The organism is Glycomyces sp. NPDC046736, assembly GCF_040645615.1.
Taxonomy (GTDB): domain Bacteria; phylum Actinomycetota; class Actinomycetes; order Mycobacteriales; family Micromonosporaceae; genus Glycomyces.
In genome coordinates this window covers 1-225,527 of the sequence record NZ_JBEYYO010000001.1, presented here as the reverse complement: position 1 = coordinate 225,527, position 225,527 = coordinate 1, and the positions used below count along the sequence as shown (strand labels likewise).

The following is a 225,527-nucleotide window of genomic DNA, read 5'->3' as shown; positions in this document are numbered from 1 at the left end:
AGCGCGGCCGCGCCCGCAAGGAGGGCACCGGCCAGTCGTTCTGGTACCGCCCGCTCACCGCCGTGATCTCGGAGGTGCCGATCGACGACCGCGAACTGCCCCTGCTGTTCCACGCCCGCACCGCCGACTTCGCCGACGTCACCGTGCAGGCCACCGTGACCTACCGGATCGCCGACCCCGCGCTGGCCGCCACCAGGCTCGACTTCTCGATCGACCCCTACCGCGGCCAGGCCCGCGCCCGGCCGCTCGACCAGGTCGCGACCCTCCTCACCGAACTCGCGCAGCAGCCCGCGCTCGACCTCCTCGCCGGGATCCCGCTCGCCGACGCCCTCACCTCGGCCGTGCCGAGGCTGCGCGAGGACGTGGCAGCGGCGCTGTCGGAGGACGCCAGGCTCGCCGACATCGGGGTCGCGGTGGTCAGCGCCCGCGTGGTCTCGGTGCGGCCCGAACCCGAGCTCGAACGCTCGCTCCAGACCCCCACTCGCGAAGCGGTGCAGCAGGACGCGGACAAGGCCACGTACGCGCGGCGCGCCCAGGCCGTCGAGCAGGAGCGCGCGATCGCCGAGAACGAGCTCCAGAACAAGATCGAACTCGCCAGGCGCGCACAGCAGCTCGTGGAGCAGAAGGGCGCCAACGACAGGCGCACGGCCGAACTGGCCGCCGCGGCCGGACTCGCTGCCGCGCAAGGCGAGGCGGAGAAGGAGCGCACGCTCGCGGCGGCCCAGGCCGACCGGGTGCGGGCGGTCGGCGCGGCCGAAGGCGAGGCCGAGGCGGCCCGCATGGCGGCCTACCAGACGGTGCCCACGGCGGTGCTCCAGGCGCTGGCGCTGCGCGAACTCGCCGGGCAGCTGCCCGAGATCGGCCAGCTCACGGTCACCCCGGACCTGCTCACCGGCGCGCTGGCCCGGCTCGGCGAAGGACCGCGATGAGCGCGACACTCGCCCCGCGAGTGGTGGTGGTCAGCCGCCGCAGCGAACTCGACGAACTGCTGGTGCGGCACGGGACCCGCCCGGCGGCCGAGCACTTCCTGCGCGAGCGCGGGCGGGACCTGGACGAGGTGTCCGCCCGGCACGAGGCGTTGCAGCAGGCGTTGACCGCGGTGGACGCCGCGGTCCCGGCCGACTGGCGCCGGGGCCGCGTGGACCGGGAGGACCTGCCGAGGTTCCTGTTCGGGCCCGAGGACCTGGTGGTCGCGGTGGGCCAGGACGGGCTCGTGGCGAACCTGGCGAAGTACCTGTCCGGGCAGCCGGTGGTCGGGGTCGACCCCGAGCCGGGCCGAGGGGTCCTGATGCGGTTCGGCGCCAATGGGATCGGCTCGGTGCTCAAGGCCGCGGCCGGTGGGGCCGCTCCGGTGCGGCGGCTCGCGATGGTCACCGCGCGGCTCGACGACGGGCAGGAGCTGGCCGGGCTCAACGAGGTGTACGCGGGTCACGCCACGCACCAGTCGGCGCGGTACCGGCTCTTCGACGCAAGTGGACGCCAGGAGCGGCAGTCCTCGTCGGGGGTGCTCGTGGGCACCGGGACCGGGGCCACCGGGTGGACGGCTTCCATTGCGGCCGATCGGGGTTGGAAAGGCGCGCTGCCGGGGCCGGAGGAGCCCGCGCTGTCGTGGTTCGTGCGGGAGGCGTGGCCCTCGCCTTCGACGGGGGCGACGCTGACGGCGGGCAGACTGGAGGCGGGCCAGGAGCTGCGGATGGTATGCGAGAGCGAGCGGCTGGTGGTCTTCGCCGACGGCGTCGAGGCCGACCGCCTCACCGTCACGTGGGGCCAGCAGGTGGTGTTCGGTCTGGCCCAGCAGCGGCTCCATCTGGTGGTCCCGGGCTGAACTGCGGCGCCGGTGTGCTCATTGTGCCTGGTGTGGCGGGGCGCTGATAGGCTGCTCAGACCCTTGAAGACCCCCTTTTCCGCCCTTTGGAGTCGCCCATGTATCCCCCGCCCGCCGAGACCGAGATCAAGGTCCGCTACAGCACCGGTTACTCGATCACGGTCGTCGTACTCGGCTCGCTGATCCTCGCCACCGTGATCATCGCCCTGCTCGCCGGCACTTCCCTGGTCAACGTGAACCTCTTCCTAGGGCCGCTGTTCCTGCTCATCGGCATCCTCTCGTTCTCCAAGCCGATTTGCAGCTACGAGCCCGCGACCGGCACCTTTCGCATGCACGCCCTGCTCGGGCCGGTGGTGAGGACCTACGGCGCACCGAAGGGCGAGCGCCTGTGGTTCGACGGCAATAAAATCGTGCGCGTCCTGCCCAGCGGGAAGCAGAAGCGAGTGTGGCTCACGGGCTCGAACGCCGGGGACAAGGCCCGGCTGATCCAGGTCGTCACGGCCCAGCAGCAGGCCCCGCAGCAGCCGCGGTAATCGTGGACGAGCGGCACCTGGTGCGGGCCTCGAAGTTCCTGTCCCGCCATCTCAGGCACGACCCGGCCCGGATCGGCATCGAGCTCGACGCCCAGGGCTGGACCGGGGTCGACGAGCTGCTGGCGGCCGCCGCCCGCCACGGCATGGCGATCTCCCGCGAGGAGCTGGACGCGATCGTGGCCGGGAACGACAAGCGGCGGTTCGCGTTGCGCGACGGCCGCATCCGCGCCAACCAGGGCCACTCGGTAAAGGTGGACCTCGATCTCACCCCGTCCGATCCGCCCGCGGTGCTCTACCACGGGACCACGGGGCGCTTCCTCGCCGCGATCCGCGAGGAGGGCCTCAAACCCATGTCCCGCCACGACGTCCACCTCTCCCCCGACCGCGAGACCGCCGTGCGGGTGGGTTCGCGGCGGGGGAAGCCGGTGGTGCTCGCGGTCGACGCGGCCGCGATGGCCGAGCGCGGCCACCGGTTCTTCGTGTCGGAGAACGGGGTCTGGCTCACCGCGCACGTGCCCGCTTGGGCGATCGCCGACGACTGAGCACGCGAGAAGGGCCGCCGTCCGGCATCGGACGGCGGCCCTTCTCTGCTGTCAGGCCACCGGGACCGGCGCCGGTTCGGCCGACTCGGCGCGAGAGCGCATCACCGTCACGGCGATGACCAGCGCCAGCGCCACGAACCCGGCGGCGATGCCGTAGCCGACGCGGAAGCCGCCCGCGAGGGCTTCGGCCTGGGCCGCGCCGCCGTCGAGGAGCGAGGCGGTGCGGGAGGAGACGGCGGTGCTGAGGACGGCGAGGCCGACCGCGCCGCCGACCTGCTGGGCGGTGTTGAACAGGCCGGACGTGACCCCGGCGTCCTCGGGTTTGGAACCGGCCATGCCGAGGGTCATGAGGGCGGGCATGGTGAGGCCGAAGCCGAGCGGGGTGGTGATCATGCCGGGCAGGACGTCGACGAGGTAGGAGCCGTCGGCGCGCATCTGGGCGAAGAGGACGAAGCCGACGACCATGATCGCGAGGCCGGTGATGGCGAGCGCGCGGGGCGCGAAGCGGGCGAGGAGCCGGGGCGCGACCCACATGGAGACGGCGGCGATGACCAGGGGCGCGGGCAGGAACGCGAGGCCTGCGGCCATCGGCGCGAAGTCGAGAACCTGCTGGAGGTAGAGCACCGTGAAGTACATGAATCCGAAGGCCGCGCCGACCATGAGGGCTTGGGCGAGGTTGGCTCCGGCCACGGTGCGGGAAAGCAGGATCCGCAGTGGGACGAGCGGTGCGGCGGCCTTGGCCTGGCGCAGCAGGAATCCGGCGAGGAGCGCGGCGGCGGCGAGGCCGGTGCCGAGGGTGCTCGGGGAGTTCCAGCCGTGGTGCTCGATCTCGATGAGGGTGTAGACGGCGAGCATGATGCCGCCGGTGACCAGGACCGCGCCGAGGATGTCGGCTCCGGCCGCGAGGCCGATGCCGCGGTCGTTCTCCAGCAGTCGCCAGGCGAGGAGGGCCACGGCGAGGCCGATGGGGAGGTTGATGAAGAAAATGGCCTCCCAGCCGACGGCTTCGGTGAGGACGCCGCCGATGACGCTGCCGAGCGCGCCGCCCCCGGCGGAGGCGAAGCCGAACGCGCCGATGCCCTTGGCCTGCTGGTCGGGTTCGGGCAGGAGCATGACGATCATGCCGAGGAGTCCGGCGGAGGCGACGGCGCCGCCGACGCCTTGGACGAAGCGGGCGCCCAGGAGGAGCGCCTGCGTGTCGGCGAAGCCCACGGCGGCTGAGGCGATGGTGAACAGGGCCAGTCCGGCGAGGAAGACCTTCTTGCGGCTGATGAGGTCGCCGAGGCGTCCGGCGAGGAGGAGCAGGCCGCCGAAGGGGATCACGTAGGCGTTGACGGTCCACACGAGCTGGGACTGCGAGAAGCCGAGGTCCTCGCGGATGGCCGGGAGGGCCACGGTGACGATGTTCTGGTCGAGGATGATCATGACCTGGGCGGCGGCCAGGACCGCCACGGCCAGCCAGCGGCGGCGGAGATCGGCTTCGGCGGACATTCGGGGCTCCTTGGATTTCATGGGGAACGATTTGTTCCTGGAGCCATCATGTGTTCCAATGGAGCGATCCGTAAGAAGGCACTTTCCTGTGCCGGGGGTGACATGGATGTTCCTGTCCAGGTCAGCACCGGTGCGGGCCTGGAGTGATTTGAGGCACAGCGATGAGCGACGACTGCGAGCGCCCGTTGTCCGACGTGCAGGCCGAGGCCTGCCCGATCGTGCAGATCATCGACCGCGTGGCCGGGAAGTGGTCGGTGTCGATCCTGGTGGCGGCCATCCGGGAGCCGGTCAGGTACACCGAGCTGGAGCGTTCGATCCCCGGGATCAGCCGCCGGATGCTCACGTTGACGCTGCGGAACCTGGAGCGGGACGGACTGCTGACGCGGAAGGTCTATCCGACGGTGCCGCCGAAGGTCGAGTACAGCGCGACCGAGAGCGCCCGGGAGCTGTACGGGCACTTGACGGGCCTGCTCGACTGGGCCGAGCGGCACCGGCCCGACATCATCGAGGCCCGCCGCAAGTACGACGAGCTCGCGGCCGCGGCTTAGGCGAGTTCGGCCAGGAGCGCGCGGTGGACCGCCGGGCCCGCGGCCAGCAGTGCGATCGCTCCCGAGCTGAAGTCGACGCCGTCGAGGTCGGTGACCAGGGCCCCGGCTTCCCGGGCGATCACGGTGCCGGCGGCGACGTCCCAGAGGTTGATGCGGTCGTGGACCACCGCGTCCACGCGCCCTGAGGCGAGCCAGCACAGGTCGAGCGCGGCGGAGCCGAGCATGCGGATGCGCTGGACCTTGGGCACGATGCGGTGCAGCATCGCGAAGCGCCGCTGGGTGCGCCGCTCCACGTCGGCGCCGAACGGGAAGTCGCCCATCGCGACCACGGCGTCGGCGAGGTCGGTCGGACCGGAGTAGTGGAGCGGCCGCTTGTTGAGGGCCGCGCCGTGGCCGACCGCGGCGCTGAACCTCTCCTCTGCCGCGGGCGCTTGGACCACCCCGACCACCGGCATCCCGTTGCGGGTCAGGCCCAGCGAGATGCAGTGCTGGGGCGAGCCGTGCGCGAAGTTGACGGTGCCGTCGATCGGGTCGAGGACCCATTCGTAGTGCGAGTCCTCGTCGCCGGTCCGGCCGCGCTCCTCCCCCAGGAGCGGCAGGTCCGGGGTCTCTTTGGCGAGGAAGGCGCGCACCGCGTCCTCGACGGCGTAGTCGAGGTCGGTCGCGAAGTCGCGATCGCCCTTGCCGCTGATGGCGCGCTCGGCGCCGAGCCCCTTGCGGATCACCTCGACCGCGGTGGCGACCGCCTGCTCGGCCGTGCCCAGGTATTCCAGCAGCTCGCTCATTATTCGGTTCCTCGTCTCCGTCTGACCCACCCGACAGGACCTCATCCTAAAGGTGTGAAACCAAGCAGCCCTTGGACTCCCAGTGCGATTTTTTCGCCTGGGCGGAGCGGGGCCGGGCCGGTGCGCCCGGTGAGGGATCAGGCCCGCGGGAGCCAGACGCGCATCGCGGCGGGAGCTCTGGTGGCGCGCAAGTGGAACGGCACGAGCGGGATTTCGGCGGGGGTGCCACGGCCCCTTCGCTCGGGTCCGTAGGGCCAGGCGTCGGTTCCCGGGTGAATTCTGGCGGCGACGTGGACGCGACCGCCTCGTTCGACCGGAGGGACGGCGGTGTCGACGGCGAGGTCGTCGAGGCTCGCGCCGGGCAGGTCGATCGATTCGGCGCAGAGCACGATCGGGCCGCGTTCGACGGCGGCGCAGCCGCGGACGGCATCGACGCGACGGTCGGGGTGGGTCCAGCGGGGTTCGATCGGCAGGTCGAGGTGGATCTCGTCGCCGGGGGCGAACGCGGCGGTGACGGTGGCGGTCCCGGGCGCGACGGGCCGGGTGCGGCCGTCGGGGCCGGTCAGGCGCGCGCCGTGGGCCCAGGCCGGGACGCGGAGCGTCACGGTGCGCTCTGGGCCCTCGTTGGCCTCGACGCGGACGGTGATCCGGCCGTCGTCGGGGTAAGAGGTATGGACGTTCAAGGCGAAGCGGGTGCCGTCCACTGTGGTGTCAATGGTGGCCGGGGCGTACTGGTGGAGCTGGATTCCGGTGTCGTCGGCGGTGGCGAGGTAGACCGCGTACTGGGCGAAGGTGCGGGCGAGGTTGGTGGGGCAGCACGAGACGTCGAACCAAGGGGCGCGGCGCCCGCCCGCGTGGACGTGGGCCACGGCCTCGCCCGCGGGCGGGTCGGCGTCGGCGGTGCGCTGGTGGAGTGGGTTGGCGTAGAAGAAGGACTTCCCGTCGGGGGCCGCGGCTCCGGCGATCACGTTCCAGGAGACGCGTTCGATCGCGTCGGCGTACGCGTGGTCGCCGGTCGCCAGGAGCAGCCGCCAGGCGGTCATGACCGCGCCGATCCCGGCGCAGGACTCGGCGTAGGCGCGGTCGGGGCCGAGCGCGAAGTCGCGGCCGAAGGCCTCGTCCTGGTACTGCGAGCCCATGCCGCCGGTGAGGTGGGTGCGGCGCGCGAGCGTGCGGTCCCATTGGCGGCGAACGGCTTCGAGGAGATCGGCGTCGCCGGTGTCGACGGCGACGTCGATCGCGCCCGAGGAGAGGTAGAGGGCCCGTACCGCATGGCCGCGCAGGACCTCGGCCTCGCGGACCGGCACGTCGTCCTGGTAGTACAGCCCGGCCTCGGCGAGCGTGCCCCGCCCGTGGCGCTCGATGAACAGGCGGGCCTGTTCGAGGTAGCGCTCCTCGCCTGTGGCGCGGGCGAACTCGGCCAGCGCGGTCTCGATCTCGGCGTGGCCGCAGATGCGCTCGATGCCGCCGGGGCCGAACACGTCGCACACGTGGTCGGCCACGCGGCGGGCGATGCGGGTGAAGTCGTCCTCGCCTCGGGTGCGCAGGCGCGCGACGGCGGCTTGGAGGAGGTGGCCGTAGCAGTAGAGCTCGTGGCCCCATTCGAGGTCTGCGTAGCGCCCTTCCTGGCCGGGGTTGCCGAAGCGGGTGCTGAGGTAGCCGTCCCGGTGCTGGGCCGCGCCGATCAGCTCGGTGAGGCGGGCGAACTCGGCTTCGAGCTCGGGAGCGCCGGTGCGGCCGATCTCCCAGGCCAGGGCCTCGGCGAGCTTGTAGATCTCGGAGTCGGAGAACTCGCGGCCGGCGCGTTCGAACGGCTTCCCGGTGGCGGCCTTCGCGAAGTTGCCGATCCAGCCGAGCTCGTCGAGCCAGTGGAGACAGTGGAGGATGGTGGCCTCGGCGTTCGCGGCCTGCCGCTCGGCCCAGTGGCCGCCGGTCAGGCGCACCTCTTCGATGCCCAAGGGGCGCAGTCGGCCTGCGGAGGGGATGACGGGCGTCGGGGTGTGCATCTGTGGCTCCAGGGGTGATGGTTACCGATAACCACAACCTACCCGAGCACCAGCGCGAGCGCACCCTCACGACCGCATCGGCATTCGCGCGCAGTTAGAAGAAAATTTTCATGATCAGACCTATTCGTGTAACCCGTTTTCATGGGACCGTCTTGGTTGACGACTGCACAAGCGCCGGCCCCCACCGGCCCCATCACGAAAGCTGGGTCCCCCGTGCGAACCACCCCCTGGCTTCTCACCGCCGCCACCCTGGCCGCAGTGCTCATCGCGCCCGCAGCGGGCGCCCAGGACACCACCGACGACGCCGCCGACGTCCAGCGCGAGACGCGCCACCTCGCGCCCGGCGTCACCCTCGACTCCTACGACCGGTGGGAGGACCAGGGCTGGCTGCGCGCCGACGCGGTCACCGTGGACCTCACCGCCGCCGTGACGCCCCAGTACCTCTCCCCCGGCGCCGTGGCCGCCGCCTCCCCGATCCGCGACCAGGTCGCCGAGCACGAGAACGTCGTGGTCGCGTTCAACGCGGACTTCTTCGACATCAACGACACCGGCGGCCCGATCGGCGCGGCCGTCGCAGGCGGCGAGCTCGTCAAGTCCGCCGACGACGGCTCCGAGAACGTGATCGCCTTCGACGCCGACGGCACCGCCTCGATCCAGACGATCGGGTTCACCGGCACCGCCGTCACCGAGGCGGCGACCTTGGATCTCCACGGCCTCAACACGACCGCGCTCCCGACCGGGGCGATCGGGGTGTACACCGAGGCCTGGGGCGAGGCCAGCCGGGCCCGGACCGCCGACGGATCGACCGCGATCGTGGAGGTCACGATCGCCGACGGCGTCGTCACCGAGGTCACCGACGCGCCGACCGAAGGCGCGATCGCGCCCGGTGAGCTCACGCTCGTGGGCCGCGAGGCCGGAGCGGTCGCGCTCGCAGCGCTCGAAGTCGGCGACGGTGTCGCGGTCGAGTACGCGCCGGTCGTCGAGGGCGAGGTGCCCCAGACCGCCGTCTCGGGACGGCAGATCCTCGTCGAAGACGGCGAACTCGTCCCCAACGCAGACCAGACCCGCCACCCGCGCACCGCCGTCGGCGTCTCCGAGGACGGCACGACGCTGTACGTGATCACCGTGGACGGCCGCCAGGCCGCCAGCGGCGGGTACACGCTCGACGAGCTCGGGACCGAGCTGCTCGCGCTCGGCGCGCACAGCGCCCTCAACCTCGACGGCGGCGGCTCCTCGACGCTGCTGACCCGCAGTCCGGGGACCGAGGACCTGATCGCGGTCAACAGCCCTTCGGACGGCGTCGAACGCGCCGTGGGCAACGGCATCGCGCTCACCGTTCCGGCCGGTGACGGCGAAGTCGAGGGCTTCAATGTCGCTCCCGCGGCGCCGTTCGTGCCCGGGGCGATCGAGGCCGCCGACTACAGCCGGGTCTTCCCCGGGCTGAGCCGCCCGCTCGCGGTCGACGCCTATGACTCGACCTACGGGCCCGCCGAGGCCGCGCCGCGCTGGCGGGTCTCCCCCACCTGGGCCGGCTACGTCGACGATGACGCGGTCTTCCACGCCCGGCACCGCTCGGGCGAGGTCACCGCGACCGCGTATTCCGGTGGGGCCGAAGGGACCGCGGACCTCACCGTACTCGGCGCGCTCGACGCGATCGCGCCCTCCGAGCGGCTCGTCTCGCTCCCCGGAGCCGAGGCGACGCTGCCGTTCCAGCTCATCGGCACCGACGCCGACGGGTTCACCGCGCCGATCGACCCACTGGACGTCAAGGTCGACTACGACCGGGACCTCGTCGCGATCGCCTCGGACGGGCTCGGCGGGTTCACCGCGACCGCGTTGACCGACAGCGGATCGGGCACGATCAGTCTCACCGTGGGGCGGCTCAAGACGAGCCTGGCGGTGACCGTGGGCCTCACCGAGTCCACTGTGGCCGACTTCGCCGACGCGGCCGAGTGGCGGTTCACCGCCGCGCGCGCCACCGGCGCGGTCGCCCCCGCGCCCGGTCACGAAGGCCAGGACGGACTCCTGATGACCTACGACTTCACGCAGGACACGGCCACCCGCGCCGCGTACGCGTGGCCCCCGGCGAACATCGCCGTCGAGGGCCAGCCGCAGGTGTTCGGCATGTGGATCGAGGCCCAGGGCAACGGTGAGTGGCCTTCACTGCAACTCAAGGACGCCAACGGGACCGACGTGGTGCTGCGCGGCGACTACCTGACCGAGCCGGGCTGGCACTGGACCGAGTTCGCGGTCCCGCAAGGCACCGCGTACCCGGTCTCGGTGTACCGCTTCTACGTGGCCGAGACGCAGGCCACTGCGTCCTACCACGGCGAGGTCACCATCAGCGGCCTCGTCGCCCGCACCGCGCCCGATGTGGACCTGCCGCAGGTCCAGGCGCGGCGCGACCCGCTCGTCGCCGCGAACCTCGACGGCGCCGAGTGGTCCTTCGCGGTCATGTCGGACGCGCAGTTCACCGCCGAGAACCCCGACGGTCCGATCGTGGAGGCCGCGCGGCGCACGCTGCGGGAGGTCAAGGCCTCCGACGCCGACTTCCTCATCGTCAACGGCGACCTCGTGGACGAGTGCGAGCCCGACGACCTGGCCCTGGCCGAGCGGGTGCTCGACGAGGAGTTGGGGCAGGACCTCGAATGGTTCTACGTGCCGGGCAACCACGAGGTCATGGGCTGCGACCTGGCCGACTGGTCGGCCGTGTTCGGCCCCGCGTACCAGACCTTCGACCACGAGGGGACCAGGTTCGTCACGCTCGACACCTCGGGCCTGACGATCGGCAAGGGCGGCTGGGACCAGATCGCGATGCTCGACGCCGCTCTCGAAGCGGCGGCCGAGGACCCGGCGATCACCTCGGTGGCGGTCGTGGCCCACGTGCCCACCAACGACTTCAGCCCGCAGCGGGCCAGCCAGCTGGGCGACCGGCTCGAAGCGGCCGTGATCGAACGCTGGCTCGGCGAGTTCGAGTCCGGCAGCGGCAAGGAGGCGGTCTACATCGGCGCCCACGCGGGCTACTTCGCGGCCGACCGGGTCGACGGCGTGTCCTACTGGGTCAACGGCAACTCCGGCAAGTCCCCCTCGAGCACCCCCGCCGAAGGCGGGTTCGCGGGCTGGACCGAGTTCGGGGTGGACGGCGACCAGTGGCTCTCGGCCCTGGTGCACCCGCGGGTCGACGACCTCGATGTGACCGCGCCCGACCTCCGCGTCGGACGCACGGTCACCGCCGAAGCCGAACTGACCCAAGGGGACACGGCGATGCCCGTGGCCTATCCGATGAGCGCGGAGTGGTCGGGTTCGAAGCACCTGTACGTGGGCACGCGCCCGCCCGGACTGCTCGACCTGCTGCGCTGCGCGGCGTGGTTCGACCCGTCCACGAACCAGCTGTTCGCCTGGCGCAAGGGCACTGTGGAGCTGACCGTGGAGGTGAACGGCGTCGCCGCGAGCGACACCGTGGTGATCGGCTGAGGCTACGCGCGTGAGCGTACGGCCGAATACGCGCGCTCGCCGATGCCCGCGCCCGGCCTCCGGGAGCAGTGTGGACGCATGAACGCACTGCTCCCCAAAGTCCTCGCCGCCGCGGCGGCCGGACTCATGCTCCTGGCCGCGGCCCCGGCCCACGCCGAGGATCCGGACCTGGTCCGGACCGGCGCGGGCCTCGTCCGCGGCTCCACCACTGACGGCGTCCGCTCCTTCCAGGGGATCCCGTACGCCGCGCCGCCCACGGGCGACCTGCGCTGGCGCGCGACCGAACCGGCCCTGCCGTGGGAGGGGGTGCGCGAGGCGGTCGAACCGGGCAGCCCCTGCGCGCGGCCCGGCCAGGAGCCGGGCACCGTCGCGGGCAGCGAGGACTGCCTGTTCCTCAACGTCCACGCTCCGGCCGACGCCGCCGAACCCTTGCCGGTCATGGTGTTCCTGCACGGCGGCGGGCTGAGCTCGGGCCAGGGCGCGGACTACGACCCGGTCCGGGTCGTGGGTCACGACGTGGTGGTCGTGACCGTGAACTACCGTCTCGGCGCGCTCGGGTGGCTGGTCCACCCGGACCTGGACGACCCGTACGCGGGCAACTTCGGGCTGGCCGACCAGCAGGCCGCGCTCGCGTGGGTGCGCGAGGAGATCGGCGCGTTCGGCGGCGACGCGGGCAATGTGACGCTGTGGGGCCAGTCGGCGGGCGGGCGCAGCGTCTGCGCGCTGCTCGCCGCTCCCGGTGCGGAAGGGCTGTACGACAAGGCGATCGTGCAGAGCGCGCCGTGCGGGAACGCGGTGGTCGGAGTGGACGAGGCCCAGCGGCACGGGCTCGCGCACGCCGAGTCGCTCGGCTGTACGGACGACGCCGAGGCGTGCCTGCGGTCGGCAGACTTTTCGGACCTGGTGGCGCTGGGCGGCGAGGAAGGCCTGTACCGCCGGGCCGCGGACCTGCCGTGGTCGCCGGTGGCCGGGACCGAAGCGCTGCCGCTGCAACCGCTGACGGCGATGCGGCGCGGACTGGCCGCCGAAGTGCCGCTCCTGCACGGGGGCACGAGCGACGAGATGCGCTCGATGGTGCTCAAGGCCGGTCCGGTCACCGAGGAGCGCTATCCGGAGCTCGTGGGCGAGCTGTTCGGGGAGCGGGCCGTGACTCCGATCATCGAGCGGTATCCGGTGGGCGACTTCGAGGCTCCGGCGGTCGCGCTCGCCACGCTGCTCACCGACTACGGCGGCCAGCTGGGGATCTGCTCGCAGCCGCCCGCGCTCGACGCCGCGTCTCGGCACGCGCCGGTGTACGCCTACGAGTTCGCCGAACCGGCCCCGCCGTTCGGGGACTTCCCGCTGGGCGCGCACCACTCGGCCGACCTGGGGTACTTCTTCGACCTGCCGTTCCCAGGCTGGCAACGGCCCGAGGGAGACCAGGCGGCGCTGTCCGAGGCCATGATCGGGCACTGGACCGCGTTCGCGGCCACGGGCGACCCGGGCTGGGACGAGTGGCGGGGGAAGGTGCTGACACTGTCGGTGGCCGACACCTCGATGGCGAACCTGGCCGCGGGGCACCACTGCGGGTTCTGGCGCGGATTCGCTTGAGCGCGAAGGGAACGCCGCCCGCAATAGCGGGCGGCGTTCAGGCGCGCTTGGGCACGTGGCAGTCGGCCAAATGGTCGTCGACCATGCCGATCGCCTGCATCATCGCGTAGGCCGTGGTGGGGCCGACGAATTTGAAGCCGCGCTGTTTCAGGGCCTTGGCGAGGGCCTTGGACTCGGGGGTCACGGCCGCCACGTCGGCGATGCGCCTGGGCCGCTCGCGAGCCTCGGGCGCGAAGGACCACACCAGGTCGGTGAAACCGCCGTCGAGTTCCCTGGCGGCCTTGGCGTTCGCGATGGTGGCGGCGATCTTGGCGCGGTTGCGCACGATCCCGGCGTCGCCCAGGAGCCGCTCGGCGTCGGCGTCGGTGTACTCGGCGACCTTCGCGATGCGGAACCCGTCGAAGGCCTTGCGGAAGGCCTCCCTCTTGCGCAGGATCACCAGCCAGGACAGGCCCGACTGGAAGGCCTCCAGGCTGACGCGTTCGAACAGGGCGTCGTCGCCGCGGACCGGGCGCCCCCATTCGCCGTCATGGTATTCGCGGTAGACCTCGGGCTCGGCGCCCCACGGGCACCGCGCCAGACCGTCCGATTCCGACGTCACGGCGTCGCTCACAGCCACCTCCACTTCGAGACCGGACCGAGCGTACGCTCCGGCACCGACAGTCCCGCCGCGAACCGGCATCACTATTGCAAGTAATTTGCAATAAGATGGCGGGGTACCCGAGCGCCCCCGAGGAGCAGCATGTCCGCCGAGTACCCGATCCCCGAACTCGTCATGGCCTGGGGCCGTGGGCGAGCCGTGTCGCGCGCGACGGCCCAGCCAGTCCCGGTCGAAGGCGGCTACGAGGTGGCCGTGGGCCCTCCGAGCGCCGAGATCCGCCGGGTCTTCCACACCTACACGCCGGAGCTGCTCGCCGAGACGGCCGCGGCCTTCGCGGCTCCGGGGCACCAGATCATGATCGCCGGGCCCACCGAGCTGCTGCGCGCCTCGGTGCCCTCGACGTGGACGATGGACGAGGGCGGGCATCTCATGACCACCGGTTTCGCGCCCACCGCGTACGCCGTCCCGGACGGGTACCGGCTCGTGGTCGAGACCGAGGGCGACCTCACCGTCGCCAGGGCCTTCCACTTCAACGGCGACCTGGCGGCGTCGGCGCGGCTCGGGCGCGCGGGCGAGTTCGGGGTGTTCGACAAGGTGGTCACCGCCCCGGCCCACCAGCGCCGCGGCCTCGGCTCGACCTTGATGCGGGCGTTGACCACGAACGCGGCCGCGCAGGGCATGAGCTGGGGTCTCCTGGTCGGCACCGACGAGGGCCGGGCGCTGTACGAGCACCTCGGCTGGACCTTCGTGAGCGACTTCCCCGGGGCGCGCAGCAAGCGCGAATAATCCCTTGCCCGTGAGCCTCGCCACTGCGATGGTGGAGCGCGGACGAGAGGACGGGACATGAACGCAGCGGGCGAGGCATGGCGAGAGGCCAACCGGGCCATGTGGGACGAGCGGGTGCCGATCCACGCGGCGAGCCGGTTCTACGACCAGGACGGGTTCCGGGCCGGGGGCGGCGACGTCAACGCGTTCGAGGCCGAGGAGGTCGGCGACGTGACCGGCAAGAGCCTCGTGCATCTCCAGTGCCACATGGGCCAGGACACGCTGTCGTGGGCGCGCCGCGGCGCGTCGCGGGTGGTCGGCCTCGACTTCTCCGAACCGGCGGTGGAGGTCGCGCGCGGCCTGGCCGAGGAGATCGGCTTCGGTCCCGAGCGGGCTTCGTTCGTGGTCGCCGACGTCTACGACGCCCGCGAGGCGCTGGACGGCGCGGTCTTCGACATCGTCTACACCGGCCTGGGGGCCTTGTGCTGGCTTCCCGACCTGGACCGCTGGGCCGAGGTGGTCGCCTCGCTGGTGGCCCCGGGCGGCTTCCTGTACCTGGCGGAGTTCCATCCGCTGTGCGACGCCCTCGACTGGGACACCGGGACGCGTTTCACGCGCGACTACCTCGCCACCGACCCGATGGTCGACGACGACGGGGGCACCTACACCGACGGCCCCCAGGACACCGTCAACAACCTCAGCTACCAGCGCACCCACCCCATCGGCCAGGTCGTCACCGCGCTCGCCGCGAACGGCCTGCGCGTCGACTTCCTCCACGAAAGGGACTGGACGCTCTTCGGGCACTTCGGGTCCCTCAAGCCGACGGACCGGGGCTACGAGCAGCCCCCGGGCACGCCTCGGGCACCGCTCATGTACTCGCTGAAGGCCTCCAAGTCCTAGCTCCGAGGGTTCTCTGAACTCGTTCCCAGGGCTCGCGGGTGTTTCGGCCGGAGTATTGCCGGACATTCGCAGAGAAGGGGGCGGGCATGGTGCGCTCGTATGAAGGCAGGGCGTTGGATCGCCCTGACGAGGAATTGGTCGACCAGGGACTGGCGTTCGACGTCGGGACGCTGCTGAGCCGCCGGAGGGTGCTGTTCGCAGGCGCCGGGATGGCCGTCGCCGGGTTGGCGGCGTGCGACGAGAGCGCGTCCGGGGAGGACTCGGGCACGCTGGCCGAGATCCCGGAGGAGACCGCCGGGCCGTATCCGGGCGACGGGTCCAACGGGGTGAACGTGCTGGAGGAGAGCGGGGTCGTGCGCAGCGACATCCGGTCGAGCTTCGGCACGGGTTCGGCCACGGCCGAGGGGATCCCGATGACGTTGGAGCTGACCGTGCACGACCTCGCGAACGGGAACGCCCGCTTCGAGGGCGTGGCGGTGTACGTGTGGCACTGCGACAGGGACGGCGAGTACTCGATGTACGCCGAGGGCCTGGAGAACGAGAACTACCTGCGGGGCGTGCAGATCGCCGACGCCGACGGGCTGGTGCGGTTCACGAGTATCTTCCCGGCCTGCTACTCGGGCCGGTGGCCGCACATCCACTTCGAGGTCTACCCGGACGCCGACTCGATCACCGACAGCGCCAACGCGATCGCCACGTCGCAGGTCGCGATCCCCGAGGACGTGTGCGACCAGGCGTACGCCGAGCCCGGCTACGAGGGCTCGGTGTCGACGCTGGCGCAGGTCACGCTGGAGTCGGACAACGTGTTCAGCGACGACGGCGGCGAGTCGCAGCTGGCCACCGTCAGCGGGGACGCGTCGAGCGGGTACACGGTGGCGCTGGCGGTCGGCGTCGACACCGGCACCGAGCCGGGCGGGGGCGGCATGGCCCCTGAAGAGGGCGGCGGCCCCGGCGGCGGGCCGGGCGCGCCCGAGGGCGAGCCCCCGGGCGGTCCCGGCGGGGATTAGTGCAGGACCACCAGGCCGGTCTCGCCGAAGAGCGTGGCGGCCAGGGACGGGCGGTTGCCGGCCTTGACCGGGAGTTTCGCGCCGAAGGCCGCGATCGGGCCTTCGACCGACTCGGGGTGCGGGTGGACCGCTTCGAGGCCCACCAGGGGCACCAGCGGCAGGTTCGCGGACGGGTGCGGGGTGCTCCCCCAGGCGATCAGGAACGGGACGGGGCCGCGGTGGCGGCCTTCCCGGTCGAGGGTGAGGCGCCACGAGAGGGTCGCGCCGTCGGGGGTCTGGCGGCTCATCTCCCACGGCTCGCCCGGGTCGTATCCGGCCTCGCGGGAGGCGGCGACGGCGCCGTCGATGTCCTCGGTGCGGACGGCCCAGGTCACGAGGCGGGCCTCGGTGAGCGTGTCGATGCCGAAGGGCCGCCACCGGTCGGGGGCGGGCTGCTCGGGGTCGGGGCCGACGATCTCCAGGTAGCCGCCTTCGCCGAGGCCGAGCAGGAAGTTCCTGGTGCCCAGGCCTTGGTGGACGCCGCCGGGGACGGGTCGCGTCCCGGTCAGGCGGGCGACTTCGTTCACGGTGGCGGCGAGGTCGGGAGTGGCGAGTACGAGGTGGTCGAGTGAGGACATGAGGGGCAGTGTAGTCAGCCTGTGCCGCAAAGATCCCGGGACAGGTGTCAACGGCTGAGGCGATCGGGGTCGGTGAGGCCCTCGAAGAGGTCGTCGCGGGTGTCGCCGAGGGCCCGTTCGACCTGCTCGACCTGCTCCCGGGCGCACGCGACCTCCCGCTCGTAGGAGAAGCCGAGCGCCTCACCGGCGAAGGCCACGTCGTTCTCGCCGCGGCGCATGAGGTCGCCGATGCCGTTCTCCAAGAGGCCGAACGCGTGCTTGGCGCCGGTCACGGCGCGGTGGTAGAACTCGCCGGGGGTGGCCCCTTCGAGCATGCTGCGGGCGTTGACCTCGATGAGGATCTGCTGGGTGTGCAGCAGCTGCGAGGACACCAGGTTCGAGGTCAGCGGCGCGTTGCCCTCCTCGACCAGCACCGCCGCGAGCAGCACCGCCGACTGGCGGCGGTAGTTCATGGAGCTCACGACCAGGGCCGGGTTGTCGTGGAGGAGCCGCTGGACCTTGAGGAAGAACGGGTTGTCGTTCAGACCCGTCTGGGGGGCGTGGTGCTCCAGCAGGCCCAGGAAGCGGTCGCGAAGGGCCGCATGGGGAGTCTGGCCGACGGGGCGGGTGCGCACGGTCTCGGCGGGGTCGCCGGTGTGGGCCTTCATGCCGCCGATGACGAGGTCTTCCTTGGTCGGGAAGTAGTTGAACACGGTGGCCTTCGAGACCTCGGCCGCGGCGGCGATCTCCGCCACCGAGACGTTCTCGTAGCCGCGCTCGCTGAACATCTCCAATGCGGTGGCCCGCAGGAGTCCCCAGGTGGCGTTCTTCTTGCGCTCACGCAGACCGGCTCGTTGCTCCACACCTTCAGTGTACCAGATCTAAATCTGAGTCCGGAAAAAACTTGTACTCGGTCAAATTCTACTGCTATGCTCGCCGACATGACAGGAAACCCACCCGCTCACCAGGCCCGCAAGGCCGAACCGGACGAGGAGGACGCGCCCGAGGGATCGATCGTGCGCCTCCTCACCGAGTACCTGCGACCCCACAAGCGCCTCATCTGGCTGACCGTGGCCTTCCAGACCGTCCAGACCATGGCGATGCTGTACGTGCCCACGCTCAACGCCGACCTCATCAACCAGGGCGTGGCCCAAGGCGACACCGGATACGTGCTGCGGCACGGCGCCTTCATGCTCGGGGTCACCCTCGTGCAGATCACCGCCGCCGCGCTCGCCGTCTACTTCGGCGCCCGCGCCGCCATGGGCGTCGGCCGCGACCTCCGCGCCGACCTGTTCTCGCAGGTGCAGCGCTTCTCCAGCACCGAGATGGAACGCTTCGGCGCGCCCTCGCTCATCACCCGCACCACCAACGACGTCACCCAGGTCGTCACCCTGCTGGTCCTGGCGCTCACGATGCTCCTGACCGCCCCCATCGCGGCCCTCGGCGGGCTCGCGCTGGCGCTCAGCCTCGACGTGCCGCTGTCGGGAGTGCTCCTGGCCGCGATCCCGGTCGCGGCCGTGATCATCTACGGCATCGTCCGCGCCATGATCCCCGCCAGCCGCATCATGCAGCGGTGCATCGACGGCATCAACCAGGTCATGCGCGAGCACATCACCGGCATCCGGGTCATCCGGGCCTTCGTGCGCGACGACCACGAGCAGCGCCGCTTCGACAGGGCCAACACCGAGCTCACCGACGCCTCGCTGCGGGTCGGGCGCGTGCAGGCGTTCTTCGGGGCCACCGCGATGGTCTGCGGAAACCTCACCTCGATCGCGATCGTGTGGATCGGCGCGGGCCGCATCGCCGACGGCACGCTCCAGATCGGTGACCTCATCGCGTTCCTCACCTACGCCGGACAGATCCTCGGCGCGGTCATGATGTCGATGGGCGTGTTCATGATGGCCCCGCGAGCCAAGGTCGCCGCGGGCCGCATCCGCGAAGTCCTCGACACCCGCCCGAGCATCGCCGACCCGGCCGACCCGGTCACCGAACTCGTCGGCACCGGGCCTGACGGGCGCGTCGAACTCCAGGTCGCCGACCTGAGCTTCCGGTACCCCGGGGCCGAGGAGGCCGTGCTGCGCGGCGTCGACCTCGTGGCCAGGCCCGGCGAGACCACCGCGGTCATCGGCTCCACCGGCTCGGGCAAGACCACCCTGCTGCACCTCATCCCGCGCCTGTTCGACGCCGACGGCGGCAGCGTCCGCGTCGACGGCGTCGACGTGAGGGAGATGGACCGGGCCCTCATCGCCCGCACCATCGGACTGGTCCCCCAGCGGGCCTACCTGTTCTCGGGCACCGTCGGCTCGAACCTGCGCTACGGCGACCCCGACGCGAGTGACGAGACCCTGTGGCGCGCACTCGAAATCGCCCAGGCGGCCGACTTCGTCCGCGCCATGCCAGACGGGCTCGACACCGAGATCGGGCAAGGCGGCACCACCGTCTCCGGCGGCCAGCGCCAGCGCCTCGCGATCGCCAGGACCCTGGTGTCGCGTCCCAAGATCTACCTGTTCGACGACTCGTTCTCAGCGCTGGACACCGCCACCGACGCGGCGCTGCGGGCGGCGCTCGCTACTGAGATCGCCGACGCGGCGCAGGTGATCGTGGCCCAGCGGGTCTCGACCATCCGCGACGCCGACCGGATCGTGGTGCTCGACGCCGGGAGGGTGGTCGGGACCGGCACCCACGAGGAGCTGCTGGCGACCAACCCGGTGTACGAGGAGATCGTGACTTCCCAACTCACCCTTCAGGAGGCGATGTGAGCTTGCGCGGCGGGCCGGGCATGCCGGCCATGACGAAGGCGAACGACTTCAAGGGCACGCTGCGCCGGATCGTGCGGCTGCTGCGGCAGGAGCCGGTGCGGCTGGCGTCGGTGATCGGCTTCGGGGTGCTCATGGTGCTCGGGATGCTGGCGATCCCCACGGTGCTGGGCCGGGCCACCGACCTGGTCATCGAGGGTGCTTCGGCGGGCGGGCTGGACTTCGCGGCGCTGGGGCGGATGCTCGCTCTGGCCGTGGGGGTGGCGCTGGTGACGTTCGCGATCACGGTCCACAACGGGCGCACGATCGCGAAGCTGGCGCAGAGCATGGCGTACGACCTGCGGGCCGAGGCCGACCGGAAGTTGGCGGCGCTGCCGCTGGGCTACTTCGACTCCCGTTCGCGGGGCGAGGTGCTGTCGCGGGTCACCAACGACATCGACAACCTGACGCAGACGGTGGGCCAGGTGACCCAGCGGGTGGTGCAGGGGGTGATGTTCCTGATCGGTGTGCCGATCATGATGCTCACGATCTCGCCGCTGCTGACGCTGGTGGTGCTGGTGCTCATGCCGCTGACGGTGGTGGCGACCCGGTTGATCGGCAAGCGCAGCCAGCCGCGGTTCAAGCAGCAGTGGGCCACCACCGGGAAGCTCAACGGGCACGTCGAGGAGATGATCACCGGACACCAGCTGGTGACGCTGTTCGGGCGCCAGGCGCAGGGCGCGGCCACGTTCAAGGGGCACAACGAGGAGCTGTACGCAAACTCCGTGCGGGCGCAGTGGGTGGCGGGGCTGCTGGGCCCGGCCATGGCGTTCCTCGGTTCGGTCACGTACGTGATGGTGGCGGTCGTGGGCGGGCTCCAGGTCGCGGCGGCGGTGCTCACCTTCGGGCAGATCCAGGCGTTCATCCAGTACACCGGGCAGTTCTCGAACCCGTTGAACATGCTGGCGGCCCTGTTCGGGCAGGTGCAGTCGGCGGTGGCCTCGGGTGAGCGGGTGTTCGAGTTCCTCGACGCCGAGGAGCAGTCGCCCGAGCCGGTCGCGCCCGAGGGCGCGCTGGCGTCGGTCGAGGGCCGGGTGGCGTTCGAGGACGTGTCGTTCCGGTACCTGCCCGACGAGCCGCTGATCGAGCACCTTTGGTTGGAGGCCGAGCCGGGCCGGACGGTGGCGATCGTGGGTCCCACGGGCGCGGGCAAGACCACCCTGGTGAACCTGCTGATGCGCTTCTACGACCTTGACGCGGGGCGGATCACGGTGGACGGGGTCGACGTGTCCACGGTGGAACGCGAGCGGCTGCGCAGGCGCATCGGGATGGTCCTCCAGGACACGTGGCTGTTCGACGGCACGATCGCGGAGAACATCGCGTACGGCAGGCCGGAGGCCACTCGGGAGGAGGTCGTGGCGGCGGCTTCGGCCGCGCACGCCGACCATTTCATCCGCACGCTGCCTGACGGCTACGACACGGTGGTCGGGGCGGAGGAGGGGAGCTTGAGCGCGGGCGAGCGGCAGTTGGTCACGATCGCGCGGGCGTTCCTCATCGACCCGTCGATCCTGATCCTCGACGAGGCCACGAGTTCGGTCGACACCCGCACCGAGATGCTGGTGCAGCAGGGCATGGTGGCGCTGCGGCAGGGGCGTACGAGTTTCGTGATCGCCCACCGGCTCTCCACGATCCGCGACGCCGACCGGATCGTGGTGATGGAGCACGGCCGGGTGGTCGAGCAGGGCCCGCACGAGGAGCTGCTGACCGCGGGGGGCGCGTACGCGCGCCTGTACGAGGCGCAGTTCGCGCTTCCCGCGGTCGAGGAGGAGGACGAGGCCGCGCTGGGCCGGTCCTGACTCGCATGGGAGCTGTTGGAAACCAGGACCCGTGAGCGCTCTGCGTGAGCGCGTGAACGCCCCGGACCGCGTGGTCCGGGGCGTTCGCGTTGTCGCGCTTGCGATTCAGATGGTCGCGGTGTGGCCGTTCTCGATGCGCTGGTAGCGGTCGCCGAGGATCTGGCCGAGGAAGCGGTCGGTGATGGTGATGCCTTCGGGGCTGAGGATGGCGTCGTGGATGGGGTGGACGGTCTCGGCGTCGACGGCGCGGGCGTAGTCGATGGCCTCGGCGAGTTTCAGCCACGGCGCGGCGATCGGCAGGAGCAGGGTGCGCACGGGCGTGTCGGGGACGGTGAGCGAGTCGCCTGGGTGGAACACGCCGTCCACGAGGTAGCCGGTGTTGGCGATGGTCGGCAGGTCGGGGTGGATCACGGCGTGGTGGCGGCCGATGGCCTTCACCTCGGTGCCCGCGGCGGGGACGGTGTCGCCGCCGGAGACGGCCGTGAACGGGAGGTCGCCGAGGACGGCGGTGATCGCTTCGGGTCCGTAGATGCGGGCCTCGGGGCGTTCTTCGAGGAGGAGCCGCAGTTCGGGGTCGTTGCAGTGGTCGGGGTGCTGGTGGGTGACGAACACGGCGTCGGCGCCGTCGAGCGCGGCCGGGTCGGAGAACACGCCCGGGTCGATGACGATGGCTCCTTGGTCGGTCTCGATGCGGACGCAGGCGTGGCCGTACTTGGTCAGTCGCATCTGCTCACCGTAGAACGGGTAGCGGGCTCGCGAGCGTTTCGGGGGAAATCGGCTCAGAGCGCGGTGAAGGTCCCTTGGGCGAGGCTGAGGGCGACGGCCGCGGCGCACACGGCGAGCGCGGCGGCGACGACGGCCCAGTCGGCGGGGTGCATGCGCTGCTCGCGGGCGTGGGTGCGCGGGATCTCGGAGTCGAATCCGCGGGCGTCCATGGCTGCCGCGAGGCGCCCGGCGCGGCGGATCGCGCCGACGAGCAGCGTGAACATGGTCGAGGTGAACAGGCGCAGGCGCCGCAGCGGATTGGCGCCGCCTTCGAGCCCGCGGGCGCGGCGGGCGGTGGTGATCTGCCGCCATTCGGCGGCGAGGATCGGCAGCAGCCGCAGCGCGGCGAGGGCGCCGATGGTGAAGCGGGCGGGGGCTTTGAGCTGCTGGGTGAGGGCGTCGGCGAGGTCGGTCGGATCGGTGGTGGCGAAGACGAGGACCCCGGCGGTGGCGGCGACGCACACGCGCAACCCGATCGCGGTCGCGTCGAGCAGCGCACCGGTACTGATCTCGACGGGCCCGAGCGAGAAGAGGAGGCGCCCGGTCTGTTCGGCGGCGAACACGGCATTGACGATGACGACGGTCCCGGCGGCGAACCAGAGCAACCGAAGCCGCCGAACCAGCGGCCCGGGCCGGATGCCGGTGAACGGCAGCACCAGGAGGAGTGCGGCTAGGAGCAGCAGCGGGGTGAGCCAGTCGGAGGCGATGAGCGCGGTGGTCGACAGGGCGACGACGGCGCCAAGCTTCGCGACGGGATTGACGCGGGCGATCGGCGCCTCGGGCGCGCACACGGGAGCGATGGTCAGCATGGGGCCCCCGGGCCGGCAGGGGTGAAGCGCGGGCGAGGCGACCTGGCCAGTGCGGACGTTGGGCCTGCGCTGGTCCGGTCGCGCGGTGTTCGGTCGGAGGTGAGTTCACGGGTGGCCAGCGATCCGGGTCGGCCGTGTCGAGGTCGGTGCGTCATCGACGGACCTCCTTCGACACTCTGCCCTGATCGAGGACGAGTTCGCGGGTGGCCAGTGCTGCCGCGAAGTCGCGGTCGTGGGTGACCGCGAGGAGGGCGGTGCCCTCGTCGCGGATGTCGGCGGTGAGGTCGACGAGTTCGCCCCAGGTGCGGCGGTCTTGGCCGAAGGTGGGTTCGTCCAGCAGGAGCACGCCCGGGGCGGCCGCGAGGGCTCCGGCGACCGAGAGCCTGCGGGCCTCGCCGCCGGAGAGCGTGTGGGGGTTCGCGAGGGCCAAGGGTGCCAATCGGAGTCGTTCGAGGAGTTCGTCCACTCGGGCCTCGATGCGGGCCTTGGGCCACCCGGCCTGACGGGGGCCGAAGGCGAGTTCGTCGCTCACGGTGGCGGTCACGAACTGGTGCTCGGGGTCTTGGAAGACCGTGCCGACGCGCGCGGCGAGGCGGCGCGCGGGGAGCTTGTGGAGCGGGCGCGATTCGCCGGGGACCGCGGCCCGGCCGCGGGTGGGTCGTTCGAGGCCGCCCGCCAGGAGCGCGAGCGTGGACTTCCCCGAGCCGTTGGGGCCGGTGACGGCGAGCAGTTCGCCTTGGCGCAGTTCGAAGGAGACGCCGTCGAGCGCGGGCCGGTCGGCTCCGGGGTGGACCAGTGCCAGGTCGTGGGCGCTGAGGGCGAGGTCGCCCGCCGCGCGGGCGGGCCGGGTCGGCAGCGGTGCGCCCGGGACCCAGACGCCTTGGGCCGCAAGGGTCTCGCCGTGCTCGGCGAGGACTTTCGCGGCGGGCCCGTCGGCCAGGAGCGCGCCGCCGGGGCCGAGGGCGATCACGCGGTCGACGAGGTTGAGGATGTCGGCCACGCGGTGCTCGACGACGATCATGGTGGCTTCGGTGTCGGCCAGCGCCGACCGGAGCGCGTCGCGGATGTGCTGCGCGCCTTCGGGGTCGAGGTTCGCGGTGGGTTCGTCGAGGAGGATCAGGTCGGGCCTGCGGGCCAGCACCCCCGCGAGGGCGAGGCGCTGCTGCTCGCCGCCGGAGAGGGCGTGCGTGTCGCGTTCGGGCCCGTAGGGGAAGCGGACCGAGTCGAGGGCGCGGTGCACGGCGGGCCAGATTCGACCGGCCGGGACGGCCTGGTTCTCCAGGCCGAAGGCCACGTCGTCGCCGCTGCGGGCCATGACGAGCTGCGTCTCGGGGTCTTGGAACAGGATGCCGACGCGTTCGCGCTGGTCGGCGGCGGGCTTGCCGTCGAGGAGGACTTCGCCGTCCTGTTCACCGGAGTCGCCGGTGAGGAGCCCGGCGAGCGCGGCGAGCAGGGTGGACTTGCCCGACCCCGAGGGGCCGAGCAGGAGCACCCGCTCGCCGGGCTCGACGCGCAGGTCGACGTCCGAGACGGCCTTGGCCCTTCGCCCGGCGTGGCGCCAGGCGAAGCCGCGGAACTCGACCGGGATCATCGGTCAGATCCGGGCCCGTTCGCGCCCGGCGGGGAACCGGTCGAGGACCCCGGTGGGGGCCATGGCCTTGACGAGGGCCTTGGAGCCGAGACCGGCGACGAGCGCGCCGGAGAGGAGGGCGAGCACGAAGTAGGGGACCTTGAACTCCCACAGCCCGGTGTCGGGGTAGGAGTTGCGCAAGTCGAAGAGCGCGAGGGCGACGGCCGAGAGCGCGCCGCCGAGGAGCGCGACCGCGGTGTTCCAGCGGCGGTAGCGGGTGGCGGCGAACGCGAGTTCGCCGCCGAGGCCCTGGAGGAGGCCCTGGTAGATCACGGCGACGCCCCAGTACGCGCCGAGGAGCGCCGAGACGGTGGCGGCGAGGCCTTCGGTGAAGAGTCCGGCTCCGGCGCGGCGGACGATGAGCGGGGCGAGCACGGCGGGGATGAGCCACACGCCGTTGAGGACCGACTTCAGGGGCGGGTAGAACAGGAGGGCCGGTTCGAGTCCGGCCCAGACGAACCCCCAGGCCCAGAACACGACGCCGAAGGCGACGGCGAGGACGGCGCAGGTGAGGATGTCGACGGTGCGCCAGCGGCCGGGGGCGGCGAGGGCGGTGCTGTCGGGCATGGGCATGCCTTTCGTGGAAAAAGGGACACGACGCGACAGCGGTCGACGAACGACTTCCTACGCCGGTATTACCCGGATCAGGTGTGAGGGTCTGCGGTCGGTTCCGCACTCTCAGCCAATCGGCTCCCCTGTCAGCTTCGACGTTAACACCACGCGGTGCGCCGGTAGCGTGTGCGCGGCCTCGCGGTGACGGCCCGCGCGGCGGGCCGTAGATTGCCGGGATGACCACTGAAGCGGATTGGGATCTGGTGCGGCGGGTCGTGGCGGCGCTGCCGGAGGGGACCTGGACCTCGTACGGGGACCTGGCGGAGCTGATCGGGACGGGACCGCGGCAGGTGGGCGCGTTCATGAAGGACGGCGATGTGCAGCGGGCCTATCGGGTGCTCACCGCGGGCGGCACGGTCTCTGAGGGTTTCCGCTGGTCGGACGGGCGCAGCGGACGGGACGTGCCGGAGCTTTTGCGTGAGGACGGCGTGACGGTGTCCGCGAAGGGCCGCGCGGACCGGTCGCAGCGGATGTCGGTGTACGACTTGAAGCTCTTGGCGAACGAGCTCGAACAGGACGAGGCCTGACCGGTCTCAGTGCAGGTCGGCGTCCGGGGCGGTGTGCTTCCAGGACGTGAACTCGACCGCCAGCCCGGGCCGCGACGGCGCGCAGCAGTACGGGCCGGCCTGGACCTCGGCCTCGGGGTCGAGCGGCGCGAGGCGCACCAGCCGCCACGGCTCCTCCCCCGCGCGGGCGCGGACTGCGACCGCGTCCCTCAGGCGCGTGGCCCGGACGGTGACTTCGAGTCCGGCCCACTCGGGGACCGGCGCGGTGGACCAGTCGGACTTCACGTCGGTGACCACGGCCCCGATCTGGAGCGCGCCGTCGGCGTACTCGACGCCGGTCTTGATCCAATGCTCGGCGTCGGCGCGGATCATGATCCCGGCCTGGTCGAACTGCCGGTCGTACCCGGCGATGAAGCTCACCTCGACCGCGCGCGTGCCGTCCCAGGCCTCCAGGAGCGCGTGCTCGTCGTCGTGGACGAACCCGTAGCCGGTGTGCCGCCACGCGTCCGAGCCTTCGACGGCGGTGACCAGGAGGTGCCCGTCGTCGGTCTCTTCGGCCGAGACCGGCAGCGCCGTCCACGCGCCGGACTTCCACGGAATGTCGATCGGTGCCTCGATGTCCATCGGCCCGAGCCTAGTCGGACTCGCTGCCGCCGTTCAAGGGCTTGACGCACCCATGGGGTAGAAACGGGGCATGGCAGGAATCGGCACGGACACGCTCAGGGACGAGGCGGAGGCGCTGCTGCGCGCCCTCGCCGGGGAACACGCCAGACTGCGCGAGGACCAGTGGCGCGCGATCGAGGCGCTGTGCTCGGGCGGCGAGGACGGCAGGCGGGTGCTCCTGGTGCAGCGCACCGGGTTCGGCAAGTCCGCGGTGTACTTCACCGCGACCTCGCTACTGCGCCGCCGCGGCGCCGGGCCCACCGTGATCGTCTCGCCGCTGCTCGCTCTGATGCGCAACCAGATCGAGGCGGCCCAGCGCGCCGGGGTGCGCGCCCGCACGATCAACTCGGCCAACCCCGAGGACTGGGACCAGATCGCCGAGGCCATCGCCGAGGACGCGGTGGACGTGCTGCTCATCAGCCCCGAGCGGCTCAACAACCCCGCGTTCCGCGACTACCAGCTCCCCAAGCTTGCCGCCGGGTGCGGGATGCTCGTGGTCGACGAGGCCCACTGCATCTCCGACTGGGGCCACGACTTCCGGCCCGACTACCGGCGCATCGCCACCTTCATCGAGGACCTCCCTCGCAGCGTCCCGGTGCTGGCCACCACCGCCACCGCGAACGAGCGGGTCTCCGGCGACATCGCCGAGCAGCTCGACCGGCCCGGCGAGTCCACGCTCGTGCTGCGCGGCAGCCTCGACCGCGAGTCGCTGCGGCTCTCGGTGGTCGACCTGCCCGACAACGCCCACCGGCTGGCCTGGCTCGACGAGCAGCTGCCGCGCATGACCGGGTCGGGCATCGTCTACACGCTCACCGTGGCCGCCGCCGAAGAGGTCAGCGACTACCTGGCCGGCAGGGGCCACGCCGTCGCGTCCTACACCGGCCGCACCGACAACGCCGAGCGCCTCGCACGCGAGGAGGAGCTGCTCGACAACCGCCTCAAGGCCCTCGTCGCCACCAGCGCGCTCGGCATGGGCTTCGACAAGCCCGACCTGGGGTTCGTGGTCCACCTCGGCGCGCCCTCGTCGCCGGTCGCGTACTACCAGCAGATCGGCCGCGCCGGGCGCGCGACCGACCGCGCCGAGGTGGTGCTGCTGCCCGGCAGCGAGGACCGGGCGATCTGGGACTACTTCGGGTCGCTGTCCTTCCCCGCCGAGGACGCGGTGCGCCGCACCCTGGACGTGCTCGGGGCCGAAGGCCGGGCGCTGTCGACGGCCGCGCTGGAGCCGCTGGTCGACCTGCGCCGCACCAGGCTCGACATGATGCTGAAGGTCCTCGACGTGGACGGCGCGGTCCGCCGCGTCAAAGGCGGCTGGGAGTCCACCGGCGCGGCCTGGCACTACGACGCCGAACGGTACGCGAAGGTGGCGGCCGCCAGGAGGCACGAGCAGCAGCGGATGCTCGCCTACGAGGCCACCGACCGGTGCCGCCTGGAGTTCCTGCGCACCGAACTGGACGACGCCGAGGCGGCCGCGTGCGGGCGCTGCGACAACTGCACCGGCACCCGCACCGAGGCCGGGGTCGGGGCCGAAGCGGCGGAGGGCGCGGCCGCGGCACTGTCGAAACCGGGCGTGGCCGTCGAGGTCAAGCGCATGTGGCCCACCGGGATGCAGGCCGTGGGCATCGACCTGAAGGGGAAGATCCCAGCCGACGCGAGCGCCGAGCCGGGCCGGGCCCTCGCGCGGCTGTCCGACATCGGCTGGGGCGGCCCGCTGCGGGCGCTGCTGGCCGACGGGATCGACCGCGAGGTACCCGAGGACGTGTTCGGCGCGGTGGTCAAGGTCCTCGCGTCCTGGGACTGGACCGAGCGGCCCGCGGCGGTGGTGTCGATGGGGTCGCTCTCGCGCCCGCGCCTGGTCGACGGCCTGGCCGAGCGAATCGCGCGACTCGGGCGAATGGAGTACCTGGGGGCGCTGGGCCGCTCCCCAGAGGCGGTGTCCGGTGCCCACCGGGCGAACAGCGCGCAGCGGTTGCGGCAGGTGCTCGACGCGTTCACCGTGGACTTCCCGGTGCCCGCGTCGAGTGTGCTGCTGGTGGACGACGTGCGCGACAGCGGATGGTCGATGACGGTGGCGGCCATGCGGTTGCGCCGCGCGGGCGCCTCGGCGGTGTACCCGCTGGCGCTGGCGTTGCAGGCGTGACACGGCCCGGGCACTCGGTGCCCGGGCCGCACGTGTCACAGTGCCGCGAGCAGAGCCGGGAAGTAGCCCTGGGAGTGGCCGGTGACGTTGGGGTGGTACGGGATCTCCAGCACGGTGAAGCCGTGCAGCCACGGCTGCGGGGAGCAGATCTCGTGGCCGGAGAACTCGTCCCGCACGTCCACATAGGTGAACCCGTGCGCTCCCGCGGCGTTGGCGATGACCGCCGAGAGCAGGTCCGCGCCGTTGTTCATGCGCTGCTGCTCGGCGATGCTGATCAGACCGAGGGCGTCGCAGTGGTTGGTGGCGGCGAACAGGCGCGGGTAGCCGGTCACGTAGACCTCGGCATTGGGCGCCCGCTCGGCGATCTCGGCGTAGACCGCGTCGAGCTTGGCGGGCAGTTCCTGGGTGGCCTTGCGCTCGGCCTCGTCGATCGCCGGGTTGCAGTTTTTGAACGGCGTGATGCAGGCGATCACCGCACTGGTCCAGCCGACGTCGTTGCCGCCGATGCCGATCGTGACCAGGTCGGTGTCCTCGTCGAGGGCGTCGAGCTGGTCGGCGAGGACGTCGGCGGTGGTCGCCCCGCCGCACGCGGCGAAGGTGAGGTCGGCGTCGAGTTCGGCCGCGAGCAGCCACGGATGGGAGTTCTTGGACCGCTGGCACAGCAGGTCCATGTACGGCCCGGCGCCTGAGCCGGAACTGTACGAGTCGCCCAGGGCGACATAGTCGATGGTCTCGGGTTCGGCTTGGGCGGCGGTGGGGACGAGGAGGAGGGCGGCGAGGCCTGCTACGGCGGCGGCCAGCATTCGGGTGGGTCGGCGCATGGGGGGAGTTCCTTCGCGAGTCGACGTTGACTTGCCCAATATTGTGACTCGCCGGTAACTTGCGGGGAACCCTCAAACGGTAACAAATCTATAATTTTACATATCTCATTCTAAATTGATCTTGTCGCGGCCCCTGAGCGCTCCACTCCCCCGGCGCGGCACTAGAACTCGGCGGCGATCACCGGGAGGTAGCCGCTCGCGTGCCCGAGCGCGTTCGGGTGGTAGGACTCGACCGCCGGATAGCGCAGTCCGTGCACATAGGGCACGTCGTCGCAGATCGCATGACCCGCGAACGCGTCCCGCACGTCCACATAGGTGAACCCGTGCGCTGCGGCGGCCGCGTCGACGGTCTCGGCGAGGAGGTCGGCCGCCGCGTTCATGCGGCGCTGCTCGGCGACCGTGATCTGCCCGAACGCGTCGCACGTCCCCGATTCGTCGAACAGGCGCGGGTAACCGAGCACGAACACCTCGGCGTTCGGGGCGTGCCGCCGGATCGCGCCGTAGACGCCGTCGAGCAGGCCCGGCAGCTCGTCGCGGACGCGCGTTTCAGCGGCCTCGATGTCACCTTGGCAGTCCACCAAGGGCGTGATGCAGGCCCGGATCGCCTCGGCCCATCCGATGTCGTTGCCGCCGATGGTGACCGTGACCAGATTGGTGCCCGCGTCGAGGCCGCCGAGCTGCTCGGCGAGCAGGTCTTCGACCGTCGCGCCCGAGCAGGCCGCGAAGACGAGCTCCGCGCCGAGCCCGCTGGCGAGGAGCTTCGGGTAGGCCAGGTTCGAACGCAGGCAGTCGTCATCGGCGTAGCTGCCCGCGCCGGTGCCCGAGGAGTACGAGTCGCCCAGCGCGGCGTACTCGATCGAGGCGGGCGCGGCGTGGGCGAGGGCGGGGAGGGCGAGGACCGCGGTGGCGGCCAGGGCGGCCGCGGCGAGGCGGGCAGGGATCATGCGGGCTCCGTTCCGAGTCGGTACGAGGAGGAACTTTAAGGCCCGGACGGACAGTCGAGAGGAGAAAACGGATGAAAACGTGCACGGCCGCCGTTTCGACCCGCCGCGGGAAACCGGTGCCGCGGTGCGCACGCTCGCTTAAGCTCGATCCATGGGTGAGACCGCGCCGCGCCGCCAGACCATGTCCGACCAGGCCCTGATCGAGGGCACCGGAGCGGACTGGAAGACCTGGCTCGAACTGCTCGACGAGCGCGGGGCCGCCGAGCTCGACCACGCCGCGATCGCGCGACTATTGATGCGGGACTTCGACATCGACGGCTGGTGGGCCCAGTCCATCACTGTCGGGTACGAGCAGGAGCGGGGGCTGCGCGAGCCCGGGCAGCGCTCGGACGGGACGTACAGCGCCAGCGCGTCCAAGACCGTGGACGTGCCGATCGGGAGGGCGTTCGAGCGGTTGGCCGACGCCGAAGCGCAGGCCGGTTGGCTCGGCGACGTGGAACTGTCGCAGCGCAGCGCCTCGCCGCCGAAGTCGGTGCGGTTCGACGCCTCGGACGGGACCCGGGTCAACGCGTTCCTCAGCGCCAAGGGCGAGGCGAAGACGGCCGTGCAGGTCCAGGTGGAGAAGCTGGGATCGGCCGAGGAGGCCGCGGCGGCCAAGGCGGCGTGGAAGACGCGCCTCGGCCGCTACGCGGAATCCTTCTAGCGCTTCGTAGCCGGTGCGGCCACGTCGGTGGCCTCGACCGGCGGCAGGGTCTTGGCGCGGCCCCGGGAGCGGGAGATCGCCACCCCGATGAGCGCGATCGCGCCCCCGGCGATGGTCAGCCAGGTCGGGACCTCGCTGAGGAACAGCCAGGACATGCCCACCACGATCGCGGGCACCACGTAGGTGGTGGCGCCGAGCTTGCCCGCGGTGGTGTACCGGAGGGCGTAACCCCAGGTGAGGAACGCGAGCGCGGTCGGGACGAGGCCGAGGTAGAGCACGTGGAGCGTCGCCGAGGTCGGCGCTTCCTCCAACTGGCGCAGCAGGAGCGGCGCGAACGGGAGGCAGAGCACGGCCGCGATGGCGTTCCCGAACGCGGTGAACTGGAGCGAGGAGCAGTGCTTGAGCGTGGGCTTCTGCACCACCACGCTGATGGCGTAGGTGATGGCCGAGACCAGGCACAGCAGAACGCCCACGACCGAGGACGCGCCGTGCTGGGACATCGACAGGCTGACGACGGCCACGCCCGCGAACGAGACGGCGATGCCGAGGAACAGGCGGGGCGGGAAGCCCTCCTTGAGGAGCCAGCCGCCCAGGAGCGCGATGAGGATCGGGCCGATGTTGACGATGAGCGCCGCGGTCCCGGCGTCGACGAGCTGCTCGCCCCAGTTGAGGGCCACCATGTAGACGCCGAACCACAGGATCCCTGAGGTGACGATGCCGGGCCAGGCGCGGCGGTCGGGCAGGCCTTCGCGGCGCACGGCCCAGACCGCGAGCAGCACGACGGCGGCGACCGCGGCGCGGCCGAGGGTGAGCGGGCCCGGGTCCAGGTGCCTGCCGACGTCGCGGATCGACACGAACGCGGAGGCCCAGCACAGGACGGTCACCCCCACGGCCAGCGCGGCGCGGGTGTTGAAACGGTCGCTCATGGGCAACTGCTCCTCGGGGAGGTTCGGCGCGGCGGGTGGGCGTTGGCGCCGTCGGTGATCGGCGGTCGGGAGCCGACCGGAGGGCGCGGTTGGCGCCGTGGGCAAAACTAGCACCGGGGTGCGATATCGGTTATCCGTTGATCGACTGGGAACCCGTCGTGGATCGGGGGCGTCGAAGGGACATGATGGGACACATGACATGGATTCGGCTGGTTCCGGTCGCGGCGCTGTTGGCGCTGGCGGGCTGCGGGGCCGGCGACGCGGGCGGCGGGCCCGATGTGGGCGACGCTGCCGACACGGGCGAGGACGTGGTCTACCAGGGCGCGGTCACCGTGCTCCAGGACCAGGAGCGGGACGCCGCCGAGCTGTGCGGCGCGGTGGCGGAGTCGTATCCGCCGCAGTGCGGGGGCCTGCCGGTGAGCGGCTGGGACTGGGACGCGGTCGATCACGAGGAGGCCTCGGGGGTCCGCTGGGGCATGTACGTCGTGACCGGCACGTTCGACGGGAAGTCGCTGGTGCTCACCGAGGAGCCGGTGCCGACCGCCGAGATCGACATGTCCGAGCACCCCGAGTGGCAGTACAGCGAGCCCGAGCTCGGCGACCCGGCCGAGGACTTGAGCGTCACGGAATTGCAGGCGATGGCCGACGAGATGGCGGCCGAGTTCCCGGCGATCGTGTTCAGCGGCTGGGCCGACGAGCAGCACGGCGTGGCGATCGTGGACACGGTGCTGGTGACCCCGGAGCTGGAGGCGTTCGCTGCCGAGCGCTACCCGGAGGACACGGTGGCGTTCTCGGCGATGCTCAACCCGGTCGAGGAGTGACGACGCGAGCGGGCCGGACCGCTTAAGCGGTCCGGCCCGGAGCTTGGTGCGCCTGGCGCGGTCAGCGTCGGTTGCCCTCGTCACGGCCCTTGCCGGTGAGCTGGTCCTTCGCGTCGCTGAGCTTGTCGCTCGCGGATTCCTTCACGTCGTGCCACTTCTCCTTCGCGCTGCCCTTGGCCTGGTCGGCGCGGCCCTCGTTCGCGAGGCTCTCGTTGTCGGTGGCGTCGCCGAACTTCTCCTTGGCCTGGCCCTTGAGCTGCTCGGCCTTGTCCTTCGCTTTGTCGAAAGCGCCCATCTGATCTCTTCCCTTCGAATGATCACTGCGGGGATACCCGCCTCGGACACCTTCACACTTCGCAGGCGGCCTCGCTCCGAGAACGTGAAGACCGTGCGCAAGCGGAGGCGATCCACTAAGGTGCGCGCGAACGCGGTGGCGCCATGTCGGACCCCCGAGGCAGAATGCCGGAGTGAACGCATCTTCCCCGTTTCTGATCCGGACGATCCTGCCCGCCGAGCACGCCGCGCTCGGCGATCTCACCGTCGAGGCCTACCACCGCGGCGGGATGCTGCTGGGCGGCCTCGACGACCCGTACGCGCCGAGGCTCCGCGACGTGGCGCACCGCGCCGCGTCCGCGCACGTGCTGGTCGCCGTCGAGGCCGGGCCGGGCACGGCGGTGCTGGGCGGGGTCACGCTCGCGTTCGCGGGCAGCGCGATGGCCGAGCTGGCCGGGCCCGGCGAGTCCGAGATCCGGATGCTCGCGGTGGCCCCGGACGCGCAGGGGCGAGGGGTCGGCATGGCGCTGGTCGCGGAGTGCGTCGAGCGCTCGCGGGCCCAGGGAGTCAAGCGGATGGTGCTGTGCTCGCAACGGGAGATGCGCGGCGCGCACCGGATCTACGGGCGCTTCGGCTTCCAACGCGCGCCCGAGCTGGACTGGGAGCCGGTACCCGAGGTGCCGCTGTGGGGGTTCGAGCTCGACCTGGGTTAGAGGTGGTTGCGGAAGGCGCGCTTGTAGTCGCCGAGGACTTGGTCCACTTCGGTCTCGGTGAGGCCGTAGCGGGTCAGGTCGTGGTCGCGCGCGCCGCGGTGCTCCACGAGGGACGTGTTCAGGGCGGTCTGCTCGGCCTCGCCCCAGGGCGCGCCGAGGTCCTCGAAGATCTCGGGGAGCCGTTCGTGGACCTGGTCGGTGAGGTCCCTGTAGCGCACGTCGGTCACCGCGTAGGCGGGCAGGCGCTCGCGGGCGGCCCGGGCGCGGTCGATGCCGGTGGCCAGGAGCCCGAGCCACATGCGGCCGATGGCGTGCGGGTCGACCTCGCTGGAGTTCACCGCGTTCGCGGTCTCGCTCATCGAGCACAGCGAGGCGAGGGCCGTGGCCGGGTCGCGGTGGGTCCACACGATCTGCGCGTCGGGGAAGACCTTGGTGAGAGAGGCGAGGTTCCACAGGTGGGCCGGGGCCCGCAGGACCCAGCGGCGCCGCGGGCGGCCGTGCTGGAGGACTTGCAGGGTCTGCTTGAGATAGCGGTAGTCGGGGGTGAAGTCGCGTTCGAGCATCCACTGGACGTAGCCGGGGAGCTGGGCGCGCACGAGGTGCCCGATGCCGTGCGGGAGCACGAACACGCACGAGTCGGGCTTGTCGGGGTGCATGTCGTAGACCGAGGCGAACGTGGGCACGGCCTTGCGCAGGGCCTCGACGGCCCGTTCGGTGCGGCGGCGGTGGTCGGCGCCTTCGAGGTCGGGGTGCATGAGCTCGGTGAGCAGCGGGCCGCGGTGGGCTTCGGGGACGGCCAGGAGCCGCTGGAGCATGGCGGTGCCGGTGCGGGGCGCGCCGGTGACCACGATGGGCCGGTCGACGCGCTCGTCGGCGAGCTCGGGCATGAGCACGTGGAGCTTGCGCACCCGGAGGCGGTTCTCCAGGCGGTCGGTGACCTCTTGCACGGCGGCGATCCAGCCGGTGGGCGTGAGTCCCTCGATGTCGGCGTAGCCGCTGAGCAGGACCCGCATGTCCTCCACGAAGGCCTCGTCGCCGTTGGCGGTGGAGCCGGTGCGGTGCTCGGCCTCGCGCACGGCCCTCTCCAGGAGCCGGTCCACTTTCTTGCGCCGGCCGGCGATCGCCGGGGTGAGGACGGTGTTGACCGCTCGGAGCCACGGGGCGACGCGTTCCATTGGGCTTGCTCCTTTTGCGCCGCTTACGGATCGGGGTGAGCCTACAGTCGCGTGCGAGTGCGGGCCCACCCCGGGGGACGGCTTGCTTTGCGTTACCGCACGGTGGCCGGTTCGAGCGCCAGCGCGGCCGCGAGCTGCGGGGCGAGCTCGGACACGAACCGGGCCGAGAGGTGGTTCGTGTCGCGGTAGACCATCAGGTTGCCGACCACGACCGGGCACGTGCCCTCGTCGAGGTCGCACATCCACGGGATCGGGTCCAGCACGGTCGCACCGGCGTCGTCGACCGCCTCGACGGTGGCCTCACGCCGATCGGGGTCCACGATGGACTCCTCGAGGTCGCCGACGCACACGCTGGCGTTGTCGGGGTTCTCGGCCAGGCAGCTCGGCGGGTCCTCTTCGAGTTCGACGGAGTCGGCCATGTAGTAGACCTCGTCCGAGACCTCCTGGAGGGCCTCGACGCTGTCGACCCAGCCGTCGACCCAGGCCTTCTCGGGATCGTCGGCGACGATCTCCTTGCGGTCGAACGCGGTCGCCAGGACCGCGTCGGGCTGGACCTCCTCCAGCAGGTCGAACACGCCGTCCTTCCACTCGGGACATTCGGTGTACTCGCGCCCCAGCTTCTTGTCGTACTCGGTGATGTCGGGGACCGAGCAGTTCGCCTTGACCATGACCAGCAGACGCCAGCCCGAGGCCTCGGCAACCTGGTTGAGGGCCGGGAACCATTGCGCGGCATGGGAGTCGCCGAACAGCACGATGGTCTTCTCGCCGTCGGGGTCGCCGAACCAGCACTCGGACTTGACCTCGACCGAGTCGCGGTCGGTCTGGCACTCGCCGTCGCCCGCGATCGAGGGCGTGTCGTCCCGGGCCTCCTCCAGCGACGGGGTCAGGTTCGAGGGCACGATGTCGACGTCGGAGGACTCGCCGATGAGGTCCCACACGGTGATGTCGTCGCCGGTGACCTCGGCGGCCTCCTCGTTGGACACGGTCGGCATCGGCTGGAGCGAGGCGAGGATCGACAGCGACAGGGCGGCCGTGATGAGCCCGCCGCCCATCGCCAGGGCCCGAGAAGGGACCTGGACGAGGGGCTTGCGGGTCCGGATCGGCTGCTCCACGAGGTGGAACGTGGCCACCGAGAGCACGAACGCGGCGGCCATGAGCAGCAGGTAGTGGCGCAGGCGCGGCTCGTCGACGCCGAGCATCGCCGGGCCGATCATGACCAGCGGCCAGTGCCACAGGTAGAGCCCGTAGGAGATCTTCCCGAGGTACTGGGCCGGGGCGATCCGCAGGAGCGCGGTGGCCCCGAAGCGGTGCGGGGCGCAGCCCGCGGCGATGACGAGCGCGGTGCCCGCCACCGGAAGGACCGCGGCGGTGCCGGGGAACGTGGTGTGCTCGCCGATGACCACGACCGAGGCCGCGATGAGACCCAGGCCGATCCACGAGAGCGGCGCGGCGGCCCAGGCCGGGAGGCGCCGCAGGCGCGCGGCGGCCACGGCCACGCCCGCACCGGCCGCGAGCTCCCAAGCGCGCGTGTGGATGCCGAAGTAGGACCAGACCGGGTCCGATCCCGAGCGAGTCGCGCTCCAGTAGAACGACACTGCCGCCACGGCGGCCAGCACGAGCGCCACGGTCATGGTGCGGCGGCGGCGCAGGTGCTCCGCGGAGGCGAACCTACCGCCCCAGATGCGGCGGGCCAGCAGCGCGATCCCGAGCAAGAGCAGCGGCCAGAGCAGGTAGAACTGCTCCTCGACCGCGAGCGACCAGAAGTGCTGGAGCGGTGAGGGCGCGACGTCGGCGTTGAGGTAGTCGGTGCCGTCGCGGGCGAGGCGGATGTTCACCACGTTCAGCGCCGCGGCGGCCGCGTCGGTCGCGATGTCGGGCAGCCGCGTGCGCGGCAGCCAGATCCACGCGGCGGCCAGCGTGGCAGCGAGGACCACGACTGCGGCCGGGAGCAGGCGCACCGCGCGCCGCGCGTAGAACCCCGTGATCGAGACGGTGCCGGTGCGGTCGATCTCGCGCAGCAGCAGCGAGGTGATGAGGAAGCCGGAGATGACGAAGAAGACGTCGACGCCGACGAAGCCGCCCTCTGAGTAGAAGAAGCCGATGTGGGCCGCGATCACCGCGCCCACGGCCAGGGCCCGCAGGCCCTCGATGTCGGGCCGCCAGTGGCCGGGGCGCTCGGCGGCCGGTCGCTCTGCGTTGGGAGCGGCGCTCGTCGTCGCCGCCGTCGCGTTGGTCAGACGCATGAAGTGGGTCTCCGCAATGGTTCACCGGGCAGGGACTCGCCAGTCGGGCAGGACTGGCCTTACCGAAAAAGATGGGGACGGTACCGGGCGAACGCCGACCATAGCATTCATGTGTTTCCGGTACCGACCCCCTTGAAACCGGTGAAATCGGTCTCGATCGGTTCCTCACCGCCCGTGACGGGTGTCCCGCATCACGGGATGCCCGGGGCCTCCGGGGTGGGCCGGATCAGGCCCTCCTGGGTGGCCGAGGCGATGTGCTGACCGGACTCGTCGAAGAACCGGCCCTGCGCCAGGCCTCGGCCGTCGGCGGCGGTAGGCGAGAGCGAGTCGTAGAGGATCCAGTCGTCGAAGCGGAACGGCCGGTGGAACCACAGCGCGTGGTCCAGGCTCGTGCCGAGGTACCCGCCGTTGCCCCAGACCGCGCCGTGGCGGCTGAGCACCGAGTCCAGCAGCGTCAGGTCCGAGGCGTAGGTCAGGACGCACACGTGGATGAGCGGGTCGTCGGGGAGCTTCCCGTCGGCCTTCATCCACACCCGCTGGTGCTCCAGCGCCGGGCGCTCGCCCGAGGCCGAGAAGCCCGAGCCGCCGATGTAGCGCACGTCGATCGGGCGCGGCACCCGCGCCCACATGCCCAGCCGGTCCGGGTGCGCCTCCAGCTGCTTGCTCAGCGGCGGGATCGACTCGGGGTCGGGCAGGTCGGCCGGGGCCGCGTCGGCGTGCTCCAGGCCCGGCTCGCCGGTGTGGAACGAGGCCGACATGAAGAAGATCGTCTGCCCGCCCTGGAGGGCCACGACGCGCCGCACCGAGAACGAGCGGCCGTCGCGGATGTCCTCCACCTGGTACAGGATCGGCTTCTTCGAGTCGCCGGGGCGCACGAAGTAGCCGTGCAGGGAGTGGACCCTGCGGTCGGCGGCCACGGTGCGGCCGGCCGCCACGAGGGCCTGCCCGGCGACCTGGCCGCCGAAGACCCGCTGGAGGCCGACCTCGGCACGCGGCCCGCGGAACAGGCCCGTGTCGATCCGCTCCAGGTCCAGGACGCCCAGGAGCGAGTCCACGGCGTCCTGGCCTACGAGGACTTCCGCCATCGGTTAGGAGCCGATCCGGTGGACCCGGACGGTGTTCGTCGAGCCGGGCGTGCCCGCCGGGGTCCCGGCCACGATGACCACGAGGTCGCCGGGGGCGGCCAGGTGGTGGTCCTGCATGGTCTTGTCGACGAGCTTGAACATGTCGTCGGTGTGGTCGACGTGCTCGACGAGGTAGGAGTCGGTGCCCCACGACAGCGCCATCTGGTTGCGGACGCTCTCGATCGGGGTGAGGCCCACGATCGGCTGGTCCGGCTTGAGGCGGGCCAGACGCTTGACGGTGTCGCCGGTCTGGGTGAACGCCACGAGGGCCTTCGCGCCGATCGCGTCGGCGATCTCGGCCGCGGCGTGGGTGACCGCGCCGGACTTGGTGCGCGGGTCGTGGGTGAGCTCCGCGAGCGGGATCGGGCCCTCTTCGGTGGTGGCCACGATCTTGGCCATCGTGCGCACGGTCCCGATCGGGTACTTGCCGACCGAGGTCTCACCGGAGAGCATCACGGCGTCGGTGCCGTCGAGCACGGCGTTGGCCACGTCGGAGACCTCGGCGCGGGTCGGGCGGGCGTTCTCGATCATCGAGTCGAGCATCTGGGTCGCCACGATCACCGGCTTGGCGTTCTCGCGGCACAGGCGCACGATCTCCTTCTGGACGATCGGCACCTCGTCGAGGGGCATCTCCACGCCCAGGTCGCCGCGGGCGACCATGACGCCGTCGAAGGCGCGCACGACCTCTTCGAGGCGCGCGACGGCCTCGGGCTTCTCGACCTTGGCGATGATCGGGCGCCTCACGCCGACCTCGTCCATCACCTTGTGGCCCAGGCGGACGTCGTCGGGGGTGCGCACGAACGACATCGCGATCAGGTCCACGCCCAGGTTCAGCGCGAACTTCATGTCGGAGACGTCCTTCTCCGACAGCGCCGGAACGGAGATGTTCACGTTCGGCAGCGACAGGCCCTTGTTGTTCGAGACCGGGCCGCCCTCGACCACGAGGCACTCGACGTCGGTGTCGTCGGCGCCGAGCACTTCGAGCGCCAGCTTGCCGTCGTCGACCAGGAGGCGGTCGCCCTTGCTGACCTCGGCGGGCAGCTTCTTGTAGGTGCAGGACACGCGGTCGTGGGTGCCCTCGACGTCATCGGAGGTGATCTTGATGCGGTCGCCCGCGTCCCACTGCTCCGAGCCGTTGACGAACGTTCCCAGCCGGATCTTGGGGCCCTGCATGTCGGCGAGGATCGCCACGGGCTTCCCGGCGGCTTCGGCCGCCTCTCGGACCATCTGATAGACGGCCTCGTGGTCGGCTTGGGCGCCATGGCTGAAATTCATGCGGGCAACGTTCATGCCGGCGTCGATAAGGCCGGCCATGCGCTCCGGCGTGGCGGTCGCCGGTCCGATGGTGCAAACAATCTTCGCTCTACGAGTCACCCTGCGAGCTTATATCGGACGCTCACTCGCACTCACGGGGTCACCGCAGTTGAGAGCTGGAATTCACCGCCGCGGAATGGCGAAATGAACGTACGCGGAATTGAGTCCGGTGCAATGTTCACCGGACTCGATTCCGCTATTGCGATTAGGGCGTGTGTGGGAACTCGCGGCGTGTCGGTATCCGAGTCCATTCGTTCGGTCGGGAGGCGGAAGGGCCCCTGCATACCGGTGTTGTATGCAGGGGCCCGACAACGAAGCGAGCGGGCGAATGGGACGGATAACGGCCGTCGGGGGTTCCCACACACGCCCTAACCGGCGAGCGGCTGCGCGGACGCCACTACGGGCGAGGGCAGCGCCGTCTGGCCGCCGAGGAAACGGTGCGCCGCGGCGGCCGCGGCGCGGCCCTCGGCGATCGCCCACACGATGAGCGAGGCCCCGCGGTGGGCGTCCCCGGCCACGAACACGCCCGCGGCATCGGTCTGGAAGTCCTCGCCGCAGTCGATCACGTTGCGCGCGGAGCGCTCGATCCCGAACTGGCGCAGCAGGGGCTGGTCCTCGGTCCCGGCGAAGCCGATCGCCAGGAGCACCAGGTCAGCCGGGACGATCCGCTCGGTGCCGGGCACCGGGACGATGTCGCGCCGCCCCTGGGACTTGTCGACGGTGACCTCGGAGAAGCGCATCTGGCGCACGTGCCCGTGCTCGTCGCCGATGAACTCGGCCGCGGCGCTCGCGTAGTCGCGCTCGCCGCCCTCCTCGTGCGCCGGGTAGTTGCGCACGATCACCGGCCAGGTCGGCCACGGGTCGCGCCCGGCGTCGCGGGTCTCGGGCGGGGTCGGGTACAGGTCGAGCTGGCGCACCGAGGCCGCGCCTTGGCGGTGGGCCACGCCCAAGCAGTCCGCGCCGGTGTCGCCGCCGCCGATGATGACCACGTGCTTGCCCTTGGCGTCGATCGGCGCGAACGGGGCCTTGCCCGCCACGACCTGGTTGGCGCCCACGAGGTGCTCCATGGCCTGGTGGATCCCGGCGAGCTCGCGGCCGCTCTGGCCGGTCTCGCGGCCTTCGAGCGCGCCCACGGCCAGCACGACCGCGTCGTGGCGTTCACGCAGCTCGTCGGCGGTGACGTCGAAGCCCACGTTGACGTTGCAGGCGAACTCCACACCTTCGGCGCGCATCTGCTCGATGCGGCGGTCGATGTGGTGCTTCTCGAGTTTGAAGTCGGGGATGCCGTAGCGCAGCAGGCCGCCGGGGGCGTCGTCGCGCTCGTAGACGGTGACGGCGTGGCCCGCGCGGGCCAGCTGCTGGGCCGCGGCCAGGCCCGCCGGGCCCGAGCCGACGACCGCCACGGACTTGCCCGTGGCGCGCTCGGCCGGGCGCGGGGCCACGTTCGCGTCGTCGAAGGCCCGGTCGATGATCTCGACCTCGATGTTCTTGATCGTGACCGGGTCGTCGCCGATGCCGAGGACGCACGCGGCCTCGCACGGGGCCGGGCACAGCCGCCCGGTGAACTCCGGGAAGTTGTTGGTCGCGTGCAGCTGCTCGATCGCCGCACCCCACCGGCCGGTGCGGGCCAGGTCGTTCCACTCCGGGATCCGGTTCCCGAGCGGACAGCCGTTGTGGCAGAACGGGATGCCGCAGTCCATGCAGCGCGAGGCCTGCGCGGTCACCAGCTCGCCCGAGGTGCGCGTGTAGACCTCGCGGTTGTCGAGGACGCGCAGCGGGATCGGGCGCTTCTTGGGGACTTCGCGGCCGTGCTCGAGGAATCCGCTGGGGTTAGGCATTCGCGGCCTCCTTCTCGGTCAGGACCAGCGTGCGGGTGGCGACCTGGTCCTGGGCTTGCTTGGCGAGGACGGCCTTGTACTCGCGCGGGATGACCTTGGTGAAACCGCTCGCGGCCTTGGGCCATTCGGCGAGCAGGTCCGCGGCGACCGCCGAGCCGGTGGCCCGGCCGTGGCGCAGCAGCAGCGAGTGGACCAGGTCGATGTCGGAGGCCGACAGCGGGTCCAGGTCCGCCAGCGCGGTGTTGGTGCGGGACTCGTCCAGGCGCCACACGTAGGCGACGCCGCCGGACATGCCCGCGGCGAAGTTGCGTCCGGTGGGTCCGAGGACGAGGACGGTGCCGCGGGTCATGTACTCGCAGCCGTGGTCGCCCACGCCTTCGACGACGGCGACGGCGCCGGAGTTGCGGACGGCGAAGCGCTCGCCGACCTTGCCGCGGACGTAGAGTTCGCCCGAGGTCGCGCCGTAGAGGATGGTGTTCCCGGCGATGACGTTCTCTTCGGCCTTGAACGGGGCTCCGGCGTCGGGCATGAGCGCGATGCGCCCGCCCGAGAGGCCCTTGGCGACGTAGTCGTTGGCGTCGCCCACGAGCTTGAAGTTCGCGCCGCGGGTGAGGAACGCGCCGAAGGACTGCCCGGCGTTGCCGCGGAAGGTGACGTCGATCGAGTCGTCGGCGAGGCCGTCGGGGTGGGACCGGCTGACGGCGGCGCTGAGCAGCGCGCCGACGGAGCGGTCGGTGTTGCGGATCTCCAGTTCGGCGCTGACCTTCTCGCCGTGCTCGATCGCGGGTGCGGCGAGGCGGGCGAGGGTCGCGCCGAGGGTGTCCTCGACGCCGTGGTCCTGGACGGTGGCCTGCGTGCGCGGGCCCTCGACGGGGGCGGCGATGACGTTGGTCAGGTCCACGCGGGCGGCCTTGCGGCCGGGGCCGGGGATCTGGCGGAGGCGCTCGACGTCGCCGATGGCCTCGTCGAGGGAGCGGTAGCCGAGCTCGGCGAGGAGTTCGCGGACCTCTTCGGCGATGTAGCGGAAGAAGTTCTCCACGAACTCGGGGGAGCCGGTGTAGCGCTCGCGCAGGAGCGGGTCCTGGGTGGCGACGCCGACCGGGCAGGTGTCGAGGTGGCACACGCGCATCATGACGCAGCCGGCGACGACGAGCGGGGCGGTGGCGAAGCCGTAGCCTTCGGCGCCGAGGAGCGCGGCGACCACGACGTCGCGGCCGGTCTTCATGGCGCCGTCGACTTCGAGGCGGACGCGGTCCCGCAGTCCGTTGCGGATGAGGGTCTGCTGGGCTTCGGCGAGGCCGATCTCCCACGGGGTGCCCGCGTGCTTGATGGAGTTGGCCGGGCTGGCGCCGGTGCCGCCGTCGTAGCCGGAGATGAGGATCGTGTCGGCCTTGGCCTTGGACACGCCGGCGGCGACGGTGCCGACGCCGACTTCGCTGACGAGCTTGACGTGGACCTCGGCGTCGCCGCCTCCGGCGTGCTTGAGGTCGTGGATGAGCTGGGCGAGGTCCTCGATGGAGTAGATGTCGTGGTGCGGGGGCGGGCTGATCAGGCCCACGCCGGGAGTCGAGTTGCGGGTCTTGGCGATCCACGGGTGGACCTTGTTGCCCTGGAGCTGGCCGCCTTCGCCGGGCTTGGCGCCCTGGGCCATCTTGATCTGGATGGCGTCGGCGGTGGCGAGGTATTCGGAGGTGACGCCGAAGCGGCCGGAGGCGACCTGCTTGATCGCCGAGCGGCGCTCGGGGTCGTAGAGGCGGTCGCGGTCCTCGCCGCCTTCGCCGGAGTTGGAGCGTCCGCCGAGGCGGTTCATGGCGATGGCGAGGGTCTCGTGGGACTCGATGGAGAGCGCGCCGTAGGACATCGCGCCGGTGTGGAAGCGCGGGAAGATCGCTTCGGCCGGTTCGACCTCGTCGAGCGGGATCGGCTGGCGGGAGTCGTCGAAGCCGAGCATGCCCCGCAGGAGCCCGGAGTCGGCGGCGAGCGCGTCGACCTTCTGGGTGTAGCGCTTGAAGACGTCGTACTGGCCCGAGCGGGTGGCGTGCTGGAGCAGGAACACCGTCTCGGGGTTGAACAGGTGGACTTCGCCTTCGCGGCGCCACTGGTAGTCGCCGCCGGGCGGCAGGGGTTCGGAGGTCTCGATGCGCCGCTCGTAGGCGGCGCGGTGGCGTTCGGAGACCTCTTTGGCGAGGGTCTGGAGGCCGATGCCGCCGATGGAGGAGTCGGTGCCGGTGAAGTAGCGGTCGACGAAGTCGGCGTCCAGGCCCACGGCCTCGAAGATCTGCGCGCCGGTGTAGGAGGCCACGGTGGAGATGCCGATCTTCGACATGACCTTGAGGACGCCGTTGCACAGGGCGTTGATGTAGTTCTCGACGGCCTGGGCGCTCTCGAGGGCGATGACGTCTTGGGCGCAGAGCTCTTCGATGGAGTCGAAGGCCAGGTAGGGGTTGATGGCGGCGGCGCCGTAGCCCAGGAGCACCGCGGCGTGGTGCACCGAGCGGCAGTCGCCGGTCTCGACCAGGAGCGCGACCTTGGTGCGGGTCTGCTCGCGCACGAGGTGCTGGTGCACGGCGGCGGTGAGCAGGAGCGAGGGGATCGGCGCGAGGTCGGCGGTGGAGTCGCGGTCGGAGAGCACCAGGATGCGCACGCCGTCCTCGATGGCCTCGGAGACGTGGCGGCAGATCTCGACCAGGCGGTCCTTCATGCCGCGGGAGCCGTGGCGGGCCTTGTAGACCCCGGAGACGCGCACGGCCTTGAAGCCGGGCATGTCGCCGTCCTCGTCGATGTGGAGGATCTTGGCGAGCTCTTCGTTGGACAGGACCGGGCGGGCCAGTTCGATCTGGCGGCACGAGTGCGGGCCGGGTTCGAGGAGGTTGCCCTCGGGGCCGACGGTCGCGCCGAGCGCGGTGACGAGCTGCTCGCGGATGGCGTCCAACGGCGGGTTGGTGACCTGCGCGAACAGTTGCGTGAAGTAGTCGAAGAGGAGCTTGGGGCGCTTCGAGAGCCCGGCGATGGGCGTGTCGGAGCCCATGGACACGAGCGGCTCGCCGCCGTTGGTGGCCATCGGCGCGAGGATGAGCCGCAGCTCTTCGTCGGTGTAGCCGAAGGTGAGCTGGCGGCGGCGCACCGAGTCGGGGTCGGGCGCGGCGATCTCGCGCTCGGGGAGCTCTTCGAGGCGGATGAGCCCGGCGTGGAGCCAGTCCCCGTAGGGGTGCTCCTTGGCGAGGGTGTCCTTGACCTCTTCGTCGTCGAGGATGCGGCCGGCTTCGGTGTCGACCAGGAACATGCGGCCCGGCTCCAGGCGGCCCTTCTGGGCGACCTTGGACGGCTCGATGTCGACCACGCCGGTCTCGGAGGCGAGCACGACCAGGTCGTCGGTGGTGCGCCACCAGCGGGCGGGGCGCAGGCCGTTGCGGTCGAGGACCGCGCCGATCTGGACGCCGTCGGTGAAGCAGACGGCGGCCGGGCCGTCCCAGGGCTCCATGATCGAGGCGTGGTAGCGGTAGAAGTCGCGGCGCTTGGGGTCCAGGCCCGCGTTGTGCTCCCAGGCCTCGGGCATCATCATGAGCATCGCGTGCGGCAGGCTGCGCCCGCCCAGGTGCAGCAGCTCGACGACCTCGTCGAAGTTGAGCGAGTCGGAGCCGCCGGGGGTGTTGATCGGGAACAGGCGCCGCAGGCGGCCTGGCAGGTGCTCGGTCGCGAGTTCGGCCTGGCGGGCGGTCATCCAGTTGCGGTTGCCGCGGATGGTGTTGATCTCGCCGTTGTGGGCGACCATCCGGAACGGGTGCGCCAGCGGCCAGGACGGGAACGTGTTGGTCGAGAACCGCGAGTGGACCAGGGCGATGGCGCTGGTCAGGCGCTCGTCGGCGAGCTCGGGGTAGAACTGCGGGACCTGCGCGGGGGTGAGCATGCCCTTGTACACGATCGTGCGGGGCGACAGGCCCACGATGGCGGCGTTGCCGAGCTGCCGTTCGCGAAGTTCGCGTTCGGCCTGCTTGCGGACGGCGAACGCGAGGCGCTCCAGGTCGATGCCCGCGGCGAGGCCGTCCTCGGAGGCGAGGAAGACCTGCGAGACGCGGGGCTTGGAAGCCAGGGCGGCCGCGCCCAGGCCGGAGGGGTCGGTGGGCACGTCGCGCCAGCCGAGCACGCGGCAGCCCTCGGCGACGGCGTACTTGCCGACGATGGCCCGCACGCGGGCGGTCTCGTCGTCGCTCTCGGGGGTGAACACCAGCCCGGCGGCGTAATGGCCGGCCGCGGGCAGGGTGAAGTCGACGGCGTCGCGGTAGAAGGCGTCCGGGATCTGGAGCATGATGCCCGCGCCGTCGCCCGAGTCGGGGTCGGGGGCGGTGGCACCGCGGTGCTCCATGCGAACGAGCGCGGAAAGCCCCTGCTCGATCACGCTGTGGGCGGCACGGCCTTGCATGTCCGCAACGAAGGCGACGCCGCAGGCGTCGTGTTCCCATGCGGGGCGGTAAAGACCGGGTTCGGTGTTCAGGGCAGAACGCAACCGTGGCCTCCTTCGTCGTCGAGCGCTCGCGGCAGGCGTGGGGAGCCGGGAGCACAGCGGTGTTTCGTCCGGGACGACGTCGGCCCGAGAGAATGCAAAGTGTCAGGCGAGTGTAATGCATCGCTCATCTGGCGGACACCATCGTCCTACGATCCGAGCAGGTGGCGAGGTTTTTCTCTCGGGCAGTTCACAGGCCCCGCAACGGGGTCGAAATGACCCGGTAATGGGAGGGCGGGCCGCGCGCGGCAGTGGCGGCGGGTGGTTAGAGTGAACCGATCAATCGCACGGCGCCCATCCCCGTGCTCGTACACCCCCTCCAGAGTACGTTCGCAAGGAGCGATACACCAATGACCTATCCCCCGCCCCCTGGCTACGGACAGCAGCAGCCGCAGCAGCCGGGCTACCCGCCGCCGCAGCAGCCGGGCGGATACGCCCCGCAACCGTCGCAGCCGCAGCAGCCCGGTTACGGCCAGCAGCCGCCGCAGCAACCCGGCTACGGGGCCCCTCAGCAGCCGGGCTTCCCCCCTCCTCCCGGCAACCCTTACGGCGCCCCGCCCCCGATCCCGCCCTCGGGCAACAGCGGCGGCGGCTGGGGCAAGAAGATCGGCGGCATCGCCGTCGTGGTCGTGGTCGCCGTCGGCATCGCGATCTTCCGCTCGGTCCTCAGCGGCTCGGACGACAACGACTCGGGCAGCGACACGACGCTCACCGACGACCAGGTCGAGGCGGCCGAGGCCGCCTCGGTCGGCGACTGCATGTCCGACGCGACCGCCGTCGGATCCGACCTGATCGTCCCCTGCGAGGACCCGGCCGCGTTCTGGACCATCAAGGACGTCGCCTCCGACCCCGGCTTCGAGATCGACATCATGGGCGAGGTCAGCGACCCGGCCGTGCCGATCTCGATCTGCGGCGAGGAGTACAACGCCTCCACCCCCGGCCAGCTGTGGCTGAGCTACCAGTACGTGTACACCGAGACGTACGAAGGCGCCGGCGGCCCCGTCGACTACCTCTACTGCGTCGAGGCCATCGACAAGGAGGACGCCGACGGCAAGCGCCCGGTCTTCCCCAACACCGGTGACTGCACCGACAACTGGTCCACCGGCTACTGGACCATCGACTGCTCGCTCCCGGCCGCGCTCTACGTCGTCGACGACGTCGAGATCTACGACCCGCCGATCGAGGAATCCGCGTTCGACTACACCACCGCCGTCGGCGGATGCCAGAACTCCGGCTACTACGCGCAGGCGCTCTACGGCGGTGACGGCCTCATCTACGCCGGCATGTGCACCAGCGACAACGCCTGACCTGACGAGCCCGAAGGCCGCTCCCGCACCGCGGGGGCGGCCTTCGGCGTTCCTGGAGGGACGGGTGTTCGCAGCGAGGCCATAGAATGGGGCGCACGCGCATGTTCACGCCCCTGCCCGGCCACGCGACGGAGAGCCCCATGACCTACCCTCCCCCGAACCCCTACGACCCCGGAGCGCAGCCCCCGGGCCACGGCCAGACGCCGCAGCACTACACGACCGACGCCGACCCGTACTCGCGCCCCGACCCGTACGGCCCCGGACCCGGATACGGCAACCCGCCGCTCAACGTGCAGCCCGGCAGCGCCCCGCCGGGGACCCCGTACTCCCCCGCGCCGCCCCCGGCCTACCCCGGCCAGCAACCGCCGCCCGGCTACCAGCCGGCCCCGCCCGGTCTCCCCGGCGGCGCGTTCCAGCCCGGCCAGGCCGCGCCCCCGCCGCCGCGCAGCGGCAACAACCTGCCGCTGATCCTGACGCTGGTCGTGGTGGTCATCGCCGTGGCCGCGGGCGGGATCATCCTCGCGATGAACCTCGGCGGCGACGGCGAGCCGTCCGCCGAGAAGACCACCAGCGCCGCCGAGGAGACGACCGAACCGGCCGAGGAGACCACCGAGCCCACGCCCTCCGAAGAGGAGACCACCGGCACGGAGGCCACGTACCGCGTTCCCGCCGAAGGCGAGTGCATCGAGAACGTGACCACCGGGTTCTACGTCGTCGACTGCTCGGCCGCGACCGCCTACTGGTACGTCGTCCACATCGTGCAGGCCCCGGCAGACCCGGACCCGAACGACCCGAACCACGCCGTGGCCGCCAACGACGCGTGCGCGGGCTACGAGTGGAGCCAGTACTACTACACCGACACCGCGATCGCGGCCGGGCGGGACTGGGACCCCGACATCGACTCGATCACCGCGATCTACTGCGTGCGCGAGGTTTAGCCGAGACTGGCACGGCCGGTTACGATCGGCCCATGGGGCTCACCGCGACCGACGTCGACCTGTTCGAGGCCTCCAGGCCCCGCCTGGAGGCCATCGCCTACCGCCTGCTCGGTTCGGCGAGCGAGGCCGAGGACGCGGTGCAGGAGACCTTCCTGCGCTGGCAGAGCACCGACCGCGAACGGCTCGACGTGCCCGAGGCGTGGCTGACCAAGGTGCTCACCAACCTGTGCCTCAACCAGCTCACCTCGGCCCGGGCGAGGCGCGAGACGTATGTGGGGCAGTGGCTTCCCGAGCCGGTGCTGGCCGGGGACCCGATGCTCGGGCCCGCCGACACGTTCGAGCAGCGCGAGTCGGTGTCGATCGCGGTCCTGACGCTCATGGAGCGCCTGACCCCGGTCGAACGCGGCGTGTACGTCCTGCGGGAGGCCTTCGCCTACCCGCACCGCGAGATCGCGCAGATCCTCGACCTCACCGAGGCCTCCAGCCAGCAGATCTACCATCGGGCCAAGCAGCATCTGGCCGACGGCCGGGCCCGCAAGGCGATCGACGAGGCGGCCGCGCGCCGCATCGTGGAGGAGTTCCTGGAGGCCGCCGCGACCGGCAAGACCGAGCCGCTGCTGGCCCTGCTCACCGACGACGTGGTCGCGATCGGCGACGGCGGCGGCAAGGTCCCGGCCCGCACCAGCCCGTTCGCGGGCGCGATGGCGGTGGCGAAGTTCGTGCGCGGCCTCGTCAAGCCCTCGGAGCAGAAGCGGGCCATGGTCGGCGGCTCCGTGGACCTGTACGCCGGAGTCGCCAACGGCGCCCCCGCGGTGCTGGCCGTGGTGGACGGCCGGGTCATCGGCGTCTTGGTCCTGGAGGTCACCGAGGACGGGATCTCCGCGGTGCTCAGCGCCGCGAACCCTGACAAACTTGGCCGCGCCGACGCCTACTGGAACGCCGAGGACCACGGGAAGCCGCTGCTCACCGCCTGGTGAAGACCATGTGAGCTGATTCACAGAGAAAACCTGTCAGGAATCGGGCCGCCGTCCGGTTCAGGTGGCGAACCCATCCCAGACAGGAGCAGGAACATGCAGCACCGCATCATCGTTCTCGGCGCCGGATACACCGGGGCCATCGCGGCCGGACGGCTCGCCAGGCGCCTGCACCGAGACGACGTGGCGATCACCCTCGTCAACGCCGAACCCGACTTCGTCGAACGCGTGCGCATGCACCAGGTCGCGGCCGGGCAGGACCTCAAGGCGCGCCCGCTCGCCGAGATGTTCGCGGGCCAAGGGGTCGACATCAGGCTCGCGAAGGTCACGAGCGTGGACCCGACCGCCAAGACCGTGGCCGTGATCGACGCCGACGGCGCGGCCGAGCTCGAATACGACACGCTCGTGTACGCGCTCGGCAGCCGCACCGCCGACCACGGCGTGCCCGGCGTGGCCGAACACGCCTACGAGATCGCCAGCCGCGCCGGGGCCATGCGCCTGCGCGAGCGCCTGGCCCGCCTCGACGCCGGGAGCACCGTCACCGTGGTCGGCGGCGGCCTGACCGGACTCGAAGCCGTCACCGAGTTCGCCGAGGCCAGGCCGGACCTGCGCGTCAAGCTCGTGGCCCGTGGCGGCCTGGGCGACTGGGTCTCGGCGAAGGGCCGCCAGCACCTCTGGAAAGTCCTCAAGGGACTGGACATCGAGGTGCACGAGCACACCGACGTGGCCGAAGTCGGTGCGGACGAAGTGGTCTCGGCCGAAGGCGAGCGGATCACCTCCCAGGTCACCGTGTGGACCACCGGATTCCAGGTCCACCCGATCGCGAACTCCAGCGGCCTCGAGGTCACCGAATCGGGCCAGATCGTCGTGGACGAGACGATGGCCTCGGTCTCGCACCCGGACGTGTACGCCGTCGGCGACGCGGCCTACGCGAGGGGCAACACCGGCAAGGTGCTGCGCATGTCGTGCGCCTCGGGCACCCCGGTCGCGTGGATGGCCGCCGACACGATCGCGGCCCGCCTCACCGGCGGCAAGCTCCCACGCAACCACGCCCGCTACTTCAACCAGTGCATCTCGCTGGGCCGCAAGGAAGGCCTGATCCAGTACGTGACGGCCGAGGACAAGGCGGTGAACGCGACCTTGAGGGGCCGCTTCGCCGCCGGGTACAAGGAGCTCGTCTGCAAGGGCGCGGCCTGGGGCGTGGCCAACCCGACCATGGGCATGCCGGTGCGCCGCAAGCGCATCCGCACCGCGAACGCGTCCGCACGAGCCGAGATCCCCGCGGTCGCCGGGTAGCGCGGGAAGGCCGACCGGTCCGAGGCCGGTCGGCCTCTCACTGCCCGACTGAAGCCACGATCGAAGAGGACATGCCGATGGGACACCGCATTCTCGTGCTCGGGGCCGGCTACGCCGGGCTCACCGCCGCCCGCAGGCTCAGCACCCTGCTGCGCGGGACCGACGCCGCGATCGTGCTGGTCAACGACCGCACCGACTTCGTCGAGCGGCTCCGCCTGCATCAGGTCGCGGCCGGACAGGACCTGCCCCGGTACGACCTCGCCGAGCTGCTGCGCGGCTCGGGCGTGCGGCTGCACTGCGCCAGGGTCGAAGCCGTGGATCCCAAGCGGCGCACCGTCCTGGCCGACGACGACACGCTCGCCTACGACTCGCTCGTCTACGCCCTGGGCAGCGCGGGGGCGACGATGCCCGGATCGTTCGAGCACGCCTGGAACGCGTCCTCGCCGCCGAGCGCGATGCGGTTGCGCGACAAGATCGCCCGCGTCGAGTCGGGCGGCCGGGTACTCGTGGTCGGCGGCGGGCTCACCGGATTGGAGATCGCCACCGAGATCGCCCAGGCCCGACCGGACGCGGCGGTCGCGCTGGCGACCTCGGGCGGGCTCGGGGACTGGCTCGTCCCGGGAGCGCGGGCGCACCTGCGCCGCGGGTGCGAGCGGCTGGGCGTCACCGTGAACGAAGGCGTCCGGGTCGAGCGGTTCACTGCGGACGGCGCGGTCACCGAAGAAGGCAAGGTCCTGGACGCGGATGTGGCGATCAGCGCGACCGGCTTCGCACCGGGCCCGATCGCGGCCGCGTCGGGACTGCGGACCGAAGCGGGACTGATCGTGGTCGACGAAGCGATGCGCTCGGTCTCGCACCCGGAGGTCTACGCGATCGGCGACGCCGCCCTCGCCGCGGGCCCGGGCGGCAAGGCGCTGCGGATGTCGTGCTCGTCGGGAATGCCCACAGGCTGGCTCGCGGCAGGGCACATCGCCGCCGCCGTGGCGGCGCGGCGGCCCCCTCGCCTGAAGGTCCGCTACTTCCACCAGACGATCAGCCTCGGCCGCCGGGACGCGGTGGTGCAATTCGTGACCGCGGACGACCGCCCCCGGAGCGGATACCTGACAGGCCGAGCAGCCGCACGCTACAAGGAATCGTTGTGCCGCATAGCGATGTGGAGCTTCGCCCACGACCTGCCCAAGGGAAGGACCGCAGCTTAGGCGGCGCCCCCGACCGCTATCAGGCCCGTTCGCGTCGTCGTCGGCCTGGCGAGCGAACGGACTCGGACAAGACTCACCCCGCGACCGCCACCCAGGAAACCGCGAAGGGCCGCGCTCGTTTCGGGCGCGGCCCTTCGCGAATGACGTGCCTGGGGCGGTGCCCTCGCCAAGGCCGTGTTCGCGAACCGCGCCCGTCGGCCCGCTCGCTTCGTCGTCGGCCTTGCGAACGAGCGGACTCTGACGCGACTCGCCCCGCACCCGCACCCGCGCTCGCGCTCACGAACACCGTCTCGAACCGCGAGGGGTCGCACCCGAAGCGGGCGCGACCCCTCGCGCACGACCCGCCAGGAGGCAGGGCCGCCGCCTGGGCCGTGTTCGCGAACCGCGCCCGTCGGCCCGCTCGCTTCGTCGTCGGCCTTGCGAGCGAACGGACTCCGACGCGGCTCGCCCCGCGCCCGCGCCCACCATCCCGAACCGCAAAAGACCGCGCCCGCTTCGGGCGCGGCATCTCGCGCACGACCCGCCAGGAGGCAGGGTCGCCGCCTGGGCCGTGTTCGCGAACTCCCGCCAGCCCGTTCGCTTCGTCGCCGCACCCCGCGCGAACCGACTTCGGCTCGTCCCGCGCCCTCGCCCTCGCTCGCGACCGCGACCGCGACCGCGAACACCGTCTCGAACCGCAAAAGGCCGCGCCCGTTTCGGGCGCGGCCCTTCGCTGCTACTCGGGGGCGACGATGCGCGGGTGGAGGTCGCCGGCCGGGGGCTGCCAGGTGTCGACGTCGATCGTGACCTGGTCGCCGGAGCGGATGTCCTTGATCTGCGTGCCTTCCTCATTCGTGAAAAGCACGAAGGGAATGCCGCGCTTGTCGGCGAACTTGATCTGCTTGCCGAACTTGGCCGCCGAAGGCGAGACCTGGACCGGGATGCCGCGCGAGCGCAGGCGCTGCGCGAGCGCGGTCGCGGCCGGGCGCTCCTCGTCGTTCGCCAGCGCAACCAGCACGCAGGTCGGGACCTCGCGGGTGGCGTCGAGCCGCCCGGACTGGAGCAGGGGCACCAGGATGCGCGAGATGCCGATCGACAGGCCCACACCGGGATACGTGTTCTTGCCGTCGGAGGCGAGCTTGTCATAGCGGCCGCCCGAGCAGATCGAGCCGAGGCTCTCGAAGCCCTCCATGATCGTCTCGTAGACCGTGCCGGTGTAGTAGTCGAGGCCGCGGGCGATCTTCATGTCCGCGACGACGAAGCCGGGCGCGGCGGTGGCGGCGGCCTCCACGACGGCGGCGAGCTCGTCCAGGCCCTCGTCGAGCAGCGGGTCCGAGACGCCCAGCGCGCGGATCTCGTCCACGAACGAGGTGTCGGCGGCGCTGATCGAGGCGAGCTTGAGGCAGGACGCGGCCTGCTCGGGGGTCGCGTTCACGTCCTCGATGAGGAGCTTCGCGACCGCGTCGGGGCCGATCTTGTCGAGCTTGTCGATGATCCGCAGCGCCTCTTCGGTGTCGGCGATCCCGAGGCCCTGGTAGAAGCCCTGGGAGAGCTTGCGGTTGTTGACGTGCATGCGGACCTTCGGCAGCGGCAGGTCGCGGAGGGCGTCGGCGATGACCAGCGCGACCTCGACCTCGTAGTGCGCGGGCAGTTCGCCTTGGTCGACGATGTCGATGTCGGCCTGCCAGAACTCGCGGTAGCGGCCCTCCTGGGGGCGCTCGCCGCGCCAGCACGGCTGGATCTGGTAGCGGCGGAACGGGAAGTTGAGCTTCCCGGCGTGCTCCAGCACGTACCGCGCGAACGGCACGGTGAGGTCGAAGTGCAGGCCCAGCCCGGCGTCGCCGTCGCCGTCGGCCTGGAGCCGCCGCAGCACGTAAACCTCCTTGGAGGTCTCGCCCTTGCGCAGCAGCTGGTCCATGGGCTCGACGGCGCGGGTCTGGACGTTGGCGAAGCCGTGCAGCTCGAACGCGCGGCGGAGATGGTCCACGACCTGCTGCTCGACGATCCGCTGGCGGGGCAGCAGTTCGGGGAAGCCCGAGAGCGGCTGGGGTCGTGACATGGGTGTCTCCTTGGTGTGTGCGGAAATCTCGGTGCGGGAGCGACGCGCGACTAATGGTCGCCGCGCGCGGCGAGCTTCAGGTAGCGGTTGCCCGCGCGCTCGATCGCGATCGTGGTGTTCGGGCCGTGCCCGGGGAGCACCACGGTGTCGTCGTCCAGCGGGAGGATCTTGCGGCGCAGGCTGTCCCACATCGCCTCGTCGCTGCCGCCGGGCAGGTCGGTGCGGCCGATCGCGCCGCGGAAGAGCACGTCGCCGGTGAGCGCGTAGCGGGCCTCGTCGTCGTCGGTGCGGAACAGCACCGAGCCGGCGGTGTGGCCGGGGGCGTGGTCGACCCCGAAGCGCATCCCGGCGAGTTCGAACGTGCCGCCGTCGTCGAGGGTCTCCACGCGGTCGGGTTCGGTCCATTCGAGGCCGGTGCCGACCAGGGACATCATGGCTTGGCTGAAGCCCCTCGCGGGGTCTTCGAGCAGGTGCGCGTCGGCGGTGTGGATGAACGCGGGCACGTCGTTCGCGCCGCAGACGGGCGTCACCGAGTACGTGTGGTCGAGGTGGCCGTGGGTCAGGAGCACCGCGACGGGCTTGAGGCCGCGCTCGGCGAGCAGGTCCTCCAGGCGGGGTGCGATGCCGATGCCGGGGTCGACGACCACGCATTCGGATCCGGGACCGGCCGAGAGCACATGGCAGTTCGTGCCGAACGCATCGGCCACCAGCGTCTCGACGATCACCCGCTCCCCCTTCTTCGCCGGCTCAGGATACACCGGGCATCCTGCGGTGACGCGTCTGACTTGTCCCCGCTAAACTGCGGAACTCGTAACCCCTGAAATGAGCAATTCCGGTTTACGGCTCGCAAGCGAAGCCGAGACCGGTCATTCGTAGGAGGCCCGGTGCCCGCCAAGTCCAAGCACATGGAGCAGCGCAAGCAGCGCATCGCGAACGCGAAGAAGAACGCGCGGCTCGCGGGCAGGCTTCGCCGCCGCCGCAGGCTCCAGGCGCTGTCGGGACTCATCGTGATCGCCGCCGTGCTGACCCTCGCCTACCTGTGGCAGACCGGTTTCTTCGCGAGCGAGGAGCCGCCTCCCGAGGACCCGGCAGGCGAGATCACCGAGTCGCTCCCGGTCGAGGAGAGCCCGACCGAAGGCACCGAGGAGAGCCCCGTCGAGGAGCCCTCGGACGAAGCCGTTTCCGAGACCGAGTCCGAGTAAGCACCCCTTTACGCCTGAAGGAGACCCGACGGTGGCGTCGAAACAATCCCAGCGGCTGGCCGCTCGGCAGCAGTTGCAGCAGCGCATGGCCGCCAAGGCCGAGGAAGAGCAGCGCAGGCGCACCGTCCTGTGGAGCATCGGCGGCGTCGGCGCCCTCGTGGTCCTGGTGCTCGTCGCCTGGGGCGCGTTCTCGTTCTTCTCCTCCGACGAGGACACCGACGCGAACGACCCCGCGCTGGGCAAGATCCGCGAGTCCTCCGAGGCCGCGGCCGCTCGCTGCGCCGGGATCGAGCCCAGCGGCGAGGGCGAGACCGCCGAGGCCGTCGAGGGCCTCACCGACGGCCGCCCGGCCCAGGACGTGTACCTGGAGTGCTTCCAGATGACCGCCCCGGACACCTCGGGCGCGGCCACCTCGTGCATGTACACCTCGATGGACGGCACCAGCCCGATCCCGCAGCCCAAGCAGCCGATGCTGGGCACGCAGGAGATGACGATCGTGACCAACCTCGGGGTCATCACCGCCGACATCCTGACCGACGAGGCCCCGTGCACGGCCGGTTCGTTCACCTACCTCGCGGGCGAGGGCTACTTCGACGGCCAGCAGTGCCACCGCCTGACCACCGACGGGATCTGGGTACTCCAGTGCGGCGACCCCGACGCGCGCGGCGCGATCGAGGCCGGCACCCCCGAGATGGCCGGCGCGGGCTCCCCGGGCTACCAGTACAACGAGGAGAACCTGCCGGTCACGGCCGAGGGCAACTACCCGGCCGGGACCATCGCGATGGCGAACGCGGGCGCGGGCACCACCGGCAGCCAGTTCTTCATCGTCTACGAGGACACCTCGCTCCCGGCGAGCTACACCATCCTGGGCCACATCACCTCGGGCCTGGACATCGTCGAGCAGGTGGCGGCGGCCGGGGCGATGTAGCCCCGGCGCGCGACGGTGTGTGCTACGGCTCAGTGCGGTGCGGCTCGCCGTCGCTCCGCACGGGCCGGGGCGCCGCGAAGATAGGATGGGTGTCGAAGCTCCGGCCGTAATCGGGGCCGGACCCGCACTGATACCGAGGAGGGCTGCGTGGTGACCGAACGTGCCGCGACCGGCAAGACCGCTGACGCCGCGCCCACCTCGGGCGGCCCCACCGGGCCCCCGACCGGGCGGCGCATGAGGGCGCGCCTGGCCAGGTTCAACGCGCCGTGGCAGTCCTCGACGCTCCCCGAGGTCCTGGAACCGCTGGTGGCGGCCCACCGGGCCGCGCACCCCCGGGCCGACGTCAGGCTGCTCCAGCAGGCGTACACGCGGGCCGAGGAGCTGCACAACGGGCAGTTCCGCAAGTCCGGCGACCCCTACATCACCCACCCGCTCGCGGTGGCCTCGATCCTCGCCGAGCTCGGCATGGACACCAACACGCTCGTGGCCGCGCTCCTGCACGACACGGTCGAGGACACCGACTACGAGCTCGACGAGCTGGCCGAGGAGTTCGGCGGCGAGGTCAAGCTCCTGGTCGACGGTGTCACCAAGCTCGACAAGGTCAAGCTCGGCGACGCGGCCAAGGCCGAGACGATCCGCAAGATGGTCGTGGCGATGGCCAAGGACCCGCGGGTGCTCGTCATCAAGCTCGCCGACCGCCTCCACAACATGCGCACCCTGACGTTCCTGCCGCCCGAGAAGCAGGAGCAGAAGGCCCGCGAGACCTTGGAGATCCTCGCACCCCTGGCCCACCGCCTGGGCATGAACACCATCAAGTGGGAGCTGGAGGACCTGTCCTTCGCCACCCTGTACAAGAAGCGGTACGCCGAGATCGCCCGCTTGGTCTCCGAGCACTCCCCGCAGCGGGAGATGCTGCTCCAGCAGGTCGTGGCCCAGGTCAAGGACCACCTGAAGAACTCGCGCATCAAGGCCGAGGTCTCGGGGCGGCCCAAGCACCTGTACTCGATCTACCAGAAGATGATCGTGCGCGGCCGCGACTTCAACGACATCTACGACCTGGTGGGCCTGCGCATCCTGGTCGAGAACGAGCGGGACTGCTATGCGGCCCTCGGTGTGATCCACGCGAACTGGCAGCCGGTGCCGGGGCGCTTCAAGGACTACATCGCGATGCCCAAGTTCAACATGTACCAGTCGCTGCACACCACGGTGATCGGCCCGAACGGCAAGCCCGTCGAGATGCAGATCCGCACCTGGGCGATGCACCGCACCGCCGAGTACGGCATCGCCGCGCACTGGAAGTACAAGGAGACCAAGAACTCCACCGTCGCCGGGCCCCCCGCGCACATCGACGACATGGCGTGGCTGCGCCAGCTCCTCGACTGGCAGCGCGAGGCCGCCGATCCTTCGGAGTTCCTCGACGCGCTCCGGTTCGACCTGGCCTCCTCCGAGGCCTATGTGTTCACGCCCAAGGGCGACGTGATCGCGCTGCCCGCGGGCTCGACCCCGGTCGACTTCGCGTACGCCGTGCACACCGAGGTCGGCAAACGCTGCATCGGCGCTCAAGTCAACGGCAAGATCGTGCCGCTTGAGTCCACACTGTCCAACGGCGACGTGGTCGAGGTGTTCACCTCGAACTCCGAGAACGCCTCCCCCAGCGAGGACTGGCTCGGGTTCGTCAAGAGCCCCCGGGCGCGCACCAAGATCAAGCAGTACTTCAAGCGCGAACGCCGCGAAGAGGCCATCGAACAGGGCAAGGACGAGCTGACCCGGGCCATGCGCAAGCGGCGCCTGCCGTTGCAGCGCATGCTCACCCACGACAACCTCACCTCGCTCGCCAAGGACCTCAACCTCAAGGACGTCGAGGCGCTGTACGCGGCCCTGGGCGAGCACCACGTCTCGCCCTCCCAGGTCGTGCAGCGGCTCCTCGAAGTCCAGGGCGGCGCCGAAGGCGCCACCGAGGACATGGCCGAGGCCACCGCCCCGACCCAGCCGGCCCGGATCGTCCCCGAGGCCCACGGCGACATCCACGCGGCCGTCACCGTCGCGGGGATGGAAGAGGGCGAGATGCCGGTGCGGCTCGCCCACTGCTGCAACCCGATCCCCGGCGACGCGATCATCGGCTTCGCCACCAGGTACCACGTGATCTCGGTGCACCGCAGGGACTGCGAGAACGCCGAGGAGCGCATCGAGCTCCAGCCCGACCGGGTGCTCGAAGTCCAGTGGTCCCACACCGACGACCAGGCCACGTTCGTGGCCACCGTCCAGGTCGAGGCCCTCGACCGCCACCGGCTCCTCGCCGACGTGACGCAGGTGCTCTCGGGCGAGCGGGTCTCGATCCTCTCGGCCACCGTCACCACCACCAGGGACCGGGTCGCGCTGTCGCGCTTCACCTTCGAGATGGCCACCCCCGAGCACCTCGACCACATCGTGCGCGTGATCCGCAAGATCGACGGCGTGTACGACGCCTACCGCCTCACCGGCGCCGAACGCGACTGACCGCGCCCCGGTTAAGGTGTGACGGTCTCCCCCACCGCCGCATCAGGAAGCGTGATCATGACGGATCTCTCCGCCTTCACCGACGACGAACTCGCCGACATCTTGGCCGCCCCCAGGGCGGTGATGGAGGGCGCGATCTTCGCCGACGGCGAGACCAGCCCCATCGCGTTCCTCAAAGAGGTCACCGCCGGATCGAAGGTCTTCAAGGAGGCGCAGCGGCACGCCAACGGCTTCGTGCGCTCCGTGGCCCAGCGCCTGCGCCAGGACGCGAAGGAACCGAGCCCCGACGCGGGCCTGCCCGATCCAGAGGAAGCCATCGCCAAGGCCCTGGGCACGAGTGAGCGCGCGAGCGCGGCGCTGGCCGAACGCGGGAGCGCCGAGGACAGGGACGCGTATGTCGACTGGCTCCTGAAGATCGCCACGCGCGTCACCGAGGCCTCGAGCTCCAAGAAGGGCGGCTTCTTCAGCCGCAAGGTGGCCGTGACGGACGCCGAGCAGGAATTCCTCGACAGGCTGACAGCGGCCGCAGGGCGATAAGCGAGTCGGGCCCGCGCCCCTTTATGGGGCGCGGGCTTCGACGTGCGCGGAGCAGGCAACGGGCCGCCACTACGCGGGGCGGCGCATCCGCCGAACCCGAGCCGCCCGTGCAGGCTTCGTCGCGCGCCTGACCGTCCGCCACCGCTCGCGGCCCGGGCGCCTCGTCGTATTCGGTCCCTTCACCGCTTCCGCGCGGCCCTCGTGCCGCCGAGTTCGGGCCTGCGCATGGGCGCGCGGACCTCGGCGTCCCAGTCGATCGTGTGAGCGTGCTGCCAGGCGGTGCGTTCGGGAGTCGCGAAGCGGGACATGAAGAACGGCATGACCGCGTCGCGCACGCGTGCGGCGAGCGGGCCCGCGGCCTTCGACTGGTTGGTGCGCGCGGCCTCGGCGATGATGCGCTCGACCCGCACGCGGCGGCCCCGCTCGTAGGCCGTGAAGGCCGCTTCGACCGGCAGGTCCCGCAGGCAGCGCGCCAGCTCCACCGCCGACTCCGCCGCGAGGCTCGCCCCCTGGCCCGACGAAGGCGAGGTCGCGTGCGCGGCGTCGCCCACCAGAGCGATGCGGCCCTTCGACCACGAGGGCACGTGCGGCAGGTCTTCGAGCGGCGAGGCCGGGATGAACCCTTCGGGCCGCACATGGTCGAGCAGGTCAAGGGCCGGTCCCGCGTCGTCGGCGAACGCCGCCCGCAGGCGCTGCATCCATTCGTCGAAGCTATTGGCTCGCAACGCGTCCCGGTCGAGGCGCCGCTCGGGCAGGTTCGCGAACCAGGCGGTGCGCTCGCCATCGGCCAGGTACCCGAAGAAGGCCCGGCGGCCGAAGATCATGTGGAACGTCCCGTGCGTGTCCGGCACGGCCGGGCCCTCGACCCAGCCACCGAAGCCGATGAGCCCGGTGTAGCGCGGCTGCGGCCCCGAAGGCGCGATGACCCCGCGCACGGCCGAGCGGATGCCGTCGCAGCCGATGAGGAGGTCCGCTTCGGCCGTGGTGTGGTCGTCGAACGTGGCGATCACGCTGCGACCGGTGTCGACCGCGTCCACGAACCGCTTCCCGGTCACGACCTGGACCCCGGCCGAGGCGGCCTCGGCTTGCAGGAGTTCGGCGAGGCGCCCCCTCGGGAGCGTCACGTGCCCGGGCAGGTCCGGGTCGGTCTCGATGACCCCGAGGGTCTTGCCGGTACCGGAGTGGATCGCCATGCGCGGCGTGGGCAGGCCCTCCCCGGCCACGGCGGTGTCGGCGCCGACCACGCGCAGCGCGTTCAGGCCGTTCGCGGCCAGGCTCAGCGGCCCTCCCGCCGAACCGGTGCCGGGCGCATAGGCCTCGAAGACCCTGGCCTCGATCCCGGCCTTGCGCAGCGCCAGGGCGGCCACGGGCCCGGCGACGCCGCCGCCGATCACGAGGGCCGTGCGGGCCGGGGAGTCCGGTGCGGTGGAGCGGTGTGCGTTCATGAGGGCGAGGTTAAGGAGCGATCGGGCCGCTCCGCGTCATCCTCCGGTAGCGTTCGCGATTCGACCGGGGATGTACGGAGAAACCGCCGCAGCACCGGCGGACGGCCCCTATATTGAACTCGACTCACGCAAGGAGGGGTGCAACGTGGGAGACCAAGACAAGTTCAACGAGATCAAGAACAAGGTCTCGGACAGCGCCGGCGACGCCAAGGACAAGGCCGAGGAGCTGTACAACAAGGCCAAGGAATCGCCCGTGGGCGAGAAGCTCGACGACTTCGCCGACTCCGCCAAGGAGAAGGCCAAGGACGTCCTGGGCAAGTTCAAGGGCGACAAGGGCGCGTAAACACTCCGGCTCCCGATGAGCCACCAGCACGCGGCGGCGGGCGGACCAAAGGTCCGCCCGCCGCTTCGTGTCCGTCTTACTAACGCCTTCTGCGCTGCCTTCTGGAGGCGTTCGAGCGGGCCGCTCCCGAGGGCCGGGCCGCGCCGCCGGAGCGGGCGGGGGTCGGCTCGTCGAGGAGCTCCAGCGGGATGTCGTCGGTCTTGGCGAGCTCGAAGTCGTCGTCATCGTCGTCGTCGGAGGCGGACTTGGCCGGGCCGCCGGTCTCGTCCTCGCGGCGCTTGGCCTCGACCTTCTTGTTGTGGCGCTTGACGGCGGCACTGCGCTCGGCCATGTCGACCACCCAGGGGGCGGCCAGGAAGATCGAGGAGTACGCGCCCACGACCATGCCGACGAACAGCACGAGCGCGAGGTCCTTCAAGGTGCCGACCCCGAGGACGCCGACGCCGACGAACAGCAGCGCCGCCACCGGCAGGACGCCGATGAGGGAGGTGTTGATCGAGCGCATCAGCGTCTGGTTGATGGCGTCGTTGACGCCTTCGGCGAAGGACTTGGAGCGGGTCTTGAGCAGCTGCGCCGTGTTCTCCTGGACCTTGTCGAAGACCACGACGGTGTCGTAGATCGAGTAGCCGAGGATGGTGAGCGCGCCGACGATCGTCGAGGGCGTGATCTCGAAGCCGACCAGTGAGTAGATGCCCGCGGTCAGCACGATGTCGTGGACCAGCGAACCGAGCGCGGCCACGGCCATGCGCTTCTCGTACCGGATCCAGATGAACGCCGAGACGAGCACCAGGAACACCACGAGCGCCACGAGGGCCTGCCTGGACACCGCCTGACCCCAGGTCGCCGAGACTTCGGAGACCGAGATCTCGGTGGGGTCCATGCCGGCGACGTCGGCCATCGCCTCGCGCACGTCGGCCGAGGTCGAGCCGTCGAGTTCGGCGACGCGAATGATGTAGTTCCGGCCCTCGCCGGTGCCGGCGATCTGCCCGGAGTCCACTTCGGCTCCGGCGTCGGAAGCGGCGTTCTCGACGTCTTCGAGCGTCGCCGAGGTGGTCGCGGCCGGCACGCTGTACTGGGTGCCGCCGGCGAAGTCGATGCCGAGGACGAAGCCCTTGGCGATCATGATGACCGCGAAGATCCCGAGCACGATCGCGGAGGCGAGGTAGAACCGCTTGCGGTGCTTGACGAACTGGAAGTCGGTCTCACCGCGGTAGAGCTGGCTGAGGACGCCGGGGCGCTTGGGGGTCTGCTTGGTGCTCATCGATCCTCAGCCTTTCGCGGTCGCGTCGGCGGTAAGCGGGACGGACTTCTTGGTGTGCAGCCCGGAGAGGGCGGGGTTGTTGAGGATCTTCCCGCGCGAGAGCCATGCGGCGATCGGGTGGGTGAACAGGAAGACGATCATGACGTCGACGATCGTGGAGAAGCCCAGCACGAACGCGAAGGCCCGGACCGGCCCGATGGCCAGCATGTACAGGACGACCGCGGAGATCATCGAGATGGCGTTCGCCGAGATGATCGTGCGGCGCGCCCGCACCCAGGCCCGGGGGATCGCCGAGCGGGCCGAGCGGCCCCCTGCCATCTCCTCCTTTATTCGTTCGAAGAAGATGATGAACGAGTCGGCCGTGATGCCGATCGAGACCACGAAGCCCGCGACGCCCGCGAGCGTCAGCGTCATGCCCATCTGGGACCCCAGGAGCGAGATCGCCGGCCACAGGACGCCGGTGGCGACGATGAGGCTGCCGAGGACCACCAGGCCGAGGAGGCGGTAGTAGACCATCGAGTACAGGAACACCAGCACCAGACCCAGGAGCATGGCGAGCATGCCCGCTTCGAGCTGGTCCACGCCGAGCGTCGCAGTGACCGCGTCGACGGTCTCGACCACGAACGTGGTCGGCAGCGAACCGAAGTTCAGCTGGTCGGAGAGCTGGTTGGCCTCGGCGGCGGAGAAGTCGCCGGAGATCTGGGTGGAGTTGGTCGACACTTCTTGGATCGTGGGGTCGGAGACGACCTCGTTGTCGAGGACGATCGCGACCTGGGACCCGAGACCCTGGGTGGTCAGCTCGCTCCAGCGCTTGGCGCCGTCGGCGGTGAACTGGACGTTGACCACGAACCGGTTGAGGTTGGCCTGGTCGGTGCCGGTGTCGGCCTTGGACACGTCCGAGCCGAGCACGGTGGCCGGCTGGAGGAGGTACTTGTACTGGAACGTCAGCGAGGGGTCGTCGGCCATCGCGGGCTCGGGGGCCTTGCAGGCGGTGACCTGGATGTCCGGCTGCTGGACCGCGCCGGGCGGGCGCTGGTCGAGCTGCTCGCAGGTGACCTGCGGGACGTAGAACTGGACGGTGGCCGGCAGGAGCGAGACCTCGACGGGGGTGAGGTCGCCGAACGGCTCGAACAGGGCCGCGGTGGCCTCGTCGGGGGCTGCGGTGAGGGCCTGGGCCGCGGCGGCGGCCTCGGGGCCGACCTTGGTCCACACGTCGTCGAGGGTCACCGACTCGTCGTCGGTGGCGGGGGCCTGGCCGTTGCCGGTGCCCTCGTCCTCGGCAGTGGTGTCCTCGGTGGCGGGGTCCTCGGTCGCGGTGTCCTCGTCGGCGGGGGTCTCGCCCTCTTCGGCGGCGGGGTCTTCGGAGGCGTCCTCGGCGGGCTCCTCGGCGTCCGGGTCGATCGGGTCCTCCTCGCCGAGGGCGTCGGCGAGCGCGGAGGTGTCGGCGACGTAGTCGGCCACGAGGCGGAAGCGCAGTTCGGCGGGGGCGCCGATGTCGCGGAGGGCGGCTTCGTCGATGTCGTCGCCCGCGACATTGACGATGATGTTCTCGCTGCCCTCGACGAAGACCTCGGGTTCGGAGACGCCGGTCGAGTCGACGCGGCTCTCGATGATCTGGCGGGCCTGCTCCATGGTCTCGGCGGAGGGGGCCTCGTCGCTGCCCTGCTGGTAGGCGGAGAGCGTCATCGACAGCCCGCCCTGCAGGTCGAGACCGAGCTTCGGCGTCGGGAACTTCCATCCGGCGCCGGCCAGCGCCGAGACCCACAGAACGATGAGCACCAGGCTCAGCGCCACGAAGTAGGGGGCTACCGGCATCCGCTTGCGCTGGATCTTCTTCCGTGGGCGGTCAGCGCCCGTTACTGAAGCCAATGGTCGGTCTCTTCCTCAGAACTCGGATAGGGGCGTGCGCCGGGGGCGAGGCGGTGCGCGGTCCACTGCGGGCGCGCGGGTGGGGCCGACGCGGCGGGTTCCGACCGGGGCGCTCGCGGTGGAGCGCTCCGACCGGAGAGTGGTCTCGCACACGTACCCTCGGCGCGGCTCATTCTAGGACGGGTGCCGCAAACGCGGACCGGCGGATCAGGCGGTGTCCACGAGGGCCGCCTAGTACTCCTTGCGGTCCTGCTTGCCGGAGTGCTTGTCCTTGGTCTCCTCGGCGGACTCGTCGGCCTCGGCGCCGCGGAGCTTGTCGAGGTCGTCGTCGGAGAGCGTGGCCTCTTCCTCGGTGACGTCGGCTTCGGTCTCGGCGGGGGTGACGACCTTGGCGACGGCCTGGCGGGCGAAGACGAGGAAGGTCTCGTCGCTGGCTTCGAGGGTGACGGTCTCGTCGTCGGCGTCGACCACGGTGCCGTAGAGGCCGCCGATGGTCATGACGCGGGCACCGGGGGCGACCGTGTTCTGCATGTCCTGCTGTTCCCGCTGGCGCTTCTTCTGCGGGCGGATCATCACGAAGTACATGAGGGCGATGAAGCCCACGATCATGATGATGAACATGAAGTTCGAGCCGCCGGCGGCTTCCTGAGCGAGGACGTCTGCGGTTGCAAGCACGATGGTGCCTTTCGTAGTGGTTGGTCACTTGAGGGTGACGTGGGCGGAGTCTATCCCGCGGGCGGTGACAACCCCGTCGCCACCTGCGTCCACCCTACGCGTCCTTCATCCGAACAGCCCGTCGGCGCTCGGCGGAGTCAGGCCCAGGTGCTCCCAGGCCGCGGCGGTGGCGACGCGGCCTCGGGGGGTGCGGGCCAGGAGTCCGGCGCGGACGAGGAACGGTTCGCAGACCTCTTCGACGGTGTCGGGCTGTTCGCCGACGGCCACGGCGATGGTGGTCAGTCCCACCGGGCCGCCGTTGAAGGTGCCGGTGAGGGCCCGCAGGACGGCGCGGTCGAGGCGGTCGAGGCCGAGCTCGTCCACGTCGTAGAGGGCGAGGGCCTCGGCGGCGACCTTCGCGTCGATCGTGCCGTCGGCGCGGACTTGGGCGAAGTCGCGGACGCGGCGCAGGAGGCGGTTGGCGATGCGGGGCGTGCCCCTGCTGCGTCCGGCGATCTCGGCGGCCCCGGCCGGGGTCACGGCCACGTCGAGGATGCCCGCGGAGCGGGTGACGATGGCTTCGAGTTCGGGTCCGGCGTAGAACTCCAGTTGCCCGAGGAACCCGAAGCGGTCGCGGAGCGGCCCGGTGAGGAGTCCGGCGCGGGTGGTGGCGCCGACGAGGGTGAACGGTTCGAGTTCGAGCGGGATGGCGGTTGCGCCGGGGCCCTTGCCGACGATGACGTCGACGCGGAAGTCCTCCATGGCGGTGTAGAGGAGTTCTTCGGCGGGGCGGGCGATGCGGTGGATCTCGTCGATGAAGAGGACTTCGTTCGGGCCGAGGCTGGTGAGGATCGCGGCGAGGTCGCCGGAGCGCTCGATGGCCGGGCCGGAGGTCTGGCGCAGGGACACGCCGAGTTCGGCGGCCACGATCATGGCCAGGGTGGTCTTGCCGAGGCCGGGCGGGCCGGACAGGAGCAGGTGGTCGGGCGAGGAGCCGCGGCGGCGGGCGCCTTCGAGGAGGAGGCTGATCTGCTCGCGCACGCGGGTCTGGCCGATGACGTCGTCGAGCTTGCCGGGGCGGATGCCCTCTTCGGCGAGGCGGTCGAGTTCGGTGGCCTCGGCGGCGGTGAGGGCGGCGTCCCACTCGTCGGGGCTGACGCCGGTCTCGGCGGTGAAGTCGTCGGGGCGGTCCATCGGCTATCGCCTCCCGAGGAGTCGGATGGCCTGCTTGAGGAGGGTGGGCACGTCGGTGCCGTCGGCCCCTTCGGCGTCGAGCTTCTCGATGGCGGTCTCGGCTTCCTTCGCGGACCAGCCGAGGGCCTGGAGGCCCTGGCTGACCTGGGTGCGCCAGCCGCCGGGGCGACCGCCGGCCTGTTTGGGGACGCCTTCGAGGCCTGCGGGCCCGACCTTGTCGGCGAGGTCGAGGACGATGCGCTCGGCGCTCTTCTTGCCCACGCCGGGGATGCGCGAGAGCGTGGCGGTGTCGCCGGTGGCGATGGCGTGGCGGATGACCTCGGGGCGCAGGGCTTCGATGGCGTCGCGGGCGATGCGCGGGCCGATCTTCTGGGCGTTCTGGAGCAGCTCGAACAGGTCGCGTTCCTCAGCGGTGTTGAAGCCGTGCAGGGTGATCGAGTCCTCGCGCACGATCGTGGAGATCGCGAGCACGGTCTGGGAGCCGAGTTTGAGGTTGGCGAGGGTGTGGGCCCCGGCGTGCACGGCGTAGCCGACCCCGTTGACGTCGACGACCGCGTAGGACTCGCCTACGGCGGCGATGGTGCCGGTGAGCTGGGCGATCATCGGGCGCTCCTCCTGTGCTGCGGGCCGCCCGCGCGCGCGGCGGCCTCGGCGATGCGGGCCTTGACGCCGCCGCGCCACAGGTGGCACACGGCGATGGCCAGCGCGTCGGCCGCGTCGGCGGGTTTGGGGGCCTCCTTGAGGCGGAGGATGCGGGTGACCATGGCGGTGACCTGGCGCTTGTCGGCGGTGCCGTTGCCGCAGATCGCGGCTTTGGCCTCGGAGGGGGTGTAGGTCGCGGTGGGCAGGCCGAGGCGTGCGGCGGCGAGGAGGGCGATGCCGGAGGCCTGGGCGGTGCCGATGACACTGGCCACATTGTGCTGTGCGAAGACCCGCTCGACGGCGACGGTCTCGGGCCGGTGGGTCTCCAGCAGGTCGCGCAGTCCGTTGTCGAGGGCGAGGAGCCGGTCGGCAAGGGGCGCTTCGGGATCGGTGCGGACCACCTCGACGGCGACCATCGTCCCGGGGGCCCCGGGGCGTCCGTCGACGACCCCGACCCCGCATCGGGTCAGGCCCGGGTCGATCCCCATGACGCGCACGCGTTCCTCCTGTCGCTCGGTTCGCGTCAGCTTATCCGCCCGGTCTGACGTACGCCGCTCAAGCGGCGCCCGCGCCGCCTGTCCGGTGCCTGAGATCGGACTGGTGTCCTTGCCCATAAATCACTTGCCGGTCGGCTAGTCGCATGGTTACGTAGAGCACGGCCGAAGGCACCGCTGTCGACTCCCATCATCGGCGAACGAGGCGAAGCGGTCCCGGCCTCCCGCCGTACTCTCCGCAATTCTCTGGTTGGACTCACTGTGTCTGCTGCTGCATTCATGCCGCCCGTGGCCGCCGACGGCCACTCCCGCCGATTCATCGCCACGATGGTCTTCGTGCTCGGCGCCCTTTCGGCGACCGCTCCGATCGCCATCGACGTCTACCTTCCGGCCTTCCCCGCGATGGCCGACGCGCTCGGCACCCCCGAGAGCCGCATCCAGCTCACGCTCACCGCGATGATGGTCGGCCTCGCGATCGGCCAGGCCGTCGTCGGCCCGCTCTCCGACCGCTTCGGACGCCGCAAGCCGCTGCTGCTGGGCATGGCCACGTTCACCGTGGTCTCGATCCTGTGCGCGGTCGCGACCAGCGCCGACCTGCTCATCGCCCTGCGCTTCGTGCAGGGCCTGTCGGGCGCGGCGGGCGTCGTGGTGGCCCGCGCGGTCATCCGCGACCACTTCGCTGGCGACGACATGACCCGCTTCACCGCCAAGATGATGTTCGTGACGATGCTGGCCCCGATGCTCGGCCCGGTCGTCGGCGCGCAGCTCATCCGGCTCGGTCCCTGGCCGTTGATCTTCTTCTTCATGGCGTTCCTGTCGGCGCTGTCGACGTTCCTGGTGTGGAAGTTCCTGCCCGAAAGCCTCCCGGCCGAGGAGCGCCGGTCGATGACCGCGCGCGAGTTCGGGTCCGCGCTGTCGACACTGGTGCGCGACGCGCACTTCATGGCACCCACGATCGCGGTCATCTTGAACTTCGCAATGCTGTTCACGTACGTGTCGACGTTCAGCTTCATCTCGCAGAACGAACTCGGGGCCTCCCCTGGGTTCTACTCGCTGATCTTCGCGGTGGGCACGCTGGCGCTGCTGGTGGGCAACCAGGCGAACATGCTCGCGATCAACCGGTCGACCCCGGAGCGGCGCATGATCGTCGGCATGGCGATCTCGCTGGCCGGGGTGGCCTGGCTCGCCGGGGTGCAGTTCGCCGACGCGGCGAACCTGTGGACGGTCCCGGCCGGGATCTGCACGATGATGCTCGGCTGTGGCGTCGTGTTCCCGAACGCGGGCGCGGCGGCGATGTCCTCGCAGCCGCCCCAAATCGCGGGCACGGCTTCGGCGTTCATGGGCTCGGTGCAGATGGCGGCGGGCGGGATCCTTCCCGCGCTGGCGACCATCGGCGGCGTGACGCTCGCGAACATGACCTTGGGCGTGGGCGTCAACGCCGCGGCGACGGCGGCGGCGATCGTGTGGACGATCGTGGTGTACCGCAAGTCACCCCAGCCCGTCGCGTAACCATCCGGCGCACGAGTCGTTCTACATGTCGGCGACCTGTTCCCCACTCACGTGGGGATGAGCCGGTATGGACGAAGGCGGAGATCTCCGACGCTGTTTGCTCCCCGCTACCGCGGGGCTGTCCGTCCACCACAAAGCGAAGGGCTCGGAGCGTAATACGCTCCGAGCCCTTTTCGCTGGTCTTACTCTTCGTCGAGCTTCGCGAAGATTTCGTCGCTTATGTCCGCATTTGTCCAAACATTTTGGACCTCGTCGCTGTCTTCCAGCGCGTCCACAACCCTCAGGACCTTCCGCGCGCCTTCCACGTCGACCTCGATGTGGGTCGAGGCCTGGAAGCCCGCTTCCGCCGAGTCGTAGTCGATCCCGGCGTCCTGCAACGCGGTGCGGACCGCGACCAAGTCCGTGGGTTCGCACAGGACCTCGAAGCCGCCTTCGCCGAGGTCGTTGACCTCGTCGGCTCCGGCGTCGAGGACCGCCATGAGGATGTCGTCCTCGGTCAGCTCCGCGTTCGGGGACACGATGATCGTGCCCTTGCGGGAGAACATGTAGCCGACGCTGCCCGCCTCGCCGAGCGAGCCGCCGTTGCGGGTGAGCGCCACCCGGACCTCGGCAGCGGCGCGGTTGCGGTTGTCGGTCAGGCACTCGATGAGCACCGCCACGCCGCCGGGTGCGTAGCCTTCGTACATGAGGGTCTCGTAGTCGACGCCGCCGCCATCGAGGCCGCCGCCGCGCTTGACCGCGCGGTCGATGTTGTCGTTGGGGACCGAGCTCTTCTTGGCCTTCTGGATCGCGTCGAAGAGCGTCGGGTTGCCCGCCGGGTCAGGACCACCGGTACGGGCCGCGACCTCGATGTTCTTGATCAGCTTCGCGAAGATCTTGCCTCGCTTGGCGTCGATCGCGGCCTTCTTGTGCTTGGTCGTCGCCCACTTGGAGTGACCGCTCATACCGGCGTTCCTCGTTCCTCTTACTCGACCGGTCCGGCTTCTGCGCCTCGGACCATCTCCACGAAGTACTCGTGCACCCGCGCATCTGCGGTCACCTCCGGGTGGAAGGAGGTGGCCAGGCAGGCGCCCGCACGTACGGCGACGATCCTACCGCCCGGCCCCTCGCCCGAACCGCCACCGCTGTCGACCCGACCCAGGACCGCCACGCCCTCGCCGATCCGCTCGACCCACGGGGCCCGGATGAACACGGCCCGGAACGGGCCCCCGGCCACCCCGTCGAGCCCGATCTCGGTCTCGAACGAATCCACCTGGCGACCGAACGCGTTGCGGCGCACCGTCATCGGAATCACCCCGAACGAGCGCTGGTCGGGCCGCCCGTCGAGCACCTCCTCGGCCAGGAGGATCATGCCCGCGCAGGACCCGAACGCGGGCATCCCCGCGTCGAGGCGCTTTCGCACCGGCTCGAACAGGTCGAACACGTCCAGGAGCTTGCTCATCGTGGTGGACTCGCCGCCGGGGATCACCAGGCCGTCGACCGCATCCAGCTCCGAGGCACGGCGCACCGGCACCGCGCGGGCTCCGGCGGCCTCCAGGGCGCGCATGTGGTCGACCACGTCGCCTTGCAGCGCGAGCACGCCGATCTGGGGCACTGGCATCAGAGAACTCCAAAGAAAGTGAAAGTGTCGGGTCACTCAAGGGTAATTCCGTCGCAGCGGCCCGCCTACCTGGCCGATCGGCCTGTGACCGGAACCGGACCGAACACGGCCGGGAGGCGGGGATCCGTTAAAGTCTGCGATCGAAGCAACACCCCTTGACTGCCCGGGAGTAAGTACAGATGGCCAAGACCTCGAAGCGGAACCCGATGCCCCGCGCCGTCCGCGCCGGACGCAACACGATGTGGCTCGAAGCGGCCATCGCGCTGGCCACCGGCGGCCTCATCGTGCTGCTGCACCACACCGAACGCGACTTCGTGCCGCCCGCCGCCGAGCACGACGTCTACCGCGCCGCGGTCGGACTCGGCGGCCTCGCGCTGTTCTTGGTCCTCGCCTCGATCCTGCTGCGCTTCCAGTGGCGCATCCTGTGGGTCCTGGTCCTGCTCGTGCAGGTCGCCGCCCTGGCGGGACTGGGGTGGCTGCTGTTCACCGGCGGGCTCTACTGGGCGCTGTGCCTCGGCCTCGCCATCGTGCCGATTATCATCTTGGGAACGCTTACCGAACGCTTCGCCCGCCGGTGGTTCAACCACTAGGCGGCCGATCCCCCGCCTGAGAGGCCCGCCATGCTCCCGCAACCGAACTTCGGCCCCGACAGAGGTCCGGCTTCCGCAGACGAACCGGACCCCGACGCGAAGCCCCGCAAGCTGTTCCGCTTGCAGGTCGCGATGTGGGTCGTGGTGGTCAGCGCCGTGCTCGCGGGCAACATCCTGGTGTGGGGGACGCTCACGCAGCGCAACGCCAGCCGCGCGGACCTGTTCGAACTGTTCTCCGGCGACGAGCGGTTCGACGACCCCGGCAAGGCCGCCGACGAGGCGTACGCGGTCTACCAGAGCACGAACTTCCTGGTGTCGAACCTGGTGGCCGCGGGGATCGTCATCATCGCCGCGATCATCGCGGCGATGTGCATCATCCGGTTCAAGACCCGGATCAAGTCCACGCGCTGGTGGGCCGTCGCCTCGGTGGCGATCCTGTTCGTGGTCGGCATGCTCATGTCGGTGCAGCTCGGCCTGCTGGTGGCCCCGTGGGTGCTCGGCGCGGTGCTGGCCCTGTGGTGGCTGTTCTCCTCGGAGATCAGGTTCTGGCTCAACCAGAGCTACACCAAGGCCGAGAAGGCCTGAGGCCTCACTCCTCGGCGTCCTGGCCGTATTTGAGGATGTAGTCGATGAAGGCCGCCCGCGCCAGCGGCTCGGCCGCGCCCCACTCCCCCTTCGTGGCCTCGCGCCACATCCCGGTGAGGTCGTCGATCGCCACCCCGATCTCGGCCACGTCGGGGTCGAGGTCCTCCGCTTCGAGCGCGGTCGGGGTGTGCCGGAACAGGTCGATGAAGAACCGCCAGTCGCGGCGCCCGCGCGCCAGCGCGAAGGCGCGGTGCTGGAGGTCGGCGGTGGGGTACTGGTCGAGATCGCTCGCGTTCATGCGTTCAGCCTAGGTGTGTCGGAGCCTGATCGGGCCCCTTCGGGTCCTTAGGATCGGCTGCATGAAGCAGTTCGCCGCAGGCGCGGCCATTGTGGGCGCCGCCGCACTCGTAGCACTGGGTTCCACACCCGCCCAAGCGAAGCCGGTCCCGGTCGAACCCGGGTTCGGCGGCCAGGGGATCGTTCACCTGGAGGTCGAGCACGGGGACGGCTCGGTAGATTCGGCCGCGCTGCTGTGCCCGTCGGGGATCGGCCACGACCGGGGCCTGGAGGCCTGCGGGCAGCTCGCCGAGGCGGGCGGGGACTTCGACGCTCTGGCGGCCGGGGACGGGTTCTGCACCAAGCAGTACGACCCGGTCACGCTGCGGGCCTTCGGGTTCTGGGACGGGCGCCTCGTGCACTACGAGCGCGAGTTCGGAAACCACTGCATGGGCTTGAACGCGACCGGGGCGGTCTTCGACTACTCCTGATCCGAACGCGACGAAGGGCCCGGACACGATGCGTCCGGGCCCTTCTCGGTGTCTACCAGCCGCGCTTGGCGAGCTTCTGCTCCTCGGGGAGCGTGTCGACGTTGAGGCCGACCATGGCCTCGCCGAGGCCGCGGGAGACTTCGGCGATGACCTTCGGGTCGTCGTGGAAGGCGGTGGCCTTGACGATCGCGGCGGCGCGCTTGGCCGGGTCGCCGGACTTGAAGATGCCCGAGCCGACGAACACGCCTTCGGCGCCGAGCTGCATCATCATCGCGGCGTCGGCGGGGGTGGCGATGCCGCCGGCGGTGAAGAGCACCACCGGGAGCTTGCCGAGCCGGGCGACCTCGGCGACGAGTTCGTAGGGGGCGCGCAGTTCCTTGGCGGCCGCGTAGAGCTCGGTCGAGTCGAGGGTGGTGAGGCGGCCGATGTCCTGGCGGATCTGGCGCATGTGGCGGGTGGCCTCGACCACGTTGCCGGTGCCGGCCTCGCCCTTGGAGCGGATCATGGCCGCGCCTTCGGCGATGCGGCGCAGGGCCTCGCCGAGGTTGGTCGCGCCGCACACGAACGGCACGTTGTACTGCCACTTGTCGATGTGGTTGGCCTCGTCGGCGGGGGTGAGGACCTCGGACTCGTCGACGTAGTCGACGCCGAGGGACTCCAGGACCGCGGCCTCGGTGAAGTGGCCGATGCGGGCCTTGGCCATGACCGGGATCGACACGGCCTCGATGATGCCGTCGATCATGTCGGGGTCGGACATGCGCGAGACGCCGCCCTCGGCGCGGATGTCGGCGGGGACGCGTTCGAGCGCCATGACCGCGACGGCCCCGGCGTCCTCGGCGATCTTCGCCTGCTCGGGGGTGACGACGTCCATGATGACGCCGCCTTTCAGCATGTCGGCCATGCCGCGCTTGACGCGGGCGGTCCCGACCTCGGCCTCGGTCTTCTGGGTCTCTGACACGATCACGGGCTCCATCTGAGGTAGTACGTCGCGGTCTCGGCCGACCCGCGGTGGGCGGGCGCGGCCGTGGACGGGCGCAAGGCCCGAACAGGGGTGATCTGACCTGGCCGATTCTACGCCGCGACCGGTCTCACAAGCCCCTTGATACAAACCGGTGCCGCCTCGTCACTGCACCGGGTCGTCGATGTCCCAGTACGCCGGGCGCGGGAGGCGGTGGTGCAGGCGCAGGATAACCGAGACGGGCAGGGAACGGGAGGCCACGGCGTCGCGCACGAAGTCGGTGTGAATCTGGCGGGCGAGCGCGACGCGGCGGTTGGCCGAGTCGAGGTCCTCGGTCCACACCGGGTCGGCGGCGAGTTCGCGCAGGGCGTGGGTGAGGTCGTTCTCGGCGTATTCGCGCAGCTCCCTCTGGCGCTGGGTGTCGGCGGGGACGGCCACGACCGAGAGGGCGAGGGCCACGACCTCTTCGAAGCCGGGGTTGCCGACGAAGCGCAGGACGGTCTCGGCGCGGTCGTCGAGTTTGGCCAGGAGGGCGCTCTCGGCGGCGCGGGCGCGGCGATGGAGGCGTTCGACGCGGGTGACCGTCCACGTCGCGTACGCGCCGAGGACGGCGACGATCCCCACGAGCACAGCCAACCACCACATCCGGATCATCGTACGGGCATACGGGGGCCTGGAGTGCCCGGGCGGGGGCGTCAGTGGTGCTCGGTGCCCGCCTCGATGGCGGCCCGGTAGACCTCCAGGAGGCGGGCGGCGACCTCGGGCCAGTCGAAGCGTTTGACCCATTCGTTCGCGTGGTCGACGTAGGCGGCGCGCAGGTCCTCGTGGTCGAGCAGGAGGGCGGCCTTGGCGGCGAGGTCGTCGGCGTCGCCCACGGCGAAGAGCTCTCCAGCGGCGCCGTCGTCGAGGACGGCGCTGAACGCCTCGATGTCGCTGGCCAGGACGCAGGTCCCGGCGGCCATGGCCTCGGTGAGGATCATGCCGAAGGACTCGCCGCCGGTGTTGGGGGCGACGTAGAGGTCGACACCGGCGAGCATGGAGGCCTTCTCCTCGTCGGAGACGGCGCCGAGGAAGCGGATGCGCGAGGCGACGCCCGGGTCGAGTCCGGCCACGGCGGCCTCGGGGTCGCCGCGACCGACGACGAGGAGGTGCAGGTCGGGGCGGTCGGCGGCGAGGCGGGCAAAGGCCTCGCGGAGGATCGGGAAGCCTTTGCGGGCTTCCGAGTAGCGGCCCATGAAGCCGATCGTGGGGCCGTCGGGTTTGTCGGCGAGTGGGGCGGCCTTGCGGTAGAAGGCCACGGGGACGCCGTTGGGGATCTCGACGGCGCCGCCGCCGAGGTGCTCGACCTGGACTTTGCGGGCGTAGGGGCTGACGGCGATGCGCGCGGAGAGGTTCTCCAGGACCAGTTGGGCCATGTGCTTGCCCGCGGCGAGCATCCGGGAGCGGGTCATCGCGGTGTGGAAGGTGGCCACCACGGGGCAGCGGGCGTTGAGGACGGCGAGGCACGAGAGGCTCGGGGTGAGCGGTTCGTGCACGTGGATGACGTCGAAGCGGCCTTCGTTGCACCATTTGCGCACGCGGGCGGCCGAGCGGGGGCCGAACGCGAGGCGGGCGATGGACCCGTTGTAGGGCACGGCGACAGCCTTGCCGCCGGGGACGACGAAGTCGGGCAGACCTTCGGTCTCGGTGGCGGGGGCCAGCACGGACACGTCGTGACCGGCGTCGATGAGGGTCTCGGCCAGGTCGCGGATGTGGAACTGGACGCCGCCGGGGACGTCGAACGAGTACGGGCTGACGATCCCGATCCGCAGGTCGCCCATGTCAGGCCGACCGCTCGGGGGCCCGGGTCCGCTCGAAGTCGGCGGTCCAGAACCGCTGGAGCATGTGCCAGTCGGCCGGGTGGGCGCGGATGCCGGCCTCGAAGGCCGAGGCCACGCGCTGCGTGGTGAGCGCGACGCGGTCCCGCAAGGGCCCGGTGCCGGTGTCGACCGGGCCGGTGATGTGGCAGACGGCGCGGTCGTGCTCGTAGTGGATGTTCGCGGTGAACAGCTCGACGCGGTTGCGGATGGCCAGGAGCGCCGGACCGGAGGGGAACGTGGTGGACTCGCCGAAGAACTCGACCTCGGTGCCGCCCTTGGCGAGGTCGCGGTCGGCGACCAGGGCGACCACGTGGCCGTCGTCGAGTGCTTCGCCTAGGGCCGCTTGGGGATTGCGGTCGCCGCCGGAGGTCGGGATGATGCGCATGCCAAGCGATTCGCGGAACTCCAGGAAGCGCCGGAACACGCCTTCGGGCTTGAGGCGCTCGGCGACGGTGGTGAGCGGGTCGCCTGCGATCTGGGGGACCCAGGCCCCGGCGAAGTCCCAGTTCCCGCAGTGCGGCAGGGCCACGATCGAGCCCAGGCCCTGTTGGGCGCGTTCGTGGACGGGCTCGTAGCCGTGCATCTCGAACTTGCTCGCGATGGTCGCGGTGCTCATGGACGGGAGGCGGAAGGCCTCGACCCAATAACGGGCGTACGAGCGCATCGAGGCGCGCATGAGCGCGTCGTCGGGCTCGGTCCCTACGACGCGGGTGAGGTTGCGGCGCAGCTGCTGCACGCCGCGGCCGTTCTTCCTCACGGCGCGGTCGGCGAAGCGGCGGCTGAGCGCGTAGGCGGCCGACTCCGGGAGGAGCCGCACGCCGCGCCAGGCGGCCAGGTAGGCCAGCTCGGTGAGGCGTTCATGCATCGACGTGCTCCTCCGCGGCCGCGAGCGAGGCGTGCGCGGCGATGAGCCGCTGGACGACGGTGATGGTGGCGAGCAGGGCCAACAGGCCCATGCCGACCTCCATGGCCCAGGGCACGGTGAAGACCTCGGCGAGGACGGCGAGCCCGGCGATGATCAGGCGTTCGGGGCGCTCGGCGATCCCCACGTTGCACTCGCCGCCGAGGCTCTCGGTGCGGGCCTTGATGTAGGAGACGACCTGGGAGGCGATGAGCGCGGACAGGGCCAGCGCGCAACCGAGGAAGCGGTCCTCGGTGAGCAGCCAGTAGCCGAGTCCGGCGAGCATCGCGCCGTCGGCGACGCGGTCGCAGGTGGAGTCGAGGAGTGCGCCGAAGCGGCTGGTGGTGCCCTTGACGCGGGCGATCGCGCCGTCGAGCATGTCGGTGAGCACGGACAGGCCCACCACGATGAGCCCGGCGAGCAGGTGGCCCTGCGAGAGCAGGGTCAGGGAGGCGGCCACGACGATCGCGGTGCCGGCGACGGTGACGGCGTTGGCGGAGACGCCGACGCGGATGAGGGCCCTCGCGACGGCGTCGACGTACCGGCGTACGCCCGCTCGGCCGGAGGTCCGAAGGAACTTCGCCATGATCTCCTGGTTTCTCGGCGTCGCCCGGATGGGTGTTCGGGCGGATGGGTGCGGCGTCCCTCCGAGCACGCCGGAAGGCGGGGGAAGGGCACACCCTTGACTCTAATAGTGCCCGGCCGGTCACACCCGCTCCCATGCGGCCGCGAGTTCGTCGCGGGTGTCGGACAGGAGTTGCGGGAGGGTCTTGGTGCGGCCGATGATGGGCATGAAGTTCGCGTCGCCGCCCCAGCGGGGCACGATGTGCTGGTGGAGGTGCCCGGCGATCCCGGCTCCGGCGACCTGGCCCTGGTTCATGCCGATGTTGAAGCCGTGCGCGCCCATCGCGGAGCGGAGCACGGTCATGGCCTTCTGGGTGAGGGCGCCCATCTCGGCGACCTCGGCGGCGTCGAGGTCGGTGTAGTCGGGGACGTGCCGGAACGGAACGACCATGAGGTGCCCGGAGTTGTAGGGGTACTTGTTGAGCACGACGTACATGTCGGCCCCGCGTACGACGATGTTCCCGTCCTCGTCGGCGAGCTTGGGGATCTCGCAGAAGGGGCAGCCCTCCACGTCGGCGTCGTCGCCGGTCGGCTTGCCCTCGCCTTGGATATACGACATGCGGTGGGGGGTCCACAACCGCTCATACCCGTCGGCGACCCCGACGCCCTCGCGTTCGTCCACGCCCCGATCCTAGGCCACCGCGCCGCGGGCGCGTTACCGGAAAGAACCGGGAGTAGGTGGTACCATAGGTGCTATGCAGAAGACTACGCTGTATCTTCCCGAAACACTCGGACCTGAGATCGAGGCGGTGGCCCGCTCCCTCGGTGTCTCCAAGGCCGAGTACATGAGGCAGACCCTGGAGCGCGCAGTGCGCGAGGATCTCAAGAACCGGAAACCCCGCCGCCGTCGGTCTTACACCCTCCTTCCCAGCGGACAGCGCCGAGCGATGACGCTGGAGGAGATGGATGACGCGATCTACGAAAGCATCAAACGTCGGGTGTCGAAGCGATGATCATCGTCGCGGACACCTCCGCACTGGTAGCGTCCATCGATCCCAATGACTCGCACTTCGAGGCAACCGCCGAGATCCTCCAGTCCGAGATGCTGTACATCTCCCCGCTGGTCATGACCGAGCTTGATCATCTGCTCCGCAGGGACTTCGGGCACGACTTGTCCGTCAAGGTCTCCAGGGACCTTATTCGGGATTTCTTGGAGGGGACGCACCAACTCGCCCAGATAACTCCCGAGGATTTCGTTGTGGCCGATGAAGTGCGGAGCAAATACGCGAGTCTGCGCCTCGACCTCGCCGACACCATCGGGGTCGCGCTCGCTGCCAAGTACCGCACGAACCGAATTTTCACGCTCGATCAGAGCGACTTCCGCGCGGTGAAGCCGTTGACTCCCGCGTTCGATCACTTCGAGATCCTGCCGTTCGATCTCGCCTGAACCGATCGAACGCCGTTGGGGGCGGACCAGCGTCGCTGGTCCGCCCCCATCGGCGTCTCGCTTGTCCTAGGCCGCTTCGGTCGCGGCTGAGGGGCCTTCGTTGACCCTCGATTGGACGAAGTCGAGGACGTGGGCCAGGGCCTCGTCTGCGGCTACGCCGTTGCGTTGGGAGCCGTCCCTGTAGCGGAAGGAGACCGTGCCGGCGTTCTGGTCGTCGTCTCCGGCGATCACCATGAAGGGGATCTTCTGGAGCTGGGCGTTGCGGACCTTCTTCTGCATGCGGTCGTCGGAGTGGTCGACTTCGGCGCGGATCCCCGCGTCGCGCAGGCGGCCGAAGAAGGACTCCAGGTAGTCGGCGTTCTCGTCGCGGACCGGGATGCCCACGGCCTGCACCGGGGCGAGCCAGGCCGGGAAGGCGCCCGCGTAGTGCTCGGTGAGCACGCCGAAGAAGCGCTCGATCGAACCGAACAGGGCCCGGTGGATCATGACCGGCTGCTTGCGGGTGCCGTCGGCGGCCGAGTACTCCAGACCGAAGCGGGCGGGCTGGTTGAAGTCGAGCTGGATGGTCGACATCTGCCAGGTGCGGCCGATCGCGTCCTTGGCCTGGACGGAGATCTTCGGGCCGTAGAAGGCCGCGCCGCCCGGGTCGGGCACCAGGTCGAGCCCGGAGGCCTCGGCGACCTCGCGCAGGGTCGCGGTCGCGGTGGCCCACTGCTCGTCGTCGCCGATGAACTTGTCGGAGTCGCCCTTGGTCGACAGCTCCAGGTAGAAGTCGTTGAGCCCGTAGTCGCGCAGTAGCTGGAGCACGAACTCCAGGAGGCTCTTGATCTCGCCGGGCGCCTGCTCCTGGGTGCAGTAGATGTGCGCGTCGTCCTGGGTCATGCCGCGGACGCGGGTCAGGCCGTGGACCACGCCGGACTTCTCGTACCGGTACACCGACCCGAACTCAGACAGGCGCAGCGGCAGCTCGCGGTAGGAGCGCCCCCTCGACTGGAAGATCAGGTTGTGCATCGGGCAGTTCATGGCCTTGAGGTAGTAGTTCGCGCCCTCGAACTCCATGGGCGGGAACATGCCGTCGCCGTAGTGCGGCAGGTGCCCCGAGGTGTGGAACAGGTTCTCCTTGGAGATGTGCGGGGTGTTGACCAGCTCGTATCCGGCCCGCTTCTGGCGCTCGCGCAGGTAGGACTCCATCTCGTACCGGATGATCCCGCCCTTGGGGTGGAACACCGCGAGCCCGGAGCCGAGCTCGTCGGGGAACGAGAACAGGTCGAGCGCCGCCCCGAGCTTGCGATGGTCGCGCTTCTCGGCCTCGGCCAGGCGCGCGAGGTAGTCCTTCTGTTCCGCGACGGTGGGCCAGGCGGTGCCGTAGATGCGCTGGAGCTGCGGGTTCTTCTCCGAGCCCATCCAGTACGCGGCGGCCGAGCGCATGAGCTTGACCGCGCCGATGAGCTTGGTGGAAGGCAGGTGCGGGCCGCGGCACAGGTCGCCCCAGACCTTCTGGCCGGTGCGGTCGTGGTTGTCGTAGGCGGTGAGCTCGCCGCCGCCGACCTCCATGATCTCGTCGGCGTCGGTGCCCTCGCCCTTGGTCTCGATGAGTTCGAGCTTGTACGGCTCGTTCGCGAGCTCGGCACGGGCCTCGTCGAGCGAGGCGTACTTGCGGCGGTGGAAGGTCTGCCCCTGCTTGATGATCTGGAGCATGCGCTTCTCGACGGCCTTGAGGTCGTCGGGGTTGAACGGCTCGGCCACGTCGAAGTCGTAGTAGAACCCGTCGGTGATCGGCGGGCCGATCCCGAGCTTGGCCTCGTGGAGCTCCTGGACGGCCTGGGCCATGACGTGCGCGGCCGAGTGGCGCATCACGTTGAGCCCGTCAGGGCTGTTCAGCGGCACCGGTTCGACCTTCGCGTCGGACTCGGGGGCCCACGACAGGTCGCGCAACTGCCCTTCGGCGTCGCGCACGACCACGATCGCGTTCGGTCCGCTGACGGGCAGGCCGGCTTCGGCCACCGCGTCGGCACCGGTAGTGCCAGCCGTCACCCAGAGGGGTTCGACGACGCCTGGACTGTTGTTCGGTGCTGCGGAAGCCACGGTTCTCCTCATTCGCGTGAGCCGGCCGATGCCGGTGCTTGAACGTTCGGGTCAATGGTAGTCGCCGCCGCGCCGCCCGATCGAGCCCATTAGCGAGGGTGAGGCGTGCGCCGGGGCCGGATCGGCGGCTACCGTCGGGGCCGGAGGTGAGCGGACATGAGCGACGAGTGCTGCAACTGCTGCAACGACGAGGCGTGCAAGTGCGGCGGGCAGGACTGCTGCCACGGCTGCTGCGAGAAGTAGACGCGCCCGCCGCGATGCGGCGGGCGTGTCTCGGCGGTTCTTCGTAAAACGGACATTCGCAGGCGCCCCCGAATCAACGATGCCCGAGGGGTACGACAGCGCCCTCGGGAAGCGACCCGGTCGGTCCTGTGACGACGGTCCGATCACGACCTTCGCTCGCTATTTGGCGGTCAGGACGATCTTGCCGACGTGGCCTCCGGCCGCCATGAGGCGGTGGGCCTCGGCCGCTTCGGCGAGTGGGAGGCGCGTGGTGACGACCGGGGCGATCTCGCCGGTGTCGAGGGCGGGCCACACGCGTGTGAAGAGGTCGGCGATGATCTGGCGGCGCTGGTCGAGCGGGCGGGCCCGCAGCGTGGTGCCGGTGATGGTGGCGCGCTTGGCGAGCAGGCCGCCGAGGTGGATCTGCGCGGCGGTCCCCTGCTGGAGGCCGATGATCGCCAATCGCCCGTCCTGGGCCAGGGCCTTGAGGTTCGGCTCGAAGTAGGCGGCCCCGATGACGTCGAGGATCGCGTCCGCCCCGCCCGCCTCCATCGCGAGCGCGGCGAAGTCCTCGGAGCGGTAGTCGATCACGCGGTCGGCGCCGAGGCCTTCGAGCCGCTTCGCGGCCTCGGAGCGTGCCGTGGTCCAGGTCTCGGCTCCGGCGAGCTTGCTGGCGAACTGGATCGCGAAGGTGCCGATGCCGCCGGCGCCGCCGTGGACGAGCACGCGGCGCTTGCGGTCTGAGTCCTCACTGAGGAGGTAGCCGAGGTTGGAGTGGACGGTGGCGGCGACTTCGGGGAGCCCGGCGGCATCGACCAGGTCGACGTTCTCGGGCTTGGGGAGCACGAGTCCGGCGTCCACGGCGACGTACTGGGCGTAGCCGCCGCCGGGCAGGAGCGCGCAGACCTCGGCGTTCAGGAGGGCGGCGTTGTCGTCCGAGCCGACGTTGACGATGGTGCCGGAGACCTCCAGGCCGGGCCAGGCTGGCGCTCCGGGCGGGCTGGGGTAGTGGCCGGCGACTTGGAGGAGGTCGGCGCGGTTGACGCCGGCCGCGGCGACCTCGATGAGGACTTCATCGGGGCCGGGCGAGGGTTCGGGCACCTGGGCGGCGGTGAGGTTGCCGTCGGCGACGGTCATGGCGAGCATCCCCGCATATTAGGACTGTCGCCGGAGGCCGAAGCGACATACCCGTCGGTAAGTCACATCCAGACGATGATGGATATTCAGTTTCGTTGCGCCGCAACGGATCAGGGTTGCTCGCTCGAATGCCCGGGGAAGAGCTTCGCGTCGGGGTCGATGGCCACGGCGGCGTTGTTGACCGCGGTGGCGGCCTCGCCGAAGCCGGTCGCGATGAGGCGGACCTTGCCCGGGTAGGTGGCGATGTCGCCCGCGGCGTAGATCCGCAGGAGGTTCGTGGCCAGTGTGGAGTCGACGGCGATGCAGCGGTGGTCGAGGTCGAGTCCCCACTCCCCCAAGGGCCCGAGGTCGGCGGTGAACCCGAGCGCGGCCACGATGGCGTCGGCCGGGAGCAGGCGCGGCCCTTCGTCTTTCACCGCGAGCTGCACGCCGGTCACGCGCTCGGTGCCGTGAATGGCGGTGACCTGCGCGTTGACGAGGATCGGGACGCCGAGGCCACGCACGCGATCCACCGTGGAGGCGTGGGCGCGGAACTTCTCGCGGCGGTGCACGATCACGGTGCTGCGGGCGATGCCGTGCAGGGCCAGCGCCCAGTCGAACGCGGAGTCGCCGCCGCCGACGATCACCACGTCCTGGCCCGCGTGGGCGGCGAGCTCGGGGACGAAGTAGACGATGCCCGCGCCGTGGAAGTCCGCTGCGGCCGGGAGCGGGCGGGGCGCGAAGCTGCCGAGACCGCCGGTGATGATCACGGCCTTGGCGCGCAGGCGCCTCGCGTCCTCGGGGCCCGCGGTCGAGACCAGTTCGAGGACCGGTTCGCCGTCCTCGTAGTCGAGGCGGCGGGCCTGGCGGCCGAGCAGGTAGTCCGGAGAGAAGGGCGCGGCCTGGCGCAGGAGGTTGTCGACCAGGTCGCGGCCCTTGATGGAGGGGAACCCGGCCACGTCGAGGATCTGCTTCTCGGGGTACATGGCCGTGATCTGGCCGCCCGCTTCGGGAAGCGCGTCGATCACGGCGGTGGAGAGGCCACGGAAGCCCGCGTAGTAGGCGGCGAAGAGGCCGGTCGGTCCGGCGCCGACGATCGCGAGGTCCACTGTGAGGTCGTGCAAGGGCGGTCACCGACTCGGTTGCGCGTGCTGGTGGTCACATCGTAGCGATCCGGAGGGTCCGATGGGGGCTTCGCGGACGGCGTTCGCGGCCGCGGGGGCGCTGGGCTGGCTACCATCGCGGCATGACTGATCTCAGCGCACCGGTCCGTCTCCACGACGGCGTGAGCATGCCCCGCATCGGCTACGGGACCTACAAGGTGGGCGACGACGAGGCCCAGGAGGCGGTCGAGGCCGCGCTCGCCACCGGGTACCGGCTGCTCGACACCGCCGAGATGTACGGGAACGAGGTCGGGGTGGGCCGCGCGGTCGCCGCCTCGGGCGTCCCGCGCGAGGAGGTCTTCCTGACCACGAAGCTGTGGAACGACCACCACGGCGCGGACGCGGCGCGGGCCGCGCTCGAAACGTCTCTGGAGCGCCTCGGTACCGACTACCTCGACCTGTATCTGATCCATTGGCCCTCACCGAAGCAGGACCTGTACGTCGAGACGTTCGCGGCCCTGCTCAAGGCCAAGGAAGAAGGGCTCATCCGCTCCGCGGGCGTCTCGAACTTCCTGCCCGAGCACCTCGAGCGCGTCCACGAGGGCACCGGCGAGTGGCCCACGGTGAACCAGGTCGAGCTCCACCCGTACTTCAACCAGGCCGGCCTGCGCGCCTGGCAGTCCGAGCGCGCCATCGCGACCGAGTCCTGGGGCCCGCTGGGCCAGCGCACCGGCTCGGTCCTCGACGAACGAGCGGTGACGGCGGCGGCCCAGGCCCACGGCAAGAGCCCCGGCCAGGTCGTGATCCGCTGGCACCTCCAGAACGGCTGCATCGTGATCCCCAAGTCCGCCAAGGCCAGCCGCATCGCCGAGAACTTCGACATCCTCGACTTCGCCCTCACCGACGCGGAGATGACCGCGATCGACGGCCTGGAGACCGGGAAGCGCCAGGGCATCGACCCAGGCGGCACCGAACGCTGACAAGGAAAAGGGGCGGACGACTTTCGTCCGCCCCTTTTCAGTCGAGGGTCACGCCCGCGGCGAGGCGGCGCAGTTCGGTCACGTGGCCTTCGAAGGCCTTGCGGCCGGTGTCGGTGAGGGCGGCCCAGGTGCGGGTGCGGCCGTCCAGCGGGGATTTCCTGACGGTGAGGTAGCCGGCGTCTTCGAGCGCTTTGATCTGCTTGCTGAGCACCGAGTCGCTGACGCCGAGGGCGTCGCGCAGGGACGCGAACTCGACTTCGGACGCGGCGGCGAGCATCGAGCAGATCCGCAGCCGGTTGGGCGCGTGGATGAGTTCGTCGAAGGCCGCGCCTTCGAAGGCGCTCATGCCGACTCGCGCAGATCGGCCCGCAGGAGCGCGTCGAAGCGGCGGCCCCAGACGACGGTGAGCACGGCGACCACAACGCCAGCCACAGTGGAGGGCCACCAGAGGTCGAGACCGAGCCCCACGACCGCGCCGGTGCCGACGATGGCCACGCCGACCACGGTGGCGACCATGACGCTCCGGCGGGAGCGGGGGCCGCCTTCGTAGCCGCCGACCCACACGCCGGTGAGGCGCCGGTAGGCGGTGGCCAGGAGGTAGATCCCGATCCCGAACAACGCCACCGCGCCCCACACGATCGCGAGGCCGGCCCCGCTTCCGGCGACGGCGCTGAGGCCGCCTACCAGGATCCCGAGGATCGGGTGGTACCACCAGGGGGTGACGAGCCGGTCGGCCACTTCGGAACGGGACTGCTCGACGGCGGCGAGCGCGGCGCGGGCCTCTTCGGGGTTCATGTGAGTTTCCATGACGGAAAGTCTAGCGAGCGACTTTCCATCTTGTCAAGTCAAGACTTTCCGAGATGGAAAGTTTCTTCGGCCTCAGAAGGTCGCGAGCCATTCGTAGACCTCGGGGTCGTCGCGGTATTCGTAGCGTTCGCCGTTCGCGGTGATGTTGCCGAAGGGGGTGAACTCGATGAGGATCTCGTCGGCGTCGTCGGGGACGGTGAAGACCGCTTCGATGCGGTTCCAGCCGTCTTCGAGGGTGTCGGACCAGTGCACGGGGGCGGTGCCGTCGACGGTGAGGGCCTTCTCCTGGTTGAGGTTCCAGGTGAACTCCTCGATGGTCCCGCACCAGTAGGTGGTCACCGTCATGTGGACGCTGCCGTCGGGGGCCCAGCCGAGGTCGGGGTTCCAGGTGCTCAGTTCGGCGATGGCCCATTCGTAGTGGCAGCGCAGCCAGGTCTTGGAGGTCGCGCTGGCGATGTCGAACTTGTCGATGACGTAGCCGGGCAGGGGCTCGGAGTAGGTCGCGATGTCGTCGTACATGGGCGCGAGCGGTTCGATCCGCTCGCCGGTGCGCAGGTCGAGGCCTTGGGCGCGGCCCTGGTCCTCGACCCAGAGCACCGCGTCATCGGCCTGGGGCGCGGTGACCGCGAGGTAGTCGCCGCCTCCGGGCAGGGAGTCGAGTTCGAGCTTCTCCTCGCCCACGGTGATCCAGGTGGTGACGTGGCCGGGGGCGTACTCGGCTTCGATGGCGGGCGTGATCGCCATCTGGGTGACGATCAGTTCGACACCGGCCGCGATCACCGGGAGGTCGGCCAGGTTCTCGGCGGAGGCGGCGATGTCCTCGGGGACTTCGCGCAGTTCGAAGCGGCACAGGACCGAGAGGCCGAAGTGGGGCCCGGCGAGGTCGGCGCGGTCTTCCATCACCCAGGAGTCGTCGCCATTGGCGCACCACAGGTCGGTGCTGTGGCCGGTGAAGAGCTCGTAGGCGCCGGTCTTCTCAGTGAAGGGGATGTAGGCGCAGGCCGAGGCGGTCAGGGCGAGGAACGCGAGGGGCAGGGCGGCGCGGATGGGGTTCTTGAGTTTTAGGGGCACCGCGTGACGATATCGGACCGCGGCAGCGACGAATACAAGGGACGGTCGGGTTCAGCCGATGCCGTGGCGGACGGCCCACAGGGCCGCCTGGGTCCGGTCGGCGGCGTCGATGCGGCGCAGGAGGTTCGTGACGTGGGTCTTGACGGTCTTCTCCGAGACGCCGAGGGCGCGGGCGATCTGGCGGTTGGTCTGCCCTTTCGCGATGAGGCCGAGGACTTGGCTCTCGCGGGGCGTGAGGGAGGGGGCCGAAGGGGCCGCACCGCCGCTGAGGAGGCCCCGCATCGCGACCGGGGCGAGGAGCATCTGCCCTGAGTGGACGGTGCGGATGGCTCCGGCGAGCGCGTCGGGGTCGATGTCCTTGTACACGAACCCGGCCGCTCCGGCGGCGATGGCGGTCGGGACGCGGTCGGCGTCGGTGGCCGAGGTGAGGACCAGGACGCGCGGCGCGTCGTCGCCGAGGCGGTCGAGGACCCCTTGGCCGTCGAGGCCGGGCATCTTGAGGTCGAGGAGGACCACGTCGGGGCGCAGTTCGGCGATCAGCTCGAGCGCTTCCTCGCCGTCGCCCGCCTCGCCCGCGACGGTGAGGTCGGGTTCGAGTTCGAGGTAGCCGCGCAGGCCCCGGCGGACCACCGGGTGGTCGTCGACGAGCAGCAGGCGGATCGGGTCAGTCACGTTGGGCCTCTTCGGTGTCGGGGCGGTCGAGTCGGAGCGTGACCTGGGTGCCCTCGCCGGGGGCCGTGGCCAGGTCGAGGTCGCCGCCGAGGGCTTTGGCGCGTTCGCGCATGGAGAGCAGGCCCAGGCCCCTCGTGGCGGCCTCGTCGGCGTCGAAGCCGGTGCCGTCGTCGGCGATCACGATGGCCTCGGAGGACACGGTGACGCTCACGTGGCGGGCTCTGGCGTGGCGGAACGCGTTCCCGAGGGCTTCCTGGACGAGCCGCAGGACCTCCACTTCGCCGTCGCGGGAGAGGTCCACCGGGGAGGCGATCTCGATGGTCACCTCGGTGTCGTGGAGGCGGTCGAGGAGGATCACGTGGCGGCGGAGGGTCTCGACCAGGCCGTGCGCGTCGAGGTCGGCGGGCCGCAGTTCGACGATCACGCCGCGCAGTTCGGCGATGGCGTCGGCCGCGAGGGTCTCGACCTCTTCGAGGCGCTCGGCGGCGGCGGCCGGGTCGATCGCGACGAGCTTGCGGGCCGCGCGGGCCGAGAGGCGCAGCGAGAAGAGCCGCTGCATGACCGCGTCGTGGAGCTCGCGGGCGAGCCGGTTGCGCTCCTCGACCACGGTGAGTTCGCGGCTGCGCTCGTAGAGGCGCGCGTTGGTGATCGCGATGGCCGCGTGCGAGGCGAGCAGCGCGATGAGGTCGGTGTCGGACTCGTCGAACCCGGGTCTGCCGAGGTCGTTGGTGAGGACCACGATGCCGAGGATGCGGTCGCCGTCGAGGATCGGGACGCCCAGGAGCGCGGCCATCGTGGGGTGGGCCTTGGGCCACCAGCGGAAGCGCGGGTCGCGGCGCAGGTCGTCGAGGCGGATCGGCTCGGACTCGGACAGGATCGCGGCGAGCATGCCGTGCTGGCGCGGCAGCGGGCCGATCTTGAGGCGCTGCTCCTCGCCAATGCCGTCGGTGATGAACTCGGCGAAGCCGCCCTCGTCGTCGGGGATGCCGATCGCGGCGTAGTCGGCGCCGACCAGGCGGCGGGCCGAGGACACGATCACTTCGAGGACCTGGTGGACGCTCAGGTGCCGGGTGATCGCGCCGACGGCGGCCGACACCTCGTGCAGCAGCGAGGCGGGGTCAGAATGGGTGGCGGTCACGCTGCCAATCTAGTCGGTTCCATCGGGCGCGGGCCTCGGTCGCTGGTCCTAGGACCAGCGGACCGGGACGAACCGCGACCTCAGCCCGATGTGCGGGGGTCGCCGCGGCCATAGCGTGAGGCCCATGAGCACTCACGAAATCCGAACCGCCGTCGTCACCGGAGCCTCAGCGGGCCTTGGCGAAGCACTCGCCGAGCGACTCGCCGCCGAAGGCTGGAACCTCGTCCTCACCGCCCGCGGCGAGGAGCGCCTGGCCGCCGTCGCGGCCCGGCTCGGCGCGAAGCACCTGGCCGGGAACGTGGCCGACCCCGCGCACCGCGAACGGCTCCTCGCCCTCGCCGGGCCGATCGACCTGCTGGTCAACAACGCGTCCTCGCTCGGGGAGGTGCCGCTGCCGCTCCTGGCCGACAACGACCTGCGGGCCTGGCCCGACGTGTTCGACGTCAACGTGCGGGCCCCGATCGCCTTGGCGCAGTTGGCGCTCCCCGATCTGCGCGAGAGGGGCGGCGCGATCGTGAACATCTCCTCCGACGCGGCCACCGGCCCTTACCCGACCTGGGGCGTCTACGGGGCGACCAAGGCCGCGCTCGACCAGCTCTCGAACGTGCTGGGCGCCGAGGAGCCCGACGTCGCGGTGTGGGCGATCGACCCCGGCGAGATGGCCACCGGGATGCTCACCGACGCGATCGGCGAGGAGGACGCCGCGCAGGCCGACCCGCCCGCCGTGGCGGCCGAACGCATCGTCCGCGCCATCGGGTTCCGTTGGCGCGCCGACGAGAACGACGCACCCCCGAGCGGCCGCTACGCCGCCGCCGATTTCGAGAAGATCGAGGCCCACGAATGAGCACCACATTGACCTCCCCGTTCGCATTCGCGCTCGACGCCGCCTTGGAGGCCGACCGGCCCGCCGAGGCCCGCGGGGGCTCCCGCGCCGACGTACGGCTCCTGGTGACCGACAAGGCGACCGGGGCGATCTCGCACCACCGCTTCGGCGACTTCCCGGCGCTCGTGCGCCCCGGGGACCTCCTCGTGGTCAACAACTCGACCACCCTCCCGGCCTCGGTGCCGACCCGACAGGGCCTGCGGGTCCACTTCTCCTCGACCAGGCCCGACGGGTCGTGGCTGGTGGAGCTGCGCGACAGGGGCAAGCCGTTCGCGGGCGAGCCGCTCGGGCGGGTCGTGGACCTGCCCGGGCGCGTGACCCTGCGGCTGGAGCGGCGCTTCGGCAAGCGGCTGTGGGTGACCCGGCCGCAGATCCCTTCGGTGCCGGACTACCTTCTCAGGCACGGCAAGCCGATCCGGTACTCGTATGTGGACCGGGACTGGCCGATCTCGGCGTACCAGACCGCGTTCGCGACGGTCCCGGGCTCGGCCGAGATGCCGAGCGCGGCCCGGCCGTTCACGCCCGAGATCGTCACCGCGTTGGTCTCCGAGGGCGTGGGCGTGGCCCCGATCACGCTGCACACGGGCGTGGCGTCGCTGGAGAGCGACGAGGACCCGTACCCGGAATGGTTCGAGGTCGGCGACTACACCGCGAGGGCGGTCAACGCGACCAAGGCGGCGGGCGGGCGCGTGATCGCGGTGGGGACCACGGCCGTGCGGGCGCTGGAGAGCGCCGTGTTCGACGGCGAGGTCCGCGCGGCCTCGGGCCACACCGACCGGATCATCTCCCCCGCGACCCCGGCGGAGATCGTCGACGGCCTGCTCACCGGCTTCCACGAGCCGCGCTCGACGCACCTGTCGATGCTGGAGGCGCTGTGCGACACCGACCTGCTGCGGGAGTCCTACGAAGCCGCGATCGAGGGCAGGTACCTGTGGCACGAGTTCGGCGACGTGCACCTCATCGCGTAAGGAGTGAGGGTGAGGCGTGAGGAAGGACGCGCGAGCGGCGGCCCCGGGATTCGGGGCCGCCGCTCGCGCGTTCGGGCGGTGACGTCGCGGCCAACCGGACTGCGGGGGCCCGCCGAGCGCGAACGACCGGACCGCCACCGCGCTCGTCGATGCCGCGATCCGGCTCGCCCGCCCACCACCGCGCGCACGTTCGGGGGCGCGGCCGGTCCGCCACCGCGCTCGGTGGCGTCGCGGCCCGGCTCACCCGCCCGACGCTGCTGCGCGGCGTCGGACCGGTCGTGACGAGGTCGCCGCGGCCGACCGAACCGCGGGCCCGCCGCCAGCGGCGCAGTAGCATCGGGGCGGCGGTCGGTCCCGATCGCCTTGACTAGCGAGAGGGGTCCGTGATGGCCTTCGACGCCCAGAGGCCTGCGGACCGGCACAGGAAGCGGCGTTTCGCGATTCCCGACACGCCCGGCGTGGCGATCGTGACCGCGGCGTTGACGCTGGCCCTCGCCGTCGTCCTGTTCATCACGGCGCTCCCCGGCGAGGAGCGGGTCCTGTACTACGAGGGCGAGCGGGTCAACCCGTCGTCGTTGTGCGAGACCACGAACTCGCAGGGCGAGACCGTGCTCGGGGTGTGCGCCGAGCTCGGGGAGTTCACCACGCAGTCCACCGGGTGGAGCGTCGTCCCCCTGGTCATCGCGATCGTGCTCGCGGGCCTCGCGGCCGTCGTCGTGGCGGGCGTCCCGAAGCAGCTGCGGGAACGCCGCGCCGACGAGGCCGCGAAGCTCGCGAGGATGACCGACGAGGACTTCAAGATCTAGTCGACGTAGATGTCCGGCTGGAAGTCCGTCTGACCCTCCACGACCGCGTACTTCGCCAGGTCGGTGACCCCTTCGGCTTCGAGCAGGTCCTCGACCAGGACCGCGTTGCCGGTGTAGTCGGCCGGGGCCTTCGACAGGAGCGCCAGCGCCGCGTCGGAGACGATCTCGGGTTTGCGGCTGCGGTCGAGCATGGGCTGCCCGCCGAGGGCGAACTCGACGGCGGCGGTGGCGATGGTGGTCTTGGGCCACAGGCAGTTCGCTGCCACGCCGGGCTCGGTCTGGGCGATGCCGAGGGTCATGATCGTCATGCCGTACTTGGTGGCGGTGTAGGGGCCGCCGGAGAACCAGCGCGGGTCGGTGTTGAGCGGCGGGCTGAGGGTGAGCACGTGGGCGTGGTCGGAGCCGCGCAGGTACGGGAGGGCGGCGCTGATCGCGGCGAAGGTGCCGCGGAGGTTGACGCCTGCGATGAGGTCGAACTTCTTGAGGCTGAGCTCGCCGATGCCGCTGATGTCGAGCGCGGAGGCGTTGTTGACCAGGATGTCGAGGCCGCCGAACGCGGCCGCGGCGGTGTCGACGGCCTCACCGATCGCGTCGGCGTCGCGGAGGTCGCCCACGATGGGGAGCGCGTGGCCGCCCGCGGCCTCGACGGCTTTGGCGGTGTCGTAGAGGGTGCCGGAGAGTTTGGGGTGGGGCTCGCCGGTCTTGGCGAACAGGGCGACCTTCATGCCCGCGCCGCCGAGGGCGGTGGCGATGGCCGCGCCGATGCCGCGGCTGGCGCCGGTGACGAACGCGGCCCGGCCTTTGAGGGGGTGGTCGCTGGTGTTGACGGCTGGCTCCATTGCTCTGCCTCCATGTGGTCGGTGACCCCAGATACTACTAGTGAGTAACTTCGGTGGGAAGAGGAGACGCGCCGACCGAACCTGAGCGTTCGCTGGGAGCGGGTCCGGAACTCGCGTGGAAATGATCGTCGACCCTTCCAGCGGCACAAACGGTGAAATAGGCTGGCCGGGCAATCGATCGCCGACCGCGGGCAACCAAACGGCGACGGCACGAGTACTGAGGAGCGGTGGATGACTTCGACCAGCGGGCCAGCCGGGGCCGTGCCGCCTGCGGTGCCGCTCCGGGGCGACGGGTCCCCGGCGCGTCTCCTCGTCGTCGACGACGAGGAGAGCCTGGCAGACCTGCTGGTCGAAGCCCTCTCCTTCCAGGGGTACGCGGTGACGGCGGCGCGAAACGGCACCGAGGCGCTGGCCGCGGTGGAGTCCGAGCGTCCCGACCTGGTGATCCTCGACGTGAACATGCCGGGCCTGGACGGGTTCGCCGTGGCCGACCGGATGCGGGCCGCAGGTGACACGACTCCGATCATCTTCCTGACCGCCCGCACGGCCCCTGACGACCTGCGCGAGGGCTACGGTTCGGGCGGCGACGACTACCTGATGAAGCCGTTCCGGCTCGAAGAGCTGTCGCTGCGGGTCTCGGCGGTGCTGCGGCGCACGCTCGACCGCGACGCGGCGGCCCCGCGGGGCGCCGACACGGTGGCCGTGGCCGACCTCGTGCTCGACCTCGCCGCGCACCAGGTGGCGCGCGGGGGCAAGACCATCGACCTGTCCCCCACCGAGTTCCGGCTGCTGCGCTACCTTGCCTCGAACGCCGGGCGGGTGGTCTCCAAGTCCGAGCTGCTCAAGCAGGTGTGGGGCTACGACTTCGAGACCGAGTCGAGCCTGGCCGAGACCTACGTGTTCTACCTGCGGCGCAAGCTCGACAAGCTCGGTCCGCGGCTCATCCACACCGTGCGGGGCGTCGGCTACATGCTGCGTCCCCCGCAGGAGTAGGCCGTGGCAATACGCGAGAAGATCGCCTGGGCGATGGCGGGTCTGCTCATCCTGGCGGTCGCGGTGATCGGGTTCGTCACGGTGCAGATCGTCTCAGACAAGCTCACCGACCAGGTCGACGAGGAGCTGCGGGTCGTCACCCGCACCGACAACCTCAACCGCTGGTACTCGCAGGTGCAGCTCGCCGAGCAGGCGGGCCAGCAGCAGCCGCAGTTCGCCTCGCCGTACGCGCTGCTGCTGTTCGCCGAGGACGGCACGATCGAGGCGAGCCAGCACGCAGGCACGGCGTCGAGCCCGCAGTCGCTGCCGGACATCACCAGCCCGCCCGAGTCGGGGCAGTACCTCACCGTCGATTCGGCGGACGACTCGGTGACCTACCGGGCGTACGCGAAGCAGTTCCACTTCGACGACGGCCAGACCCGCACGTTCGTGGTGGCGACCCCGCTGACCGAGGTGCAGGCCTCGACCGCGACGCTGACGCGGACCGTGGTCATCACCGGGGTCGTGGTGGCCTCGATCGGGATCCTGGCCGCGTGGCTCATCACCAGGCGCGGCCTGCGCGTGGTCGACCACATGGTCGCCGACGCCGAGACCGTCGCGAGCGGGAACCTCGACCACCGCATCACCGCGGCCGATCCGCGCACCGAGATGGGGCGGCTCTCCTCGGCGCTCAACGGGATGGTCACCCGCCTGACCGACGCGATCGCGCAGCGCGACCGCCAGCACGAGCGCCTGCGGCAGTTCGTGGCCGACGCCGGGCACGAGTTGCGCACCCCGCTCACCGCGATCGGCGGCTACGTGCAGCTCTACCAGAACGGGGCCGCCGCGCAGGGTGAGAAGCTCGACCGCGCGATGGACCGGATCGGCTCGGAGAACGCCAGGCTCGCCAAGCTCGTGGACGACCTCATGGTGCTCTCGCGCCTCGACGAGGAGGTCGGCGGCGACCGCGAGCTGGTCGAGCTCAACCGCCTCGCGCACGACGCGGTCGACGACGCCGAAGTGGCTGACCCGGGCCACCCGGTGACACTGGAGACCCGCGGACCGGTCACCGTGGTGGCCAACGAGGGCCAGCTGCGGCAAGTGCTGGTGAACCTGTTGACGAATGCCAGGGTGCACACCCCGACCGGAACCGCGATCGACGTCTCGGTCGCCGCCGAAGGGGACTGGGCCGTCCTGCGGGTGGCCGACCACGGGCCGGGCGTCCCGGCCGAGCACCGCCAGCGGATCTTCGATCGGTTCTACCGGGCCGACCCGTCGCGATCGCGCGCCACCGGGGGCTCGGGGCTCGGGCTGTCGATCGTGTCCTCGATCGTGGCCGCGCACGGCGGCACGATCGAACTCGTCGACGCCGAGACGCAGGGCACCGTGATCGAAGTGCGGCTGCCGGTGGCGCACCTCGAATGAGGCGGCGAAGCCTTCATGCCCGGAGCCGATCGCTCCCCCACCGCCCCTCGACGGCGCGGGACAGGAGCCGACGGTGCCCTAGACCCAGCCGCGCCTGACCGCCAGCGAGCCCAGGTGGAACCGGTTCGCCGCGCCCAGGCGCGCCATCAGGTCGGCCACGTGGCGGCGGAAGGTCCGCACCGAGACGCCCATCGCGCGCGCCGCTGCCTCGTCCTTGCCGTGGCGGGTGAGCAGTTCGAGCACCTCGCGTTCGACGGCGCTCGGGCCGTCAGGGCCGGACACCAGGTCCGCGGCGGTGCTCCACGCGAGTTCGAAGTGGTCGACCAGACCGGCCACGATGCCCGGCTGGCTGATCATGAACGCCCCCGCGCTCGAATCGGCCGGGTCGATCCGCACGAAGGCCACCGCGCGGTCGTAGATGAGCATGTCACGCAACTCGACCCCGGAGACCCGGTGCCGGTCCCCGGCCTCGTGCAGCCGCCGGGCCCGGGCCGCGTACGGCGCCGAGTCGAGGATCGAACGGTGCACGAGCGTGCGGTAGACCGTGTCCGAACGCAGCCGGGTCAGCGTGTGCTCGGTGAGCTCGGGCCGGTCCTTGAACTCCTCGGGGCCGTGCATCGCCAACACCTCGCGGGCCGCGGCACTGACCTCCAGGACGCGCCGCTGCGTGGCCTCGGCCCCGTCGATCCGCTCCACCAGCCCGACCGGCGCGGGCCCGCGCTGCTCGGCGAGCAGGCCCGGCAGCACCGTCCCGGCCACCGCGATCTCGCGCAGCTCGGCCCCGACCTCGGCCAGCCGCCTTGACATCAGGCGGTCCAAGGCAAGACCCGGGTCCACCGGCTGGCAGCGGCCCTCGGCGTCGACATGCAGAATGCCTTGGGCCGCAAGGCGTTCCACGTTCGCGGTGACGTCGTGCCCGAGTTCGTGACCGGCCGCGTCCGCAGTCGTTCCGGGGGCGCGCAGGAAGCACCGCCAGACCTGCTCGTCACTCGCGGAGAGACCGAAACCTTGAAGCGTCACGAGCGGAGAGTGTAGTCCGCGCTGGCAGGAACCTGCACGGCGCGAACAGCTTCCTGCCAGCGCCGACACGGGCGACCGGGCCGCCAGCGCGCCTAGTGTGGACTCGGCTCACCTTGGGCCGCTTCCCCTCTGAACGGAGATTCCCATGTCTCGTCCACGCGTGCTCGTCTCGGGAGCCGGCATCGCCGGGACCGCCCTCGCCTATTGGCTCCACCAGGGCGGGTTCGCGCCGGTCGTGGTCGAGCGGGCCGCTGAACTGCGGCCCGGCGGCTACAAGATCGACGTGCGGGGCGCGGCGCTCCAGGTGGTCGAGCGCATGGGGCTGCTCGATGCGGTGCGGGAGGCGCGCACCGACATCCGCGACGCGTACATCGTGAACGCGAAGGGCCGCCGGTTCGCCGCACTGGACGCGGACGCGTTCGGCGGCCGGGTCCACGGCGACGCCGAGCTGCACCGCGGCGCGCTCGCGGCGCTCCTGTACGAGCGCAGCGAGGCGAAGTACCGGTTCGGGGACTCGATCGCGGCGTTGGACGAGACCGGCGAGGGCGTCGAGGTTCGGTTCGAGAGCGGGGGTACCGAGCGGTTCGAGTTCGTGATCGGTGCGGACGGATTGCATTCGCGAACACGCGCGCTCGCCTTCGGGCCGGAGGCGGAGTTCGTGCGCGACCTCGGGTACGGCGTGGCCTCGTACTCGGTCCCGAACGAGTTGGGGCTCGACCGCTGCGAGATGACCTATGTCGGGCCCGGTCGCACGGCGCTGGTCTACCACACTGCCGGAAGCGAGCACGCGACCGCGCTGTTCCTTTGGGCCGCAGCCGAACTGGAGGTTCCTCGCGAGCGGGACGCTCGGCTCGCGGTGCTTCGGGAGGCGTATGCGGGCGAGGCCTGGGAGGTGCCGCGGCTGCTCGCGGCGGCTGAGGAGAGTCCCGATTTCTATCTGGACACGTTGAGCCAGGTGCGGATGCCGCGGTGGTCGAAGGGGCGGGTCGCGCTGGTCGGCGACGCCGCGCATTGCGCTTCGGCCACTTCAGGTCAGGGCACGAGCCTCGCTCTCGTGGGCGCTTACGTGCTCGCCGGGGAGCTCGCCCGGGCTGCTGAACCGCAGGAGGGCTTGGCGGCTTATGAGCGGATCATGCGGCCTTTCGCCGAGACGAACCAGGCGCTGGGGCCGCGGAACGTCAAGAGCATGGTCATGCGCGGGCGGGCCCAGATCGCCTTCGCCACGGGATTCCTCGCGGTGGCCTCGCGCCTGCCGGGAAAGGACCGCCTGATGGCACCGGTGGTCAATGCCGTTCATGCGGCGGCGACCGCGATTGATCTTCCCGACTACGGCTTCTAGGGCCAATGCGGTTGGTTGAGGCCGGGTCGCTTCGGCTCGGTGTTCAGGCTGTCAGCGACGGAGAGCTGGGCCTTTGGTGCGGGCCGTTTTCGGGGCCGGGCCGGTTTGGGTTGGGGTTCGGGCGGCGGCGATGAGGAGGTGGGTGGTTGGTGCGGGCCGTTTTCGGGGCTCGGTTGGTGTGGCTTGAGGTTCGGGCGGCGGCGATGGCGAGGTGAGTGGTTGGTGTGGGCCGTTTCGAGGCTCGCCTGATGTGGCTCGGGGTTTGGGCGGCGGCGACAGCGGTGGTGGCCGGTTGGCCGAGTGTTGCCGCAGCGGTCTCTGTTGCCGGAGTGGCACTGGCCGTCTCGGTCGGGCGGTGTGCGGCGGCCGGTTGGCTCGTGTGGGTCGATCGGTGGAGGTTCGCGCCGGACACGGTCGAGGTCGCAGCCTGAGCCGCAGTCACGGTCGGCATCATGGTCATGCTGGTAGTCGTCATCGCCCGTTCGCCTCCTTCCGCTCGCTCGCGCTCCGCCCCCGGCCCCTCGGCCGGTGGCTTCCGATCCTTCGCCTTGCGTCTCTCGGCCCGCTGACTCTCGCCGCCGGGCTTCCTGCCTTCTGGAGGCACGCCACATCGGGTGGTGTCCCTGCCAGTGTTCTGGACACCCCACACCAAGGCGTGTGTGTCGCTCATGAAGTCGCGTTGCAGTGGACTGGTCCTGCATGCCCAACCAGGGAGCACTCCTCGTCGGACCCGACCCTGCGCCGCAAACTTCATGCGTTGTGCGCCAGCGTGTTCGATTGCTGGTGTGGAGACTGCGCTCTATAGGCCTACCCCGCCCGGCCATTGCCGGACCTTGGATGTGCCGTCGCCTCCGCGACACCAGAGCATCGCGTGGCCTCCACGGTGTGCCTCGATCAGGACACTGCCTCCTGGCCAAGGTGATCCGGACCAGAAGATCTCCCACCGCGTCGCGCTTCTCCCGAAGAGGACGATGGTGAAACCCGATAGCACGAAGAACTGAGACCAGTCGACTCCCACCTTGAGAGCAATCTCGGACTTGTCGAGAGGGCGAGTGGGCCAGAGGCTTGTCTTAGTCTGCTTGCACCCGACTACGTCACCCGTACGAAATCCATATCCCTGTGCGTATACCAATCATCCCACGCACAGCCCCTACCGTCATCACCCACACGATGACAAACCATTCACGTTCCGCGCAGAACCCCCAGCGCCGCAAAGGAAACCAACCAACCCCAGCCCACCACCCGCCATCGCCGCCGCCTTTGACCTTCCCCCACAACGAACCCGGCAACGACCAACCAAACTCAAACCACAGCTGAGCTCAGGGACTTCGGAATCACCAGCGGAGTCCCAGTCTCAGGATCATCAATGATGCGGCAGGGCAGGTCGAAGACCTTGCCCACCACATCGGCGGTCACAATCTCGGACGGCGGGCCCTCGGCCACCACGTCGCCGTCCCTCATCGCGATGAGGTGCGTGGCGTAGCGGGCAGCCTGGTTGAGGTCGTGGAGCACCGCCACCAAGGTGCGGCCCTCGCGGTGGAGCTTCGCGCACAGGTCGAGGACCTCGATCTGGTGCGTGATGTCGAGGTAGGTGGTGGGCTCGTCGAGCAGCAGCAGCGGCGTCTGCTGTGCCAGGACCATTGCGATCCACACCCTTTGCCTCTGGCCGCCGGACAGCTCGTCCACGCCGCGCTCGGCGAGGTCGGTGATGTCGGTGGCGGCCATGGCCTCCGCGACGACTCGCTCATCGTCGGCCGACCACTGCCGCAGCAGCCCCTGGTGGGGGTAGCGGCCGCGGGCGACCAGGTCGGCCACCGTGATCCCGTCGGGTGCGATCGGCGACTGCGGGAGCAGGCCGAGGCGGCGGGCCACGGCCCGAGTGGGCTGGGAGTGGATGTCGCGGCCGTCGAGCAGGACCTGCCCGGCGGTGGGCTTGAGCATCCGCGCCAGCGCCTTGAGCAGCGTGGACTTGCCGCATGCGTTGGGGCCCAGGATGACCGTGAACTCCCCTTCGGGGATGTCAACGGTCAGGCCCTCGGAGATGGCGACGCGGCCGTAGCCGATCGTGGCGTCCTCTGCGGACAGCGGGCTGACGGTCACGACATGACCCCCTTCTTGCGGTGAGCGATGAGCAGCCAGACGAGGTACGCGCCGCCGACCACTCCCGTGACGACCCCGGTCGGCAGCTGTCGGCCCCCGACCCCGGCCACGGCGATCATGTCGGCGGCGGTCACGATGAGCGCGCCCACCAGCGCCGAGCACAGGAAGCTGCGGGCCGAACCGGTGAGGCGGGCGGCGATGTGCGGGGCCGCGAGGGCCACGAACGCGAGCGGCCCGGCCACGGCGACAGCCCCGGCGGTGAGCACCGAGGCGGTGACCAGGGCGATCACCCGGGTGGAGCCGATGCGGACCCCGAGGCCGGTCGCGGTGGCCTCGCCGAGGCGCAGCGCGTCCATGCTCCTGGAGAGCACGATGACGACCACGGAGCCGACCCCGAGCACGATCGCCACGGAGGCGGCCTGGCTCCAGTCGCGGCCGGAGAGGTCGCCGGTGAGCCAGTAGACGGCCCGGAACGCGTCGATGATCGTGGTGCGGGTCAGCAGGTAGCCGTTGATCCCGGCCAGGATCGCGGCCGTGCCGATCCCCACGAGGACGAGACGGTAGCCGGACGGGTCGCCGCCGCGGGTCAGGGCCCAGATGAACAGGCCGGTGGCGAGCGCGCCGATGGCCGCGAACACGGTGGTGACCTGGAGGCTCGAACTGGTCAGGACGATCGCCACGAGCGCGCCGGAGGTCGCGCCCTGGGTCAGGCCGAGGATGTCGGGGCTGCCGAGCGCGTTGCGGGTGAGGTTCTGGAACAGGGCCCCGGCCAGGCCCATGCACGCGCCCACAGCGAGGCCGGTGGCGATGCGCGGCAGGCGCAGCGTCCACACGATGAACTCGTCGCCCTTGGTGCCGGTGCCGGTGACGGCGGCCCAGACCCGTTCGATGCCCAGCGCGGTCGAGCCGGTCGCGGCCGACCACAGCGCCACGGCCACGAGCACGGCGAAGGCGCCGAGGACGGCCAGCGCGGTGCGGTAGCGCACCCGGATCGAGATCGAGCCGAGGCGCAGGACCGCGGCGCGTCCGGCGCCGCCGGGGGCGCGGAACGGGGTTGTCACGGCGCTCACAGGCGGGCCACCTTCCTGCGGCTGACGAGGTAGAGGAAGAACGGGCCGCCCGCGACGGCGCAGACGATGCCGACCTGGATCTCACCGGGGCGGCCGACGACGCGGCCGAGCACGTCGGCGGCGAGGAGGAACGCGGCCCCGGTGAGCGCCGAGTACGGCAGGACCCAGTTCTGGTCGGGGCCGGTGAAGAACCTGACCACGTGCGGGACGACCAGGCCCACGAACACGATCGGGCCGCACACGGCGGTCGCGGTCCCGGCCAGGACGGTGATGGTCGCGATCCCGGCCACGCGGAGCACGCGCGGGTCGACGCCGAGGCCGGTCGCGGTGGCGTCGCCGAGGGCGAGCGCGTTGAGCGGCCGGGCCAGCGAGAACCCGGCGAGCGCGGCGACGCCGATGAGGAGCACCACCGGGAGCATCGGGGCCACGTGGGCGTTGACGAGGGAGCCGACCGACCAGAACCGCATCTGGTCGAGGGTGGCGGCGTCCATGAGCTGGATGGCCGAGACGTACGCGAATCCGGCGGCGGTGACCGCCGCGCCCGCCAGCGCGAGGCGCGCGGGGGTCGCGGTGGCGGCTCCGGCGATGAGGTAGACGGCGACCGAGGCGACCGCGGCGCCGAAGAACGCGAAGGCGATGGTCTGGGTGAATCCGAAGGAGCCCAGGAAGAACGAGGCGGTGACGACGGCGGCCGCGGCGCCGGTGTTGACGCCGAGGAGGCCGGGGTCGGCCAGGGGGTTGCGGGTCATGGCCTGCATGAGTGCCCCGGCGAGGCCGAGGGCGGCTCCGGCGGCGAGGCCGAGGACGGTGCGCGGCAGGCGCAGTTCGGTGACCACGGGGTAGGCGCTGGAGTTCGCGTCGGACAGGCCCGCCCAGACTTCGCCGAGGTCCATCGCGCGGGAGCCGACGGCGACGCTGAGGATCGCGAGGGCGGCCACGAGCAGGCCGAGGACCAGGAGTCCGGCGCTGAGGCGGGCGGCGCTGCCGCGGCGCCTGGGCCGGGCGGGCGAGTCCTCTTCGGAGTCGGGCTCGGGGTCCGGCGCGTCGGGCGTGTCCCGGCGTGGGGCGCGTTGGACGGTTGACAAGTGCGGACTCCGGAGGGATAGCTGCTGCGGTTTTGTTTAGGCTAACCTAACCAGCGGCGACCTTGCCAACCCCGCCCTCCGAAGGAGTTCCACGTGCCACTTCCCGCCCGCTCCCGCGCCTTGACCCGCCGCCGTCTGCTCGCCGCCTCCGGCGGGGTGGGGGCGGTCTCCGCGCTCGCCGCGTGCGGCCAGGGCGCTGACGGGGGCACCGGGGGCGGGACGGTCGACGCAGGGCCGTTCTCGTTCGTCGACGAGCGCGACCAGACCGCCGTCGAGTTCGAGTCCACGCCGGGCACGGTCGTGGCGTTCACGGGCCTGGCCGCGTCGCTGTACGACTACGGCGTCGAGGTCGCGGCGGTGTTCGGGCCGACCACGCTCCCGGACGGGACCCCGGACATCCAGGCCGGGCGGATGCCCGTGGAGGACTTGACGGTCCTGGGGAACGTGTGGGGCGAGTTCGACGTGGAGGCCTTCGCCGGGCTCGGCCCGGATCTCATCGTGTCGCACTACTACGAGGGCTTCGACCTGTGGTTCGTGCCCGAGGACCGCTTGGAGGAGGTCGAGTCGCTCACCCCGGGGATCGGGATCGAGGTCTCGCTGCCGACGATCGACTCGCTCATCGACACCCATGCGGCCCTTGCCGAAGAGCTCGGGGCCGACCTGGGGTCGGATTCGAACGCCGAGGCGAAGGAGCGGTACGAGGCGGCGGGGACGGCGGTCACCGACGCGTTCTTCACGCCCCAGGTCTCCACGGGCAGGCCGTACAAGGTCATGGCGGTCGGGGCCTGGGCCGACGGGCTGTACATCGCCAACCCGGCCACGTTCAACCTGCTGGCCAAGTGCGTCGAGCTCGGCGTCGACTTCGTGGTGCCGGAGAACCCTGACCAGAACGGGTACTGGGAGCTCCTGTCGTGGGAGAACGTCGACAAGTACGAGGCCGACGCGATCTTCGTGGACATGCGCACCGGCGGCATCCAGCCCGACCAGCTGGTCGCCGAGCAGCCGACCTGGGCGGCGCTCCCGGCGGTGCAGGCTGGGCAGGTGTACGGCTGGAACGCCGAGCCGGTCTACTCCCACGTGGGCGGCGCGATCGAGCTGGAGCGGATCGCCGAGGGCCTTGCGGCCGGGAGACCGCTGGCGTGAGTGGCTGACGCCACGTGAGGACCCCAGGTCAGCCGATCGAGATGTGCTTAGGCTAACCTAACTTCTGATCGTCGGGGCCAAGGCTTCGACGCTCGAACCCCTGCATGCTCCACCTCGGTACGACACAAGGAGAACCACATGGCTTTCGACGCCGACACCGCCAGGATCGGCCGCCGCGGCCTGCTCGCCGGAGGCGGCGCCCTCGGGATCACCGGCGCCCTCGCCGCCTGCGGCGGCACCGAGGAGGGCAGCGACTCCGGCACCGGCGAGACCGAGGCCTGGAAGTTCGAGGACGACCAGCCCGTCCAGATCGACATGGACCACACCCCCGCCAACATCGTGGCCTTCACCGGCATGGCCGCCGCGCTGTACGACTTCGGCATCGAGATCCCGGCCGCGTTCGGCCCCACCACGAACGAGGACGGCTCCCCCACCAGCCAGGCCGGGAACCTCCCGGTCGACCAGCTGAAGGTCTTCGGCAACGTCTACGGCGAGTTCGACGTCGAGGCCTACGCCGCGTGGGGTCCCGAGGCGCTCCTGACCCACTTCTACGGCGACCCGGCCACCCTCTGGTACGTGCCCGAGGAGAGCCACGAGGAGATCACCGGCCTCGTCGAGGTCGCGGCGCTCAACGTGGACGACGGCTCGAACACCCTCGACGACATCGTCAACCGCCACGCCGAACTCGCCGTCAGCCTCGGCGCCGACCTCGAATCGGAGACCAACGCCGCCAACAAGGAGCGCTACGACGCGGCCGTGCTGGCCCTCCAGGCCGCCGCCGAGGCCAACCCGATCAAGGTCCTCGCCTGCTCGGCCGCCGCCGAGACGTTCTTCGCGTCCAACCCGGCCACCGGCAACGACCTGCGGTTCTTCACCTCGCTAGGGGTCGACATCATCGTCCCGGACAACCTGGACGCGGCCACCGGCGACTACTTCGAGTACCTCTCGTGGGAGAACGCCGACAAGTACCAGGCCGACCTGCTGCTCCTGGACTCGCGCATCCAGGCCCTCCAGCCCGAGGGCCTCACCGAGTTCCCCACCTGGAACGCGCTCCCGGCCGTCGAGGCCGGGCAGATCGTGGGCTGGGAGGCCGAGCCGATGTACTCCTACGGCCTGGCCGCCGCCTCGATCGAGGCGCTGGCCGAGGCGATCGCGAACGCGAAGAAGCTGTTCTAGGACTTTCACCGAAGAGCGACAACTGAAGAATGCAAAGTGAGAAGGGGCGGGACTGTGCGGTCCCGCCCCTTCGTTCGCCGCTCTAGTTCAGGCGGAACGTCACGACTTCAGGGTCGTGGTCGGACACGCCGTAGGAGCCGTAGGCGGGCTCCTCGCCGAACCCGTACGCGTCCGCCGGGTAGTCCGAGTTGATGTGCGCCGAGGTCGCCGACTCCACCACCTTCAGCAGCCGCGGCGAGGCCCACAGCTGGTCGATCGTCTGGGCTTGGCCCGAGAACGTGTACGAGTACGCGGCCTCGGGGTGGTCCTCGACCATGAGGTCGTACAGGCTGGAGAGCCCCGAGTCCTCGTACAGGGCCGCGAGCTGGTCGGAGGGGCCGACCCAGTCCCCCGCGATCGGCTGGCCCTCGGCGAACGGGTCGTCAGGACGCGGGAACACGTTCAGGTCGCCGCCCGCGAGGACCTTGGCCTTCCAGTCGCGGTCGAGGATCGCGGCGCTGATCGCGGCCAGGTAGGTGGCCTGCTCGGTGCGGTGCAGCACGCGGGCGTTCGGGGTCGACGAGAAGTGGTTGTTGATCAGGTAGATCTCGTCCTTCTTCTTGCCGTGCTTGTCCTTGAGGTCGAACTTCGCGACCTGGGCGGGACGGCTGAACACGTCGAACCCGTTGCAGGCGTAGACGCCAGAGCTCGTGCACTGGTCGATCACCGTCTGCGGCAAGGCCGCGTTGAGGGCCTTGGGGTTCTGCACGTCGGCGTTGATCTCGTCGGCCTCGGTCGGGTAGTCGACGTCCGGGTCGGCGCCGAAGATCGGGTCGCGGTGCTTCACGCTGGAAAGCTCGGCGAGCTTGGGCTGGTACAGGAACCCGGTCATGATCCCGCGCGTGTCGGCCGCGTCCAGGTCCCCGGCGGCCTCGTAGGTCGGGCCGCCGTGCTCGGCGATGATCAGCGCCAGCTCCTGGAGCGAGTCGGGCGCGCCGTCGCTGCGCTCGTTGGCGTCGCCGGTGTTCACCAGGTCGCACACGAGACGGTCCTCGCCGAGGTCGGCGTGCTTCGACCACGCGGGATTGACCTCGCACACGTCCTGGGCCTCGCCCTCCTGGGTCATCAGGATCGCGGGACTGTGCAGGTCGTCCACGATCTGCGCGGCCTCGCGCTGCATCCGCGCCTCGTACTCCTCATAGGAGCCCGGCACGTAGTCGAACGGCGGGTTCACGTTCCCCTCGGGGTCCTCGGCGTCCACGCAGCCGGGGTTCCCTTCGAAGTCGCACCCGGAGTTCGGGTTGTCGCGCGTGTCGTAGAGGTTCTCGATGTTGTACGAGCCGATCGCGACCTCCTTCTTGCCCGCAGGCTGCACCGGCTGGTTCTCGGAGGGGTCGAGACCGCCTTCGAGCACCAGGTCCTCGGACACCTCGACGGCGTACTTCGCGAACGAGAGGTACACGCCGCCGGTCCCGGCTTCGGAGATCACGTCGAAGGTCTTGGCCGGGGCGATGATCGAGTCGAGTCGGTCCTCAGTGGCGCGGATGCCCAGGTCGCCGATGACGAACAGGTAGCCGTTGCCGTCGTCGAACGCGCCGGGGGCGGTGTCGAGGGGGTGCGCGTCGCGGAACGATCGGCCCGCGTAGCCCTCCTGGAGCGCCGCATCGGCGTCGCCGCGCATCGCCCAGACCTCGCCGCCCGAGGAGAACACGTCCCTCCCGGCGGTGACCACCGAGTCGGCGGGCACGGTCATCTGCATGCCGAGGTGGCGGCGGAAGTACTCCTTCGACGCGGTCGCGTCGTCCGGCGGGTCGACCTCGGCCGCAGCGACTTCGGCGAGCGGGTCGAGGCCGGTCGCGAGCACGTCGTACACGAACGTCGAACCGCCGCTGAACTGCACGTTCCCGAAGTAGTCGCCCACGGTGGCGCGAACGACGATCTCGTCGCCGACGTTGACCGTCCAGTTCGCGCCCAGCTCCTCCTGCGCGGGCGAGCCGTTCAGGGTGCGCACCGTCGTGAACTGGTTGTTGAAGACGAAGATCCCGTCCGAGGAGAGCGGGTCGCCGTCGGTGTCCCCGGCGCGCTCTTGGAGGAAGAAGCCGCGGTTGCCGGACGGGTCGAGGGTCTCCTGGGTCACCACGCCCTGGACGTAGACCGTCTGGCCCGCAAGGGGAGAGGAGAAGTCGGTGTCGCCGTCGGCGATCGAACCCTGCACGGCGCCGATGTGGACGAGGTCCACGTCCTCTTGGGCCTGCGAGGCGGACACGAAACCGGAAGCGCCGATGACGGCCGCGCTGGCGACCACCACGGCGAACCGGACTCTGGGGGACTGCACGGGGAAGGCTCCAATGCTCGGAAGATCGCCCGGTGATGGGGCGTCTTCACTCAACCGCACCGAGGAGGCGAAATCAACCCCTTGACATGAATTCCTCGTATCATCCCATGTCTCTTGGATGTCCGGTTCGTGAGCAAGGAGCGGCGGGGCCCTCGCGGGCCCCGCCCTCACGCTAGTGCCTGCCGCGGCCGGGGGTGTGGAAGTCGGGGACGGTCACGTCGCCGAAGTCCATGTCGGACCCGAGGTAGAAGCTCGGGTACTGCGGCATGTTGTAGGTGGTCTGCTGGTTCGCCACGCCCACCCGGTACTGCGGGTCGTGCATGAGCGTGAACAGCTTGTGGTCGGTGACCTCGGTGGAGAGGTACACGCGGATCGCGCTGGAGTCGGCGGTGCGCACCAGCAGCTCCTCGCGCCAGTCGCCGAGCACGTCGGCCACCAGGCCGGGGTTGCCCTTGGTCCAGTTGTTGGTGAGAGTCCCTTCGGCGGTCAGGAGCGTGCCCCGCTCGCGGTCGTCGATCGTGGGCGTCTGGAGCACGTCCGTGGCGGTGCCGTTGATCATCTGAGTCGTCAGGTCACCGGCCCAGCGGATGCTCGCGTTGGTGCCCGGCGTGGGGCCCTCGATCGGCTCGCCCGCGGCCGAGAACAGGCCCTCGGGTTCACCGGCCTCGTTGGGCGGCAGGGAGGCCCAGGCCTCCAGACCCGGAATGGACGGGTCCACGTCGCCGACCATGCCGCGCCCGGTGTCGCGGCCGGAGTAGCCGCCCCACAGGACCTCGCCGGTGGCCGCGTCGCGCATCGCGTAGCCGTACGGGGCCCACGTGCCGCCCTCGAAGACCGAGAAGATCTCCAGCCCTTCGTGATTCGGGTCCAGGTCGCCCAGGTGCAGGGCGTCGCCGTGGCCGAGCTTCGCGGTCGCACCCGGGTCGGCCGAGCCCTCGGGCAAGGTCGCGTAGGACGAGTACAGCAGCGAGCCGTCGTCGTCGAGCGTGGCCGCGCCGTAGACGATCTCCTGCCTGCCGTCGCCGTCCACGTCGGCCACGCTCAGCGAGTGGTTGCCCTGGGTCGTGAGGGTCCCCCACTCGGGGTCGGGGCCCTCGACGCCGTGCGGGCCGTCGTTGAACGGGTTCGACATCGGGGCGTGCCCGGAGTCGGCCTGCCAGCGCTCGGTGAGGTTCCTTCCGTCCCAGTCGATCGCGGTGATCGTGGTGCGGGTGTAGTAGCCGCGGGCGAAGATCGCACTGGGGTGCTCGCCGTCGAGGTAGGCCACGCCGGAGAGGAAGCGGTCGACGCGGTTGCCCGGTTCGATGCGGGACATCGCGTAGTCGCCCCACAAGAGGCCGTCGTCGCCGCGCTCGACCGGGAAGTCGATCGTCTGGAGTTCCTTGCCGGTCTTGCCTTCGAAGACGGTCAGGTACTCGGGGCCGTCGACGATGAAGCCCTCGAAGCTCCGCAGGCGGTTGTTGGCCGAGCGAGAGGGCGCGTAGACGTCGATGAAGTGGTCGGCGAGGGTCTCGGCGTCGTCTTGCGAGAGCGGGTAGTCGAAGTCGAACAGGTCCTCGGCGCCGAGGGCGGCCTCGATGGTGGCGGGCCAGTTCCCGGCCGCGACTTCGGGGTGGGAGTCCCAGCCTTGGAAGATGTCCACGAGGTGGTCGTAGTAGCCCTCGGCGGAGAGGCGGTAGTCGTCGGCGTGGGTGACGCCGGCGCGCTTGTCGTCCTTGGGCAGGGTGATGTGCTTGGTCTTGCCGCCCTTGGCGTACGAGGTGGTCTTGGTGCCGGGGGCGGTCTTGAGCATGACCTCGGCCTTGCCGTCGCCGTCGAAGTCGTAGACGTCGAACTGGGTGTAGTGGGCGCCGGCGCGGATGTTGACGCCGAGGTCGATGCGCCAGAGGAGGTCGCCCTCCTGGGTGTAGGCGTCGAGGTAGACCGGGCCGGTGTAGCCGACCTGGGAGACGTCCTTGGAGTTGGACGGGTCCCATTTGACGACGTACTCGTAGTCGCCGTCGCCGTCGAGGTCGCCGGGGCTGATGTCGTTGGCGGCGTAGGTGTAGGCCTCGCCTGCGGGGGTGACGCCGTCGGCCGGGCGCTGGAGCGGGATGTCGAGGTAGGCCTCGCTCCAGGGGGTCACGGTGGCGGAGACGTCGTCCTTGCCGCGCTTCTCGACCACGACCTTGTACTTGGAGCGCTCGTTACCGCTCTCATCTTGGAAGTTGGTCGAGTCGGTGACGGTGGCGATGCGCTTCCCGTCCCGGTAGACCTGGAACGTCGCGCCGGTCAGACCTGAATCGTTATAACCGGTCACCTCGTCGGCGAGCAGCCGCCAGCTCAGGAACACGCCGCCGTCCACGACGGCCGCGACCAGCCCGCGGTCGAGCCGTTCGAGCTGAATCGAGTCGTCACGACCATGATCACCATGCGCCTGCGCACCCACGGTGACCCCGGCCCCGGCGAGCACGCCGACCAGCGACACCGCGACGCTGCGGCGAAACAGATTTGGGGGTCTCATCAGAAAGGGGCTCCTCGAATCGGGGCCGGGCCTGCGCGAACATCGCTCCAGCCACACCCACGACTTGAATTGAAACGATTAAACGCATCGAAGAATATCGACATCCCCTCCCCCTGTCAAGATCCACCCACCCAGTGACCCCCACTACCCCCACCACCCCACCCCCAACCCCCAACCCGCCCTCCGGTACAGTTACCCCTCGTCCCGGTCGATTAGCTCAGCGGGAGAGCACTCGCTTCACACGCGAGGGGTCACTGGTTCGATCCCAGTATCGACCACCACACCTGTTCTAATCGAACCCTGGGCCCCCGAAGGGGGCTCAGGGTTCTTTTTGTACTCAGAAGTTTGTGAACGGCACGGCAGCGCACCGGCCTGCGCCAACCACTCTGTAAGCGGCTTGATGGTGCCGGCAGGGTCTTCGCTGGCCACGACTGGTTCGGCCTCTTCGATCTCCATGTAGAGCTTCTCGAAGCACACGAAATTCATGGTCTTGCGGAGGTCGTCCGTGGCAGCGCGATAGACAGCGCGCGGCCGGATGAGCAGATCGGCCAGGCGTTCGACACGCTCACGTGCAGTGTCGAGTTCAACGGTTCCGGCCTTGGTAAGTCGGTTCCTGAGCGCGGCGCCTTCACCTCTGATGGTGCGCTGTTTTTCGGTGAGCTTCTCGACCGGCCAGTCTCGATTGGTCAACAGCTCGATGAGCTGATCTTCAAGTGCGTCAAGGCGCTTGAGCTCGGCTTTGATGTGCTTGTTCGGCGGCGCGGTGGTGGTCAGTGAAAACCTCTTCGAGCAGGGCGGCGATCTCGCCTCGGGTGTCCCCTGAAATGGTGAGTGTCGCGTAGTGGGCTTCGACGGCCTGCTCGATGTCGTCGAGGCGGGCGCGGGGCAGGTCGCATTTCTGGGCCGGGTCCCGTTCGAGGAGCCCAGTGCAGCGGAAGTAGAAATACTTGCGGCCAGTGTGGCTGCGCGCGGGGTCCAGGACGAGCCTGCGGCCGCACCGGGCGCACCACAACAGGCCCTAGAGGTAACACGCCCAGGTACGCTCCCGGGTCCCGGCGCGGCGTTTTGCGAACACGTCTTGGACAGAGTCGAATATCTCGGGCTTGACGAGTGGTTCGTGTTCGCCAGGAAATTCCCCCCTTCCAGACGACGAGGCCGAGGTACGTGCAGTCGGTGAGGATGCGTTCGAGCAGGGCTTGGAAGACCGGCCTAGCGGCGATCGAGGTCGCGGAGTTGCCGGGTTCGACGTACTCACCGATGAGAAGGTAGCCGATGCGGTCAGCCATCGCTTTGCAGTGTTCGCGCTGCGTCTGGATCGAGCTGCCCTCGGGGTAGATGTCGGTCTCCATCTGCATGCGGGTGGAGACGCGCAGGTAGGCAAGGGCGAACCCGATCATCGGTGCGCCGGAGTCGGTGAACTGGGCGCTGGGGTCGAACTCGTAAGCGGAGAATCCGTATGCCCATGGGTCGCCGTCGAATGCCGGGATGGAGCGCCGGCGGGCGCGCTTGGCTGAGCTGCTGCGCCTATTCGCTGGTCGGGGTCTGGGTGTCTGGCTCACTGGGAGCCTCCTTCGATGCAGTGGTGTCGCTGCGGTGGTTGTTGAGGTGTTCGTCAAGAGCGATGAGCAAGTTCGCGAATGCGCGGGCGTCGAGGTTGGGGCGGGGTGCTCCGGTGACGATGATCCGGCGGCGGGGCTTCACCATCCCGGCCTCCCGTATCTGTCCGCAAGGGACGCGTACAAGCTCGCTGCCTGGAACGTATCCCCCGTCCAGGGCCTGATCAACCAGGCCGCGCGCGAGCCACCAAGGGCATCAGAGGTTCGGGAGTGCGGCCGTCTCACCTGGGCCTCCTAGCGACGATGATGTCCTCGAAGACGTTCAGGTGCGCGGGGAACCCGGCTCGGGCGAGGCGGCGGGCGTGCCCGTAGAGCCCGTACGGCGGGCTGGTGATGATGAGCGCGACGTCGCCGACCGCGCTCACTGGCAGCAGGTCGGGCAGGTCGCGGGCGTCGCCGCACAGTACGGACCCGGTTCCGACGGCACCTTGGGCTGTAGCCAGGTCGATGTTGTCGACGGCCATGTCCACCCACGGGGCTTCACAGTCGACGCCGATGGCGTCCCTGCCCAAATGCATCGCCTCGACGACGGTGGTGGCGATGCCGCACATGGGGTCGACGACGAGGTCACCAGGTCGGGAGTAAACGGCGACGGCGTGTGCGGCCAGCGCGGGCGGCATCTTCGCGGGGTGCTCCGTGGAAGCCTCTGTGTAGCGGCCTGAACGTTGGCTCCGTTGAGCTTGCTGCCCGGTGGCCCAGACCGATTCGAAGCGGCGCAGCGCGTTCATGCGGCACCTCCGGTGGCTCCGGTGTGGCAGAACAGGGCGAGATCGCGGTGGACGCGGGTGAGCGCCACCGGAAGCGCGAACTCGTCGGCGAGCGCTCCGGCATGGTCGGTAGCCCGCTGGTAGACCTCGGTGGCGGCGCAGACGATGTGCGCCTGGAACGTCAGGCGCGCGGTGGCCGAGTGAGGGAGGGAGGTCGGTCGCGTCGATAACCGTGAATCGGCCTTGGGGAGTGAGTGTGGAGACGACTGCGGTCCAGGCCGCTGGCTTTGCGGCCAGGTATTCGGGGGCGATCGTCAGCCGCGAGCGCCCGCGGTGGACTCCGAGGAGGTCGACCAGCGCCGTTCGGGGCGCATGCAGCAGCGTAAGCCGGGAGCGGTCCGCACGAGCAACCTCGCGGAGGTCGGTCGCGGCGGTATCGACAGCTCGACGGGAGGTGGCGATCCAGGTGACCAGGCGGCCCGTGTCAACGAGCGCGGTGACGTCGATGTCGGTGTCGATGATGGTGACGCGTTGAAACTCCGGAGGCGCTTATTAGAGAGAGCTATGAGGATGAGGTGCTGCCAGCACCACCGTACCCATATCAACTTGAGACCGCCCTGCGGAGGTGGCACTGCTATTTCCAGGGGATCGGGCATGCAATCGCTGCAGCTGGATACTCCTGGCTCAGATGCGGAGAACCGACAAGCGAATGGCTGATTGCTGTTCCCGTCAGATTGATCCGGCGCATCGGATGGGAGGAACGCGAGAACGGATTCATCGTGGTGCACCTTCCAATCGATAGTGATGGCAGATTCATGGCAGAGGACCACGACTTCGAGTTCGAGTCGGATGACCCTTGGATGCGGCCAGGCGGTCGTGTCATCGAACGCACTGATCCGTTGGTTCAGAATAGCGAGCCGGGGCTGCGGTCTCCGGCCGTAGCTTGATGCGCCGTTTTTCGTAAGAAACGCCAGAACCAGCTTGGCTGCTGCCCACCAACTGGACCGCGTGCGACCGGAGACGTCGCAACTCACTTGGGTTCCTCAGGCGATCGCCAGGGCGATCACCGAGACCAACAGACTCAAAACCCCTACCACTAGACTCAGAATCCCTGCTATGTGCGAGGCGGTCTCCAGCCGCGAACCACTTCGGCCCAACGGCGCTCGCGGCTGGAATCTGGTAGAAACCGGCTCCCGGCGCTCCACACTTCGCGACAACATTGCGACGAGGCCGATCCACGACACCAGCATTGACACGGCGCTCATTGCAATTCCCCAAGCTGTCTCAATGACGACTGCGGCGACGAGAGCTACGAATGCCGCGCTCACCAGGGCCACAACCGCGGCAATGGGGGACGCGCCGTAGCGCCGATCCAGGCCGCGCCGTCTCTGCCTAGTGTTCACCACGAGCGGCACACCGATGACGGTCGCTACGATCAGCATTGAGACGATCATGCTGATGAGATCCATCGTCTTGCCTCCCAAGCTCATACACGGCCTGCCGTCGGATCGCCAAGTACTTGCGACCTCCACTCGTGCATCATGATACGCAGCCCTGCTGCCGGGGCGCTGCAACGGAACGGTGAGCGCCCAAGCGCATGGGGGCACGCGACCGAGTCAAGCGCTCGAGAGCGGGAACCTGATGCAAAAGTCTCGTTCGGGTGAGGTCGTGTCTTCGTTGCCCTGGTTACGGATAGTGAGCGGCAGCGGGCTCGTGGATTCCTTGAGGTTGTGACGCCCCAAAGCATCAAAGAGCGACCGCTGCCGCGTTTCGAGCAAAGGACCGGCCTGGACACCGAGCAACTGCTGTTGTTGGAGCGGGAGGTCGAGGCGCGGATCGGGTCCTGGCACCCCGACACCGGGCGCCGCAAGGCCCTCGAGCTGTTCGACGCGATCGTGGTCTGCCTGATCTACCTGCGGCACAATACGATCCAGACCGCACTTGGCGAGCAGTCGCGGATCTCCCAGGCGACGGTCTCGCGCTATGTCGAGGTGCTGGAGCCGGTGGTCTCGACCTGCCTCGACCAGTTGACATTGGACCTGTGCGACCAGACAATCCGTTCCGGCCTGGTGGTCGACGGGTTCCTCATCCCCACCCGCGACCTCGCGGCCCCGGCGGGGCTGTTCTCCGGCAAGCATCTCCGGCCCGGGCTGAACGCGCAGGTCATCACCGATTTGCGCGGTCGGGTCATTGACGGCGGCCGGATCGTGGTCGGCTCGGTCCACGATGCGAAGGCCTTCAAGGAATCCGGGCTCGCGGAAGCCTATGAGATTCACACGACCGGGGATGGCCCGAGCCTGATCGGCGACCTCGGCTACCTCGGCGTCGTGCCGCTGACCCCGTACCGGAAGCCGGAGTATCGCGAGCTGACCGTCGCCGAGTTGCTGTTCAACCGGCAGGTCAACCGGCGCCGGTGGGTCGTGGAGCAGGGTATCGCGCACCTGCGCTCGTGGAAAGTGCTCTCGACCGGCTACCGCCGGCCGCTGCCGAAGGCCGACCGGACCCTACAGAACGTGATCAAGCTCCAGATGTACCGCCATCACTCAAAAGCGGCTTTTGCATGAGCTTCCAGGTCTCGCCTCGGGCTTCCACTTGGCGGTGATACTCGTCGTGGCGCTGCCTGTTGCTTTGAGTGCGGTGTCGTCGCGCCGGGGTGCACAGACAACGAGTTGGCCTGCGGCGATGAAGCGGCCTCGACCCGACCTGAAGTCCTCCGCGCTGTATCTTTCCTTCTTCGATGAATTCGACGATGCTGCCTCTATGTTCACGGCCTCCCACTGGTCCGGTATTTCGAGGCCGCCGCAGACGAGGCCAAATCGGAAGCCGCCCTCGATGAAGTACTCGCCCCGGGCCCCCAGGCTTGGTTGGAATTCGATCAGGCACTCCGGAGTTGGACCCGGTTCCGCTGCCACGGCACCGATCTTGCCCGAGATAGCGCGCCTGTCCCCGAGACGACGCTGGGCCTGGCACTGGCCATGGCCTCGGGAGACGGCTACCGGCACGCGGAGGTACTGCGGTATCCGAGCGTGACCGTTTATCCGCGGTTGTTCCCATTGGTGCTCATCCGCACGGTAGACCATGTCCCGCAAGTCCGGACGCTCGCCATTGAGGTGCTGCCTAGGCTCATCGCTGCAAGCGATCACGAAACGTTCGCAGCGATGCTCACCGTGGCCTGCCGTCTTCAGGATCGGATGCATGCAGATCCGATGCTCGAGCTGGTTCTCACCGTGCTTCGTGAGTCCGCGGATGACGACATTCTCGCGATTCTCGCGAGATTGGAGGGACGCTCCGTTCGATGGGCCGGGCAGGCGTTGATCGCAAAGCGGCGCTTGCAGGCGCCGCAGTTGGCAATGATCGCAATCGGGCGGTTCGACGACCGGCTGCAAGAGCGCTGTGCCGAGGAGCTCGCCGATCAGGCTGTGCCGCAAAGCGACCCCGACCTGTTGCGTCCACTACTTAAGGCTCGCTCAGCCCGTGTCAGAACGGTAGCCCTCACAGGGTTGATCAGACTCGGTCAGTTCGATGGAGTCGATGAGTTCTTGACCGATCGCAACGCGGCGGTCCGGGCCACCACCCAATGGGGTCTGCGCCGAGCAGGCATGGAGCCAGCTGCCCGCTACCGTGAGCTTCTTCAACCGCCGCCGCCATCGCCCAAGCCGGTCATCCAAGGCCTCGGTGAATGCGGCCAGAAGACCGACGTCGTTCTGGTCGTTCCGTTTCTCGACGACCCGCGGCCGCAGACCCGGGCGGCCGCTGTCAACGCGCTCAAACACCTTGGGGCCGAACTCGACCTATCAAGGTTCCTAATCGATCCTGCGCCATCGGTGACACGCGCCGTAGTCGCCTACCTCTCGGAACGGCGGACACTCCCACCCGTCGAGACCCTTCGCGAACTCGCTCGAGGCAACCAGCCCATCCACATCCGCAGGTCGGCGGTATCGCTGCTTCGCGAACATGGGGTCTGGCATCGCATCTGGGTCGGTCTGACCTTGTACGACGATCCCGACACGAACTTGTCCTTGGACGGCTTGTCGGGCCTGGGTTACTGGTGTCGCTACCAGGCCGCGTCAATCAATGCGCCGATCGACAACCAGCTCCGCAGCGAGCTCCAGGCACTCATCCGGTCGCGCTCGAACGTACTGTATTTCGACACCCGCCAGACGTTGCAATGGCTCATCGGCACCGCCCGACCAACAACCACGTATTGATCGTGTCGTCAGTGCCGCTCATGCCGACCGGATTCCGCGAGCCGCACAGACCAGACGCTAGACGCTACGAACACTGATGTCTAGCTGTGGGTTTGGGTTCACACATGCTTGCAGTACCTCCACCACTACCGGCCCCCTCAGGGACCCCGTGTGACCGCTTGTGACCGAATCTTCGGTCGCAAGCGGTCGTTTGCGTATGCGGCTTCGAGAGTTGGCGCTGTGTCGACACCTTGGCTCACAACGAATCCGACGCGTCGGTCTAGAGGTTCAGGTCGTGTTCGCGACTCCGGGGTTGAGCGCCGCCGCGAGGACGGCGATGGTCAGCATCGCCACTCCCAACGGCATCGAAAGCCTAGTCAAGTCCAGGTTGTAGAACACGTTGGCTTCCCAGGGGACGACGTTCGGGATGGTGAATACCGCGACCACGGCGAACGTCACGACCGTGCTGACGGCTAGGGGCCACAGCGTGCCGAGCAGGAGACTCAGCCCGATCACCAGGTACCAATCGGACCGGAACACCTCGGTGCTCAGGGCCGGGTGCAGCATCGAGCCGACGATCATGGGGCTGACCACGGCTACGGTCCCGATTCCAGCGGCCCACAACGCGGTAGAGGGCTGGCGTGGTCGTGAGCGGGTGCGGTCGAACTCGGGTACCCGGATGCGGAGGCTATGTGTCAGCACCGAGGCCGGAAGGATCAACAGGAGTACCGAAGCCGTGTCCAAGACTGAACTGCTGGGAGGAGAGAGTCGCAGGCCAAGCGTCGAAATGCTCATCCCGGCCGTCAGTACGACGGCCATCCACGCCAACACATATCCCACGGCGCCGCGGAGTGTGACCCCTCGTGCAGCCGCCTGTATTCGGATGATGGTCAGCAGCGCCCGGGTCCGATCGCTCACCGTGAATCGGCTCCGGTCGCACACGATTTGAGGTTGTTCCAGTGGTTGGCGATGCTCGCCTGCTGCTGAGTCGGAGTCAACTCCGCGAGCCGTTGTCGTTGCGCGGCAAAGTTAGGGTCGGCATCGATCTGCGAGCGCACCGACCCTTCCCCCGGGAAATTGCTTCCATCGGTGGGCAGCTCGTTCAGCTCAAGCCACCACTCATACGCGACAGGCCCGCTGAACTCCAGCTCGGTACCGCAGTCCTGGTGCAGGACGCTCACGCCGAAGTTCGCTGTGAACAGTGCCGGATCAATACTGTGGGCAGGATTGGTATTGCCATCCACTATAGGGACCACGACCATCAGTGTTCCAGGTTCGAGGTCGGGCACCACCCCGGTGTGACGTTTCGAGAGGTCGAGAAGATTCTCTTCGGGCACGAATACGACTCCGGACATGTCGAGGCCCGGAAGTTTGGACAGTTCCGCATCGATGTGGTGGCTGTAGTCGTCGAGGACATGCTCATAGGCGTTGTCCACGCAGAGGATCGGCTGTCGGTCCGATGTGCACGCGACCGCGTAGGTGGCGGGTAGCTCGATTCGGACTCCCGCGACCAGCAACGTGGCACTCAATGCCAGACCCGCGACCAGGCCAGCACCGAACCATACTCCACGAGCCCCCAGCATCCAACTCAATAGCGCCACGCCGAGGGCTATCGCGAGCACCGCCTTCGCGATCAACAGCTCAGGGGGGCGTAGGAAATGTTCCCGCGCGGTGTAGTCCATCGAAACGAGATCCATGAACAGTGTCCGGTTGAAGAGCACGTCCGCATACGTGGCCGCGGCATAGCCCGCGTACGGCAGCACGCCCCCTATCGCTGGTGCAAGGAACGGGGGCATCACCCGGCCCGCCACCGCGCCGACCGCGATCGCCGCGGCCACCGATCCCAGCACCGGTAGCAGTTCGAGCACGTCGAGGTGTCCACGCACCGCTTCTGGCGCGGTGATCGCCGAAACGGTCACTGCCACGATCGCGTAGCCGACGAGGTTGCCTGCCGCCACAGCGATGAGGCCATACCCGTAGACGGCCGCCGGAGGTCGCGACGATCCTGTCAACAGGTCTTGAAACCGTCCCCGGCGAGGCCCTGCGATCACCCAAGCGGCAGCGGCGGAAGCAATGATGGCGCCGAACAGCACCGCATGGCTCACTGATGCGCTCGTCGCGGGCCAGTGCCCGACCCAAGTTTCGCGCTTGGGGAGCACCATCATCAGGCCTTGCGCGGTGGTCGCCGCGCCGACCAGGAGGAATACCAGCAACGGCGTTCGAATATAGGTCCGGATCAGTTTGGTGTTCACTGAGCCGCCCCGAGCACGGCACGAAACCCTTGACGCAGGCCTTGCAGGCCACCGGGGCCGTCGGAGGTGCTCGCGAGTTCGTCCGTTGTGCCCGTCCACAGGATCGCGCCCGCGTCGATCACCATGACGTGCTCGGCCAGTGCCTCCACGTCTTCCAGCAGGTGGGTGGCTATCAGGACCACCTTCGTCTTCCGAAGCTCAAGTATCAGGCGGTGAAAGCCGTCTCGCTGTTCAGGGTCGAGACCCGCGGTCGGCTCGTCGAGGATCAGGACTTCGGGGTCGGCGACGGTGGCCGCCGCCAGGCCTGCCCGCCGCAACTGTCCGCCTGACAAGGCGCTCAAGGGGCGACGAGCCTGTTCGGTCATGTCGGCGGCTTCCAACGCGGCCTCGACGCGGGAGACGAGTTGTTCCTTCGGCACTTCTTTCAGCCACGCCGCGTATGCGACGAAGTCGACCACCTTCATATGCGGCGGGTAACCGAACTCCTGTGGCAGCCAACCGATATGACGCAGAAGTGCCCGCCCGGACCTGGTGCGAAGGTCGAGCAGATCCTCACCGAGCTTGATCGTTCCGCCTGCTGCGGTCGCGGCGCCGGCGAGGAGGCGAATCAGGGTCGTCTTTCCCGCTCCGTTTCGCCCCAACACCACATGAGCACCGGCCCCGAGGCTGAAGGAAACACCGGAAAGGACTGGATGGCGTCCGTAGCTGAACGAAAGCCCGTGCGCCTTCAGCTTTCGAGGGCCGGTCATGGTTCTACCCTTTTTCGGGTGGGGTGGCGGGCGGTTGGTTTGCGAAGCCGGTCTAGGAAGTGGCTTGCTTGCCGCGCTTCCGGGACGCCGATCGTGGTGAAGATACGTTGCGCGTGCGTCGCGAGCACCTTGGCCTGGTCGAATTCGCCGAGCGTTGCCTGAGCGAGTGCCAGCGCGTTGAGGCTGCGGCCGTGTTCGAGAGGTATCCGCCATGCCGCGAAGCGGTGTCGCGCCCGCGCACCGTGTTCGAGCGCGAAGTGCGGGTCGTGCGCGGCTGTGACCTCGGCTGCGACGAGCCAAGCCTGAGCGGCGAAGGCCGGGGTGCGCGAGGTCGCGCGGTCGGCGAGCACGGCCTCGATGTTGCGGCGTGCGCCGCAGTAGTCACCCTGCCGTTCGAGGACCTTGCTCAACAAGCTGCGCGGGTCGAACTCGTTCCAGATCGCATGGAGTCCGGCGATGTCGACCGCCCGTTCAAGGTCGTCGCGAGCCCGGTCGAGGTCGCCGCGGCGCAGTCGCAATTCACCGCGTATGAACAGTGTGATCGACTGCAGTCGTGGTGCACGGCGGTCCGTGGCCTCGCGCAGTGCGGCTTCGACGATCGGTTCGGCCTCGTCGTACCGCCCCTGATCCACGTACGTCAGCCCAAGTCCGGGGTGTGCCAATGTAATCTCGCCGTGCCGGCGTGCGAGTGCGATCGCCCGCAGGAAGTGCGCTTCGGCTTCGTCGTACCAGCTCAATCTGCGGCAGAGGCCGCCTAGGTTGGCAAGTTGGGTGACCAGGTGGCCCGGTCGACCGGTGAGCTCGGCGAGTGCCGCCCCTCGGGCGACGTACGGCTCCGCCTCACGGACCATGCCTTTGTGGTAGAGCATGGCGCCGTGCATGCTGCAAATCGAACCGTCCTCGTCTCCGGCACCGTGTTCGCCAACGAGGTCCATGGCCGCGTGGCTGTGGAACCCGGCCACGTCCATGTCGCCGCGCATCGTCGCCACGCCGCTGAGGAAGCTTTGCATCTGGGCGAGGCCGTCGAGGTCGTCGAGTCGCTCGCTCCGCTCCTTCGCGTGGGTGGCGAGTCGGTGGAGGAGGTCGAGATCGAATCCGTGCTTGATCTGCGTCCGCAGCGCGAGGGTGAGCCGCCAGATGCGGGGGTGGTCCGCGAGAGCGCGGCAGGCATCGGTGAGGTTCACGTATTCGTCGGCGCGCCGCTCCCGGAAGTGCCAGTCGATGAAGCGGTCGATGGTATCGGCGCGCTCGGCATCGCTCAACTCGGTCTCCTGGCGCTTTGACGTGTAGAGCCGCGTCAGGTCGTGGAACCGGTACCTACCGGCTCGGTGTCGTTCAAGCAGGTGGCAATCCACGATGGCCGCGATCGCGCGTCGGGTCTCGTGGGCGGTTCCGGGGCCCAATGAGACTGCCAGCTCGACGGCGAAATCTTCGCCTGGGATCGCGGCGAGCCGCCAAAGCACGGCCTTGACCGAGTCGTCCAGGGCCGACACCGTCCGGTCGAGCACTGCGGTGAGTGCCGTCTCCTCATCGTTTTGCACCGCGAGGAGTTCAAGCCGCTCAGCGTCGTCGGACAGTCTCGCCGCGAAGTCGGCGGCGGTCGCGCTGGGTTGCATGAGGAGGTTTGCGCCAGCGAGTCGGAGGGCAAGCGGGGAGCAGTCGCAGAGTTCGGCGATGCGGCGCATCGCCTCGGCCTCGGCATCCGCGCGCCGCCCGGTGACCGCGGTCAGCAGTTCAACGGCAGATTCCTGGCTCAACGTGCCGATGTGGATGGGTGTCGCATCGTGCAACGCAACGAGGCCCTGCATGCGGTCGCGGCTGGTCACGATCGTGACGGTGTCGGGGCCGCTGGGCAACAGGGGGCGGACCTGTGCCGCCGACCTGGCGTTGTCCAGCACCACCAGCATCTGCTTGTCGGCGAGCAGCGACCGGAACAGTGCCGCGGCGGCGTCGGTCGTGTCCGGGACTGCCGCTCCCGGCCCCATGAGGGGGTGCAGAAGCGAGCGCAGTGCCTCGATCGGCTTCAGTGGTGGCGATGCCTCGTAGCCACGCAGATTGATGTAGAGCTGCCCGTCGGGGAACCTGCCGCGCCGCAGGTGGCCCCAATGGGCCACTATGGAGGTCTTGCCGTTGCCGCCCAATCCGGTCAGGGCGGCGACGGTGGCCTGAGTTCGGTCCAGCAGGCCGTCGAGCGCCGCGATTTCACCCTCGCGGCCGACGAACACGGCGGGGGCGGCGGGGAGCTGGGCGAGCATCTGCGGGAGGTGGTCCTGGGCGTCGCCTCGGCTCGACGCCTGCACGGACACTTCCTTGAGGGGGACGTCGGCCTCACCGCGAAGGATCTCTTCGTAGGTGCGCCACAGGGCGTCCCCTGGATCTGTGCCGAGGTCCTCAGCCAGACGGGACCGATGATGCTGGAAGGCCGCCAGTGCCTCAGCGGTCCGGCCCTCACCGTGCAAGGCGAGCATGACGCGGCGAACGGTCTGCTCGCGATGAGGATGGTCACCGAGGAGACTTCTGGCCTGAGCGATGGCGGGGGCGAATCGTCCGAGCGCCAGTTGAACGTCGATGAGATCCTCGACCGCGCAAGCCCGCTCCTCCTCAAGTCGCTGAATGAACGCCTCGAACCTCGCGTTGCGCAAGTTCGCCAGGACCGGGCCCCGCCATCGTTCGAGCGCGCGGGCAAGGAATACGGCGGCCTCGGTGAGTTCGCCGGAGGCGGCGTACGCCTTTGCGTCCACGGCGTCTGCCTTGAAACGTCGGTAGTCGAGATCGGGGGCGTTGAAGCGGTAGCTGTCACCGATGCGTTCGAGGAAGTCAGCACCGTGGCCCGCGAGTCTTCGGCGGATGGCAGCCATGGCGTTCTGCACCTGTCGGCGCGCGGTCTGGGGAGGATCAGCCTCCCATACGAGGTCAACGAGGCGGTGCAGGGGGATCGCGCGATCGTGTTCGAGGAGGAGGACCGCGAGCGCCGCCGCCTGTTTCGGGCCTCCGAGCGGTAGGGGGACACCGTCATGCACCACTTGGAGTGGACCCAGAATTCGAAACTGCATCTCACCTCGCCTCTTCGTGCATGGTATCGGAGCCATCCGTCGCGCGCGGTACTCGTCTTGTCTCTCAACGGCATCGGGCCCGCGTAGGAGCAGTGCCCCATCGACGCTGTGGCACAGCTTGCCGTGCGAGGCCCGTGGCGGTTTCGAGCGACTTGACAATGTGAGAGGTGTTGATATGTTGATGTTTGAAATCGCTTACCCTGGCCCGTGCCCCTCACCGCGAGCCCTCATCCGAGGAGCCGTATGCCCAAGTTCAGACCTTTCCGGCGAGCCAGGGGGGCGACCCGCGGAGGCGTCGCGTCCGCGCTCGCGTGCCTGATGGCGGTCGGCGTTGCGGCCGCCGCGCCTCCCGCGGCCGCGGCGGACGGGCTCCCGCCCACCGGGCAGACGTACGAGCACTACACGCCGCTGAAGGAGGCCTATCAGGACTACTTCTCGTTCGGCATCTTCGGGGCCGGCGAGATCGACGGCCTGATCTACAACTACGAGTCCTATACCCCCGGCAACGAGATGAAGCCCGAGAGCACGCAGGCGGTCAAGGGCGAGTTCACGTTCGACGCGGCGGACGCGGCGATGGCCAGGTACGCCGAGCGCAACCCCGACCTGAAGTTCTACGGACACACCCTGACGTGGCACTCCCAGTCGCCCACCTGGATGTGGGACGCGCCCCCGGCCCGCTACGACCAGCCGGGCACCTTCGATGCCGATGTGGCGCTTGACAACATGAACGCCCACATCGAAGGGGTCCTGGGACGCTACGGCGGCGAACTCGTGGCGATCGACGTGGTGAACGAGGCTGTGGGCACCGCCGACCCGTCCGACTGGCGCGCCTCGCTGGCCAAGGGTGAGGGCTGGTACCAGGCACTCGGCCCCGACTGGGTGGAGCTCGCGTTCCTCAAGGCCGCGGAGGTGGTCGACGCGGCCGGCTGGGACGTCAAGCTCATCTACAACGACTTCGGGCTGGACTCCCCCGCGAAGGCCCGCGTGGTCTACGAGATGGTCAAGGACATCAACGAGCGCTACGAAGGCGTCCGCCCGAACGGCAAGCCGCTGATCGAGGTCATCGGCATGCAGGGCCACTACAACCTCGACACCGACGTCACGGCCGTCGAGAGCAACATCGAGCTCTTCGCGTCGCTGGGCGACGTGGAGGTCAACGTGACCGAGATGGACATCGCCCTCCCGCCCGGCACCCTGACTCCCGAGAACGAGAACAACCAGGGCATGAAGTACGCCGAGCTGTTCGAAATCTACCGCGCGTACGCCGCCGGCCCGGCGAACACGACGGGCAACCCGCAGGTGATCACCGCCGTGAAGCTGGCCGGTGTCCGCGACGTCCACACCGGATGGAAGGGCGGCGAGTTCGCCATGCCCTACGACTACGACGGCCATGCCAAGGACGCACTGCTGGGCATCCTCTACCCAGCCGAATTCCTCGCCACGCACGACTACATCGAGGTTCCGGGAGGCGGCGAGCGGCCCGACATCCCGGGCGTCCACGTCTACGACACCTCCAGGGGCGACTCCTGGAGCGGCGCCAACATCATCCTGGGCGACGACGCCTCGGTCTGGCCGTGGTCTTCCACCGACGACGGCGAGGTCGCCTTCCACCCCGAACCGGGGGCGACCTACCGGCTCACGGTGAACTACACCGCCAAGGGCACGACCTCGATCCGCGTCCGCTGGGTCGCGGACAACACCAACGGCGGCTACACCAGCGGCGACGGCGCGGCGGTCAACGACCACCAGTACGGGGCCGACGAGGTGGCCACGTTCGTCCCCGCGTACTTCAACAGCGGCATGGTCAACATGGGCACGTACAACCTGGTCACGGAGATCACCCTCGACGGGAGCCAGCCGGCCGACGCCCTCGTCGGCAACCTCGCCGTCCGCGGCGGCGCGGGAGGCAACGCCTTCTCGATCAACGGCATCACCGTGGAGCAGGTGAGCGGTGACGGCGACCGGCTCCTCGTGGACTGGCCGAACGGTACCCCGGAGGCGCCGAGTACGACGCTGCGTTACCAGGGCAACAACTGGGTGACCGTGTCGCTGGACGCGGTGGCCGCCGCACCGGCCACGCTCGCGCGCACCGAGTACCGGATCGACGGGGGCGACTGGGTCACCTACACCGGGCCGTTCACGCTCAAGCGCTCCGACCGGCAGACCCTGACCTACCGCGCCGTCGATTCCTTCGGGACCGCCGAACCGGACCGCTGCGCAACGTTCGCTCCAGGCAACGGCAGAGTGGACGTCGAGGTCGAACCCGACGCCGAGAGTCTGTGCGTTTAGGTGGCAATCCGCTGCTCGTGCCGGTCGCGTCGGCACGAGCAGCGGGAGCTGGGGCCGAAAGCCCTTATCGCAGGGCCTCGTTCAGCATCTTCACGAGTTCGTCTGCTGCGTGGGCGGTGTCGAAGTCGGGGTCGTCGAGGCCTTGGGCCACGATGCCGTCGATCGCTCCGTTGACGATGACGGCCGTCGCCCGCGAATCGACTTGGGCGCGGTAGGTTCCGGCGGTCTTGGCCGCGTCGACGAATGCGGCGACCGGCTGCCAGCGGGACTGGGAGCTCGCTTCGCCTGGGCCGTCGCCTCTGCCGATGATGCCCGCGATGAGCATGCGCGCGTGGTCGGGACGCGCCCGCAGGTACGCCACGAGCGACCGGATGTACGCCTCCACGGCCGACGCGCCCTCGTGCGCGGCCACCGCCGCTTCGACGTGCTCCACGAGGGCGTGGATCACGGACTCGTAGGCGGCCTCGACGACCGCGTTCTTGGTCGGGAAGTGGTAGAGCACCGCGGCTTTGGAGACCCCTGCGGCCTCGGCGATCTGGGAGAGCGACGCCCCGGCTGAGCCCCGGCGGGCGACCAGCTCGATCGTCACCTCGATGAACTGCGAACGGCGGGCCTGTTCGGTGATGGTGGGCCGACGCCCTCCGCGTCCCGTGGCTGCCATCGAACCCCTCTCGTCGGACCGGTTGCGCGAACCGACAATACCCTAACTGACCGATCGGTAAAATTATTGACCGATCGGTTAGAGTGGGGTTCGACGAAGGGAGCACTGATGCGCAACGGACTCTCCCGGCTGTGGCACAGCCGGACCGCTCGAGTGATCGGAAGGGTGACGATCGTGTTGATCGCCTTGGCCGCCTATGGGTTGCGGGACCCGTCGCCGATCGGGTACTTCCGCTCGGCCGAAGCCGAAGACCGCTTCAAGGCCGCCTATGACGAGGCCATGGACGCACTGCCCGAGCCCGATCGGACGCTCGACGTGCGGACCGGCTACGGCGTGGTCCGCCTGTACCACTTCGAGGGTGCCGATCCGCAGGCCGCGCCGCTGGTGCTGCTGCCGGGCCGGGCTTCGGCCTCTCCGGTCTGGGCCGACAACCTGCCCGGGCTGCTCGAAGTCCGCAGCGTCTACACGATCGACCTGCTCGGCGAACCGGGAATGAGCGTGCAAGAGAGCCCGATCGAGACCTCTGAGGACCACGCGAACTGGCTCCACGAGGTGCTGGCGGAGCTGCCCGAGGAGGAGTTCCACCTGTTCGGGCTCTCGATCGGCGGCTGGACCGCGATGAACCTGGCCGTGCACCGGCCGGAGATGGTCGCGAGCGTCTCCCTGCTTGACCCGGTGATGGTCTTCTCGGACATGTCCGGCCAGGCGGTGCTCCGGTCGATCCCGGCGAGCGTGAAGTGGTTCCCCAAGAGCTGGCGCGACGGTTTCAACAGCTGGGTCGCCAACGACGCCCCGGTCGAGGACGAGCCGATCGCGGACATGATCGAGGCCGGGATGCAGTCCTACGTGCTGAAACTCGGTGCGCCCCAGCGGATCAGCGAGAGTCAATTGGAGAGCACCGAGATCCCGGTGCTGGCGATCCTGGCCGAGGACTCACGGATGCACGACGCGAACGCGGCGGCCGATGTCGCGCGGGAAGCGCTGCCGGACGCGACCGTGAAGGTCTACTCGGGCGCCTCCCACGCGATCAACGGCGAGCACCCGGAGGAGATCACCGCTGACCTCAAGGCCTTCTTGGACGGCTTGGAGTAGATCCGCGAACCGTTGCCCCGCTTGTGCTTCGGTGTCGCCCGCCTTCGGGCGGGCGAGTCGTGTCAGGATGGGCCGCATGTCTTCTGACGCTGAGAACGCCGCCGGGTCCGCCGATCGGGCCCCGACCGGCGACTACGACGGCTTCGCCGAGGCGTACGCCGCCGAGACCGAGTCCAACCTCATCAACGGCTACTACGCGCGGCCGGCGATGGTGGACCTGGCCGGAGACGTGGCCGGGCGGCGGATCCTCGACGTCGGCTGCGGGGCCGGGCCCCTGTTCGAGGCGCTGCGGGACCGAGGCGCGATCGTCACCGGCATCGACCCCAGCGTCAGGATGCTCGAACTGGCCCGGCGCCGCCTCGGCGAGGACGCCGTCCTGCATCAGGCCGACCTCAAGGATCCGCTGCCGTTCCCCGACGACGCGTTCGACGACGCGGTCTCGTGCATGGTCCTGCACTACCTGGAGGACTGGACGGCGCCGCTCGCCGAGCTGCGGCGCGTCCTGGTCCCCGGTGGCCGCCTCATCGTGGCCGTCAACCACCCCTGGGTCTACAAGTACACCAACCCCGAGGCCGACTACTTCGCCACCCACGAATACGGCTTGGAGTGCGACTTCAACGGCCAGAAGGTCCTGCTGTCGCAATGGCACCGCCCACTCCAGGCACTCACCGGGGCCTTCATCGAGGCCGGGTTCCACATCAAGACCATCAGCGAACCACCCCCGGCACCTGAGGCTCACGAGCGCTTCCCCGACGAGGTCAAGACCCCGGACTCGGCGTTCCTGTGCTTCCTGTTCCTAGTCCTGGAAGCCCCCTGAGATCCGTTGGTCAGATTGCGGCCAGGAAGGCTCTTACTCGTTGTGCGAGTAGGGCGGCGGCCTCTGGGTCGTAGGCGGGTAGTGAGGCGTCGGCGAAGAGGTGCTGGTCGCCGGGGTAGAGGAAGAGTTCGGCGTCTGGGGTGGAGTCGGCGAGGGCCTTGGCGGACGGTAGGTCCTCGTCGAAGAATTCGTCGCCTTCCTTGCCGTGGATCTGGACCGGTACACCTTGCGGCCAGGCGTCGCCGAACTCGGTGACCGGGAGGCAGGAGTCCATGAACAGGGCCCCGCGGGCGCCGGGGCGGGTCTGCGCGAGGCGCTGGGCGATCGTCACGCCGAAGGAGAATCCGGCGTAGACCAGCCCGGGGCCGAGCTCGTCGGCCGCGGCGGCGCCGCGTTCGCGGATCGCTTCGAGGCCTGTTTCGCGCGCGAATCCGAAGCCTTCCTCGATGCTGTCGAACGTGCGGCCGCCGAACAGGTCGGGCGTGTGGACGGTGTGCCCGGACGCCCGCAGGTCGTCGGCGAAGGCGCGCACGCCGTCCGTCAGGCCCTGGATGTGGTGGTAAAGCAGCACTTCAGCCATGTCGTCGTAGCCTCTTTCCGATTGATCGAATATTCCGGATCATTCTGCGATGCTAGTCTGATCTGTCATGACGGACAACCCCCCGGGCTACGAACTGGCCGACCGGATCGCATTGACCGAGCCGTCCCAAGTCAAGGCCATTGGCCACCCGCTCCGCACCACGATCCTCCAACTCCTCCACGAGCGGGCCGCGACCGTCACCGAACTCGCTACCGCGCTCGAACGTCCGAAGAGCACGGTCGCGCACCATGTCGACGTGCTCGCCCGCAACGGCCTGCTCCAGGTCGTGCGCACGCGGAAGGTGCGGGCGATCGAGGAGCGTTTCTACGGCCGCACCGCGCGCATGTTCTACATCGCGGCCGAGCCCTCCCAGACCGCGAGCTCAGGCGACTTCAACGACTTCGAAGTGGCCGCCCGCGAATCAGCCGCGGCGTTCGAGGAGGGGCGGCTCTGGGGCTTCATCCGCCACGCGCGCATCTCGCGCGACCAGGCCTCCGAATTCTGGGACCGCATGGCCGAACTGGTGGACGAATTCGAACGCCTCCCGAGGTCGGGCGACACCACTTACGGCTTCGCGGTCGGCATCTACCCCACCGCCCACCCGACCCTCCCGGACACCGAGTAGGGGCGTTTGCGCGCGCCAGGACAGGATCAGTCACCGACACCGCAGACACCGTCCCCGGCTAGCACTCCTTCGGGCACATGATCGTCAGCGCCCCAGTAGGCGTTCTATGAGGCGGGGTTCGCCGGGCCAGGCGGTGAGGAGGAGTTCTCGGGGGACGCTGCGTCCTGCGTAGCGCAGGCAGAGGGCGACTACCACGATGTCGTCTAGGGGGCCGATCAGGGGGATGAATTCGGGGATGAGGTCGATCGGGCTCGCGACCCAGATTCCGGCGAAGATGATCGCGGCTTTGGCGCGTTTGGGTACGCGTGGGTCTTTTCGCAAGCGGCGCACCGTGGTCACGCAGTCGGGGATGAACGCGGCCAGGTCCCGCAGCAGTCCCGGCGGGAGTCGCCTCGCGAGCACGAACAGCAGTGCCCACGAGGCGACCAGTGCTCCGAGGAGCACCGCGAGACCGACCAGCCATTCACGCACGCAAGCGATTCTCGCAAACCGGCGCGGGTCAGACGGCGAGGGCCGCTATTGCCGGGCCGAACGCGGCGCCTAGGAGGTAGCAGAGGTTGAACAGGCCCATCGCGGTGGCGGATTGGGTCGAGGTGGATTTGGTGGCTCGTAGGGCCAGGGCGCCTTGGCCGGTGGCCGCTGCGAGGGAGCCGGTCGCCATGCCCGCGAACAGGAGCGGGACGAGGGCGTTGCCGAGGGTGACGGCCGCGACCGCCGCGGCGGAGGCGAGGAGCAGGGCCGTGATCAGGGTCGGATAGCGCAGGCGGGCCGAGCGGGCCACCAGGAGCCAGGACGTGACGCCGCCGAAGAGGTAGGGGACGGCCACGGCGAGGCCGAGTTGGCCGGGGGTCCAGGCGGTGAGGTCGCCGAGGCGGCCGGGCGCGGCGTAGACGATCCCGAAGTTGGCCACGGCCAGCACGAACGCGATCCCCGCGGAGGCGGCGAACACGCGGTTGGCGAGCAGGTCGGCGGGCACGAACCCGTGCGGTCTGCGGCGGAGGTGGGCGGCCAGGAGCACCGCGGTGACGGCGACCGCGACGAGCGCGGGCAGTGGCCGCTGCGGCACGAAGACCAGGGCGGTCACCAGCGCGGTGAGCAGCAGCGCGCCCCACGCGTCGAAGCGCGGCGCCTCGACTTCGGTGCCTCGGCCCACCGATCGGAGCACGAACGGGACCGCGATGAGGCTCAGGAGCGTCATCGCCAGCACCGCCTGCCACGACAGGGCCGCGCTGACCTGGATGCCGATGAGCGGCGCGACCGCGCCGACCCCGGCGAGCGAGGAGGTCACCGCGCCCATCGCCGCGGGAGAAGCGGCGAGGCTCATCGCGACCACGACCATCCCGGCCGAGCCGAGGGCCTGGAGACCGGAGCCGACCACGAGGGCCGGGAGCGCCGGGACCGCGAGCACGAGCGCGGCTCCGGCGGCGATCAGCAAGGAGCACAAGGAGAGTGCGACGCGCGGGCCGTACCGGGTCAGGAGCGCGCCCATCGTGGGCGTGCCGACGGCGATGCCCCAGCCGAACGCGGTGACCACGGTGGTGGCCGCCGGGATCGTGACGTCGAGGTCGCGCGCGATGTCGCCGAGCACCAGTGCGGGTCCGGTGATGCCGAAGGACATCGGCCCGGCGAGCGCGGCGAGGGCCACGGCGGGAGCGCGGCCCGTGCGCGGCGCGGCGGTGTCGAGTTCGGTCGCCTGGCTCATGCGGTGCGCTCCGAAGTGGCGAACAGTGTGGCCGAGCGGCTTTCGAGCCAGTCGAGCATGGTCGCGGCAGTGACACGCATTCGGCCGGCGTTCCTCAAGTCGCGCATGGCCGTCGCGTGGAGGTCGGCGAACGCCTGCCGCAGCCGCTCGGCGACCTGGCATCCCCAGTGGACGCCGGAGTAGGGCACGAACGCGACGGGCTTGGCGTGCCACGCGGAGTCGGCAGGAGCGCTCATGCGGGCGGGCCGGTCGGGGGCGAGGACGAGGTACGCGTCCGCGCGGTAGATCGGGGGTGCGGCCAGGTCGGCGGGGAGCGGGACCTCGATCAGGTCCAGGTCGAAGTGGGCGAGCCGCGCGTTCGCGGCGAGCCAGCCGTCGACCGCGTCGGCGCTGCGGCCCTCCTGGGCGCTGCCGATGATGACGGCGACGCGCAGCCGGTGCCGGCGGGAATCCTCAGGGCCCATGATGCCTCCAGTAGAGTCGGGTTCACCCCTTCGAGCGCGAGAACCGCACTCGCCGCCGTGAGATCGGATCTCACAGCCCGTACAGCGACGAATCGGAGAGGCGCGTGCCCCCTTCCCTCATCGGACGCGAGCAGCCCGCCGCCGTCCTCGCCGCCCAGGTCGCGCAGGTCCTCGACGGGCGAGGCGGCCTGGTCCTGGTCACCGGCGAGGCCGGGATCGGCAAGACCGCGCTGCTGGCCGAGGCCGCCCGGGACGCCGCCGCGCGCGGGGCCCGGGTCCTCAATGCGGCCTGCTGGGAGGGCGACGGCGCGCCGGACTACTGGCCGTGGGTGCAGATCGTGCGCGGCCTGGCCGGGGCCGCGAGTCTCCCGGAGTGGTCGGCGGTGTCCCAGGCCGCGGGCGGGAGCCTCCCGGTGCTGCTCGGCGAGGCCGGGCCGCCCGCGGGCGCCGACAACGCCCGCTTCCAGCTCCACGACGCGTTCGCGTCCCTGCTCGTGAGCGCCGCCCGCTCCAAGCCGACCGTGCTCGTGCTCGACGACCTCCACTGGGCCGACTCGGAGTCGCTGCGGCTGCTGGACTTCGTGGTGCGGCACACCTGGTTCGAGCCGCTGCTGATGATCGGGTCCTACCGCGACGTCGAGGTGCGGGCCGGCCACCGCGCGGCCGCGATCCTGCCGCCCTTGGCGGCCCGGGCCAAGACGGTGCGGCTCGCAGGGCTCGACGCGGCGCAGGTGGGCGCCCTCATCGAGCGCACGACCGGCACCGAGCCCGGCCCGGACCTGGTCGAGGAGGTGCACCGGCGCACCGGCGGCAACCCGTTCTTCGTGGAGCAGACCGCGCAGCTCGGATCGGCGGCCGTGGCCGAGGCGAGCGTGCGGGACGCGGTCCGCAGGCGCCTCGACCTGCTCCCAGACGACGTGGTCGCGGTCCTGGCCACCGCCGCGGTCATCGGCCGCGAGTTCACCGAGCGGCTCCTGAGCGCGACCCACGCCGTGGTGTCCCCTGGGGCGGAAGCGAACGCGCTGCTGCAACCGGCGCTCGCGGCCCGGCTCGTCGGCCTCGGCTCACACGGGTACGCGTTCACCCACGACCTCGTACGCGAATCGCTCTACAGTTCGCTCGATCCCGAACGCAGACGCCGGGCGCACCTCGCGGTGATCCGCGCCTGCGAGGCCTCGGAGCTGAGCCCGGCCGCGCTCGCGCGCCACGCGCGGCTGGCCGTGCCGCTCCTGCCCGGCCCGGAGGCCGCGGAGTACCTGCTCGCGGCCGCGGGGGACGCGTGCGACCGGCTCGCGTCGGAGGAGGCCGTCAGGCACTACCGGGCCGCGCTGGACGCGATCGGGCACGGCCCCGCCCGCGCGGGGATCGAACTGGCGCTGGCCGAGCAGCTCGACCGGGCCGGTGACATGACGGCGGCCCGAGAGGTCTTCGCGACCGTGCTCGACACCGCCCGTACCAGCGACGACGCCGAGCTGTTCGCGCGCGCCGCGCTCGGGCTGCACCGGATGGGGAACACCAAGCGCGACCACGACGGCCAGATCCGGCTCATGGACGACGCGCTCGCCGGGCTCGAACTCAAGGGAGGCGACGACGGCCTGCGCGCCCGGGTCCTGGCCGCGGCCAGCATGGCGCGCACCCACCGCGGCACCGATCCCGCCGACGCGCAGAAACTCGGCCACGCCGCGGTCGACCTGGCGCGCGAACACGGCGACGCCGAGACGCTCGGCTGGTGCCTGCTCGCCCACCACGACGCGATCTGGACGCCCGGGCGCGAGGCCGACCGGATCGCCGTCCTCGACGAGCTCACCGCCGCCGCCCGCCGCGCCGCGAACGGCGAGCTGGAGTCGCTGGCGGCGTTCCTGCGATCCCTTGCGCTGCTTGAACAGGGAGATGCGGCCGGGCACGCCGAGCTCGACACGTTCACCGCGCTGACCGAACGCACCCGGCTGCCTCGCCACCGGTTCCTGGCGGTGTCGCGGCGCGGCACCCGGGCCGCCGCGCAGGGGCGCTTCGAGGCGGCCCGGCGGCACATGGACGATGCCAGAGCCTTGGGCGAGCGCATGGGCGAAGTCGACCGCCACCGGGTCTGGCGCGACCAGGTGTGGGCGCTGGAACTGTTGCGCGGCAACGCCGAAGAGGCGCTGAAGATCGCCAGGACGACCACGCCGGGCGAGCCGTTCGTGGCCGTCCTGGAAGGCGTCACCGCCGCGCACCGCGGCGACGCCGACACCGCCGCGCGGCACTTCCCCGAGGCCGAGGCCCGGCTCAAGGCGATGCCGGGGCGGTTCGCGCCCATGCTCACGGTCTACCGGGCGCAACTGGCGGCGGCCTCGGGAGACGAGGCGTGGTGCGCACCGGCGCGCCGGGAGCTCGGGCCGGTCATCGACAACTGGGCGGTGTTCTCCGGGGGCATGGCCCTGTGGGGACCGATGTCGTTGTGGGCGGGCGGGATCGACGCGGCGCAAGGGCGCTGGGACGACGCCGTGGCGTACTTCGAGGCCGCGGCGGCAGCTGCGGACCGCTTCGGCGCGCCGCCTTGGTCGGTCCTGGCCCGGGCCCGACTCGGCCAGGCGCTGCGCGAGCGAGACGCGAACGGGGACAAGCAGACTGCCGAGACGATGCTCGCTGAGGCGACTGCCGAGGCCGCGCGGCTCGGAATGGCCGCCGCGCTTCCCGAGGTCGCCGCGGGCCCTCCCGCCAAGGCCGATCACGTGTTCCGCCCCGAAGGCCAGGTGTGGACGCTGCGGTTCGCCGGGCGCACCGTCCACATGAAGGACGCCAAGGGCCTCCACGACCTGCGAGTCCTGTTGGGACGACCAGGCGTCGAGGTCCCGGCCGTCGACCTGCTCGTCCCGAGCCGGGAGGCCCCCGGCCCCGGGGCGTTCGGGGCCGATCCGGTCCTGGACGAGCAGGCCCGCGGCGCCTACCGCGAGCGCCTGCTGCGCCTCGACGAGGACATCCGCCGAGCCGAGGCGCGCGGCGACGAGCCTCGGGCGACCGCGCTCGACGAGGAACGCGCCGCGCTCCTGGACGAACTGCGCCGCACCACCGGCCTGGGCGGGCGCCCACGCCGCCTCGGCGACGACGCCGAACGCGCCCGCCAGACCGTCACCGCCCGCATCCGCGACGTCCTGCGCAAACTCCGCGGCGAGCACCCCGAACTGCACGAACACCTCTCGGCGGCGATCGCCACCGGCGCAAGGTGCGCCTACCGCCCCGAGACCCCGATCCGCTGGACGCTCTAGGCGCTGAACCGATCGACGCTGTCTGAGGCCCACTGCGCGAAAGTCCTCGCCGGGCGACCCGTCACGTCTTCCACAGTGGACCGAGTGCGGGCGGCGACGCCGCTGCGGGTCGGGTTCGCGCCGCGCGAGTTGAGCGCGGCGCAGGTGGAGGAGCTGGTCGCGGTCGCCCGGACCTGGGGGCCGCAGACCAGGGACGCGGTGGCGGTGGTCGACCTGCCGCTCGCGGAGTTCAAGGCCGCGTTCGGCGCGTGGGCGAGCGGCGCGGAGGCGGACGGCCCGGAGCGCACCAGCTGGCCGGTGGGGGCCACCAGCGCGCGGGACATCGCGTACGGCCTGTCGTGGCTGCCCGCGGGGACGCTGCACCGGGTCGAGCTGGACGACGCGGCCCGGGAGGAGCTGCGGGAGTCGTTGCGGGGCATGCTCGCGGCGCTCGACCGGTGATGGCCCGGTCGGGCGACGGATGCCGGGCCAGTCGATGCGTTCGTAGCGTTGCCGGTGGAAGCAACACCGATGAAGGAGAGCCTCATGAGCACCGGCACCGCATGGATCGAAGCGCACGCGCAGGACCTGAACGGCTGGGGGCCCGTCGTGGCCGCGGCCCGGAAGAGCCAGGTCGTGGCCCTGGGCGAGAACACTCGCGAGTCGGCCGAGATCGACCGGCACCGCGTCGAACTCGTCAAGACCCTGGTCGAGGACGCCGAGTATCGGGTGATCGTGATCCCCGACAGCGCCAACGTGGCCGAGCGGATGGACGACTACGCGCTCGGGCGGCGCTCTGACCTGCGCGAGGTGGTGCTGTCCGGGTGGCTGCCGAACCGGACCGAGGCCAACGCCGAAATGCTGAAGTGGGCGCGGGAGTTCAACGAGGCGCACCCCGACTCGCCGGTGCGCTTCGTCGGCAACGGCCCCAGGGAGACCGAGCCCGAGGACTACGACCGGGTCGTCGCGCTCGCGGAGCGCCTCGACCCCGCGGCGGTCGAGTCCCTCAGGGAGCGATACGACGTCGTCCGCACCGCGCACGACGTCAACGAGCACATCCAGACCCACCAGGGCATCCACCCCGGCCGGCCCTTCGTCCACCTCGCCGGTGAGGCGCTCGACCTGGTGCGGGCCCTGCCCGAGGGCGAGGGGAAGGCCGAGGCGGTCGCGCTCGCCGACGACATCCGCGGTTTCCACGCGAACTCGGTGGCCGCCATGCCCGACTTCGGGGAGATCGCCAAGGGGATCGCGGCGCGGATCATCGCCGCGCACGAGCGGACCGGGCAGAAGATCGTCTACTTCGACGGCTTCGCGCTCACCGGGATCTTGAGCGACGTGGAGGTCGCCGTCAATCCCGGGAAGCCGTTCGGCTCCGCGGGAAGGCTGCTGCGCGACCGGTTCGGGAGCGGGTACGTCTCGGTGCTCCTCGCGTTCGGCCACGGCGTGATCCGCGGCGGCGAGGTCGCCATCCCCGAGCCCGGCAACGGCTACGTCGAGAAGACCCTCCTGGACAGCGGCGCCGACGAGGTGCTGCTGCCTCTGGGCGACGGCTGGCCCGACGGCCCGGTCAAGCTGCGCATCATCGCCGGGGTCTACTCCCCCGACGAGGACGAGCAGCACGGCATCGACGTCCCGTCATTGAGGCAGGCCGCCGACTTCCTCGGCTTCGTGCGCACGATCACCGAGAGCCCGCAGCTCTGAGCGGGGCCCGGTCGCGGCCGGGCCCCGCTCTCAGACCGCGGTCCAGCGGCTGTCGTCGGCGGCGCTGGCCTCGACCGCCGCGAGGACGCGTTGGACCCCGAGTGCGTCCGCGAAGGACGGTGTGGGCTGCTCGCGATTCGCTATGGCCTCCACGAGGTCGACCACCTGGTGGGTGAAGACGTGCTCGTAGCCGAGGCCGTGGCCCACCGGCCACCAGTTGCCGGTGTAGGGGTGGTCGGCCTCGGTGACCTGGATGCGGCGGAAGCCCGCGTTGGGCTCCTCGGCCGCGTCGTAGAACCACAGCGAGTTCATGTCCTCGAAGTCGAACGCGAGCGCGGCTTTGGAGCCGTTGAGCTCCAGGCGCATCGCGTTCTTGCGGCCGGTGGCGAAGCGGGTCGCCTCGAACACGCCGACCGCGCCGCCCTCGAAGCGGGCGGTGAACAGCGCCGCGTCGTCCACCGTCACCGGGCCGCGCGGGCCGTCGGTGCCGCCGTGGCCGCCCAGGCCCACGAACTCGCCGCCGACCGGGCGCTCCTTGACGAAGGTCTCCAAGGTGGCCGAGACACCGATGACGTTCGCGCCCGAGATCCACTGCGCCGCGTCGATGATGTGCGCGCCGATGTCCCCGAGGGACCCCGAACCGGACTTCGACTTGTCCAGTCGCCAGGTCAGGGGCGCGTTCTCGTCGGTGAGCCAGTCCTGGAGGTACTGCGCCCTCACGTGGCGGATCTGCCCGAGCGCGCCGGACTCCACGATCCGCTTCGCGAGCGACAGCGCCGGGGTGCGGCGATAGCTGAAGCCGCACATGGCAAGCGTGCCTTGGGCTTTGGCGGCCTCGGCGGCGGCGGTCATGCGCTCGGCCTCCTCGACGGTGTTCGCCAGGGGCTTCTCGCAGAGCACGTGCTTGCCCGCTTCGAGGGCCGCGATCGCGATCTCGGCGTGGAGGTTCCCGGGGACGCAGATGTCGATGAGGTCGATGTCGTCGCGTTCGATCAGGCGGTGCCAGTCGGTCTCGGCCGACTCCCAGCCGAGCTTGTCGGCGGCGGCGGAGACGCGTTCGGCGTCGCGTCCGGCGATCGCGGCCATGCGCGGCGCGAGCGGCAGGTCGAAGAAGCGCGGCGCGGTGCGCCACGCGTGCGAATGGGCCGCGCCCATGAACGCGTAGCCGACCATGCCGACGCTGAGGGTCTGGGGTTCAGGCATTGCGGCTCCTCTGGTTCAGGGCATCGCGAACGGATGTCCACGCTTGCAGTACGGTTCGCACCTCGGCGCTTCGCTCGGCGGCGAGCACGGCGTCGTGGGAGCGGGCGAGCACGTCGTCGATCGCGACCCGGCGCCCGGTGGCCGCGCTCTGCGTCGCGGCCTCGACCATAGCGAGGCTCATGACGTTGGCGTGCACGCGCCCCATCGGTTCCCGGCCCCTGCGCAGGGCGATCGTGAACTCGCGCAGGGAACCGGCGATCTCCCGTCCGGGGTCGGGAGTGGAGTCGGCGGGCGCTTCGGGGTCGGTCCGCGGCGGGCCCTCGCCGTCCCACAGCACGGTCCCGAGTTCGGCCGAGACGCGCCACGAGCCGTTCCAGGAGGTCTCGAAGCCGGGGCTGCACCAGCTGCCATTGAAGGTGAAGCGCGCGCCGCCTTCCATGGCGAAGACGGCGGTCGCGGCCGCGTCACCGCGGTACCAGCTCCAGGGCGGGTTGTGCTCCTCGCAGGAGACCGAGACGGGGTCGGCGTCGAGGAGGAACCGGGCCGCGTCGAACTGGTGGATGGCCATGTCGAGCAGGAGGGGACTGGCCATCTCGTCGCGGAAGCCTCCGAAGCGGGGGGCCTTGAAGAAGTCGACGGCCGCGATCCCGACCGGGCCGAGGGTCTTGAGCCGCTGCTTGGCCTGGTGGAGTCCGTGGTTGTAGCGGCGGGACTGGCTGACCATGAACAGCTGCCCGGTGTGCTCGGCCGCGGCGGCGAGCGAGAGGCCTTCGGCCACGGTGGCGGCGACGGGCTTCTCCCCCAGGACCGGCAGGCCCGCGAACAGCGCGGCGGTCGTGACCGAATGGTGGGCTTGGGGAACGGTGGCGTTGACGATCGCGTGCGCGCCGGTAAGGCGGGCGAGTTCGACCGCGTCGTGGCTTCTCGGGAGGTCGGGCAGGCCGATCTCGGCGGCGGCCGCGGCGGCGGCTTCGGGCGAGAGGTCGGCGATCCCGGCGAGTTCGGTCGCGGGGTCTGCTTGGACGGCGCGGGTCCAGGCCCGGCCCATGCCGCCGGCGCCGACGACCACCAGGCGCAGCGGGCCTTCGGTGTCGATGCGGTGGAAGGTCATCGCTCGAACGCCCCCTGGTAGCCGTGGCCGTTGAAGAAGTCGTCGGTCTCGTAGCGCAGGAGGGTGGGGGTCTGCCTTTCGCGGTCGGGACGGGCCCATTCGATGCCGTTGGCGATCACGTGGTTCACGTCGGGGTGGTGGTAGACGGGGAAGTCCTGGTCGCCGGGGCTGAAGTAGAAGATCCGGCCGAAGCCGCGGCGGTAGGTCATCCCGGAGCGGAAGACCTCGCCGCCGGAGAAGCCGGAGATGAACACGAGTTCGTCGGGGGTGGGCACGTCGAAGTACTCGCCGTACATCTCCTGTTCGGGAATCACGATCGGGCTGGGGATGCCGCGGGCGATGGGGTGCTGCGGGTTGACCGTCCACACCAGTTCGCGGTCGTGTTTGCTGCGCCAGCGCAGGGTGCAGGTGGTGCCCATGAGCTTCACGAAGATCTTGGACCAGTGTCCCGAGTGGAGCACGATGAGGCCCATGCCCGCGAGGACGTGGCGGTGGACGCGTTCGACCACCTCGTCGGCGACCTCGCCGTGGGCGGCGTGGCCCCACCACACGAGCACGTCGGTCTCGGCGAGGACGTCGGCGGTGAGGCCGTGCTCGGGTTCGTCGAGGGTGTGCGTGGTGATCACGGCCTTGTCGCCGAGCCATGCCCCGGCCCCTTGGGCGATCGCCCCGTGCATGCCGTCGGGGTAGCGTTCGGCCACTTCGGGTTCGAGCTGTTCGTGGCGGTTCTCGCCCCAGACGACGACCCGGATCGGTGCGCTGGTCATGCGGTCTCCTTGTGTTGGTTCGGATTGTGAGCTTAAAATCTGGCCGGGGTCAGGCCCCGGTGCTGGAGCGGACGACGAGTTCCGGTGGGAGCACGAGGTGCTCGGGGGCCTCGGGCTGCTCGATCACGAGGCGGACGAGCGCGTCGGCGATCGTTCCGGAGGCCTGGCGGATCGAAGTGATGCCCACCGGGCCGAACGAGGTCAGCGGCGTGTCGTCGTAACCGGTCACGGCCACGTCCCGGCCGGGCACGAGGCCACGGGCCTGGAGCGCGATGACGACCCCGGCGGCGAGCTGGTCGGCGCGGCAGATGATCGCGGTGGGCGGGAAGGGGGCGTCGAGGAGCTCGGCACCGATGCGGACCCCGGAGGCGAGGTCGCCGCCGGAGTGCACGATGCGGTGCGCGGCGATCCCGAGGCGCTCGCACGCCTCGGTGTAGCCGCGCTCGCGTTCGATCATGGTGATGCTGGAGTGGTCGGCCCCCACGAACGCCAGCTCGGTGTGCCCGCGCTCGGCCACATGGTCGACAGCCAGCTCGATCCCAAGGGCCGCATCCCCCTCGACCCAGCTCCACGGGGTCGCGAACGCTTCGGCGGTGCGGCCGTAGGCGGCGAAGGGGATGCCGCGCTCATGCAGGGCGACCGGCCTAGGGTCCTCGGGCCCCACGTTCGCGATCACGAACCCGGCCACGGACTGTCCGAAGTAGAGGTCCTCGCAGGCGGTCAGGAGCGCTTCGGTGTCGAGTTCGGTGATGAGGCTGAGATTGCGGTCCTTGGCCTGGCAGGACACCGCGAGGTCGTGCACGAACACGTCCATGTACTGGTTCCCGCTCGCGTCAGGGGACGGCAGCACGTACCCGACCTGCCGAGGCTGCGCGAGCCGGAGGCTGCGTGCCACGAGGTTGTTCCGATACCGCAACTCCCCCATGGCGGCGAGCACCTTCGCTCGCGTCCCCTCGGCCACGACCTCCGGCCGGTTGATGACATTGGAAACGGTCATGACCGACACCCCGGCCCGAGCCGCGACATCGGCCATACTCGCCTTCCGCCCCACACCGCCTCCTTCGCCGCGAATTTTAAGCATAAACACGAGGCCTCGTCAATTCGTTCGAGTCGACTCGATGTCCCGATCAGTCACCGTCGACAGGCTGCATCAGCTCGCGATCGTGCTCTGCGATGGCGTGCTCGAAGTACCGGAGGGCTTCGGCCAGCGCCGGAGTGCCGTCGAGCCGCATCCCGAGTTCGACGCCGCCGGTCAATCCGTGGGCTGCGTCGAAGTTGGCGGAGAACAGCGCGCCGCGTTCACGGTCGGCGATGATCCCTTTTGCATGGTTGAGCGAACATGGGAACAGGTTCACGCCCGCTTCGGCCAACGCCGCGGCGTCATCGAGATGGTCCGGCCGGTCACGGCCACGCACCAACATCCGGACGTCGACTCCGCGGTCGACCGCCGTCCGCAAGGGTTCGAGCAGCAGGCTTGGATGGTCGGCGATCCCGTTGAGCGAAAACGTGGCGAGCAGGAGTTCGGACTCGGCGGCCGCGATCAGTTCATGTACGGCGGCGAGAATGCGATGGTCGCGACCGTGCGTCCAGATCAGTCCGTTCTCGCCCGGGTTCGGCGCTTCGAGCCGGCAGTGCGTGCGCGGTCCGCGCACGTCGGTGAGCACCCGGTCGCCGCTCAACGGCAGCTCCTGTTCGCAGTCCGCCCACAGGCGCGCGAAGAGCCGGGCTGCCCGCTCGGCCTCGGGGTGGTCGGTGAGGAGCACGCCGTTCTCGCCGGTGAGGTCCAGAGCCCTCGGGACGAGGTTGGCGCTGGAGACCAGCGCCGAGCGGTCGTCGACCACCACGAACTTGGCGTGGCAGCCGTTGTAGGTGCGCACGGCGATCCCGTTCTGGGTCAACGCCTCGAATTGCTTGCGTTCACGCATGCGCTCGGCCGGAGCGACCTCAGTGTCCTCTTCGTCGTATGCCTTCGCCAGGTCGCGTTCGTTCATCGCGGCGATGACGTAAACACCGCCTTGGAGCCGGTCGGCCGCGCGGTACAGCGTGTCGAGGAGTTCGGGGTCACCGACCATCCAGGTCGCCACGAAGACCTTGCGCTCAGCGCCGTCGATCAGGTCCATGAGGGCGGATCGGATGGTCGAGCCGCCGCCGCAGTATGTGAGCACGTGGCGGACCGATTCCTCGGCGGAAGCGCCGGTCGGCGTGAACGGGCTGCGGCCGGCGCCGTCGTGGATTTTCCGGTACGGACCGGGGTCAGTCGTAGTCGAAGTCAACTGGTGCTCGCAATGCGTAGACTCGCTGGAAATCTCGGCGGCGCCACAATTCGGCCTGCACCGCTTCGGGCGTGGGGGCAGGCTGGTGGTGCTCGGCCGCGAGGGTGATCGCCGCCTCGACGTCCTCGATGCCGAGGCGCTTGAGGTCGATCGCGCGCAAGGCTGAGACGGCCAGGTCGAGCGAGAACAGTGCGGCCGCCTGCTCGTCTCCCGGTTCGAACTCCACAGTGGTGGCGATCATCGCCTCCTCGTCCGCGACCGTGCGCCGCAGTGGGGTTGCCAGCCGAATCTCCTCGTCGATGAGCTTGAACGCCTGCTCGCCTGACACGTTGAGTACCCATCGTGCGCCGTCGCGTTGCGATCCGGTCGGCGCGAAACCCTGCGTCGTCAACTCCTCGATCATCGCGTCGAGCAGCGACTCCAAACGAGACCCGAGGGCGACCGCGCCTTCGATCCGGAACGGCTGCGGCTTCCTCGACTCGTCTAGGAGCCGCAGATCGAGCTCTCTGCCGTTCAGGCCTCCTTCGCAGCGATACACCGGGCACAGTTCGGGAGGCAGATCGGCGTCATCGTGCACGGCTTCGACGACCTCGCCCGGAAGGCCGATGACGCGACCTTCGGCGATCCGCTCGTCGAGGAACTCGGAGCGGGCCCTGCCCGCCGCGGACAGGTGCATCGGGGCCTTGCCCACGGGCTTGGCCCTCGGGAGCGACCGCCCGCGGTCGATGACGAACAGCTCGTCGGTTTCCGAGAGATAGCAGAGCCGGATGCGGTCACGGCGCAGCTCGTAGAGTTCCGCCTGTTCGAGCGCCTGCGCTGCGGCTTCGATCTCCAGGCTGAACCTCGGCTCGGTCTCCTCGCCGGCGACGAGCACCCCGACTCCTCGCAACCGGTGCAAGGTTCGAGCGGCCACCTCGTGCGGCAGCTCGGTGATCTCCACCAGGTCGACGGCCGTCAGCGTCTCAAGTTCCGCCGCGGCCTTGAGGACGAACCGTTCGAAGGGCGTCATCGCAGTGGCGACCTTCTTCACGACCGGCGCGGTCCAGGCGTACATCGGCAGCAGCATCGAGACGATCGCGATGCCCTCCGGCCCGCTCGCGCCGGTGCCGGACTCGTCCCACCCGTGTGCCAACTTCACCGCTGAAAGCCCCTGACCACACCGTAATCGGGGTCGGCACCGTTGAAGAGTCCGAACAGATGGCGGTAGAAGACCTCCGCTTCCGATACGCCGTTCAGCCGCTCCAGGGTGCGCCGGTTGCCGATGAGCATCAACGCCTGCCGGGCGCGGGTGCACGCGACATTCAGACGGCGAAGGTCCTGCAACCAGCGTCCGTACGTCGACCTCGGCGCCACTCCCGCGCGGCGGACGAAGCTGATGAGGATGAGATCCGCCTGTTGGCCCTGGATCGCGTCGATAGGCCCGATCACTTTGCGGCGCAGAACCTTCGGCCTGAATCCCTGCAGCTTCTGCTCGATGTGCTTCGCCTGTGCACTGTAGAACGAGAGCACGCTGAACGTCCGCTCCGGCGAGCCCGCCAGAGCCAGTTCACGGTCGTAAGTGCGCAGAGCCCACTTGACCGCGTCAGCTTCGAGTGGATTAATGAACCCGAATCCTTGGATCTCGTCGTTGCCGTGGCTTCGATGGCTGGTGGTGTCGACCAAGGTCACGGGGCTCTTGAACGTGTCGGTGGTCAGCGGTACGGGCTGCCTCCCATCGTCGGGGTCGAGATAGTCGCCTCGGTAGACGGGCTCACGGACGACCTTCGACAGGGCCGGTGCCATCCGGCGCTGTACGAGAAGTCTGGTCCGCAGACGGTCCTCGACCTGGGCCACCGCTCTGGCGAAGAAGCTCTGCACAAACTGCGTCTTCATGCCGCGGAGGAAGTCCGTCGTCTTGACCTTGGTGAGCCGGTCCCGGTACTCGGCCTCCCATGTGCCCGTGTCGAGCAGCGCCTGCGCCGCTTCCTGGACCTCCTCCACACGGATCTGCCGAAGCTCCTCGTCGTCGTCGTCCCAGGTTCCGCTGAGGCTTTCCACCGCGGCTTCGAGCGTGTCGAAGCCTTTGCGCCCCAATCGTTTGATCGCCGCGAGCGCGTGCAGGTGCTGTTCATCGTCGCGGTCGACGTGCGGCGGCAGCTGGCACTCGTCTCCCACCAGGACCCAGCGTCGACTTCGGAGCGCTCCGATAAGGAACTCGCTGTCGGTGACACGGCTGGATTCGTCGAGGATGAGGGTGTCGAAGTCGAGCGCCGCGACCGGATCGCTGCCGCTGCCGACGATCCCTGCAGTCGTGGCGCAAACGAGATTAGTGCCGCGGACGAAGGCGTCGCGCACGTTCTCCGCAACCCCGTCCGGGCCGACTTCGGCAAGCATCTGCTCCCAGTCTGCTCGAAGGCGCTGGTAGGCGCGGAGCCGATCGCGTTCGTCCGTGTGTGCTTCGATGCGCTCGCGGAGTGCGTCGCCGGTCGGCGGAGTCCCGCCGGCGCGTTCCATCAGCACTCGCTCCGCTATGGACACCTGTTTCCTCGCATCGGCGATAACCCCGGCGCATTCGTCGAACTCGGCCGTGAAGGCGGTTCGCTCGGCCTTCAGCGTCGCAACGATCTCGTGCAGCGCGGCTCCGGCACGGACCTGGGCTTCGACGGACTGCGCCGCGTACGCATGCGCCTCTGAGGCGGCCCGGGTCAGCTGCGAGCGCCGGCGCACGAGCGGCTCGAAGTTCCAGTGTTCCTTCGGCATCCGCGGTCCGGTCGGCGCGTTGCCGAGGAGCGCTTCGAGTTGGGTCTCGATGCGGCGGCAATGGTGGCTCCACAAGCTCCAGTACCGGTCGAGGACCGGTGGGCGTCCTTGCTCCTCGCCGCCGAGTTCCCGCAGTCGATCGGCGAGTTCCTTCGACAGGGAATGGAACTGGGCCTTTGCGTTCGCCATCTGCCGCATCCGGTCGGTCTGGCGTTCCCGCAATCCCGCGGCCTCGGTTCGGGTTTCGTGCAGTTCCACCGAGGCGGTCATGGCGTGCCGGTCTTCGAACCGGAACGCCGCGAGTTGCGCGTCCAGATCGCGAATGACGTTCTCGGCGCGTCGAATCTTGCGATCCCGAAGCACCGCGCGGATGCGGCCGACGCGTTGGTTCCGCAGTGCGGTGAGGCGGGTCAGATAGTCGGTCCGCCAGGCGGTCACCCGCTCCCAGCGTTCCTCGGAGAGTCGCCAATGGGCGTCGAGGCGCGCCGTTTCATGTCCGACGCGTTCGTCCAATTCGTGGAGCAGCGTCTGTTCGCGTTGTTCTGCTGCCTGTAGTCGGTCCAACGTCGACACCTGTTGCCGCAATGGGTCGAGCACGGCTCGCACCGTCCGAATCTGGTCCTGCAGGGTCGCATCGAATTGCGTGAGCAGGTCGTCTGCGGCGGCGGCCTCGCTCACGGCAGTCGCGGCCGTCCGCTCGGTGCGCTCCGACGCAGCGCGTATGACGCTGATCTCGGATTCCCTTGCGTCGATGCTCCGGGCGGCGTCGTCTCTGATGCGTTCCAACCGCGCTTCGGCTTCGCGTAGGTCCGTTCGCGCTTCCTGTCCGTCCCGGATCGCCGCCGCGATCTCCTGCAAGTTCTCGATCGCCTGGGTGGCCTGCGTTTCTCGTGCCGTCCACGAAGCGCGGCGTCCGCCTTCGGTGCGGGACAGTCGTCGGGTGAGGTCGTGGCCGATGCGGTCGAACAGGTAGGGATGCAGGTCGGGATCGACCCGGTCTTCTCGCCAGGTGACCCGAAGCGCGTGCACGCCGGGTTTGTCGCCGACTCGGCTGAGGACCTCGTCGACGGCCGCGTTGCTCGGGGCGAGTAGGAGAACGCGTTCTCCGATGCGGTGCAACTGCCTGACGAGTTCGCTGATGACGGCGGTCTTTCCGGTTCCCGGCGGCCCCTGGATGAAGTAGGCGTGGGGGCTCACGACCGCTCCGGTGACCGCTGCTCGCTGGTGGGCGTCCAGGCGGTCGCCGTCGGAGTCGCAGTAGAACATCGCCGGTTCGGGCGCGGACCTCCTGGCTCGGAGGCTTCCCGGTCGGGACAGCAACGCCGCCAGGTCGTCCCAGTGTCCTGCGCATTCGCGAGCGAGCAGTCGCTGAACGGATTCACGGTTCGCCTGGTACGGGTACCGAAGGTGCTCCTCGACTTCGACGGCGGTGCCGTTCGGCCAGGGCATGTTGGTGTCGGGTTCGAGCAGGATCGTGTCGCCGGCAACTTCCGCGACGCGGGCGCGGACGCTCTTCCCTCCTCCGGCGCGAATCCACAACGTCTCCAGTTTGGGGATGTCGCGATCGCCAGGGCAGACGATGCCCAGCTCGGGTTCGGTGGTCAACCGGCCTTGCGACTTCCAGCGTTCCTTCCCATCCCAGTGGCTTTTGAGCAGCCCGAACTGCGTCCACAGCAGTCGGTAGGCGACCTCGGTTCGACGTTCCAGGTCGCTTTGGCGCTGCAGGTGCCGGACCGGTTGCGGATCGGTGAGCCTGGCCCGGACGTTCTGCGCGTTGTTGAACTCCCTCGCGATGGCCTTGAGGTTGCAGAACACCTCTTCTTTGACCGACACGAACCGCACGGAGGGACGCATGCGGCTCTTCGGAGGCACGCCGTCGTACAGGTCGATGCGCTGGACCTTGGCCAGGGCGCGGCCGGTACGCGTCCCGGAGTCGAACTGCAGCACGATCTTGTACTTGTCGCCCCCGAGCAGGTACCGGTCTCGGCCCTTGTACGTCGAGATCCACGCTCCTGCTTCGAGATCGGCAACGACCGCCGTTTCAGTGCAGTCTGGGTAGTCCCAGCGTTCGCGGTAGTACAGGCTCAACGCGATCTCCGGGCGCAGCTGCGCCGCCGCGCGACGGGCCGTTTCCTCCACCCAGCCCGCAGGTAGCGAGATCGAGTCGGTCACAGGCCGTCCACGAATCGGAGTTCGGCAACGAGGTCGTCTACGTTCTCTCCCTCGTGCGCCAGGTTCCAGTACTGCTGGAGGCCTCGGAGGGCGAAGTTCTCCAGCTTCTCGCAGAGCTCTTTGGAGACGGGCTTGGTCCCGTGAGCGAGAATGGATTGGTTCCGTGAGGAGCTGAGCGAACGAAGGTGGCTCAGTGCCGAGGGCGAGTTCAGGCCGAACCGCCGGATGAACGGATCGCCGATGACTTGCAGCAGCATGGCCGCGCTCATCATGCCGACGTCCAACGGCAGTGATTCAGGTCGCGTGCCGTACACCTGCTCGCACAGGGCCGCGAACTTCTCGAAGAATCGCTGGTGGTCCTCGTCGAGGATCGACCAGTCTGGCGCGGAGCAGGAAAAGCCCTTGTCCGAGAGCCGCTTCGCGAAGAGCGCCTCCAGTGTGCGGTAGTACAGGAGCGCGGCGAACTCTCTGCGGTCGTGCTCCTCGTAGTTCTTGCCGAGCAGATAGAAGTTCAGCAGGAGGGCTTCGCCCTCGGCATCCTCCCCCAGTTGGTCGAGGAAGTCCAGTTGGCGATGGATCCGCTTCTTCAGGTCCAGATCGCATTGATAGGCGCCGTCGTCGAGCCGGCGCCGCATCTCGGGCACGGCCAGTTGCAGCCGTGACTGATCGAGATCACTCCAGGCCGCGTACAGGGCCGAAAGACTCTGCCCGAACCTCGCTCGGGCAGGAATGGGGGCGGATTCGGCGATCGCGTCAAAGCTGCGTTCGGCGGCGGCGAAATTGCCGTGGGCGAGTTCGAGCATCGCCGAGCTCATCTGTTTGTCGCCGAACAGTTTCGTGGGATTTCGAATGAACTCGAGCCGCTCTGTTCCCGGCTCGGCTTGCCGAAGCAGTGAATCATACTCTCCGTCTACATAGCACATCTCGGAGTCGAGTTGTGCTGCGGCCAAAGCGGCTCCGGCCGACATGGACTTCTTGCCACCGGTGATGTCGATGACGACACGTGGCCGCTTCGCGTTGTTGAAGCGTTTGAACTGATCCACCTCGTCCTGGATGTACCGGTATATCTGCACGGGATCGAGCGGATCGACTCGACGTGTGTCGATATGGGATTCAGGCAGATCCACGTGTCGTTTGATTACATTGAGGCCGCTTCGCGCCGTATGGGAGACCAGCACTAGAAGTTCCTTGGGGCGCAGAAAGGCAGCCGCGCACACCGTGGTCTCCGGAGAGAATCCGGAGAGGCTGACCAGGAGGTCCACGGGTTCGAGCGGGCTCTCCGCAACCATTTCTCGAATACGGTGGACCGATTCGGGCAGGAGCACTTCGTGTCGGTACAGCCGAGCCTGTTCGGCGGGCGGGCCTTCGGCGTACTGCTCCTCGCCGCGGAGGATGCGATGGAGACGATTGCGCTTGGCTGTCATGGGGTCTGACATCCGGACACATTAGCCCGGGTCGCCGAATATCGGAAGCACAGGTTCTACCGCAAGTGGAGAACTGTCGGATACCCGACTCAAATCACGGTTCCCCAGGAGAACCTGAATTACGCTAGCGTTGACGGATGGCAAGCGATGAGTCACACAACGCGTCATCTTCACCAGGAGACTCCGTCTCATTGCGTCTGGTGGAAGCGGCTGCCGCTCCCACCGACCGACCGGTCAAGATCACCGTTCGGAAGTTGTTGGAATGGTGGGGCGAATCCAGGCGCACCGCCGAGGCGATCGAGCGTATTCAGGGCGATCTCACCAAAGCCGGGCTCACCACCGAACCGCTGTTCACCAAGGTGTGGATCGACCACTTGGTCGCTCTGGTTCCTCAGGCTCCACACATCAAGGCCCCCGTCGACGACAGGCGCGATGTGACCCTCCGGATCGGACATCTCGCCTCCGCCAACCGGAAACCCGAGACCGCCCGATTGAACGAGCCGCTCATGGACGCCATCACGCGAATGGGAGCGAATCGGCACTCGCAACTCGCCGTGCTCGGCGAGAACGGCAGCGTGGAAGGCGCGTTGAGCGAAGGCGGCATCATGCGCGCATTCGCCCGCGGCCCGGCGGAGACGGTGGCCGACGCGACGGAATCGGCCCGACTCGTCCGCGGCGAAGAGCACGTGCTCGAGCTCCTCGACGTCGTGGAGAGGAACGGCTTCGTCATCGTCGTCGACCGCGAGGCGCAGCCGGTCGGCCTGGTCACCGCCGCGGAACTCCTCGCGGAGTTCGTGACCCGCCACCGTCCGATCCTCACCGTGGCCTCCATCGAACTGCACATCAGGCAACGGGTGTCCACTCGCGTCGATCCGAATGAGATAGCGAAGTTCCGCCCCAGATGGGCCCGTGGGGATCCGAGTGTCTTCCCGACGCTCGGTCAATACCCGGATCTCCTCGCGAAGGCGCCGAACTGGGACGCCCTCGACTGGCGCATCGACAAAACGTACTTCCTGAACACGCTTCGCAAGGTCGCCCGTATCCGGAACGACCTCGCGCATTTCGAAGCCGACCCGCTGACCGAATCCCAACTCCAGCTAATCGACTCGTTCCTGACCGTTCTGCTCGACCTCACGCAGAAGTAGACCGTCTCACCCCTTGGAGGAGAAGCCATGCCCCAGCTCACCCAGCGCGAACGATTGATCATCCTTGCTTTGATGGTGCACCAGCCGCCGGAGGAGGTCACCAACAGCGCGCTCGCCGAGTCGTACGGTTTCAAGGTCAGTAAGGAAGAGCGGGAGAATCTGGTCAAAGCTGGGTTCGTCACTGCGTATCGAGCCCACGGAGGCCACCGCCCGTACGTTCACGAGCTCACTTCGGAAGGGCGCGAGCGCGCAGTGGCGGAGCTCGCGGGCGAAGCCGACTCGAAGTCGGCGGTGAACCTCCGTGTGGTCTACGCGATCTTCAACGCCTTGCATGAGTTCTTGCGGCGCAACTTCCTCTCAGCGGAGACTGTCTTCAGTCCCGAATACCTGACCGGCGGCGGCACCGATGGACTGGATGAGGTCATCACCGAAACCGTACAGCGGCAGTACGAGGGCTTGGTGGACGACGACTCGGGGTGGGTGCCGCTGCGGTCGCTCCGTGAAGCGACTCCCGAGGTGAAAAGGGATGTGCTGGACGAGACTTTGCGGGAGATGTTCACCCGTCGCATCATCCGGCTGTCCTCCGAAACGAACCGACGGCGCATCACTGAAGCCGACGACGAAGCGGCCCTCCCCGTATCGGGCGAGAAGATGCACTGGCTGAGGATGGCATGACCATTCCCGCAAAGACGCGTCGCGCACTCGAAGCACTTGACCAACTGGTGTTCACGGTCCTCTTCACCGATGTCTGGCGCGATACCGATGTGAACGTCGCAATGCACAACTCGGAGGCGTTGCGGCTGCTCAAGCAAAGTCTCAAAGAGGCCTACGAGTCCCAACGCAGACGGGCTCGCGGATTGATCTTCGCCGGCCCGCCCGGGTCGGGAAAGACGCACCTCACCCGTGAAGGCCGAATGGAGCTGGAGCATATGAGCGGCACCTTCGTGCAGCTCGACGTGCAACTCGACGAAGACGTGACCAAGTCGGCGGTGCTGTCGTTCGCCCACGCCCTGACCACCAGCCATCGCGGCGGTCACAACACGCAGATCCAGAATCTTCTCGCACGACTCGTCGCGCTGGCCCTTCCCACTGGCGACGAATCCGCGATGCTGATCATGGACGGTGAGCCGACCTTCGAAGCGGTGGGAGCCTTCGTGGCGGGAGCGAGCAAGAGGTTCGGTTCGTTGAACCGCGATGAGCGCGAAGTGCTTCGAGTGCTCTGTCTCCAGGCCACCGGCATCCCGGAGTACACGGATCTCGCCGAGGACTGGTTCGCGTGCAAGCCCGAGCGTGTCGAAGGTGATCGCGCGCGATGGGGTATTCGTGAGGAGATCCCGCAGCCCCGCCGAGTGCTGTTCGCGCTCAGCAATATCGCCTCGCTCGTCGGACCGGTGCTCATGAGCGTCGACCAGATCGATGAGATGGTCCAATCCGCCGATGCGGATATCACCGGCAGTTCATCGGCGGGCGACCTGGATCGGGAGTTGGGCGAGCTTTCCGCCAAGCTCATGGACTATATCGAGAACACCCATCGGACCGTCCTGGTCGTCTCTTGTCTCGAAGGGTCCTGGAGCCGACTTCAGAAAGCAAGCCTCGCTTCAGTCGAGGGCCGATTCTGGTCCCCTCAGCCGTTGTCGTCGCACCCGAGTCGGGCCGCAGCAGCATCCATCGTGGCCAGTCATGTCGCAGAAGCCCTCCGCGACGTTGACTTCAAGGTCCCTTGGGATACATGGCCTGTCAAAAAGGAGGCGTTCCAAGACCTGAACCGTACACCTCGCGAGATTATCCGGGGTATTCAAGAGCATGCCCGGAAGTGCATACACCGCAACGAGTTCGTGCCACTGACATCGTTTCCCGCCCTCGACTCCCCCGAGGTAGAGTCCAGTGTGGATTCGCTCACCGCGGACTTCGAGCGGCTGTTGTCGGTCGTGGACGTGTCCGCAGCGGTCGATCCCGAACAGGAAGGTCAAGAACTGCCTCCACTGCTGGAAGCGGGCATCGGCGCCTACGCGATCGAAAACTCCAGCGAGCTCACGGTGCGTCCTGCGGCGACGAAGCAGAGCAAGCAGGGGATCCACGTGACCGCGTGGGAGGGAAACCGCCGCTGGTGCATTCGCGGTGTCGCGCTCGATCACGGTCCGGGATTCAAGGCCCGGCTCAACTGGCTGATCGACCAGTCGAAGTCGCTGTCGAACCCGGACATCACCGCGGTCGCGCTCCAGACCACCGAGTGGAACCTGTCCGCCACGAACAAGGAGAACCTGGTCGAACGGCAGAAGTCCGGGCTCAAGGTCTACCGGGCCGACATGCAGGACCTCAAAATCTGCGCCGCTCTGGTGGCGTTCAAGGCGAAGCACCCAGTCGCGTACGCCACTTGGCTGAAGGCCAACCGCCCCATGAGCGGGACGCGGCTGATCCGCAACATCTTCGAAGAACAGGGAGGCGAGCCTCCCCCACCGGGGTCGGAAGCACCGACCTCAACGTCGATCCTCCTGGGTCGCTTCACGAACGGCGACCCGGCGCTGATAGAACTCGAACGCCTACGCAAGCATGTGGCGCTCTTCGCAGGCTCGGGTTCGGGGAAGACCGTGGTACTGCGGCGACTGATAGAGGAATGCGCGCTGCAAGGGGTGTCGTCGATCGTGCTCGACCCGAACAACGATCTCGCGAGACTGGGGCAGCCGTGGCCGCGCCGCCCCGGATCGTGGAGCGACCAGGACGATGAACGGGCCTCGGCCTACTTCGAAGGCACTGAGGTCGTGATCTGGACACCTCGAGTCCTCAAGGGTAGGCCGGTGTCGTTCCAGCCGCTGCCCGACTTCGGGTCGGTCGTCGAGGACGTGGACGAGTTCGACAAGGCGCTCGACAGCGCGGTCTCCTCCCTCGCTCCCCGGGCCAAGATCACCGGCGACACCGCCAAGCACGAGGAGGGGAGGGCAGTCATCAGGGCCGCGCTCCGGCACTACGCCCAGCATGGAGGCAAGGGTCTCGACGGATTCCTGCAACTGTTGTCCGAGCTCCCTGCCGACATCGTGAACCTGTCGAAGGCCTCGGAGACCGCCCACAAGCTCTCAGAGACACTTCGCGCTTCGCAGATCAACGACCCACTCTTCGGGGGCGACGGATCGCCGCTCAACCCTGGAGAGTTGTTCCGTCCGGTCAAAGGCAAGCGGGCGCGAATCTCGGTGGTGAGCTTCATCGGACTGCCCGATCCCGTGCAGCGTCAGAGCTTCGTGAACCAGCTCCAGATGGCGTTGTTCGCGTGGATCAAGCAGTACCCCGCGGGCGACCGGCCCCTCGGCGGGCTGCTCGTGATGGACGAGGCGCAGACGTTCGCACCTTCAGGTGCGATGACGCCCTGCACCGGAAGCACACTGGCGCTCGCTTCGCAGGCGCGGAAGTACGGTCTCGGGCTCGTTTTCGCAACACAGGCGCCGCGTGGCGTCCACAATCAGGTCGTCGGCAACTGCTCGACACAGATGGTGGGATTCCTGAGCCATTCGACGCAGATCGCGGCGGTGAAGGAGATGGCTGACGCGAGACAGGCGGGACGCATGGAGTTGAGCGGTCTGGCCGCCGGACAGTTCTACCTTCGTTCCGAAGGAGCGCCCCACCAGCTGATCACGACTCCCATGTGCCTCAGCAACCACCCGAAAAGCGCCCTGACTCCGGAGGAGATCGTCGAGCTCGCTCGCGCCGGCGAATGAGGGGTGCGGTGCAGCACTGGACATGCGGGTCGATGTCGGGAGCGCTCCCTTATTCATAGGCTGTGCCTATATGTCGGAAAGGGGATGCATGTTGGACCTTGTCGGATTCGGGTGAGACAGTGATCACACTCAATACCTCAAGGAGGAGGCATGGCGTCCAAGGCTGCCCCCCGCGGCGGAACCGAATCCGCTGACGCACCACGCACCGACGTCGATCAGGCTCTGCTCGGCGGCTCCACCTATCGCAGTCTCACCGAACTCGGGTCCGGCGCCGAGGAGAAGTTCGAGAAGGGGCGCCGCCTGGTCGGCTGGTTCCTCGCCCCGCTCGTGTCCGTCGTGTTCTACTTCCTGCCCTTCGACATGGCCCGCGACCAGCAGACCCTCGCCGCAGTGCTGCTCGGTGTGGTCGTGCTGTGGATCTGCGAGCCGATCCCGATCCCCGTCGGCGGGCTCATCGGGGTCGGCGCGGTCGTGGTCCTCGGGGTCGCGCCGCCCGACGACGTGCTGGGGCCCTTCGGATCCAGCACCGTGTTCACCTTCATCGGCGCGTTCATCCTCGCGCAGGCGATGCTCAAGCACGGTGTGGCCCAACGGGTCGCGTACTTCGTGCTCGGACTCCCCGGCGTCGGGAAGTCCACAGTGCGCACCATTGTCGCGTTCGGCGTCATCACGTGCCTGTTGTCGGCGTTCATCTCGAACACGGCCACGGTCGCCATGCTCATGCCCACCGCGCTGGGCATCCTCGCCGTCATCGCGAAGCTCTTGCAGGACCAGGGGAAGGTCCGCCCCGACTTCGATCCGCTGCGGCTGCGGGTGGGCGCGGCGCTGATGCTCATGCTCGCGTACGGCGCGAGCGTGGGCGGCCTGCTCACGCCCGTCGGCTCGCCGCCGAACCTGATCGGACGCGGCCTCATCGAGGAAGCCACCGGCGAGCGGATCTCGTTCGGGCAGTGGATGCTCATGGCGTTCCCGATCTGCGCCATCATGTTCGTGGTCCTGGTGATCGTGCTGTTCCTGGTCAACAAGCCGGAGATCCGCCGCATCGAAGGCGTCGAGGAGTACATCCGGGACAAGCGCGCCGAGCAGGGCCCGATGAGTCGCGCCGAGAAGAACACGGTGATCGCGTTCCTGTTCACCGTCACTTTCTGGCTGGTCCCGGCGGCCGTGGGCCTCATCGCGGGGACCGACTCCGCGACGTACGCGACCGTCTCCGACCGCCTCGACGAGGGCGTGGTGGCCGTCATCGGCGCCTCGCTCCTGTTCATCCTGCCGATCAACTGGAAGAAGCAGGAACCGACGCTGACGTGGAAGGACGCCGCGAAGATCGACTGGGGCACGATCCTGCTGTTCGGCACCGGCATCATCTTCGGCGCGATGCTCTCCTCGACCGGGCTGGCCAAGACCATCGGCGACGGCGCGTCGGACACGCTCGGCATCACCAGCCTGTTCGCGATCACCGCGTTCGCGGTGGTCCTGTCGATCATGATCTCGGAGACCACGAGCAACACCGCCTCGGCGGCGGTCGTGGTGCCGATCATCATCCCGCTCGCGGTCGGCGCGGGCGTCGATCCGATCGTGCCCGCGATGGCCGCGACCTTCGCCGCGTCGTTCGGGTTCATGCTGCCGGTCTCGACCCCGCAGAACGCGATCGTCTACGGCACCGGCGCGGTGCCCATGACCCGCATGATCAGATCGGGCATCTCGTTCGACCTCATCGGCGCGGTCGTGATCATGTCGCTCATCGGCGTCATGGTCGGCGTGGCGGGCATCGGATAAGCCCCTGGGGCCCGCCCTCGCGGGGCGGGCCCTAGTGTTTTTCCCATAGGCACCGCCTATCGAGCGGAGGGACATGGACGCGCGCCAACTGGGCTACTTCCTCGCCGTGGTCGACCACGGCGGGTTCGGGAAGGCCGCCGAGCAGATCCACCTCTCCCAGCCCTCGCTCTCGCAGGCCGTCGCCACGCTCGAACGCGAGCTCGGGGTGCCGCTGTTCCACCGCGTCGGGCGCGGGGTGGTGCTCAGCGAGGCCGGGCGGGAGCTCGTCGAACCGGCGCGGCAGGTGCTGCGCGACCTGGAGACCGCCCGTTCGGTCGCGCAGTCGGTCAAGGACCTGCGGCGCGGGCGGCTCGACCTGGTGTCGATGCCTTCGCCGGGGATCGAGCCGCTGACGACGATCATGTGCCGCTTCGCCGAGGAGCACCCCGGTGTGATGCTCAATGTGGACGGCGCGTTCACCGCCGAGGAGGTCGTGTCGACCGTGCGCACCGGGGTGGCCGAGATCCGGCTGCTCGGGGCCGCGGGCGACCTGCACACCGCTGAGCTGAAGGTGATGCCGATCGGCGACCAGCCGCTCGTGCTCATCTCACCGCCGGACTGCGACCTGCCCGAAGGCACGGTGGGGCAAGGCGACATGCGCGGGCTGCGGATGATCGCGTCCCAGCGCGGGAGCCTCATGCGCCGCTTCGTGGACGACCTGCTCGAACAGGGCGCGGGCGTGCAGCTCGCGGCCGAGATCGCGCACCGCACCTCGATCCTGCCGCTGGTGCTGTCCGGGTTCGGGCACGCGGTGATGCCTTCGGCGTGGACGCCGCTGGCCGAGCGCGCGGGCGCGTCGGTGCGGCGGATCGAACCGGCCTGGCGGCTGCGGATGTCGCTGGTCAGCCGCCCGCAGGGGCTCACCCCGGCTGCGCGGACGTTCCTGCGGATCGCCTCGGAGTGGACCGCGGAGTGACCCATAGGGCCGCCCGATGAGGGGCATCGGCGACCGGTCTTGGACGCCGGAGGGCTCCTCGTAGTTCACTCGTACCGGGCCGCGATCGGCCCGTCACTACGAGCGAGGAGGCTCCGATGGAACAGTTCCGCATCGCCGCGATCCCGGCCGACGGGGTGGGGCGCGAGGTCGTGGCCGCCGGACGCGCGGTCCTGGACGCGGTCGAGGCGAACGGCGGGGGCCGCTTCGCGTTCGCGTGGGAGGAGTTCCCTTGGGGCTCTGACTTTCACGCCGAGCACGGGGTGATGATGCCCGAGGACGGCCTGGAGGCGCTGCGGGCCTTCGACGCGATCTACTTCGGGGCCGTGGGCTGGCCGACCGTGCCCGACCACGTGAGTCTGTGGGGCCTGCGGCTGCGGATCTGCCAGAGCTTCGACCAGTGGGCGAACGTGCGGCCCGTGCACTTCCTGCCCGGCGTCCAGAGCCCGCTGCGCAAGTCCGACGACACCGAGCTCGACTGGGTCGTGGTGCGCGAGAACTCCGAAGGCGAGTACGCCGGGCTCGGCGGCCGGAACCTCGCCTCGCGGGGGCGCGGCGGCGAGGTCGCGGTGCAGTCCTCGCTGTTCACCGAGGTCGGCTGTGAGCGGATCATGCGGTTCGCGTTCGACCTGGCGCGCACGCGGACGCGCCGCAAGGTCTCCAGCGTGACCAAGAGCAACGCGCAGCAGTACGGGATGGTCCTGTGGGACGAGGTGTTCGCGCGCGTGGCGGCCGACTACCCGGACGTGGAGACCGAGAGCGTCCTGGTCGACGCGATGTCGGCGAAGTTCGTGCTCCGCCCCGAGGACCTCTCGGTGGTCGTGGCCTCGAACCTCAACGCCGACATCCTCTCCGACCTCGGCAGCGCCCTCGCGGGAAGCCTCGGCATCGCCGCCAGCGCCAACCTCAACCCCGAACGCCGCTTCCCGAGCATGTTCGAACCGGTCCACGGCTCGGCCCCCGACATCGCGGGCCAGGGGGTCTCGAACCCGATCGGCGCGATCGGCAGCGCGGCGATGATGCTCGACCACTTCGGACTCGCGGCGGAGGCCGCGCGCATTCGGACGGCGATCGAGACCACGACCGCCCAAGGCACTCGAACCCGGGACATCGGCGGCACCGCCGACACGGCCGAGGTGACCGAGGCGATCATCGCGAACCTTCCCCGTTGACGGCGGTGCCGGTCGGGCGCTAGCAGGCGTTGACCCAGCGAATGTTCTTGATGCTGGCCTTGTTCGGGATCGACGTCCCGGTGGGGGTGTCGTCGCCGGGGTAGTGCAGGCAGATCGTGTACGAGGAGCCGCTCTGCGGAACGATGGTGGCCTTGATGTGGTCGTAGCCGGGGTCCTTCCAGCCCCGGTTCTCAATCCAGCCGCCGGCCGGGAGCGGGCCGATGGGGCCGGGGATGTTGCCGGTGCTGCTCGCGATGAGGCCGCGCAGTTCGTCGTAGACGCAGACCTCGCCGCGGACGCAGGTGTCCTGTTTCGTGACGTCGGCGGAGGCCGGCGCGGAGGAGACGAGCATCGAGACGCCCACGAGGGTCGCGGCCGCGGCGGCGCTGATCGCCCGTCGCATTTTCGGGATGCGCATGTGGTTTCCGATCTGAGGAGTTCGGTCAGGGACGCTTACCACGGTGACGCCGGGCCGCACGGAATCGGCACGGATTCGGCACCGGTGCCGGGACGAAAACACTTAGCTCTTGCGCTAAGTGTTTTTCGCGTGCATACTTAGCCTCATGGCACAGTATTCGGCTGAGGTGGACGGGGTGTTCCTCGCGCTCGCCGACCCCACGCGGCGGGAGGTCGTGCGGCGGCTCGGGCGGGGGCCCTTGAGCGTGGGCGACCTGGCCCGCGGATTCTCGATGACCTTGCCGTCGTTCATGAAGCATGTGCGGACGCTCGAAGCGAACGGGTTGATCCGCACGGTCAAGACCGGTCGGGTGCGCACGTGCGCGCTGCGGCGCGAGCGGCTCGCCGTCATCGACGACTGGCTGGCCGAGCAGCGCCGCGAGTGGGAGGAGCGCACCGACCGCCTGGAGAGGTTCGTCACCGAAACGAAGGAGCACGATCATGGACCCTGAACTGGATCTGACGCTTGAGCGGGTCATCCACGCGCCTCGGGCGGTGGTGTGGCAGGCGTGGACCGATCCGCTGCGGCTGTCGCAGTGGTGGATTCCCGCGCCGATCGTGTGCCGGGTGGAGCAGCTGGAGGTGCGGCCCGGCGGGGCGTTCGTCACGCGGATGAGCGAGGACGAGGGCGAGACGTTCGTGCCGCACATGGACGCGGCGTTCCTGGTCGTGGAGGAGCTGGAGCGGATCGCCTTCACCAACACGATCGACAGCACCTGGCGGCCGGTGGATCCGATGCCGGTCGCGATCACCGCCGAGATGACCTTCGGGGACCACCCGGACGGCACGGACTACCGGATCACGGTGCGCCACGGCGATCCCGCTTCCCGTGCGCGGCACGAGGAACTGGGGTTCTCCGATGGTTGGGCCACGGTCGCGGCGCAGCTCGCGGCGGTCGCCGAGACCGAGGCGCTACGCGCCTGAGCGGGGAGTGAGCCGCTGGAGCTGCGTGACGTGGGCCGGTTCGAGTCCTTCGAGCGAGGCCACGCCGAGGAGGCGCATCGTGCGGCGGATCTGGTCGGCGAGGATCGCGATGGTGCGGTCGACGCCTTCGCGGCCGCCGGCCATGAGGCCGTAGAGGTACGCGCGGCCGATGAGCGTGAACCGGGCCCCCAGGGCCACTGCGGCGACCACGTCGGCCCCTGAGGTGATGCCGGTGTCGATGTGGATTTCGAGGTCGCGGCCGACTTCTCGCGAGACCTCCGGCAGGAGGTGGAACGGGACCGGGGCGCGGTCGAGCTGGCGGCCGCCGTGGTTGGACAGGGTGATCGCGTCGACGCCGAGGTCGGCGAGGCGCTTGGCGTCGCCGAGGGTCTGGACGCCCTTGACGATGAGCTTGCCGCGCCACTGGTCCTTGATCCAGGCGAGGTCCTCGTAGTCGACCGAGGGGTCGAACATGCCGTCGATGAGCTCGGCGATCGTGCCGGGCCAGCGGCTCAGCGAGGCGAACGCGAGCGGCTCGGTGGTGACCATGTCGAACCACCAGTTCGGGTGCCGGGCCATGTCGAACAGGGTCCCGGCGGTCAGGCGCGGCGGGATCGAGAAGCCGTTGCGCTGGTCCCGCAGCCGCGCCCCGGCCACAGGGACGTCCACGGTGACCACGAGCGTGTCGAACCCGGCGGCCTCGGCGCGCTCGACGAGGGCCATCGAGCGGTCGCGGTCCTTCCAGACGTAGAGCTGGAACCAGTTGCGGCCCTTGGGAGCCGCGGCGGCCACGTCCTCGATGGAGGTGGTGCCCATGGTGGAGAGCGTGAACGGGATGCCCGCGGCCTCGGCGGCGGCGGCCCCGGCGCGTTCGCCCTCGGTGTGCATCATGCGGGTGAAGCCGGTGGGGGCGATGCCGAACGGGAGCTCGGCGCGGCGGCCCAGGACGTCCCAACCGGTGTCGACCGTGGACGTGTCGCGCAGGATCGCGGGGTGGAACTCGATGTCCTGGAATGCCTGTCGGGCCCGGGCCAGGGACAGCTCGCCCTCGGCCGCGCCTTCGACGTAGTCGAACGGCGCTCTCGGGGTGCGCCGCTTCGCGATGGCCCGCAGATCCTCAACGGTCAGCGCGGCCGCAAGGCGGCGCCGCTTCGCATTCCACTCAGGCCGCTTGAACCGCAACAGCGGCAGCAGATCAGCAGGACGGGGAAACTGGCGCTGGGGCATCGCGGAGGCCTCACGAGACGAAACGAGCAAAGCACGACGCAGAGGGCCGCGCCGCCGACAGCATACGCTTGCCGCCCGCTTCGCGGCGAGGCCCTGGGCCGACCCGAATCCCCGACCCATACGCGCCGAAGCGCGGCCTGAGTTGTCTCCCGCCGCCATCGAAATGTATCTCGATTGTCACAGCGCCCCAACGACTTTGAAGCATGTGCGGCAACGAGGATGCGGCTATGTTGAGTCTCCGCACACTTCGGACTAAGCGATCTGGAGCCGCGCGGGACATCACACACCCCAGCAGAGGAGTACCTATGCTCACCTTCGACAAGGCCGGTCGCCGTCTCGCCGCGGCTGCCGCTGCGACGGCACTCGTGTTCGTCTCCGCCGCGCCCGCGTTCGCGGCCGAAGAATCGGCCCTCGACAAGGGTCAAACCGCCACCTCGAACTCCAGCTTTTCCTTCCTGGACCAGGAACTCCCGTTCGCCGAGCCCGGGACGCCGCTCACGACGCAGCCGGAGTACCGCGTCGATCGCGAGTCCCCGGTCGAGGACGTGGCCGGGATCCTCCTGGTCTTCCGGGACTCGCAGAGCCTGGAGCGCCTGCTCGATGACGGGACGTACGAGTCGACCAACCACGCCTACGCGGCTGCGGGCTACGACAACTGCATCTACGTCCCCTCTAGCAAGGCCACGCAGTGCTTCCTGCCCTACGACGTGGAACTCGGGAAGACCTACACCTTGAGCGGGCCCCTGACCTACGTGATCGTGGGGGCGCTCACGGACGACGACGCGGGCGTGTACACCGCGCGGGACATCGACGCGGGAGTGTTCGAGGGCTACGCCCAGATCCACGGCTACGACCCCGACAACGAGAACAACCTGACGCTCGTCGAAACCACTCCGACCAGGGGCGGCGATTACTACGACGACTTCGGGCTCGTCACTTGGGAGACCCCTCGCGGCTAACCGGCAGCACAGAGGCCGCCGTCCGGGTCGGGCGGCGGCCTCGTCGCTGTCTAAAGCGTGGCGAGCCAGTTCTCCAGGGCCGTCCTGTAGGCGGCCGGGTCCTCGTTCCAGGAGGCCGTGTGGCCTGAGGCGGTGGTGACGAGGGTGCCTTGGCCGGGTTCGAGGAGGTCGGCGAAGTCGAGGGTGGCGGTGTGGTCGACGGTCTTGTCGGCGGTGTCGACGAACAGGAGCATCGGCATGTCGAACTCGTCCACGAAGTCGCGCTGGTCGAGGTCGGCGAGTTCGAGGTCGGCGCGGAACTCCACGATGCGCTTGGCCGTCCAGGTGATCGGGGCGATCACGTTGCGGTCGGCGGCCTGCATGTCGAGGGTCGAGTTCCAGTCCATGACCGGGGAGTCGAGGGCCACGCCGCGGACCTCGCCGGTGTCGGCGAGCTTGCGGGCCGCGGTGGAGACGATCGCGCCGCCCATGGACCAGCCGTGGAGGACCACGTCCTCGGCGCCGTTTGCCAGCGCGTAGTCGACGGCGTCGATGATGTCGTCGCTCTCGTACTGGCCGAGGCTGTGGATGCCGTCGGGAGCGTCGGGCGCGCCCACGTCGTTGCGGTGGGTCACGGCGAGCACGGGGTAGCCGAGGGACTGGTAGACCTCGACGCCGCGGAGGGTCTCGGCCGGGTCGGCGTTGCGGCCGTGGACAGCGATGACCCAGGTGGACCGCTCGCCGGGGAGGTACCAGGCGGGGGCGGGACCGAGCTCGGTCTCGATGTCCACTGTGGTGAATTCGAGGCCGAGGGCGGTCTGGGGGTCGTCGCGGTAGGCGTAGGTGTCGACGCGGACCTTCGTGCCTTCGGTGAGGTCGCCGAAGAGGACGCGTTCGAGGGAGCGCGTGACGGTGTCGTCGTCGGTGTCGATCACGTCGCCGATGAGGGCCTGGCCGTCGGCCCAGGCGAGGCCCCAGGTGCCGGGCTTCTCGGTCTGCTCGCCGCGCGGGAGGGTCACGGTGGTGGCGTCGACGGCTTGGACGGTGAGCTCGTACTCGCTCTCGGAGTGGTTCACGTTGACGACCTCGCCGGAGAAGTACCAGCCCGCGCCGCCGAGGGCGGCCAGAGCGAGGACGAGGAGCGTCACGAGCGAGATGGCGAGGGGCCGCAGCCAGCGGCGGCGACGTTTCGGGGCGGGGGCTTCGGTTTCGGCGGTGGCGGTCACGGCGGTCCTCGGGGCTCGGGCGGGTGGTTCGCTCGATAGTAATGCGCATGGGCGCGGCCCCGGCCTGGGCGGCCGGGGCCTAGTGCCCGTGGTGGGCGTGGACCACCGCGTGGCCCTTGCCTCGCGAGATGAGCCAGCGGTTGATGGGCACGGTGAGGACGAACGCGACGGCCAGCGCGGCGGCGAGCGAGAGCCAGAAGCGCGCGTCGGCGAGCCCGGCGGCCATCGCGCCGGGGATGGCGAGCATGAACGCGTTGTCGGCGATCTCCATGACGAGGATCGACACGGTGTCCGCCGCGAGCGCGATCTTCAGCGCCGCACGGAAGTCGAGCCCGGTCCGCATCACGCCGTGCATGGTGAGCGCGTACCCGAAGACGAACGCGAGCGCGATGGCGAGCGCGATAGTTGCCGCGTCATGGAACCCGAGCGCGGTCCCGATGACCATCCCGAGCACTTCGCCGATGGCGCAGCCGGTGAGGCAGTGAAGCGTGGCCGAAACGGCCATGCCCCAGGTCGCTTTGACGCGGGACGGAGGCGCGGTGGCGTGGTCGTGCGGGCCGGAGCCACCGTGCGCGGCGGTTCGGCCGTGCGAGCCGTGACCGTGGTCGGCCCGCGCCGCCCCGGGTTCGGCGTGGTCGTGAGACGCGGCGCTGACGCGGGCGGCTAGGCCACCGTGGTCGTGCGCGGTACTCCCCTGCGAGCTGCCGACGCCCCCACCGCCGTGTGCGGCGCTGTCGGGCACGGCCTCGCAATCACCTTGCGCCGCCTCAGGGCCGCCGTCCGCGGCATTGCCGCCGCGGCCGGCGTGCCCAGCGTGGCCGTGTGCGGCATTCTTGGGCGAGCCGTCGGCTCCCCCACTGCCGTGCGAGCCGCGACTTTGGTCGGCATGCGCCGCTTCGGCTTCAGCGTGGTCGTGAGACGCGGCGCTGCCACGGACAGGCGAGCCGCCGTGGTCGTGCGAGCCGCGTCCGCGCACGCCACCCGCGCTACCGCCTTGTCCCGCTTCGGCGTCGCCGAGCGCAGCGGAGCTGCCATGATCGAGCGCGGCACTCCCCTGCGAGCCGCCGACACCTCCGCCGCCGTGGTCGGCGCTGTCGGGCACGGCCTCGCGATCACCTTGCGCCGCCTCGGGGCCGCCGTCCGCGGCGATGCCGCCGTGGCCGTGGTCGGCATGCGTCGCTTCGGTGTCGCCGAGCGCGGCGGAGCCGTCGTGGTCGGCGTGGTCGGGCGCGGCCTCGCTGCCGCCTTGCGTCGCTTCGGCTTCGCCTGGCGCGGCGGGGCCGCCGGGCTTTTGCTCGGCGGCTCCGTCGTGGTGTTCGTGGTCGTTCACTTCGCGTTCCTCTCGCGTGCGCGTTACAGGGCGCGGAAGGTCCGCAGGCGGAGGCTGTTGCTCACCACGAAGACGCTGGAGAAGGCCATCGCGGCCCCCGCAAGCATCGGGTTGAGCAGGCCCATGGCGGCGAGGGGGATCGCGGCCGTGTTGTAGGCGAAGGCCCAGAACAGGTTGGCCTTGATCGTGCCGAGGGTCCTGCGGGACAGGCGGATCGCGTCGGCCGCGGCCCTCAGGTCGCCTCTGACCAGGGTCAGGTCGGCGGCCTCGATCGCCACGTCGGCGCCGGTGCCCATCGCCAGGCCCAGGTCGGCCTTGGCGAGCGCGGCGGCGTCGTTGACGCCGTCGCCGACCATCGCCACGGTCTTGCCCTCGGCCTGGAGCCGCGCCACCACGTCGACCTTGTCGGCGGGCAGCACCTCGGCGATCACCTCGTCGATGCCGACCTCGGCCGCGACCTGCTCGGCCACCGCCCGGTGGTCGCCGGTGAGCAGCACCGGGGTCAGGCCGAGCCGCTTGAGCCGCGCCACGGCCTCGGCGCTGGTGTCCTTGACCGCGTCGGCCACCACGAGCACCCCGCGGGCCTCGCCGTCCCAGGCCACGGTCACCGCGGTCCGGCCCTGCCCCTCGGCCTTCGCCTTGGCGGCGACGAGCTCCTCGGGCAGCGTGAGCGACCATTCGGTCAGCAGGCTCTCGCGGCCCACGAGGACCGCGTGGCCCTCGACGACGCCTTGCACGCCTTTGCCTTCGATGTTCGTGAACTGGTCGACCTCGGGCAGCGGACCGGTCTCCTCGGCGGCGCCCTTGGCCACGGCCTGCGCGATCGGGTGCTCGGAGGCGTGCTCCAGGGCCCCGGCCAGGCGCAGCAGCTCAGTGCGGTCGGTGCCTTCGGCGGCCACCGCGTCGAACAGCGTCATCTTGCCGGTGGTCACGGTGCCGGTCTTGTCGAGCACGATCGTGTCCACGCGCCGCGTCGACTCCAGGACCTCGGGGCCCTTGATGAGGATGCCGAGCTGCGCGCCGCGACCGGTGCCCACGAGCAGCGCGGTGGGCGTGGCCAGCCCGAGCGCGCACGGGCAGGCGATGATGAGCACCGCGACCGCGGCGGTGAACGCGGCGCTGGGCGGGAAGCCCGCGCCGATCCACGCGCCGAGCGAGGCCACCGCGATGGCGATCGCGATCGGCACGAACACGCCCGAGACGCGGTCGGCGAGGCGCTGGACCTCGGCCTTCCCCGACTGCGCGTCCTCGATGAGGCGCGCCATCTGGGCGAGCTGCGTGTCCGAGCCGACCCTGAGGGCCTTCACGGTGAGGCGCCCGCCCGCGTTGACGGTGGCGCCGGTGACCGCGTCGCCGGGACCGACTTCGACGGGCACCGACTCTCCGGTGAGCAGCGAGGCGTCCACGGCGGAGGTGCCGGTGACGACCGTGCCGTCGGCGGCGATCTTCTCGCCGGGCCGCACCACGAACTCGTCGCCCACGGCGAGGTCCTCGATCGGGATGCGCGACTCCACGCCGTCCTTGACGACCGCCACGTCCTTCGCGCCCAGTTCGAGCAGGGCCCGCAGGGCGGCCCCGGCGCGGCGCTTGGAGCGCTTCTCGAAGTAGCGCCCGGCGAGCACGAACGCGACTACGCCCGCACCGACTTCGAGGTAGATGTTCCCGGCGCCGTCGCTGGGCTCGACGGTGAGCTCGAACGGGTGCGTCATGCCCGGCTCTCCGGCGGTGCCGAGGAACAGCGCGTACAGCGACCACAGCAGCGCCGAGAGGGTGCCCACCGAGATGAGCGTGTCCATGGTGGCCGCACCGTGACGCAGGTTCGTCCACGCGGCCTTGTGGAACGGCCACCCGGCCCACAGGATCGCGGGCGCGGCGAGCACCAGCGAGGCCCACTGCCAGTAGTCGAACTGGAGCGCCGGGATCATCGACATCGCGACCACGGGGGCCCCGAGCGCGATCGCGCCGATCAGGCGCTGGCGCAGCGAGTCGAGCTCGGGGTCGGCGTCCGGATCGACCTGCGCCGCCTGGGGCGGCGCGGGTACCGCGGCGGTGTAGCCGGTCTTCTCGACCACCGCGATGAGCTCGGCGGCCTCGACGCCCTCGGGCGCGGTGACCTTGGCCTTCTCGGTGGCGTAGTTGACGCTCGCCGAGACGCCGTCGAGCTTGTTGAGCTTCTTCTCGATGCGCATCGCGCACGAGGCGCAGGTCATGCCGCCGATGTCAAGCTCGATCACATTGCCCCGCAAGGGGGTCTGTTCGGGCTTGGCCGGTGAGCCGGACATGGGGAACTCCTTCGGGTGCGTCAGCGGGCGTCGGCCGCGAACTGCGCGGTGTAGACCTGGCCGTCGACTTGGAAGTCGAGGTAGAGGAGGTAGCGGCCGGGCGTGGGCGCGGAGGCCGCGAACACGATGTCGGGCCCCGAGAGGACTCCGGGCTCGGCGTCGCCGCCTTCGGGGTGGACGTGGAGGTACGCGAGGTCGCCTTCGCGGAGCGCGACCAGGTGGCCGTACGCGCCGAGGTAGGGCTCCAGCGCGGTCACCGGCTCGCCGCCCTGGGTGACGGTGAGCGTGAGCTCGGAGGACTCCCCCGCGGTCAGCTCGCCTTCGATGGCGACCTCGAAGTCGCCGGTCCGCGCCGTCTCGGCGACGGCCAGGGGCGCGGCCGTGGCGAGGTCCCCGGCCACGTTCACGGTGCGGGCCAAGGTGACGTCCTCACCGCCCTTGGGAACGAAGTCGGTGTAGACGCGGTAGGACCCGGCCGCGTTCCACTCCCACGGGATCGACCAGACGCCCTCGGCGTCCAGCTCGGGGTGGACGTGGCGGAACTGGGACCCGTCGGAGCGGACCACGATGAGGTGCAGGTCCTTCTCGTGCGAGGTCTCGTACTCGGTGAGCGGCTCGCCGTGGGCGTCCGCGATGGTGAACGACAGCGCACCGGCCTCGCCGGTGACGGCGGGCGCGGCGACCTCGCCGAGGAGGTACCCGTCCTGCTCGATGCCGAGCCCGCGCGGTGCCTGCGCGGCCGGTTCGCCGTGGGTGTCGTGGCCTTCCACTTCCTCTGTCCCTTCGTCTTCCATGCCGTGCTCGTCCATGTCGTCTTCGGTGGCCGACCAGTTCTCCACGGTCCGCTCGGGGACCACGGCGCCGCCGATGACGAAGGCGGCCGCGAAGACCACCGCGAGTCCGGCTCCGTAGAGGCCGATGCGCTGCGGGGCGTTCATGTCAGGCCCGCACGGCCTTGTAGCCGGCCTCGTCGACCGCGTCGAGCACGGTCTGGTCGCTGAGCGCGCCCTCGGCCGTCACCTTCAGTCTGCCGGTCTTGGCGCTGACGTCGACGGTCTTCACGCCCTCGATGGCGCTGACCTCGGCGCGCACCGAGCCCTCGCAGTGGCCGCAGGTCATGCCGGTGACGTCGTATTCGAGTTCGATGAGGCTCATGTCGTGCTCCTTCGCTCCGTTATACCCCTAGGGGGTATCTCTGAGGTACATGTATACCCTACCGGGGTATGAGCGTCAACCCCGGGGGACGGCGATTTTTCAGAGCGAAACGGCCCGGTGCGCGACGCACCGGGCCGTTCGTCCGGTTCGAATCACTCGCGCCCGCGCGTCCACAGGCCCCAGGCCTGCGCGTACGGGCCGTCGGCGGCCGCGAGGTCGGCGTGCGCGCCCTCCTCCACGATCCGGCCGCGCTCCATGACCACGATCCGGTCGGCCTTCGCAGCCTGGTCGAGCCGGTGCGCGACCAGCAGGCCCGCGCGGCCCTCCAACGCGGCCGAAGCGGCCCGGTCCAGGGCCGCCGAATCGGCGCTCCCGGCCTCCGCGGTGGCCTCGTCGAGCACCGCGAGCGGCGGATCGAGCAGGACCACCCGCGCCAGCGCGAGCGTCTGCGCCTGCGCGGGCGTGAGTTCGAGCCCGCCGCCGCCGATGGCCGTGTCGAGCCCCTCGGGCAGGGCCAGGAGCGATTCGGCTCCGACGCGGCGCAGGGCCGCCTCCAGGTCGGCGTCGGTCGCTTCGGGCCGGACCAGGTCGAGGTTCTCGCGCAGGGTCCCGTCGAAGACGTGGACCTCCTGGGTGACCAGCGCGGTCCGGACCGGCGCCGAGGCGGCCCCGGACTCGGGTTCGAGGACCCCGGCCACGACCGCGGCGAGGGTGCTCTTGCCGGCCCCGGAGGAGCCGACGAGCGCGACGGTCTCGCCGGGGGCGATGCGCAGGTCCACGTCGTCGAGCACGGGATGCCCTGGGGTGTAGGCGAAGCGCAGGCCCTGAACCTCGGCGGCCGTGTCGGACGCGGGTTCGGGCCGGTCGGCGGGCGTGTACTGCTCGGCGCGGATGACGCCGACGATGCGGCGCATGGACGCCAGGGCCGACTGGAGGTCGTCCACGACGTACATGAGGCGGTTGATCGGGTCGAACAGGCGCAGGAAGAACAGCATCGCGGTGGTGGCCGCGCCGACGGTGCCCTGGCCTTCGCGCACGAGCCAGAACCCGACCACCAGGATCGAGCCCATCCCGAGGAACTCGGCGAAGTTCAGGCGCGCGAAGAACCCGTTGATCACGGTGCGGGCCCGCACGGCCCACTTGGTGACCTCCCAAGAGGCGCGGGCGATGCCTGCGCCGTGGGGGCGCGAGCGCCCGAAGGCGTGGACGGTCTCGATGCCGCGCAGGGACGCCAGGAGCAGGTGGGCCCGTTGGGCCATCGCGGCGCGCTCGGCCTCGTACACGTGCGGGGCGTTGCGGCGGTGCCAGCGCAGGGTGCGCCAGTGGACGGGCGCGACCAGGAGCACGGCGGCCACCGCGTAGCGCCAGTCGAGTGCGGCCATGCCGACGATGGTCATGGCGATGGTGAAGGCCGAGCTGGTGACGGCGGGGACCACGACGGGCGCGGCTTCGGCGACCACGGCGACGTCGTCGCCCGCGCGGGAGACGAGGTCGCCCGCGCCGGCCTTCTCCAGGGCGGCGCGCGGGAGGGCGAGGCCGCGGGCGACCATGCGTTCACGGGTGGAGGCGAGCACGCGCTCGACCAGGCGGGTCGCGCCGACTTGCCCGAACCCGTCGAACACGGCCGCGGCGAGGGCGCCGACTGCGATCGCGGCGGCGATCCACCAGATGCGTTCGGCGCCTTGGCTTTCGGAGACCACGTCCACGAGCGCGCCGAGCGCGGCCGGGGTGACCAGGCCCGCGGCGGCCCCGGCGGTGAGGAGCGAGACGACGCCGACGACTCTCCAGGTGCCGCCTTTGAGGGCGAGGCGCACTTCGGCGCGGACCTGGGCGGAGGTGGCGAGCGGGAGCGGTTCGCGGGTGTCACTCATGGGTGCTCCCTTCGAGGCCGGTCGTGGAGAGCTGCGCGGGGGCATCGGCGACAGGCGGCGACGAAGCCGGGCGGCGCGGCGGGCGCGGTTCGGCGACGGACGTGAGGCGTCCGCGGGTGTCACTCATGGGTGCCTCGCAGGTCCACGACGCGGTCGCACACGGCCAGGAGCGCGGGCGCGTCGGTGATGAGCAGGGTCGAGCCGCCGCGGCGGGCCTCGCGCAGGCGCTCGGCGATGCGCGACTCGGTCACGGAGTCGACGGCGGTGGTCGGGTCCTGGAGGACCAGCAGCGGGGGCCGCTGGGCGAGGGCCCGGGCGAGGGCGATGCGCTGGCGCTGGCCGCCGGACAGGCGCAGGCCGTCGTCGCCGACCTGGGTGTCGAGGCCCTCGGGCGCGGTTTCGAGGATCTCCGCGCCGTCGGCGGCGGCGATCGCGGCCTCGACGTCCGCGTCGGTGGTGTCGTCTAGGGCGACGTTGTCGCGAATGGTGCCGTCGAAGAGGGCGGCGTAGTGGGGGACGACGAGCACGGCGGCGCGGAGGGCTTCGAGGTCGTAGTCGGCCAGGGGCCGGTCCTGCCAGGTGACGGTGCCCGCGTCCGGTTCGGCCGCGCCGGAGAGGACCGCGGCGAGTTCGGCCGCGGCACCGGGGTGGGCGCGCAGGCCCACGCATTCGCCGGGGGCGATGTCGAGGTCGAGGGCGGTGAGCGAGGCGGTGGTGAGGCCGGTGACGCCGAGTTTGCCTTCGCCGGGTTCGGGCCGGGCGTCGCCGTGCGGGGCGGCCCCGGGCGGGAGCTGGAGGATCGAGAGCACGCGGTCGGCGGAGGCGAGCGCGGTCGCGAGGATCGCCCCGAAGTTGGTGGCGAAGGAGCCGAGCGGTCCGAGGATGATCTGGGCCAGGCCCACCACGGTGATGAGCTGGCCGACGGTGAGGTCCCCGTTCCAGGCCCGCAGTCCGGCCACGAGCGCGAGTCCGGCCACGAAGAGGCCGGTCGCCAGGCTCATCGAGCCGGTGTAGAGGCCTTGGGCCCCGGCGGCGTGGAGGCTGCCGCCGAGGGCTTCGCGGCTGGAGCGGCGGTAGCGGCCCGCGGCGGTGTCCTGCGCGCCGAGTCCGGAGATGACGCGGTAGCCGGCGATGAGGTCGGCGGCCTTGCCGGAGGCGGCTGCGGCGAGCGCGGACTGGCGTTCGCTGCGGCGGCGCAGTGGCCCGCCCGCGCGGTCCATCAGGAGCAGCAGGATCGGGACGCCGAGGAGGACGATGAGGCCGAGCTGCCAGGAGATCGTCATCAGCACGGTGGTGCACAGGATGATCGCGGCGAGTTCGCCCACCGGGTAGTAGGAGAGGATGGCGGCCCGCGCGAGGACGTTGACGTCCGAGGAGGCGATCGAGAGGGAGACGCCGGGCAGTCCGGTGCGGCCCTTGACGCCCGCGGGGTCCAGGAGCCGGTCGGCCACGAGGGTGCGCAGGCGGTGCTGGATCGCTTCGACGCCGAGCATGCCGACGCGGGAGCCGAACCGGTAGCTGAAGGAGAGCATCGCGAAGTCGGCGGCCAGGAGCGCCAGGCACAGCGCGAGGCGCACGGGGTCGCCGGTGGCGACGGCCTGGTCGATGGCGAAGCCCATGATGACCGGGACGAGGACCTCGCCGACCTGGTGGCCGATGAGGAGGGCCGCGGCCGGGACGGTGTACTTGGGGGCGCCTCCGATGACGCGGAGCGTCAGACGTCTGGCGGTGGTGCCTTGGTCGACGCGGAGCGGCCGGACCGGGATCGGCTCGTCGGGGGCCTGGAACCAGCGCGGGAGCCGCAGGCGCGGCTGCCCTTCGGTTCGGGGCGTGGCGGGATGCGGCATGGGTTCCTGTCTGCGGGTGGTGGGCTCACCGAGATCTTAGGCAAGCCTAACTAGCGCCGCAACGTGTCCCGCGGCACGTGCCGGTCTCAGTTGTTGAACAGCTGCTCGATGAGGCCCAGGCGCATGGCGGCGTCGCGGGCGAGGAGGAAGCCGACGATGCCGATGATCCAGCCGGTGGTGGAGGCGGCGTGTTTGGTCATCCAGGCGTTGATCTTCTGGAGCACCGGTTCGATCGCGTTGCGGGCCATGAGCCTGGCGGCCAGCAGGAACAGCGCGGGCGCGATCATGACGAGGCAGTACGCGGCAATCGTGGCGGTGGTGCCGACCGCGCCGAGCCCGGCGGCGGTGACCAGTCCGATCGCGGCGAGGTACGGGAGCATCGTGGCGACTTCGAGGGTCGCGGCGGCGGTGGCCAGGCCCATGAGGGAGAGCACCGAGCCGCGCGTGCGCACCGCGCCGTCCCCGGCCTGCGCCTCGACGCCGAGGGCTCTTTCGCGCCAGCGGTCGACGCGGCCGCCGCCGTCCTGCTTGCGCCTCTTGGAGTCGAAGCGGAAGCTCAGGGCGAACAGGCCCACGCCGAGGGCGAGCTGGATCCACATCGCGGGGCGGGTCTCGACCAGCGCGGAGAGGTCTTCGAGGAACGTGGTCGCGCCGAGCACGATGAGCATGCCCACGGCGAAGTAGAACACCGCGATGGTGCCGAGGTAGACGAGCATGCGCCCGGCCCTCACGCGGCCGGGGGCGAGCAGCAGCCAGATCGGGATGAGCAGCGTCCCGAAGCTGGTCGAGTCGATCAGCGCGAGCGCGACCAGCGGGGCTACGAGGGTGAGTTCCATGCTTGAAGCGTATGAATCCGGGCGGGGGCTCCGCGTCGGTCGCGGGAGTGAGGTTCGCAGGCGCGGCTCAGCCTTTGGTGGCAGTACGAAGGGTGCGGACGCCGGGTGGATAGCGCTTGCAGATATGGTGGGGCTTCGATGCGGCGAGCGAGAGGGAGCCCCCGATGGACGAACCCCTGGTGGTCAACGACAACGGCGCGTGGTGCTGGTTCCAGGACGAGCGCGCCCTCGTCGACCCCGTGGCGGGCACGCTCGTGGTCGGCTCGATCGCCGCCGCCGAGGGCCCGGGCGGCCAGGCGCGGTCGGGGAACGTCGAAGTCGCGGTGGTCGACCTCGCTTCGGGCGCAAGTGAAGTGGTGGTGCTGCACGAGCGGCTCGAAGTCGACGACCACGACGTGCCCGCGCTGTGGCACCGCGCCGACGGCCGCTGGCTCGCCGTCTACACCAAGCACAAGACCGACGACCTGACCCGCTGGCGCGTCAGCGAACCGAATGATCCGACCCGGTGGGGGCCCGAGCGCACGTTCGACTGGAGCGCCCTGACCGGCGGGAGGGGCGTCACGTACGCGAACCTGCGCGAGATGGACGGGCGGCTGTACTGCTTCGCGAGGGCGGTGAACGACGACCAGTGCGCGCTGGTCTCCGACGACGACGGCGACACGTGGGCGTACGCGGGCAAGCTGTTCACCAGGCCGAAGGTCGGCTACGTCAACGGGTACACCCGCTATGCGGGCCGCGGCCGGATCGACCTGGTGACCACCGACCACCACCCGCGGGACTTCGACAACTCGATCTACCACGGCTACTTGGAGCACGGTGCGCTGCACCGCAGCGACGGCACGGTCGTGGACGCCGAGGCCCTTCGCGGTGAAGCACCGTCGCAAGTGGAGCTAACCACGGTGCTCGCGGCGGGATCCCACTGGGGCGGGGTGCGGATGTCGCACTGCTGGACCACCGACATTCGCCGCGGCGAGGACGGCACGGTCGCGGCGGTCCTGACCGCCCGCGCGGGCGAGACGGAAGCGTTCGAGCGCGGCAAGGCGCACCCGGACCTGCGGTTCTTCTACGCGCGCCTGTCCCCCGGCGGCCAGTGGCGCGTGGGCGAGCTCGCCCAGGCCGGGCCGGGGCTCATGCCGCACGAGGAGGACTACACGGGCCTGGCCTCGATCGACCCGTACGACTTGGACTCGGTGTACATGTCCACCCGCGTCGACCCTCGCGGCGGCGACCTGGCGCACCACGAGATCTTCCACGGCCGCACCGAGGACGGCGGCGAGACCTGGGCTTGGACGCCGATCACCGAGGACTCCGAAGTGGACAATCTGCGTCCGATCGTCGCTCCCGGCGACCCGTCCCGCGTGCCGCTGCTGTGGTTCCGCGGCGACATGACCGCGTCCCAGCACTACCGCAGCGAAGTGGTCCTGCTGGACCTGCCGAGGGGCTGACGCGCCCTAGTAGCTTGGGGCGCATGGACTGGACCCGGAAGGCCGTGGCCGCGCTGCGCGAAAGCGAGCCGACGCCGCTTCGCACCGGGGTCGTGCGCTTCGGCGAGGGCGTCGCGATCCACGTCAAGGACGAGACCGCGCAGCCGACGGGGAACCTCAAGCACCGGCTGGTGCGCGACCTGCTCCTCAAGGCCGTGGTCGACGGCGAGCTGCGAGAAGGCACCCCGATCGTGGAGGCCACCGGCGGCGGTGCGGCACTCGCGTTGGGGCACTTCGCGAACCGGCTCGGGCTGCCGTACACGTGCGTCATGCCCGCGAAGGCCCACCCGGCCCAGATCGCGGCCGTCGAGGCGCTCGGCGGCACGTGCGAGCTGGTCGATCCGCCGCTGGCGATCTACGCGACCGCCGAGCGTCTCGCGGCCGAGCGCGGCGGGCACTACCTCGACATGTTCGCCCGCGCCGAAGCGGCCACGGACTGGCGCACGGGTGGCGTCGCCGGGGAGATCCTGGCCCAGAGCGACGTCGCACCGGCGTGGATCGTGTGCGGCGCGGGCACCGGCATCACCTCGGCCACCGCGGGCCGCCACGTGCGCTACGCCGGGGCCGCCACGCGGGTGGCCGTGGCCGACCCCGAGCATTCGAGCCACTTCCCCGCGTGGGCCAGCGGCTACGACGGCTACGCGACCGGGATGCCCTCGCGCGTCCCCGGGATCGGCAGGCCGCGCGTCGAACCGGCGTTCCGCATCGACCTGGTCGACGCCGTGGTCCCGGTCCCGGACGCGGCCGGCGCGGCCGCGACGCGGTACCTGGCCGAACGGCACGGCCTCGCGTTCGGGCCCGCCACGGGAACATGCCTGTGGGCCGCGATGGTGTTGGCGGCCAAGATGACCGCTCGCGGCGAGACTGGGGACCTGGTGGTGGTCGCCGGGGACGGCGGCGAGGCGTACCGGGGCACGTACTACGACGACGCGTGGCTGGCGACGAAAGGCCTGGACCCGGCCCCGCACCGGGCGGTGCTGGACGAGTTCGACGCGACCGGCCGGTGGACCGCCTGAGTCGTTTACAGCCGGTTCACACCGCCGGTCCTACGGTTCGGGCATGAGACGCATCGTGACGATCCTCGCGGCGGCCATGCTGGCCGCCGCATGCACCGCCGACTCCGGTCCCGGGGAGGGCGAACCGGCCGCCGAGCCTTGCGATCCGGACCTGGTGGCGGGCCTGAGCGGTTGGGCCGCGGCCGGGTTCAGCGGCGCGGTGGCCCTCGCCGGGCCGGACGGGTTCGGGTGCCGGGCCGCGTTCGGGTCGGCCGACAGCGAGAACGGGACGGCGAACTCGAACGAGACCGTGTTCGCGATCGGCTCGGTGAGCAAGGCGTTCACCGCGGCCGCGATCGCCGAGCTGGCCGCGGACGGAGTGATCGGGGTCCAGGACCGGGCCGGGGACCTCGTGCCGGGCCTGGCGGGCCCGGCCGCGGAGGTGACCGTGGAGCAGTTGCTGCTGCACACGAGCGGCCTGAACGGTTCGCACGGGCACGACCACGAGCCGCTGTCGCGGGAAGACGCGATAGCGGCGATCGGCGAGTTGGAGTCGGCGTTCGCACCGGGGAGCGACTACCTGTACTCCAATGCGGGGTACACGCTGCTGGCGTTGATCGTGGACGAGGCCACCGGGTCCTACCGGGAGTTCATGGCCGCGGAGGTGCTTCGGGGCGGCGGGTTCTGGGACGGCGACCCGGCCGCGCCGGGGCCGCGCGCGATCGGCTACGAAGGGGGCGTGGCCGCGTCGTCCACTGGGGACTTCGCCGGGCCGCACTGGGCGATGGAGGGCAACGGCGACCTGGCGATGACCACCGCCGACCTCGCCGCCTGGACCGAAGCGCTGTTCGCGGGCGAGGTGGTCTCGCCGGAGGCCGTGGAGTTGTTGCGGGGCTTGGAGTTCGATCACGGGGATGGGGCCGTCGAACTGCCCGGGTGGGTGTCGCTGGACGCCGAGGCGTTCGGCACCCCGGTGGTCATATCGGCCGGGGGCGGGGGCGACACCGGGCAGAACGCGGTCGTGGCGTGGCTGCCGGAGACGGGCGAGTCCATCGCGGTCGCGTCCAACACCGATGCGGTGACCGCCGAGGAGCTCATCCAGGCCGTGGGTCCGGCGCTCGCTTCGGGCGATGCGATCCCGATGCCCGAGGGGCACGTCGAGGCCGACCCGGCCGAACTGGCCGCCGCCGAGGGGACCTACGAGTTGGATTCGGGCGGCGTGTTCACCGTGACCGCCGCCGAGGACCGGCTGCTGGTGGCGGCCGACGGCGCGGACGCCGTCGAAGCACTGTTCGTCCCCGGGGCCTACACCGGCGATGCGGTGGCCGAACACGAGTCGGCGGTCGAGGCCCTGCTCGCGGGCGAGACCGCGGCGGGCCGCGAAGAGGTCGAGGCCGTCGAGTCGGACATCGGGGCGATCGAGGCGGTCGAACTCGCGGGGACCGTCGTGGAGGAATCGGAACTGCGCACCTACGTGCGCATCACCGCCGAAGACGGCGAGTACTTGGCCTGGTACGCGCTCGACGCGCAAGGCGGCGTCGCGGGCGTATGGCTCGGCGCGGAGCCGCCGGAGTTTACGCTGGTCTCCTCGGGCGACGGCGGGTTCCGGCCGGAGAACCTGAGCGGCGCCGGGAGCGGCCTGCGGGTGGTCTTCGACGCCGACGGACTCACCGTCGAGGGCCCCGGCGGCACCGCCCGGGCCTGGCGAACCGACTGAAAGGCACCGCATGCGCATCCTCCTGGTCGAGGACGACCGCGACCTCGGACCGGTCCTCGCGCTCGGCCTGCGCAACGAGGCCTACGCGGTGGACCTCGCGGCCACCTGTGCGGAGGCCGAGGAGCTGCTGTGCGCCAACGACTTCGACGTGGCCTGCCTCGACCTGGGCCTCCCTGACGGGGACGGCATGGACCTCGTGCGGCGCCTCGCGACCGACCCGCACCTGCGCCGCCCCAGACGCGTCCTGGTGCTCACCGCACGGGACGCGGTGGACGACCGGGTGGCCGGACTCGACGCTGGCGCGGACGACTACCTCGTCAAACCGTTCAGTTTCAGGGAACTCGCGGCTCGGCTGCGGGCCCTGGCCCGCCGGGCGGACGAAGCGGACGCACTGCTCGAAGCGGGCGACCTGCGTCTGGACACCGCGACGCACCGGGCCTGGCGCGGCGAACGCGAACTCGAACTGACCGCGCGGGAGTTCTCGATGCTGCGGTACCTCATGCACCGACAAGGGGAGGCGGTCTCGGCCGAGGAACTGCTGGAGCACGTGTGGGACGCGCAGGCCGACCCGTTCACCGCGTCGGTGCGGGTGATCCTCAGTCGTCTGCGCCGCAAGCTCGGCGAGCCCGGACCGATCGCGACGGTGACCGGGGTCGGCTACCGGTTGGAGGCGTCATGAGATCGCTGCGAGTCCGCTTGGCGCTGGCGGGCGCGCTGGCGATCTACCTGCCGGTGGTGCTGGTCTTCGCCGTCGCCTCCATCGAGGAGCACGAGGTGATCGAGGTCGACGCGCAGGGCGTGGCGCACACGGTCACGGGCACGAGCATCGCACCGTCCGGTTGGGCCGTGGCGACACTGGTGGCGCTGCTGCCGGTCACGGCGGCGCTGGCCTGGTGGTGGTCGGGCCGGGCGGTGCGGCCGTTCGTGCGCATCAGGGAGGCGGCAGAACGCATCGAGGCGGCGGACTTGAGCCTGAGGGTGGGCCGGGCCCAAGGATCGACGGAGGCGATCGGGTTGGCCGCCGCGTTCGACGCGATGCTCGACCGCTTGGAGCGTTCAGCGCAGGTGCAGCGGCGACTCGTGGAGGAGACCAGCCACGAACTGCGGACACCGCTGGCGGTACTCATCACCGGGGCCGACGTGCTGCTGGATCACCCCGAGCCCACGATGGAGCTGTACCGGGAAGGCTTGGAGCGCAGCCGAAACGCGGCCGCGCGGCTGAGCGACACGGTGGGCGAACTGCTCGTGGACGCGAGGGGCCGGGCCCGCACGCTCGAACGCAATCCCACGGACTTGGCGGCGCTGGCAGCGGCGGTCCTGGAGGAGTTCGCAGCGGTGGCCGAAGCGAAGTCAGTGCGCTTGACCCGCAGCGGCGACACCGATGTCGAAGCGGCAGTGGACGCCCCGAGCCTCCACCGAGCGATCGCGAACCTCGTGGACAACGCGATCAAGCACGCCCCGCAAGGCTCAGAAGTCGAAGTCGAGCTGAACCGAGGACCTGGGAACGTGTCGGTGGTGGTCACCGACACGGGCCCAGGTGTGCCTGCGGCCGAACGGGAACGGATCTTCGAACGATTCTGGCGAGGCGGGAGCACCCCCGGCACCGGCCTGGGCCTCCCGATCGCCCGCCAAATCGCACAGGCCCACGGCGGCAACCTCGATCTCCTCGACACCGAGGAAGGATGCCGCTTCCGCCTCACCCTCCCGACCGGTATGCCGCACGCTACCGATATTCGTTGAACCGCAGGGTATTGCCGAATGGATCAATGACGGTCATCGAGCGGGCGTCCCAAGGCTCCGTTTCGATGCCCGGGTTCGAGTACGGATAGTCCTTCGCCCCGAGCTCTCGATGGAACGCGTCAAGGCCGGTCATCCGGACGAACACGACCGTGCCGGGGCTGCCGTCGCCGTGGTGCTCGCTCAGGTGCAGGACCGTGGCGCCGCGTTCGACCTGCATGTACAGCGGCAGGCCGTCCTCGAAGCGGTGCTCCCAGGCCAGGTCGAACCCGAGGTAGTCGAGGTAGAACTCTTTGGCCTTCGCCTCCGAGAAGATCCGCAGGACCGGGACGGGCGCCTCCAGGGAGACGCCGTTGGAGCCGATGTCGGGCATGATGTCGTCCTTTTCGGGCCCTAGGGAAGCGTGTGTCCGGCCGCGCGGAAGAGGCGGTACCACTGTTCTCGGGTCAGGGGGATGTCGGAGCCCGCGGCGGATTCTCGGACTCGGTCGGGGTTGGTGGTGCCGAGGACGACCTGCATATTAGCGGGGTGGCGGGTGATCCAGGCGACGGCGATCGCGGTGGGGGTGGTGTCGTAGGCGGCGGCGATGTCGTCGAGGGCGTCGTTGAGTTCGGGGTGGTGCTCGCGGTCGCCGAGGAAGACGCCGTCGAAGAAGCCGCGCTGGAACGGGGACCAGGCCTGGAGGGTCATGCCGTTGAGGCGGGAGTAGTCGAGCAGGCCCCGGTCGCGATCGACGGACTGGTCGAGGCCGGACATGTTGGCGGCCACGCCGGAGGCGATGAGCGGCGCGTGGGTGATGCTCAGCTGGACCTGGTTGTAGCGCAACGGCTGCCGCACGGCGGTCTTGAGCAGCTCGATCTGGCCGGGCGTGTGGTTGGAGACCCCGAACTGGCGGACCTTGCCGTCGGCTTCGAGCTCGTCGAAGGCCTCGGCGACCTCGTCGGGCTCCACGAGCGTGTCGGGCCGGTGGAGCAGCAGCAGGTCGAGGTAGTCGGTGCGCAGCGCGGCCAGGGACTCGTCGACGCTGCGGAGGATGTGCTCCTTGGAGAAGTCGAAGAAGCCCTCGCGGATGCCGACCTTCGACTGGATGACGATCGCCTCGCGGTCCTCGTCGGTCAGCTTGAGGGCCTTGCCGAACCGGTCCTCGCACTCGTGGCGCTCGGAGCCGTAGATGTCGGCGTGGTCGAACACGTTCACGCCCACTTCCAGCGCGGTGTCGAACAGGGTTCGGATGGCGTCGTCGTCGAGCGCGCCGATGCGCATCAGGCCCAGGACCACGTTCGAGGGGCGCGGCCGGGCGTCCGGGATGTCGAGCGTTCTCATGGCGCCAATCCTGCCACACGGTCCGCGAGCGGCGGTGAATCGCCGGGTCAGGACGCCGCGGCCCGCTTCAGGCGGTCGAGGAGTTCGGGGCCGGGCCAGTCGCGGCGGCCGCCCTCCTCGGCGGCGTGGACGAGTTCGGTGAGCTCGGCGTTGACCGGGGCGGTGCGCCCGTGCTCGGCGGCGAGGGCCGTGACTTCGCCGTTGATGTGGTCCACTTCGGTGGGACGACCGGCTTCGAGGTCGTCCCACATGGACGATCGGGCGTGGCGGTCGACGGCGAGCGCGCGGCGGGCCGCGCGGGCGAAGACCTTGTCGGGCAGGCGGAGCAAGACCGGCATGAGGCCCGGGGGCAGCCCGGCGGTGCGACCGACGTCCAGGCGCGCGGCGCGCAGGACCCCGAGGGCCTCGCGGTGGGCCAGGGCCAGGCAGCGGCGGAAGTCGCGCTGCGCGAGTTCGGTGCGCAGCGGCAGCCCGGAGAGGGCGTTGACGGAGTTGTTGAGGTTGATCAGGAGTTTCGCGGCCTGGACGGCGCCCAGGTCGGGGCGCTGTGCGACCCCGGCGCTCGCCAGCGCGTCCGCGTAGGCCGCCAGGCCCGGGTGGTCTTGGACGAGGACCGCTCCGGCGGTGCCGCGGTGGAAGCGGCCTTCGCCCAGGCGCGCCACGTTGAACTCGACGGTCCCGGCCAGGACGGTCTGGTCGGGCAGGGCTTCGCGCAGGGTCGCGGTGTTGCGCAGGCCGTTCTGGAGGCTCACCACGATCGCGCCGGGCCGCAGGAGCTCGGCGAGGCATTCGGCGGCTTCGGCGGTCGCGCCGGACTTGACGGTGAGGAGCACCAGGTCGGCGTCGGCGGCGGCCTCGGCGTCGGTGGTGTAGCGGGGGTGTTCGACCCGGTCGGAGGTTCCGTCGAGGCCGGTGAGGGTGAGCCCGTGCGCGGCGGTCTCGCGGGCGAGGGGTTCGCGGCCCACGAAGGTCACGTCGGCTCCGGCGGCGGCGAGCCGCCCGCCCACATAGCAGCCGACGCTCCCGGCGCCGTAGACGCAGATCATCTCCGGATCGTACCCGGTGCCGAACGGCGGCATCGGGTCTCGCGAGCGGCTGGTTATGGGGAGGCGGCGTGGGTCGCGCCGCCGTAGCATCGAGGGAGACCTGCCCCTCGCCTCCCCCTCAGGAGCTCTCATGGGTCATCTTGTCTTGTCCCGCACCACCTCAGTCCATAGTGGATTCCGTGATGGGAGGGCTTGACGGTTTCTTCGCCGAAGTGGCGCAGGTGCTGACCGTCCTCGGGCTCGACGTCGACGCCGCGCTCGTCGGCGGCCTGTTCTGGCTCGTGGTCGCCGTGCTCACGGTCTACGTGGGCTACAAGGTGACCCGCGCGTCCATCACCGCCGGGATCGGCATCGGGCGGTTCACCAAGGACCAGATCGAGCGGCGGTTCTGGCAGGACCCGGGCAAATTGCGATTCGTCATCGGCCTGGTGCTGCTCACGGTCGCCTACGCCTTCTACGGCGGCGACCAGCCTCGCCCGCTCGCCGAGGCGCTGCTCGACATCGGTCGCGGCCAGATCCTCGGCGTGATGCCCCTGGCGATCCTGACGCAGTGGACACTGCTCATGGCGTTCTGGATCGCATTCGGACTGCTCATGGGCGTGCCGCTGGCGAAACTGGGGAAGCCCTTGGCCGACATCGCGATCGGCATGACGGTGCTCGCGGCCGAACTCGTCCTGTTCGCTCTCGTGATCATGTCCGTAGTGGAGGCCGAGTTCGCGGCGGCGGTCGCGTGGTTTCTCGTGTTCGCCGCGGCGAACCTCCCGCTCGCCTTCACCGCCCGCGCCGCGTTCCGCAAGCGGGGCCTGCGCGAACGACCCGTGCTGGTGCTGTGGCTGGTCTACACCGGGACGCTCACGCTGCTGCTCGGGTTCATCGCGGTCTGCGCCACCGTCGTCTTCGCGGCGGCCGAACTGGGGCCGCCCACCCAAGGAGGCGTCGTCAAGGTCGTCCTCATCGTCGTCCTGGTGATCGCGCTGATCATGTGCTTCCGGTTCCGCTCGGACGTGCTCGCCGAGGTCGACGCGCCCGAGTCACTGCTGTTCTTCATCGACTTCAGCTTGGCGCTGGCGACCGGGGTGGTGGCGGTGATCGGGGTGCAGCAGGCGCCGGTGACGCTGGGGCCGGTGCCGTCCTGGCTGGTCGCGGTCGGGCCGCCGCTCATCGTGGCCGCCATGATCCTCCTCGTCCACCTGCGCAGGCTGCGGGAGTCGACGCCGCGGTGGACGGCGTGCCTGGTGACCGGCGTGCTCGCGGCGTTCCTGGTCCTGCCGGCCACGGCCGGGCTCGCGCTCGTGCTCGGCCCGGTCCTGCCGCAAGTGGACCTGCCGTTCCTGTGAGCGGGGCCGAACCCCAAGGCCCCGAGATGTTCCGGTATCGACACCCGCGATTCAAGATGGGGTCATCGGATGTCACCCGAGTTTCGTGGAATACTCCTCGCATACCGCTCGAATCCCTCGGGAGAATCAGGAGCAGCAAGCATGACCGTCAACCGCAGAACCCTCCTCGGAGCATCGGCCGCCGCGGGGGCGGCCGCTGCCGCGATCACCGCGTCACCGGCGCAGGCCAAGCCCGTCAAGCGCCACTCGTTCACCGTCATGGGCACCACCGACCTGCACGGCAACGTCTTCAACTGGGACTACTTCGCCGACGGCGAGTACACCGACGCCGACGGGAACGCCAAGGGCCTGGCGCGCATCGCCACCCTCGTCGAGCAGGTGCGCCGGGAGAAGGGCCGCGAGAACACGATCCTCATCGACGCGGGCGACACCATCCAGGGCACGCCCCTGGCGTACTACTACGCGCGCGTCGACCCGATCGCGGGCGAGGCCGGGCCGGTCCACCCGATGGCCCAGGCCATGAACGCCATCGGCTACGACGCCGCCGCGCTGGGCAACCACGAGTTCAACTACGGGCTCGACACGCTCCGCAAGTTCGAGTCGCAGCTGGAGTTCCCGCTGCTGGGCGCCAACGTGATCGACACCGCCACGGACGAGCCGGCGTTCCCGCCCTACCACATCGTGCGCATGCGCACCCCGAGGGGCCGCGACGTCAAGGTCGCGATCCTCGGTCTGTGCACCCCGGGCGTGACCATCTGGGACAAGGCCTACGTGGACGGTGTCCTGGAGTTCCCGAGCCTGGAGACCGAGGCCGCGCACTGGGTGAAGCACCTGCGCGAACGCAAAGGCGTCGACGTCGTGATCGTCTCGGCCCACTCGGGGACCTCCGGGACCTCGGCCTACGACACCTCCACCGGGATCGGCATCGAGAACGCCGCCAAGATCGTGGCCGAGACCGTCCCCGGCATCGACGCGATCCTGGTCGGCCACGCCCACATCGAGATCGAGGAGGAACGCGTCACCGGCCCCGACGGCCGCGAGGTCGTGCTCTCCGAGCCGTACTTCCACGGCCAGCGCCTGACCGTGTTCGACTTCGAGGTCGAATGGGACCGCGGCAAGTGGAAGGTCACCTCAGTGTCGGCCTCGATCCGCAACTCCAACACGGTCGCCGACGACCCGGAGATCACCGAGATCCTCACCGCCGAGCACGACGAGGTCGTGGCCTACGTCAACCAGGTCGTGGGCCAGGCCGTGATCGACCTCGACACCGCCGAGGCGCGGTACAAGGACGAGCCGATCATCGACCTGATCAACAAGGTCCAGGAGGACGTGGTGCGCGAGGCGCTGGCGGGCGGCGAGTTCGCCAAACTGCCGGTCATATCGCAGGCTTCGCCGTTCTCGCGGACCTCGCTCATCCCGGCCGGGGACGTGCGTATCAAGGACCTGTCGAGCCTGTACATCTACGACAACACGCTGGTCGCCAAGCGGCTCAACGGGTCGCAGCTGCGCGACTACCTGGAGTACTCCGCCGAGTATTACGTGCAGACCCCGGCGGGCGGAGCCGTCGACCCCGAGGCGATCACGAACCAGGACGGGCGGCCGGACTACAACTACGACTACCTCTCGGGGTTCACCTACGAGATCGACATCGCCAAGCCCGCGGGCTCGCGCATCGCGAACCTCCGGTACGAGGGCGTCGAGGTCGCCGATGACCAGGAGTTCGCGTTCGCGGTGAACAACTACCGCGCCAACGGCGGCGGGAACTTCCCGCACGTGGCCGCGGCCGAGGAGCTGTGGAGCGAGTCGACCGAGATCCGCACCCGCATCATCGAATGGGTCACCGCCAAGGGCGCGCTCGACCCGGCCGAGTTCGCCTCGGTGGACTGGACGCTGACTCGAGACGGCGTCCCGGTCTTCTGAGACGCTGACGGCCCCGCGACCAGCCGGTCGCGGGGCCGTTTCACGTTCGGCGCGGGAAGGGTGTCCGGTGCCGGGACGAGCGTGGCAGTATTGCGTCCACCAGGCGGGCTTACCGCCCGGCTAGTAGACGCATGGGAGCGCACATGGACTTTCGGGAAGAGGCCGCGACGATCGCACCGGAGCTGATCGCACTGCGACGCGAACTCCACAAGATCCCCGAGATCGGCCTCGACCTGCCGAAGACGCAGGCGGCCGTGCTCGCCGCACTCGACGGGCTCGGCCTGGAGATCACCCTCGGCGAGACCTCGACCTCGGTCACCGCGGTCCTGCGCGGCGGCCGCCCCGGCCCGGCGGTGCTGCTGCGCGGCGACATGGACGCCCTCCCGGTCACCGAGGAGACCGGCGTCGAGTTCACCTCCGAGCACGTGGGCACCATGCACGCGTGCGGGCACGACCTCCACACGACCGGCCTGGTCGGCGCCGCGAAGCTGCTCGCGGCGCACCGCGACGAGCTGCCCGGTGACGTGGTGTTCATGTTCCAGCCCGGCGAAGAGGGCCACGACGGCGCCAGCCACATGATCGCCGAAGGCGTCCTCGACGCCGCGGGCGAGCGCGTGGTCGGGGCCTACGGCCTCCACGTCATCTCCGACATGGTCCCGCGCGGCGTGTTCACCACCCGGCCCGGACCGATGATGGCCGCGTCCTCGGGGCTGTTCGTGAACGTGATCGGCAAGGGCGGCCACGGTTCCCGCCCCCACGCCACGCTCGACCCGATCCCGGTGGCCGCCGAGATCGTGACCGCGCTCCAGAACCTCATCACCCGCCGCTTCAGCGTGTTCGAGCCGATCGTGATCACCGTAGGCACCTTCCACGCGGGCACGAGGCACAACATCATCCCCGACAACGCCAAGTTCGAGGCCACCGTGCGGACCTTCTCCGAAGCGGCGCTCGCGCAGGTCGAGAAGGAGTCGGTGAAACTCGCCGAGGACATCGCCACCGCGCACGGCCTCCACGCCGAAGTGCGGTTCGACCGCGAGTACCCGGCCACGATCAACGACGCCGACGAGGCCGCGTTCGTGGCCGACACCGTCAAGGACCTCTTCGGCGAGCACCGCTACACCGAGATGCCCGAGCCGGTCATGGGCTCCGAGGACTTCTCGCGCGTGCTCGAAGCCGTCCCCGGCTCGTACATGTTCTACGGCGCCACCATCGCCGACGACCCGGCCGTCGGGGCCTCCAACCACTCCCCGCGGGCCGCGTTCGACGACTCCGTGCTCGCCGACGGCGCCGCGCTCCTCGCCGAACTGGCCGTTCGCAGACTCAACCGAGGCTGAAAGGAAGGGAGGCGGACCCGGTCCGCCTCCCTTCGCTCACTTCTCCAGGCCCAGCTCGTCGATGATCTCCTCGACGATCTGTTCAGGATGCTCGCGGATGTCCACCAGCAGGCCGTGCTCACCGGGAGTCAGCGGTTCGAGCGCCGCCAACTGCGACCGCAGCAGCGCCGGAGGCATGAAGTGGCCCTTGCGATGCGCGAGCCGCTCGGCGATGACCTCCTCCGAGCCGTGCAAGTGGATGAAGTGGATCTTCGGCTCCGAAGGATCAGGGGCCCGCAGCACGTCGCGATACGAGTGCTTCAGCGCCGAACACGTGACCACCGTCGACTCCCCCGCATCGGCCCGCCCCCGGATCCACGCCCGCAGCGACTCCAGCCACGGCAGGCGGTCCTGGTCGCTCAACGCCTCCCCCGCGCGCATCTTCGCCACGTTCGACTCCGGGTGGAAGTCGTCACCCTCCGCCATCGGCCAACCGAGCCGCTCCGAGAGCAGCCCCGCGATCGTGCTCTTCCCCGAGCCCGACACGCCCATCACCACCAGGCACTCAACTGTCATCGCCCCTCCTCGCCGCACCGTAGTCACGCATGAGTCGCGCGGCCCGGAAATCGGAATATTCCACCTCCGCACCCGCGCCACCATCGTTCCCGAAGCGGCGCCGAATCGCAAAGCCGAAGTGCCGCAGCAGGAATCGCTTTGCCAGATCGTGCCAACCGATCCAGGCCGTGCAACGCCACAGGCGCCTCACAGCGCCCTCTAGTCAGCGCCACGACGCCCGAGCGGGCAAAATGGTGCAGGAGACCACAGACGCGACGGTGCACCCCACACCGCGCGTCCCGCACCGCGATCGGACCTGGAGCGTATTTGTGCGACGACACGGCGTTTCACCTGGTCTGAGCACTGAAGCACAGCCAGTAACCGATTAGCATGTGCCACAACACCACCACGGCTCACAAGGCCGCGACACCACCGCAGATCGGACCAGCCATGCCCGAGTTCGCACCAGTGCGATTGCCGCACTACGACGGAAGAGCCGCGAGAGCCCACTCGCTCCTCGCCGACGTGGCCGCCTGGAGCGGCTCCGAACCCATACGGGAACTCCTCAGGCACTTCGGCGGCGCACTCCCCGGCACCGGCACCGCAGAAGACCTCGCCTACCTCGACTCCTTCTCCGCCGTCCACTGGGACTTCCGCGCCGGCCGCGAACGGCACGAGACCGCACCCGAACCACTAGGCCCCGAACAGGAACGCGTCGTCGCCGACGCCGCGCTGGCCCTCGGCCTCGGCGCGGAGGTCAAGCCGCGGCTGGAGCACTACACGCACGTGCTGGTGCTCGGCGGCCTGGTGTCCTCATGCGTCTTCCGCACCCGGTTCGCGGCCGAACTACTCGCGGGCGGAATCGGAGCCGACCACGTGACCGGCGTCGGCGGGTTCCGGCCCCTGGGCGGGCCCGACCTGGAGTCGGCCGCGCTCACCGGGCTCGACGGGGGCGAGTTCGAGGTGGACGCGATCGAGGCGAGCCTCAAGCGCGCCTTCGCCATCGCGGGCGACCCCGAGGTCAGCGAAGGCGGCGACCCGCACCGGGCTCCAGGCAGGGCCTGGAAGGTCGCGACCTACGAGACCGGACCGGTCACCGTCCGCGCCGTGGCCGCGCCGTCCTCGCAGCCGGACCTGCGCCGCGCCGACACCGTGGACACGTGCCGGTTCTGGGCCGACGAAGTGGTCGACCTCGCGCCCGGCGACAGCGTCCTGGTGGTGACCTCCGCGCCCTACACCGCGTTCCAGCACTGCGACGCGATCGCCCACATGGGACTCCCCTACGGGTGCGCGATCGACACGGTCGGCGTCGACCCGGCGACCCTCCCCGAACCGCACTTCCGCAAGCGCCACACCGCGAGCGGGTACCTCCAGGAGATCCGCTCGGCGATCAGGTCCATGCGCAGGCTCTACCAGGCCGCCTACAACGCGATCCAGTCCCCCACGCGGACGGTCGAATCGGCGGCCTTGCCGCGCTAGTGGCGTTCGAGCTTCTCGCGGACGTTGCGGGCCGTCTCGTCCGCGCCGAGTTCGGCGTACCGCTCTGACGCGCCTCGCCAGGCCTCCCGGGCTCCAGCGGTTTCGCCGTGCGCGGCCCGCGCGTCGCCGAGGTGGGTGAGCGTGTCCGCCTCGAGCCACCGGTGGCCGAGCTCCGAGGCCATGGCCAGGGACCGGTTGAAGCATTCGAGGGCGAGGTCGAGGCGGCCCTGGCGGTGGCGGATCACGCCGATGGTGTCCAAGGTCCCGGCCATGGCGACCTTGGCGTCGAACCGGGTCTGGATCTCCATGGCCCGCTCGGCGTGGTCGAGCGCCTCGTCGAGCCGCCCGATCTGGGTCAGGTTCCAAGCCAGGACGCTCAGGGCCCGGCTCTCGTTGCGCTCGTTGCCCGAACGACGCGAGACCTCCAGCGCAAGCCGCCCGTGCCCGATCGCCCCCTCGGTGTCATCGAGGCGGTCGAGCAGGTGGGTCATACCGAGGTGGAGGCGGGCCAGGAGCAGGTCCCCTTGCGACTCGTCCCAGAGTTCGAGCGCCAGCTCCAGCTGCTCGCGGGCCTGCTCGGACTCGCCGAGGTGGCCCAGCAGGACCGAGAGGGTGCGCCGGGCGTGCAGCTGCGCGGCCACGTCGCCGTCGCGCTGCGCCGCTTCGAGAACGGTGCGCTGGGTCGCGAGGCCTTCGTGCCAGTCGCCTTGGCGGAACACGTGCTCCTTGAACGCCCAGGCGAGCTTCCAGGACAGGGACCCGCGGCCGGTCGCGGCGGCGCGGTCGATCACCGCGGGCAGGGTCCGGCGCTCGGCGCCGAACCAGTGCAGGGCTTCGGAGAGGTCGCCGATCGGCTCCAGCACGACTCCGGGCAGGGGTGCTTCGACGGTGAAGAAGTCCCGGTCGCCTTCGGTCATGGCGTACGCGGTGTCGCAGTTCTGGAGGTAGTGGTCGAACATCCGGTCGGCGGCGGCCTCGCGCTCATCCGGTGCGTCGGAGCGCGACAGCTCGACCGAGTACGCGCGCAGCAGGTCGTGGAACCCGAACCTCCCGGGCTCCACTTCGGACAACAGATGTTCGCGCAGCAGGTCGAACAGCGCGCGCCGGGCCCGCTCGACCGGGACGGCGAGCAGGCTGGCCGCCGCCGGGGCGGTGATCTCAGGGCCCGGATGCAGACCGAGGAACCGGAACAGACGCGCCGCGACCGGGTCGAGGCCCCGGTAGGACGTGTGGAAGACCGCCCGCAGGTCCGTCGCGGCGTCGTCGCCGCAGAACGCGTCGAGCCGCCCCTCCTCGAACTTCAGCTCGTCGGCGATCGTCCCGAGCGAGAACTGCGGGTGCACCACCGCCATCGCGCCCATGATCGCCAGCGCCAGCGGCAGTCGCGCGCACCGGTCGATGATACGAACGGTCGCTTCGGGTTCGGCGGCGATCCGCTCCCGGCCGATGCGGGCCGCCAGGAGCGAGCGCGCCTCCTCGACGGTGAGCTCGGGGACCGAGAATGCTTGTGCCCCTTGCACTGCGATCAGCCCGAAGAGCGGATTGCGGCTGGTCACGAGTGTGACGTTGCCGGTTCCGCCGGGTACGAGCGGGCGCGCGTGCGCAGCGTCGGCGGCGTTGTCGAGGATCACCAGGGCCCGCTTGCCGGACATGATGCTGCGGTAGAGCGCGAATCTCGCCTGGGGGTCGGCGGGGATGCGCTGGTGCGGCACCCCGAGCGCGCCGAGCAGCACTCGGACGGCCTCTTCGGGGGCCAGTGCGGCGCCTTCGACTTCGAAGCCGCGCAGGTTGACGAAGAGCTGGCCGTCGGGGAACCGGTCCGCGACGCCATGTCCCCAGTGGACGGCGAGGGTGGTCTTGCCGACCCCGCCGGTGCCGGTGATCGCCCCGATCCGCGTCCCTTCGGCGGCGAGCAGCGCGTCCAGGGAGGCGAGTTCGCCGCAGCGGCCGGTGAACGTGGGGATGCCCGGAGGCAGCAGCGCGGGTGCGTCCGTGGATGTCGATGGCGCGGGAGGTGCGGGCTTGTCGCGGAGGATCGCGGTGTGGAGGTCCCGCAGGCGTTCGCCGGGGTCGATGCCGAGTTCCTCGGCCAGGCGCGTCCGCAGTTCGGCATAGAGCCCGAGGGCTTCGGGGGTGCGTCCGGTGCGGTGGAGGGCGAGCATGAGCAGTTCGGTGAAGCGTTGGCGCAGCGGGTGTTCGGCGGCGAGCTGGCGCAGTTCGGCGCTGGGGTCGCGTCCGAGTTCGAGTTCGTCGGCGAATCGCGCTTCGAGCAGCGCGAGCCGGTACTCCTCGAGCCTGCGGGCGGCGGCCTCGATCATGCGGCCTTCGAGCCCGGCGAACGGGGAGCCGCGCCATTCGTCGAGCGCGGCCCGGAGCGCGGCGGCGGCGCCGACGCGGTCCCCTGCGGCGCGGAGCTTGTCGGCTTCGGCGGCTTTGTCCTTGCAGCGCAGCAGGTCGAGCTCGGATCGGTCGACGCGGAGCCGGTAGCCGTGGCCGACGGTCTCCAGTCGCGAGCCGCCAGGCCCGAGCTGGCGGCGCAGGCCCGCGACCACGTTCTGCACCTGCTGGCGCGCCGACTCGGGCGGCACGCCGTCCCACAGCCCGGCGGTGATGCGGTCGACCGGGACGACCCGGTTGGCCTCGTCGAGGAGGATCGCCAGGAGCTTCGGGTGATGGCGGCCGCGCACGGGAACGCGGCCGCCATCGCCGACGACTTCGAGCGCGCCGAGCAGACGGAACTCCATGTGCCTCCTCACCGGACCGGATACTCATGAAAGCACGGCAAAGGGACCGGTGGGGTACGCGGTGTTCGGGTTGAGGAGGCGGTGGGTCAGGCGCTCATGCGGTCGATGTAGGGGGTCATCTTCTGGGCAGCGGTCTCAGTGGCGAAGATGAGGACCATGAGTGCGCTGAAGGCCCGTGCGACGTGCAGGGCGACCTGGATGATCTCCAGAATGATCCGAATGAACATGGGGATCGACTCGAGGAGGAGCTCGGGCCATTTCGGGACGCCGCTGATAAGGAACTCCATCACGAGGCCGACGACGTCGGAGACACGGCTCATGAGGTAGCCCTGGACCTTCTCGAACACCGAGGCGCAGAATTCGAGCGCGGTCGCCACGCTGGTCGACAGTTGGGCCGCGACCAGGAGGATGTCATTGCCTTCACCGATCCGGACTACCGCGGCCTCCGACGCGTCGTCATGCCATGCGGCGTCAAGCTTCCGCGCGGCCGCGGTGAGACCGGTCGCCTGCTCCGCGAGTTCGTTGGAGAGTGCGTCCCACATGCTGGCCGAGGTCTTGATGCGCTCGGGGTTCCCAGTGAGGATGCCGACGAGATCCTGGACCGGCTGGACGTATTGCATCAGGAAGTTCATACCGAACGTGGCCAGGTTCCCCACCAGGGCGCCGATGAGGCCCCCTGGATCCTTGCCCGCGTTCGAGATGGCATAGGCGAACTCGCCGGCCTCGATCAGCCCGACCGCAAAGGAGAGCGCCGAGTCCACCGCGTCGAACAGCTCATCGAAGGTGAGTTCGCCTTCGAAGAGCGATTCGGCCGCCGCTTTGCCCATGTCGAAGAAGTCAAATCCCTGGACGACCTGCTTTACGCCGATGACGTTCTTGCCGGCGTTCAGGGCCGCTTCACGACCGTCGTTGTAGATCGAGCCCTCGTCGTTGACTCCGAAATCCGACTGGCGCGGCGCGTCGTCGAAGTGCGTGCTGCTGTCACCCATCGGCGTCGTTCATCCCCATCTCGGCGCTGTTGAGCTCGTCGAACGAGCGCTTGACCCCGTCGTCGCTCTCCGAGATCGACTTGGCGGAGTCCTCGATGCGCTGGGCAAGGCCGCTGAACGCGTCAGGGAGGCGGCCCAGGATGCCGTGGATGCGGTCCGCCGACATTGAGTAGATCTGGCCGAACGGCAGACCGACTCCGCCCCACATGGTCATATCGGGATCGGCTTCGACCGAATAGGCGGCGGCGCTCTCGGTGAAGTCCGCTACCTCTCTGACACTTCTGGACACCGAGACGATCTGATCGACCTCCGCGAACCTCTGATCTGACAACGTGATGCCCCTTCCATACAGGTGAAAGGAGTGTCAGTCGGCGCGCTACGAGTTCGGTACGAGTCGGCCATGAGCCACCGTGAATACCTAGAGTTCGATATATATCTATGCACTCGAAGAGAAACGGCCGACCCCGCGCGCCAGCTGGCGGGGTCGGCCGGTGGGGCCGGGCGTCCGTGCGATCGCCCGGCCGTTCACTCAGCGGAGTTAGACCAGGAACCTCGTGTACGCCGGGAGGGTCAGGAACGTCGGGTAGTCCTCCCCCAAGGCGCATTCGGTGAACACCGAGAGCGCGTCCTCGAAGCGGTCGCCCTCGAAGCGCTCCATGCGCGCGTACTCGTCGCGCAGCAGCGCCTCGACCCATTCGCGGGTCACGGTGCGCCCGTCGGCGGTCTTGGAGCCGGACTTGATCCACTGCCAGATCTGCGAGCGCGAGATCTCGGCGGTCGCGGCGTCCTCCATGAGGTTGTTGATCGCCGCGGCCCCGTTGCCGCGCAGCCACGATTCGAGGTAGCGGACCCCGACTTCGAGGTTCTTGCGGATGCCGGTCTCGGTGATGTCGCCAAGGGTGGCGGCGACGTTCAGGAGCGCGGCCGCGTCGGGGACGACGTCCTCGCGCTGCTTGTCGATCTGGTTGGGCACCCCGCCGAGCGTCTCGTCGAACACGGCCATCGCGACCGGCACCAGGTCGGGGTGGGCGACCCAGGAGCCGTCGAAGCCGTCGTCGGCCTCGCGGGTCTTGTCGGCGCGGACCTTCTCCAGCGCGGCGGCGTTGGCCTCGGGGTCGCGGCGGTTGGGGATGAACGCGGCCATGCCGCCGATCGCCGAGGCGCTGCGCCGGTGGCAGGTGCGCACCAACAGCTCGGTGTAGGCCCGCATGAACGGCGCGGTCATGGTGACCTGGTCGCGGTCGGGCAGCACGAAGCGCGGGCCCCGCTCGCGGAAGTTCTTGATCACCGAGAAGATGTAGTCCCAGCGCCCGGCGTTGAGCCCCGAGGAGTGGTGGCGCAGTTCGTAGAGGATCTCCTCCATCTCGAACGCGGCGGTGATCGTCTCGATGAGCACGGTGGCCCTGATGGTCCCCTGCGGTATGCCGAGGAGGTCCTGGGCCATCACGAACACGTCGTTCCACAGTCGCGCTTCGAGGTGCGATTCGAGCTTGGGCAGGTAGAAGTAGGGGCCGCGGCCCAGTTCCAGCAGCCGGTGCGCGTTGTGGAAGAAGTAGAGGCCGAAGTCCACGAGGGACCCGGCCACGGGCAGGCCGTCGACCCTCAGGTGCAGCTCGGCGAGGTGCCAGCCGCGCGGTCGCACGATGATCGTGGGCAGGTCGGTGAGGGTCTCGCCGGTGAGGCGGTACGACTTGCCCTGCTCGGAGGTGAAGTCGATGCGCCGCTCGATCGCGTCGCGGAGGTTCAGCTGCGCGTCGACCACGTTGTGCCAGTTGGGGGTGGAGGAATCCTCCAGGTCGGCCATCCAGCACTTCGCACCCGAGTTGAGCGCGTTGATCGTCATCTTCCGGTCGCACGGGCCGGTGATCTCGACGCGGCGGTCCTCCAGGCCCGGGGCGAGGGTGGCGACGCTCCAGGAGAAGTCCTCCCTCACGTCGCGGGTCTCGGGCAGGAAGCCGGGATCGGCGCCGTTGGCGATCTTGGCGCGGCGGGCCTGGCGGCGCTGGAGCAGCTCCTGGCGCCGGGGCGCGAACGCGCGGTGGAGGGCGGCGACGAACGCCAGCGCCTCGGGGGTCAGGACCTCGTCCTCGCGCTCGACGGCGGGGCCCTTGACGGTGACGCCGGGGTCGGACTCGCCGGCGAACCGGGTGCCGGCCGCGAACCCGGTGCGGGAATCGGAAGTGGTGACCACGTGGTTCTCCTCTGTGGCTCGGGCGGGGCCCGCGCGGGGCCCCGCCACTTCGGACTGGGCTGCTGGTGCCCGGGCTGTCTAGTGGAATTGTCCCGCTTCGGTGGAGCCCGCGAGGGCGAGCGTCTCGCTTTGCGGGTTGAGGGCGGCGGTGACGCGGTCGAAGTAGCCGGTGCCGACCTCCCTCTGGTGCTTGGTGGCGGTGTACCCGCGGTCCTCGGCGTCGAACTCGCGTTCCTGGAGGTCCACGTAGGCGGTCATGCCGTCGCGGGCGTAGCCGTGGGCGAGGTCGAACATGGAGTAGTTGAGCGCGTGGAACCCGGCGAGGGTGATGAACTGGAACGTGAAGCCCATGCTGCCCAGTTCGCGCTGGAACTTCGCGATCGTGTCGTCGTCGAGGTGGCGGCGCCAGTTGAACGACGGCGAGCAGTTGTAGGCGAGCATCTGGTCGGGGTGCTCGGCCTTGACCGCTTCGGCGAAGGTGCGGGCGGCCTCCAGGTCGGGCGTGCCGGTCTCCATCCACAGGAGGTCGGCGTAGGGCGCGTAGGCGTTGGCGCGGGCGATGCACGACTCGATGCCGTTGCGCACCCGGTAGTAGCCCTCGGGCGTGCGGTCGCCGGTGATGAACGGGCGGTCCCGCTCGTCCACGTCGGAGGTCAGGAGGGTCGCGGCCTCGGCGTCGGTGCGGGCGATGATGAGGGTGGGGACGTTCTCGACGTCGGCGGCCAGGCGCGCGGCGTTGAGGGTCCGCAGGTGCTGCGAGGTGGGGATGAGGACCTTGCCGCCGAGGTGGCCGCACTTCTTCTCGGAGGCGAGCTGGTCCTCCCAGTGCACGGCGGCCGCGCCGGCGCCGATCATGGCCTTCATGAGTTCGAAGGCGTTGAGCGGGCCGCCGAAGCCGGCTTCGGCGTCGGCCACGATCGGGACGAGCCAGTCGTCGACGCTGTGGGCGCCTTCGGAGGACTCGATCTGGTCGGCGCGGAGCAGCGCGTTGTTGATGCGGCGCACGACCTGCGGGACCGAGTTGGCCGGGTAGAGCGACTGGTCGGGGTAGGTCTGCGCGGCGAGGTTGGCGTCGGCGGCGACCTGCCAGCCGGAGAGGTAGATGGCCTTGAGGCCGGCCTTGACCTGCTCGACGGCCTGGCCGCCGGTCATCGCGCCGAGCGCGTGGGTGTAGCCGCCGGTGGCCGCGTCCTCGGTGAGCCGGGTCCAGAGGTTCTCGGCGCCGCGACGGGCCAGCGTGTGCTCTTCGGTGACGCGGCCGCGAAGGCCCGCGACGGCGTCGGCGGTGTAGTCGCGGGTGATGTGGGCCCAGCGCGGGTCGGAGGCCCATTCGTGGGCGATCCGTTCGGCGGCGAGGCTGGTGTCGCGGGTGTTGTCGGACATCGTCGGCTCCGTGTCGTCGGGACCGCAGCGCGGTCATTACTTGCAGGTAACAGCAATCTTTCATCGCTTCGGGGCGTCTGGAAGCCGTTTGGAGTGGAAAGAACGACGTTTCTTCGCGATACTGGGGTTATGACGAACCTGCCGCAGTCCGCTGAAGACCGCTCCCGCGAGGGCGCCGGACCGGTCCGCCAGGTGGCCCGCGGGGCCGCCGCGGAGGGCCCGCACCGCCCGTGGGGCGCGGCCGAGGCCGCCGAACTGGCCTCCGACGAGCTCGCGGTGGACCTGATCAGCCTCGGCAAGCAGATCCGGCACCTGCGCAAACAGCGGGACATGAGCCTGGACGACCTGGGCGCGGCCGTGGGCTCGGCCGCCTCGCAGCTCTCGCTGATCGAGAACGGGAAGAAGGAGCCGAAGCTGTCGATGCTGCGCGCTCTCGCGCGGGCGCTCGGGGTTTCTTCCGACGAGCTCTTGGGGGCCGAGCCGCCGAACCGGCGCGTGGCGCTGGAGATCGAGTTGGAGCGGGCGCAGCGCTCGGCGCAGTACCGGTCGCTGGGGCTGCCGTCCGTCAAGCCCTCAGGGCGCATCCCGACCGAGATCCTGGAGGCGCTCGTGGGTCTGCACCGGGAGGTGGACCGGCAGGTCAACCTGCACGCGGCCACCCCCGAGGAGGCGCGGCGGGCCAACACCGAGCTGCGGCGGCGCATGCGGGACAAGGACAACTACTTCGGCGACATCGAGGCCGAGGCCCGCACGCTGCTGGGCCACGTGGACTACTCGGGCGGGCCGCTCTCGCAGCACCAGATCGCCGACCTGGCCGCCCACCTGCGGTTCACGCTGCACCACGTGGACGACCTGCCGCACTCCACCCGCTCGGTCACCGACCTCAAGCACCGCCGGATCTACCTCACCCAGGTCGGCACCGGCTCCCACGACCCGCGCACGGTGCTGCTCCAGGCGCTCGCGAGCCACGTGCTCCAGCACGAGGTGCCGCGGACGTACCTGGAGTTCCTGGGCCAGCGGGTGGCCACGAACTACCTGGCCGCGGCCCTCTTGATACCCGAGTCGAGCGCGGTGGCGTTCCTGCGGCAGGCCATGTCGGGCAAGGAGATCGCGGTCGAGGACCTGCGGGACAACTTCGCGGTGTCCTACGAGGCCGCCGCGCACCGGTTCACCAACCTCGCCACGCACCACCTGGGGATCAGGACGCATTTCCAGAAGGTCCACAAGTCCGGGATCATCTTCAAGGCCTACGAGAACGACGACGTGGCCTTCCCGGCCGACCCGACCGGCGCGATCGAAGGACAGTCGATCTGCCGATTCTGGACGAGCCGTCAGGTCTTCGACGTGCCCGACAAGTTCAACGCGTTCAACCAGTACACCGACACCGCCACGGGCACCTACTTCTGCACCGCCCGAACCGAACGCAGCGCGGACGGGCTGTTCTCGCTGTCGATCGGGGTGCCGTACGAGTCGGCGAAGTGGTTCCGCGGCAAGGAGACCAAGGCCCGCTCGGTCTCGCGCTGCCCCGACCCGGACTGCTGCCGCAACCCCCCGCGCGAGCTCTCCAGGGCCTGGGCGGGCCAGGTCTGGCCCACCGCGAGGGCCGCGAGCTCGCAGCTCTCGGCGATGCCGCTGGGCTCGTTCCCGGGCGTGGACGAGACCGAGGTCTACCAGTTCCTCGAACGCCACTCGAAGCGTTGACGATGACACCGACGTTCGTGCTGATCCACGGCTCCAACGCCAACTCGTTCACCTGGGCCCCAATGCAACGCGAACTCGCGCTCCTGGGACATCGCTCGCTCGCGGTCGACCTGCCCGGGCACGGGTTCGACGCCTCCGTCCCGGCCTCGTACCAGACCCGGGACGAGGCCGAACTGGCGCACGCGCCGTCCTCGCTCGACGGCGTGGGACTCGGGGCGAACGTGGACCACCTGGTCGCGACTTTGCGCCGCGTCAAGGAGCACGGCCCGGTGATCGCGGTGGCGCACAGCCGCGGCGGGATGACGCTCACGGCCGCGGCGAACCGGTTCCCCGAGCTGTTTGACAGGATCGTGTACCTCTCGGCCTGGTGCTGCGTCGAACGCACGCCGCGCGAATACGTGGCCCTGCCCGAGAACGCGGGCGGCGCACTCGACGCGGCCTTCGGTGCGGCCGTGGGGAACCCGGCCGAGCTCGGCGCGAGCCGCATGAACTGGCGGACCGGCGACCCGGCACTGCTCGCGGCACTGAAGCACGCGCTGCTGGCCGACGGCACCGACGCCGAGCTCAGGGTCTTCCTGGGAACCTTGACCCCCGACGAGTCGCTCGACTCGGGGAGCCCCGCCGACCGCGCGGACCCCGCGACCTGGGGCCGCCTGCCGCGCACCTACATCCGGCTCACCGAGGACCTCTCGATCCCGATCGCACTCCAGGACCTGTTCATCGCCGAGGCCGACGCGCTCACCCCGGAGAACCCGTTCGACGTGCGCACCTTGGCGACAAGCCACTTGGGCCCGCTCGTGCGCCCCGAGGGGACGGCGGCGATCCTCGCGGGGCTCGCCTAGGCGTCGATCGTGATCAGTTCCCAGCTCGCCGAAGAGTTCGGCGGGTCGGGGACCAGGAGCATCCACGGTTTGACGGCGAGGTCGTGGCGGATCAGATAGCCGCCTTCGGCTTCGGGGCCGAAGAACTCCGCGGCCGAGCGGACCTCCCGCTCGCCGTGGCGGTTGCGCACCTTCCGCGCGGCCGCGTCGTCCGACCTCAGATAAGCGAACCAGTCGCGGAACGCCCGCCGAATCCGCGCGGCAGTGGCCGGGTCCAATCGCGCGTCCACGCCGATCACGGCCTTGGACCAGCCATTGCTGCCGAGGACCTTGAACCCGGCCGGGAACACCTCGGCCACCACGCCGCGATCGGTTGCGGCCGCATGCAGTTCGCGCACCTCCCGCGGATGGTCGCGCCGCTCCTTCCGGTAGGCCAGCGGCGCGCTCGCGAGGAACCAGACCGCGGCGACGAGCACCGCGGCCCAGTGCCAGCGCACCCCGAACATGATCGCGGCGACGACGCCGCGGTCCGATTCGGTCGGCTCGGGTGCGAAGGCGAAGCTGAGCACCGCCCACACCAGGAACACCGTCCCGATGACGCCCAACGTGATCGCGCTGGACTTCGCGGTCTCGGGCGGGGCGGCGAGGCGTTCGAAGTCCTCGAACGCGGTGAGGTCGGGCGGGACGGGGCGCGGCGGGGGCTCGCCGGGGTCGGCGGCGGCCCAGATCGCCTCGGGGTCGCCGGGCCAGGGCTGGGGAGGGCGCATCGGTTCATTATGCGCCGCCGACTCCAACGGTCAGGCCTCGTCGTCAAGGGCCTCAAGGGTGTCGGCGAGGTGTTCGAGCGCCTCCAGGGTCGCCGCGGCCCGTTCGTCGCCGAGGGCGTCGCAGAGGCGGTCGGCGAACGCCGCGTGTGCGGGGTTGATGCGCCGCACCGCTGCGAGGCCTTCCGGGGTCGGCGCGACGAGTTTGGCGCGGCGGTGGGCGGGGTTGGGGCGGTACTCGACCATGCCCTTGTCGGCCAGGAGGTCGGCGATGCGCTGGACGCTCTGGCGGGTGATGCCCATGCTGCGGGCGATGCCCGAGACCGGCAGCGGCTCCTCCAGGACCGCGCCGAGGACCTGCCAGTGCGCGGCGGTGAGACCGGCGGGCCTGGCGAGGGCCTCGGCGACGTCGAGGAAACGGCCGTTGAGGCGGAAGGCGGTGAGCGCCATGCCGGACAAGAGGGCCTGCCGCTCGCTCACGCGTCCGTGCCCGCGAGCTCGTAGTACCCGGCGGGGTCGCCGAGGCCGTAGAGCTTGTGCCAGGACGCGAGCACGTCGGGCGCGTACAGGTCGAGTTCGGTGAAGATCGCGCGGGCGAAGTCGACCGGGGCGATGCCGGTGGCGGTGATGAGGCCGCGGTCGGTGACGGCCGGGGCGTCTCGGTAGAGGTCGGTTCCCTTGGAGCCGAACGCTTCCACGAACTCGGGGGCGTTGCTGGTGTGGTGGCGGTCGTCGAGGAGCCCTTCGGCGGCGAGGCCGCCGGTGGCGCCGCAGATCGCGGCGACCGGCACGCCCGCGTCGAGGAAGACGCGGGCCTTCGCCGCGAAGGCCGCGTTGTCCCCGGTGAGCCAGGTGCCGGCCCCCGGGAGGATCAGCATCGCGCTGTCTGAGGGTTCGAGGTCGGCCAGCGCGAGGTCGGGGGTGATGCGCAGTCCGCCTGCGGTGGTGACCGGTTCGAGGGTGGCGCCGACGGTGCGGGTCCGGTAGCGGCCGGGTTCGATCTGCCACTGGGGGTCGTTGATGTGGGCGGTGGCGTGCCCGATCTCCCAGTCGGCGAGCGTGTCGTAGACGGCCACGTGAACGGTGCTGGTCATGTCGTCCTCCATCGTTGTTATGACAGCAGACTACCATGTTGACAACATGCTGTCAAACAAGCGATCAACCGATCGGTTGATCGCCCGAATCAGCCGACCGCTCCGCCCCTCGGGCGATGGCCCGAGCGCGATTCGGCGGCATCGTTGGGGGCACGCAGAAAGGAGACCGGCATGGCGGTCATCGAAGTCAAGGACCTGGTCAAGCAGTACGGGTCGCATCGCGCCGTGGACGGTGTCTCGTTCACGGTGGAGGAAGGCGAGATCTTCGGCATCCTCGGCCCCAACGGCGCGGGCAAGACCACCACGGTCGAGTGCGTCGAGGGCCTGCGCAAGCCCGACTCCGGGTCGGTCTCGGTGCTCGGCCTCGACCCGCGGCGCGACGGGCGCGAGCTCAAGCAGGTCCTCGGGGCGCAGCTCCAGGAGAGCAGCCTCCCCGACCACATGAGGGTCGAAGAGGCTCTGAACCTCTACGCCTCGTTCTACCGCGACCCGGCCGACCCCGCGCACCTGATCCGGATGCTCGGCCTCGAAGAGAAGCGCAAGGCCCCCTTCGCGAAGCTCTCGGGCGGGCAGCGCCAGCGCCTCTCGATCGCGTTGGCGCTCATCGGGAACCCGCGCGTGGCGGTCCTGGACGAGCTGACCACCGGGCTCGACCCGCAGGCCCGCCGCGACACGTGGGACCTCGTCGAGGAGGTCCGCGCCTCCGGCGTCACGATCGTGCTGGTCACGCACTTCATGGACGAGGCCGAGCGGCTCTGCGACCGGCTCGCGGTGATCGACTCGGGCAAGGTCGCCGCGATCGACACCCCGGCCGGGCTCGCGGCCCGCGCGGGCGAGGAGCAGCGAGTGCGGTTCAAGCCTTCGCGGCCGCTCGACGACGCGCTGCTGCTCGCGCTCCCAGAGGTGGCGGCCGTGGACCGCTCGGGCGGGCAGGTCATCGTCTCGGGCCGCGGGAACCTCCTCTCGGCCGTGGCCTCGCTGCTCGCGGTCAACCACATCGTGGCCGCCGACCTGCGCGTGGAGCAGGCGACCCTCGACGACGCGTTCGTGGCCCTCACCGGCCGATCCCTCGACCACCCTTAAGGAGCACCCCATGTCCTCATTCGCACACCTCACCAAGATCGAGATCCGCCTGCTGTTCCGCGACCCGCTCGCGGTCGTCCTGAGCCTCATCCTGCCCACGGCGATCCTGCTCGGCCTCGGATCGGTCCCGCTGCTGCGGGAACGCAACGACGAGCTCGGCGGCATCCGGTTCATCGACTACTACGCCCCGTCGGTGCTGGTCATGTCGGTGGCGGTGATGGGCCTGGCGATCATGCCGGGCGTCATCGCGACCTACCGCGAGCGCGGCATGCTGCGGCGCATGCGCACCACCCCGATCCCGCCGGGCGCGCTGCTCGGCGCGCAGCTGCTCGTCGGCCTCGGCACCGCGCTCATCGCGGCCCTGCTCGTGGTGGTCGCCGGCCGCCTCGTCATCGGGGTGCCACTGCCCCAGCACCCGGTCGGATTCGCGGTCGCGTTCGTCCTCGGCATCGCCGCGGTGTTCTCGCTCGGGCTGGTCGTGGCCGCACTCGCCCCGAACGCCCGTGTGGCGCAGACGTTCTCGACGATCCTGTTCATGTCGGTGATGTTCTTCGGCGGTGTGTACGTCCCGCTGTCGATGCTCCCGGACTCGATCGCCCGCATCGCGAACTACATCCCGCCGGGCGTCGGGGTGCTGCTGGACGCCTGGACCGGCACGGCGCCGCCGGTCCTCCCGTTGGTCATAATGGGAGCCGTCACCCTGGGCCTCGGACTGGTCTCGGCCAGGGTCTTCAAGTGGGAGTAAGGGCATGGCGATGATGCCGCGAATGGCGGAGGAATTCGGCGAGGACGAGTCGCGGCTCGACCGCGCGTACGGCAGGGTCCTGGGGATCCTGCCGTACGGCACGTTGGCGGTGGGCTGGGCGCTGAGCCTCGCGGTCTCGGACCGTTCGACCTCGTACCAGGTGACCACGGCGGGGATCGTGATCGCCACGGCCGCATGGGTGTTCCTGGCGTTCACCAGGATCGGACCGGACCGCGAGAACGCCCCGGTGCGCCTGACGGTGTACCTGTTCGTGATGCTCGCCCTGGGCGCGGTCCTGGTGAGCCGGGACCTCCTGTTCTTCGTGTTCGTCATCACCGCGTTCTTCCACGCGGGGTTGCTGCGGCCGTTCGCGCTCACCGCCGCCGCGATCACCGGCGCGTCCTTCGTGGTCAACATGGGGATGCTCGAAGGCGGCACGCAGCTCATCGTGGTGTTCTGCGTGGTCGTGGTGGTGCAGTCGGCCGCGATCATCGGCGCGTTCCTCATCGGGGACAAGATCACCCAGCTCACGGCCGAACGCCAGGAGGCGCTCCAGGCCCGCGAGGAGGCGCTCGAAGAGAACGCGGGCCTGCACATGCAACTGCTGACCCAGGCCCGCGAGGCCGGTGTCCTGGACGAGCGCCAGCGCCTGGCCCGGGACATCCACGACACCGTCGCGCAGGGTCTGGCGGGGATCATCGCGCAGCTCCACGCCGCGGACGAGGCCGACGGGGACGACCGCCGCCGCCATCTCGACAGCGCGGCCGAACTGGCCCGGTCGAGTCTGGACGAGGCCCGGCGCACCGTGCAGGCCATCGGGCCCTCCACATTGGAGACCGCGCAGCTGCCCGAGGCGCTCGCCGAGGAGGCCGCGAAGTGGTCGGCGGCGAACGGGGTCGACGCGGCGGTCACGACCACCGGGGACGCCCGGCCGATGCACCCGGAGGTCGAGGTGACGCTGCTGCGCACCGCGCAGGAGGCGCTCACCAACGTGCGCAAGCACGCCGAGGCCGGGCGCGTGGGTCTCACGCTCTCGTACATGGACGACGAGGTGGCGCTCGACGTGAGGGACGACGGCCGCGGGTTCGACCCGGACCGGGTCACCTCCAGCGCGCGCCACGGTTTCGGGCTCGCGGCGATGCGGCAGCGGGTGGGGCGCCTCGCCGGGAGCGTCACGATCGAGTCGGAGCCGGGCGGGGGCACCGTGGTGTCCGCGAACGTCCCCGCGATTCCGCTGGCGGCGGCCGATGTCCGCTGAAGCCTTGTCCCCCAACGGTATTCGACTGCTCATCGTGGACGACCACCCGATCGTCCGGGACGGTCTGCGCAGCGTGTTCGGGCACGGCGACGGCATCGAGGTCGTGGGCGACGCCCCTGACGGCCGGGCCGCGGTCGAGCGGGCGACCGCGCTGGAACCGGACGTGGTGCTCATGGACCTGCGGATGCCCGGCGGGGACGGCGTGACCGCGATCCGCGAACTGGCCGCGCGTGGTTCGGCCGCGAAGGTCCTGGTGCTGACCACGTACGACACCGACGCGGACGTGCTGCCCGCGATCGAGGCGGGCGCGAGCGGATACCTGCTCAAGGACGCCTCGCCCGAGGAGCTGCGCCGCGCGATCCGCACCGCGCACGAGGGCGGCACCGTGCTCGCCCCGGCGGTGGCGTCGCTGCTCATGGACCGGGTTCGCAAGCCCGCGGCCGCGCCGGGACCGTTGAGCGACCGCGAGCTGGAGGTGCTCGCGCTCGTCGCGAAGGGCCGCGGCAACCGCGAGGCGGCCAAGGAGCTGTTCATCTCGGAGGCCACGATCAAGACCCACCTGCTGCACGTGTACGCGAAGCTCGGCGTCAACGACCGAGCCGCGGCCGTCGCGGCGGCCTACGAGCGGGGCCTGCTCAGTCCCAAGGGGCGGTGAGGCGGCATGCGCCGCTTAGTTGTCCTCGAGGTAGGCGAGGACGGCGAGGACGCGGCGGTTGTCGTCCTCGGACTGGCCGAGGCCGAGCTTGCGGAACACGTTCGCCGAGTGCTTGCCCACGGCCTTCTCGGTCACGAACAGGGCCGAGGCGATCGCGGCGTTGGTGCGTCCTTCGGCCATGAGCCCCAGCACCTCCTTCTCGCGGGGCGTGAGCGATTCGAGCCGGTTCTGCTGGCGGCCCAGGAGGCTCGCGACCACTTCGGGGTCCATCGCGGTGCCTCCGGCGGCGACGCGGCGCAGCGCCTCGATGAACTCGGTGACGTTCGAGACGCGGTCCTTGAGGAGGTAGCCGACCCCGCCGCGGCGGTCGCCGAGGAGCTCGCGCGCGTACAGCTGCTCGACGTACTGGGAGAGCACCAGGATCGGCAGGGCCGGGATGTGGCGGCGGGCCTCGATCGCGGCCCGCAGGCCCTCGTCCTTGAACGTGGGCGGGAGCCGGATGTCGACCACGGCCACGTCGGGCCGGTGCTTGAGCAACGCGGCGGCCAGCGAGGGCCCGTTGTCGACCGCTTCGACCACGGTGCAGTCGTGCGCTTCGAGCATGCGGGTCAGGCCGTCGCGCAGCAGCGAGTGGTCTTCGGCGAGGACGACGTCCATGTGGTGCTCCCGTTCTCAGGCCGCGTCGGCGGTCGGCGCGACCCTGGACGCATTATCGGGCTCGCGCCGCCCGGTCGCCACGGCGGGGAGGGTCATGAGGACCCGGGTGGGTCCGCCTTCGGGGCTCTCGACGGTGAGGGTCCCGTCGAACGCGGCCAGGCGGCTCCGAACGCCGTCCAGGCCCCCGCCGGGGCACACGGCGGCGCCGCCGCGGCCGTCGTCGCGGACCTCGATCTCGACCTGGCCGTGTTCGTGGTGGACGATGACCTGCACCTGCGTGGCCTCGGCGTGCTTGGTGATGTTGGTGAGGACCTCGTTGGTCGCGAAGTACGCGGCCGCTTCGAGCGGCGCGGGCAGCTTGTCGTGGAGCCGGTCGACGACCGAGACCGGCAGCGGGTGGTCCAGGGCCATCGCCTGGAGCGCCCCGGTGAACCCGCGGTCGGCCAGGACCGGCGGGTGGATGCCGCGCACGAGCTGGCGGATCTCTTCGAGCACGTCGGAGCAGGTCTGGCGGGCCTCGGTCACGAGCGGCGCGGCCTTGTCGGGCTTGCCGTGGTCGAGCAGTTCCTCGGCCATGCCGAGGGTGAGACTCAGCGCGGCGATGCGGGCCTGCGCGCCGTCGTGGAGGTCGCGTTCGATGCGCCGCAGCTCGGCGGCCGCGTGGTCGGCCGTGGCGTCGCGGGACTGCCGCAGCTCCGAGACGCGGGCGGTGAGGACCGCGTTCGAGGTCGGGCCGAGCAGGAGGACCCCGAGGTGGGAGTACCAGCGCAGGAACAGTTCGCCCCAGCGCCACCAGGCCGCGCCGCAGGCCAGCGCGAGCGGGACCAGCATGAGGGTCTTGGCGGGGGTGTCGAAGTCGTAGAAGCCGAAGTCGTTGACGACGGGGATCGGCGCGGACTGGAAGACCGTGACCAAGAGCAGCGGCTGTACGAGGTAGTAGACGGCGACGCCGAAGACGCAGAGGTAGATGAGGTTGACGAGGAACCCGAGGGTCGCGTCGATGGCGAGCCAGGCCACGTCGCGCCAGGTCGCGGCCTCGCGGATGAGCCAGAGGGCCTGCTGGTCGATGCGGGCCTTGGGGCGTTCGCGGTAGGGGCAGGGGATGTCGACGCCGAGCTGCTCGCCGATGATGCGCCGCTGCGAGTTGGCCCAGACGCGGATGGCGAGGAACACGCCGACGGCGACGGGGATGCCGATCCAGAACACGACGAGGGCGCCGGTGACGATCGCGGCGGCTAGGAGTACGGCGGCGACGACGGTGAGGCTGAAGCGCAGGACCGACCAGCCTGGGAGGGCCAGTCGGCGCGTGATGGGATTCGCCGGCATTGACATGGTGCGGCAAGCGTACCCGCAGGAGGGGCCCCGACCTGCGGCGCGACCGTCCACGGTCGGGTGTGGCTAGGCTGGGCCGCGTCGTTCGAGGCGGGAGAGTGCGGGCATGGGGTCGTGGGCGCTGGTCACGGGTGCTTCTTCGGGCATCGGCGCGGCCTTCGCGGAGCGGTTGGCGAAGCGGGGCATGGACTTGGTGCTCGTCGCGCGCAGCGAGGCGCGGCTGGACGAGGTGGCGGCGCGGCTGCGGGAGCGGCACGGGGCGCGCGTGATCGTGGTGGCGGCCGACCTGGCCGAACCGGGCGCGGCCGAACGGGTCGGCGCGGCGGTGGAATCGGCCGGGGCCGAGGTCGAGGTGCTGGTGAACAACGCGGGGATAGGGACGTTCGGCCGGGACGTGGAGATGGACCCCGAGTACAGCCGCGACGTGGCGATGGTGAACGTGGTCGCGGTCGCGGGCCTGGTGTCGCGGTTCCTGCCGGCGATGGTGGCGCGGGGTTCGGGTTCGGTGGTGAACGTGGCGTCGATGGCGGGATTCCAGGCGCAGCCGTACATGGCGCTGTACGCGGCCACGAAGGCGTTCGTGGTGAACTACAGCCTGGGCCTGTGGGTGGAGACGCGCGGCACGGGCGTCAAGGTCCTGGCGGTGTGCCCGGGGCCGGTGGACACGGGCTTCCCGATCGCGAACGGCATCCGCTACGACCGCAAACGCCTGGGCTGGCTCCTGGCCGACCCGGACGCGATAGTGCGCCAGTCCCTCCGGGCCCTGGACCGCGACAGGGGTTACGTGGTCCCGGACTGGCGAAACGCTCCGGAAGCACACCTGATGCCGAGACGCCCCCGCAAGCTCATGGCGAGGTTGATAGGAGTGGTGCTGAGAAGGTTCGCGGACTACCAGAAGCGGTGAGCGCAGGCCCGGCCGGGCAATCGCACCCCGACTCCGCGGAAACGCCCGCCCGTCCCGCGCCGCTCGGCCTCAACCGCCGCACGCCTCGCGAGCCGCTCGCCAAGCCCGCGGCACCGCCCGATCCCTTCGGTCCTCGCGTCGCCGGTTTGCGAGCCGCCCACCGAACCCGCCCCGTCGTTACCTGAGCGCCTGATCGTACGTTTTCAAGGTCGAGGCGGCCACGGCCTCCCAGGCGTGGCCCGCGCAGGCTCGGGAGCGGGCGGCGAGCCCTGCTCGCAGTCGCAGGTCGTCGTCTTCGAGGAAGGGCCGGACCGCGGCGGCGAACGCCGCCGGGTCGTGGCTTCGCACCAGTGCGCCGGTGACGCCGTCTTCGACGATGTCGCCCAAGGCTCCGACCGCCGTGCCGACGACCGGGACCCCGCAGGCCATCGCTTCCAGCGCGACCATCCCCAGCGGCTCGTACCAAGCCGTGCAGACCGCGACCTCCGAGGCCCGGTAGAGCGCGGGCATCGCGTCGTGCGCCACCGCGCCGGGCAGGATCAGCCGGTCGGCCACTCCGCATTCCTGCGCGACCCAGCGGAGCCGGGCCGGTTCCGGATCGCCCGAGCGTTCAGCGGGTCCGCCCGCGATCACGAGTTCGGTAGCGGGCAGGTACCGCAGCGAAGCCACGGCCAGGTCGAAGCCTTTGCGGCGCAGGAGCTTCCCGGCGGCTACGAGCCGCGAGCGGCCGTTGCGTCCGCCTACGACTCCGGCACCGACTGTCCCGACCGGGCAGAACCGGTCGAGGTCGACGCCGCCGGGGACCACCGCGACCTTTTCGCCCGGGACACCTGCGGCGATGAGTTCGGCGGCCTCGTCTTCGCAGGTCGCGATGACCGCCTCGGATCGAGTGCCGATCTCGCGTTCGACGCCGGGGCGTTCGCGCGGGCTCGGGTCGGCCGCGCCGAGGTGGCGGCCCTGGACCGCGCCGAGTCCGTGGAACGTCTGGACCACCGGCAGCTCGAACGGCAGCGCCACCCGGAGCGCAGCGAGGCCGGAGAGCCAGTGGTGGGCGTGGACCACGTCGGGCCGCTCGACGCCCCAGGACTCCCCCAGACGCTCGGCGAAGCGGGTCGCGTACGGCAGGAGGTCGTCGCGCGGCATGGGCTCGGCCGGGCCCGCGTCGACGTGGACGACCGCGTAGCCGTCCGCAGTGTCCACGGCCGCTTCCACGTCGGGCCGGTCACGTCTGGTGTAGACGGTGACCTCGCAGCCGTGGCGGACGAGCGCGGAGGCCAGGTTCGCCACGTGGACGCTCTGGCTTCCGGCGCCCGCGCCGACGTCGGCCAGGGGGCTGGCGTGCACGGACACCATTGCGATCCTCATGGCGTTCAAGTACCCCGAGGGGCGCGCACTCAACCGCGAAAGCGAGGACAGATCACATGAGACGATCGAGGGCGGCGGGCGTTCGCGCACCGCCCCTTGAGGTCTCAGGTCTAGGAGGTCACGCGGGCGATCGAGAGCCCGTCGTAGCCCTTGACGCCCACGGTCTGCACCACGGTGCCTTCGAGGCGCGGGTTGGCGGCGACCTTCTCCAGATAGGACCGCACGCCCTGCACGTTCGGGTCGCGGCTGAGCCCGTCGGCCACGGCCCCGCCGCGCACCACGTTGTCGGCCACGATGAGACTGCCGGGCCGGGTCAGTTCGAGCGCCCGGTCGAGGTAGTTCGGGTAGCCGCCCTTGTCGGCGTCGATGAAGACCATGTCGAACGGCTCGGTCCCTTCGGCCACGAGCTTGGGGAGGGTCTCCCCCGCGGCGCCGACCCGGATCTCCACGGTGCCGACCAGGCCCGCGCGCGCGATGTTGCCACTGGCGACCTCGGCGTGCCGGGGGCTGTACTCAAGACTGATCAGATGCCCGTCGGCGGGCAGGGCCCGCGCCATCCAGATCGCGCTGTACCCGCCGAGGGTGCCGATCTCCAGGATGCGGCGCGCGCCGAGGGTCTTGGCGAGCAGGTAGAGCAGCTTGCCCTGGGCGGCGGACACGGAGATGGGCGGCAGGCCGGCCCGCCCGGCCGCGGCGGTCGCCTCGGTGAGGGCCTCGTCTTCGCCGACGATCAGCGATGATAGGAACGCGTCGACTTCGGTCCATTGCGCCTGGCCCATTGTTCGCCCCTTCCGAGGAGTCAGAGAACTACGGGTGAAACGCTATCACCGCCTCGGCGCGGGCCTCACTGCGATAATTCCGGACCGCTCCGAGAAGGCCGGAATGTCCATTGCGGGGTGCCGCCGGAGCATCGGGGAATAGTACCGCTAAAGAGTGAAGCCTGTTGTTGTAATTACGACATCGACGGAAGATCGATGGTGGCCTTTTGTAGGTTTTTGCCCCTGAATCAGCTGAACGCGCCGTCCTCGGTCTTGCCGATCGTCGTACGGTGCAACGGCTTGAATGATAGACCTGAATCACGACTTGTTCGAGGTCGCGAAACCGGTTCTCCGGTGCGGCGGCGAACTGGAATGACGACCGGCTTCGGGGGGAGCCGGTCGCACCACTGGGGGGGTAACGCTATGAGCATGGCACGATCGGCGACTGTCGATATCGGCACCACCATGCGGCTCGTCGCGCCCGATTTCGCGACGGTGAGTGTGCGCGCGAGTCTGCGCTACGACCCGGATGATCCCTACGCGGTCTGCGTCATGTTCCACCCTGACGGGTCGGACGCCGATCAGGTCGCGTGGTCGTTCTCGCGCGAACTGCTCGCCAAGGGCCTGGAGGAGCCCACCGGCATCGGCGACGTGCGCGTGTGGCCGTGGACGACCCCGCGCGGCGAGTCGGTGGCGCTGGCGCTCTCCTCGCCCGACGGGAACGCCCTGTTCGAGATCAACCGCGGCGTGGTGCAGCGGTTCCTCCGCCGGGCCTACAGCCTGGTGCCGCGCGGCCGCGAATCGGGCTATGTGGACATGGACACGACCCTCACCAAACTCCTGGCCGGGGGCGTGTAAACGCCGGACCTGCCATACCAGTGAGCCGAAGAGCGGACCGGATCCCCGGTCCGCTCTTCGCGTTGTCTCACCGTTCGAGCAGGGCCGCGGTCTGGCGGGCGATCTCGCCTTCCTCGTTGGTCGGGATCACCATGACGGTGATCGGCGAGTCGGGCGTGGAGATGACCGGCCCCCCGGCGGCGTTCGCGGCCTCGTCGAGCTGCACCCCGAGCGCCGTCAGCGACCCGACGGCCCCCGCGCGCACTTCAGCGCTGTTCTCGCCGATCCCGGCGGTGAACGCGATCGCGTCGGCGCCGCCGAGCGCGGCGATGTACGAGCCGATGTACTTGCGGATGCGGTAGCAGTAGATCTCCAGCGCGACCTGCGCGGCGCGGTCCCCCGAGGCGGCGGCGGCCTCGATCGCGCGGTTGTCGATGTGCCCGGTGAGCGCGAGCATCCCCGAGCGCTTGTTCAGCGCGTCGTCGAGGTCGGCGAAGCTCGCGCCGGTCCGGCGGTGCATGTGGAACACGATCGCCGGGTCCAGGTCGCCCGAGCGCGTGCCCATGACGAGCCCTTCGAGCGGGGTCAGGCCCATCGAGGTGTCGATCGAGCGGCCCCGCTCGACCGCGGTGACCGACGCGCCGTTGCCCAGGTGCGCCACGATCACGTTGACGGCCTTGGGGCTCTTGCCGAGCAGCTCGGCGGCCTTGCGGGACACATAGGCGTGCGAGGTCCCGTGGAAGCCGTAGCGCCGCACCCCGTGCTCCTCGCGCCACTCGCTGGGCACCGCGTACAGGTGGGCCCGTTCGGGGACCGTGGCGTGGAAGGCCGTGTCGAACACGGCGACCTGCGGCAGGCGCGGGAAGAGCTTGCGGGCGACCCGGATGCCTTCGAGGTTGGCCGGGTTGTGCAGCGGCGCGAGCGAGGACAGCGCCTCGACGGCCTGCTCGACCTCGTCGTCGACGATCACCGGCTGCACGAACCGCTCGCCGCCGTGGACCACGCGGTGGGCCACGGCGATGAGCCCGGCCTCGGCCAGAGGCGTCCCGGCCTCCTCGAACGCGGCGACCATCGCTTCGAGCCCGGCCGCGTGGTCGGCGAAGCGCCCGGTGCGCTCCAGGCGCTCGCCGTCGCTCTTGTGGGTCAGGACCGACTCGTCCTGGCCGATGCGCTCGATGAGCCCCGTGGTGGCGGCCTCCAGCGTCTCCCCGTCGACCAGCTGGTACTTGATCGACGAGGAACCGGAGTTGATCACCAGGACCGGTGCGCTCATTGAGCATCCCCTTCTCGGCGCGGCGGCGCGCACTCGTTCAGTCGGTCTGACTCGCCTGGATCGCGGTCAGCGCGACGGTGTTGACGATGTCCGGCACCGTGGCGCCCCTGGAGAGGTCGTTCACGGGCTTGCGGAGGCCTTGGAGCACCGGGCCGACCGCGATCGCCCCGGCCGAGCGCTGCACGGCCTTGTACAGGTTGTTGCCGGTGTTCAGGTCGGGGACGATGAACACGGTCGCCTTCCCGGCCACTTGCGACTGGGGCAGTTTCGTGCCCGCGACACCGGCGTCGGCGGCGGCGTCGTACTGGATGGGACCCTCCACCGGGAGCCCGGGCCGCCTCGACCTGACGATCTCGGTGGCCTCCCGGACCTTGTCGACGGCTTCGCCGCTGCCGGAGGTGCCGGTGGAGTAGGAGAGCATCGCCACGCGCGGTTCCACGCCGAACTCGATGGCGGTGTCAGCAGAGGATAGCGCGATGTCGGCGAGCTGCCCGGCATCGGGGTTGGGGTTGACGGCGCAGTCGCCGTAGACGAGCACACGGTCTTCGAGGCACATGAAGAACACCGAGGAGACCACCCCGACTTCGGGTTTGGTCTTGATGATCTCGAACGAGGGCCGGATGGTGTGGGCGGTGGTGTGCACCGCGCCGGAGACCATCCCGTCGGCCATGCCCGTGTGGACCATCATGGTGCCGAAATAGGACACGTCGGCGACCGTGTCGTAGGCGGCCTCGACCGTGACGCCCTTGTGGGCGCGCAGGTTCGCGTACTCCTTCGCGAAGCGCTCGCGGATCTCGTGGTCGCCGGGGTTGAGGACGGCGGCCGAGCCGAGGTCGACGCCCAGTTGCGCGGCCTGCGAGCGGATCTCGGACTCCTCGCCCAGGAGCGTCAGGCGCGCGACCCCGCGGCGCAGGAGGATGTCGGCGGCCTTGAGGATGCGCGGCTCGGCCCCTTCGGGCAGCACGATGTGCTTGTCGAGGGCCTTGGCGCGCCCGAGCATCGAGTGCTCGAACATGATCGGCGTGACCACCGAGGGCTTGGCCAGCGCGAGCCGGTCGAGCAGGTCGTCCCCGTCGACGCCGGCCGCGAAGCCTTCGAGGGTGCGCGAGATCTTGCGCTGGCCCCCGGCGGCGAGCGAGCCGGAGACGTCGCCGACGAGGTTGGCCATGTCGAACGTGTCGTGCGGGACCAGCGCGATCGGGAGGCGGGAGTCGAGCCCGGCCACGATGTCGAGGATCTGCGGCTGGGGCCGGATGCCGCCGGTGAGGAACACGGCCGAGAGGCTGGGGGTGCCTTCGGCGAGGTGGGCGGCGAGGAGGCCGAGGAGGACCTCGGAGCGGTCGCCGGGGAGGATCACGGCCTTGTCGTCGGCGAGGCGCGTGAGGAGGTTGGGGAGGGTCATCGCGGCGACCACGACGTCGCCGACGGTGCGGGTGAAGACCTCGGGGTCGCCCGAGACGAGCGTCCCGTCGGCGGCCTCGATGAGTTCGCCCACAGTGGGCGCTTCGATCGCGGGATCCTCGGCGATGACGCCGGTCCCGGGGTGGGCGGCCTTGACGGTGGCCACGTCGGCGGGGGCGACGCGGTTGACCACGGCGGCGAGGACGGTCGCGTGGTCGGCCTCGGCCTGGGTGGTGCCGAAGCGGAGCGCGGCGGCGATGTCGTCGGGGCTCTTGCGGTGCCCGGTGATGACCAGGAGCATCGGCGCGGCGAGGTTGACGGCGATGCGGGTGTTGTAGGTGAACTCGACCGAGGCGCCCACATCGGAGTAGTCGGAGCCGACCACGAGCACGACCTCGTGCCCGTCGGCCAGCGCGTGGTAGCGCTCGACGATCTGGGTGAGGGCCGCGTCGGCGTCGGCGCGCACGTCGGAGTAGGTGACGCCGACGGAGTCCTCATAGGGCGCGGTGAGGCGGTACCGGTCGCGCAGGAGGGTGATGACGGGGTCGCCGCCGGTCGCGGGGGTGAGCCCGGCGGGGTCGGCGGGGGCCGGATGCGCGTGTTCGTCGCGGACGATGGGGCGGAAGACGGCCACGGACGCGGAGCGCCGGGTGAGCAGGTCCATGACGCCGACTGCTACGGCGGACTTGCCGCTGCCGGGGTCCAGACTGGCGAGATACAGACTTTGAGCCACGCCTCCAACGCTATCCACCCCACGCACGCCCCGCAGGAGATATGCGCCCCGACTCACCTGTGAGCCTCGCCGTCCCGCCGCTCGGGCAGCAGCTCCCCGGCGTGGATGATCGCGTCGAGCATCTCGTGGGCGACCTTGAGCTCGTCTATGGATCGGCTCATGCGCTCGCGTTCGCGTTCGAGGTCCCGGGCCATCTCCTCGCACGTCGGGGCCAGGATCGCGCCGGTGTCGGTCATGCACGGCAGGACCTCGGCGATCAGGTCGGTGTTCAGGCCGGCGGCGAGCAGGACCCTGACGCGGCGGACCCTGTCCACATCGGCCTCGGCGAACTCGCGGTAGCCGCTGGCCCGTCGCTGCGGGTGCAGCAAGCCCTGTTCCTCGTAATAGCGAAGCCCTCTGGTGCTGACTCCGGTCCGGCGAGACAGCTCTCCGATGAACATGTGACCTCCCGCATAGAAGTTTGACTTTGACGTCAACGTCAAGGTTTAGCGTAGCCGACATGACAGCGATCCAGAACGACTCGACCTCATCCGCCACCGACCCGAACTCCTTGCGCGGCAAGCGCGCCGTCGTCACCGGCGGCACCATCGGCATGGGCCTGGCGATCGTCCGCGCCCTCACCGACCGCGGGGCCAACGTGCTCTACACCGGACGCAGCGAACAGCGGCTCGCCGAAGCCCAAGCCGCGCTCGGTACCCCACTGGCCCATCCGGTCCGCTCCGACGTCACCGACGCCGCCGATCTCGCCGCGCTCGCGGGCAAGGCGTCCGAGCTCCTCGGCGGCATCGACTACCTGTTCGTCAACCAGGGCATCGCCGAGTTCCAGACCCTCGAAGCGGTCACCGAGGAGTCCTGGGACCGGATCTTCGACGTGAACACGAAGGGCTCGTTCTTCACCGTCCAGCATCTGGCGCCGCTCATCGCCGAGGGCGGCTCGATCGTCTTCACCACGGTCTCCAACGACGAGATCTTCCCGGGCCTGAGCGCCTACTCCGGTGCCAAGGAGGCCGTCGCCGCCTTCGCGAAGGTCCTCGCCGCCGAGTTGCTGCCCCGCGGCATCCGCGTCAACGCGGTCGCCCCGGGCTTCATCCTCACCCCGACGATGGGCGTGGCCGAGCTGACCGAGGACCAGCGCGCCGAGTTCATCGAGCAGGGGAACGCCTCGACCCCGATGGGCCGCGGCGGCACCGTCGAGGAGGTCGCCGCCGCCGCGCTCTACCTCGCGGTCGATGCCACGTTCACCACCGGCGTCGAACTCCCCGTCGACGGCGGCTTCGCAAAGGGCCTCGGGCATTGATCATCATTGCGGCCCCGCACGACTGTCGTCGTGCGGGGCCGCTGGCGTGGTCTCAGGCGGCGAAGCCGTCTTCGGGGACCGGTTGGGGCGGCGGGGTGCCGACGTAGCGGGCGCGGGGGCGGATGATCTTGGAGTCGCGGGCCTGTTCGAGGATGTTGGCGCTCCAGCCGACCACGCGGCTGGTGGTGAACGTGGGCGTGAACATCGGGCGCGGGACCCCGGCGAGCTCCATGACCACGCCCGCGTAGAACTCGACGTTGGTGTAGAGCTTGCGGCCGGGTTTGACCTCGGCGAGGATCTCGACCACGCGGCGCTCCACGGTCTTGGCGAAGTCGACGACGTCGCCGCCGAGTTCGGTCGCGACGTCCCTCAGGTGCAGCGAGCGCGGGTCGTCGGTCTTGTAGACGGCGTGCCCGAAGCCCATGATGCGGTTGCCCGCTTCGAGTTCGCCGCGGATCCACGCGTCGATGTTGTCGGGGCCGCCGATCGCGTCGAGGGCGTCCAGCGCGCGGGCGGGGGCGCCGCCGTGGAGGGGTCCCGAGAGCGCGCCGATAGCGCCGACGAGGGCCGCGCCGAGGTCGGCGCCGGTGGAGGCGATGACGCGGGCGGTGAAGGTGGAAGCGTTGAAGCCGTGGTCGATGGTGAGGATGAGGTAGTGCTCGACGGCCCTCGCGGCGGCTTCGGTGGGCTCCTCGCCGGTCATCATGTAGAGGTAGTTCGCGGCGTAGCCGAGGTCTTCTCGCGGGTCGATGGGGTCGAGTCCCTGGCCGAGGCGCCACATGGCGGTGAGGATCGCGGGGGTGACGGCGCACGCGAACAGCGCGTCGTCGGCGCGGGCGGCCTCGTCGATGTCGAGCACGGGCCGCATCGGCCGGGCGGCGCACGCGGCCGACAGGGCGGTGCGCAGGCCGTCGAGCGGGGAGTCGGCGGCAAGGTGGGGCAGGAGGTCGCGCAGTTGATCGGTGAGGACGCGGTGGGGCGCGACCTGGGCCTTGAAGTCGGCGAGCTGCTCGCGGGTGGGCAGGGCCGCGTGGGTCATGAGGTACCAGACCTGCTCGAACGAGCAGTGCTCGGCGAGGTCCACGGCGCTGTACTGGCGGTAGTGGTAGAAGCCCTCCTCGCCGCGCACGTCGCCGATCTCGGTGTCGGCGACGATGACGCGGTCGAGGCCCTTGGGGACTTCGATGAATTCGGTCATTGGGTCCTCCTCGCCCGGTGCGTCCGCGTGCCGCCGCCTGTCACGGCATGCCGGGTCCGCCGCTCCGGTTCGCTTGACAGCCTACGGGATTTCGAGGCCCGGGGGCTCGAACCCGACCCCGGGAATACTCGGCGGTACGGGCGGGTCACACTGTTGCCGGAGCGGTGATCCGAGGGTCCTTCGGTTCCTCGTGCCCCGGGCCCGCCCGCCGCTCCGCAGTCCCGCTCGACGACCGAACTGAGGTTTGCACGTGGAATCCGGAACCCTCGTCGCCGGCCGGTACCGGCTCGAACGGGTCATCGCCTCCGGCGGCATGGGCAGTGTGTGGCGGGCCGTGGACGAGCGGCTCGAACGCGACGTGGCCGTGAAGGTCCTGCACCCGGGCCTGGACGAGTCCCAGCGGCCCAGGGACCGCTTCGAGCGCGAGGCGAAGACGCTCGCGAGCCTCAAGGGTCCCGGGTGCGTCGAGATCTACGACTTCGGCGAGGAGGCCGACGGCGACCGGGCGGCCCTGTTCCTGGTGATGGAGCTGGTCGAGGGCGTCTCGCTCGCGGAGCTGCTGCACCGCGAGGAGCGGCTGGACCCGGCGCGGACGATGCGGATCGTGGCGCAGGTGGCCGAGGCGCTGGCGGCCGCGCACCGCAAGGGGATCGTGCACCGGGACGTCAAACCGGGGAACATCCTGGTGGGCGAGGCGGACCGGGTCAAGGTGGTGGACTTCGGGATCTCCCTGTTCGCGCATCGCGCGCGCCTGACCCCGACCGACGCGGTCCTGGGGACCGCGCCGTACGTGTCGCCGGAGCAGTTGCGCGACAAGGGCGTCACCGGCGCGTCCGACCTGTACTCACTGGGCGCGGTGGCCTACGAGTGCCTGACGGGAGCGCCGCCGTTCGACGCGGACGACCCGGCCGCGATCATCCACGGGCACCTCTACTCGGACCCGCCGGAACTCCCGGGCGATGTCCCGCCGGAGGTGGCTGGGGTGGTCACGAGGTCGCTTAAGAAAGTCCCGGAGGAGCGCTGGCCTTCGGGGGAAGTGCTCGCGGCGGCGTGCAGGGCGGCGACGACGGGCGCGCATCCGCAGGTCGCGACGGGCGAGATCGCCGCGGCGGCAACGGAACCGTTCGCGAGCGCGGCGGCCGGGCCCGGTGCGCCGCAGCCCGGCACGAGCGGGGTGGCTGGATCCGACTCGCCACAAGCGGTCGCGCCGCAGCCCGGCACGGATGGGGCGGCGGACGGACCCGGCGCGGGCTGGGCGGCCACGCCGGAAACCGGCCCTGGTCCCAACCAAGCTGGGGACGCGGCGCAACCCGAGGCGGGTCAGGCGGTCACGCCGGCTTCCGGCCTTAGTCCCCACCAGACGGGAGCAGCGGCACTCGCGCAGCCCGGCACGGGCCAGGCGGCCACGCCGGACTCCGGGCTCGGTCCTCGCCATCCCGGCACGGGCGCGCACGGCCCGGCGGCCGGTTCGCCCGGCTCCGCTCCGTCCCCTGCGGACCGGGACGAGTCGGCGACCATCCTGCTCCAACGCATCCCCGCCGCGCCTCCCGGCGCGGCGCCTCGCAAGCGGCGCAAGCGCTTCGCGCTGCTCGCTCTCGCCGTCACCACCGTCGCCGTGGTCGTCGCGGTCCTGATCGCGCGGCCGTGGGCCGGGGACGGGCCGGTGATCGGGAGCGGCGATCCGACCACCGCGCCCGCCGCCGAGACCGCGTCTCCGACCGAGTCCGCGGAGCCCGAGACCAGCCCCGTCGAGGAGCCCGAGCCGACCACCGCCGAAGCGACCGCCGAGACCGCGACCGAGAACTCCGGCGGCCACACCGAAGGCCACACCGGCGACTCGGGCGAGGGCGGCGCTGAGGACGACACCGCGCAGGACCCGCCGCCCACCGGCGACGGCACCGTCCCCGACGTGCGCGGCATGACCACGTTCGAGGCCCGCGACGCGCTCAACGCGGCCGGGTACACGAACGTCACCGCCACCATGGGCTACTGGGTGATCAGCCCCGAGCCGCAGCACTGCGAGGTCATCGTGACCTCCCCGAGCCACGGCGAGACCGTGGACTACGCGGAGAACATCGACCTCTCTTTCCACAACCGCAACAGCGTCGGCACCTCGTGCGCTGTGTGATACTCGACCGGCCGGAACCGCGAAGCAGGTTGACCGGCCGGGCTCGGCCCTGAATGATGGTGTGGGCGACCGGTTTCGCGGTCGCCGCACGGTCACCCTCTGAAGTGATTGGTCTGAAATGGAAGACAACCTGGGCGCTGCCCCCGGCGTAGTGGTCGGCGTGCTGCTCATCATCGCGGCGGTCATGTGGTTCTCCCCCGGCGCCCGCCACAAGTTCCGCAAGGCCACCCTGTGGCTCGTGATCGTCGCCGTCGCGATAATCATCATCTTCGGCTACCTGAACGCGGGCCAGCAGACCTAGGCTCGGCGGTTTTCGAAGTATCCCCAGCTCACACGCCGGTTTCGGCGATTCCAGGGAGTACTTCGACCTCTTGAACGGAACAGATTATTCCGGTCTGCTATAGTGGAATCTAACGTTCCGTTCCATAGTTTTCGGAGGCCGCCATGACCCTCACCGCCGACACCCTCCCGACCGAGACGGCCGCCGCGCCCCTCAAGGCGCCCCCGGTCTTTCCGCGGCGCTGGCTCGGACTGATCGCGATCCTCGCCGCCACCCTGCTCAACCTCCTCGACGCCTCGATCGTCAACGTCGCGGCCCCCGCGATCCGCGCCGAGCTCGGCGGGACCGCCTCGACCATCCAGTGGCTCGCCGCCGGGTACACGCTCGCGCTGGCCGTGGGCCTCCTCACCGGCGGGCGGCTCGGCGACATGTTCGGCCGCAAGCGGGTCCTGCAACTGGGCCTCGTCGGCTTCCTCGCCGCGTCCCTCGCCTGCGGCGCGGCTGACTTGATCGAGCTGCTCCTGGCGGCCCGCGTCGTCCAGGGCGCGTTCGCCGCGGTGATGGTGCCGCAGTGCTTCGGGCTCATCCGCGACATGTTCGGCCGCGAGCTCGGCAAGGCCTACGCGCTGTTCGGGCCGCTCATCGGGCTCGCCTCGATCGCCGGACCGATCGTGGCCGGGTTCCTCGTGGACGCCGACGTGGCCGGCACCGGCTGGCGCTCGATCTTCCTGATCAACCTGCCGCTGGGCCTGGCCGCGCTGGTCCTCGGCGCCAAGGTCCTCCCGGCCGGGGCCCCGGTGGCCAAGGGCCTCAAGCTCGACCTCGGCGGGGCCCTCATCGCCGCCGCCGGGATGTGCCTGCTGCTCGTGCCGCTGGTCGAAGGCCGCGAACTCGGCTGGCCCGCGTGGTCGATCGCGATGCTCATCGCCTCGGTCCCGGTGCTGGGCCTGTTCGCCTGGACCCAGGCCCGCCGAGCCCGCGCCGGGAAGGCCGCGCTGATCGAGCTGAGCGTGTTCGCCAAGCGCTCCTACACCTCCGGGATCGCGTTCGTGACCGTGTTCTTCGGCGCCGTCACCGGGTTCTCGCTCGCGGTGGGCCTGTTCCTCCAGCTCGGCCTCGGCTTCGGGCCGCTCGACGCGAGCCTGGCGATGGCCGGCTGGGCCGTGGGCGCGTTCATCGGCTCCGGCTCCAGCGCGGGCCTGGCCCCCAAGCTCGGCCGCAAGGTCCTGCACCTGGGCCTGACGATCATGACCGCGGGCCTGGTGGTCCTGTGGTTCCAGTTCGGCGCGGAAGCGGCCCCCGGCATGTGGTCCCTCTCCCCCGCGTTCCTGGTCTTCGGCATCGGGATGGGCATGATCTTCGTGCCGCTGTTCGAGATCATCGTGGGCGACCTGGAGGACCACGAGGTCGGCTCGGCCTCGGGGCTGTTGGAGTCCTTCCAGCAGGGCGCGGCGGCGCTCGGCGTGGCCGTGCTCGGCACGGTGTTCTTCTCCGGCTTCGACATCGGCGGCGGGGCCGCTGCCGCGATGGAGTCGGCACGGCTGGTCACGGGCCTGACGATCGCACTCACGCTGGTGGCGCTCGTGGTCGCGTTCGGGCTCCCGAAGCGGGCCCGCGCCGAGCACTAGACGGTGAAGCACCCCATGCCGGTCGGGCCCTCAGGGGCGCGGCCGGTGCGGGCGTATCAGAATGAACTACTCTGTTCCAGTTAGGATGCCTCCATGACCGACAAGCCGCTGAGCGGCCGCAAAGCCCAGGCCGCCCGCAACGACACCCTCATCCTCGAAGCCGCCCACGAGGTCTTCGTCGCGAATCCCGACGCCCCGATCGCCGAGGTCGCCAAGCGCGCCGGAGTCGGCATCAGCGCCCTCTACCGCCGCTACCCGAGCAAGGAGGACCTGCTGCGCAAGCTGTGCGGCGACGGCCTCGCCAGGTACACCGAGCTGGTGCGCGAGGCGGTCGAGGCCGAAGGCGATCCCTGGGAGGCGTTCCGGGCCTTCATGAGAGGCGTCGTGGAAGCCGACACCCCGTCGATCACCGTGCGGCTGGCCGGGACGTTCACGCCCAGCCCGGACATGTTCCAGGCCGCGATCGAGGGCGACGCGCTCAACACCGCGATGCTGGCCCGCTTCAAAGACGCCGGAGTCCTGCGCGAGGACGTGGTGAACGGAGACCTCCAGATGGTCACCGAATCGATCTGCTCCATCGTGATCGGCGACCCCGAACGCACCCGCGAGGTACGCCTGCGGACCCTGGAACTGCACCTCCAGGCCCTCAAAGCCCCCGGAGCCGGACCACTCCCGGCCACCCCGGTCAGCGACGACGAGATGAGCGCCCGCTGGGTGCCCGAGCACATGAAGCAATGAGCACGAGAAAGGGCCCGGCATGACTGCCGGGCCCTTTACGTCCGCCCCTGTTCCCGGGCACGAGAAAGGGCCCGACACGAATGCCGAGCCCTTCAACCGAGCGGACGACCGGGATCGAACCGGCGACCTACACCTTGGCAAGGTGTCGCGCTACCAACTGCGCTACGTCCGCATTTCACAGGTGTTCACCTGGGAACGAACCATACTGTAGCGCATGGCCCGAACGGCCCCGATGGGGCCTTGGCGCCAATTGGGGCGCGGCTCACGCCTCGCCGCCGAGGCCGAGCATCTTCAGGACCTCCTCGTCGAGTCCCTCGACCGTGACCTCGTGTCTGCGATGCGCTTCCCAGTCCTCGCGGCTGAGCCGCCAGCGCCGTTCAAGGCGCCGTTTGCCTTGGACGACCACGTGGGCGATGCCGTCGGCCTGGTAGCCGAGTCGGCGCGAGACGCCCGCCGAGGCCGCGTTGGCGTCGAGCGAGCCGCTGGTGGCCCATTCGGCGTCGAGCGCGTCGAAGCCGAAGTGCAGCACGGCGGCGCGCATCTCAGTGCCGAGGCCGTTGCCGTGGTGGGCCAGGCCGAGCCACGAGCCGGTGGCGACCTCGCGGGTGATCGGGAGCCGCTTGGCGCCGATCTCCTGCATGCCGATCGGTCGGCCGTCGCGGAAGGCCACGAAGGGCAGCTGCCAGTCGTCGTTCTCCCAGCGGCCGATGCAGCGGTGGTACCAGAGGGCGACGCTGCGGCCGCGTTCGGCGGGGGTGGCGTCGGTCCACGGGAATATGAAGGGCATGAAGGAGGGGTCGTGGACGCCCTCGGCCGCGGCGTCGGCGAGTCCGGCGAGCTCTTCGAAGTCGGGCAGGCGCAGTTCGAGGCGCTCGGTGCGTATGCGGAGTCGGTAGATCGGCAGATGGTCGGTGAGCATGGCTCAATTCTGGTGACGGGCGGGTGGGGGCGGCAACGGGTTTTGGCGGGGTTGCAGGCTTCGCTTTCATGTGTCAATATTTTCTTACACACGACAGGGAAGGTTGACATGAGAGCGGCCTCAGGATGATCGGCGAGGAGCCCTTGACGGAGGAAGCGCTGCTGGCGGCGTGCGCGGCGCTGGCGAATCCGCATCGGCTGCGCATTCTCGGCGCCCTGGCGGACGGGCGGCAGTACGTGAGCCTGCTCGCGCGGGAGCTGGGGATGAGCCGTCCGCTGCTGCACATGCACCTCCAGAAGCTCCAGGCCGCGGGCCTCGTCCGCGGGGAGCTGGCGCTCGGGGAGGGCGGCAAGGCCGTCAAGTACTTCGAGGCGGTCCCGTTCGCCCTGGAGATCACGCCGCAGCTCGTCAAGTCGCTGATCGACACACTGCAAGACAGCACCACCGACACGGAAAAGGACACCTCGTTATGCCCACGGAACAAGCCGGAATGCTGTTCGTCTTCGGATTCTTGCTGCTCATCACAGTCATCATCATCGCCGTGATCTTCTCGTTCGCCTCCACCTCGAAGGCCAAGGCCTCGGCGGCCCGCGAGGCGGCCTACCGGGAGCTGGCGGAGAAGTCCAGCCTGGACGCGGCCGAGCTGAAGGCCTCGCTGATCGAGATCAAGAGCCGCCTGGCGTCGGTCGAGCGGATCCTCAAGGAAGTCGAGTGACCGGCCGCGATTCAGGCGCGAGGAATTCTCCGGATCAGCGGTCAACCCGCGCCTGATGCGGCACGCTCGGACGCATGGACACAACCCGGGACCGCGCGGCCGAAACGCTCTCCGATGAGGAGCTGTCGCGCCTCGACGCGTACTGGCGGGCCGCGAACTACCTCACCGTGGGCCAGATCTACCTGCTCGACAACCCGCTGCTGCGCGAGCCGCTGCGCCCCGAGCACATCAAGCCGCGGCTGTTGGGCCACTGGGGCACCAGCCCCGGCCTGAGCCTGATCTACGCGCACCTCAACCGCTGCATCAAAAACCGCGGCCTGGACATGATCTACGTGACCGGCCCCGGCCACGGCGGCCCCGCGATCGTGGCGAACACGTGGCTCGAAGGGACCTACCCGGAGCTGTACCCGTCGGTGAACCACTCCGAAGAGGGCATGCGGCGCCTGTTCCGGCAGTTCTCCTTCCCCGGCGGGATCCCCTCGCACGTGGCCGCCGAGGTCCCCGGCTCGATCCACGAGGGCGGCGAGCTCGGGTACTCGCTCGCGCACGCCTACGGCGCGGCGTTCGACAATCCGGGCCTGACGGTCGCCTGCGTCGTGGGCGACGGCGAGGCCGAGACGGGCCCGCTCGCCGGATCGTGGTTGTCCAATGTGTTCCTCAACCCGGTGTCGGACGGCACCGTGCTGCCGATCCTGCACCTCAACGGGTACAAGATCGCGAACCAGACGATCCTGGCCCGGATCGGCGACGAGGACCGCGTCTCGTACTTCCGCGGCATGGGCTACGAGCCGCACCTGGTCGACGGGGACGATCCCGAAGCGGTGCACCGGGAGCTGGCGGCCACACTGGACGCGTGCTTCGACCGGATCGCCGAGATCCGCGCCGAGGCCCGCCGCGGCGCGAACGGGATGCCGACGCGGCCGCGCTGGCCGATGGTGGTCCTGCGGACCCCGAAGGGCTGGACCGGCCCGGCCGAGGTCGACGGCCTGCCGGTCGAGGGCACCTGGCGGGCCCACCAGGTCCCGCTGGCCGCAGTCCGCACCGACCCCGAACACCTTGCGATGCTTGAGGAGTGGATGCGCTCGTACCGGCCCGAGGAGCTGTTCGACGCGACCGGGAAGCCGGTGCCCGAGCTCCTCGCGCAGCACCCGGAGGGCGCGGCGAGGATGAGCGCCAACCCGCACGCGAACGGCGGCCTGCTGCTGCGGGACCTGGTCCTGCCCGACTACCGCGACTACGGGGTCGAGATCGAGGGTCACGGCCGCACCGTCGGCGAGGCCACCAAGGCGCTCGGGGTGTGGCTGCGAGACGTCATGGGCGCCAACCCCGACCGGTTCCGGCTGTTCGGGCCCGACGAGGTCGCGTCCAACCGGCTCGGCGCGGTCTTCGAGCAGACCGACCGCCAGTGGGAGGCCGAGATCCTCCCGACCGACGAGCACCAAGCCCCGCAGGGCCGGGTCATGGAGGTCCTCTCCGAGCACCTGTGCGAGGGCTGGCTGGAGGGCTACCTGCTCACCGGCCGCCACGGCGTGTTCACCTCGTACGAGGCGTTCATCCACATCGTCGACTCCATGTTCAACCAGCACGCCAAGTGGCTCGACGCCTCGCGGAAGATCCCGTGGCGCCACCCGATCGCCTCGCTCAACTACCTCCTGTCGAGCCACGTGTGGCGCCAGGACCACAACGGCTTCTCCCACCAGGACCCGGGATTCATCGACCACGTGATGAACAAGAAGCCCGAGATCGTGCGGGTCTACCTCCCGCCGGACGCCAACACCCTGTTGTCCACGATGGACCACTGCTTGCGCTCGCGGCAGTACGTCAACCTCGTGGTGGCCGGGAAGCAGCCCTCGCTCCAGTACACGAGCATGGACGAGGCGGTGCGCCATTGCGAACGGGGCCTTGGGATCTGGGAGTGGGCCTCGACCGACGACGGGCTCTCTCCCGACGTGGTGCTCGCGTGCGCCGGGGACGTGCCCACATTGGAGGTCCTGGCCGCGGCGGACCTGCTGCGCCAGACGCTGCCCAAGCTCAAGGTCCGGGTGGTCAACGTCGTGGACCTGATGCGGCTCCAGCCCGACACCGAGCACCCGCACGGGCTCGGTGACCGGCAGTTCGACACGGTGTTCACCGCCGACAAGCCGGTCCTGTTCGCCTTCCACGGCTACCCGACGCTCATCCACCGCCTGACCTACCGGCGCACCAACCACCACAACATCCACGTCCGCGGGTACAAGGAGGAGGGCACCACGACCACGCCGTTCGACATGGTCATGCTCAACGACCTCGACCGCTACCGCCTGGTCATGGACGTCATCGACCGGGTCCCGGGCCTGGGCGCGAACGCGGCCGGGCTGCGGCAGCGGATGGTCGACGCCCGGCACGCCGCGCGGGAGTACACGCGCTCGCACGGCGAGGACATTCCCGCGGTCGCCGAATGGCGCTGGCCCGGTTAGGTTGCGGCGCAATACAACCGGTGTAGACGGTTTTGTCGGGGCACTTGAGTGGTGTGAGCGTTCTCGTTAACCTGGGGGTTGGCACGGTCCCGCTCACCCCCGGAGGTCCTCACGTGGCGAAGGTCAGGCCAGGTCGCGTCGTGGTCGACTACGAGGAAGACTTCGTGGTCTTCACGGTCGGCATGCGCGTCAACAAGTTCTGGAAGTTCGGCAAGTGGGTCCCGATGTTCAACGCGATGCCGAGAATGTTGCGCGAACTCCAGGCCGACCCCGAACTGGGCCTGATGGACTCGCGGATCACGTTCGGCGGCAGGGGGATCGCCGTGGTCCAGTACTGGCGCAGCGCCGATCACCTGGAGCGGTACGCGCACTCGCAGATCCATGCCCACCGCGGCTTCTGGAAGTGGTTCAACCGCAACGTCAAGGACAACGGCGACGTGGGCCTGTGGCACGAGCTGTACCACGTCCGCGCCGGAGAGCACGAGACCTCGTACGTGAACATGCCGCCGTATGGACTCGCCAAGGCCACCAAGGAGAAGGACGCGAAGCGCACCGACCCGGACGACCACGACCACGACCACGACCACCACCATCGCGGGCGCGGGGCGGGCGAGGTTCGCTGAGGACTACTGGGCGAGCGCGTCGAGCCCTTCGGTCAACGCTCCGGTGGCCCACTCGGTCTGGCCGGCCGCCTGCTCCTCGTCGAAGCCGCGCACCCCGCACTCGGCGACGAGGATGAGCATCAGGTACATCCGGTAGAGCGTCAGGCGCCGCTCCTCCCCCGCTGTCATGGGGCGGCCGAGGAAGCCGTCCACGATCGCCGGGAAGTCCCCTTCCGGTATGAGCTGCAACGAGACCAACTCGGCGATCGGGTCGCCGTAGAAGGCCCGCTCGCCGTCGATGAACGCTTCGAGGCGCCAGCCCGACTCGGTGCGCTCGACGAAGATGTTGCCGTCCCACAGGTCGAAGTGGACCAGTGCGGGCCGGGTGACCTCGTCGAGGAGGCCGCGTTCGGCGGCGAAGAGCGCCTCGATCTCGGCGATCGGGCGGGGCAGTTCCAGTTCCTGGTCGGCGATGTCGGCGAGCACGTCGGCGATCATCGCAAGGAAGGACTCGCTCCACGAGTCGGCCTGGGTGCGGCCGCTCTTGCGGGGGTAGCCGAAGCGTTCGCCGGTGGCGATCGCGAACCGGGCGCTCATCGCGCCGATCTCGCGGCGCAGCGGGAGGCGTTCGGCTTCGGGGATGTCCTCGCGGAGTTTCTGGAGCGTGGAGCCGCCCAGGCGGTCGATGATCATCAGCCCCGCTTCGGTGTCCCCGTGCCACAGGCGCGGCATCGGCACGCCCGCTGCGATGGCCTTCTCGAAGCACTCGATCTCGGTGGCCATGAGGTCGACCTCGTAGCGCAGGAGCTTCAGGTCGCGGTCGGGGGCGACTTTGACCACGAGGCGGCGGCCGTCGGCGAGGTCGAGGCCGTGGGCGGCGTTGAAGAACCCGTCGGTGAACTCCTCGTGGCCGGTGAATTCCAGGTCGGGGCCGAGGCTGTCGCGGACGAGCGCCTCGACGTCGGCGCGACTGAGCTTGGGGCGGATCGCGATCTCCATCGCGCCATTCTCGCGGTCGCAGACGCGAGCGGCAAGCACGAATCGGCGGAGGACCCGCGCGAGTCGGGCGAGCGATTCGGCGCCGGACGCACTGCGGGCGGGGCCTCCAGGCCCCGCCCTGCGTGTTCACCGTCGCGGCGTCACTGCGACTTCAGGGCCGCCATGCGGGCCTCGATCTCGGCGTCGTCGCCGAGGCTGTCGAGGTCCTCGAACTGGTTGTCCAGCGAGGACAGCGCCAGCTCCTGCTGGCCGCGGACCTTGGCCTCCTCGCGGCGGACCTTCTCCTCGAAGCGGCTGACCTCGCTGAGCGGGTCCATCACGTCGATGCTGCCGAGCGCCTCGGTGACCTGCTTCTGCGCCTGCGCGGTCTTCTGGCGCGCCGCGAGACTGCTGCGCTTGGAGCCGAGCTCGGCGAGCTTGGACTTCATCGTGGTGAGCGACTGCTTGAGCTTCTCGACCACCTCGGTCTGGCTGGCGATGACCGGCTCGGCGTCCTTCATCTCCTTCTCGAACCCGATCTGCTTGCCCAGGGCGACCTTGGCGAGGTTGTCGAACCGGTCGGCCTCGGCGGTGTTGCCCGCCGCGCGCAGCTGGTCGGCCTTCACACTCGCGTTGCGGGCCTTGGCGCCCCACTCCTCGACCGCCTGCTTGTCCGAGGCGTAATCGTCCTCCAGCAGGCGCAGGTTCCCGATGGTCTCGGCGATCGAGCTCTCGGCGTCGGCGATGCTGTTCTTGTAGTCCCGCTCCATCTGGGCGAGCATCTTCTCGGGATCTTCGGCGTTGTCGATGACGTCGTTGATGTTCGCCTTGACGAGTTGCCCGATCCGCCCGAAGATCGACTGCTTCTTGGTCATGTTCTCTCCTAGCTGGTCCTCGCCCCCGGGTAGCCGGGGCCGCACTGGTCAGAATCGGCCGCCGCCACCGCGTCTGCCGCGGGTGCCGCTGCCGCCGAACGAGCCCGGTCCCGGGCTGTGCCGTCTTGTGGTGCCGCCGTATCCGCCCGAACCCCGGCCGCCGCCACCGCCGAGGAGGTTGCCCAGGAGGATGCCTCCGAGGACCGCTCCTGCGTTGCCGCCCATCGGGGACGAGCCTTTGTTCGGGTTGCTCGGGGCCAGGTAGCCCCGGACGTCGCGCTGCGCGGCCGAGGAGGCCGCGTTCGCCAGCTCGTCGGCGCGGTGCGCGAGCTGCAAGGCCCGCGCCGGGTCCGACTCGCGCAGCGCGACCGCCTGCGACAGCTGCTGCTTCGCCTCGTTGAGGCGGGTGCGGGCCTCGGGCCCGACCGCGCCGCGGTTGGTGTTCACGTAGTCCTCCACCGCGGCGGTGGTGCTCTGGGCGCTCATGAGGACCTGCCCGAGCTGGTCCTTGGCGCGCTTGATGTTCTGGACGGCGTCCCGCAGGGCCTGGAGCTCCCCGTCGAGCTCGGCCGAGGCGCGCTCGACACCCGCGGTGGTCTCCAGCGGGTCGACCGGGCCCGCGGCCATAGCGGTCCGGGCCTCGGCCACCACGGTCTTCAGTCTGGCGGCCTTCGCGGCGGCCTCGGGGCCCGAGCCGGTGGCGCCGGCGAGCCGCTCGGCCTCGGCCACATCGGACTCGGCTTCGGCGAGGACTCCGGGCAGGGCCGCGGCGGCCTCGTCGAGGTCGGCGTCGCGGCGGGTCACGGCCTCGACGGCCTGCTCGGCCTGCTGGGTGGCCTCTTCGGCGGCGCGCACCAGGAGCGCGGCCTTGCCGTTGTCGCCTCCGGCGACGGCCTCGTCGGCGGCGTCGAGCTGTTGGGCGGCGAACGCGAGCCGGTCGTCGGCGGTGTCGGGGAAGTCCGCGACGGTGGCGATGGCGCTGGCCGGGTAGCGGCTTTGGAGCGCGGTGAGCGTCTGGCGGGCGGCGGCGGTCTTCGGGGCCAGCGCCGCGCCCCTTTCGCGCAGCGCGGCGGCGGCTTCGGGGGCCCGCTGGCCGAGGTTGCGGAGGCGGTCGAAGTCGGCGGCTTTGGCGTCGAGTTCCTTGTTGGCCTTGACGAGCTTGTCGATGATGTCCGAGAGCATCTGGCGGCGTTGGGGCTCGGTCTCGGGTTCGTCGTCGTCGAGTTCCTGGCGGATGCGGAAGGAGGCGGTGAGTTCGGCGCGGGCCGATTCGAGCGAGGCGGCGAACGCGGCGGTGTGCTCGGAGCCGAACTCGGCTTCGGCGAAGCCGAGTTCCTGTTCGCTGGTGCGGATCGCGTCGTCGGTGGCCACGAGGAGGCGGTTGGCCTCGGTGTCGAGCTGGGCGGTGGTGAGCTTCTTGCGTTCGGCCGCGGAGGGGGCGCCGACGGCGTTGGCGTTGCGCCGCTTGCGAAGCCAGAGCACGAGGAGGAGCACGGCGGCGGCGATGAGGACGATGACGAGGATCGCGACCCAGGCGGAGGAGCCCGAACCGGAGCTGCCGGTGCCGGTGTAGGCGCTGCGGTAGCCGTCGGCGGCGGCGATGGCGGCCCCGGCCCAGTCGTCCTGGCCGAGCGCGGGTTCGATGCGGTCGGTGGCGACCTGGTCGAGCTGCTCGTCCGAGAGGGGGAAGTCGGCGGCCACCGACCAGGTGTAGCGGCGCTCGTCGGTGGCGACGGCCAGGAGCAGGTCCTCGCCGCCGAGCCCGGCACCGATCGCGGTGGTGTCGGCCCAGTCCTGGGCGGTGTAGCCGCTGAAGCCGTCGACGTAGACCACGTAGAGGCCGATGCCGGTGTCGTTCTGGAGGTCGGAGAAGGCTTCGAGGATGCGGTCCTCCTCGCCGGTGACCGCGCCGACCTTGTCGGTGACGGGGCCGGTGAGGGCGACGGGCGCGGTGGCCGCCGCGGGCGAGCTCCACGCGAGGAGCGCGAGACCGGCCAATGCCGCCAGCGCGGTCCGGATCACGGCGCACCCCTCTCGTCGGAAACTGTGTCAGTCTAGGAGCGAATTCCCTGGTGAAGCGGGTGTTTGCGAGATTCGGGGAGAAGCCCAGCGTGCCGGGGCGGCGGTGGCGTGTGTCACGGCTGAAATATTCGGCGGGCGGGCGGCGTCGTATCTGGCATTAGCACTCTCGGGTTGGGAGTGCTAATCCTGAGAGAGGAGACCGCCACCATGATCGTTCGTTACCAACACCCCCAGGCAGCGTTCCGGCAGCTCGACGGGCACTTCAGCCGCGAGTTCGAGCGCTTGGTCCAGCTGGGCTTCGGGCGTCGCCCGGTGCAGAACTCGCTGCGGGCCGACGTCTACACCGAAGGCGAGGACCTCGTGGTCACCGCCGCCGTCCCGGGCGTGAGCCCCGAGGACGTGACGGTCGAGCTCGACGGCCGCCGCCTGTCGATCACCGCCGAGCGCCGCGAACGCGAGACCGCCGAAGGCGACCGCTACTTCGTGCGCGGCCTGACCGCCGGCTCGTTCAGCCGCGAGTTCACCCTCCCGGAGGGCACGACCGCCGAGCAGCTCAGCGCCGACGTCGCCGACGGCCTGCTGACGATCCGAGTGACCGGAGCAGTCCGCCCGGCCCCGGAGCCGACGCGAATCCCGGTCGCGGGAGCCAAGCCCACAATCAAGGCAGAGTCGGAATAAGGCAATACGACAAAAAGCGAACGGCCCCGGAATCATCCGGGGCCGTTCGCTTTCAAGTGACGCAGATTGAGGTGGGTACGGGATTCGAACCCGTGTGCACGGCTTTGCAGGCCGTTACCTAACCACTCGGACAACCCACCCTGATGCGAAGGAGGCCCAGGCGGTGAAACCCGGGCCTTTTCGCTTCGGTGGACGATACTGGGATTGAACCAGTGACCTCTCCCGTGTCAGGGGAGTGCTCTCCCGCTGAGCTAATCGTCCGGGAAAGTGCTCTTTCGAGCTCCGAGCGGACGACCGGGATCGAACCGGCGACCTACACCTTGGCAAGGTGTCGCGCTACCAACTGCGCTACGTCCGCATGTCTTCCAGGGCTTTTTCGTTCCCCGGCGACGGGATAGAACTTTACCCAATGGCGAATGGAGCGTCCACCGGGGGGTGGGCTCTCCGGCTTGGGCCCGTGTTGTCGCAGCGCTCTGGCAGAATCCACCCGTGGCTCAAGCTATCGATCAACGCATCGCCGAAGAACTCGCCGTCGGCGCCCATCAAGTCCGCGCGGCCGTGACGCTGCTCGACGACGGTTCGACCGTGCCGTTCATCGCCCGGTACCGCAAGGAGGCCACCGGCGGCCTCTCCGACGAGCAGCTCCGCGGGCTCGAAGAGCGCCTCGGGTACCTGCGCGAACTGGAGGCCCGCCGGAAGGCCGTGCTCGAATCGGTCGCCGAGCAGGGCAAGCTCACCGACGAGCTCGCGGCCCAGATCAACGCCGCCGACACCAAGGCCCGGCTCGAAGACCTCTACGCGCCCTTCAAGGTCAAGCGCCGCACCAAGGCCCAGATCGCCCGCGAGGCGGGTCTGGAGCCGCTCGCGGAACTGCTTTTGAGTGATCCCTCACAGGACCCGGAAACCGCCGCGGCGGCGTTCCTGAACCCGGAGAAGGACGTCAACGACGCGGCGGCCGCGCTCGCCGGGGCCCGCGCGATCCTCACCGAGCGGTTCTCCGAGGACGCCGACCTCATCGGCGACCTGCGCGAACGCATGTGGAAGCGGGGCCGGATCGTCTCGCGGGTGCGCGAGGGGGCCGAGGAGAAGGGCGCGAAGTTCGCCGATTACTTCGAATTCGCCGAGACGTTCACCACGCTGCCTTCGCACCGGGTGCTCGCGCTCATGCGCGGCGAGAAGGAGGAGGCGCTCTCGCTTTCGCTGGAGCCGGGCGAGTCGGAAGTGGACGGCGCGGACTGCGAAGCGGTCATCGCCGCGAAGTTCGGGGTGCGCGACGAAGGCAGGCCCGCCGACGCGTGGCTGGCCAAGACCGTGTCCTGGGCGTGGCGCACCCGCATCCTCGTCAAACTGGGCGTGGACCTGCGGATGCGGCTGTGGCAGCTCGCCGAGGACGAGGCCGTGAAGGTCTTCGCGGCGAACCTGAAGGACCTGCTGCTGGCCGCCCCGGCCGGACCGAAGGCCGTGATGGGCCTCGACCCGGGATACCGCACCGGCGTCAAGGTCGCGGTGGTCGACGCCACCGGGAAGGTCCTCGACACCACCGCGATCTACCCGCACCAGCCGCAGAACCGTTGGGACGCTTCGCTGGCGCAGCTCGCGGCGCTGGTCGAGAAGCACGGCGTGCAGCTGATCGCGATCGGGAACGGGACCGCCTCGCGCGAGACCGACAAGCTCGCCGGAGACCTGCTCAAGGCCCTCGCAGGCAAGGCCGAACTCGCCAAGATCGTGGTCTCCGAAGCCGGAGCGTCGATCTACTCGGCGTCGGCGTACGCCTCGCGGGAGCTTCCGGACATGGACGTGTCGCTGCGCGGCGCGGTCTCGATCGCCAGAAGGCTCCAGGACCCGCTGGCCGAGCTGGTGAAGATCGAGCCCAAGCACATCGGGGTGGGCCAGTACCAGCACGACCTGACTGAGTCCAAACTCACCAAATCTCTGGAAGCGGTGGTCGAGGACGCGGTGAACGCCGTGGGCGTGGACCTCAACACGGCCTCGGTGCCGCTGCTGGCGCAGGTGTCGGGGCTGAGCGAGAGCGTGGCCGCGAACATCGTGGCGCACCGCGACGAGCACGGCCGCTTCGCCGACCGGAAGGCGCTGCTCAAGGTGCCTCGCCTGGGCCCCAAGGCGTTCGAGCAGGCGGCCGGGTTCCTGCGGGTGCCGGGCGGGACGAACCCGCTCGACGTCTCGGCGGTCCACCCGGAGGCGTACCCGGTGGTGGAGCGAATCCTCGCGGCCACCGGCACGTCGGTGAGCGGAATCGTGGGCGACGCGAAGACGCTGCGGAAACTCAAGGCCGCCGACTTCGCCGACGAACGGTTCGGCGTACCCACGGTGACCGACATCCTCGCGGAACTTGAGAAGCCCGGCCGCGACCCCCGGCCGGAGTTCAAGGCCGCCACGTTCAAGGAAGGCGTGGAAAAGGTCACCGACCTCGAACCGGGCATGCTCCTCGAAGGAGCCGTGACGAACGTCGCGGCCTTCGGCGCGTTCGTCGACATCGGCGTCCACCAGGACGGCCTGGTCCACATCTCGGCGCTGGCGAACCGCTACGTGTCGGACCCGCGCGAGATCGTCAAACCCGGCGACGTGGTCAAGGTGAAGGTCCTGAGCGTCGACGTGGCCCGCAAGCGGATCTCGTTGACGATGCGCCTCGACGACGAACCGGAGGCGCAGGGTCCGCGACGCGGCCAGGGCGGTCAGGGTGGCCAAGGCGGCGGTCAGGGCCGCAATGGCAAGGGCGGCAAGGGAGGCCAACCGCGCCAGCGCGGAGGCCAGGCGGCGCCGTCGAGCGCGATGGCGGAAGCATTGAAGCGAGCCGGACTGGCGTAACAAGCCACGGGCGGAGGGGCAACGAGCTCGGCGGCGGTTCGATCCGTATCCACGACGCCAAGGTCCAGAGCCGTGTCTTCGACGTGCTCGGCCTGACCCACGAGGACGCGC

At 70.1% G+C, this 225,527-nt stretch carries 198 protein-coding genes, 5 tRNA genes, 1 pseudogene and 1 riboswitch (1 of these 205 running past the window's edge); of the genes and pseudogenes, 89 read left to right on the top strand and 115 right to left on the bottom strand.

The annotated features are described in order from the left end of the window. The 4 genes from AB0B28_RS01020 to AB0B28_RS01005 all read left to right on the top strand — a co-directional run. Nucleotides 1-929, top strand: partial view of an SPFH domain-containing protein gene (locus AB0B28_RS01020; protein WP_360114361.1) — the 3' portion only. It extends 73 nt beyond the left edge of the window; the window shows 929 of its 1,002 coding nt (coding positions 74-1,002); the start codon falls outside the window, past its left edge; the stop codon is at nt 927-929. After that, complete coding sequence (locus AB0B28_RS01015; protein WP_360114358.1) at nt 926-1,825, top strand: hypothetical protein; 900 nt, start codon at nt 926-928, stop codon at nt 1,823-1,825. The genes AB0B28_RS01020 and AB0B28_RS01015 overlap by 4 nt, the downstream gene beginning before the upstream one ends. 98 nt (nt 1,826-1,923) lie before the next feature. After that, nucleotides 1,924-2,358, top strand: coding sequence for a hypothetical protein (locus AB0B28_RS01010; protein ID WP_360114355.1), 435 nt, complete (start codon nt 1,924-1,926; stop codon nt 2,356-2,358). 2 nt (nt 2,359-2,360) lie between these two features. Then, nucleotides 2,361-2,900 carry an RNA 2'-phosphotransferase gene (locus AB0B28_RS01005; RefSeq protein WP_360114352.1) on the top strand — a complete coding sequence of 180 codons (540 nt, stop codon included), beginning with the start codon at nt 2,361-2,363 and terminating at the stop codon, nt 2,898-2,900. 51 nt (nt 2,901-2,951) lie between these two features. On the opposite strand, the gene AB0B28_RS01000 is transcribed toward AB0B28_RS01005, so the two are convergent. Then, entirely contained in the window at nt 2,952-4,391 is a 1,440-nt protein-coding gene (locus tag AB0B28_RS01000) for an MFS transporter (RefSeq protein WP_360114349.1), read from the bottom strand. Nucleotides 4,392-4,552: 161 nt separating this feature from the next. On the opposite strand from AB0B28_RS01000, the gene AB0B28_RS00995 reads away from it, so the two are divergent. After that, nucleotides 4,553-4,939, top strand: coding sequence for a helix-turn-helix domain-containing protein (locus tag AB0B28_RS00995; protein ID WP_360114346.1), 387 nt, complete (start codon nt 4,553-4,555; stop codon nt 4,937-4,939). Here AB0B28_RS00995 and AB0B28_RS00990 read toward each other — a convergent pair. Next, on the bottom strand, nt 4,936-5,724 hold the full coding sequence (locus AB0B28_RS00990; RefSeq protein ID WP_360114343.1) for an inositol monophosphatase family protein: 789 nt from the start codon (nt 5,722-5,724) through the stop codon (nt 4,936-4,938). The genes AB0B28_RS00995 and AB0B28_RS00990 overlap by 4 nt on opposite strands. Nucleotides 5,725-5,861: 137 nt before the next feature. Beyond that, nucleotides 5,862-7,730: a beta-L-arabinofuranosidase domain-containing protein gene (locus tag AB0B28_RS00985; RefSeq protein WP_360114340.1), complete on the bottom strand. Its 1,869-nt coding sequence runs from the start codon at nt 7,728-7,730 to the stop codon at nt 5,862-5,864. A 213-nt stretch (nt 7,731-7,943) separates the two neighbouring features. On the opposite strand from AB0B28_RS00985, the gene AB0B28_RS00980 reads away from it, so the two are divergent. Then, the gene (locus AB0B28_RS00980) at nt 7,944-11,204 is read left to right on the top strand and encodes a phosphodiester glycosidase family protein (protein WP_360114337.1); all 3,261 of its coding nucleotides are present in this window, start codon (nt 7,944-7,946) and stop codon (nt 11,202-11,204) included. Between the two features lie 78 nt (nt 11,205-11,282). Further along, a complete protein-coding gene (locus tag AB0B28_RS00975) occupies nt 11,283-12,794 on the top strand; it encodes a carboxylesterase family protein (protein ID WP_360114334.1) in 1,512 nt (503 codons plus the stop codon). Nucleotides 12,795-12,831: 37 nt separating this feature from the next. Here AB0B28_RS00975 and AB0B28_RS00970 read toward each other — a convergent pair whose 3' ends face one another. Further along, a complete protein-coding gene (locus AB0B28_RS00970) occupies nt 12,832-13,407 on the bottom strand; it encodes a DNA-3-methyladenine glycosylase I (RefSeq protein ID WP_360114331.1) in 576 nt (191 codons plus the stop codon). Between the two features lie 129 nt (nt 13,408-13,536). Between AB0B28_RS00970 and AB0B28_RS00965 the strand changes: the two genes are divergently transcribed. From AB0B28_RS00965 to AB0B28_RS00955, 3 genes are all read left to right on the top strand, one after another. Then, the gene (locus AB0B28_RS00965) at nt 13,537-14,181 is read left to right on the top strand and encodes a GNAT family N-acetyltransferase (RefSeq protein WP_360114328.1); all 645 of its coding nucleotides are present in this window, start codon (nt 13,537-13,539) and stop codon (nt 14,179-14,181) included. A gap of 57 nt (nt 14,182-14,238) precedes the next feature. Next, nucleotides 14,239-15,060 carry a class I SAM-dependent methyltransferase gene (locus AB0B28_RS00960; protein ID WP_360114325.1) on the top strand — a complete coding sequence of 274 codons (822 nt, stop codon included), beginning with the start codon at nt 14,239-14,241 and terminating at the stop codon, nt 15,058-15,060. Between the two features lie 86 nt (nt 15,061-15,146). Beyond that, nucleotides 15,147-16,067, top strand: coding sequence for an intradiol ring-cleavage dioxygenase (locus tag AB0B28_RS00955; RefSeq protein WP_360114323.1), 921 nt, complete (start codon nt 15,147-15,149; stop codon nt 16,065-16,067). Here the strand turns inward: AB0B28_RS00955 and AB0B28_RS00950 are convergent. Both AB0B28_RS00950 and AB0B28_RS00945 read right to left on the bottom strand, forming a co-directional pair. Then, the gene (locus AB0B28_RS00950; RefSeq protein ID WP_360114321.1) at nt 16,064-16,684 is read right to left on the bottom strand and encodes a VOC family protein; all 621 of its coding nucleotides are present in this window, start codon (nt 16,682-16,684) and stop codon (nt 16,064-16,066) included. The two genes, AB0B28_RS00955 and AB0B28_RS00950, sit on opposite strands and share 4 nt — an antisense overlap. A 47-nt stretch (nt 16,685-16,731) precedes the next feature. Next, nucleotides 16,732-17,526, bottom strand: a complete 795-nt coding sequence (locus tag AB0B28_RS00945; protein WP_360114318.1) for a TetR family transcriptional regulator — start codon at nt 17,524-17,526, stop codon at nt 16,732-16,734. 78 nt (nt 17,527-17,604) lie between these two features. On the opposite strand from AB0B28_RS00945, the gene AB0B28_RS00940 reads away from it, so the two are divergent. Both AB0B28_RS00940 and AB0B28_RS00935 read left to right on the top strand, forming a co-directional pair. Then, nucleotides 17,605-19,422, top strand: coding sequence for an ABC transporter ATP-binding protein (locus tag AB0B28_RS00940; protein ID WP_360114315.1), 1,818 nt, complete (start codon nt 17,605-17,607; stop codon nt 19,420-19,422). Between the two features lie 29 nt (nt 19,423-19,451). Then, nucleotides 19,452-21,254, top strand: coding sequence for an ABC transporter ATP-binding protein (locus AB0B28_RS00935; RefSeq protein ID WP_360114311.1), 1,803 nt, complete (start codon nt 19,452-19,454; stop codon nt 21,252-21,254). 105 nt (nt 21,255-21,359) lie between these two features. On the opposite strand, the gene AB0B28_RS00930 is transcribed toward AB0B28_RS00935, so the two are convergent. The 4 genes from AB0B28_RS00930 to AB0B28_RS00915 form a co-directional block, all read right to left on the bottom strand. Next, nucleotides 21,360-21,980, bottom strand: coding sequence for an MBL fold metallo-hydrolase (locus AB0B28_RS00930; RefSeq protein ID WP_360114308.1), 621 nt, complete (start codon nt 21,978-21,980; stop codon nt 21,360-21,362). Nucleotides 21,981-22,033: 53 nt separating this feature from the next. Continuing rightward, nucleotides 22,034-22,828, bottom strand: a complete 795-nt coding sequence (locus AB0B28_RS00925; protein WP_360114305.1) for an energy-coupling factor transporter transmembrane component T — start codon at nt 22,826-22,828, stop codon at nt 22,034-22,036. 151 nt (nt 22,829-22,979) lie between these two features. Continuing rightward, on the bottom strand, nt 22,980-24,419 hold the full coding sequence (locus AB0B28_RS00920) for an ATP-binding cassette domain-containing protein (protein WP_360114302.1): 1,440 nt from the start codon (nt 24,417-24,419) through the stop codon (nt 22,980-22,982). Between the two features lie 3 nt (nt 24,420-24,422). Then, nucleotides 24,423-25,025 carry an ECF transporter S component gene (locus AB0B28_RS00915; RefSeq protein ID WP_360114299.1) on the bottom strand — a complete coding sequence of 201 codons (603 nt, stop codon included), beginning with the start codon at nt 25,023-25,025 and terminating at the stop codon, nt 24,423-24,425. Nucleotides 25,026-25,062: 37 nt separating this feature from the next. Then, a riboswitch (TPP riboswitch) is annotated at nt 25,063-25,165 on the bottom strand. Between the two features lie 81 nt (nt 25,166-25,246). Between AB0B28_RS00915 and AB0B28_RS00910 the strand changes: the two genes are divergently transcribed. Continuing rightward, the gene (locus tag AB0B28_RS00910; RefSeq protein WP_360114296.1) at nt 25,247-25,597 is read left to right on the top strand and encodes an MGMT family protein; all 351 of its coding nucleotides are present in this window, start codon (nt 25,247-25,249) and stop codon (nt 25,595-25,597) included. A 6-nt stretch (nt 25,598-25,603) separates the two neighbouring features. Here AB0B28_RS00910 and AB0B28_RS00905 read toward each other — a convergent pair whose 3' ends face one another. Beyond that, nucleotides 25,604-26,200: a DUF1349 domain-containing protein gene (locus AB0B28_RS00905; RefSeq protein ID WP_360114293.1), complete on the bottom strand. Its 597-nt coding sequence runs from the start codon at nt 26,198-26,200 to the stop codon at nt 25,604-25,606. Nucleotides 26,201-26,270: 70 nt separating this feature from the next. Here AB0B28_RS00905 and AB0B28_RS00900 point away from each other — a divergent pair, with 70 nt between their 5' ends. After that, the gene (locus AB0B28_RS00900) at nt 26,271-28,379 is read left to right on the top strand and encodes a DEAD/DEAH box helicase (RefSeq protein ID WP_360114290.1); all 2,109 of its coding nucleotides are present in this window, start codon (nt 26,271-26,273) and stop codon (nt 28,377-28,379) included. 35 nt (nt 28,380-28,414) lie between these two features. Here the strand turns inward: AB0B28_RS00900 and AB0B28_RS00895 are convergent, their stop codons facing one another. Then, on the bottom strand, nt 28,415-29,200 hold the full coding sequence (locus AB0B28_RS00895; RefSeq protein WP_360114287.1) for an SGNH/GDSL hydrolase family protein: 786 nt from the start codon (nt 29,198-29,200) through the stop codon (nt 28,415-28,417). Nucleotides 29,201-29,361: 161 nt separating this feature from the next. Next, nucleotides 29,362-30,144, bottom strand: a complete 783-nt coding sequence (locus AB0B28_RS00890) for an SGNH/GDSL hydrolase family protein (protein WP_360114283.1) — start codon at nt 30,142-30,144, stop codon at nt 29,362-29,364. A gap of 151 nt (nt 30,145-30,295) precedes the next feature. On the opposite strand from AB0B28_RS00890, the gene AB0B28_RS00885 reads away from it, so the two are divergent. Next, complete coding sequence (locus tag AB0B28_RS00885) at nt 30,296-30,847, top strand: hypothetical protein (RefSeq protein WP_360114280.1); 552 nt, start codon at nt 30,296-30,298, stop codon at nt 30,845-30,847. Here AB0B28_RS00885 and AB0B28_RS00880 read toward each other — a convergent pair. After that, entirely contained in the window at nt 30,844-31,773 is a 930-nt protein-coding gene (locus AB0B28_RS00880) for a DMT family transporter (RefSeq protein ID WP_360114277.1), read from the bottom strand. The genes AB0B28_RS00885 and AB0B28_RS00880 overlap by 4 nt on opposite strands. Nucleotides 31,774-31,967: 194 nt before the next feature. Between AB0B28_RS00880 and AB0B28_RS00875 the strand changes: the two genes are divergently transcribed. Then, nucleotides 31,968-32,594, top strand: coding sequence for a hypothetical protein (locus AB0B28_RS00875; protein WP_360114274.1), 627 nt, complete (start codon nt 31,968-31,970; stop codon nt 32,592-32,594). 61 nt (nt 32,595-32,655) lie between these two features. Here AB0B28_RS00875 and AB0B28_RS00870 read toward each other — a convergent pair whose 3' ends face one another. Then, a complete protein-coding gene (locus AB0B28_RS00870; protein WP_360114271.1) occupies nt 32,656-32,889 on the bottom strand; it encodes a CsbD family protein in 234 nt (77 codons plus the stop codon). Nucleotides 32,890-33,061: 172 nt separating this feature from the next. Here AB0B28_RS00870 and AB0B28_RS00865 point away from each other — a divergent pair, with 172 nt between their 5' ends. Further along, nucleotides 33,062-33,580 carry a GNAT family N-acetyltransferase gene (locus AB0B28_RS00865; RefSeq protein ID WP_360114268.1) on the top strand — a complete coding sequence of 173 codons (519 nt, stop codon included), beginning with the start codon at nt 33,062-33,064 and terminating at the stop codon, nt 33,578-33,580. Here AB0B28_RS00865 and AB0B28_RS00860 read toward each other — a convergent pair. From AB0B28_RS00860 to gltB, 6 genes are all read right to left on the bottom strand, one after another. After that, the gene (locus tag AB0B28_RS00860; protein ID WP_360114265.1) at nt 33,577-34,755 is read right to left on the bottom strand and encodes a sulfotransferase; all 1,179 of its coding nucleotides are present in this window, start codon (nt 34,753-34,755) and stop codon (nt 33,577-33,579) included. The two genes, AB0B28_RS00865 and AB0B28_RS00860, sit on opposite strands and share 4 nt — an antisense overlap. Nucleotides 34,756-34,847: 92 nt before the next feature. Continuing rightward, on the bottom strand, nt 34,848-36,998 hold the full coding sequence (locus AB0B28_RS00855; RefSeq protein ID WP_360114262.1) for an acyltransferase family protein: 2,151 nt from the start codon (nt 36,996-36,998) through the stop codon (nt 34,848-34,850). 191 nt (nt 36,999-37,189) lie between these two features. Then, nucleotides 37,190-38,083, bottom strand: a complete 894-nt coding sequence (locus AB0B28_RS00850) for an acyl-CoA thioesterase II (protein WP_360114259.1) — start codon at nt 38,081-38,083, stop codon at nt 37,190-37,192. Between the two features lie 3 nt (nt 38,084-38,086). Beyond that, nucleotides 38,087-39,496: a pyruvate kinase gene (gene pyk / locus AB0B28_RS00845; RefSeq protein WP_360114256.1), complete on the bottom strand. Its 1,410-nt coding sequence runs from the start codon at nt 39,494-39,496 to the stop codon at nt 38,087-38,089. A gap of 308 nt (nt 39,497-39,804) precedes the next feature. Then, nucleotides 39,805-41,274 carry a glutamate synthase subunit beta gene (locus AB0B28_RS00840; RefSeq protein ID WP_360114253.1) on the bottom strand — a complete coding sequence of 490 codons (1,470 nt, stop codon included), beginning with the start codon at nt 41,272-41,274 and terminating at the stop codon, nt 39,805-39,807. Continuing rightward, a complete protein-coding gene (gene gltB, locus AB0B28_RS00835; RefSeq protein WP_360114250.1) occupies nt 41,267-45,778 on the bottom strand; it encodes a glutamate synthase large subunit in 4,512 nt (1,503 codons plus the stop codon). Before gltB ends, AB0B28_RS00840 begins: the two co-directional genes overlap by 8 nt. A gap of 347 nt (nt 45,779-46,125) precedes the next feature. Between gltB and AB0B28_RS00830 the strand changes: the two genes are divergently transcribed. From AB0B28_RS00830 to AB0B28_RS00810, 5 genes are all read left to right on the top strand, one after another. Then, nucleotides 46,126-47,082, top strand: a complete 957-nt coding sequence (locus AB0B28_RS00830) for a hypothetical protein (protein WP_360114247.1) — start codon at nt 46,126-46,128, stop codon at nt 47,080-47,082. 140 nt (nt 47,083-47,222) lie between these two features. After that, nucleotides 47,223-48,020, top strand: a complete 798-nt coding sequence (locus tag AB0B28_RS00825) for a hypothetical protein (RefSeq protein WP_360114244.1) — start codon at nt 47,223-47,225, stop codon at nt 48,018-48,020. A 32-nt stretch (nt 48,021-48,052) separates the two neighbouring features. Next, nucleotides 48,053-48,997, top strand: a complete 945-nt coding sequence (locus AB0B28_RS00820; protein ID WP_360114241.1) for an RNA polymerase sigma-70 factor — start codon at nt 48,053-48,055, stop codon at nt 48,995-48,997. 93 nt (nt 48,998-49,090) lie between these two features. Then, entirely contained in the window at nt 49,091-50,290 is a 1,200-nt protein-coding gene (locus AB0B28_RS00815; protein ID WP_360114238.1) for an FAD-dependent oxidoreductase, read from the top strand. A 77-nt stretch (nt 50,291-50,367) separates the two neighbouring features. Then, complete coding sequence (locus AB0B28_RS00810; protein WP_360114235.1) at nt 50,368-51,489, top strand: FAD-dependent oxidoreductase; 1,122 nt, start codon at nt 50,368-50,370, stop codon at nt 51,487-51,489. Between the two features lie 715 nt (nt 51,490-52,204). Here the strand turns inward: AB0B28_RS00810 and hisS are convergent. After that, the gene (hisS, locus tag AB0B28_RS00805) at nt 52,205-53,527 is read right to left on the bottom strand and encodes a histidine--tRNA ligase (RefSeq protein ID WP_360114232.1); all 1,323 of its coding nucleotides are present in this window, start codon (nt 53,525-53,527) and stop codon (nt 52,205-52,207) included. A 50-nt stretch (nt 53,528-53,577) separates the two neighbouring features. Beyond that, nucleotides 53,578-54,252: an MBL fold metallo-hydrolase gene (locus AB0B28_RS00800; protein ID WP_360114833.1), complete on the bottom strand. Its 675-nt coding sequence runs from the start codon at nt 54,250-54,252 to the stop codon at nt 53,578-53,580. A gap of 159 nt (nt 54,253-54,411) precedes the next feature. Between AB0B28_RS00800 and AB0B28_RS00795 the strand changes: the two genes are divergently transcribed. The 4 genes from AB0B28_RS00795 to AB0B28_RS00780 all read left to right on the top strand — a co-directional run bounded on the left by AB0B28_RS00795 (nt 54,412) and on the right by AB0B28_RS00780 (nt 58,690). Next, a complete protein-coding gene (locus AB0B28_RS00795) occupies nt 54,412-54,729 on the top strand; it encodes a hypothetical protein (RefSeq protein ID WP_360114229.1) in 318 nt (105 codons plus the stop codon). 31 nt (nt 54,730-54,760) lie between these two features. Further along, a complete protein-coding gene (locus AB0B28_RS00790; RefSeq protein WP_360114226.1) occupies nt 54,761-55,657 on the top strand; it encodes a peptidylprolyl isomerase in 897 nt (298 codons plus the stop codon). A gap of 147 nt (nt 55,658-55,804) precedes the next feature. After that, a complete protein-coding gene (locus AB0B28_RS00785) occupies nt 55,805-58,153 on the top strand; it encodes a bifunctional (p)ppGpp synthetase/guanosine-3',5'-bis(diphosphate) 3'-pyrophosphohydrolase (RefSeq protein ID WP_360114223.1) in 2,349 nt (782 codons plus the stop codon). 57 nt (nt 58,154-58,210) lie between these two features. Then, nucleotides 58,211-58,690: a hypothetical protein gene (locus AB0B28_RS00780; protein ID WP_360114220.1), complete on the top strand. Its 480-nt coding sequence runs from the start codon at nt 58,211-58,213 to the stop codon at nt 58,688-58,690. Between the two features lie 179 nt (nt 58,691-58,869). Here the strand turns inward: AB0B28_RS00780 and AB0B28_RS00775 are convergent, their stop codons facing one another. Continuing rightward, the gene (locus AB0B28_RS00775) at nt 58,870-60,135 is read right to left on the bottom strand and encodes an FAD-dependent monooxygenase (RefSeq protein WP_360114217.1); all 1,266 of its coding nucleotides are present in this window, start codon (nt 60,133-60,135) and stop codon (nt 58,870-58,872) included. Nucleotides 60,136-60,280: 145 nt separating this feature from the next. Here AB0B28_RS00775 and AB0B28_RS00770 point away from each other — a divergent pair, with 145 nt between their 5' ends. Beyond that, nucleotides 60,281-60,478: a YtxH domain-containing protein gene (locus AB0B28_RS00770; RefSeq protein WP_360114214.1), complete on the top strand. Its 198-nt coding sequence runs from the start codon at nt 60,281-60,283 to the stop codon at nt 60,476-60,478. 79 nt (nt 60,479-60,557) lie between these two features. Here AB0B28_RS00770 and secF read toward each other — a convergent pair whose 3' ends face one another. From secF to ruvC, 6 genes are all read right to left on the bottom strand, one after another. Beyond that, entirely contained in the window at nt 60,558-61,739 is a 1,182-nt protein-coding gene (gene secF / locus AB0B28_RS00765; protein ID WP_360114211.1) for a protein translocase subunit SecF, read from the bottom strand. Between the two features lie 6 nt (nt 61,740-61,745). Then, nucleotides 61,746-63,554, bottom strand: a complete 1,809-nt coding sequence (gene secD, locus AB0B28_RS00760; RefSeq protein WP_360114208.1) for a protein translocase subunit SecD — start codon at nt 63,552-63,554, stop codon at nt 61,746-61,748. Nucleotides 63,555-63,839: 285 nt separating this feature from the next. Next, nucleotides 63,840-64,283, bottom strand: a complete 444-nt coding sequence (yajC, locus tag AB0B28_RS00755; protein ID WP_360114205.1) for a preprotein translocase subunit YajC — start codon at nt 64,281-64,283, stop codon at nt 63,840-63,842. A 105-nt stretch (nt 64,284-64,388) separates the two neighbouring features. Beyond that, the gene (ruvB, locus tag AB0B28_RS00750) at nt 64,389-65,456 is read right to left on the bottom strand and encodes a Holliday junction branch migration DNA helicase RuvB (RefSeq protein ID WP_360114202.1); all 1,068 of its coding nucleotides are present in this window, start codon (nt 65,454-65,456) and stop codon (nt 64,389-64,391) included. A 3-nt stretch (nt 65,457-65,459) separates the two neighbouring features. Continuing rightward, on the bottom strand, nt 65,460-66,059 hold the full coding sequence (ruvA, locus tag AB0B28_RS00745) for a Holliday junction branch migration protein RuvA (RefSeq protein WP_360114199.1): 600 nt from the start codon (nt 66,057-66,059) through the stop codon (nt 65,460-65,462). Next, a complete protein-coding gene (ruvC, locus tag AB0B28_RS00740) occupies nt 66,056-66,595 on the bottom strand; it encodes a crossover junction endodeoxyribonuclease RuvC (RefSeq protein WP_360114196.1) in 540 nt (179 codons plus the stop codon). Before ruvC ends, ruvA begins: the two co-directional genes overlap by 4 nt. Nucleotides 66,596-66,853: 258 nt before the next feature. On the opposite strand from ruvC, the gene AB0B28_RS00735 reads away from it, so the two are divergent. Beyond that, nucleotides 66,854-68,101, top strand: a complete 1,248-nt coding sequence (locus AB0B28_RS00735) for a multidrug effflux MFS transporter (protein WP_360114193.1) — start codon at nt 66,854-66,856, stop codon at nt 68,099-68,101. 182 nt (nt 68,102-68,283) lie between these two features. Here the strand turns inward: AB0B28_RS00735 and AB0B28_RS00730 are convergent, their stop codons facing one another. Together AB0B28_RS00730 and pdxT are read right to left on the bottom strand one after the other, a co-directional pair. Further along, complete coding sequence (locus tag AB0B28_RS00730) at nt 68,284-69,045, bottom strand: YebC/PmpR family DNA-binding transcriptional regulator (protein WP_360114190.1); 762 nt, start codon at nt 69,043-69,045, stop codon at nt 68,284-68,286. A 20-nt stretch (nt 69,046-69,065) separates the two neighbouring features. After that, on the bottom strand, nt 69,066-69,701 hold the full coding sequence (gene pdxT / locus AB0B28_RS00725; protein ID WP_360114187.1) for a pyridoxal 5'-phosphate synthase glutaminase subunit PdxT: 636 nt from the start codon (nt 69,699-69,701) through the stop codon (nt 69,066-69,068). Nucleotides 69,702-69,880: 179 nt separating this feature from the next. On the opposite strand from pdxT, the gene AB0B28_RS00720 reads away from it, so the two are divergent. Next, on the top strand, nt 69,881-70,291 hold the full coding sequence (locus tag AB0B28_RS00720) for a hypothetical protein (protein ID WP_360114184.1): 411 nt from the start codon (nt 69,881-69,883) through the stop codon (nt 70,289-70,291). A gap of 30 nt (nt 70,292-70,321) precedes the next feature. Beyond that, nucleotides 70,322-70,876, top strand: coding sequence for a hypothetical protein (locus AB0B28_RS00715; protein WP_360114181.1), 555 nt, complete (start codon nt 70,322-70,324; stop codon nt 70,874-70,876). Between the two features lie 4 nt (nt 70,877-70,880). Here AB0B28_RS00715 and AB0B28_RS00710 read toward each other — a convergent pair whose 3' ends face one another. Next, nucleotides 70,881-71,174, bottom strand: coding sequence for a hypothetical protein (locus tag AB0B28_RS00710; RefSeq protein WP_360114178.1), 294 nt, complete (start codon nt 71,172-71,174; stop codon nt 70,881-70,883). A gap of 61 nt (nt 71,175-71,235) precedes the next feature. Between AB0B28_RS00710 and AB0B28_RS00705 the strand changes: the two genes are divergently transcribed. Next, nucleotides 71,236-71,643 carry an SSI family serine proteinase inhibitor gene (locus AB0B28_RS00705; protein ID WP_360114175.1) on the top strand — a complete coding sequence of 136 codons (408 nt, stop codon included), beginning with the start codon at nt 71,236-71,238 and terminating at the stop codon, nt 71,641-71,643. A 52-nt stretch (nt 71,644-71,695) separates the two neighbouring features. Here the strand turns inward: AB0B28_RS00705 and pdxS are convergent, their stop codons facing one another. From pdxS to AB0B28_RS00675, 6 genes are all read right to left on the bottom strand, one after another. Further along, nucleotides 71,696-72,616, bottom strand: a complete 921-nt coding sequence (gene pdxS / locus AB0B28_RS00700) for a pyridoxal 5'-phosphate synthase lyase subunit PdxS (RefSeq protein ID WP_360114172.1) — start codon at nt 72,614-72,616, stop codon at nt 71,696-71,698. A 150-nt stretch (nt 72,617-72,766) separates the two neighbouring features. Further along, entirely contained in the window at nt 72,767-73,246 is a 480-nt protein-coding gene (locus AB0B28_RS00695; RefSeq protein WP_360114169.1) for a hypothetical protein, read from the bottom strand. Nucleotides 73,247-73,296: 50 nt separating this feature from the next. Next, on the bottom strand, nt 73,297-74,412 hold the full coding sequence (locus tag AB0B28_RS00690; RefSeq protein ID WP_360114830.1) for a glycosyltransferase family 4 protein: 1,116 nt from the start codon (nt 74,410-74,412) through the stop codon (nt 73,297-73,299). 10 nt (nt 74,413-74,422) lie between these two features. Next, the gene (locus AB0B28_RS00685) at nt 74,423-75,325 is read right to left on the bottom strand and encodes a phosphatidylinositol mannoside acyltransferase (RefSeq protein ID WP_360114166.1); all 903 of its coding nucleotides are present in this window, start codon (nt 75,323-75,325) and stop codon (nt 74,423-74,425) included. Continuing rightward, nucleotides 75,318-75,947 (bottom strand): phosphatidylinositol phosphate synthase, encoded by a 630-nt coding sequence (gene pgsA / locus AB0B28_RS00680; protein ID WP_360114163.1) that lies wholly within the window; start codon nt 75,945-75,947, stop codon nt 75,318-75,320. The genes AB0B28_RS00685 and pgsA overlap by 8 nt, the downstream gene beginning before the upstream one ends. Nucleotides 75,948-76,067: 120 nt before the next feature. Then, nucleotides 76,068-76,607: an HIT domain-containing protein gene (locus AB0B28_RS00675; RefSeq protein WP_360114160.1), complete on the bottom strand. Its 540-nt coding sequence runs from the start codon at nt 76,605-76,607 to the stop codon at nt 76,068-76,070. 73 nt (nt 76,608-76,680) lie between these two features. Between AB0B28_RS00675 and AB0B28_RS00670 the strand changes: the two genes are divergently transcribed. Continuing rightward, nucleotides 76,681-76,938 carry a CopG family transcriptional regulator gene (locus AB0B28_RS00670; protein ID WP_360114157.1) on the top strand — a complete coding sequence of 86 codons (258 nt, stop codon included), beginning with the start codon at nt 76,681-76,683 and terminating at the stop codon, nt 76,936-76,938. Beyond that, nucleotides 76,935-77,372 carry a PIN domain-containing protein gene (locus tag AB0B28_RS00665; protein ID WP_360114154.1) on the top strand — a complete coding sequence of 146 codons (438 nt, stop codon included), beginning with the start codon at nt 76,935-76,937 and terminating at the stop codon, nt 77,370-77,372. The genes AB0B28_RS00670 and AB0B28_RS00665 overlap by 4 nt, the downstream gene beginning before the upstream one ends. A 66-nt stretch (nt 77,373-77,438) precedes the next feature. On the opposite strand, the gene thrS is transcribed toward AB0B28_RS00665, so the two are convergent. The 3 genes from thrS to AB0B28_RS00650 form a co-directional block, all read right to left on the bottom strand. Then, the gene (thrS, locus tag AB0B28_RS00660) at nt 77,439-79,469 is read right to left on the bottom strand and encodes a threonine--tRNA ligase (protein ID WP_360114151.1); all 2,031 of its coding nucleotides are present in this window, start codon (nt 79,467-79,469) and stop codon (nt 77,439-77,441) included. A gap of 390 nt (nt 79,470-79,859) precedes the next feature. Beyond that, complete coding sequence (locus AB0B28_RS00655; protein ID WP_360114148.1) at nt 79,860-80,825, bottom strand: NAD(P)H-quinone oxidoreductase; 966 nt, start codon at nt 80,823-80,825, stop codon at nt 79,860-79,862. Nucleotides 80,826-80,926: 101 nt separating this feature from the next. Then, complete coding sequence (locus AB0B28_RS00650) at nt 80,927-81,919, bottom strand: NAD(P)/FAD-dependent oxidoreductase (protein ID WP_360114145.1); 993 nt, start codon at nt 81,917-81,919, stop codon at nt 80,927-80,929. Nucleotides 81,920-82,041: 122 nt separating this feature from the next. On the opposite strand from AB0B28_RS00650, the gene AB0B28_RS00645 reads away from it, so the two are divergent. Beyond that, nucleotides 82,042-82,878 (top strand): aldo/keto reductase, encoded by an 837-nt coding sequence (locus tag AB0B28_RS00645; protein WP_360114142.1) that lies wholly within the window; start codon nt 82,042-82,044, stop codon nt 82,876-82,878. A 37-nt stretch (nt 82,879-82,915) separates the two neighbouring features. Here AB0B28_RS00645 and AB0B28_RS00640 read toward each other — a convergent pair whose 3' ends face one another. From AB0B28_RS00640 to AB0B28_RS00620, 5 genes are all read right to left on the bottom strand, one after another. Further along, a complete protein-coding gene (locus tag AB0B28_RS00640) occupies nt 82,916-83,224 on the bottom strand; it encodes a transcriptional regulator (RefSeq protein ID WP_360114139.1) in 309 nt (102 codons plus the stop codon). Beyond that, nucleotides 83,221-83,685, bottom strand: a complete 465-nt coding sequence (locus AB0B28_RS00635) for a hypothetical protein (protein WP_360114136.1) — start codon at nt 83,683-83,685, stop codon at nt 83,221-83,223. The genes AB0B28_RS00640 and AB0B28_RS00635 overlap by 4 nt, the downstream gene beginning before the upstream one ends. Nucleotides 83,686-83,757: 72 nt before the next feature. After that, on the bottom strand, nt 83,758-84,756 hold the full coding sequence (locus AB0B28_RS00630; RefSeq protein ID WP_360114133.1) for a hypothetical protein: 999 nt from the start codon (nt 84,754-84,756) through the stop codon (nt 83,758-83,760). A 51-nt stretch (nt 84,757-84,807) separates the two neighbouring features. Beyond that, nucleotides 84,808-85,428 carry a response regulator transcription factor gene (locus AB0B28_RS00625; protein WP_360114131.1) on the bottom strand — a complete coding sequence of 207 codons (621 nt, stop codon included), beginning with the start codon at nt 85,426-85,428 and terminating at the stop codon, nt 84,808-84,810. Next, nucleotides 85,421-86,566: a GAF domain-containing sensor histidine kinase gene (locus tag AB0B28_RS00620; protein ID WP_360114128.1), complete on the bottom strand. Its 1,146-nt coding sequence runs from the start codon at nt 86,564-86,566 to the stop codon at nt 85,421-85,423. Before AB0B28_RS00620 ends, AB0B28_RS00625 begins: the two co-directional genes overlap by 8 nt. A 124-nt stretch (nt 86,567-86,690) precedes the next feature. Here AB0B28_RS00620 and AB0B28_RS00615 point away from each other — a divergent pair, with 124 nt between their 5' ends. From AB0B28_RS00615 to AB0B28_RS00605, 3 genes are all read left to right on the top strand, one after another. Beyond that, entirely contained in the window at nt 86,691-87,410 is a 720-nt protein-coding gene (locus AB0B28_RS00615) for an SDR family NAD(P)-dependent oxidoreductase (protein ID WP_360114125.1), read from the top strand. Continuing rightward, complete coding sequence (locus AB0B28_RS00610; protein ID WP_360114122.1) at nt 87,407-88,417, top strand: S-adenosylmethionine:tRNA ribosyltransferase-isomerase; 1,011 nt, start codon at nt 87,407-87,409, stop codon at nt 88,415-88,417. The genes AB0B28_RS00615 and AB0B28_RS00610 overlap by 4 nt, the downstream gene beginning before the upstream one ends. Nucleotides 88,418-88,803: 386 nt before the next feature. Next, nucleotides 88,804-89,223, top strand: a complete 420-nt coding sequence (locus tag AB0B28_RS00605) for a hypothetical protein (RefSeq protein ID WP_360114119.1) — start codon at nt 88,804-88,806, stop codon at nt 89,221-89,223. On the opposite strand, the gene AB0B28_RS00600 is transcribed toward AB0B28_RS00605, so the two are convergent. Beyond that, complete coding sequence (locus tag AB0B28_RS00600; protein ID WP_360114116.1) at nt 89,220-90,062, bottom strand: SDR family oxidoreductase; 843 nt, start codon at nt 90,060-90,062, stop codon at nt 89,220-89,222. The genes AB0B28_RS00605 and AB0B28_RS00600 overlap by 4 nt on opposite strands. A 231-nt stretch (nt 90,063-90,293) precedes the next feature. Between AB0B28_RS00600 and AB0B28_RS00595 the strand changes: the two genes are divergently transcribed. Both AB0B28_RS00595 and AB0B28_RS00590 read left to right on the top strand, forming a co-directional pair. Next, entirely contained in the window at nt 90,294-91,055 is a 762-nt protein-coding gene (locus AB0B28_RS00595; protein WP_360114113.1) for a response regulator transcription factor, read from the top strand. Between the two features lie 3 nt (nt 91,056-91,058). Continuing rightward, a complete protein-coding gene (locus tag AB0B28_RS00590) occupies nt 91,059-92,459 on the top strand; it encodes a HAMP domain-containing sensor histidine kinase (protein ID WP_360114110.1) in 1,401 nt (466 codons plus the stop codon). Nucleotides 92,460-92,537: 78 nt separating this feature from the next. On the opposite strand, the gene AB0B28_RS00585 is transcribed toward AB0B28_RS00590, so the two are convergent. Next, on the bottom strand, nt 92,538-93,479 hold the full coding sequence (locus AB0B28_RS00585) for a helix-turn-helix transcriptional regulator (RefSeq protein ID WP_360114107.1): 942 nt from the start codon (nt 93,477-93,479) through the stop codon (nt 92,538-92,540). A 145-nt stretch (nt 93,480-93,624) separates the two neighbouring features. On the opposite strand from AB0B28_RS00585, the gene AB0B28_RS00580 reads away from it, so the two are divergent. Continuing rightward, complete coding sequence (locus AB0B28_RS00580) at nt 93,625-94,818, top strand: FAD-dependent monooxygenase (protein ID WP_360114104.1); 1,194 nt, start codon at nt 93,625-93,627, stop codon at nt 94,816-94,818. A 1,302-nt stretch (nt 94,819-96,120) separates the two neighbouring features. Here AB0B28_RS00580 and AB0B28_RS00575 read toward each other — a convergent pair. From AB0B28_RS00575 to AB0B28_RS00565, 3 genes are read right to left on the bottom strand one after another with little or no spacing between them, the layout of a single operon-like run. Continuing rightward, complete coding sequence (locus tag AB0B28_RS00575; protein WP_360114101.1) at nt 96,121-96,918, bottom strand: ABC transporter ATP-binding protein; 798 nt, start codon at nt 96,916-96,918, stop codon at nt 96,121-96,123. Beyond that, complete coding sequence (locus AB0B28_RS00570; protein ID WP_360114099.1) at nt 96,915-97,988, bottom strand: iron chelate uptake ABC transporter family permease subunit; 1,074 nt, start codon at nt 97,986-97,988, stop codon at nt 96,915-96,917. The genes AB0B28_RS00575 and AB0B28_RS00570 overlap by 4 nt, the downstream gene beginning before the upstream one ends. After that, nucleotides 97,985-99,073, bottom strand: a complete 1,089-nt coding sequence (locus AB0B28_RS00565) for an iron ABC transporter permease (protein ID WP_360114096.1) — start codon at nt 99,071-99,073, stop codon at nt 97,985-97,987. The genes AB0B28_RS00570 and AB0B28_RS00565 overlap by 4 nt, the downstream gene beginning before the upstream one ends. Nucleotides 99,074-99,166: 93 nt before the next feature. Between AB0B28_RS00565 and AB0B28_RS00560 the strand changes: the two genes are divergently transcribed. Next, nucleotides 99,167-100,216 (top strand): ABC transporter substrate-binding protein, encoded by a 1,050-nt coding sequence (locus AB0B28_RS00560; protein ID WP_360114093.1) that lies wholly within the window; start codon nt 99,167-99,169, stop codon nt 100,214-100,216. Between the two features lie 138 nt (nt 100,217-100,354). Further along, the gene (locus AB0B28_RS00555) at nt 100,355-101,392 is read left to right on the top strand and encodes an ABC transporter substrate-binding protein (RefSeq protein WP_360114090.1); all 1,038 of its coding nucleotides are present in this window, start codon (nt 100,355-100,357) and stop codon (nt 101,390-101,392) included. An 82-nt stretch (nt 101,393-101,474) separates the two neighbouring features. On the opposite strand, the gene AB0B28_RS00550 is transcribed toward AB0B28_RS00555, so the two are convergent. Together AB0B28_RS00550 and AB0B28_RS00545 are read right to left on the bottom strand one after the other, a co-directional pair. After that, entirely contained in the window at nt 101,475-103,706 is a 2,232-nt protein-coding gene (locus AB0B28_RS00550) for a hypothetical protein (RefSeq protein ID WP_360114087.1), read from the bottom strand. 172 nt (nt 103,707-103,878) lie between these two features. Next, the gene (locus AB0B28_RS00545) at nt 103,879-106,209 is read right to left on the bottom strand and encodes a rhamnogalacturonan lyase (protein ID WP_360114084.1); all 2,331 of its coding nucleotides are present in this window, start codon (nt 106,207-106,209) and stop codon (nt 103,879-103,881) included. 206 nt (nt 106,210-106,415) lie between these two features. Between AB0B28_RS00545 and AB0B28_RS00540 the strand changes: the two genes are divergently transcribed. After that, a tRNA-Val gene (locus tag AB0B28_RS00540) sits at nt 106,416-106,490 on the top strand. Between the two features lie 437 nt (nt 106,491-106,927). Here the strand turns inward: AB0B28_RS00540 and AB0B28_RS00535 are convergent. The 5 genes and pseudogenes from AB0B28_RS00535 to AB0B28_RS00515 form a co-directional block, all read right to left on the bottom strand. After that, nucleotides 106,928-107,221 (bottom strand): zinc ribbon domain-containing protein, encoded by a 294-nt coding sequence (locus AB0B28_RS00535; protein ID WP_360114081.1) that lies wholly within the window; start codon nt 107,219-107,221, stop codon nt 106,928-106,930. A gap of 139 nt (nt 107,222-107,360) precedes the next feature. Next, nucleotides 107,361-107,606, bottom strand: a pseudogene (locus AB0B28_RS00530) (recombinase family protein); the annotation flags it as partial. Between the two features lie 127 nt (nt 107,607-107,733). Then, complete coding sequence (locus AB0B28_RS00525) at nt 107,734-107,913, bottom strand: hypothetical protein (protein ID WP_360114078.1); 180 nt, start codon at nt 107,911-107,913, stop codon at nt 107,734-107,736. A gap of 133 nt (nt 107,914-108,046) precedes the next feature. Beyond that, entirely contained in the window at nt 108,047-108,553 is a 507-nt protein-coding gene (locus AB0B28_RS00520) for a DNA methyltransferase (protein WP_360114075.1), read from the bottom strand. 1,022 nt (nt 108,554-109,575) lie between these two features. After that, nucleotides 109,576-110,001, bottom strand: a complete 426-nt coding sequence (locus tag AB0B28_RS00515; protein WP_360114072.1) for a hypothetical protein — start codon at nt 109,999-110,001, stop codon at nt 109,576-109,578. A 261-nt stretch (nt 110,002-110,262) separates the two neighbouring features. On the opposite strand from AB0B28_RS00515, the gene AB0B28_RS00510 reads away from it, so the two are divergent. Next, complete coding sequence (locus AB0B28_RS00510) at nt 110,263-111,096, top strand: transposase family protein (protein WP_360114069.1); 834 nt, start codon at nt 110,263-110,265, stop codon at nt 111,094-111,096. 300 nt (nt 111,097-111,396) lie between these two features. Next, a complete protein-coding gene (locus AB0B28_RS00505; RefSeq protein ID WP_360114066.1) occupies nt 111,397-112,740 on the top strand; it encodes a HEAT repeat domain-containing protein in 1,344 nt (447 codons plus the stop codon). 267 nt (nt 112,741-113,007) lie between these two features. Here AB0B28_RS00505 and AB0B28_RS00500 read toward each other — a convergent pair whose 3' ends face one another. The 4 genes from AB0B28_RS00500 to AB0B28_RS00485 form a co-directional block, all read right to left on the bottom strand. After that, nucleotides 113,008-113,313: a hypothetical protein gene (locus tag AB0B28_RS00500; RefSeq protein WP_360114063.1), complete on the bottom strand. Its 306-nt coding sequence runs from the start codon at nt 113,311-113,313 to the stop codon at nt 113,008-113,010. A gap of 320 nt (nt 113,314-113,633) precedes the next feature. Continuing rightward, nucleotides 113,634-114,971 carry a hypothetical protein gene (locus AB0B28_RS00495; protein ID WP_360114060.1) on the bottom strand — a complete coding sequence of 446 codons (1,338 nt, stop codon included), beginning with the start codon at nt 114,969-114,971 and terminating at the stop codon, nt 113,634-113,636. After that, a complete protein-coding gene (locus tag AB0B28_RS00490; RefSeq protein WP_360114057.1) occupies nt 114,968-115,720 on the bottom strand; it encodes an ATP-binding cassette domain-containing protein in 753 nt (250 codons plus the stop codon). The genes AB0B28_RS00495 and AB0B28_RS00490 overlap by 4 nt, the downstream gene beginning before the upstream one ends. After that, nucleotides 115,717-118,740, bottom strand: coding sequence for a BTAD domain-containing putative transcriptional regulator (locus tag AB0B28_RS00485; protein ID WP_360114054.1), 3,024 nt, complete (start codon nt 118,738-118,740; stop codon nt 115,717-115,719). The genes AB0B28_RS00490 and AB0B28_RS00485 overlap by 4 nt, the downstream gene beginning before the upstream one ends. A gap of 276 nt (nt 118,741-119,016) precedes the next feature. Here AB0B28_RS00485 and AB0B28_RS00480 point away from each other — a divergent pair, with 276 nt between their 5' ends. Next, the gene (locus AB0B28_RS00480) at nt 119,017-121,062 is read left to right on the top strand and encodes an endo-1,4-beta-xylanase (protein ID WP_360114051.1); all 2,046 of its coding nucleotides are present in this window, start codon (nt 119,017-119,019) and stop codon (nt 121,060-121,062) included. Nucleotides 121,063-121,126: 64 nt separating this feature from the next. On the opposite strand, the gene AB0B28_RS00475 is transcribed toward AB0B28_RS00480, so the two are convergent. Beyond that, on the bottom strand, nt 121,127-121,723 hold the full coding sequence (locus AB0B28_RS00475) for a TetR/AcrR family transcriptional regulator (protein WP_360114048.1): 597 nt from the start codon (nt 121,721-121,723) through the stop codon (nt 121,127-121,129). Between the two features lie 165 nt (nt 121,724-121,888). On the opposite strand from AB0B28_RS00475, the gene AB0B28_RS00470 reads away from it, so the two are divergent. Together AB0B28_RS00470 and AB0B28_RS00465 are read left to right on the top strand one after the other, a co-directional pair. Continuing rightward, nucleotides 121,889-122,815, top strand: coding sequence for an alpha/beta hydrolase (locus AB0B28_RS00470; RefSeq protein ID WP_360114045.1), 927 nt, complete (start codon nt 121,889-121,891; stop codon nt 122,813-122,815). Between the two features lie 76 nt (nt 122,816-122,891). Further along, nucleotides 122,892-123,632 carry a class I SAM-dependent methyltransferase gene (locus AB0B28_RS00465; protein WP_360114042.1) on the top strand — a complete coding sequence of 247 codons (741 nt, stop codon included), beginning with the start codon at nt 122,892-122,894 and terminating at the stop codon, nt 123,630-123,632. Nucleotides 123,633-123,642: 10 nt separating this feature from the next. On the opposite strand, the gene AB0B28_RS00460 is transcribed toward AB0B28_RS00465, so the two are convergent. Then, nucleotides 123,643-124,212, bottom strand: a complete 570-nt coding sequence (locus tag AB0B28_RS00460; protein WP_360114039.1) for a dienelactone hydrolase family protein — start codon at nt 124,210-124,212, stop codon at nt 123,643-123,645. Between the two features lie 67 nt (nt 124,213-124,279). Between AB0B28_RS00460 and AB0B28_RS00455 the strand changes: the two genes are divergently transcribed. After that, nucleotides 124,280-124,837 (top strand): winged helix-turn-helix domain-containing protein, encoded by a 558-nt coding sequence (locus tag AB0B28_RS00455; protein ID WP_360114036.1) that lies wholly within the window; start codon nt 124,280-124,282, stop codon nt 124,835-124,837. Nucleotides 124,838-124,921: 84 nt separating this feature from the next. Here AB0B28_RS00455 and AB0B28_RS00450 read toward each other — a convergent pair whose 3' ends face one another. Genes AB0B28_RS00450 through AB0B28_RS00440 form a run of 3 tightly spaced genes read right to left on the bottom strand, consistent with a single transcriptional unit; the run spans nt 124,922 to nt 127,003 of the window. Then, nucleotides 124,922-125,308, bottom strand: coding sequence for a DUF1232 domain-containing protein (locus AB0B28_RS00450; RefSeq protein WP_360114033.1), 387 nt, complete (start codon nt 125,306-125,308; stop codon nt 124,922-124,924). Between the two features lie 28 nt (nt 125,309-125,336). After that, complete coding sequence (locus tag AB0B28_RS00445) at nt 125,337-126,539, bottom strand: MFS transporter (protein WP_360114030.1); 1,203 nt, start codon at nt 126,537-126,539, stop codon at nt 125,337-125,339. After that, nucleotides 126,536-127,003 (bottom strand): hypothetical protein, encoded by a 468-nt coding sequence (locus AB0B28_RS00440; RefSeq protein WP_360114027.1) that lies wholly within the window; start codon nt 127,001-127,003, stop codon nt 126,536-126,538. The genes AB0B28_RS00445 and AB0B28_RS00440 overlap by 4 nt, the downstream gene beginning before the upstream one ends. 104 nt (nt 127,004-127,107) lie before the next feature. On the opposite strand from AB0B28_RS00440, the gene AB0B28_RS00435 reads away from it, so the two are divergent. From AB0B28_RS00435 to AB0B28_RS00425, 3 genes are all read left to right on the top strand, one after another. Beyond that, nucleotides 127,108-130,248, top strand: coding sequence for an AAA family ATPase (locus AB0B28_RS00435; protein WP_360114024.1), 3,141 nt, complete (start codon nt 127,108-127,110; stop codon nt 130,246-130,248). Between the two features lie 84 nt (nt 130,249-130,332). Next, nucleotides 130,333-130,689 (top strand): hypothetical protein, encoded by a 357-nt coding sequence (locus AB0B28_RS00430; RefSeq protein WP_360114021.1) that lies wholly within the window; start codon nt 130,333-130,335, stop codon nt 130,687-130,689. 84 nt (nt 130,690-130,773) lie between these two features. Beyond that, nucleotides 130,774-131,928 (top strand): erythromycin esterase family protein, encoded by a 1,155-nt coding sequence (locus AB0B28_RS00425; RefSeq protein WP_360114018.1) that lies wholly within the window; start codon nt 130,774-130,776, stop codon nt 131,926-131,928. Nucleotides 131,929-131,958: 30 nt separating this feature from the next. On the opposite strand, the gene AB0B28_RS00420 is transcribed toward AB0B28_RS00425, so the two are convergent. From AB0B28_RS00420 to AB0B28_RS00380, 9 genes are all read right to left on the bottom strand, one after another. Then, entirely contained in the window at nt 131,959-133,131 is a 1,173-nt protein-coding gene (locus AB0B28_RS00420) for a Gfo/Idh/MocA family oxidoreductase (RefSeq protein ID WP_360114015.1), read from the bottom strand. Then, nucleotides 133,124-134,242 carry a Gfo/Idh/MocA family oxidoreductase gene (locus AB0B28_RS00415; protein WP_360114012.1) on the bottom strand — a complete coding sequence of 373 codons (1,119 nt, stop codon included), beginning with the start codon at nt 134,240-134,242 and terminating at the stop codon, nt 133,124-133,126. Before AB0B28_RS00415 ends, AB0B28_RS00420 begins: the two co-directional genes overlap by 8 nt. Further along, nucleotides 134,239-135,009, bottom strand: coding sequence for a ThuA domain-containing protein (locus AB0B28_RS00410; RefSeq protein WP_360114009.1), 771 nt, complete (start codon nt 135,007-135,009; stop codon nt 134,239-134,241). Before AB0B28_RS00410 ends, AB0B28_RS00415 begins: the two co-directional genes overlap by 4 nt. Nucleotides 135,010-135,058: 49 nt before the next feature. Beyond that, a complete protein-coding gene (locus AB0B28_RS00405; protein WP_360114006.1) occupies nt 135,059-136,042 on the bottom strand; it encodes a LacI family DNA-binding transcriptional regulator in 984 nt (327 codons plus the stop codon). Between the two features lie 94 nt (nt 136,043-136,136). Continuing rightward, a complete protein-coding gene (locus tag AB0B28_RS00400; RefSeq protein ID WP_360114003.1) occupies nt 136,137-137,129 on the bottom strand; it encodes a phospholipase D-like domain-containing protein in 993 nt (330 codons plus the stop codon). Nucleotides 137,130-137,262: 133 nt separating this feature from the next. Beyond that, nucleotides 137,263-138,420 carry a hypothetical protein gene (locus tag AB0B28_RS00395; protein ID WP_360114000.1) on the bottom strand — a complete coding sequence of 386 codons (1,158 nt, stop codon included), beginning with the start codon at nt 138,418-138,420 and terminating at the stop codon, nt 137,263-137,265. Beyond that, nucleotides 138,417-142,193: an AAA domain-containing protein gene (locus AB0B28_RS00390; protein WP_360113997.1), complete on the bottom strand. Its 3,777-nt coding sequence runs from the start codon at nt 142,191-142,193 to the stop codon at nt 138,417-138,419. Before AB0B28_RS00390 ends, AB0B28_RS00395 begins: the two co-directional genes overlap by 4 nt. Then, nucleotides 142,190-143,629 carry a TIGR02710 family CRISPR-associated CARF protein gene (locus AB0B28_RS00385; RefSeq protein ID WP_360113994.1) on the bottom strand — a complete coding sequence of 480 codons (1,440 nt, stop codon included), beginning with the start codon at nt 143,627-143,629 and terminating at the stop codon, nt 142,190-142,192. Before AB0B28_RS00385 ends, AB0B28_RS00390 begins: the two co-directional genes overlap by 4 nt. 176 nt (nt 143,630-143,805) lie before the next feature. Then, entirely contained in the window at nt 143,806-144,072 is a 267-nt protein-coding gene (locus tag AB0B28_RS00380) for a hypothetical protein (protein WP_360114846.1), read from the bottom strand. Between AB0B28_RS00380 and AB0B28_RS00375 the strand changes: the two genes are divergently transcribed. The 6 genes from AB0B28_RS00375 to AB0B28_RS00350 all read left to right on the top strand — a co-directional run bounded on the left by AB0B28_RS00375 (nt 143,977) and on the right by AB0B28_RS00350 (nt 152,390). After that, nucleotides 143,977-144,762 carry a CBS domain-containing protein gene (locus AB0B28_RS00375; protein ID WP_360114827.1) on the top strand — a complete coding sequence of 262 codons (786 nt, stop codon included), beginning with the start codon at nt 143,977-143,979 and terminating at the stop codon, nt 144,760-144,762. The two genes, AB0B28_RS00380 and AB0B28_RS00375, sit on opposite strands and share 96 nt — an antisense overlap. Before the next feature lie 27 nt (nt 144,763-144,789). Then, nucleotides 144,790-145,437: a hypothetical protein gene (locus tag AB0B28_RS00370; protein ID WP_360113991.1), complete on the top strand. Its 648-nt coding sequence runs from the start codon at nt 144,790-144,792 to the stop codon at nt 145,435-145,437. Next, the gene (locus AB0B28_RS00365; protein WP_360113988.1) at nt 145,434-148,469 is read left to right on the top strand and encodes a DUF87 domain-containing protein; all 3,036 of its coding nucleotides are present in this window, start codon (nt 145,434-145,436) and stop codon (nt 148,467-148,469) included. Before AB0B28_RS00370 ends, AB0B28_RS00365 begins: the two co-directional genes overlap by 4 nt. 150 nt (nt 148,470-148,619) lie before the next feature. After that, nucleotides 148,620-150,245, top strand: coding sequence for a DASS family sodium-coupled anion symporter (locus tag AB0B28_RS00360; RefSeq protein WP_360113985.1), 1,626 nt, complete (start codon nt 148,620-148,622; stop codon nt 150,243-150,245). 73 nt (nt 150,246-150,318) lie between these two features. Next, a complete protein-coding gene (locus tag AB0B28_RS00355) occupies nt 150,319-151,200 on the top strand; it encodes a LysR family transcriptional regulator (protein ID WP_360113982.1) in 882 nt (293 codons plus the stop codon). Nucleotides 151,201-151,316: 116 nt separating this feature from the next. Next, complete coding sequence (locus AB0B28_RS00350; protein ID WP_360113979.1) at nt 151,317-152,390, top strand: tartrate dehydrogenase; 1,074 nt, start codon at nt 151,317-151,319, stop codon at nt 152,388-152,390. Between the two features lie 19 nt (nt 152,391-152,409). Here AB0B28_RS00350 and AB0B28_RS00345 read toward each other — a convergent pair whose 3' ends face one another. Beyond that, nucleotides 152,410-152,808: a hypothetical protein gene (locus AB0B28_RS00345; protein ID WP_360113976.1), complete on the bottom strand. Its 399-nt coding sequence runs from the start codon at nt 152,806-152,808 to the stop codon at nt 152,410-152,412. Between the two features lie 145 nt (nt 152,809-152,953). Between AB0B28_RS00345 and AB0B28_RS00340 the strand changes: the two genes are divergently transcribed. Together AB0B28_RS00340 and AB0B28_RS00335 are read left to right on the top strand one after the other, a co-directional pair. Continuing rightward, a complete protein-coding gene (locus tag AB0B28_RS00340) occupies nt 152,954-153,298 on the top strand; it encodes a metalloregulator ArsR/SmtB family transcription factor (RefSeq protein WP_360113973.1) in 345 nt (114 codons plus the stop codon). Further along, nucleotides 153,288-153,770, top strand: coding sequence for an SRPBCC domain-containing protein (locus tag AB0B28_RS00335; protein ID WP_360113970.1), 483 nt, complete (start codon nt 153,288-153,290; stop codon nt 153,768-153,770). The genes AB0B28_RS00340 and AB0B28_RS00335 overlap by 11 nt, the downstream gene beginning before the upstream one ends. Here the strand turns inward: AB0B28_RS00335 and AB0B28_RS00330 are convergent. Continuing rightward, nucleotides 153,759-154,997: an alpha-hydroxy acid oxidase gene (locus AB0B28_RS00330; protein ID WP_360113967.1), complete on the bottom strand. Its 1,239-nt coding sequence runs from the start codon at nt 154,995-154,997 to the stop codon at nt 153,759-153,761. The two genes, AB0B28_RS00335 and AB0B28_RS00330, sit on opposite strands and share 12 nt — an antisense overlap. A 305-nt stretch (nt 154,998-155,302) precedes the next feature. Between AB0B28_RS00330 and AB0B28_RS00325 the strand changes: the two genes are divergently transcribed. Beyond that, nucleotides 155,303-155,956 carry a hypothetical protein gene (locus tag AB0B28_RS00325; RefSeq protein WP_360113964.1) on the top strand — a complete coding sequence of 218 codons (654 nt, stop codon included), beginning with the start codon at nt 155,303-155,305 and terminating at the stop codon, nt 155,954-155,956. A 50-nt stretch (nt 155,957-156,006) separates the two neighbouring features. Here AB0B28_RS00325 and AB0B28_RS00320 read toward each other — a convergent pair whose 3' ends face one another. From AB0B28_RS00320 to AB0B28_RS00285, 8 genes are all read right to left on the bottom strand, one after another. Continuing rightward, on the bottom strand, nt 156,007-157,161 hold the full coding sequence (locus AB0B28_RS00320) for an alpha/beta fold hydrolase (RefSeq protein WP_360113961.1): 1,155 nt from the start codon (nt 157,159-157,161) through the stop codon (nt 156,007-156,009). A gap of 79 nt (nt 157,162-157,240) precedes the next feature. After that, nucleotides 157,241-157,666 (bottom strand): DUF4396 domain-containing protein, encoded by a 426-nt coding sequence (locus AB0B28_RS00315; protein WP_360114824.1) that lies wholly within the window; start codon nt 157,664-157,666, stop codon nt 157,241-157,243. Nucleotides 157,667-158,514: 848 nt separating this feature from the next. Continuing rightward, on the bottom strand, nt 158,515-160,773 hold the full coding sequence (locus AB0B28_RS00310; RefSeq protein ID WP_360113958.1) for a heavy metal translocating P-type ATPase: 2,259 nt from the start codon (nt 160,771-160,773) through the stop codon (nt 158,515-158,517). Nucleotides 160,774-160,793: 20 nt separating this feature from the next. Continuing rightward, the gene (locus AB0B28_RS00305; protein WP_360113955.1) at nt 160,794-161,711 is read right to left on the bottom strand and encodes a heavy-metal-associated domain-containing protein; all 918 of its coding nucleotides are present in this window, start codon (nt 161,709-161,711) and stop codon (nt 160,794-160,796) included. A 1-nt stretch (nt 161,712) separates the two neighbouring features. Then, nucleotides 161,713-161,928, bottom strand: coding sequence for a heavy metal-associated domain-containing protein (locus AB0B28_RS00300; RefSeq protein ID WP_360113952.1), 216 nt, complete (start codon nt 161,926-161,928; stop codon nt 161,713-161,715). Nucleotides 161,929-162,080: 152 nt separating this feature from the next. Then, nucleotides 162,081-163,799, bottom strand: coding sequence for an ABC transporter ATP-binding protein (locus AB0B28_RS00295; RefSeq protein WP_360113950.1), 1,719 nt, complete (start codon nt 163,797-163,799; stop codon nt 162,081-162,083). A gap of 119 nt (nt 163,800-163,918) precedes the next feature. Beyond that, nucleotides 163,919-165,646 carry an ABC transporter ATP-binding protein gene (locus tag AB0B28_RS00290; protein ID WP_360113947.1) on the bottom strand — a complete coding sequence of 576 codons (1,728 nt, stop codon included), beginning with the start codon at nt 165,644-165,646 and terminating at the stop codon, nt 163,919-163,921. A gap of 86 nt (nt 165,647-165,732) precedes the next feature. Next, nucleotides 165,733-166,482 (bottom strand): GAP family protein, encoded by a 750-nt coding sequence (locus tag AB0B28_RS00285; RefSeq protein WP_360113944.1) that lies wholly within the window; start codon nt 166,480-166,482, stop codon nt 165,733-165,735. A gap of 164 nt (nt 166,483-166,646) precedes the next feature. On the opposite strand from AB0B28_RS00285, the gene AB0B28_RS00280 reads away from it, so the two are divergent. Genes AB0B28_RS00280 through AB0B28_RS00260 form a run of 5 tightly spaced genes read left to right on the top strand, consistent with a single transcriptional unit; the run spans nt 166,647 to nt 172,418 of the window. Beyond that, entirely contained in the window at nt 166,647-167,927 is a 1,281-nt protein-coding gene (locus AB0B28_RS00280) for a BNR-4 repeat-containing protein (protein ID WP_360113941.1), read from the top strand. A 23-nt stretch (nt 167,928-167,950) separates the two neighbouring features. Further along, nucleotides 167,951-168,982, top strand: coding sequence for a pyridoxal-phosphate dependent enzyme (locus AB0B28_RS00275; RefSeq protein WP_360113939.1), 1,032 nt, complete (start codon nt 167,951-167,953; stop codon nt 168,980-168,982). A gap of 43 nt (nt 168,983-169,025) precedes the next feature. Further along, nucleotides 169,026-170,678 (top strand): serine hydrolase domain-containing protein, encoded by a 1,653-nt coding sequence (locus tag AB0B28_RS00270; RefSeq protein WP_360113936.1) that lies wholly within the window; start codon nt 169,026-169,028, stop codon nt 170,676-170,678. Nucleotides 170,679-170,688: 10 nt separating this feature from the next. Continuing rightward, nucleotides 170,689-171,357: a response regulator transcription factor gene (locus AB0B28_RS00265; RefSeq protein ID WP_360113933.1), complete on the top strand. Its 669-nt coding sequence runs from the start codon at nt 170,689-170,691 to the stop codon at nt 171,355-171,357. Then, nucleotides 171,354-172,418, top strand: a complete 1,065-nt coding sequence (locus AB0B28_RS00260) for an ATP-binding protein (protein WP_360113930.1) — start codon at nt 171,354-171,356, stop codon at nt 172,416-172,418. The genes AB0B28_RS00265 and AB0B28_RS00260 overlap by 4 nt, the downstream gene beginning before the upstream one ends. On the opposite strand, the gene AB0B28_RS00255 is transcribed toward AB0B28_RS00260, so the two are convergent. The 3 genes from AB0B28_RS00255 to AB0B28_RS00245 are packed head-to-tail and all read right to left on the bottom strand — an operon-like array spanning nt 172,402 to nt 174,784. Continuing rightward, on the bottom strand, nt 172,402-172,788 hold the full coding sequence (locus AB0B28_RS00255; RefSeq protein ID WP_360113927.1) for a glyoxalase superfamily protein: 387 nt from the start codon (nt 172,786-172,788) through the stop codon (nt 172,402-172,404). The genes AB0B28_RS00260 and AB0B28_RS00255 overlap by 17 nt on opposite strands. Before the next feature lie 20 nt (nt 172,789-172,808). Further along, the gene (locus tag AB0B28_RS00250) at nt 172,809-173,738 is read right to left on the bottom strand and encodes an aldo/keto reductase (RefSeq protein ID WP_360113924.1); all 930 of its coding nucleotides are present in this window, start codon (nt 173,736-173,738) and stop codon (nt 172,809-172,811) included. Nucleotides 173,739-173,785: 47 nt separating this feature from the next. Next, nucleotides 173,786-174,784, bottom strand: a complete 999-nt coding sequence (locus AB0B28_RS00245; protein WP_360113921.1) for a 2-dehydropantoate 2-reductase — start codon at nt 174,782-174,784, stop codon at nt 173,786-173,788. A gap of 182 nt (nt 174,785-174,966) precedes the next feature. Here AB0B28_RS00245 and AB0B28_RS00240 point away from each other — a divergent pair, with 182 nt between their 5' ends. The 3 genes from AB0B28_RS00240 (at nt 174,967) to AB0B28_RS00230 (ending at nt 179,375) form a co-directional block, all read left to right on the top strand. Next, nucleotides 174,967-176,121 carry a hypothetical protein gene (locus tag AB0B28_RS00240; protein ID WP_360113918.1) on the top strand — a complete coding sequence of 385 codons (1,155 nt, stop codon included), beginning with the start codon at nt 174,967-174,969 and terminating at the stop codon, nt 176,119-176,121. 141 nt (nt 176,122-176,262) lie between these two features. Continuing rightward, nucleotides 176,263-178,041: a 5'-nucleotidase C-terminal domain-containing protein gene (locus AB0B28_RS00235; RefSeq protein WP_360113915.1), complete on the top strand. Its 1,779-nt coding sequence runs from the start codon at nt 176,263-176,265 to the stop codon at nt 178,039-178,041. A gap of 143 nt (nt 178,042-178,184) precedes the next feature. Next, on the top strand, nt 178,185-179,375 hold the full coding sequence (locus AB0B28_RS00230; protein ID WP_360113912.1) for a M20 family metallopeptidase: 1,191 nt from the start codon (nt 178,185-178,187) through the stop codon (nt 179,373-179,375). A gap of 36 nt (nt 179,376-179,411) precedes the next feature. Here AB0B28_RS00230 and AB0B28_RS00225 read toward each other — a convergent pair whose 3' ends face one another. Beyond that, a complete protein-coding gene (locus tag AB0B28_RS00225; RefSeq protein ID WP_360113909.1) occupies nt 179,412-179,930 on the bottom strand; it encodes a gluconokinase in 519 nt (172 codons plus the stop codon). Between the two features lie 429 nt (nt 179,931-180,359). On the opposite strand from AB0B28_RS00225, the gene AB0B28_RS00220 reads away from it, so the two are divergent. Beyond that, on the top strand, nt 180,360-181,388 hold the full coding sequence (locus tag AB0B28_RS00220) for a hypothetical protein (RefSeq protein WP_360113906.1): 1,029 nt from the start codon (nt 180,360-180,362) through the stop codon (nt 181,386-181,388). On the opposite strand, the gene AB0B28_RS00215 is transcribed toward AB0B28_RS00220, so the two are convergent. The 5 genes from AB0B28_RS00215 to aceA all read right to left on the bottom strand — a co-directional run bounded on the left by AB0B28_RS00215 (nt 181,385) and on the right by aceA (nt 188,695). Then, nucleotides 181,385-184,132, bottom strand: coding sequence for a BTAD domain-containing putative transcriptional regulator (locus AB0B28_RS00215; RefSeq protein ID WP_360113903.1), 2,748 nt, complete (start codon nt 184,130-184,132; stop codon nt 181,385-181,387). The genes AB0B28_RS00220 and AB0B28_RS00215 overlap by 4 nt on opposite strands. 86 nt (nt 184,133-184,218) lie before the next feature. Then, nucleotides 184,219-185,121, bottom strand: coding sequence for a hypothetical protein (locus AB0B28_RS00210; RefSeq protein ID WP_360113900.1), 903 nt, complete (start codon nt 185,119-185,121; stop codon nt 184,219-184,221). Beyond that, a complete protein-coding gene (locus AB0B28_RS00205; RefSeq protein ID WP_360113897.1) occupies nt 185,114-185,452 on the bottom strand; it encodes a hypothetical protein in 339 nt (112 codons plus the stop codon). The genes AB0B28_RS00210 and AB0B28_RS00205 overlap by 8 nt, the downstream gene beginning before the upstream one ends. Before the next feature lie 207 nt (nt 185,453-185,659). Next, the gene (gene aceB, locus AB0B28_RS00200; protein ID WP_360113894.1) at nt 185,660-187,312 is read right to left on the bottom strand and encodes a malate synthase A; all 1,653 of its coding nucleotides are present in this window, start codon (nt 187,310-187,312) and stop codon (nt 185,660-185,662) included. A 78-nt stretch (nt 187,313-187,390) separates the two neighbouring features. Beyond that, nucleotides 187,391-188,695, bottom strand: coding sequence for an isocitrate lyase (aceA, locus tag AB0B28_RS00195; protein WP_360113891.1), 1,305 nt, complete (start codon nt 188,693-188,695; stop codon nt 187,391-187,393). A gap of 129 nt (nt 188,696-188,824) precedes the next feature. Here aceA and AB0B28_RS00190 point away from each other — a divergent pair, with 129 nt between their 5' ends. Together AB0B28_RS00190 and AB0B28_RS00185 are read left to right on the top strand one after the other, a co-directional pair. Continuing rightward, complete coding sequence (locus AB0B28_RS00190) at nt 188,825-190,396, top strand: helix-turn-helix domain-containing protein (protein ID WP_360113889.1); 1,572 nt, start codon at nt 188,825-188,827, stop codon at nt 190,394-190,396. Nucleotides 190,397-190,398: 2 nt separating this feature from the next. Continuing rightward, nucleotides 190,399-191,238 carry an alpha/beta fold hydrolase gene (locus AB0B28_RS00185; protein ID WP_360114821.1) on the top strand — a complete coding sequence of 280 codons (840 nt, stop codon included), beginning with the start codon at nt 190,399-190,401 and terminating at the stop codon, nt 191,236-191,238. On the opposite strand, the gene AB0B28_RS00180 is transcribed toward AB0B28_RS00185, so the two are convergent. From AB0B28_RS00180 to AB0B28_RS00170, 3 genes are read right to left on the bottom strand one after another with little or no spacing between them, the layout of a single operon-like run. Then, nucleotides 191,235-191,984, bottom strand: a complete 750-nt coding sequence (locus AB0B28_RS00180; RefSeq protein WP_360113886.1) for a hypothetical protein — start codon at nt 191,982-191,984, stop codon at nt 191,235-191,237. The genes AB0B28_RS00185 and AB0B28_RS00180 overlap by 4 nt on opposite strands. Before the next feature lie 30 nt (nt 191,985-192,014). Then, nucleotides 192,015-192,431, bottom strand: a complete 417-nt coding sequence (locus tag AB0B28_RS00175) for a MarR family transcriptional regulator (protein WP_360114818.1) — start codon at nt 192,429-192,431, stop codon at nt 192,015-192,017. Between the two features lie 26 nt (nt 192,432-192,457). After that, the gene (locus AB0B28_RS00170) at nt 192,458-193,075 is read right to left on the bottom strand and encodes a DJ-1/PfpI family protein (RefSeq protein WP_360113883.1); all 618 of its coding nucleotides are present in this window, start codon (nt 193,073-193,075) and stop codon (nt 192,458-192,460) included. A 171-nt stretch (nt 193,076-193,246) separates the two neighbouring features. On the opposite strand from AB0B28_RS00170, the gene AB0B28_RS00165 reads away from it, so the two are divergent. From AB0B28_RS00165 to AB0B28_RS00150, 4 genes are read left to right on the top strand one after another with little or no spacing between them, the layout of a single operon-like run. After that, nucleotides 193,247-194,158 carry an ABC transporter ATP-binding protein gene (locus AB0B28_RS00165; RefSeq protein ID WP_360113880.1) on the top strand — a complete coding sequence of 304 codons (912 nt, stop codon included), beginning with the start codon at nt 193,247-193,249 and terminating at the stop codon, nt 194,156-194,158. Nucleotides 194,159-194,168: 10 nt separating this feature from the next. Then, nucleotides 194,169-194,903: an ABC transporter permease gene (locus tag AB0B28_RS00160; RefSeq protein ID WP_360113877.1), complete on the top strand. Its 735-nt coding sequence runs from the start codon at nt 194,169-194,171 to the stop codon at nt 194,901-194,903. 22 nt (nt 194,904-194,925) lie between these two features. Then, nucleotides 194,926-196,161, top strand: coding sequence for a sensor histidine kinase (locus AB0B28_RS00155; RefSeq protein ID WP_360113874.1), 1,236 nt, complete (start codon nt 194,926-194,928; stop codon nt 196,159-196,161). Beyond that, complete coding sequence (locus tag AB0B28_RS00150; RefSeq protein ID WP_360113871.1) at nt 196,151-196,816, top strand: response regulator transcription factor; 666 nt, start codon at nt 196,151-196,153, stop codon at nt 196,814-196,816. Before AB0B28_RS00155 ends, AB0B28_RS00150 begins: the two co-directional genes overlap by 11 nt. Before the next feature lie 15 nt (nt 196,817-196,831). Here the strand turns inward: AB0B28_RS00150 and AB0B28_RS00145 are convergent, their stop codons facing one another. Together AB0B28_RS00145 and AB0B28_RS00140 are read right to left on the bottom strand one after the other, a co-directional pair. Further along, nucleotides 196,832-197,473 (bottom strand): response regulator transcription factor, encoded by a 642-nt coding sequence (locus AB0B28_RS00145; protein WP_360113868.1) that lies wholly within the window; start codon nt 197,471-197,473, stop codon nt 196,832-196,834. A 15-nt stretch (nt 197,474-197,488) separates the two neighbouring features. Then, nucleotides 197,489-198,805 carry a sensor domain-containing protein gene (locus AB0B28_RS00140; protein WP_360113865.1) on the bottom strand — a complete coding sequence of 439 codons (1,317 nt, stop codon included), beginning with the start codon at nt 198,803-198,805 and terminating at the stop codon, nt 197,489-197,491. Nucleotides 198,806-198,911: 106 nt separating this feature from the next. Between AB0B28_RS00140 and AB0B28_RS00135 the strand changes: the two genes are divergently transcribed. After that, nucleotides 198,912-199,709: an SDR family oxidoreductase gene (locus AB0B28_RS00135; RefSeq protein ID WP_360113862.1), complete on the top strand. Its 798-nt coding sequence runs from the start codon at nt 198,912-198,914 to the stop codon at nt 199,707-199,709. Between the two features lie 177 nt (nt 199,710-199,886). Here the strand turns inward: AB0B28_RS00135 and AB0B28_RS00130 are convergent, their stop codons facing one another. After that, nucleotides 199,887-201,074, bottom strand: a complete 1,188-nt coding sequence (locus AB0B28_RS00130) for a glycosyltransferase (RefSeq protein ID WP_360113859.1) — start codon at nt 201,072-201,074, stop codon at nt 199,887-199,889. A 110-nt stretch (nt 201,075-201,184) separates the two neighbouring features. Next, nucleotides 201,185-201,853, bottom strand: a complete 669-nt coding sequence (locus AB0B28_RS00125; protein ID WP_360113856.1) for an O-methyltransferase — start codon at nt 201,851-201,853, stop codon at nt 201,185-201,187. Nucleotides 201,854-202,255: 402 nt separating this feature from the next. Between AB0B28_RS00125 and AB0B28_RS00120 the strand changes: the two genes are divergently transcribed. Beyond that, nucleotides 202,256-202,690, top strand: a complete 435-nt coding sequence (locus AB0B28_RS00120; RefSeq protein WP_091028717.1) for an SsgA family sporulation/cell division regulator — start codon at nt 202,256-202,258, stop codon at nt 202,688-202,690. A 67-nt stretch (nt 202,691-202,757) separates the two neighbouring features. Here AB0B28_RS00120 and AB0B28_RS00115 read toward each other — a convergent pair whose 3' ends face one another. Genes AB0B28_RS00115 through AB0B28_RS00105 form a run of 3 tightly spaced genes read right to left on the bottom strand, consistent with a single transcriptional unit; the run spans nt 202,758 to nt 206,516 of the window. Continuing rightward, entirely contained in the window at nt 202,758-203,942 is a 1,185-nt protein-coding gene (locus tag AB0B28_RS00115) for an acetate kinase (RefSeq protein ID WP_360113852.1), read from the bottom strand. Nucleotides 203,943-203,979: 37 nt separating this feature from the next. Next, nucleotides 203,980-206,076, bottom strand: coding sequence for a phosphate acetyltransferase (gene pta / locus AB0B28_RS00110; protein WP_360113849.1), 2,097 nt, complete (start codon nt 206,074-206,076; stop codon nt 203,980-203,982). A gap of 53 nt (nt 206,077-206,129) precedes the next feature. Further along, a complete protein-coding gene (locus tag AB0B28_RS00105; RefSeq protein WP_360113846.1) occupies nt 206,130-206,516 on the bottom strand; it encodes a MerR family transcriptional regulator in 387 nt (128 codons plus the stop codon). Nucleotides 206,517-206,575: 59 nt separating this feature from the next. Here AB0B28_RS00105 and AB0B28_RS00100 point away from each other — a divergent pair, with 59 nt between their 5' ends. Beyond that, nucleotides 206,576-207,373: an SDR family oxidoreductase gene (locus AB0B28_RS00100; protein WP_360113843.1), complete on the top strand. Its 798-nt coding sequence runs from the start codon at nt 206,576-206,578 to the stop codon at nt 207,371-207,373. 52 nt (nt 207,374-207,425) lie between these two features. On the opposite strand, the gene AB0B28_RS00095 is transcribed toward AB0B28_RS00100, so the two are convergent. Then, nucleotides 207,426-208,571: a citrate synthase/methylcitrate synthase gene (locus tag AB0B28_RS00095; RefSeq protein WP_360113840.1), complete on the bottom strand. Its 1,146-nt coding sequence runs from the start codon at nt 208,569-208,571 to the stop codon at nt 207,426-207,428. 250 nt (nt 208,572-208,821) lie between these two features. Between AB0B28_RS00095 and AB0B28_RS00090 the strand changes: the two genes are divergently transcribed. The 4 genes from AB0B28_RS00090 (at nt 208,822) to AB0B28_RS00075 (ending at nt 213,345) form a co-directional block, all read left to right on the top strand. Next, nucleotides 208,822-210,699 carry a protein kinase gene (locus AB0B28_RS00090; protein ID WP_360113837.1) on the top strand — a complete coding sequence of 626 codons (1,878 nt, stop codon included), beginning with the start codon at nt 208,822-208,824 and terminating at the stop codon, nt 210,697-210,699. A 118-nt stretch (nt 210,700-210,817) separates the two neighbouring features. Beyond that, the gene (locus AB0B28_RS00085) at nt 210,818-211,000 is read left to right on the top strand and encodes a hypothetical protein (RefSeq protein ID WP_360113834.1); all 183 of its coding nucleotides are present in this window, start codon (nt 210,818-210,820) and stop codon (nt 210,998-211,000) included. A 143-nt stretch (nt 211,001-211,143) separates the two neighbouring features. Then, nucleotides 211,144-212,607 carry an MFS transporter gene (locus AB0B28_RS00080; protein ID WP_360113831.1) on the top strand — a complete coding sequence of 488 codons (1,464 nt, stop codon included), beginning with the start codon at nt 211,144-211,146 and terminating at the stop codon, nt 212,605-212,607. A gap of 93 nt (nt 212,608-212,700) precedes the next feature. Further along, a complete protein-coding gene (locus AB0B28_RS00075) occupies nt 212,701-213,345 on the top strand; it encodes a TetR/AcrR family transcriptional regulator (protein ID WP_360113828.1) in 645 nt (214 codons plus the stop codon). A gap of 99 nt (nt 213,346-213,444) precedes the next feature. Here AB0B28_RS00075 and AB0B28_RS00070 read toward each other — a convergent pair. Then, nucleotides 213,445-213,517 (bottom strand) — tRNA-Gly (locus tag AB0B28_RS00070). A gap of 90 nt (nt 213,518-213,607) precedes the next feature. Continuing rightward, nucleotides 213,608-214,264 carry a GNAT family protein gene (locus AB0B28_RS00065; protein ID WP_360113825.1) on the bottom strand — a complete coding sequence of 219 codons (657 nt, stop codon included), beginning with the start codon at nt 214,262-214,264 and terminating at the stop codon, nt 213,608-213,610. Nucleotides 214,265-214,389: 125 nt separating this feature from the next. Between AB0B28_RS00065 and AB0B28_RS00060 the strand changes: the two genes are divergently transcribed. From AB0B28_RS00060 to AB0B28_RS00045, 4 genes are all read left to right on the top strand, one after another. Then, complete coding sequence (locus AB0B28_RS00060; RefSeq protein ID WP_360113822.1) at nt 214,390-214,809, top strand: winged helix-turn-helix domain-containing protein; 420 nt, start codon at nt 214,390-214,392, stop codon at nt 214,807-214,809. Then, on the top strand, nt 214,776-214,979 hold the full coding sequence (locus AB0B28_RS00055; RefSeq protein ID WP_360113819.1) for a hypothetical protein: 204 nt from the start codon (nt 214,776-214,778) through the stop codon (nt 214,977-214,979). The genes AB0B28_RS00060 and AB0B28_RS00055 overlap by 34 nt, the downstream gene beginning before the upstream one ends. Before the next feature lie 74 nt (nt 214,980-215,053). Then, entirely contained in the window at nt 215,054-217,435 is a 2,382-nt protein-coding gene (locus AB0B28_RS00050; RefSeq protein ID WP_360113816.1) for a phosphoketolase family protein, read from the top strand. Between the two features lie 113 nt (nt 217,436-217,548). Next, nucleotides 217,549-218,058 carry a DUF4188 domain-containing protein gene (locus tag AB0B28_RS00045; RefSeq protein ID WP_360113813.1) on the top strand — a complete coding sequence of 170 codons (510 nt, stop codon included), beginning with the start codon at nt 217,549-217,551 and terminating at the stop codon, nt 218,056-218,058. A gap of 3 nt (nt 218,059-218,061) precedes the next feature. Here AB0B28_RS00045 and AB0B28_RS00040 read toward each other — a convergent pair whose 3' ends face one another. The 3 genes from AB0B28_RS00040 to AB0B28_RS00030 all read right to left on the bottom strand — a co-directional run bounded on the left by AB0B28_RS00040 (nt 218,062) and on the right by AB0B28_RS00030 (nt 221,912). Beyond that, nucleotides 218,062-219,036, bottom strand: a complete 975-nt coding sequence (locus AB0B28_RS00040; RefSeq protein WP_360113810.1) for a phosphotransferase — start codon at nt 219,034-219,036, stop codon at nt 218,062-218,064. A gap of 140 nt (nt 219,037-219,176) precedes the next feature. Next, the gene (locus AB0B28_RS00035) at nt 219,177-219,890 is read right to left on the bottom strand and encodes a PspA/IM30 family protein (RefSeq protein WP_360113807.1); all 714 of its coding nucleotides are present in this window, start codon (nt 219,888-219,890) and stop codon (nt 219,177-219,179) included. Between the two features lie 48 nt (nt 219,891-219,938). Continuing rightward, entirely contained in the window at nt 219,939-221,912 is a 1,974-nt protein-coding gene (locus AB0B28_RS00030) for a TPM domain-containing protein (protein ID WP_360113805.1), read from the bottom strand. A 207-nt stretch (nt 221,913-222,119) separates the two neighbouring features. On the opposite strand from AB0B28_RS00030, the gene AB0B28_RS00025 reads away from it, so the two are divergent. Then, the gene (locus AB0B28_RS00025; protein ID WP_360113802.1) at nt 222,120-222,590 is read left to right on the top strand and encodes an Hsp20/alpha crystallin family protein; all 471 of its coding nucleotides are present in this window, start codon (nt 222,120-222,122) and stop codon (nt 222,588-222,590) included. A 69-nt stretch (nt 222,591-222,659) separates the two neighbouring features. Here AB0B28_RS00025 and AB0B28_RS00020 read toward each other — a convergent pair. From AB0B28_RS00020 to AB0B28_RS00010, 3 genes are all read right to left on the bottom strand, one after another. After that, nucleotides 222,660-222,730 (bottom strand) — tRNA-Cys (locus AB0B28_RS00020). 49 nt (nt 222,731-222,779) lie between these two features. After that, a tRNA-Val gene (locus tag AB0B28_RS00015) sits at nt 222,780-222,851 on the bottom strand. A 24-nt stretch (nt 222,852-222,875) separates the two neighbouring features. Then, a tRNA-Gly gene (locus AB0B28_RS00010) sits at nt 222,876-222,948 on the bottom strand. Nucleotides 222,949-223,079: 131 nt separating this feature from the next. Between AB0B28_RS00010 and AB0B28_RS00005 the strand changes: the two genes are divergently transcribed. After that, nucleotides 223,080-225,416 (top strand): Tex family protein, encoded by a 2,337-nt coding sequence (locus AB0B28_RS00005; protein WP_360113799.1) that lies wholly within the window; start codon nt 223,080-223,082, stop codon nt 225,414-225,416. Nucleotides 225,417-225,527: the final 111 nt, after the last annotated feature.

Bases quoted from the DNA above. Each gene is read 5' to 3' on its own strand.
- AB0B28_RS00095 (WP_360113840.1), bottom strand. From the start codon at position 208,571: ATGACCGAATTCATCGAAGTCCCCAAGGGCCTCGACCGCGTCATCGTC.
- secD (WP_360114208.1), bottom strand. From the start codon at position 63,554: ATGCCGGTAGCCCCCTACTTCGTGGCGCTGAGCCTGGTGCTCATCGTT.
- AB0B28_RS00315 (WP_360114824.1), bottom strand. From the start codon at position 157,666: ATGGCCGTTTCGGCCACGCTTCACTGCCTCACCGGCTGCGCCATCGGC.
- AB0B28_RS00985 (WP_360114340.1), bottom strand. From the start codon at position 7,730: ATGCACACCCCGACGCCCGTCATCCCCTCCGCAGGCCGACTGCGCCCC.
- AB0B28_RS00155 (WP_360113874.1), top strand. From the start codon at position 194,926: ATGGCGGAGGAATTCGGCGAGGACGAGTCGCGGCTCGACCGCGCGTAC.
- AB0B28_RS00525 (WP_360114078.1), bottom strand. From the start codon at position 107,913: ATGGTGAAGCCCCGCCGCCGGATCATCGTCACCGGAGCACCCCGCCCC.
- AB0B28_RS00995 (WP_360114346.1), top strand. From the start codon at position 4,553: ATGAGCGACGACTGCGAGCGCCCGTTGTCCGACGTGCAGGCCGAGGCC.
- AB0B28_RS00855 (WP_360114262.1), bottom strand. From the start codon at position 36,998: ATGCGTCTGACCAACGCGACGGCGGCGACGACGAGCGCCGCTCCCAAC.
- AB0B28_RS00275 (WP_360113939.1), top strand. From the start codon at position 167,951: ATGGACTGGACCCGGAAGGCCGTGGCCGCGCTGCGCGAAAGCGAGCCG.
- AB0B28_RS00295 (WP_360113950.1), bottom strand. From the start codon at position 163,799: ATGAGTGACACCCGCGAACCGCTCCCGCTCGCCACCTCCGCCCAGGTC.
- AB0B28_RS00915 (WP_360114299.1), bottom strand. From the start codon at position 25,025: ATGCCCGACAGCACCGCCCTCGCCGCCCCCGGCCGCTGGCGCACCGTC.
- pdxT (WP_360114187.1), bottom strand. From the start codon at position 69,701: ATGCCAGTGCCCCAGATCGGCGTGCTCGCGCTGCAAGGCGACGTGGTC.
- AB0B28_RS00160 (WP_360113877.1), top strand. From the start codon at position 194,169: ATGTCCTCATTCGCACACCTCACCAAGATCGAGATCCGCCTGCTGTTC.
- AB0B28_RS00100 (WP_360113843.1), top strand. From the start codon at position 206,576: ATGACAGCGATCCAGAACGACTCGACCTCATCCGCCACCGACCCGAAC.
- AB0B28_RS00060 (WP_360113822.1), top strand. From the start codon at position 214,390: ATGATCGGCGAGGAGCCCTTGACGGAGGAAGCGCTGCTGGCGGCGTGC.
- AB0B28_RS00520 (WP_360114075.1), bottom strand. From the start codon at position 108,553: ATGAACGCGCTGCGCCGCTTCGAATCGGTCTGGGCCACCGGGCAGCAA.
- AB0B28_RS00260 (WP_360113930.1), top strand. From the start codon at position 171,354: ATGAGATCGCTGCGAGTCCGCTTGGCGCTGGCGGGCGCGCTGGCGATC.
- AB0B28_RS00185 (WP_360114821.1), top strand. From the start codon at position 190,399: ATGACACCGACGTTCGTGCTGATCCACGGCTCCAACGCCAACTCGTTC.
- AB0B28_RS00820 (WP_360114241.1), top strand. From the start codon at position 48,053: ATGGGGCTCACCGCGACCGACGTCGACCTGTTCGAGGCCTCCAGGCCC.
- AB0B28_RS00240 (WP_360113918.1), top strand. From the start codon at position 174,967: ATGGGAGGGCTTGACGGTTTCTTCGCCGAAGTGGCGCAGGTGCTGACC.
- AB0B28_RS00885 (WP_360114280.1), top strand. From the start codon at position 30,296: ATGGGTGAGACCGCGCCGCGCCGCCAGACCATGTCCGACCAGGCCCTG.
- AB0B28_RS01015 (WP_360114358.1), top strand. From the start codon at position 926: ATGAGCGCGACACTCGCCCCGCGAGTGGTGGTGGTCAGCCGCCGCAGC.
- AB0B28_RS00490 (WP_360114057.1), bottom strand. From the start codon at position 115,720: ATGACCGGCCCTCGAAAGCTGAAGGCGCACGGGCTTTCGTTCAGCTAC.
- AB0B28_RS00245 (WP_360113921.1), bottom strand. From the start codon at position 174,784: ATGATCTGCGTCTACGGCGCCGGGAGCGTCGGCTGCTATGTGGGCGGG.
- AB0B28_RS00025 (WP_360113802.1), top strand. From the start codon at position 222,120: ATGATCGTTCGTTACCAACACCCCCAGGCAGCGTTCCGGCAGCTCGAC.
- thrS (WP_360114151.1), bottom strand. From the start codon at position 79,469: ATGAGGAGAACCGTGGCTTCCGCAGCACCGAACAACAGTCCAGGCGTC.
- AB0B28_RS00685 (WP_360114166.1), bottom strand. From the start codon at position 75,325: ATGCATGAACGCCTCACCGAGCTGGCCTACCTGGCCGCCTGGCGCGGC.
- AB0B28_RS00655 (WP_360114148.1), bottom strand. From the start codon at position 80,825: ATGCTCGCCATGACCGTCGCCGACGGCAACCTCACCGCCGCCCAGGTG.
- AB0B28_RS00670 (WP_360114157.1), top strand. From the start codon at position 76,681: ATGCAGAAGACTACGCTGTATCTTCCCGAAACACTCGGACCTGAGATC.
- AB0B28_RS00975 (WP_360114334.1), top strand. From the start codon at position 11,283: ATGAACGCACTGCTCCCCAAAGTCCTCGCCGCCGCGGCGGCCGGACTC.
- AB0B28_RS00405 (WP_360114006.1), bottom strand. From the start codon at position 136,042: ATGGCCGATGTCGCGGCTCGGGCCGGGGTGTCGGTCATGACCGTTTCC.
- AB0B28_RS00150 (WP_360113871.1), top strand. From the start codon at position 196,151: ATGTCCGCTGAAGCCTTGTCCCCCAACGGTATTCGACTGCTCATCGTG.
- AB0B28_RS00595 (WP_360114113.1), top strand. From the start codon at position 90,294: ATGACTTCGACCAGCGGGCCAGCCGGGGCCGTGCCGCCTGCGGTGCCG.
- AB0B28_RS00175 (WP_360114818.1), bottom strand. From the start codon at position 192,431: ATGGCGCTCACCGCCTTCCGCCTCAACGGCCGTTTCCTCGACGTCGCC.
- AB0B28_RS00400 (WP_360114003.1), bottom strand. From the start codon at position 137,129: ATGGACCTGATCGACGGCGCTGAGCGCAAGGTCTTCGTGGCGACCTGG.
- AB0B28_RS00990 (WP_360114343.1), bottom strand. From the start codon at position 5,724: ATGAGCGAGCTGCTGGAATACCTGGGCACGGCCGAGCAGGCGGTCGCC.
- AB0B28_RS00480 (WP_360114051.1), top strand. From the start codon at position 119,017: ATGCCCAAGTTCAGACCTTTCCGGCGAGCCAGGGGGGCGACCCGCGGA.
- AB0B28_RS00105 (WP_360113846.1), bottom strand. From the start codon at position 206,516: ATGTTCATCGGAGAGCTGTCTCGCCGGACCGGAGTCAGCACCAGAGGG.
- AB0B28_RS00610 (WP_360114122.1), top strand. From the start codon at position 87,407: ATGAGCACCACATTGACCTCCCCGTTCGCATTCGCGCTCGACGCCGCC.
- AB0B28_RS00220 (WP_360113906.1), top strand. From the start codon at position 180,360: ATGCCCGAGTTCGCACCAGTGCGATTGCCGCACTACGACGGAAGAGCC.
- AB0B28_RS00705 (WP_360114175.1), top strand. From the start codon at position 71,236: ATGAAGCAGTTCGCCGCAGGCGCGGCCATTGTGGGCGCCGCCGCACTC.
- AB0B28_RS00955 (WP_360114323.1), top strand. From the start codon at position 15,147: ATGGTGCGCTCGTATGAAGGCAGGGCGTTGGATCGCCCTGACGAGGAA.
- AB0B28_RS00460 (WP_360114039.1), bottom strand. From the start codon at position 124,212: ATGGCTGAAGTGCTGCTTTACCACCACATCCAGGGCCTGACGGACGGC.
- AB0B28_RS00305 (WP_360113955.1), bottom strand. From the start codon at position 161,711: ATGAACGCCCCGCAGCGCATCGGCCTCTACGGAGCCGGACTCGCGGTG.
- ruvB (WP_360114202.1), bottom strand. From the start codon at position 65,456: ATGGACCGCCCCGACGACTTCACCGCCGAGACCGGCGTCAGCCCCGAC.
- AB0B28_RS00065 (WP_360113825.1), bottom strand. From the start codon at position 214,264: ATGCTCACCGACCATCTGCCGATCTACCGACTCCGCATACGCACCGAG.
- AB0B28_RS00720 (WP_360114184.1), top strand. From the start codon at position 69,881: ATGGCCAAGACCTCGAAGCGGAACCCGATGCCCCGCGCCGTCCGCGCC.
- AB0B28_RS00665 (WP_360114154.1), top strand. From the start codon at position 76,935: ATGATCATCGTCGCGGACACCTCCGCACTGGTAGCGTCCATCGATCCC.
- AB0B28_RS00380 (WP_360114846.1), bottom strand. From the start codon at position 144,072: ATGTCCGATCCGGAGGGTCACATCGCGCCTGTCGTCGACGGGGGCCTT.
- AB0B28_RS01000 (WP_360114349.1), bottom strand. From the start codon at position 4,391: ATGTCCGCCGAAGCCGATCTCCGCCGCCGCTGGCTGGCCGTGGCGGTC.
- AB0B28_RS00875 (WP_360114274.1), top strand. From the start codon at position 31,968: ATGACATGGATTCGGCTGGTTCCGGTCGCGGCGCTGTTGGCGCTGGCG.
- AB0B28_RS00135 (WP_360113862.1), top strand. From the start codon at position 198,912: ATGGGGTCGTGGGCGCTGGTCACGGGTGCTTCTTCGGGCATCGGCGCG.
- AB0B28_RS00825 (WP_360114244.1), top strand. From the start codon at position 47,223: ATGACCTACCCTCCCCCGAACCCCTACGACCCCGGAGCGCAGCCCCCG.
- AB0B28_RS00235 (WP_360113915.1), top strand. From the start codon at position 176,263: ATGACCGTCAACCGCAGAACCCTCCTCGGAGCATCGGCCGCCGCGGGG.
- AB0B28_RS00715 (WP_360114181.1), top strand. From the start codon at position 70,322: ATGCTCCCGCAACCGAACTTCGGCCCCGACAGAGGTCCGGCTTCCGCA.
- AB0B28_RS00830 (WP_360114247.1), top strand. From the start codon at position 46,126: ATGACCTATCCCCCGCCCCCTGGCTACGGACAGCAGCAGCCGCAGCAG.
- AB0B28_RS00370 (WP_360113991.1), top strand. From the start codon at position 144,790: ATGCCCCAGCTCACCCAGCGCGAACGATTGATCATCCTTGCTTTGATG.
- AB0B28_RS00415 (WP_360114012.1), bottom strand. From the start codon at position 134,242: ATGACCTTCCACCGCATCGACACCGAAGGCCCGCTGCGCCTGGTGGTC.
- AB0B28_RS00420 (WP_360114015.1), bottom strand. From the start codon at position 133,131: ATGCCTGAACCCCAGACCCTCAGCGTCGGCATGGTCGGCTACGCGTTC.
- AB0B28_RS00555 (WP_360114090.1), top strand. From the start codon at position 100,355: ATGGCTTTCGACGCCGACACCGCCAGGATCGGCCGCCGCGGCCTGCTC.
- AB0B28_RS00225 (WP_360113909.1), bottom strand. From the start codon at position 179,930: ATGACAGTTGAGTGCCTGGTGGTGATGGGCGTGTCGGGCTCGGGGAAG.
- AB0B28_RS00515 (WP_360114072.1), bottom strand. From the start codon at position 110,001: ATGGATCTCATCAGCATGATCGTCTCAATGCTGATCGTAGCGACCGTC.
- ruvA (WP_360114199.1), bottom strand. From the start codon at position 66,059: ATGATCGCCCAGCTCACCGGCACCATCGCCGCCGTAGGCGAGTCCTAC.
- AB0B28_RS00645 (WP_360114142.1), top strand. From the start codon at position 82,042: ATGACTGATCTCAGCGCACCGGTCCGTCTCCACGACGGCGTGAGCATG.
- pdxS (WP_360114172.1), bottom strand. From the start codon at position 72,616: ATGGAGCCCGTGATCGTGTCAGAGACCCAGAAGACCGAGGCCGAGGTC.
- AB0B28_RS00455 (WP_360114036.1), top strand. From the start codon at position 124,280: ATGACGGACAACCCCCCGGGCTACGAACTGGCCGACCGGATCGCATTG.
- AB0B28_RS00180 (WP_360113886.1), bottom strand. From the start codon at position 191,984: ATGCGCCCTCCCCAGCCCTGGCCCGGCGACCCCGAGGCGATCTGGGCC.
- AB0B28_RS00950 (WP_360114321.1), bottom strand. From the start codon at position 16,684: ATGTCCTCACTCGACCACCTCGTACTCGCCACTCCCGACCTCGCCGCC.
- AB0B28_RS00895 (WP_360114287.1), bottom strand. From the start codon at position 29,200: ATGCGCCGACCCACCCGAATGCTGGCCGCCGCCGTAGCAGGCCTCGCC.
- AB0B28_RS00600 (WP_360114116.1), bottom strand. From the start codon at position 90,062: ATGGAGCCAGCCGTCAACACCAGCGACCACCCCCTCAAAGGCCGGGCC.
- AB0B28_RS00230 (WP_360113912.1), top strand. From the start codon at position 178,185: ATGGACTTTCGGGAAGAGGCCGCGACGATCGCACCGGAGCTGATCGCA.
- AB0B28_RS00035 (WP_360113807.1), bottom strand. From the start codon at position 219,890: ATGACCAAGAAGCAGTCGATCTTCGGGCGGATCGGGCAACTCGTCAAG.
- AB0B28_RS00280 (WP_360113941.1), top strand. From the start codon at position 166,647: ATGGACGAACCCCTGGTGGTCAACGACAACGGCGCGTGGTGCTGGTTC.
- AB0B28_RS00115 (WP_360113852.1), bottom strand. From the start codon at position 203,942: ATGAGCGCACCGGTCCTGGTGATCAACTCCGGTTCCTCGTCGATCAAG.
- AB0B28_RS00730 (WP_360114190.1), bottom strand. From the start codon at position 69,045: ATGAGCGGTCACTCCAAGTGGGCGACGACCAAGCACAAGAAGGCCGCG.
- AB0B28_RS00965 (WP_360114328.1), top strand. From the start codon at position 13,537: ATGTCCGCCGAGTACCCGATCCCCGAACTCGTCATGGCCTGGGGCCGT.
- AB0B28_RS00920 (WP_360114302.1), bottom strand. From the start codon at position 24,419: ATGATCCCGGTCGAGTTCCGCGGCTTCGCCTGGCGCCACGCCGGGCGA.
- AB0B28_RS00330 (WP_360113967.1), bottom strand. From the start codon at position 154,997: ATGCCCCAGCGCCAGTTTCCCCGTCCTGCTGATCTGCTGCCGCTGTTG.
- hisS (WP_360114232.1), bottom strand. From the start codon at position 53,527: ATGTCACGACCCCAGCCGCTCTCGGGCTTCCCCGAACTGCTGCCCCGC.
- AB0B28_RS00580 (WP_360114104.1), top strand. From the start codon at position 93,625: ATGTCTCGTCCACGCGTGCTCGTCTCGGGAGCCGGCATCGCCGGGACC.
- AB0B28_RS00475 (WP_360114048.1), bottom strand. From the start codon at position 121,723: ATGGCAGCCACGGGACGCGGAGGGCGTCGGCCCACCATCACCGAACAG.
- AB0B28_RS00615 (WP_360114125.1), top strand. From the start codon at position 86,691: ATGAGCACTCACGAAATCCGAACCGCCGTCGTCACCGGAGCCTCAGCG.
- AB0B28_RS00425 (WP_360114018.1), top strand. From the start codon at position 130,774: ATGAGCACCGGCACCGCATGGATCGAAGCGCACGCGCAGGACCTGAAC.
- AB0B28_RS00695 (WP_360114169.1), bottom strand. From the start codon at position 73,246: ATGTGGTGGTTGGCTGTGCTCGTGGGGATCGTCGCCGTCCTCGGCGCG.
- AB0B28_RS00465 (WP_360114042.1), top strand. From the start codon at position 122,892: ATGTCTTCTGACGCTGAGAACGCCGCCGGGTCCGCCGATCGGGCCCCG.
- AB0B28_RS00410 (WP_360114009.1), bottom strand. From the start codon at position 135,009: ATGACCAGCGCACCGATCCGGGTCGTCGTCTGGGGCGAGAACCGCCAC.
- AB0B28_RS00935 (WP_360114311.1), top strand. From the start codon at position 19,452: ATGACGAAGGCGAACGACTTCAAGGGCACGCTGCGCCGGATCGTGCGG.
- AB0B28_RS00210 (WP_360113900.1), bottom strand. From the start codon at position 185,121: ATGGGTGACAGCAGCACGCACTTCGACGACGCGCCGCGCCAGTCGGAT.
- AB0B28_RS00810 (WP_360114235.1), top strand. From the start codon at position 50,368: ATGGGACACCGCATTCTCGTGCTCGGGGCCGGCTACGCCGGGCTCACC.
- AB0B28_RS00910 (WP_360114296.1), top strand. From the start codon at position 25,247: ATGACCACTGAAGCGGATTGGGATCTGGTGCGGCGGGTCGTGGCGGCG.
- AB0B28_RS00130 (WP_360113859.1), bottom strand. From the start codon at position 201,074: ATGAGGATCGCAATGGTGTCCGTGCACGCCAGCCCCCTGGCCGACGTC.
- AB0B28_RS00125 (WP_360113856.1), bottom strand. From the start codon at position 201,853: ATGGGCCAGGCGCAATGGACCGAAGTCGACGCGTTCCTATCATCGCTG.
- AB0B28_RS00040 (WP_360113810.1), bottom strand. From the start codon at position 219,036: ATGGAGATCGCGATCCGCCCCAAGCTCAGTCGCGCCGACGTCGAGGCG.
- AB0B28_RS00325 (WP_360113964.1), top strand. From the start codon at position 155,303: ATGCTCACCTTCGACAAGGCCGGTCGCCGTCTCGCCGCGGCTGCCGCT.
- AB0B28_RS00930 (WP_360114308.1), bottom strand. From the start codon at position 21,980: ATGCGACTGACCAAGTACGGCCACGCCTGCGTCCGCATCGAGACCGAC.
- AB0B28_RS00145 (WP_360113868.1), bottom strand. From the start codon at position 197,473: ATGGACGTCGTCCTCGCCGAAGACCACTCGCTGCTGCGCGACGGCCTG.
- AB0B28_RS00335 (WP_360113970.1), top strand. From the start codon at position 153,288: ATGGACCCTGAACTGGATCTGACGCTTGAGCGGGTCATCCACGCGCCT.
- AB0B28_RS00635 (WP_360114136.1), bottom strand. From the start codon at position 83,685: ATGGAAACTCACATGAACCCCGAAGAGGCCCGCGCCGCGCTCGCCGCC.
- AB0B28_RS00900 (WP_360114290.1), top strand. From the start codon at position 26,271: ATGGCAGGAATCGGCACGGACACGCTCAGGGACGAGGCGGAGGCGCTG.
- AB0B28_RS00815 (WP_360114238.1), top strand. From the start codon at position 49,091: ATGCAGCACCGCATCATCGTTCTCGGCGCCGGATACACCGGGGCCATC.
- AB0B28_RS00250 (WP_360113924.1), bottom strand. From the start codon at position 173,738: ATGAGAACGCTCGACATCCCGGACGCCCGGCCGCGCCCCTCGAACGTG.
- AB0B28_RS00850 (WP_360114259.1), bottom strand. From the start codon at position 38,083: ATGGCGGAAGTCCTCGTAGGCCAGGACGCCGTGGACTCGCTCCTGGGC.
- AB0B28_RS00840 (WP_360114253.1), bottom strand. From the start codon at position 41,274: ATGCCTAACCCCAGCGGATTCCTCGAGCACGGCCGCGAAGTCCCCAAG.
- AB0B28_RS00640 (WP_360114139.1), bottom strand. From the start codon at position 83,224: ATGAGCGCCTTCGAAGGCGCGGCCTTCGACGAACTCATCCACGCGCCC.
- AB0B28_RS00290 (WP_360113947.1), bottom strand. From the start codon at position 165,646: ATGCCGCATCCCGCCACGCCCCGAACCGAAGGGCAGCCGCGCCTGCGG.
- AB0B28_RS00545 (WP_360114084.1), bottom strand. From the start codon at position 106,209: ATGAGACCCCCAAATCTGTTTCGCCGCAGCGTCGCGGTGTCGCTGGTC.
- AB0B28_RS00075 (WP_360113828.1), top strand. From the start codon at position 212,701: ATGACCGACAAGCCGCTGAGCGGCCGCAAAGCCCAGGCCGCCCGCAAC.
- AB0B28_RS00255 (WP_360113927.1), bottom strand. From the start codon at position 172,788: ATGCCCGACATCGGCTCCAACGGCGTCTCCCTGGAGGCGCCCGTCCCG.
- AB0B28_RS00445 (WP_360114030.1), bottom strand. From the start codon at position 126,539: ATGAGCCAGGCGACCGAACTCGACACCGCCGCGCCGCGCACGGGCCGC.
- AB0B28_RS00385 (WP_360113994.1), bottom strand. From the start codon at position 143,629: ATGTCAGACCCCATGACAGCCAAGCGCAATCGTCTCCATCGCATCCTC.
- AB0B28_RS00140 (WP_360113865.1), bottom strand. From the start codon at position 198,805: ATGTCAATGCCGGCGAATCCCATCACGCGCCGACTGGCCCTCCCAGGC.
- AB0B28_RS00925 (WP_360114305.1), bottom strand. From the start codon at position 22,828: ATGCTGACCATCGCTCCCGTGTGCGCGCCCGAGGCGCCGATCGCCCGC.
- AB0B28_RS00345 (WP_360113976.1), bottom strand. From the start codon at position 152,808: ATGCGCATCCCGAAAATGCGACGGGCGATCAGCGCCGCCGCGGCCGCG.
- AB0B28_RS00080 (WP_360113831.1), top strand. From the start codon at position 211,144: ATGACCCTCACCGCCGACACCCTCCCGACCGAGACGGCCGCCGCGCCC.
- AB0B28_RS00905 (WP_360114293.1), bottom strand. From the start codon at position 26,200: ATGGACATCGAGGCACCGATCGACATTCCGTGGAAGTCCGGCGCGTGG.
- AB0B28_RS01010 (WP_360114355.1), top strand. From the start codon at position 1,924: ATGTATCCCCCGCCCGCCGAGACCGAGATCAAGGTCCGCTACAGCACC.
- AB0B28_RS00775 (WP_360114217.1), bottom strand. From the start codon at position 60,135: ATGAACGCACACCGCTCCACCGCACCGGACTCCCCGGCCCGCACGGCC.
- AB0B28_RS00940 (WP_360114315.1), top strand. From the start codon at position 17,605: ATGACAGGAAACCCACCCGCTCACCAGGCCCGCAAGGCCGAACCGGAC.
- AB0B28_RS00360 (WP_360113985.1), top strand. From the start codon at position 148,620: ATGGCGTCCAAGGCTGCCCCCCGCGGCGGAACCGAATCCGCTGACGCA.
- AB0B28_RS00350 (WP_360113979.1), top strand. From the start codon at position 151,317: ATGGAACAGTTCCGCATCGCCGCGATCCCGGCCGACGGGGTGGGGCGC.
- AB0B28_RS00355 (WP_360113982.1), top strand. From the start codon at position 150,319: ATGGACGCGCGCCAACTGGGCTACTTCCTCGCCGTGGTCGACCACGGC.
- AB0B28_RS00310 (WP_360113958.1), bottom strand. From the start codon at position 160,773: ATGTCCGGCTCACCGGCCAAGCCCGAACAGACCCCCTTGCGGGGCAAT.
- AB0B28_RS00085 (WP_360113834.1), top strand. From the start codon at position 210,818: ATGGAAGACAACCTGGGCGCTGCCCCCGGCGTAGTGGTCGGCGTGCTG.
- pgsA (WP_360114163.1), bottom strand. From the start codon at position 75,947: ATGGCGAAGTTCCTTCGGACCTCCGGCCGAGCGGGCGTACGCCGGTAC.
- AB0B28_RS00960 (WP_360114325.1), top strand. From the start codon at position 14,239: ATGAACGCAGCGGGCGAGGCATGGCGAGAGGCCAACCGGGCCATGTGG.
- AB0B28_RS00190 (WP_360113889.1), top strand. From the start codon at position 188,825: ATGACGAACCTGCCGCAGTCCGCTGAAGACCGCTCCCGCGAGGGCGCC.
- AB0B28_RS00165 (WP_360113880.1), top strand. From the start codon at position 193,247: ATGGCGGTCATCGAAGTCAAGGACCTGGTCAAGCAGTACGGGTCGCAT.
- secF (WP_360114211.1), bottom strand. From the start codon at position 61,739: ATGAGCACCAAGCAGACCCCCAAGCGCCCCGGCGTCCTCAGCCAGCTC.
- AB0B28_RS00710 (WP_360114178.1), bottom strand. From the start codon at position 71,174: ATGAACGCGAGCGATCTCGACCAGTACCCCACCGCCGACCTCCAGCAC.
- AB0B28_RS00780 (WP_360114220.1), top strand. From the start codon at position 58,211: ATGACGGATCTCTCCGCCTTCACCGACGACGAACTCGCCGACATCTTG.
- aceA (WP_360113891.1), bottom strand. From the start codon at position 188,695: ATGTCCGACAACACCCGCGACACCAGCCTCGCCGCCGAACGGATCGCC.
- AB0B28_RS00050 (WP_360113816.1), top strand. From the start codon at position 215,054: ATGGACACAACCCGGGACCGCGCGGCCGAAACGCTCTCCGATGAGGAG.
- AB0B28_RS00285 (WP_360113944.1), bottom strand. From the start codon at position 166,482: ATGGAACTCACCCTCGTAGCCCCGCTGGTCGCGCTCGCGCTGATCGAC.
- AB0B28_RS00860 (WP_360114265.1), bottom strand. From the start codon at position 34,755: ATGGAACGCGTCGCCCCGTGGCTCCGAGCGGTCAACACCGTCCTCACC.
- AB0B28_RS00365 (WP_360113988.1), top strand. From the start codon at position 145,434: ATGACCATTCCCGCAAAGACGCGTCGCGCACTCGAAGCACTTGACCAA.
- AB0B28_RS00120 (WP_091028717.1), top strand. From the start codon at position 202,256: ATGAGCATGGCACGATCGGCGACTGTCGATATCGGCACCACCATGCGG.
- AB0B28_RS00215 (WP_360113903.1), bottom strand. From the start codon at position 184,132: ATGGAGTTCCGTCTGCTCGGCGCGCTCGAAGTCGTCGGCGATGGCGGC.
- AB0B28_RS00265 (WP_360113933.1), top strand. From the start codon at position 170,689: ATGCGCATCCTCCTGGTCGAGGACGACCGCGACCTCGGACCGGTCCTC.
- AB0B28_RS00440 (WP_360114027.1), bottom strand. From the start codon at position 127,003: ATGGGCCCTGAGGATTCCCGCCGGCACCGGCTGCGCGTCGCCGTCATC.
- AB0B28_RS00340 (WP_360113973.1), top strand. From the start codon at position 152,954: ATGGCACAGTATTCGGCTGAGGTGGACGGGGTGTTCCTCGCGCTCGCC.
- AB0B28_RS00605 (WP_360114119.1), top strand. From the start codon at position 88,804: ATGGCCTTCGACGCCCAGAGGCCTGCGGACCGGCACAGGAAGCGGCGT.
- AB0B28_RS00270 (WP_360113936.1), top strand. From the start codon at position 169,026: ATGAGACGCATCGTGACGATCCTCGCGGCGGCCATGCTGGCCGCCGCA.
- AB0B28_RS00890 (WP_360114283.1), bottom strand. From the start codon at position 30,144: ATGATCCCTGCCCGCCTCGCCGCGGCCGCCCTGGCCGCCACCGCGGTC.
- AB0B28_RS00870 (WP_360114271.1), bottom strand. From the start codon at position 32,889: ATGGGCGCTTTCGACAAAGCGAAGGACAAGGCCGAGCAGCTCAAGGGC.
- AB0B28_RS00880 (WP_360114277.1), bottom strand. From the start codon at position 31,773: ATGAGCGACCGTTTCAACACCCGCGCCGCGCTGGCCGTGGGGGTGACC.
- AB0B28_RS00170 (WP_360113883.1), bottom strand. From the start codon at position 193,075: ATGACCAGCACCGTTCACGTGGCCGTCTACGACACGCTCGCCGACTGG.
- AB0B28_RS00300 (WP_360113952.1), bottom strand. From the start codon at position 161,928: ATGAGCCTCATCGAACTCGAATACGACGTCACCGGCATGACCTGCGGC.